The following is a 230,686-nucleotide window of genomic DNA, read 5'->3' as shown; positions in this document are numbered from 1 at the left end:
AAGGCGTTTCCGTTTTAAAAAATGTCCTCTTTCTTTCTGGAACGATTGGGTTTTTCATTTTTCTGATCCTTTCGTTTTCCCTTTCAACAATGATTACGCAACCGATTCATCGGTTAACGAGGGCAATGCAGCGAGGGAAAAACGGTGAATTTACGGAAAGTCCGCCTATTTCGTCATCCACAGTAGAAATTTACCAATTAAATGAAACGTATAATGCTTTAGTCGGGTATATCAAACATCTCATTCAAGTGGTGTATGAAAAAGAACTCGTTCGCAGTCGAGCGGAGCTAAAAGCGTTACAGGCGCAAATTAATCCACATTTTCTATTTAATACCCTTGACGCCTTGTATTGGTCGTTAGTGGAAAAAGGAGAAGAGGAACTGTCACAGTTTGTTCTTAATATGTCAAAGCTATTTCGGTATACAATCAGCACAACGAACAATGACGAATGGGTCACGCTCCAAGAAGAAATAGATCATATTCGCCGCTATATGGAAATTATGAAACTGCGCTGGGGTGATCGTTTGTTCTGGAATATTGTTGTTCCTTCTTATTGTCTTCATGTGCGGATACCGAAGTTGTTGATTCAGCCGCTCGTCGAAAATGCAGTGCTACATGGCATTGGTAACAAAAAAGAACAGGGTTCAATTCTTATTACTGTTGTAGAGGATGCGTCCCGTTCTGAATTAACAGTGAACGTGATGGACGATGGTGCCGGCATTGACGAGGAAACGTTAAAAGAGATCCGACAGTTGCTAAGTCAGAAACAGGTTGTCACGTTGAAGGGAGAAGGAATGGCTCTTGTCAATGTCAACCGCCGACTTCAGCTTTATTACGGAGAGGATCGGAACATCGTGATTACTAGTGAGCAAGGAAAAGGGACATGTGTATCGTTTACGATTCCCAAAAGTGGAGGGATTCGATGAGTCTTCGAACAATTTTAGTCGTTGATGATGAACCAAGAACGAGAGAAGGTTTGCGAAGAACATTGGATATGTGGGCGGCCGGACGATATGAGGTGCTTGCTGCTGCAAATGCTGATGAAGCCCTCAAGATTACAAGACAGAAACCGATTCATTTATTAATTACAGACATCCGTATGCCAGAGATGACAGGATTGGAGCTAATTAAGCATTTGCGGCATTTGGGATCCCAACCTGTCACCATTATTATCTCTGCTTACCCCGAATTCCAATACGCCCAAGAGGCCATTACGCTTGGAGTGGTGAACTATCTTTTGAAACCAATTGACCGGGAAGAACTTTTGCAAGCGGTAGAAGCAGCCATTGATGTTTGGAAAGAACGTCAAAAAACTGAAGCTGCCAAAAGAGTAATTGACCAACACGTTATTGAGGCGGAAGAAAGAGTGCGTTCGCCTCTTGTCAAACAGGCGATTCAATTTATTCACGAACACCTTCATCAACCATTTAGCTTGCGTGAGCTATCGGAGTTTCTTCATGTGAATGCCAGTTATTTAAGCACTTTGTTTAAAGAGGAAACAAACTTAACATTTAGCGAATATGTGACAAGAGCCCGTTTACAAAAGGCGAAAAGCTTGTTGTTGACAACGAACTTGACAATTGTAGAAGTTGCCGAACAGGTAGGGTATCAAACAGTGAAATATTTTGTAAAGTTATTTAAGGAGTTTGAAGGGATGACTCCGTCACAATTTCGTAAAGAATACCTAAAAAAAGTAGACTTTTAGCCAACCGTTGTGCCCTTACTCCCTTTTTTTGAAAACGCTATACTTAGGTTGTATAGAAAACTAAGGGGGGTTCAAGATGTTGAAGAAAGCGTATTCATTTCTGATTGTTTTGACCATGGTCGTTTCGTTCGCTTTAATTGGATGTTCAAATTCGACAAACAGAGATGGATCTTCATCGGGTTCAGGGGAAAAAGTGACGATTACATTTATGCACCTTTGGACTCCTGGAAGTTCTAAGCAACATAATATGATCGTCAATAATATCATTAAAGAGTTTGAGAAGGAAAACCCGAACGTTACTGTTAAACAAGAAACGTTAGAAAACGAACAGTACAAGAATAAATTAAAAGTGCTAGCAGCTTCAAATGAGCTTCCAGACGTCGGTATGACATGGGCAGCAGGGTTTTTAGAGCCATATGTGAAGGGGAACTTGTTCGCGCCGCTTGATGATGTACTTGACGCTGGTTTGAAAGAAAAATTTGTTTCCGGTACAACTGAAGCATATGCCATCGATGGAAAAACGTATGCGCTTCCAGTCGAGCTAAACATTACACCGATTTACTATAACAAAGAACTGTTTTCTAAGCATGGTTTACAGGTACCAAAAACGTATGAAGAGTTTAAACATGTTGTTGAAACGTTGGCGAAAAACGGTGTTGCTCCAATCGCCCTTGGCAACAAAGACCGTTGGACAGGATCGCTCTGGTATATGTATCTTGCTGACCGGATCGGTGGGGCAGACACATTGAAAAATGCCATCAATGGCAGCGGAACGTTTGAAGATCCAAGCTTAGTGAAAGCAGCCGAGGAAATCCAGAACTTGGTAGGAATGAACGCATTTATTAAAGGGTTTAACGGATTGTCCAATGACGAGGCGAAAGCCGAGTTTACAAACGAAAAGGCGGCCATGTATTTGATGGGAACGTGGGATTTGCCGCAGTTTACGACAAATGAGGATATTCCAAAAGAGTTTCGCGATAAAGTCGGGTTTTTTAAATTCCCTGTAGTCGAGGGCGGTAAAGGAAATGTCGATAGCTGGGTCGGCGGTCCAGGCGTCGGGTTGTTTGTGTCTGAGAATTCAAAAGTAAAAAAGGAAGCGAAAGAGTTTGTAAAATTCTTTATCGAAAAATGGGGTGAGCTGTCTGTCACTCAGGCAGGTGTAATCCCGGCAACGAAAGTAGATACGACAAACATGGACTTGCCGCAAATGTACATCGATGTATTGAATGAGTTGAACAAGGCGACGAATATTACGTTGTTCGCTGATGTGCAAATGAATCCAGAAGCGGCGCAAACACATTTGAATTTAATCCAGTCGCTGTTTGGCGGTGAAATTTCACCGAAAGATTTCGCTAAGCAGCACCAAGAAGTGCTGTCACAAACAAAATAGTTCATCATGTTGTCAAAAAGGACATATGCCATATATGTCCTTTTTGACCCATTGAAAAAGGGGAAGAAGATTATGAATAAGATGATGTCTGACAAAAAAGTGATTGCTTTCTATGTGCTTCCACCTTTACTGCTTTTGATGATTTTAGTGTACATCCCGATCATTATGACTGGATATTACAGCTTGATGAAGTGGGATGGCATCGGCAATATGCAATTTATTGCGTTGGACAATTACAAACAGTTGATCCAAGACCATATGTTTTGGAAGAGCACGTACCATTCCTTTTTGCTCGCCCTCTTTTCAGTCATTAGTTTAGCAGGATACTTAGTGATTGCGCTTGTCCTTGCTGGGAAAATTAAAGGGGCGAATCTGCTGAGAAAAATTTATTTAATCCCGATGTTATTATCCTCCGTTGCCATTGCCCAACTTTGGCTGCGAATTTATCATCCATCAAACGGAATGTTAAACCATTTCCTGATGTCCCTAGGAGTGGATGATCCACCGAACTGGTTAGCCGATCCAAAAATCGCATTGTATGCAATTTTTGTCCCGATTATTTGGCAATACGCCGGATTTTATATTTTGATTTATTATGCCGCATTAAAAAATATTCCATCATCGATTATTGAAGCCGCTATTATTGATGGAGCGAATCCATGGCAAATGGCGTATAAAATTAAACTGCCGCTTATCGCAGGTGTAATTAAAGTGACCATCGTGCTGGCGGTGGTTGGTTCGTTAAAGTATTTCGATTTAATTTATGTCATGACCGGCGGGGGGCCAAACGGCGCCAGTGAAGTCATTGCTTCTTATATGTATCAAAAGGCGTTCCGCAGCTTTAATTTCGGTTACGGGAGCACCATTGCTTTTTCGTTATTGCTTATTTGTATGCTGATGACATGGCTCATTCGGAAACTGACAAACTCCAAGGAAGAAATTCAATACTAGTAGCAAAGGAATGGTTTCAATGCAAAAAGAAACTGTCATTGAGAAGCCATCAATGAGAGGATTAACGAAAGGAGTGGGAATGATCCTTTTTTATGCAATACTGATCGCCTTAGCTCTTTTTCAAGTGTTGCCTCTTGTCTGGTTGCTCTTTTTCTCATTGAAAAATAATCAAGAAGTATTTAATACACCGTTGCTTTCGCCTCCATCACCACCGCGATGGGAAAATTATGTAAAAGTTTGGGTGGAAGGCAACATTGGTCAGTACTTTTTTAACAGTGTCTGGATTACGACCGTCTCTGTCATTTTGACTGTATTGCTTGCTAGTTTCGCGACCTTTGCCATTACACGCATGAATTGGAAGTGGAAACATGTTGTGCTTGGACTTTTTATGGTCGGTTTAATGATTCCGATTCATTCGACGTTAATCCCATTGTTCAGCTTTTTTATGAAAGTGAAGCTCATCGATCATCCGTTATCGATTGTCTTAACCAATATTGGATTTAACTTACCGATTACAATCATGATCTTGCTCGGTTTTTACCAGTCGCTTCCGCGTGAGTTGGAAGAATCAGCGGTGATGGATGGGTGTTCCGTTCATCGTATGTTTTTCCGGATCATTTTGCCGATGACGGCACCGGTGATCGTTACGACGACGATTATCAACATGATTTACAACTGGAACGAGTTCGTTTTTGTGAACACATTTATTAGCTCAGATGAGTTTAAAACGTTAACCGTCGGTATTCAAAACTTTATCGGCCAGTATACGACCGATTGGGGAGCGATTGGTGCCACTTTAATGATCAGCGTTCTGCCTATTTTGATCGTCTTCTTCTTCTTAAGCGATAAAATCATGGAAGGTATTACTGCAGGAGCGATTAAAGGATAAATGTAGAAAAAGGGGAGAGAAGTAACCATGCCAACCAATCATTTTTTCAACGCCCACCACTCACCGGTTGGAGCGTTTGCCAGCTTTACATTAGGGTTTCCAGGAAAAAGCGGGGGGTTGGATCTTGAACTCGCCCGTCCCCCGCGGCAAAACGTATTGATTGGTGTCGAATCGTTACATGAATCTGGCTTATATCATGTCCTTCCGTTTTTGGAAACAGCCGAAGAAGATGAAAGCAAACGGTATGACATCGAAAATCCTGACCCGAATCCGCAAAAACCGAACATTTTAATCCCATTTGCCAAAGAGGCGATTCAACGTGAATTTCATGTGGCCACAGATACGTGGAAGGCTGGAGATTTAACGTTTACGATTTATTCTCCTGTAAAAGCGGTTCCAGATCCGGAAACCGCGGATGAGGAAGAACTCAAGCTGGCGTTGGTTCCAGCTGTCATCGTGGAGATGACGATTGATAATACAAATGGAACAAAGACCCGGCGGGCGTTTTTCGGGTTCGAAGGCACCGATCCGTATACCTCAATGCGGCGGATCGATGACACATGCCCGCAACTGCGCGGGGTTGGGCAAGGACGAATGGTTGGCATCGTTTCCAAAGACGAGGATGTTCGCTCCGCGTTGCATTTTAGCATGGAAGATATTTTAACGGCACAGCTGGAAGAAAACTGGACGTTTGGACTTGGCAAAGTGGGCGCCTTAATTGTCGATGTGCCGGCAGGCGAAAAGAAAACTTATCAATTTGCGGTTTGTTTTTACCGAGGCGGATACGTGACGGCGGGGATGGATGCTTCCTATTTTTATACCCGTTTCTTTCAAAATATTGAGGAAGTCGGCCTTTATGCGCTCGAGCAGGCGGAAGTATTGAAGGAGCAATCGTTCCGTTCCAATAAGCTGATTGAAAAAGAATGGCTGTCCGATGATCAAACATTTATGATGGCGCACGCCATTCGCAGCTACTACGGCAATACGCAGCTGTTAGAGCACGAGGGGAAACCGATTTGGGTGGTCAACGAAGGCGAGTACCGGATGATGAATACGTTTGATTTGACCGTTGACCAACTCTTTTTTGAGCTGAAACTGAATCCATGGACGGTTAAAAATGTTCTCGATTTGTACGTCGAGCGCTACAGTTACGAGGATCGCGTTCGTTTTCCGGGAGAAGAGACAGAATATCCGGGTGGCATCAGTTTTACTCACGACATGGGAGTAGCCAATACGTTCTCGCGCCCGCACTACTCGTCATACGAGCTGTATGGCATTAGCGGCTGCTTCTCGCACATGACGCACGAACAGCTAGTCAACTGGGTGCTTTGCGCGGCGGTGTACATCGAACAAACGAAAGACTGGGCATGGCGCGACAAGCGGCTTGCTGTTTTGGAGCAATGCCTAGAAAGCATGGTTCGCCGCGATCATCCCGATCCGGAACAACGAAATGGCGTAATGGGACTCGACAGCACCCGCACGATGGGCGGGGCGGAAATTACGACGTATGACAGTTTGGACGTTTCCCTCGGCCAAGCCCGCAACAATTTATATTTAGCAGGTAAATGTTGGGCGGCCTATGTAGCGCTTGAGAAATTGTTCCGTGATGTCGGCAAGGAAGAATTGGCCGCACTGGCGGGAGAGCAGGCGGAAAAATGCGCCGCGACGATTGTCAGCCATGTAACCGATGACGGGTATATTCCGGCGGTCATGGGAGAAGGAAACGACTCAAAAATCATTCCGGCTATTGAGGGGCTTGTGTTCCCTTATTTCACCAATTGCCATGAAGCGTTGGACGAAAACGGACGCTTTGGGGCATATATTCAAGCGTTGCGCAACCATTTGCAATACGTGTTGCGGGAAGGAATTTGCTTGTTCCCGGATGGGGGCTGGAAAATTTCCTCAACGAGCAACAACTCTTGGTTAAGCAAAATTTACTTATGTCAGTTCATTGCCCGCCGTATTTTAGGCTGGGAATGGGATGAACAAGGCAAACGGGCCGATGCCGCCCATGTCGCTTGGCTCACCCATCCGACATTATCCATTTGGAGCTGGAGTGATCAAATCATCGCGGGTGAAATTACCGGCAGCAAATATTACCCGCGCGGCGTGACAAGTATTTTATGGCTTGAGGAGGGAAAATAACGATGTGCTCATCCATCCCGTCCCTTCGCGAAGTGTTTGCCAATGATTTTCGCATCGGAGCAGCCGTCAATCCGGTGACGCTAGAAGCCCAACAATCGCTGTTGATCCGCCATGTAAACAGCCTTACCGCCGAAAACCATATGAAGTTTGAACATCTTCAGCCAGAGGAGGGGCGGTTTACGTTCGACATCGCCGATCAAATCGTCGACTTCGCCCGTTCTCATCACATGGCCGTTCGCGGACATACGCTCGTATGGCATAACCAAACCCCGAGCTGGGTGTTTCAAGACAGCCAAGGGCATTTCGTCGGCAGAGATGTGTTGCTGGAACGGATGAAATCTCATATCTCCACGGTTGTACAGCGATACAAAGGGAAAGTCTATTGTTGGGATGTCGTCAATGAAGCGGTCGCCGACGAGGGGAGCGAATGGCTGCGCTCCTCAATGTGGCGACAAATCATCGGCGATGATTTTATTCAGCAGGCGTTTCTTTATGCCCATGAAGCAGACCCAGAGGCGTTGCTGTTTTACAACGACTATAATGAATGTTTTCCGGAAAAACGCGAGAAAATTTACACACTAGTAAAATCTTTGCGTGACAGAGGAATTCCCATTCACGGCATCGGCATGCAGGCGCACTGGAGCCTGACCCGCCCGTCGCTTGATGAAATTCGCGCAGCGATTGAGCGATATGCGTCTCTCGGAGTGATTCTCCATATTACCGAACTTGATATATCGATGTTTGAATTTGATGATCATCGAAAGGACTTGGCTGCTCCGACAAACGAAATGGTCGAACGGCAGGCAGAGCGGTACGAGCAAATTTTCTCTCTCTTTAAGGAATATCGTGATGTCATTCAAAATGTCACGTTTTGGGGAATTGCCGATGACCACACGTGGCTTGACCACTTCCCTGTGCAAGGAAGAAAAAATTGGCCCTTTTTGTTCGATGAACAACACAACCCCAAACCGGCTTTTTGGCGGGTGGTCAGTGTCTAATCAGTAAAGTCTTCCGTCGAGCGAATAAAGAGGAGGGAATCGAGCCGTTTCACCCTCCTCTTTAGATTAAGGAGATAGGTATATTATTAATTTTCATAATATTATTTATATTTAATATTCAATAAGCGAAGCTTTTGCAATAGAAACGGTGATTTTATGTTTTCTTATAGATGTTGCTTCCGGTTTACAGAGAAATCTTTAGTTGATCTAGTATACTAGAATGTTATCAAACGAACTGTGCTAGGAGGCCGGTGATTTACTCGCGCAACTGCTTCGCGGGATCGGTTCTCAAGTAAAAAAAACTGGATGCATCAGCCTTGATGTTTACGCGTTCCATCGCCGGTCAAGGCAAACAGCGGTTTTTCATTAACCTTCTAGGAGGCTCGGGATTTCATCGTGGATACGGCTTTACTCTGTCATTTCTCAATTCGAAAAACCTTGTTGCGTCGGTCCTGCTTTTCGCTCATTCTCCCATTGAGTGAGGAAAGCAGCCGTTTTTCACCGCCCCTCTAGGACCGGAAAGGAGTGAAAGGAGAATGGAGATGCAGGCACTATACGATTCTTGTTGGCTGCGCTATGAACAAAATATCCGAAATGATTTGTCGAGGTGGGACACAATCGTGGCCAAGGGAACATCTCCCGTTTTTCGGGCGGCATTGGCTGAGCTGAAAAGAGGACTTTTCTCCATGTTAGGAATAGAGCCTGAAGTGGTGTCGGAGCCGAAATCAACAAATGCAATCTGGGTTGGGACTTTGAAAGAGGAATGGTTGAAGGAACGATTGGCAGGTGAAAAGATGACACAGCTCGTTCATTCGGAAGGGTATATGATTCAATCAGATGATCGTCATAGCACCTCTTGTATTTATATTACGGCAATGACGGATCAAGGGGTGTTGTATGGTGTTTTTCATTTCCTCCGTCTATTGCAGATGAAAGAGAATGTGGACGATGTATCGATCGTCGAGCAGCCAAGCAATAAATTGCGCATGATCAATCATTGGGACAACATGGACGGCAGCATTGAGCGCGGATATGCCGGACCATCCATTTTCTTTGCCGATGGTCAGTTTGTGAAACAAAAACAGCGGATCAAAGACTATGCTCGGTTGCTTGCCTCGGTTGGTATCAATGCCATTTCGATCAATAATGTGAATGTTCACAAACTGGAAACGAGATTAATTACGGAAGAGTTTTTGCCGGAAGTGGCGCAAGTGGCTGATATTTTTCGAATGTATGGCATCAAATTGTTTTTGAGCATTAACTATGCCAGTCCTGTAGAAATTGGGGGGCTTTCGACGGCAGATCCGCTTGATCGGGATGTACAGCGGTGGTGGAAGGAGACGGCGGCGCGGATTTACCGTTACATCCCTGATTTTGGCGGCTTCGTCGTTAAGGCCGATTCCGAGTTTCGCCCCGGCCCGTTCACCTATGGACGCAGCCATGCGGAAGGGGCCAATATGTTGGCAGAGGCGTTGGCGCCGTTTGGCGGCCTCGTTGTTTGGAGATGTTTCGTATATAACTGTCAGCAAGACTGGCGTGATCGAACGACCGATCGGGCCAAAGCGGCGTATGATCACTTCAAACCGCTCGATGGACAGTTTCGCGAGAATGTCGTCTTGCAAATTAAGAACGGTCCCATGGATTTTCAAGTAAGGGAGCCGGTTTCTCCGTTGTTCGGGGCCATGCCGAAAACGAATCAAATGATGGAAGTGCAAATTACTCAAGAATACACGGGGCAACAAAAACATTTATGTTTCTTGATCCCGCAGTGGAAAGAAGTGCTCGATTTTGATACGTATGCGAAAGGAAAAGGATCGGAAGTAAAAAAGGTCATTGACGGCTCGCTATTTGGCTATCAATATAGCGGGATGGCGGGGGTATCCAATATTGGAAATGATCCAAACTGGACCGGGCATACATTGGCGCAAGCGAACTTGTACGGGTTTGGGCGGCTCGCTTGGAATCCGGATTTGTCTGCCGAAGAGATTGCCCGCGAATGGATTGTGCAAACGTTTGGGGACGATCCAGATGTGATTGCGACGATCTGTTGGATGCTTCTTGCTTCTTGGAACATCTATGAAAATTACACCTCTCCGCTCGGTGTTGGTTGGATGGTGAACCCGGGGCACCATTACGGGCCAAATGTGGACGGATATGAATACTCGCACTGGGGAACGTACCACTATGCTGACCGTGATGGAATCGGAGTGGATCGGACAGTTGCGACAGGGACCGGATATACGGCGCAATATTTTCCGGAGAATGCGGCGATGTATGAATCGCTAGATACGTGTCCTGATGAGCTGCTTTTATTTTTCCATCACGTTCCGTACACGCATCGGCTGCACTCTGGAGAAACAGTGATTCAACACATTTACAATACGCATTTTGAAGGGGTTGAGCAGGCGGAACAGTTAAAGAAATGTTGGGAACAGCTCGAGGGGAAAATGGACGCGAAACGGTACCAGGATGTATTGGAACGGTTGACGATGCAAGTGGAGCATGCCAAAGAGTGGCGCGATGTCATTAATACGTATTTTTATCGAAAGTCAGGGATCGATGATCAATATGGCCGGAAAATTTATCGATGAATGGGGGAGAATTCATGAAAGTGATCCACGTGCCTGCCAACGGGAAAGAGCAGTTTAAAAAGAACTGGAAATTTTGTGTTGGCACTGGGCGGCTTGGCCTCGCCTTGCAAAAAGAGTATCTCGATCATTTAAAGCTCGTGCAAGAGAAGATCGGATTTCAATACATCCGCGGTCACGGGCTGCTTTCCGATGATGTCGGAATTTACCGGGAAGTCGAAATCGACGGGGAAATGAGGCCGTTTTATAACTTTACGTATATCGATCGGATTTTCGATTCGTATCTAGCTTTGAACATTCGTCCATTTGTTGAGCTCGGATTTATGCCCTATGCGCTTGCGTCAGGAGACCAAACCGTTTTTTATTGGAAAGGCAATGTTACCCCGCCAAAAGATTATGACAAATGGCGAGATCTCATTGTGGCAGTCGTTTCCCATTTTGTAGAGCGGTACGGAATTGAGGAAGTACGGACATGGCCGTTTGAAGTATGGAACGAGCCTAATTTAGTAAATTTTTGGAAGGATGCGGATAAGGAAGCGTATTTCAAGCTTTATGAAGTAACAGCAAGAGCGGTAAAAAGCGTCGATCCACATCTGCAAGTAGGGGGACCGGCCATTTGTGGAGGAAGCGATGAATGGATTACGGACTTTCTTTGCTTCTGCGCTGAACGGAAAGTGCCGGTGGATTTTGTCAGCCGACATGCTTATACGTCGAAAGCCCCGCATAAGAAAACGTTTGAGTATTACTATCAAGAGCTGGAGCCGCCTGAAGATATGCTAGAGCAATTCAAAGCGGTGCGCGAGCGGATTCGCCAGTCTCCTTTTCCGCATTTACCGTTGCATATTACGGAATATAATACGTCATACAGTCCGATCAACCCGATTCATGACACGGCGCTCAATGCCGCCTACATCGCTCGCATTTTGAGCGAAGGAGGAGATTACGTTGACTCGTTTTCGTATTGGACGTTTAGCGATGTGTTTGAGGAGATGGATGTGCCGAAAGCATTATTCCACGGCGGATTCGGTTTAGTGGCGCTTCATTCGATTCCAAAACCAACCTTTCATGCATTCACGTTCTTTCAAGCTCTCGGTGAAGAGTTGCTTTATCGCGATTCGAACATGATCGTGACAAAGCGAAAAGACGGGTCGATCGCTGCTGTGCTATGGAACTTAGTCATGGAGAAAGGGGAGGAATGGGTCGAAGAGATGCAGCTAGTCATTCCCGTTCCGTTTTCCGTAGCGTTTGTCAAACAACAAACGGTGAATGAGCAGTACGGAAACCCTTGGAGGGTTTGGAAGCAGATGGGACGGCCTCGCTTTCCAAACCGGCAAGCAGTGGAAACGTTGCGACAAGTCGCGCGTCCTCATGTCTCGACAGAGCAAAAAAAGGTAACGGATGGCATGATTCATTTATCTATCGCCCTATCCAAAAATGAAGTGACGTTAATTGAGATTGAACACGTTCGCGATGAAACAAGCACCTATGTCGGTTTAGATGATAGTGAAATGACAGCGTACTCTTCCGAATAATATACAAATCGTTGCAATGGAGGGATCAGATGGACGTCGTCACGATGGGGGAAGCGATGGCCGTATTTACACCGATCGGCGGTGGATTCATGAGGCAGGCGGTCACTTTTACACGACGAATCGGCGGTGCGGAAGCGAATGTGGCCATCGGCCTTGCCCGCTTAGGCCACCGTGTCGGTTGGATGAGCAAAGTGGGAGACGATGAGTTTGGGAAAGCGATTTTGTCTTTCCTGCAAGGAGAAGGCGTGGATGTCAGCCGAGTGAAAACGGATCCGAAGGCGCCAACCGGTATTTACTTTAAGGAAAAAAGGCGTCCGGGCGATACGAGGGTGTATTACTATCGCCAAGGATCGGCGGCAAGCCGGTTAACCCCTAATGATTTGGATGAGGAATATATCGCTAGAGCGAAGTATTTGCATATTACCGGAATTACTCCGGCGCTTAGCAAAAGCTGTCAAGAAACGATTTTTGCAGCAATTGCCATGGCTCGCCGCCACGGAGTGAACATTGTCTTTGACCCGAATGTCCGGTTGAAGCTATGGCCGAAAGTGGAGGAAGCGCGAGAAGTGCTTCTTCAGCTCGCCGCCCAAGCGGATATCATTCTCCCCGGGGCTGCCGAAGCTGCGTTTTTGCTTGGCGACCAATCGGTGGAAGAGTGGGGAAACCAGCTGTTGACCGCGGGTGCATCTCTGGTGGTCATCAAGTTAGGAGCCAGTGGGGCGCATTATTTTACGAACACCTACCACGAATATGTGCCAGGGTTCCCTGTGGACAAGGTGGTGGATCCTGTGGGTGCGGGGGATGGATTTGCGGCCGGGTTGTTATCAGGATTGCTTGATGGTCTTCCCTTGACTGAAGCGGTTCGACGGGCGAATGCCGTTGGAGCACTGGCAACGATGGTTGAAGGAGATGCGGAAGGCATGCCTGAACGGGATGAGGTAGAACGATTAATGGCACAACAAGGGGAAGATGTGACTCGGTAGGAGTGAAGGAGGGGCAAATCTCGATGAATGCATTGACAATGATCAAAGACATCGGCATCGTTCCCGTAGTCCGCGGTGCGACACCAGATCGGATTCTTCCGATCGCTTCTGCGCTGCAACGAGGAGGGATTCCGATTCTGGAAATTACGATGGAAACCGATCGAGCGCTCGAGGCTTTAGAAAGAGCGGTGTGCGAATGCAGGGGACTGGTCATCGGGGCAGGAACGGTGCTGGATGCCGAAACAGCTCGGCAAGCCATTGCTGCTGGGGCGCAATTTATCGTCTCCCCCTCTCTCGCGATTGATGTTATAGAGGTTGTAAAGCAACACCACGTTGTCATGATCGCTGGCGGATTAACCCCAACCGAAATCGTCACGGCTTTTCAACATGGTGCGGATCTGGTAAAAGTGTTCCCTGCCCATGTGTTTGGACCGAGCTATATTCGCAGCTTAAAAGAGCCGCTTGCCCATATTCCCTTGATAGCCACAGGGGGAATTCAGTTCAAAACGGTTGTAGAGTATATCAACGCGGGAGTAGATGCTGTGGGGGTCGGAAATGCGTTGGTCCCCTCTAAGGGTGGTGGAAGCGAAGAGCAATGGGAAGAAGTGGCCGCCCGCGCTGCCCAGTGGGTTTCGGCCGTGCAGACAGAAAGAAGAAAGAATGCTAAAGGAGGAAGTAGCGGGAAACTTGGAAAGTAATTATTTTTTTACTACTATTAGGTAAAAAATGAAATCATCGATTTTATCTATCACCGACATACGAGGATATTGGATCAAAAAGGAGAATGAAACGATGATGTTTACCGCCCAACAAAGTCAACAGATTAAAAGCTCGATCAGAGGATCGGCCCGCGATCAGTTGTATGAAATGCTAAAGGAAAAAATTTTGCGTCTCGAGCTTGAACCGGGCACGAAAATTTCGGAGAAAGAAATCGCAGAACAACTGCATATTAGCCGCACTCCAGTCAGAGAGGCGTTTTTAAAGTTGGCGCAAGAAGAATTGCTTGATATCATTCCGCAAAGCGGCACCATTGTTTCACGCATCAATTTGGAGCACGTGGAAGAAGGCAGGTTTATTCGAGAAATTGTTGAAAAGGAAGTGGCGGCTCTGGCGTGTCAAACGTTTCGTCAAGACCAGTTGTTCGAGTTGGAAAAAAACATTGCGATGCAAGAGCTATGCGCCGAGAAAGGAAATTCTCTCGAGCTGTTTGAACTTGACGAGCGATTTCACCAACTCATTTATGATGGTTGTCGGATGTCGCGTTCATGGAAGATGGTCCAAAGTCTCAACGGACATTTTAATCGTTTGCGTGTGCTGCGGTTGTCCGCGAATTTGGATTGGAGCATTATTATTTCTCATCATAAACAAATTTACCGTCTGATTGCGGATAAAGAGGCGGAAAAAGTGCGACAGGTCATGGAGGAGCACTTGCGTCTTGTCGAGATTGAAAAAGACGTGCTGAAAAGGGAATACCCTCATTATTTTGTCTAAAAGGCCGGTGAAAAACGGCTGATTCCCTTCATCAATGGGAGAACGCGTGAAAAGCAGGGCCGATGCAACAAAGTTTTTCTAGTTGAGAAATGACATTGCAAAGCCGTTCTAGGATTCAATCACCGCCCCTCTAAAGGGGTGACGAAAAACCGCTGCTTCCCTTGAACGATGGGGAACGCGTGCACCGAAGGGCCGATGCTACCGGATTGTTTTCTTTGAGAAATGATACTGGCAGCGGCATACTCCCTTAAACGAAACCATTGACGTGGGAACAAAGCAGCTTCATCTGACTGCCAACAACAGGATGTTCCTTGCGTGCGAACGATCGATACGGCCGCTCTTTCTCTTGATGATCGAACGCGGTGCCGAGCATATAGGGACAGGAAGGAGGAACGGATTCTTGGCAGCATTCATTCACGACCATTTTCTGTTGCAAAACAAACATGCCGAAGTGTTGTACCATGACTATGCCAAAAGGTTGCCGATCATTGATTATCATTGCCATTTAAGCGCGAAGGAGATTGCCGAGGACCGACGATTTCACGACATGACAGAGCTTTGGCTTGAGGGAGATCATTACAAATGGCGAGCGATGCGCGCGCTCGGGGTGGAGGAAAAATACATTACCGGAAGCGCTTCGCCTGAGGAGAAATTTCAGGCATGGGCGAAAACGGTGCCGTATTGCATCGGAAACCCGCTCTATCATTGGACGCATTTAGAATTAAAACGCTATTTCCAAGTTGATGCCTTGCTCAGCGAGCGAACGTGGAAGGACATATGGACTCATTGCAACGAATTGCTCCAGCAAGAAGGGTATTCGGCCCGTTCTTTCATTCTTCAATCGAATGTGGAATGGATCGGAACGACGGATGATCCACTCGATGACCTAACGGATCATCGAAAAATCGCCCAAGACCCGTCGTTTTCGGTGAAAGTTGTGCCATCATTTCGGCCTGATGCTGTGTTTGAAATTAACCGTTCGTCCTTCTTCGATTACGTAAGCAAGCTAGGGGAAGCGGCCGGGCTGGCGATCGACAGTTATGGCCACCTATTGCAAGCGCTCGAAAACCGGGTTTACTATTTTCATGATTCAGGGTGTCGGATAGCCGATCACGGCCTTGCATCGATGCCGTACGCTGAATGTACCTTGGATGAGGCGAGTGCCATTTTTGAAAAAAGAAAAGAGGGGTTTGCTCTCAGTCAAGAAGAGAACGAAAAATATCAAACGTTCACGTTATGTTTCTTAGCGCGTTTATATCATTCTCTTGGGTGGGTGATGCAGCTCCATATAGGCTCGATTCGGAATACAAACCAAAAGCGGTTTCAACAGTTGGGGCCGAATACAGGATACGATTCAATTAACGACTTTTTTCTAGCCCGGCCGTTAAACGCTTTTCTGAATCGATTGGAATATGAAGGGCAGTTGCCGAAAACGATTTTGTATACATTAAACCCCGCTTACAACTATATTGTCGCGTCAACGATTGGCAACTTTCCCGCCGAAGGAATAAAAGGGAACGTCCAATTTGGGGCAGCTTGGTGGTTTAACGACCATCGGGATGGCATCATTCGCCATCTTCGTGATCTAGCGAATGTCGGCCTATTCAGCACATTCGTTGGGATGTTGACCGACTCAAGAAGCTTCCTATCTTATGTGCGCCATGAATATTTTCGCCGGATTTTATGCAATGAGATCGGGACTTGGATTGAAAAAGGAGAGGTTCCGCAAGATTACGAGTTTTTAGGAAAAATCGTTCAAGACATTTGTTATTTCAATGCGAAACAATACTTTGGTTTGGTATGAATGGGGGATCGAACGTGTCATGAGAATGACGTTTCGTTGGTTCGGCAAGGATTATGATACCGTTTCATTAGATCATATTCGCCAGATTCCCGGAGTCGAAGGGATTGTCGGGGCGTTGTATCACATCCCGGTCGGGGAAGTATGGCCGCTAGAAGACATATTGGAATTAAAGCGGCAAGTGAACGAAAAAGGCTTTCACCTTGAGGTGATTGAGAGCGTCAACGTTCATGAAGATATTAAACTCGGCCTGCCTTCGCGGCGGCGGTATATCGAAAACTATAAACAAACGATCCGCAACTTGGCGAAAGCCGGAGTGAAAGTGATTTGTTATAATTTTATGCCCATTTTCGACTGGACGCGTTCCGATTTGGCGAAAAGGCGTCCTGACGGATCGACAGTGCTCGCCTACGAGAAGCGAAAAATTGAACAAATTGATCCCGAGGAAATGATCCGCCGCATCGAAAATGGGGCAAATGGATTTTTGCTTCCGGGATGGGAGCCAGAACGGTTGAAAACGATTAAACCGCTTTTTGCCCTCTATAAAGGAGTGACAGAGGACGATTTGTTTGATCATTTGCGTTACTTCTTGGAGCACATTATTCCGGTCGCGGAGGAATGCGGCGTGCGAATGGCGCTTCATCCCGATGATCCCCCGTGGTCGGTGTTCGGGCTGCCGCGGATTGTGACGAATAAGGAAAATTTAGCTCGGATTGTTCGCTTGGTCGACAGCCCGGCGAATGGGTTAACGTTATGCTCCGGTTCGCTTGGAGCCAATCCGGACAATGATGTTTCCGAGATTTTCCGCTACTTTTTACGTATGGACCGCGTGCCGTTTGCTCATGTACGCAATATCGAGATTCATGAAAACGGCGATTTTGAGGAAACGTCCCATCGGAGCTGTGACGGTTCATTAAATATATGTGAGATCGTCAAAGCGTTGCATGAAGCGAATTTTCGAGGATACATCCGTCCCGATCACGGCCGGATGATTTGGGGGGAACAAGCGCGTCCCGGCTACGGGTTGTATGACCGGGCACTCGGCATTATGTATTTGCTCGGGATTTGGGACAGTTTGGAAAATGAGAAAAGAAAACGGGAAGGAGAGAAAGCATGCTCCCCATCCATCCAAGTCTAAAGGGAAAAGTGGCGGTTGTCACAGGCGGAGGCGGAGTGTTATGCAGCTGCATGGCAAAAGAGCTGGCCCGTCAAGGGATGAAAGTAGTGATCTTGAATCGAACATTGGAGAAAGCGGAAAAAGTCAAGAATGGGATTGTTGAACAAGGGGGAGAGGCGTTGGCTATTTCGTGTGACGTACTCGATGTTGAACGTGTTAGGCGGGCGGCGGAAACGGTAGCGGAAGTATACGGACCTTGCGATGTTTTAATTAACGGAGCGGGGGGCAACCATCCACAGGGGATCACCACAAAGGAAACGTTAGAGATGGCTGATCTTGAAAATCAAGAAGTAACAACATTTTTTGACTTAACCACGGAAGGGTTTTCTTATGTTTTTGACGTCAATATTCTTGGGACGATCATTCCGACGCAGCAATTTCTGAAACAGATGGTCGGTAGGGGAGGAACGATTATCAATATTTCTTCGATGAGCGCCCCGCGCCCGATGACGAAAGTGCCGGCGTACAGCGCAGCCAAAGCGGGAATTGAAAACTTCACCAAATGGCTCGCCGTGCACGTGGCTGAAGTCGGGGTTCGCGTCAACGCCATTGCCCCCGGGTTCTTTTTGACGAAGCAAAACGAACATTTGCTCAAGCAGCCCGATGGATCGTATAGCGAGCGGACAAAAAAAATCTTGGCGCATACGCCAATGGGGCGGCTAGGTAGACCAGAAGATTTGTTAGGAACGCTTCTTTGGCTTGTCGATGATCAAACAAGCGGGTTCGTCACCGGCACCGTGATCCCGGTTGACGGAGGATTTTTAGCTTATTCCGGAGTTTGAAGGGAGAATAAACAAAGTCTCCCTTCTTTTTTCGTCTTATGTTATACTGATTTTAGCAAAAAAATTAAAGGTGATGAATGATGCGCACTGGTCTGTTAGATGGGAAGCTTTATCGGGCGTGCGAATGGGTGACAAGGCTCGCATACGTTAACTTGTTGTGGATTTTTTTTACTATTATCGGGCTGGTGATCTTCGGGATTGCTCCTGCGACAGTGGCGCTATTTACCGTTATAAGGAAATGGATATTTTTTCACGATACAGAGATTCCTGTGCTGAAAACGTTCGCCCGCACGTATAAGCGCGAATTTTGGCGAGCCAATCGGATCGGTTTGTTTCTTTTGGCAATGGGGTATATTTTTTATGTTGATATGCTTTATCTCGCTCATGTTTCGCCGGAATGGAAATTTCCGTTTTCTGTCGCCTTGCTCGTTGTTTTTCTTTTTTATACCGTTGTATTGTTGTATGTGTTTCCGCTTTATGTCCATTACGAATTGCGTTTCTGGCAATATATGAAGTATGCTTTGTTGATCGGAATGGCCAATCCGCTTATGACATTTGTCATGTTGATTGGCCTCGGAATTCTGTTGTTCGTCCTCATGTATATTCCTGGGCTGATCCCGTTTTTCAGCATCAGCACGATGGCTTTGGTCGTGATGGGCACTGCATTGCGCGTATTTCGAAAAATGGAAGAAAAGCAGGAAATGTGGCAACAAGGAAAATAAAATGATGCGTGTGAAATGGGCAGATCAAGGCGACCGGCAGCGAAAAGGAGGAAACTCACCTCATCCGTTGGTGAAATGCGCGTTGCCATAACGAACCGGTTTGACACGTATGAAAAATCCGATTTGGAGAAAGGTCGATTTTTTTACAGGGGAATGGTTTCGCCAAAGGATGTACTTGGCTTGTAAAGACAAACCTCATCGTATTGCTTGAGGAATTGATTCGTGAAAAAGAAGAATGTGGTTTTCATTTTCTTGTCAAGTACAAGTTGTAGCGAAGAGCTAAGGGAATAGAGATACTACCTTTCTTGAAACAGAAACAGAGAGGGGATCGTTACTTTCGACCTCCCTCTCTTTTCTTTTCGATCAGTCTCACTTATGATCGATCTCACATTTCGCACCCTCTCGACGAAAATCGGGAGGATTTTTTCGTTCCGATGTCGAATGAATCCTTGACACACAAGGAAAGTGAAGGAGTTTTTCTCTCATGAACGTTCAAGTCAAAAAGGTCTATCGTAATGATTATTTGAATATAATAAGTGCCCTATTCAAGAAACTGGGCCTGCCCCAATTGATTGACCATCTCGTTCCCGTTGATCCACAGTGCCAGACTCGAGTCAGCGATGCCGTTCAGGCCATCATCTACAATATGTTTGACGGCCGGCAAGCCCTCGTTCACGTGGAACGATGGGCTCAGGAGATCGATCTAGAGAAACTCATCCGTCCCGGTCTCCATCCTTCCTGGTTGAACGACGATGCCTTGGCTCGTCATCTCGACCGCTTGTATGAGGCCGATATTCACAAGGTGATCAGCACTTGCTTGATTCACATTTATCGCAAAGAAGGCCTTTCCCTCCGAGCCTTTCACGCCGATACGACGGACAAGACCGTTTACGGCGCGTATGAATCGGCCTCGTTAGAGGCCTTACAAATCACACATGGCTATAACCGCCATCATCGTTGGCAAAAACAGATCGGTTTCGGACTGGTCGGCAACGAGGACGGCATCCCGTTTTACGGCGATGTGCACGACGGCAACCTGCCTGACAAAACGTGGAATCCGGAGGTGCTGTCCCGTGTCCACGAACAGCTCAAACAAGCCAAGATGGAAGACGAATGGATTTACGTGGCCGATTCCGCCGCGATGACAAAAGACACTCTGGCGCAAACCAAAGCGGCCAACGCCTTTTTGATCACCCGAGGCCCTTCGTCGCTTCGGATCGTGAAACGGGCATTAGCGGAGGCCGATTCGCCTCACATCCCGTGGAGCGAACCCTTTACGCTGGCGGAGAGAAACGGCGCCACGTACCGGGTATGGGAAACATCCTCCACCTATGAAGGCCACCCCGTTCGGCTGATCGTCGTCGAATCGAGTGCGCTCGACCAGCGAAAAGGAAAGACGCTCGAAAAAGAACGAACCAAAGAAGCGGAGCTTCTTCGCGAGGAACAAGCCCATTGGGAGCGCCACCCTTTCTCGTGCCGGGAAGACGCTGAACAAGCCTTGGCGTCCCTCAAGATGTCCCTTCGCCCACGGTTTCATCAGGTCAAGGCCGCGGTCGAAGAGATCGTACGCCCGAAAAAACGGCGCGGACGGCCGAAAAAAGGGGTGGAACCCGAGATGGAGACGCGGTATCTCTTGCGCCTTGACGTCGAATTCGACCAAAACGCGTGGGAACAGGCAAGACGGAAAGCGTCCCGGTTTGTCCTCGTCACGACCGTTCCGGAGGAATGGAAGGGCCAACAAATGGATGCCCAAGAGATCTTGAAGCTATATAAAGGGCAGATCTCGGTGGAAATGAACTTCGCTTTTTTGAAAGATCCGTTTTTCACGGATGAGATTTACGTCAAAAAACTAGAACGGGTCGCAGTATTAGGCTATTTGTTTCTGTTGGCCTTGGCGATTTACCGCGTTTTTCAGCGCCGAGTGCGTCAGTTTATTACTCCAGAACACCCGTTGAAGGGTCCTGGAGGCCGCAAGCTGACCCGGCCGACGGGACAGGCGATTTTTCAGCTGTTTCAATATGTGAACGTCGTCCTCCTGGAGCTGCCGGATGGGCGCATCCAACGCTCACTGGATCGCTCCCTCACCCCTGAACAACGAAGGATTCTGCAGGGGTTGGGGCTGGATGAGAGCATTTACGTGTAACGTCATACGGAACGACCAGCGATGGTAAAAAAAGGATAGCCATCGCTCGTTGTGTTGGTCAAAAAGTTATTCTGAAAAACTAAATAAAAAATCCTTTGTTTTGACCTTGTTAGGGTGCGAAATGTGAGATCGATAATGGCCCAATACGCAGGTTTTACGTGGTATTCGGGGTCGAACAGAAACGGCGCGTCTTTTCCTTTCCCTTTTTCCACGCTCGTGTACGGGGCTTTCGGGTCTACCACCACATTGCCGTCAGCGTCATAGTAAACATCTGCTCGACTGTCGAGCCACGTATGGTTGTCGGCGATACCCCAGAAGGTGACGTTGCTGATTTTATCGCCAAGTTTTTCATACAGCTTAAACAATCGATCATAGCGAGCCGCTTGGTCCAAAAACTTTTGTTCCGGAATGGCGTCATACGACGGGTAGGCGCGCGGCGGCCAGCCGTACATGCTCACATCCAGCTCCGTAATTTGATTGTCTAACCCTAGATCGGCAAACATGTTGATCGTTTTTTCGATTTCTTCTTCAGAAGGCCAGCCAATTTGGATGTGGGACTGATGGCCGATCCCGTCAATGGGAACGCCTTCTTCTTTTAATTGTTTCACCAAGTTATAAAGGGCGCTTCGCTTCGGTTCCACTTCGGTATTGTAATCGTTGATGTACAGTTTAATCTTGTTGCCGCCATATGTTCTCGCCGTTTGGAATGCTACCTTGATATAATCGATGCCGGCGATTTGATACCACGGGGAATTGCGCAATTTTCCATCATCCCCGACTACCTCGTTCACGACATCCCAATATTTGATATCGTCTTTATACCGTTCGACAATCGTTTTAATATGGGTTTCGAGCCGTTTCAGTAACAGCTGTTTATTTTGTTCGCGCTTTGCCGGGTCCGTTTCATTGACCATCGGCTTGCCTTCCTTGTCAAGAAAGAACCATTGCGGTACTTGGCTATGCCAAACGAGGGTGTGGAAGCGGATATCCATATGATGTTTTTTAGCAAATCGGACGATTTGATCCGCCTCAGCAAAATTGAATTTTCCTTCTTCGGGTTGGATGTTGATCGGTTTCATAACGTTCTCAGCGACAATGCTGTTAAAATGGCGTTTCAGCATTTGGACGTCTTTTTCGTTTTGCAGCTGATACGGTTCAACGGCCGCCCCAATAGTGAAGGAATTTTTGTAGCGCTGATCCAATTGAGGGGCGTGCAATGCACTGATTCGCGGCTTTTTAGCGTATGATGGTTCCGTTTTTGCCAATGCATTCGTCATCCCTAAAGGAAGCAACAGCATAAACGAGAATCCAACGATCATCGCTTTCCGTGATGGTTTCCACACGATCAGGTCTCCTCCTTAACTTTTCTATAGTATTCATCGCAAAACGACATGAACAAACAGAAAGCGCTTACCACTTCCTTTCTTTGTTAGTGGTCAACGTAGCGAGACAGGTGCCGGATTGCGCGAGAAGATCGATGGTTGTCAAGAAGGTTGACCTAATCTTATTTTAACAACACGAACTTGGTTTATCAATTAAATATACTAAGTTGAGTCAGTCAAGACTTTGTGGAGAACATTTTTTCGGTCTACTACGGGCGTTGTCAATCACCGGTTGGTAGACCATTTTTAGGAATTGATATCGTAAGCGCTTTCGGACTCTCATCCCTCTTCTTGAGCTGATTTTTGCTCGATCCATTTTTTTACATCCATCCGCCATCGCGAAGCGCCGACAATGCTTGGTAGATCGGCGTCCCCGATGACTGTTGAAGATACGGGATGTTCTGGCGCATCACCTCCGCCAACAACCGTCCTGCCTTCCGTTTGGCCTGTTTGATCCGCTCCAGCTTCGTCGGGGCCGAGGCTACCCTCTGGGGCTCTTCCTCCTCCAACTGCCCCGTTCTCCACCCTATTCCGTCGATTTGGGCCACCATCGCCTTCAGAAACGCCCAAAGTCCTTGGTCCTTCCAGCTGCGGCGGGATTTCACCCGGTACGCGAACCGGCTCATCACGCTCTCGGCGTGGCCCATCGGACGCATGCCGGCCGTCTCCACCCCTTGCGCCGACAGCCACTCCCGGTAGTCCCGGATGCATCCCGGCATCGACTCGATCCGGCGGATCATTTCGGCCAACTGCTCTTCTTTGGCTTCGTCCCCCAACGTACCGACGGCGCTGTTCAGTTCCACCAAAAGTCCTTCCTCGTCTTGCTTCGCCAGCTTCTTCCGCACCTCCCGCCAACGCGGGTGGCCGGACAGACACTGACGAAGCTCCCGCGCCACATGGAACCGATCCAACTGAAAGCACGCCCGCTTTCCGAAATACTCCCGGCAGGCGGTAATCCAAGATGCCGCGTCGCCGTTGATGACCAACAAGTCCCGGCACGGGTCATAGGCATATTCCTTCATCAGCCACGCTTCGAACCCTTCCCACACGTCCCCCGCCCCTTCATGGAGGTAGTGGCGCCGGTTCACGAGCTCCAGTTGCGAGCCGTTCCGTCTCCATCCCTCGTGAACCGCCAAGATTTTCTGCTCTTTCGCCCGTTTCCCTTTCCCTTGGCGGGAGATGAACAGTCCATCCGCTTCCACCAACAGCACCCGGCCATGCCGTTGGGAAACAGGGTGGTGCAGCGAGACAGGGGCCGCCAACACCAGCTGACGAATCGCCTCATGGCTGAGGACCGCATACCCCACGATCGCCTCCAACGTACGGGCTGCTTTGCGGTAGGAAGAGCACTCTATGGCCAACTCGACCGCCGTTTCCTCGAGGCAAGGACTGATCGATTGGGCTCCATCAAAGCCCAGTTCGGCATCCAACAAGAAGGTATACGCCCCTGCCTGCCGATCATAGTAGTAGTTCCGTCGGAACGTCACTTCTCCAAACAGCGTTTGGAGGGTGGTCGGCCGTTTGTCTTTCAGCTGATAGCGGCGCTTGTCCCTGGCTTCCGCCAGTTGTTGATCGATTTCCTCCAAAAGGGCCGCCAACACGATGGCAAACACGTTTTGAAGGGTTCTCAACAATTGTTCCTCCAGCTCTTTTAATACAGGCCATTGTGTGGTAAGATGTTTCATGGACTCTCTCCCTCCTGTTTTCGGTTGGTGTCAACAATCACTATCATAGCAGGGAGAGAGTCCTTTTTGCATGAAATTCGCTTTTTTCCTACCGCGCTTCGCTTGGTGGCCCCGACGAGCGTCGCGAACAAAAGTTCGCAACCCTCGTCGGGGATCCTTCCTGAACGTCACCCACAAATATTTTACTCACACTACTAAGTTTTTTTGCTATTGGAAAAACAGAGCGGTTATTTTCATGTCTGGGAAATCCGCTCTGTTGATTCACCGCTTCACGCCAGGGAGGAAGAGCAGGACCTACTAGGAAGGTTTTTCAGAAAGAAATCAAGACGGTGGGGCTCGCTTATTCAGCCATCAACCTTTGAAGGAAGAGGAATATGAACCATGACGTCGATGGTGTGGAAAGCTGGATTCTGACAGGAATAAGAATTGATGTTCCTCCTGTAGCAGAAAGACGCTTGAAAGTTTGAAAAATTCTTTATAAAATTAGTTTATAGGGTAAACATACTTAACGAACCCAAGCGATTGAAGGAATTCAAATTTCAGAAAGGAATAGAGCGATGACTGTTACGGTTCAAACGGTGATGGAACGATTGACAGCCGGTGCAGAGCGTCTTTCTTCGACGGTAGATACGCTTAAATATGGGGATCCGGGCACGGAAGTGAAGGGGATCGCTGTCAGTTTCATGCCTACGTACCGCGTCATTGAGCAAGCCATCCGAATGGGAGCCAATCTTCTCATTACTCATGAAGGGTTGTTTTATAGTCACCTTGACCATGATGAAACGGTAAAAAACGACCCGGTGTATCAAGAAAAAGTTCGCCTAATCCGTGAGTCAGGCATCGCGATTTATCGTTTTCACGACTACTGGCATCGCTACCAGCCTGACGGGATCGTGGATGGTTTAGTCCGGGCTTTAGGGTGGGAGTCGTATGTTTCTAAATACGAACCGACGGCTGCGATGTTGACAATCCCTAGGATGGCAGCTACGGAGATGGTCAGCACAATAAAGGAAAGATTAGGCATTTCATTCATAAGGGTTGCGGGGGACATCTCGGCCTTATGTACGCGTGTCGCGCTGCTGGCCGGCTATCGTGGCCACGGATCGTTGGCAATTCCGTTGTTTGAAAAAGAGAAGCTTGACGCGATTATTTATGGTGAAGGACCTGAATGGGAAACGCCGGAATACGTTCGAGACGCCGTACAGCAAGGGAGGCAACACGTATTGGTGGTGTTAGGGCATGCAGAAAGTGAGGAGCCTGGTATGAGATACTTGGCTGAGAAGCTAAGGGCCATGTTTCCGGCCATTCCGGTGTATTTTCTCTCGGAAAAACCAATTTTTCATTTTTTGTAATCATTGAAGGAGGAAAGAAACATGATCATTGGCAAAGGGCAGAAGCTGTTGTTTATTGGCGACTCGATAACGGACTGCGATCGCGCCAAGCCGGAAGGGGAAGGATTATTCGGCGCGTTAGGCACAGGATATGTATCCTATGTCAACGGTCTTTTGCAAGCCGTTTATCCGGAACTTGGGATTCGGGTTGTCAATAAAGGAATCAGCGGCAATACGGTTCGGGATTTGAAAGCAAGATGGCAGGAGGATGTGATTGCCCAAAAGCCGGACTGGGTCTCAATCATGATTGGGATTAACGATGTTTGGCGGCAGTACGATTTGCCATTCATTAAAGAAAAACATGTGTACGTGGATGAGTACGAAGAAACGCTCCGCAGCCTTGTGATGGAGACGAAGCCGCACGTTACGGGAATCATCCTTATGACCCCGTTTTATATCGAAGGGAATGAGCACGATCCGATGCGCCGGACCATGGACGAGTACGGTCTCGTTGTCAAACAAATTGCCGAAGAGACAAACAGTATATTCGTCGATACCCAGGCTGCTTTTAACGAGGTAGTAAAGACTCTTTATCCGGCGGCATTGGCTTGGGATCGCGTTCACCCGTCTGTGGCCGGACACATGATTTTAGCAAGAGCATTTTTGAAGGCGATTGACTTTGATTGGGGGAAATGACTAACACCCAGCTGCTTAATTCCAAAAAAGCAAGGACTATCATTGGGAAGAAAAAAGGGGGGATCGGGATGCATAAAGTCATGTTGGTCGATGATGAGATGTTTGTGCGGGAAGGCATGAAAACGTTGATTGATTGGGAAGGATGCGGATATCAAATTTGTGGGGAGGCGGATAATGGAGAGCAGGCGCTCCGCGAAGCGGCGAAGTTGTGTCCCGACCTGATCGTGACAGATATTCGGATGCCGGGAATTGACGGGCTTGAATTGATTCAGAAGGTATCCGGAAGTGGACAAACAGGAACGAAGTTTATCGTGGTGAGCGGATACAACGATTTTTTCTACGCGCAGCAATCGATTAAATATGGGGTTTGCGACTTTTTATTAAAACCGATTGATAAAAGGGAGTTTGAACAGTCGTTATCAAGAATGGCCAAAATACTGAATCAGGAGAAGGAAACGAGAAAGAAACAGCAAGCTGAGTTTTTGTTTTATGAATGGATGATAGGGAAAAAGGGGACAAGTCTCGAGGAAATGGGGGAATGGGGGATTTCATCATCTATACTTTCGGGTTATGCGATCGTCGAGATCAATGGCAAGGACGATATCGTTGATCTAGCTGCCGATGCTGTCTATAAAGCGAAAATGAAGGAGATTTATTATCGCGCTGTCAAACAGCCGATCCATTTCCCGATCTATGAACACGGAAGGCAGCGGTACGGGCTGTTGTTTATTGGGGATGACAAAGAAGAGATACGTCGTAATCTGTACCGATTCGCTGAGCAACTTGTGAACGTTCCACTTGATGTGACGATTTTTGTTAGTGCTTTCGCGCCGCCTGCTGATCGTCTTCAAGAACAGATTCGGGAAGCAGGTGAAGCGTTGCGTTACAAATACGTCAACGACGAGAGAATCGTTTTCTATGAACAGGTAAAAGAAATCACGCTTTCTTATCCTAGCATTGATGATGGACAATGCCAAACATTGGTGGAGTATATAGAAGAGGCGCGTCTGGAGCAGCTGATGACCGCCCTGAAAGATCTGTTCGCCCAGTTTCGCGCCCGCCGCTTGTCCGCTGAGGCTGTGCAGACGTTTGTTCTTTATTTCGTACAGAAAGCGCTTCAGCTCGTCAAACGAGCGGGAGCGAGTGAGGAACAACTGACGACTTTGCCCCGAGTGCTAGAATGTCAAGACTATCCTTTTCGTTTGGAAGAATTGAGGAAAAGAGTGATGGATTTTGTGGTGGAATGTTGCTGGGTAGTGGAAGAAAAAAGGAAACCGCTTTCGCTATGTGAAATCCATAAAATAAAGAGATATATTGAGGAGCATTATGCTGAAAACATCAGCCTAAAAAGTATCGCTAAGCAATTTTATATGAACCCTGTTTATTTAGGCCAACTGTTCAAAAAAACATATGGTTTCTATTTTAAAGAGTTTTTGTTGCAGCTGCGCATTGGGCAGGCAAAGAAGCTCCTGCGGACGACGAATTTGCGCATCTATGAAGTGGCGGAGAAAGTAGGGTTTGGGAGCGTGGATTACTTTGTTACGCAATTCGAAAAAATGGAAGGGCTTACACCAACGGAATACCGAAAGAAGTCAACGCGTTCCATATTATAAAAAGTGGCTTGAGTCATTCCATCATATGAGGTTAAAAAATAAATTGACGTTTCTTTATTTGTTTGCTGTGTTGATTCCGACTACCGTCACGAACGGATTGTTTTATTATGTGGTGACGAATCAAGTAAGAACACAGAAATTGCACGACGCCTCATTAGTAATAGAGCAATTGAAAAAAGATTTTGAACAAGGAATTGATCAAGTTGTTGGTATTTCCTCCATGTTATATACGGACAGTCGAATTAACGAAATGCTCGATCGCCAGTATACTTCGGATGCGGAATACGTCCAGCATTACCATGACGTATTCCCCGAATTTAACAAATATCGTTACATGCATCCTTTTATTCATTCCATCGTTTTTTTTACCGACAATTCGACGGTTATCTTTTCTGGTTCCGTTCAGCCCATTACTCCTCAGCTCCAACAAGCTGGTTGGTATAGAGACATACGTTCCTTTCCTGTCCTAGTCCGCACGGGACGTTCGCTTAGTATTGTCCGAAAGTTGGATTATTTTTCTTTTTATAATAAGACAAACAGGATGGTTCGAATTGAATTGGAACCGACGGCGATCGATCATCTGCTTCGCACTAGGTCGTTTCCTGGAGAGATTTATATTGTTGATCGTCAAGGAAACGTTCAATATTCGACCCGTCGGCAAAACAACAATCATGAGGAGAAGCCGCCTGCTCGGACGGAGAAAGGACGCATAGTGATATCCCATCCTTATAAAACGTCCCATTATCTCCGTGGCTGGAGCATTGTTGGCGTCGTTTCCGCGGAAAAGCTGGTGAACAACACTCATTATTTCATGGTTTTTATCTTTTCGATCGCTTTTGTCAATTTCGTTGTTCCTACCATCATTCTTTTTCTTGTCTCTAAACCATTGCATGCAAGAATCATCAATATTTTAAATTACATGAAAAAGGTGGAGAGGGGGAAATTTGAAACGATCCATTCGGAACTTTACGATGATGAAATTGGGCAATTGGCTAAGGCGTTTAACCGCATGTCATTAACGATCAAGCGGCTTATCCAAGATGTTTATATGGCCAACATCCAAAAGAAAGAAATGGAACTGCAAAAAAAGCAGGCTCAATTAAACGCCTTGCAAAGTCAAATGAACCCTCACTTCCTTTTCAATGTGCTCGAAACGATTCGCATGAGAAGCCTCATGAAACATGAAGATGAAACTGCCGAAATGATCGAACATATGGCGAGAATTTTGCGGAAATCCATTTCATGGGGAAGTGATTGGGTGAAAGTGCGGGAGGAATTGGATATTGTTTCCCGGCTGCTTTCCATCCAGCGCTACCGATTTGGGGATAAGCTTCAGTATAAGATCGACATCGATGAGTCTGCCCTAGAACATACGATTCCGAATATGATCATCCTCCCGTTTGTTGAAAACGCATGTAAACATGGGGTGGAATCGAAAACGGGACAAGGAACCATTGATATACAAGTGCGTGCGGAAGGGCCACGGTTGACATTTACGATTCGCGATAACGGGCCGGGCATGAATGAGCAGCAACTGCTGCAGCTCTGGCGTTCTCTCAACGAAGGGGAGGGTATTACTGAACATGTAGGTGTTAGAAACGTCTACTATCGCCTTAAAATGTATTACGGTGAGCATTTTACGTTCCAAATGTACAATGACCGCGGATTCGTTGTGTTTCTCTCTCTACCGATCTCCGATGAGAAGTAGGTGTCTCGAAAACAAAACGAGGCACCTTTTTTGTTCAACAGCACTTGTTGATTGCTATCGCCATCGTTCCATATCTTAATTTTTTTAAATATCGCCTTAAGTTTGTTAGGTTAAGAAAAACGAAAAGCGATGTTACAATGGAAGCGATTACAAGGAAAGGGGGAGAGAAGATGAATGAAAACACAATTACAAGCAAAAGGGGGAAAAGAATGAGAAGGAATGTACTTGTTTCTTTACTGTTAAGTGTGTTGCTTCTTTTCGTAACCGCTTGTAACGAAAAAGCGAACATCGATAGCGAAGGTAAATCATCTTCAACAAACACCGATGAGAAAGCCCCGTTTACTTTTACTTATTTTAATGGAGGTGCCTCATTAAAAAATATTGAAGCAAATCAAACGAGAATAGGAAAAATTTTTGAAGAACAAACTGGTGTTAATGTAAAAATGGAATATTTAGTAGGTGATCTTAATACCAAAATTGGCACGATGATTGCTAGTGGACAGTATCCTGATACGTTAGTACCTGATGCGGCTATTGATAAATTGATTGATGCGAAAGCGTTTATTCCGTTAAACGATCTTATTGAAAAACATGCTCCGAATTTAAAGAAATTATATGAACCATATTTGGAACAAATGAAGACAGAAGATGGAAACATATATATATTACCTTTTGGTGTCAACCACGGTTACGTTCCGAATCCTGATATTGACCAAGGGGCGTTTTGGATTCAAAGACGCGTATTAAAAGAGTTTGGGTATCCAAAAATTAAAACGTTAGATGAGTATTTTGACTTGATTGAGAAATATAAAGAAAAGTATCCGCAAACAAATGGAAAGCCTACCATTGGCTTTACTGCACTCACTTATGACTGGAGATTTTTCGCCATTTCCAATCCGCCGGCACATTTAGCTGGTTACCCGAACGATGGGGAAGTGATCGTTGATATGCAAACGCACGAGGCTAAAGTGTATGGAAATGGCGAGTATACGAAACGCTGGTTGAAAAAATTAAACGAGATTAATGCAAAAGGTTTGTTTGATAAAGAAGCATTTGTTTCAAACTATGACGAATATTTAGCAAAAATTGCTTCTGGAAGAGTGCTGGGATTTTTTGATTATGGTTGGCAGGTAGGGCAGGCATTAGATTCTCTGAAGCGAGCAGGAAATGACGATTTACGTTATATGCCGCTTCCGATTGTGTTTGATAAAAATATTAAGGATCAATATATAGATCCTCCGTCCAATGTGTTTAATCGTGGACTCGGTATTACAGTTAGTGCGAAGGACCCGGTTCGCATTATCAAATACTTAGATAATATGGCGAAAGAGGAAAATCAAAAATTAATGATGTGGGGAATTAAAGGGGAAACGTATGAAGTGGATGAGAAAGGGCGTTTCTATCGAACACCGGAGCAGATCAAGAAGACGTCCGATGAACAGTTCCGTGAACAGTTTGGTTTTCCTTATTTCGAGTGGCACTGGCCACGTGGAAACGGGCTGTTCTCGGATGGAAACGCGTGGGAGCCGCGCCGGCAGCCTGAAGTTGCCCAGGCTAGCTATACAGAAGGGGATAAGAAAATCTTAGCGGCTTATGGGGCAAAAGTATTTTCTGATTTATTTGCCAAACCGGATGAGCGGCCTTGGTATCCGGCGTGGGGGGCGCCCCTCAAACAAGGTTCTCCGGCTCAAATTTATCAGCAAAAGAAACAAGATTTACAGAAAAAGTATTTCCCGAAATTGGTGCTTGATCCGCCAAGCAAGTTCGAGAAAAACTGGAAAGAATATGTGAAGGAATACAATAAATTGGATATTAAAGCGTTTGAAGATGAAATCACCAAATATGTAAAAATGAAAGTTGAACAGAGCCAGAAATGAGAGAAAAGCGGATCAGTCTGGGCCGGTCGGCTGTAAAATAGTTGGCCGTGCCCTTCTTTTCTGAAAAGGAGGAAGGAAAAGTGGAGATCGAAAAGCATATAAACACTGTCACATCGGCTCCCGCCGCAGTGGAATCCCACTTGTCTAAACCGAAAAGCATTTGGAAAAAAATAGTACAGCAAAAAGCATTGATTTTGATGAGCTTTCCGTTTTTGATTTGGTTATTTATTTTTAAATATTTGCCGCTGTGGGGGTGGACGATCGCTTTTCAAGATTATCGTCCCGGCTTGCCGTTCAGTGAACAAGAATGGGTCGGATGGAAACACTTTCGTTTTCTTTTTCAAGATGAGGCTTTTTTTCGAGTGTTGCGCAATACGTTCGCGATGAGCGTCATCAACCTCGTTCTCGGATTTGTGACGGCGATTACGTTAGCGATTTTGTTAAATGAGTTGCGCAATGGGAAATTTAAGCGAATTGTTCAAACGATTAGCTATATGCCGCACTTTTTATCGTGGGTCGTTGCGGCGAGCATCATCTCCTACGCGTTGTCATTGGAAAACGGTATTGTCAACATTGTTTTGCAAAAGCTGCATATTATTGATGAACCGATTTTATGGCTAGGGGTTGGGGAGTATTTCTGGGGAATCATCGGCGCCTCAGAAGTGTGGAAAAACCTAGGGTGGAACACCATTATTTATTTGGCGGCGATCGCCATGATTGATCCAGAGCAGTATGAGGCGGCGGAAATCGACGGGGCTTCCCGCTTGCAACGCATTTTTTATATTACACTTCCTTCTTTAAAGCCTACGATTATCATTTTGTTGATTATGAATTTAGGGAATATTTTGGAGACCGGGTTTGAACCCCAATATTTGTTAGGAAATCCGATGAACCTCGATTATTCAGAAAATCTTGACATTTTTGTGCTGAAGTACGGTATCGCTATGGGGAATTTTGCTTTGGCTACCGCTGCTGGGATTTTTAAAACCGTTGTCAGTTTTATCTTTCTGTTTAGCGCAAATTATATTGCTAAACGTTTGGGACAGGCTAGATTGTTTTAAGAAGACGATTTTGTTAGGGGGAAAGGAGATTGAAACAGATTGTGAAAAGATGGCGGATGCGTTATGCGTCATGGGGAGATATGGTTTTTGATGTTTGCAACTATAGCTTGATGCTCGTTCTTTGTGTCGTAATGCTTTATCCGATGTTGAATACGTTGGCCATTTCTCTAAACGATGCCAATGATACGATTCGCGGGGGGATTTATCTTTGGCCTCGGGAGTTTACACTTTACAACTACGAATATGTGTTAAAGGAAAATACGCTACTTAATGCGTTGCTCATTTCGGTTTTAAGAACCGTTTTAGGCACCGCCATCTCTGTTTTCTGTACAGCGATGGTGGCTTATGTCATCAGCCGGCCGGAGTTTGTTTTTCGTAAGTTTGTCACGATTGCTTTTATCTTGACTATGTATTTTAATGGGGGGTTAATTCCTACCTATTTGCTGATGAGGGATCTCCATCTGATCGGGACGTTTTGGGTATACATTATTCCAGGTATTATTGGGGTCTTTAATTTGATTGTGATCCGTTCCTTTATTGAGGGCTTGCCGAACAGTCTGATCGAATCGGCGCGGATTGACGGAGCAGGGGAATTTCGGATATTTCTTCAGATTGTATTGCCCCTTTCCTTGCCAGTGCTGGCCACAGTTTCCTTGTTTGTGGCCGTGTATCAATGGAACTCTTGGTTCGATGTTTTTCTCTATAATTCTTCCAACCCCAATTTAAGCACTTTGCAATACGAATTAATGAAGATTTTGCAAAACACGAATGCAACGATGTCTGGAAAAACAGCGGCTGATGCATTTGCGAATGCACATGCGGACGCCAACACTGTCACTCCATCATCCATTCGGGCTACCATGACCATTATCGCCAGTGTTCCGATTATCCTTGTCTATCCGTTTTTGCAAAAATACTTTATTAAAGGATTGACACTGGGGGGAGTGAAAGGGGAATAGATCGAATCAGTCCATGTTTTGGCGAGAAGGGTGATGAAAAACAACAGATTCATTCAACTTTTTGGAAATTAAAAGAGATAAACGGATCGTTTGGCAACGTTTTTCTGTTTGAGAAACCATGCTGGACAGTCGTATTTTCCCTTACATCACCGGTCTCCTAGAAGGCTGCGGAAACAGCGCTAGTTCGCTGAACAGCGGGATTCGCCAAAACGTCGACTCTTCATCTAGGCTGAAAATGACTGCTCCCAGCTAAGTGATTTTCACAAGCGGAAAGCGGTACCACGTTCTCTCATGGAAAGCAGAAATGGCAGGAAAAAAGAGGGGGAGAGAAAGTGTTGAAAATCAAAAACCCGATTTTAACTGGCTTTCATCCCGACCCGTCCATTTGCCGGGCGGGCGACGACTATTACATTGCCGTTTCAACGTTCGAATGGTTTCCGGGGGTGAGAATTTACCATTCGAAAGATTTAAAGAACTGGCGTTTAGTAGCGCGTCCGTTAAACCGGTTAAGTCAATTGAATATGATAGGAAATCCGGATTCTGGAGGAATTTGGGCTCCGCACTTGTCGTATAGCGACGGGAAATTTTGGCTTATTTATACGGATGTGAAAGTCGTTGAAGGACAGTGGAAAGATGGCCATAACTATCTCGTGACGTGTGATACGATCGATGGCGAATGGTCGGATCCGATTTATTTGAATAGCTCTGGGTTTGACCCGTCTCTCTTTCACGATGAGGATGGAAAAAAATATTTGGTGAACATGTATTGGGATCATCGGGTCGGCCACCACCCGTTTTATGGTATTGTGCTGCAAGAATACAGTGTGAAACAGAAAAAATTGGTTGGTGAGCCGAAGATCATTTTCAAAGGAACGGACCTACGAATTACGGAAGGCCCTCATTTGTATAAAATCAATGGGTATTATTATTTATTGACGGCGGAAGGGGGGACGCGGTACAACCATGCGGCAACGATTGCCCGGTCAACCTCGCTCTATGGGCCATATGAGGTGCATCCGGAAAATCCGTTGCTTACGTCTTGGCCTTATCCGCGCAACCCGCTACAAAAGGCTGGCCATGCTTCGATTGTCCATACGCATACGGATGAGTGGTTTCTTGTGCACTTAACCGGCCGGCCGCTGCCAAAGGAGGGCCAGCCGCTGCTCGAACACCGCGGTTATTGTCCGCTCGGACGTGAAACGGCGATTCAGCGGCTTGAATGGAAAGACGGGTGGCCTTATGTGGTCGGCGGAAACGGTCCTTCGTTAGAAATCGACGGGCCGAGCGTTGAGGAAGTTCCGTGGGAAAACGATTACGATGAAAAAGATGATTTTGATAGTGATACATTAAACCATCATTTTCAAACATTACGAATTCCTTTAGGGGAAGACATCGCTACCTTAAAGGCTCGTCCGGGACATTTGCGGCTGTACGGAAGAGAATCGCTCACTTCCCGGTTTACACAGGCGTTTGTCGCCAGACGATGGCAGCATTTTACCTTTGTTGCGGAAACGAAAGTCGCGTTTCGTCCGACGACTATCCAACAATCGGCTGGGCTCGTGAACTATTATAATACGCAAAACTGGACAACGCTGCAATTGACATGGCATGAGGAAAAAGGACGGATCCTCGAATTAATGGCGTGCGACCATCTTGTTGTTGATCAGCCGTTGCGCGGTCAAGAAATTGTCGTCCCTGATGATGTCGAGTATGTGTACTTACGGGTGAACGTACAAACGACCACGTACAACTATGCGTACTCTTTCGACGGGGTGAATTGGAAGGAGATTCCCGTCACCTTTGAATCGTATAAACTATCCGACGACTATATCAAAAGCCGCGCGGCGTTTACTGGGGCGTTTGTCGGCATGCATTGCCGGGACGGTTCAGGACAAAACAACTACGCGGATTTTGACTACTTTTTATACAAAGAATTGTAGAATACTTTGTTTATATGATAGACAAACAAATGTGAAAGCGTTATAATAAAACCGAAGCAAGCCATTTTCGCTGATAGAACTTGATTCATAATGAAGGGGGACCTAGGCATGGCTTATTTTCCGAATATCGGCAAGATTGCGTATGAAGGACCGGAGTCGCGCAATCCGTTCGCGTTTAAGTTTTATAATCCAGAAGAAAAAGTCGGCGACAAAACAATGGAGGAACATTTGCGCTTTTCGGTGGCGTATTGGCATACGTTTACGGGGGATGGATCGGATCCGTTTGGCATCGGCAATATGATTCGTCCATGGAATAAATACAGCGGCATGGATCTGGCGAAGGCGCGCGTCGAGGCGGCGTTTGAGCTGTTTGAAAAGCTGAACGTTCCGTTTTTCTGCTTCCATGACGTCGACATTGCTCCAGAAGGGGAAACGCTCAGCGAGACGTACAAAAATTTGGATGAAATTGTCGATATGATTGAAGAATACATGAAAACAAGCAAAACGAAGCTGCTTTGGAATACGGCGAACTTGTTCAGCCATCCGCGCTTCGTTCACGGGGCGGCGACGTCGTGCAACGCTGACGTGTTCGCCTATGCGGCGGCGAAAGTGAAAAAAGGGCTGGAGATCGCGAAGCGGCTCGGGGCGGAAAACTACGTGTTCTGGGGCGGCCGGGAAGGGTATGAGACGCTGCTGAACACGGATATGAAACTGGAGCTTGACAATTTGGCCCGCTTCTTGCATATGGCGGTCGACTATGCGAAAGAGATCGGCTTTGATGGCCAGTTTTTGATCGAGCCGAAGCCGAAAGAGCCGACGAAGCATCAATACGATTTTGACGTGGCTACGGCGCTGGCGTTCTTGCAAACGTACGGGCTGAAAGATCATTTCAAATTCAATATTGAAGCGAACCATGCGACGTTGGCGGGCCATACGTTTGAACATGAGCTGCGCGTCGCCCGCATCCACGGCATGCTCGGTTCGGTCGATGCGAACCAAGGTGATACGCTGCTTGGCTGGGATACGGACGAATTCCCGACCGATTTGTATACGACGACGTTGGCGATGTATGAAATTTTGCAAAACGGCGGCCTTGGGCGCGGCGGCTTGAACTTTGACGCGAAAGTGCGGAGAGGCTCGTTCGAACCGGAAGATTTGTTCTACGCTCATATCGCCGGGATGGACAGCTTTGCGATCGGCTTAAAAGTCGCCCATCGCTTGCTGGAAGACCGCGTGTTTGAACAATTCATCGAAGAGCGGTACAAAAGCTATACGGAAGGCATTGGCCGCGAGATCGTCGAAGGAACAGCGGACTTCCACAAGCTCGAGCAATACGCGTTGCAGCTTGGCGACATTCGCAATACGTCCGGCCGTCTTGAGCGCTTGAAAACGTTGCTGAATCAATATTTGCTCGAAGTCAGCGCGCCGAGTGGATCTCGTTCGTGAAAGAGGGATGAGCGTGGAATATGTCATTGGCGTCGATTTAGGAACAAGTGCGGTGAAAGTGTTGCTTGTCGACCGCAATGGGCAAGTCAGAGGGGAATGGACCGAGTCCTATCCCCTCTACCAGCCGCATTCCGGCTATAGCGAGCAGCGCCCGGACGATTGGGTGGAGAAGACGATTACGGCGCTGCGCCGCGTTTGGGAAACGGCGGGCATTTCTCCGGAGTCGGTTGCGGGCTTGAGTTTTTCCGGGCAAATGCACGGGCTTGTGCTGCTTGATGGCGACGGGAACGTCGTGCGCAACGCGATTTTATGGAATGACACACGAACGACAGCCGAGTGCCGGGAAATTGAAGCGAAAGTCGGTCGAGAGACGCTGCTTGCGGCGGCGAAAAACGAGGCGCTCGAAGGGTTTACGCTGCCGAAACTGTTGTGGGTGAAAAACCATGAACCCGAGCTGTATGAGCGGGCGCGGACGTTTTTATTGCCCAAAGACTATGTCCGTTTCCGTTTGACCGGGCACATCGCGATGGATGTATCCGATGCGGCGGGGACGCTGTTGCTGGATATCGAAAAGAAAACATGGAGCGAGGAGATCGCCCGGGCGGTGGATGTCGACCTTTCGCTTTGCCCGCCGCTTGTTGAGGCGACGGCATGGGTCGGGACGCTGCGTCCGGAGGTGGCGGAACAGACCGGGCTGCCGGCATCGGTGAACGTGTTCGCCGGCGGGGCGGACAACGCTTGCGGCGCGGTGGGCGCCGGCATTTTGGCGGAAGGGAAGATGATGTCAAGCATCGGCACATCCGGCGTCGTCTTGGCGTATGAGCAAAGCGGGGAAAAGGATTTCGCTGGACGAGTGCACTACTTCAACCATGCCGAGCCGAACGCCTACTATATTATGGGAGTGACGCTGGCGGCGGGCTACAGCTTTGACTGGTGGAAGCGGACGTTTGCCGAGGACGTGTCGTTTGCCGAGATCGTCAAGCGCGCTGCTGAGTCGCCGATTGGCGCCAACGGCTTGTTGTTTACGCCATATTTGGTCGGCGAGCGGACGCCTTATGCCGACGCCGATATTCGCGGGTCGTTTGTCGGCGTGGATTCGGCGCAGACGAAATGGGATTTCGCCCGCGCGGTCATCGAAGGCATTACGTTCTCACTCAACGAGTCGGTGGAGATCATCAAAGCGAGCGGCAAAACGATCGATTCGGTCGTGTCGATCGGCGGCGGGGCGAAAAGTGCTGAGTGGCTGCAAATCCAAGCCGATATTTTCGGCATCCCGGTGGAAAAACTGAAAAACGAACAAGGGCCGGGACTGGGCGCCGCGATGATCGCCGCCTGCGGCGTCGGCTGGTTTGATTCGCTCAAGCAATGTGCTGACGTGTTCAAACAAGTCGATTCCATCGTCGAACCGCGGCCGGATGCGGTGGCGAAATACAAAGAGCTGTTCGCCATTTACCGTGAGGTTTACCCTCAGACAAAGGAACTATCGAAAAGATTAAAGGCGTTTCGCCCGTGACGGCAAGGGGCTGACCCAAAAGGTTGTCTGCCTTCAAGATCGGCACAACCGATCGTGCGGCAGAACCAGTCAGCACGTATATATAAGTAACGAAAGAGGGGGATCCCGATCCTTTTGGGATCCCTCTTTGTTTGTTCAGGCAATCAGGCAAGATGCTCAGCTAGGCCTGTCGAAAGGAGAACGGGAAAGGGGAGGGGCTAGACATTCAAAAAAGTTTAGGAGGCTGGGGAAAACAACTGCTTCGCTCGATGGGCGAGCAGACGAAAGGGATAAGGTTACGGTGTCGCAAGGTTTTTCAATTTAAGAAAAGCTGTTAGGAGCAACATTTCCCCTTACATCGCCGTCCATTGATTCGCGAAGAGGCAGGAATTCCTTGGGCGGAGCACGAAAGAGTAAAGAAGTCAGCGAAGATACGGCAGTTACGGATAGGAGAGGGGAGATCAATCGTGTTTTCTACACTTTCCGTCCCCATTATCCAAGCGCCGATGGCAGGCGGCGTATCAACGCCCGAGCTGGCCGCGGCGGTGTCGAACGCCGGAGGGCTTGGGTTTTTGGCTGGCGGGTACAAGACGGCGGAAGCGATGAGGGCAGAAATTCACAAGCTGCGGGCGCTAACGGATCGTCCGTTTGGGGTGAATGTGTTTGTGCCGGGGGATAAAACGGTGGATGAAAAGGCGCTCGAACGCTACCGCGCCGTATTGGCGGCTGAGGCGGAACGGCTCGGCGCAACAGTCGGCGAGCCGAAATGGGAGGACGATGATTGGGAAGCGAAACTGGATGTGCTGCTTCAGGAGCAGGTGCCGGTCGCGAGCTTTACGTTTGGCTGCCCGGACAAAGCGGTGATTGCCGCCTTGCAGAAAGCAGGGGTGTTTGTGATCGTGACGGTGACATCGGTGGAAGAGGCCCACATTGCATCTGAAGCCGGCGCGGACGCCCTTTGTGTGCAAGGGGCGGAAGCGGGCGGGCATCGCGCGTTGTTTCGCAACGATCCAAAGCAGGATGAGGCGATCGCGTTGTTCCCGCTGTTGGCCGACGTGCGCACTTCGGTTCGTCTCCCGCTTGTGGCGGCGGGCGGGATCATGGACGGGCGCGGCATCGCGGCGGCGCTCAAAGCGGGGGCGAGCGCGGTGCAGCTTGGGACGGCGTTTTTGCGCTGCCCGGAAAGCGGGGCGCATCCGCTCCATAAGCAAGCGCTTGCCGATCCGCGGTTTACCGAAACGGCTGTGACACGGGCGTTTACCGGCCGGCCGGCGCGCGGGCTGGCGAACCGCTTTATGGCCGAATATCGCGATCTAGCGCCGGCGGCGTATCCGCACGTGCACCATATGACGAAGCCGCTGCGTGCTGCCGCCGCCAAGGCGGGCGATCCGGAGCGGATGTCGCTTTGGGCTGGAGAAGGATACCGGCTGGCGCGGGAACTTCCGGCGGCGGAGCTTGTCGAGGAACTGAAGCGGGAGCTGGAGGAGGCTTGGTAAGATCGTGCATTTTAGCTTGTGTTGCGTTGCCGCGAGCAGGTGAACCAGGAAGCCGTTTGTTCCAATACGGCACGGTGTCCATTATTCCTATAAAGGGCTGGTGAAAAACGGTTGTTTCTTTTGAGCAATGGGGGAGCATTTGAAAGGCGATCCTGATGCGACAAGGCTTTTCTATATTGAGAAACGAGGTTGGTAAGTGACCTGCTCCCTTAAATCACCGGCCTCATAAAAAATAATAAGGAGGAAAGGAAACTATGACCGTAGCCCGCATTGTGTTTCCGCCGCTCAGCCATGTCGGCTGGGGGGCGCTTAAGTATTTGGTCCCGGAAGTGAAGCGGTTGGGAGCGAAACAAATTTTAGTGATTACTGACCCAATGCTTGAGAAAATCGGCCTTGTCGAGCAAGTGACGTCTCCGCTCCGGCAAGCAGGGTACAGCGTGCACGTCTATACGGATGTTGTGCCCGAGCCGCCGCTTGCGACAGGGGAAAAGGCGGTGGCGTTTGCCCGCGATGGAGAGTTCGATCTTGTCATCGGCGTCGGCGGCGGCAGCGCGCTCGATTTGGCAAAACTGGCCGCTGTTTTGGCGGTGCATGACGGTTCGGTTGCCGACTACCTAAACTTGACGGGAACGCGGGCGCTCGAGAAAAAAGGGCTGCCGAAAATTTTGATTCCGACGACATCAGGCACCGGGTCGGAAGTGACGAATATCTCTGTTTTGTCCTTAGAAACGACAAAAGATGTCGTGACGCACGATTACTTGTTGGCCGATGTGGCCATCGTCGATCCGCAGCTGACTGTTTCCGTTCCGCCGCGGGTGACGGCCGCAACCGGGATTGATGCGCTCACCCATGCGGTCGAAGCGTACGTGTCGGTCAACGCGAGCCCGACATCGGATGGGTTGGCGATCGCGGCCATGCGCCTCATTTCTCGCTCATTGCGCAAAGCGGTGGAAAACGGAACGGACAAACAGGCGCGCACGGATATGGCGAACGGCAGTTACCTAGCGGGTTTGGCGTTTTTCAACGCCGGGGTGGCCGGCGTGCATGCGCTCGCGTATCCGCTCGGCGGACAGTTTCATATCGCCCATGGCGAATCGAACGCCGTGCTTTTGCCGTATGTGATGGGCTACATCCGTCAAAGCTGCACGAAACGAATGGCTGATATTTTAAACGCGCTCGGCGGCAACTCGAGCTTTTTGTCCGAAGTGGAAGCATCGTATCGATGTGTCGAGGAACTGGAACGGCTTGTCGCCGACGTCGGCATTCCGAAGACGCTGGGCGGATTCGGCATCCCGGAAAACGCGTTAGAAAGCTTGACGAAAGATGCTGTCCAACAGAAACGACTGCTCGCCCGCAGTCCGCTGCCGCTGTTGGAAGCCGACATCCGCGCGATTTACGAAGCCGCGTTTGCTGGGACGATCGTCGAACCGAACCATGAATAAGGAAGAAATACAGGGGCTGTTTTTGGCTCCTGTATTTTTTGTTTGGAAAGCGAGAGTGGTTTTCCATGTTTGGGTTTACGGCTTTTTTCGCTCAAAAGGCAACATTTTCCGCATTTTCTTGACGGGTGAAGAAGGAATTTTCGCCTCTTGAAGCGAACGAATATACATCAATCGTCTCGATTCGACAAAAAGAGAACGACAGCGAACTGGAATACATTTGAGGTGTTTTTAGGGAGGAAAGAGGATGTTTACGACGGTCATCACGCCGCGCGTGTCGGAAACGGACGGTGTCGGTCATATTAACAACACGACGGTGCCTGTTTGGTTTGAAGCCGGTCGGCATGAAATTTTCAAACTGTTTACGCCGGATTTGTCGTTTCGGCGCTGGCGGATGGTAATCATTCGCATGGAAGTCGACTATGTCCATCAAATGTATTACGGACAAGATGTGACAGTGTACACCGGTATTGAACGTATTGGCAACACAAGCCTGACGATTTATGAGGAAATCCATCAAAACGGGGTGGTTTGCGCCAAAGGACGGGCGGTGTATGTCAATTTCAATTTTGAGACGGGACGTCCTGAACGGATTCCGGATGACATTCGCAGCGCGTTGCGTGAGCATCTTTGGCAGCCGAACGAATAGGAAAGAAGGGGCTGCCCAAGAGGTTTTGATCCGCCTTCTAGGGGAGCGAATGGTGAACTTCGCCCATAGCCCGACGCAAAGTCATGTTTTCTCATCATGAATTCTTCGTTTTGCATCGTTTCGCTCTGTCACTGTTGAGTGTGGCCTATTTTTTAGCGGAAGGAGGAGGAGTGGTGAAGGAACATTTGTGGGAGCAGGTCAAAGCCAAGCTCGCGCAAAAATTGTCTGGCGCCTCTTTTGATGCTTGGTTCGCGTCGACGTCCGCGACGGTGGATGAAGACTGGCTGATTATCGAATGCGTGAACGAGATTCAATGTGAATGGCTGCAAATCAGATACGGCGAACTGATCGGCGAGACGGTGCGCGAGGTGTTTGGTCGCGAGATGCGCATTTTCGTGTCCGTCTGCGGCGAGCGGCAGCAAATCGAGAAGCGGCTCGAACAGCGGCACGGGGTGCCGATTACGTTCCGGCAATATATGACGCAGTTGGAGAAGCAAGTCGATGAGCTCGAACGGCGCGTTGACCATTATTCACGAATCATCGATGAATTGCTTGCTTCGCGGCCGATCCACTGATGATGGCGATGAGCGGTTTTGCCAAGAAAGAGTTGGGGTTTTAAGAAAAAGTGCCATAGGCGGCGTGATCTGCCCTCGACCCGGGGATGAAGATCACGCGTCAGTTCAGCATTTTCACGAAAAGGGCGTTTCCTTGCTTGGAGCGCCCTTTTTATTTTGTTATAAAAAATGACATTGATCACAAAAAAACTGATTTTTAGGTTGTTTTTATCAAAATTGCGTAACATTATCTAACAAGAAAAATGCCGGCTCTGCTTTTCCGTGCTATGATGTGCTCAACGACGGTGAAGGAGGGAACATGAAAATGGGGAGGACGAGAGAAGTCGGGTTGTTAACGCTGATCGGGATGATGGTTCGTCTATGGCTGCATCGCTGACGGAAAATGCTGAGCATGGCACGGAGACGGAGGGATGGCGACGTGAAACGAAAATTAGTGTTAGTCGGCAACGGCATGGCGGGGGTCCGCTGCATCGAGGAGATTGTAAAACTCAATCGTGAGGCGTTTGAGATTACGATTTTTGGCAGCGAGCCGCATCCGAACTATAACCGGATTTTGTTGTCCAAGGTGTTGCAAGGGGATACGTCCATTGAGGAGATTACCTTAAACAGTTGGGAATGGTACGAACAAAACGGCATTCGACTGTTTGCTGGGGAAACGGTGACGGACATTGATCACGAAGCGCGACTCGTCCGGACCGACCGCGGGCGGGTGGTCGAATACGATGAATTAATTTTAGCCACGGGCTCGAACCCGTTTATCTTGCCGGTGCCGGGGGCGGATTTGCCTGGGGTGACGGCGTTTCGCGATATCCAAGATTGCGAGCGGATGATCGAATATGCGAAGACGTACAAAAAAGCGGCGGTCATCGGCGGGGGGTTGCTTGGTTTAGAGGCTGCGCGCGGCCTGCTTAACTTAGGGATGGACGTCGACGTCATCCATATCTTCGATTATTTAATGGAGCGTCAGCTTGATCCGACCGCTTCGAAGCTGTTGCAGCGGGAACTCGAGAAGCAAGGGATGAACTTTTTGCTTCGCAAAGAGACGGCCGAATTGTTCGGCAACGGCCGCGTGGAAGGAGTGCGATTTAAGGACGGTACGTCCATTGCCGCTGACTTGGTGGTGATGGCGGTCGGCATTCGTCCGAATGTTGATTTAGCGCGGAGAAGCGGAATCGCGGTGAATCGAGGGATTGTCGTCAACGATTATTTAGAAACGAATGTGCCGCACATTTACGCGGTCGGTGAATGCGCGGAACATCGCGGTGTTGTTTATGGGCTCGTCGCTCCGCTTTATGAGCAGGGGAAAGTGCTGGCACAAGCGATTTGCGGCCGAAAAGGAAAGTCGTACGAAGGGTCGGTTGTCTCGACCCAACTGAAAGTGTCAGGCGTCGATGTGTTCTCAGCCGGCGAGTTTATGGATGTTGAGGGCACGGAATCGATCAAGTTGTATGACGAAGCGCGTTCGGTGTACAAGAAAGTCGTCGTTCGCGAAGGGAAAGTCGTTGGCGCCGTGCTGTTTGGCGACACGAGCGAAGGAAGAAAACTGTTGGATATGATCGAGCGCGGTGATTCGCTTGAAGCGCTTTCTCTTTCGTTATTGGCGCCAGCTTCATCGGGAGGAAAAGAAAGCCTTGTGGCGACGATGGCGGATACCGATGTCGTCTGTGGCTGCAACGGGGTGACAAAAGGTGCGATTTGTCAGGCGATTGCCGAACACGGGCTCAAGACGGTCACTGAGGTGCGCGACTATACGAACGCGTCCCGCTCATGCGGCGGATGTAAAGGGCTTGTCGCCGAGCTGCTTGAGCATATGCTCGGTGAAGAAGTGAATCGGTATACGGTGAAAGAAACGATCTGCGGCTGCACGAACGTAAGCCGTGAGGAAGTGATTGCAGCGATCAAAGAAAAACGGCTGATGACGGTCAAAGAAGTCATGAGCGTATTGGGATGGAAAAAAGAAGAAGGTTGTTCCAAATGCCGTCCGGCGCTCAATTATTACTTAGGCATGTTGTATCCGGGTGAGTACGACGAAGAAGTGGAGTCGTTGTTTGTCAATGAGCGGCTGCATGCCAACATCCAGGCGGATGGTACGTACTCCGTTGTGCCGCGCATGTACGGCGGGGTGACGACAGCCGAGCAGCTGCGGAAAATTGCCGATGTCGCAGAAAAATACAACGTACCGATGATTAAGCTCACAGGAGGGCAGCGCATTGACTTGCTTGGGGTGAAAAAAGAAGATTTGCCGCGCATTTGGGCCGATCTCGGCATGCCGTCCGGCTACGCCTACGCCAAGGCGCTGCGAACGGTGAAAACGTGCGTCGGCAAGCAGTTTTGCCGCTTTGGCACACAAGATTCGACCGGGCTTGGCATCCGGATGGAACAAACATTTGAACGGCTGAAAACGCCGCATAAAGTGAAAATGGCGGTGTCCGCCTGCCCGCGCAACTGCGCCGAATCGGGCATTAAAGACGTTGGCGTTGTCGGTGTGGAGGGGGGCTGGGAAATTTATGTCGGCGGCAACGGCGGCACCCATTTGCGTGCGGCTGACTTGCTTTGCACGGTCAAGACGGAAGAAGAAGTGTTGGAGATGACCGGCGCGTTTTTGCAATATTACCGGGAGTCCGCGCATTATTTGGAGCGGACGTCCAAATGGGTCGAGCGCGTCGGGCTTGAGCATATCCGCGAAGTGCTGTTCGATGTGGAAATGCGCCGCGCGCTGCTTGAACGGCTCCACAAAGCCCTTTCGGCGACAAAAGATCCGTGGCGGGAAATCGTCGAAAACGAGAGGATGCAACAAACGTTGTTCTGCGATCTCGGCGACAAAGAGCCGGTGCCGGTCGAATGAAAGGCAATGGCGGCGGATGGAAAGACGGGCGGGCAAAAAAGCCGGTCGCTTCCGCCGTCCAGCGTTATCCAGCATTTGAGCGGAGAGAAAAAGGCTCTCCGACACGTTGGCGCTTGACTATGCATCCATGCGAGGAGATGAAGTGATGATGAGAGTAAAAGTGGGAACAATCGAACAGTTGCCGAAACGGCTTGGAAAATGCGTGCACATCGGGGTGCTGGAGCTTGCTTTATTCCGTACCCAAGATGATCGAGTATACGCCGTCGAAAATCGTTGTCCGCATAAAGGAGGGGATTTGTCGCAAGGCATTGTCAGCGGCGAGTATGTGTTTTGCCCGCTTCATGATTGGAAAATTTGCTTAAGAGACGGTCAGGCGCAGGCGCCGGATGAAGGGTGCGTCAAAACGTACCGCGCGACGGTGGAAGACGGCTGTGTATATGTCGAGTTGCAGGAAACGGGTGAATGACGATGACGAATGAATTGCTGCGCTACTTTCGCGCCAAGGAAAAGGAGCGGGCCTCGGAAACAGCCGCCGCGACCCAATGTCCGTTTTGCAGCGTCCAGTGCCCACTTCAGCTGGTGGAGGAGCGGATTGTAGAACGGCGCCGCTACAAGGCGGTCCCGATCGACAACCCAACGTCCAACGGCCGCCTTTGTTTAAAGGGGATCAACGCTCACCAGCACGCTTTGCATCCCGAGCGGCTGTTGTTTCCGCTTGCTAAAGTGGACGGCCGGTTTGTGCGCGTCAGTTGGGAGGAGGCGCTTTCGCTAATCGCGGAACGAATCATCTCGATTCAAAAGAAAGATGGAGTCGATGCGTTTGCTGTTTACGGCGGCGGATCGTTGACGAACGAGGAGGCGTATTTGCTTGGGAAATTTGCCCGCGTGGCGCTCAAGACACGGCATATTGACTACAACGGCCGCTTTTGCATGTCGGCGGCCGCGGCTGCGATGAACGACGCATTCGGTCTTGACCGCGGGTTGACGAATCCGCTGTCCGATATTCCGCTGGCGCAGACGATCATTTTGGTTGGAACCAATATCGCCGAATGCCAGCCGACGTTGATGCCGTATGTTTACGAAGCGAAGAAAAACGGAGCGTTTCTCATCGTGGTGGATCCGCGGGAAACGAAAACGGCGGCGTTGGCCGATTTGCATCTGCCGCTCAAGCCGGGAACGGATGCAGCATTGGCCATCGGTGTAGGAAAAGTGTTGATCGAAGAAAGGTATATCGATGAAGCGTTCGTGCGCGAGCGGACGGTTGGGTTTGCCGAATGGAAACAGCACGTGGAAGCGATCGATATGGACGAGATCGTCCGGATGACCGACGTGCCGGCTGAGAAGATCCGTTTGGCGGCACGGAAGTACGGGGAGGCGCCGGAAGCGATCGTGCTCACCGCGCGCGGCCTGGAGCAGCAAGCGGACGGCTATGCAGCGGTCAGACAATGGATTAACGCCGTATTGGCGACCGGCAAAATCGGCCGGCCCGGTTCAGGATTTGGTTCGATCACCGGGCAAGGGAACGGACAAGGCGGCCGCGAGCATGGACAAAAAGCCGACCAGCTCCCGGGTTATCGAAGCATTGAGCATCCGGAACACCGACGGTATATTGCGAGCGTATGGGGCGTTGCGCCGGATGAACTGCCGAGAAAGGGGGTGTCAGCGTATGAAATGATGCAAAAAATCGATGCGGGCGAGATTACCGGACTGTTTGTCATGGGATCGAATCCCGTCGTTTCCAGCCCGAATGCCGCGTTTGTCGCTAGGGCGCTCAAGAAGCTTGAGTTTCTCGTTGTTGCCGATCTGTTTTTGTCGGAAACAGCCGAGCTGGCCGATCTCGTGTTGCCTGTTTCGTCGTATTTGGAAGATGAAGGGACGGTGACGAACGTCGAAGGGCGGATATGCTTGCGACCGGCGGCTCGGAAGTGTCCTGGGGAGGTGAAACATGACTGGGAAATTTTATGCGCGATTGCTCACAAGCTTGGCAAGGGCCGCCACTTTTCCTTTGCGTCCGCTGAAGAGATTTTCAACGAACTGCGGCTGGCGAGCCGCGGCGGCAAAGCGGACTATTATGGCGTGACGTATGAACGGCTACGCCGCGAACGCATCTACTGGCCGTGTCCGGACGTCTCGCATCTCGGCACCCCAAGGTTATTCACGGATCGATTTGCGCACCCGGATGGCAAGGCGAGGTTTGCGGTTTTGTCGTTTCGGACGGACAAAGAGGAGACGGATGAATCGTATCCGCTTTACTTAACGACCGGTCGGGTGCTCGTTCATTATTTGAGCGGAACGCAGACGCGGCGCAGCCCAGCGCTGGCGGCGCGGCAGCCGGAGGCGACCGTCGAGATCCACCCGAGGACGGCGAAGCGATACGGAATCGGCCCGGGGATGCTTGTGCGCATTGAAACGCGGCGCGGTGCGGCGGTTGTTCGCAGCCGTTACAATGAGCAAATTCGCGAGGATACCATCTTTGTCCCATTCCACTGGAGCGGCCTGCAACAAATTAACAACGTCACGTCCGATGAACTCGATCCGCATTGCCGGATGCCGGCGTTTAAGCGGTGCGCAGCTCGGGTGCGGCCGGTTGTTGATTTAGGGAGAAATTAACTGCCGGTGGATTGCCCGAAATTTTGCACTAAATCACCGGCCTTCTAGAGGAATGGTAAAATATGGTTATTTATCTTGAACAATAGGGGGCATTTGCAAGTCGATCTTGGATGCGACAGGGCTTTTCTATTTGAAAAACGAGGCTGGTAAGCGGCCTGTTTCCTTAAATCACCGGCCTCCTAGAGGCAAAAAAACTTCCCATCTATCATGGGAAGCAGACAAAGAAATCGCTTTCGCTTTTATTTTACACAAAACAAAACGTCAAGGGCAAGGGGGAGCAAACGAGAATGGCCAAGACATCTTTTTGGCGGGCGGGACATGCGCCGACGTTATTGTCGTCGTTTTTGTACTTTGATATTAGCTTTATGATTTGGAACTTGCTTGGCGCGCTTGGTGTGTTTGTTGCTGAGTCGTTTGCCCTCACGCCGGCGGAAAAAGGGATGATGGTCGCCATTCCCGTGTTGGGAGGGGCGCTGCTTCGCGTTCCGATGGGGTTGCTCGCCGATCGCTGGGGCGGGAAGCGGGCTGGTCTGCTCGGCATGGCGGTGACGGCTGTGCCGCTTGTGTGGGGGTGGCTGTTTTCGGACCATATGGCGGATGTGTATGCCCTTGGATTTTTGCTTGGTGTAGGCGGGGCTAGTTTCGCTGTCGCTTTGCCCCTGGCAAGCCGCTGGTATCCGAAAGAATATCAAGGGCTGGCTATGGGGATTGCCGGGGCGGGAAACAGCGGGACGGTGCTGGCAACGCTGTTTGGTCCGCGGTTGGCGGAGGCGTATGGATGGAACGCGGTGTTCGGATTGGCGCTTGCCCCGCTTGTTGTTGTCTTTTTTCTATTCGCTTGGCTGGCGCGTGAATGTCCAACAGCGGTGAAGCCCGTTTCGTTGCGTGAATACGGAGCTGTCCTCCGTCGAAAAGAAGCATGGCTGTTTTGTTTCTTTTACAGTTTGTCATTCGGTGGGTTTGTCGGGCTGACCGGATACTTAGGCATTTTCTTCTTTGATGAATACGGCGTCAGCAAAGTCACGGCTGGCGATTTCGTCACCGCCGTCGTGTTTGCGGGCAGCTTGATCCGCCCGATCGGCGGTTATCTCGCTGACCGGATCGGCGGAATGCGGCTTCTTTCCTTGTTGTTTGCCGTTGGAGCGGTTTTGCTTGCGTTCATCGGCGCATTGCCGCCCCTTTTCATCGTGTTCGGATTGATGGTCGTTCTTTTCCTTTGCTTTGGTGCGGCAAACGGTGCTTTGTTCCAAGTCGTTCCAACCTGGTTTCCGAAAGAAGTCGGATTGCTGACCGGCATCGTCGGGGCGGCCGGCGGGTTGGGAGGGTTTTTGCTGCCGAACGTGCTCGGGGCGATGAAACAGTGGCTCGGTTCCCCGGCATACGGATTTTGGCTGTTTGCCATTGTTCTTGGAGGGGCTATGCTGACGGCGCGCCGTTTACAAGCGCAGGCGGTTGAGGATGTCCCCCATGCAAACGGTATGGTGGAGCGATCTGGATAAAAGGCTGCAATCAAACAAGAGACAGCGAAAAGGTGTCCGGAGCTTAGGGACGCCTTTTCGTGTAAACTGGGGTTGCTTCGATCGCGGAAAGGTCAGAGCGTCGTCCAGTTCATCAATGACGACGCGAAGCAAGATATATCCATTGATGTGATTAAAAAACAGCTCTATGTCGCCTAGGGGATACCCTGTTTGTCTCTTGGGGCATAGAAATTACTGTAATGAAAAATGTTCATCTATAGAAATGAAATATAGGCCGTAAATAAATGTGTTGTTTTTTGTGTAAACTTACGTGTATAATATAGATGATAATGCATATACTAAAGATAAGGAGGATGGAAAGTGGGGGTTCATACATTGACAAAAGAACAATATCCTATTGCCAATACAAACACATTGAATTTTTTGAAAACTAATGTTTTAAGTGTTACGGATATTTCTAGAACAAAAAAATTATCAGAAATACTTGATCGTTTTTCAAATGGAGTCTCAGATGAGGTATTTGTTATTCAAAATGCAAAAAAGAAAGATGCATTGGCTGTAATCGTCGATATAGATTATTTTAAGCAACTGCTTCAAATAAAAGAAGTTGTAGAAGAAGCGCTTGATCAAATTGTTATGGAAGAGGCATATGCACGTAAGAATAAACCTGTAAATCAAACTTTATCAGATATTTTTGATGAAGCAGATATTAATGTAAACGAATTAATGAAATTATTAGAGGAAGATTGATGTGAAAACACTTGAAGATTTGCAGGAGCTTATTTTAGAAAAATATAACGTTGAACTGAGGTTTGTTGAGGATGTAAAGCAAGATATTAAAGCGATTAATAAAGGACATAGACAAACCGTTTTATTAGAAATTTTAAGAAGGGCAAAGCAAGGCCCCTTATTTAAGCCGGATGGAGTTGCTGAATCGTTACATGGGGACTTGCATGGTTTTGCAAAGATTAAGTCAAAGTCACTAAATATTAGAATTATTTATCGCCCAGTTGAAGGACAGCCGATAAGAATGGAAATAATTGCAATAGGTCCTCGTGATAAGAAAAAGGCATATCGAATGGCTGCGGAACGTTTACAAAAATTCTTCATGGAAATGGATTAGATACAGACTTTCACGTAATTTCCGACAGAAGTCTCCCACCTCGAGGAGTGTGCTAGGCAAAGCTCAATGAGTAGGTGGGAGAGGAATGTCGGTTGGCGATCGCCGACGGATGTGGTCATCGATTGTTCGAACGGATGCCTTCGGAGCAAAGGAAAGCCGTAAAGGTTCTTTTATGTGTGGCTTATCGTTCGGCGAACACGCACAAGTCGCTTGAAGCCTCCACCTCTAAGCGAAGCGTAGATGGAGGGTGGTTCACAGTCGATTTTGGAAAAAGCGGAGCAGCTCTTCAGCGCGGTTTCCGACCAGTTGAATCAGCTGTTCAAACATGGCGTCGCGCTGCAGATCGAGTTCAATGATGCGTTTCGCCAGCTCGAGCGCTTTTTCGTTCATGGAACTGGCCCCCTTTCATGGTCCAAATGGGTCTAAATCGTTCGTATTCACGGCGCAATTCCTCTATCGTCCAGTGTTCGAGCTGTTCCTGATCCTCGGCTGCGCCTGACTGGGCGAGCTGTTGAATGTAGAACTGTTTTTGACGCCGAATGGCGTTTCGCATCCACTTCCCCATCGCATTCCCTCCTGCTTTTTCCTCACTATATCACCTCTTTCTTAAGTGTACAGCAAATGTGTTAAGCCGATTTACAGGAATGTTAAAAAATATGTTAATTTTATTTACAAAAATACACGGAACTACAACGGTTTTTGTATAATTACGTTATAAAACATGACGCAAAGAGGTGAGGAAGATGTCTACTCGTCCTCAAGAGGAATCATATAAACATAAAAAAGTGATTTCGATTGGCGTTGTAAGTGAACTGACGGGGTTATCACAACGACAAATCCGCTATTATGAGGAGAGAAAGTTGGTGTTTCCCGACCGCTCGAAAGGCACTCGCAAATATTCGTTCGCCGATGTCGAACTGCTAATGAACATTGCCAATCAGCGCGAGGAAGGAGTATCGACATGGGAAATCCGCCAGCAGATGTCGAAAGAATTGCGCGAGCGAATGTTAAAAGGGCAAATGAACGCCCATTTTCGGAGGCGTTCCTAGGGATGCGGACAGATTCGAATTTTGGACGCATCCCCTGCTTGGAAGCAGAGCATGCGGAAAACCGCCTGGCCGTGTGCCAACAGGATGTAAACACAGCGGCGTTTGTCCAATAATAAGAGCATAGTTGCTTGGCGCGCACAGAGATTCGTGCGCGCTTTTTTTGTTGCAGGATCAAAAGGTTGGTTTAAAAATATTAATCTTTTTTGTTAAATGACTAGACAAATAAAATTAAATGTATATAATTTAAATTGAAAACGATATCATTTGTTTTACTCAATGCAAAGAGGAGGAATGAACCATGAAACGGATTTTATTGGCTTGCAGTTCTGGCATGTCGACAAGCTTGTTGGTGACGAAAATGCAAGAGCACGTCAAGTCCATCGGTGCGGAGGCAGAAATTTGGGCGGTCGGCCAAGACCAAGCAAAAAAAGAGATGGCTAAAGCGGATGTTGTTCTGATTGGCCCACAAATGAGCTTTTTGAAAGGGGAATTGCAAAAAGAAGCGCAAAAATACGGCATTCCCGTTGATGTTATAGACATGGTGGCTTATGGGATGGCGGATGGCAAAAAAGTGTATGAGCAGGCATTAAAATTGATGGGGGATCAGTAACGGATGGAGAAAATCGATATCAATCAACTTACCAATGAACAAGTTGCTTTCCAGTTAATTTTGCATAGTGGCAACGCCCGCAGCAAAATCATCCAGGCCATCCGTGAATACCGGACTGGACAGGTCGGAGAAGCGGAGCAGCTGATTCAAGAAGCAGAGCAGGACTTAAGCATCGCCCATGATGTTCATTTCCAACTTATTCAAAAAGAGGCCAGCGGCGAGCAAACAAATATTACGTTGCTTCTCATGCATGCCGAAGATCACGTCATGTCAACGCTGGCGATGAAAGAAATTGTAAAAGAAATGCTCGCGCTGATGAAAGAACGAAATCTATAAAAAGGGAGGGCTGCTCGATGGGCCAAACGTTATTTGAAAAATTAAGCAAAGTGCTTGTTCCGATCGCTGGAAAGTTGAACAATAGCCGTTATTTGCAAGTGTTGCGCGATGCGTTTATGTTGGCGTTTCCGTTGACGATTTTTGGTTCGATCGCAGTCGTCATCGCCAACTTGCCGTTTTTGGACAAGGTGATGAGTGAAAACAGCCTCAATGCGCTTAAAGAGATGCTCGGTGTTGCCCCAAATGCAACAATGGGCGTAATGACGATTTTCGTCGTGTTTGGTATTGGCTATTATTTGTCGAAAAGTTATGAAGTTGAGGGGATTTTCGGCGGTGCCATCGCATTAGCTTCTTTTCTCTTGTTGACGCCATTCGTTTTGCAGGTGGAGGGGAGCGAAGCTGTGCAAGGGGTCATCCCGCTCGACCGCTTAGGGGCGAAAGGGATGTTTCTTGGCATGATTACCGCGTTTGTCGCTGGGGAAATTTATCGGAAAGTGGTACAGAAAAACATTACGATTAAAATGCCGGCCGGGGTGCCGCCAGCCGTGGCTAAGTCGTTTGCGGCGCTGATTCCGGCGGTGGTCACCCTGACCTTCTTCCTCGTCGTCAATATCATTGTAACACAAATTTTTAAAACAAACATGCATGATGTCATTTATAACGCGGTACAAGCCCCGCTTGTTGGGTTGGGAAGCGGCATTGTTCCCACGTTGATCGCCATTTTTGTCGCGCAAATTTTGTGGTTTTTCGGGCTGCATGGGCAAATCATCATTAACTCGGTGATGGATCCGATTTGGAACACGTTGTCGCTCGAAAACTTAAATGCGTATACACAAGGAGAGGAAGTTCCGCATATCGTCAGCAAACAGTTTATTGAAATTTATACGGTCGGGATGGGCGGAACGGGAATGACGCTTGCTGTCATTTTTGCGATCTTGCTCTTTATGAAGAGCAAGCAAATGAAGCAGGTGGCCAAGCTCGGCCTCGGACCGGGAATCTTTAACGTCAATGAGCCGATTATTTTTGGTTTGCCGGTCGTGATGAATCCACTCGTCATCGTTCCGTGGATTTTGGCTCCGATGGTCGTTACATTGGTGACGTATTTGGCGATGTCTTCAGGCCTTGTACCGCCGCCCAACGGTGTCGCAGTGCCGTGGACGGTGCCGATTTTCATCAACGGCATAATGGCGACAAACTCGCTGGCCGGCGGATTGCTGCAAGTGGTCAACTTCTTGATTGTGCTTGTCATTTGGTTCCCGTTCTTGAAATTCATCGATCGGATGAATTTGCAAAAGGAGAGAGAGGAGCAAGCCGCTACGAAAAGCGCATCATAAGCAAATGGGGGGAATCGCGATGGAACAACGATCAAAGCAACCAATCACCTATCGCTTTCCTGCCGGATTTTGGTGGGGAAGTGCGACGTCTGCAACACAAATTGAAGGGGCAGCCAACGAGGGGGGGAAAGGGAAAAATATTTGGGACCACTGGTATGAGCAGGAGCCGCACCGCTTTTTTAACGGTGTCGGTCCGGCGACGGCATCGGATTTTTACCATCGCTACAAAGAGGACATTGCGTTAATGAAGGAGATCGGTCATAATTCATTCCGGTTTTCAATTTCATGGTCGCGTTTGATTCCAGATGGGGTTGGTGAGGTCAACCCGGAGGCGGTGCGGTTTTACAATGCGGTCATCGATGAATTGCTGGCGAACGGGATTGAACCGTTTGTGAACTTGTACCATTTTGATATGCCATTGGCGCTGCAACATATCGGAGGCTGGGAAAGTCGCGAAGTCGTGGATGCCTACGCCCGCTACGCAAGCATTTGCTTTGACTTGTTCGGAGATCGAGTAAAAAAATGGTTTACCCATAATGAACCGATCGTTCCGGTGGAGGGAGGGTATTTATACGATTTTCATTACCCGAACATCGTAGACTTCCGCCGTGCCGTGCAAGTGGCTTATCATACGGTGATCGCCCACGCCAAAGCGGTTGCCGCCTTCCGCAACGCAGCGATAGCGGACGGAAAGATTGGCATTATTTTGAATTTGACGCCGTCTTATCCGCGCAGCCAGCACCCTGCTGATGTGAAAGCGGCGCATATTGCCGATTTACTGTTTAACCGCAGCTTTCTCGATCCTGCGGTGAAAGGAGAATACCCGCAAGATTTGATTGAGCTGTTGGCTGAACACGGCTTTTTGCCTGTAACGGAAGCCGGTGATCGCGAGTTGATCAAAGAAAACACGATCGATTTACTTGGCATCAACTACTATCAACCGCGCCGCGTCAAAGCGAAAGAGCATCTGCCCAATCCGGATGCCCCGTTTTTGCCGGAACGGTTTTTCGATTATTATGCCATGCCAGGCCGGAAAATGAATCCGTATCGTGGCTGGGAAATTTATGAAAAAGGCGTTTATGATATTTTAATCAATATCAAGGAAAACTATGGAAACATTGAGTGCTTTATTTCCGAAAACGGCATGGGCGTTGAAGGAGAAGAACGGTTCCGTGATGAAAGTGGCATGATTCATGACGACTACCGGATTGCATTCATTCGTGAACATTTAAAATGGGTGCATCGTGCGATTGAAGAAGGAGTCAATGTGAAAGGGTACCACCTTTGGACGTTTATGGACAACTGGTCGTGGACCAATGCCTATAAAAACCGGTACGGACTCGTGGCTGTCGACTTGGAGAACGATTTGAAACGAACGATTAAAAAAAGCGGTTATTGGTTTAAATCGTTGGCAGAAAACAACGGATTTTAATCGGAAAGCAAAGGCGTCCCGAGCAACGGGGCGCTTTTTGTCGGTGGGGAGAACCGAGCGGCAAAGCCAAAGCGGTGAAGGAGAACGCCGCATTGGCTATTGTGCAAACAGATGATTGTTCGTACAATGAAAATAAGACAAATGCCGAGGGATGAAAACGATGCCAAAATATGAGCAAATTTCTAACGAAATACGGAGACGAATTAAAGAGGGAGTATATTCCCCAGATGAGCCGATCCCTGATGAAATCTCGCTCGCCGAGGAGTTTGGCTGCAGCCGGATGACCGTGAAACGAGCGCTTGATGTGCTCGTATCCGAAGGGTTGTTGTATCGAAAGCGCGGCCACGGTACGTTTATTGTAAAATCCGCCATGCTTGATGGATTGGTGAACGTCGTCAGCAACGAAACACTTGGCTTGACGAGTTTATTGAAAGGGCGGAAGGTAACAAGTAAAATCATTACGTTCGAAGTATTATTTCCCTCAGCTGAGGTTGCCGCTCATTTGTGCATCGATGTAAATACACCGGTCTATCACTTGATTCGGTTGAGGAATGTCGATGATGAACCATATGTCATTGAGCGGACATATATGCCCGTTCGCTTGATTCCTAGGCTCAATGAACGAGTGCTTCATGGCTCCATTTATCACTACATTACCCATGATCTTGGTTTAACCATTGCCGGTTCGCACCGAAAGATTCGGGCCGATAAGCCGAATGAGCTTGACCGTTGCTATTTGCAATGTGCCCCTGATGACCCGGTGTTGGAACTTGAACAAGTCGGTTTTCTAAATAATGGGGAGCCGTTTGAATATTCGTTTTCTCGTCATCGGTACGATAAATTCGTATTTGTCACCGTCAGCACCCGACGATAAGCGAAGATGAACGAAGATTACCCACCTGCAAGGTAAGTGAAAATCTCCCACCCGCTCGCGTTAGATCGGGTGGGAGAACGTTTTCGGCGGCAGCGCTTATGGGCTGCGTCAGGTGAAAACCCGCTCTCGCTGGCGACGTGGCCAACCGATGATGGTCGGATGGAAGTGGAAGAAACGGGAGAAAACGCACTGGTGTCGCGGTCGTCGCCACCGAGTGTGACGTTGCGCTTGGCTTTCATTTCGGAATGTGCGGCCTGCGGGCGGTTAGGCGGCCGGACGATACCCCTTTTTCCCATTTATAATGTGCCGATAAATGTTTCACAATGGTAATGCAACGACATAAGGGAAAAAGGAAGGATGCGGGCATGAAAGAGAAAGCGGTTCAAAGTTTGGTGGCGTTGTGGCGGATGCTTGATCCGATTTACTATGCTTGTTCCCGGCTTGAATATGCGATGGAGGGGAATGGCGGACGACGTTCCATTTTTCGCGTCCGTCCGCTGAAGTATAAAGGTGAGACGATTTATCTTTCCGACGGGACGACGATTAGGAATGACGATTGGTTGTTGAAAATTCACCTCCATAACGTCCGGCTTATGTGCGAACTGCTCCGTTACGACAGCGATATGAAAAGAGGGCGCTACCTTTTCGAACAAGTGAAAGCCGGTTTGCCGCATGTCGCCCATCATCTTTACCATCACGAACAGTCCTCCCGCATAAAAGGGATCATCGGCGTGACCATGTTAAACAAAGGATGTGAGAGGCTCGGATTTGATACCGTGGACATTGGGAATTCATTTTACCGTTGGTTTAAAATGGCATCCCATTGGCCGATAATGACATTGGCTCAACGACGTCTAGTGCCGCTTGTCCGTCCGCCGAAGTATTTGGTGATGTCAAAAGAAAAGCTGTTTTCGCTCTACGGTTGCCATCTTATCCACTAACTCCCTCTTTCTTCTCTCCTCCATTTCACTATAATGGGTATCGAGGGAGGAGAGAAGACGATGACAATCTTTTTTGGCGTTCTTGCCATCTTGTTATTGCTTGCTTTCATCATTCGTAAAGCCCACCGCAACACGTATGAAGCGGTTTTGCATAAAGTCCAAGTCGGCGGCTGTCCAGAGGGTGGGGACGGAGCCCTTCGGATTTTGCAGCTGTCGGATTTGCATCTTGAAAAACTGTCGATCACCCCGGACGATGTATACAACAAGCTGAAAGACGAAGCGATCGATTTGATCGCGTTGACGGGCGACTTTTTGGACCGTGAGGAAAGCATCGACAAGCTCGGTCCGTATTTGGCTGCACTCAATGCATTGAAACCGACGTACGGCATGTATGCGGTGTTTGGCAACCATGATTACGTGCTTCAAGGTGAACCGTTTGAGCGCTTGAGAGCGACGCTTGAGGCGCACGGCTGCATCGTCTTGCAAAACGAGACGAAAACGATCACGGTCAACGGTCAAACCGTCAATATCATTGGCATCGATGATTTTTACACGGGGCGCAGTGACATCAAAAAGGCGTACGCCGGCGTGAAAGACGGCATCAACCTCGTGTTGACGCACGACCCAGACATCGTGCCGCATATGAAAGATTATCATTTTGACTATCTGTTGTCGGGTCATTTCCACGGCGGGCAAATTCATTGGCCGAAGCCGTACCATTTGGCGAAAATGAGCAAAACGCTCACCGAGCGGAACATGATCAAAGGTTATCATGAATGGGAAGGAAAACCGTTTTATATCAACGAAGGGCTTGGGCAAACGGGAGTGAACATCCGGATTGGCTCGAAGCCGGAAGTGACGCTCCACGTCATGGCGTTGCCGCCTGTGGCGGGAACGGAAGCGGTCAAGGCTGTCTAAATGGGCAGCTTTGGCCGCTTTTTCGTCGCTATGGGCAACGCGTCCTGCGCTGAAGCTTGTATTCATCGCAGAACGTTTGGCGCTGTCATTTCCTATTTCATCGGCTCATCGTGGGGGATGTTGATGCCGCTTGGCGTAACGCTCGCGAGCCAGTCAGGAGCGAACATTTTGCCGGTCATCGGCGCGGTGTTTGCGAGCGGGACGTTCGGGGCGTTCGCGTCGCCGCTCAGCGACAATACCGTGACGCTGTGCACCATTTTGGATTTGCCGGTGATGGAGTATGCGCGCACGAAGCTGGTTCCGTCGCTCATCGCCGCCGTTTTGTTCGGCGCCGCGTCATTTCTTTTGTGTTAGCGCTAATGTCGCCTCTCCCCCTTTCGTGATACACTAAAAGAAATAAGGAAGAGAGGGGAGCGGCGATGGGGGAGACGGAACGGCAGCTTGACGAGCTCAGCCAATGGCAAACGGAAGATGTGGCCGCGCAGCTCGAGCCGTTGCACGAGCGGCTCGCTCTGGAGGACGCGTATTACCAGACCGCCGAAGATGAGAGGGCGCGCGCCCGATATTATCGTCATCTGCCGCTTGATGGGGATGGATTGATGTTGTTTGTCCGCTATCACGAACTGGTGGCGCGCACCCATAAGCGGCGGCTGCCGTATTTTTTCAGCAAGGACGAATATTTGTACACATGGGTCGACTTGCAGCCGGACGGAACGGTGCGAAGCTTGTACTCCGGCGAGCGAAAAGACCCGAAGATGTTGATCGTCCAAGATGTCCAAACGATGAAACGGCGCTACGATGAATTTCGCCAGTTGTTGAAAAACATGAAGCATGGGCTCGGCGATGTGCACGAGCGGGTGAAAACGATCGAGCAGCAATGGAAATTCAATGCCGAACATGTCGTGCCCCAGTCGTGGTTTGGCGCCCGCGAACCGATGAAAGGCGATTTGCATCATTTGTTCGTCTGTCAGCCGGAGTGCAACACGATGCGGTCGAATTTTCCGTATGCAGACTTTCCGTTTTACAATCCGGAAGATCCCGGCGAGCAAGTGCAAAACTGTTGCGGCGTTGCCTATAACGGCTATTTCGAGCCGGAGTACGGCAAAGGGACGGCGGCAAGGGCCATGCTGTACTTTCTGCTTCGCTATCCGAAGGCGATCGCAAAGCCGTTTCGGCGCAAAATCGATATTCCGCTCCTTGTCCGTTGGCACGAGCAATTTCCGCCGACAGTGTATGAACATCATCGCAACAGCGCGATTTTTTTCATCCAAGGCAACCGCAACCCGTTCATTGATTTCCCCGAACTGGCGGGGCGGATGGTGTTTCCGTTTGAAGGGACGATGACAAGCGGAGCGTTGTCTGAATAGCGCTTGGCCGCTTGAGCATGGCGGTGAACAAAAAGCGGCTCCCGGAAGACGAGCGTTTCTGCCGGGAGACCGCTTTTTTGTTTCCTGCCGTTGGACAAGGCGCAAGAGGGAAGGTTAGGCGGAAACCGTCTTGCCATCCGGTGGTTGGCGATCCGCTTGTTTGCGGAAGTATGTGGCGACCATCGGGCCGGAAATATTGTGCCAGACGCTGAAAATGGCGCTCGGAACGGCAGCGAGCGGCGAAAAATGGGCGGTCGCCAAGGCCGCGCCAAGCCCGGAGTTTTGCATGCCGACTTCGATGGAAATCGCCTTTTGTTTGGGCGGTGACAGGCGAAACAGTTTGGCAAACCAATACCCAAGCAGCAAGCCCAACCCGTTATGAGCAACGACAATAAGAAAAATAAGCAGTCCGCTTTTGGCAATGGCCGCTTGGTTTTGCCCGACGACGGCGGCGACGATGGCCACGATGGCGATGACCGAAACGAGCGGCAACGCCGGGATGCATGCTTTGACTTGCTTTTGGAACAGCGCCTGGGCGATGAGGCCTAAAACGATCGGAATGAGCACGACTTTGACGATCGACCAAAACAAAGCCGCGGCCGATACGGACAACCATTTTCCGGCGAAAAGCAAAATGAGCGAAGGTGTCAAAATCGGCGCCAAAATCGTCGAAACAGACGTGACGGCGACCGACAGCGCCGTATCTCCTTTTGCCAAATACGTCATGACGTTGGACGCCGTTCCGCCCGGGCAGCAGCCGACTAAAATAATGCCGAGCGCCACTTCGCGCGAAACTGGCAGAAAGTAAGCGAGCAAAAACGCGACAAGCGGCATGATCAGAAACTGGGCAACGACGCCGATCAACACATCAAGCGGACGTTTGAATACTTCTTTGAAATCATCCGCTGAAAGCGTCAATCCCATGCCAAACATCACGATGCCTAACAGCGGCACAATATACGGGGCGATCCACGTAAACGCGCCGGGGACGAAAAAAGCGAGCGCGCCGAACAGAAGCACCCAGATCGCAAACGTATTGCCGACAACGTTGCTGATTCTTCCTAGCATGTTCATTCGCATTTCCTCCTTGTACAAAGATGGGAAAGTGATACAAGGAATTATATATATTTTTTAGAAAAGTTCAACTAGTAAATCATCATTTTTTGAAGAAATGTTGTCAATCGACCGTGGTTGTGAAAAACGTTCCTTACTTTATGCCGCTGTTTCCGTTTATGTCGTACTTGGCCCGCTTGCTTGTATACGGTTTGTCGGGACATTTGTTGTTCGCGAACAGGTGTGTACAAAGCGTTCATGCCGTAGAAAAGGGACGAATGTCCTTTTGTACGCATGGGCGCGGAGGCGATATTCCGTAGCGATTAGGCTTTTTTTCCTTGGTCGTCGGATGGATGGCCGCGCTGTTTTTGTCGTTTTTGCCGCGAAAAATGATGAAAATGAAAAAGAGATGACGACGGGAGTGAAATTTTGTTGTTAATTGGGCCAAATAGACTATTTACATAGGATGAAAAAAACGGTAAAAATAGAAGTGAAGATGTTAGTTTTAGAAAAGATAGAAAATTCGGTGTATAAGGGGACGGCGTTATGGTTTACGATGGAATCATCTTGTCGTTGTTGATCGGCTGGTTTCGCGGCGGTAGCTTGAAAGGGCTTGCTACTATGAAACTGCGCGGCGGTTGGTTGTTTCCACTGCTGCTGGTGGTGCAGATGGTCATCTTTTTCCTTCAGGAAGACGTGACATGGATCGCGAAAATAAGCAATGAGATTTTTCTTCTCGTCTACATCACCGGGCTTGTCTTTTTATGGCTCAACCGCCATCAGCCAGGATTTTCAGTGATTTTCGCCGGCGTGCTGCTCAACTTTATCGTGATGGCTGTCAACGGGGGGCGAATGCCGGTATCCGTCGAAGCTGCGCAATTTCTTGGCCGCGAATACATTGAAGCGTTAAAAGCCGGTCTGTACGGCAAACACCAAGCGATCACATCGGACACGCTGCTGCCGTTTCTCGGCGACATCATCCCGCTGTCTCCGCCGTACCCGCGCCAACAAGTCATCAGCATCGGCGACGTTGTGATGAACGTAGGGGCGTTCGTCTTTATCCAGCATCTGATGCTCAGCGTGCCGCGGCATCGAGCAGATGATGCTGAGAAAGAAACCACGACCGCTCCTGCGATCAACAAATAAATCCAATTTTTAAGGAGGAGAAGAAAATGAAAGTCAAAGCAAAACAAGTGTTGATCAATCTCTTTATCCTCGGTTCGGTGATTGTGGCGTTGACGTCGGGGTTTAGAATTGGAAGTTAAAGTTTAAGAAGGGAAGAATTGTAGACAAATCATAGAAGAGAATGGGTATATTTTTCTAAAGTTCAAATTTACTTTTGGTTCATCACCAAATTTTGTGATTTAGTGACAAAAAAGAGAAAGCACTGACGAGATCCTGGCAATAATGTTAGCGGTGAAATCAACATTAAGGAGGTCTCGTAAGTGCTTTCTATACCACTAGGATTGCCAGAATTTAAAGTGATTAAACAAGAACTTCATTCCTATGGTTATGCGATTCATGTAGAGAAAACAGAGACACAGGAACATTGCCCTCATTGTGGGTTTGCCACTTCCTCTGTCCACGACAGACGGACAAGAAAAGTACGGGATTTGGCGATTTTCCATCAACCGGTGTACTTGTTCGTGAAAATAAAGCGCTATCGGTGCTGGAATTGCTCTCAAGTGTTTTCCGCCTCTTTGGAATCGGTTCAACCCAATCAGCACTACACCAACCGATTTTGTGAGTACTTGTATGAACTTTGTGAAGGTTCCACCATTCAAGAGGTGAGCCGAAAGCACCGTATCCCATATACGACATTGGAACGCATCTATTACTCCATCGCATCGAAAAAAGCAAAAGAGCGTCAGACAGCGATAGAAACATCTTCTCAAGAAGAGATGGTGCTTAGCTTAGATGAAATCGCTGTAAAAAAGGGACATCAGTATGAAACCATATTGATGGATGCCAAAGCTGGATCCGTCATGGGAATGCATGCCGATCGCCAATGTGACTCCGCTATCCACTTGTTGAGCCAAAAGGTCCTGTCGAAAGAAAGGGTTCAAACGGTGATTCTTGACATGTGGGAACCTTATCATAAGGCGGTTCGTGCCCTGTTTCCATCTGCTTCGATTGTCATCGATAAGTACCATGTGGTTCAAAAAGTGACACAAGCCTTGGATCAAGCAAGAAAGGAATGTTCTCCATTGAAAAAGGCTCGATATCTTCTCTTGAAAGGCTGTGAAAAGCTTCGTAAGGACCAACGGCTTCGATTAGACGATATCTTGGAGGAGTATCCGGCACTTTCCATTGCTTATTATCTGAAAGAGTTGTTTCGGGATTTTTACCGAACCGATGGATATAATGAAGCAAAGGAACGCTTGGAAGAATGGATTCAGTTAGCCAAACAGAGCCCTTTTGCTTCTTTTCAGGAAGCAGCCAACACGCTTGAAAGGTGGAAGGAGCCGATTCTTTCCTACTTTTTGTGCCCCTATACCAATGCCCGAATCGAGGGAACGAATCACAAGATCAAAAACATCAAACGCCGGGCATATGGCTATCGAAATCGGGAACGGTTTCGTTTGCGTGTATTTCTGGAGTGTACAGGGAACACTACAGGTAGTCAGGCTGCCTAAACGCTCCCTTCTTCCGCTATCGATATGATCGTTGGTAGAATGGAACCCGTCAAGGAAAGCACTTGACTGTTTCCATTCTACCAACTTCGTGGTCTGTATGCGGAAGAAGGATCCTGACTGATGAACCTATTTCATCCAGCTAACATGTTTCTAGGATTGAGTGGAAATCACAGAAAATGGTGAAGACCCTTACTTTTTAAAGACAAATATGGTAAAGATGTTGTTTAAAAATGCTGTTTTGGTTTTCTTTATCACCCTTCTTAGTACATTTTTTGGTAAAGAGCCGACAGAATTTTTTTGATAAAAATGAGAGTGATTATAGGATGACTCCGACATTAAAATGGCAAGGGAAAATATATTTGTTTTTCATTTTTTCCATTAGTTTAATTGTTTTTATTACAGGAGATGGATTTTCTACTCCATCTCTTAAAGATTGGGTTTTTGTTTATTTTTTAGTGTCCGCTGTCCTTTTATTAAGCTATTTTTCTATTCATCTCCCGCCTAAGGATAATTCTTTTTCGATGGATTCGGCCATTTACTTAGCTGTTATGTTTTTGTATGGCATTTCCCTTGCATTGAAGGTTCTATTGATTAGTATTTTAGTAGAATTTTTATATAAGCGAAAAATGGCATGGTGGAAACATCTATTTAACTTTTCTATGTATTCTTTGATGATTGCGGGAGCTTTCTACTCCTTTTTGCTGTTTGGTGGACAGATTGGAGAAATTAAAACTGATCATTTGTTTCCGTATATGATTAGTTTGTTAGTATATTTTTGTGTGAATATTAGTTTAATATTTATGTTCTTTGTTTTCTTAGAGCGTGTATATAAAGGTGCTTTTAACTTTGGTGTCTTGCTTGAGGCCATGGTTAGTTACTGTGTTACTTTAATATTATCGCTTGTTCTAGCTATTTTATTAGATAAAGAACGATATTTTGGTTTGTTTTTGTTTATTGTTTTAGTCATTATTCTATCAGTAGTATTTAAAAAATTTATAAATCTATATGAGTTAGTATCTAACCGTGCCAACAAAGACCACCTCACCGGTCTTTGTAACCACGGCTATTTCAAAGAAACGCTCAAGCAACAGTTCTCCGACTGCAAGGTGCTGAAGCAGCCGCTGACGTTGGCGTTTCTTGATTTGGACGATTTTAAAAAATATAACGATCGCAACGGCCATTTGCAAGGGGATCGGTTGTTGACGTTTTTTGGAAAGTTGCTGCAAAACGCGGTGGAAGGGACCAACTTCACGGTCGCCCGCTATGGCGGAGAAGAGTTTGCCATTTTGATGCCCAATACCATGAAGGACGATGCGTACGTGTTTTTAAACCGGCTGCGCAAGGAAGTGAACGATACATATTTTGAAGGCGTTGAGCATATCCCGTACCGTTGTTTGTCGTTTTCGTGCGGCATCGCCGAGATGGAAAAGGATATGTATGAAAGCGAGGAGCTGATTCATCGAGCCGATCAGGCGCTCTATTATGCAAAAGCGCAAGGGAAAAATAACGTGCAGCTGTACGATAAGCATCATATGAGATTGGATGAAATTCGTTTTAAACAAGATTTGGAAGCGCTCGAGCAACAAGTGAAGTTTTTCCTTTCGAAAGATGTGTATACATACCGCCATAGCAAACGAGTGTTTAAATATGCGCTTGAGTTTGGCAGCCGTCTCAGCGAGTTGACCGACCATGAGCGGCAGACCTTGATCTTGGGGGCGCTGATTCACGATATCGGCAAAATCGAGGTGCCGCGCGATATCTTAAATAAGCGCGGAAAGTTGGAAAAGCATGAATGGGAAATTATTAAAAAACACGTGACGTGGGGACGCGAAATCGTAGCGGAGGAGAAGCGGTTTGATGACCTGCTTCCGCTGATTGAGCTTCATCATGAGCGGTATGATGGAAGAGGATATCCATACGGGCTGAAAGGGGAAGAAATCCCGAAATTGGCCCGCATTTTGTGTATTATCGACTCGTTTGACGCCATGACGACGGAGCGGCCGTATCAGCCGACGAAAACGTTTGAAGAAGCGCTTGAGGAAATCGAACGTTGCGCAGGGACGCAGTTTGACCCGGTATACGCGGCGAAGTTTATCGCGTTTGTTCGTGAACATTGTTTGCCGCTGATGGAACTGCAACAGTTGGAGTAGAGGGAGGCACTTGCCGATGGCAAGTGTTTTTATTTTTTTCGGAAGCGGTCTGCCTTCCACTTGGCCATGAAAATGACCGTTTGCCGATGAAATTTTCGCCGAAAGTTTCCAGTGGTAGTTAGAAGAACATCGGTTTGGAAACGGAATGTTGATTGATTTTGATTGATTTGTTTTTTATTTTTGATCGATATTGATAGAAATTAAATGTTTTTGATTGATTTTTTCTCTCCTTTGGCGTATGATAGAGCTGTAAGCGATATCGCCCTTCACGGGAGGTGGGAACGTGTTGACCGAAGAGCGCCACCGCCTCATTTTGGAGCTTTTGGCGCAAAAAGGGGTCATCAAGCTGCAAGAGCTCGTGGAGGCGACTGGTTCGTCCGAGTCGACGATTCGCCGCGATTTGACGCAGCTTGAAAACGAAAAGAAGCTGCGCCGCGTGCACGGCGGGGCGGCGTTGTTGCAACAAAAACGTGAAGAGTTAAGCGTGTCGGAAAAATCGCTGAAGTATATCGAAGAAAAACGGCGAATCGCCGCCTATGCGGCCAGCTTGGTGCAAAAAGGGAACTGCATTTATTTGGATGCGGGGACGACAACGTGGGAAATGATCCCACACTTGGCGGGCAAAGAAGTCACTGTCGTCACGAACGGTGTGATGCATGTCGAGCGGTTGCTTGAGCATAACTCACATTTCGCACCCTCTCGACGAAAATCGGGAGGATTTTTTCGTTCCGATGTCGAATGAATCCTTGACACACAAGGAAAGTGAAGGAGTTTTTCTCTCATGAACGTTCAAGTCAAAAAGGTCTATCGTAATGATTATTTGAATATAATAAGTGCCCTATTCAAGAAACTGGGCCTGCCCCAATTGATTGACCATCTCGTTCCCGTTGATCCACAGTGCCAGACTCGAGTCAGCGATGCCGTTCAGGCCATCATCTACAATATGTTTGACGGCCGGCAAGCCCTCGTTCACGTGGAACGATGGGCTCAGGAGATCGATCTAGAGAAACTCATCCGTCCCGGTCTCCATCCTTCCTGGTTGAACGACGATGCCTTGGCTCGTCATCTCGACCGCTTGTATGAGGCCGATATTCACAAGGTGATCAGCACTTGCTTGATTCACATTTATCGCAAAGAAGGCCTTTCCCTCCGAGCCTTTCACGCCGATACGACGGACAAGACCGTTTACGGCGCGTATGAATCGGCCTCGTTAGAGGCCTTACAAATCACACATGGCTATAACCGCCATCATCGTTGGCAAAAACAGATCGGTTTCGGACTGGTCGGCAACGAGGACGGCATCCCGTTTTACGGCGATGTGCACGACGGCAACCTGCCTGACAAAACGTGGAATCCGGAGGTGCTGTCCCGTGTCCACGAACAGCTCAAACAAGCCAAGATGGAAGACGAATGGATTTACGTGGCCGATTCCGCCGCGATGACAAAAGACACTCTGGCGCAAACCAAAGCGGCCAACGCCTTTTTGATCACCCGAGGCCCTTCGTCGCTTCGGATCGTGAAACGGGCATTAGCGGAGGCCGATTCGCCTCACATCCCGTGGAGCGAACCCTTTACGCTGGCGGAGAGAAACGGCGCCACGTACCGGGTATGGGAAACATCCTCCACCTATGAAGGCCACCCCGTTCGGCTGATCGTCGTCGAATCGAGTGCGCTCGACCAGCGAAAAGGAAAGACGCTCGAAAAAGAACGAACCAAAGAAGCGGAGCTTCTTCGCGAGGAACAAGCCCATTGGGAGCGCCACCCTTTCTCGTGCCGGGAAGACGCTGAACAAGCCTTGGCGTCCCTCAAGATGTCCCTTCGCCCACGGTTTCATCAGGTCAAGGCCGCGGTCGAAGAGATCGTACGCCCGAAAAAACGGCGCGGACGGCCGAAAAAAGGGGTGGAACCCGAGATGGAGACGCGGTATCTCTTGCGCCTTGACGTCGAATTCGACCAAAACGCGTGGGAACAGGCAAGACGGAAAGCGTCCCGGTTTGTCCTCGTCACGACCGTTCCGGAGGAATGGAAGGGCCAACAAATGGATGCCCAAGAGATCTTGAAGCTATATAAAGGGCAGATCTCGGTGGAAATGAACTTCGCTTTTTTGAAAGATCCGTTTTTCACGGATGAGATTTACGTCAAAAAACCAGAACGGGTCGCAGTATTAGGCTATTTGTTTCTGTTGGCCTTGGCGATTTACCGCGTTTTTCAGCGCCGAGTGCGTCAGTTTATTACTCCAGAACACCCGTTGAAGGGTCCTGGAGGCCGCAAGCTGACCCGGCCGACGGGACAGGCGATTTTTCAGCTGTTTCAATATGTGAACGTCGTCCTCCTGGAGCTGCCGGATGGGCGCATCCAACGCTCACTGGATCGCTCCCTCACCCCTGAACAACGAAGGATTCTGCAGGGGTTGGGGCTGGATGAGAGCATTTACGTGTAACGTCATACGGAACGACCAGCGATGGTAAAAAAAGGATAGCCATCGCTCGTTGTGTTGGTCAAAAAGTTATTCTGAAAAACTAAATAAAAAATCCTTTGTTTTGACCTTGTTAGGGTGCGAAATGTGAGGCATAACGTGACGACGTATTTGGTTGGCGGCATGATCAAGCCGAAAACGAAGGCGTTGATCGGTCGCGGCGCCATCGAGTCGCTGCGTCAGTACCGCTTTGACCAATGCTTCATCGGCGCCAACGGTGTCCATTATGATTACGGGTATACGACGCCGGATCCGGAAGAGGCGTTGGTGAAATATACGGCGATGCAGCTGGCGCAACGTGCGTATGTGCTGGCTGACCATTCAAAGTTGAATGAAAGCACGTTCGCGAAAATTGCCGATTTGCATGAGGCGGTTTTGATTACCGATCAGTTGGATGAAGATTGGCAGCATTGGTATGAGGCAAAAACGACGGTAGAGGTTGTGACATCATGATTTACACGTGTACGCTCAATCCATCGGTTGATTATATTGTCCATATGGATGAACTGCGCGTCGGTGAACTGAATCGCGCTTTGAAAACGTTGACATTTCCGGGTGGGAAAGGCATTAACGTGTCGCGGGTGCTCAAACGCCTCGGCGTCGACAGCACGGCGCTCGGGTTTGCCGGCGGATTTACCGGCGCGTTTATCGAAAGTGAGCTCCGGAACGAAGGGATCGCGTGCGATTTCGTTCACGTTCCCGGCCCGACGCGCATCAATGTGAAGCTAAAAGCCGGGCTTGAGACGGAAATTAACGGTCAAGGCCCGGTGATCGCCAGCGAGGAGGCGAGGCGGCTGATCGCGAAAATCGCAGCGCTTTCCGCCGGTGACGTCCTTGTGTTGGCGGGAAGTGCCCCGCCTTCGTTGCCAGTGGAGGCATATGAACAGCTGGCTGCGGAGGCAGCGAAGCGGCAGGTCCGTCTTGTCATCGATACGAGCGGACCGGCGCTCCGGACGCTGCTGGCGTATCAGCCGTTTCTTGTCAAGCCGAACCATCATGAGCTGGCTGAGCTGTTTGGCGTCTCTGCACTGACGAAAGAAGAAGTCGTCATCTATGGCCGCCGTTTGGCCGAGATGGGCCGTCATGTCATTGTGTCGATGGGCGGCGCTGGCGCGTTTTATTTTGGCGAGGAGGCGGAACTGTTTGCCGAAGCGCCCGAGGGAACGGTCCGAAACTCGGTCGGGGCAGGCGATTCGATGGTCGCCGGGTTTTTAGCCGCCCACGCGAGCGGAAAATCGCTCGAGGAAGTGTTCGCCTACAGCGTGGCCGCCGGAAGCGCGACCGCGTTTTCCGAGGATTTATGCACGAAAGAAGAAGTGGAAACGCTCGTTGGTCGCGTCCGCGTCGCGCGTTTATAACCGGAAATCAAGGGGGATCACACAATGAACATCACTGATTTGTTAACGAAAGAAACGATCATTCTTCAGCTTCAGGCGAAGACAAAGAGCGAAGTGATTGATGAGTTGGCGGCGAAGCTCGCCGAAGCGGGAGCGATCAGCGATGTCGAGGCGTTCAAACAAGCCATTTGGGCGCGTGAACAACAAAGCACGACCGGCGTCGGGGATGGCATCGCCATTCCGCACGCCAAAACAGCGGCGGTCAAGCGCCCAGCGGTGGCGTTCGGCCGTTCAGTCGCCGGCATTGATTACGAGTCGCTGGACGGCAAGCCAAGCCATTTGTTTTTCATGATCGCCGCGCCCGAAGGTGGAGAGGAGACGCATTTGCAGGCGCTGGCCCGATTGTCTTCGCTGCTGATGGATGCGTCGTTCCGCGCCGAACTTGAAAACGCTTCAAGTGAAGAGGAAGTCATCGGTTTGCTGGCGGCAAAAGAGAGCGAAGGGAACGCATTGTCGCCGCAGGCCGCATCGGCTGGCAGCGGCCGGAAGGTGCTTGCTGTCACCGCCTGCCCGACCGGGATTGCCCATACGTATATGGCGGCGGATGCGCTGAAAGCGAAAGCGGCGGAAATGGGAGTGGCGATCAAAGTCGAGACAAACGGCTCCGATGGCGTGAAAAACGCGCTGACGGCGCAGGAGATTGAAGAGGCAACGGCGATCATTGTCGCCGCCGATAAACAAGTCGAAATGGACCGCTTCGACGGCAAACGCGTCATTCAAGTGCCGGTCGCCCAAGCGATTCGTCAGCCGGAAAAGTTGATCGAGCAGGCGCTGCGTCAAGACGCACCGATTTATCGGGCGAGCGGCCAGGCGCGAGGCAGCGCGGGAGCGGCGAAGCCGCGCACCGGTTTTTACAAGCATTTGATGAACGGTGTATCGAATATGCTTCCGTTTGTCGTCGGCGGCGGGATTTTGATTGCGCTTTCCTTCACCTTCGGCATTAAAGCGTTTGATCCGCAAGATCCGTCGTATCATCCGTTTGCGAAATTGTTAATGGACATTGGCGGCGGCAATGCGTTTGCGTTAATGGTTCCTGTGCTGGCCGCGTTCATCGCCATGAGCATCGCCGACCGGCCGGGGTTTGCGCCGGGGATGGTCGGTGGGTTTCTGGCGGCGAACGGTGGGGCGGGGTTCTTGGGCGGATTGATCGCTGGCTTTCTGGCCGGGTATTTGGTCGTCGGGCTGCGCCACCTGTTCAGCCGGTTGCCGCAGTCGCTGGAAGGGATTAAACCGGTGCTGCTCTATCCGGTATTCGGCATTTTCCTCACCGGCGTCATCATGATGTATGTCGTCATCGATCCTGTCAAGGCGTTGAATGAAGGGCTGAAACATTGGCTTTCCGGCATGGGAACCGCCAACTTAGTGCTGCTTGGCGCGGTGTTGGGCGGCATGATGGCGGTCGACATGGGCGGACCGATCAACAAAGCGGCGTATACGTTTGGCTTGGCGATGATTGAAGCGGGCAACTTTGCGCCGCATGCAGCGATTATGGCTGGCGGGATGGTGCCGCCGCTCGGATTGGCGCTGGCGACAACGTTCTTTAAAAAGAAATTCACGAAAGCGGAGCGGGAAGCCGGAAAAACGTGCTATATCATGGGCGCTTCGTTCATTACCGAAGGGGCGATTCCGTTTGCCGCCGCTGACCCGGTGCGGGTCATTCCGTCGATTATCGTCGGCTCGGCGGTGGCGGGCGCGTTGACGATGCTGTTTGGCATCGGGCTGCCGGCGCCGCACGGCGGGATTTTCGTCATCCCGATCGTCAAAGGCAGCGCATGGCTTTATATGTTGGCTATTTTGATTGGTTCCATCATCACGGCATTGATGGTCGGGCTGTGGAAAAAAGAAGTGAAAGAATAAAGGAAAAGGCGTTCCGTCGGGAGGCGGAGCGCTTTTTTGACGGCAATTTCGCAGTTGAATGAGCCAAACGATTGAAACGCTATCGAAACGATTTATCAGTTTCCCGGTGCATTTGCCGACCGCGGCCTTTAGGAGAACATATTGTATAGAAAGGCGGTGATGAAAGGGCACATCATGTTCTCGAACATTGTTTCTCAAATCGAAAAGCTCTGTCGCATCGGGGCGCTTCTCCCCATCGATCAAGGGAAATGGCCGTTTTTCACCGGCCTCATAGGAGGCTGGTGATTTATAATGGCGTATACGGCTTTACAATGTCGTTTCTCAATTAGAAAAACCTTGTTGTGTCAGGCCTGCATTTCAATTATTCTCCCATTGATGAAGGGAATCAGCGGTTTTTCACCAGCCTTATAGGGGGCGCGTCACAATCCCGTTGGCAAGCGGTCAGTTTCATCTCGGGGCGAGGGCAGACCGCTGCCGCGGCACTGTTGCGCATGACGATCATTCTTTTTCCCATGTCTGTTGTTTTTCCGTAGTTTGACTGGGCGCACGGTTGAATGAGACGGTCGCCAACGCTTGGGTAGTATCGATCACCTCGCCGAGCTTCAGGCAAAGCAGGCGGGCATCGTCCAACCCGCGCCGCCGCCATTCGGCCCATAGGCGGTCAAGCGCCTCTTTTGGCGTATCATCGGCGAGGCGGAACGCGCCGTAATGCATCGGCACGAACAGGCGGGCCCGGCAGTCCAAAAACGCCTGCACCGCTTCTTCCGGTGTGGTGTGCTGCGGTCCCATAAACCATTCCGGCTCATACGCGCCGATCGGCAAGAGCGCATAGTCGATGGAAAAGCGTTCGCCAATGTCGCGAAAGCCGCGGAAGTAACCGCTGTCGCCGGCGAAGTAGATGGTGGGGGCGGCGTCTGCCTCGATCACCCATCCACCCCAGTGCGAGGTGTTCGTGTCCCACAACGTCCGCCGCGTCCAATGTTGGGCGGGAACGAACGTCAAGGACAGACCGCGGAAAGACGCCGTTTCCCACCATGACAGTTCGGTGACATGGCGGTAGCCGCGGCGGCGGAATAGGCGGCCGAGCCCCTCAGGCACGAACATGTGCGGGTCGCCGGGCAAACGGCGGAGGCTGCCGAAATGCAAATGGTCATAATGGCCGTGGGAAATGAGCACGACGTCAACAGGTGGCATCTTATCAAGCGGCACACCCGGGGCCGACAGGCGTTTGGCCGTTCCCATCCGCTTCGCCCAGACAGGATCGGTGACGATCGTAATGCCGTTCATCTGCACGACGAATGTCGAATGGCCGATCCAGCAGAGCTGCGGCCGTCCGTTCGAATGATGAAGCCGGTTCCATTGCTGTGGCACGGCGTGCGGTACGACGTATGACAAATCTTTTCGTTTTTGTTTTCGCTCCTGCTGCCAGCGGCGAAAGTCGGCCCATGTTTTGTGCGTAGATACATGGTCTAAATTTTCGTATCGTTTCGGCATCGTGGTTCTCTCCTTGTTTTTACGCTATGATTAGAGTAGCAAACCTTTCTTTTCAATACAAAATGTTTGCCCAAGCAGGGGGGAAATGTATGCTTCGTTCGTTTGCAATCCGCACCGCCAAGCGGGATGAAATGATCGACATTACTTCATTCGTCGAGGAGACGGTGCGCCAGGCTAATGTGACCGAAGGAGTCGCTGTTGTCTATTGTCCGCACACGACGGCGGGAATCACGATCAACGAAAACGCGGATCCCGATGTCAAGCGCGACATGATGCGCCGCTTTGATGACATCTATCCGTGGGAGCATCCGCTTGATCGCCATATGGAAGGAAATACGGCCGCCCATATGAAAGCGAGCACGGTTGGCGCCTCGCAGCACGTCATCATTCACGAAGGCCGGCTGCTGCTTGGACGGTGGCAAGGGGTCTATTTTTGCGAGTACGATGGGCCGCGCCAACGGACGTTTTACGTGAAAGTTATCAGGGGATGAAACCATAATTTTATTATGTAAACATTAAAGCGAGGAAAAAGGATAGCTGAATCATATCGTCAGCCAATGGGAGAAAGCATAGAAAAGCCCCCGGGCCAATCGTTTGCCGGGGTTTTTCTATTGGCAAACAGCCGGTTGGTGTTGCAATCTTACGCCAACGTCGTTAAAATGAGCGGTCCGTTTTTCGTAATGGCGATCGTATGTTCATATTGCGCTGAATACGAGCCATCGATCGTCCGCGCCGTCCAGCCGTTCGGATCCATTTTGCTTTGCCATGCCCCCATGTTGACCATCGGTTCGATCGTGATGACCATCCCTTCCTTTAAGCGCATCCCTTTTCCTTTTTCACCGAAGTGGGGGACATACGGCTCTTCGTGGATCGTTGGTCCGATGCCGTGTCCAGTGAAATCGCGGACGACGGAAAAGCCGTGCGCTTCAACGTACGTTTGAATGGCGTGGCCGATATCGCCGATTCGATTGCCAAGAACCGCTTGTTCGATCCCTTTATAGAGCGACTGTTCGGTGACGTCAAGCAGCTTTTTCACGTCTTTGTCAACCTCGCCGACGGCGTACGTCCAGGCGGAATCGGCGAGCGCCCCGCGCCAGTTGACGACAAAGTCGATCGTGACGACATCGCCTTCTTTCAGCGGCTCATTGCGCGGAAACCCGTGGCAAATTTCATCGTTAATGGAAGCGCATGTCGCATACGGATAGCCGCGGTATCCTTTTTGTTCCGGTTTGGCGCCGTATTTGGCCAAAAATGTCTCGACGAACCGGTCGATTTCCATCGTGGTCACTCCCGGTCTGATCCGTTTGGCGATTTCTTGATGGCAGGCGGCAAGAATCTTCCCCGCCTCGCGCATCAATTGAATCTCCCGTTCGGTTTTGACGTGAATCATGCAACTGTCTCCTTTTCCTCGATGTGTTTCGCTTCGATAGTATTGTAGCAAAAAGAACGGTGATGTGAAACCGCGGCGATTTGTTCTAAATGGAAAGAAGGCTGGTGACCGAAAGGGAAGGACCGCTCCCCGAGATCGTTTCGCCAATCTTCTCTGTCACAAAGCGGCAAACAGCTGCTTTTCCTTATCGGAAATCGTTGCGGAAGAAGGAGACGGAGCGAGTGGCAAATAAATCGACACCGTCGTCCCTTTATGTATCTCGCTTTCGATTCGAATCGTGCCGTTCATCGATTCAATGATGCGGTAGACGACCATCATTCCGAGGCCGGTGCCTTTGATGCCCTTCGTCGTAAAGTACGGCTCGCCCAACCGTTCGAGCTGTTCTTTCGTCATGCCGACGCCGGTGTCGGCGATGCGGATGAGCAACCGCCCTTGTTCAACAGAGACGTATACGTGCAAAATTCCGCCGTTGGGCATCGCTTCAATAGCGTTTTTCATCACGTTGAGCAAACATTGGCGGAATTTTTCCCGTTCGCCGATGACGGAAAAAGGGGCGAGCGTTGCCTTAACGTCAACGCAGCTCATGTTCGCCAGCGGGCGGATGATGTCGATGACCCGCTCGATTTCGAGCTTGACGTTCAGTTTCTCTGGCGTTTCCGGCGCCGGTTTGGCAAACGTTAAATAATCGGTGATGATCGCTTCGGCCCGATCGAGCTCTTCCATGGCGATGCGCGCGTACTGGCGGCGCTTATCAGCGGAAAGCGGCTGCTCTTCGATCAGTTGGATAAACCCGCGCGCCGCGGTGAGCGGGTTGCGGATTTCATGAGAGATGGACGCGGCGAGATGGGTGATGGCCTCCATTTTCTCGGCGCGAATAATCCGCTTGCGCAGCGCGATATTATGGTGCACCATTTCTTGAAACAGACAGGCGACGGCCATGCTGGCCGGCTGCATAAGCAAAAAAATGAGTGAGACGGAAAGCGGGGGGCGGTCTGGAGTGTTGATCCACACCGTCAAGACGGTCGTCAACAGGCCGGAAGCAAAGCTGAGCGCTGTCGCCAGCAGCGTTCGCTGTTTGGTCGGCAGCCGTACAAACGTTTTTGTCAATACACTGCTTGCTGCTGCGATGGCGATGGACACGAGAGCATTGACCAGCACGCCCGCTCCGCCGAATAGGGAACGGTAGACAATCGCGGTGCACGACAAAAACGCTGCCGCTCCTGCTCCGCCATACAAACTGCCAAGCCAAAGAGGGATTTGCCGCAAGTCGAAAATAAAGCTGCTTCCCGCCCCGACAGGCAGGGTGATACATAAAACGATCACAGCGGCGTAACAAACCGTCGGCAAGTAAAGGCGGAGGCGCTCCGTCCCCTTTTCCCGCTCCATCCAGAATGGAACGAGAAACACCGGCAGGAGAATGAAGAATACGTTGAGCAAAAAGTCTTTGAAAATACTGATCATCGCGGCACCTTCTTTCCATCGTCAGCTGCATAGCCGAAATTCTACAAAAACTGCGAATATACTACATTGTAACCGGAAAACCGCCGTGATGTTAAGGCGGATTTCGTAGCCTTTTTTTGATATAAATCTTGTTTTTTCGACAAAAAGATTCTGATTTTTCGCTTCCGTTTTCATCTAAAAGGCTGGTGAAAAACATTGGTTTCCTTTGGTCGATGGATAAAAGTGTGCATTGTTGCAAGGCTTTTCTATTTGAGAAACGATGCTAGGAAACGGTATGCACGATTTAATCACCAGCCTCCTAAATACAAGCTGATATAGTATAAAGCGACGAGCGATCAGCAAGATGTCAAACAAAAGTGCCATATATTATAGGTAAAAAGAACTGTTTTTGAACTATGAAAAAAGTCTCTTTCCTCTTTTCTCTATTTTATAATATTTTTAATATATAAAATTGTATTAACATTTTGGGATTGGGGGAGGATGGTTTGAACAAGCGCTCGATTCTTTCATTGACGGCGTTGCTGTCGCTCGGCGTTGGGCTTTGGGCATCGCCGGCTAAGGCGCCGCAAGCGGCCAATGCAGCGGCGGTTCCGGCGTGGCAGCACGGGGGACCGATCGATTTTGCGATCGCCAATGAAGAAAAGCTGGCGGAGATGTTGAAAAAAAGGGGAACGCTTCGCGCCGACGCGACTCCGGCTGAGGCGGAACAAGCGGTGCGCGACTATTTGCGGCAAAAGGCGGCCCATATGCCGCGGGAGAAGGGGGAACTGTACGAAAACGAGAAGAAGCGGGCAGAAGCGCTGCAGGATCAACTGCGGAAAAACAGCGTGCTGAATGGGAAAGGGAAAAAGCTCGGCCAGTCGAAAACAACTTCCGTGCCGTCCGTCCAACCGGAGCCGTGGAACGGAGGCAAGCGAGTCGACCGGGTGCTCGTTTTGCTCATTGAATATCCGGATTTCCCGCACAACCGCATCCAACCTAATGAAACGGATATGTATTACAAAGACTACACGCGCGAGCACTACGAAGACATGATTTTTGGCGGCGATGACGGCTATTACGAAGGGCCGAACGGCGAGAAACTGATTTCAGTGAAAAAATATTATGAAGAACAATCCGGCGGCAGCTATTCCATTGAAGGAAAAGTGGGGGGCTGGTATCAGGCGAAATATCCGGCCAAATACTACGGCGGCAACGTGCCGACGCCCGATGGGAACGATGCAAACCCGCGCGCGCTTGTGCGCGAGGCGCTCGCGGCAGCCGCGAAAGATCCGAGCATCAATTTGCGCGAATTTGACCAAGAGGATCGCTATGATTTGGACGGCGACGGCAATACGCGTGAGCCGGACGGCTTGATCGATCATCTCATGATCGTCCACTCAAGCGTCGGTGAAGAGGCGGGCGGTGGTTCGCTTGGCGGCGATGCCATTTGGTCGCACCGTTGGAATTTAGGATCGGTGTACCGCATTCCGAACACGACGACGGACGTGCCGTATTGGCGCGGTCAACTGGCGGCTTACGATTATACGATTGAGCCGGCCGACGGGGCGGCGGGGGTGTTTGCTCATGAGTACGGCCACGATTTAGGGCTGCCGGATGAATACGATACGATTTATTCTGGATTAGGCGAACCGGTCGCCTATTGGTCCATCATGTCGAGCGGCAGCTGGGCGGGTCGCATTCCGGGCACTGAGCCGACCGGCTTCAGCGCTTGGGCGAAGCAGTTTTTGCAATCAACGATGCCCGGAAGCAACTGGCTGAGCGGAACAACGGTCGAGTGGAACGAGGTGACGCAAAACGGTGTGGAAGTTGTGCTCGATGAAGCGAGCACGAAAGGGACGAACAACGATGCCGTGCGCATCAACTTGCCGGATAAAAGCATCGTCATCGCTTCTCCGGCTGCCGGCGCCTATGCGTACTTCTCCGGCAAAGGAAACAATTTGGACAGCTCCATGTCGACGACAATTGACTTGCGAGGGGCATCGCAAGCGGTATTGACGTTTGATACATGGTATGCCATCGAGAACGATTGGGACTATGGTGCGGTAGAAGTGAAAGAACAAGGCTCAGGCCAGTGGGTGACAGTGCCTGGAAATATTACCACCACGAGCAATCCGAACGGACAAAATCCGGGCAACGGCATTACCGGTACATCGGATGGTTGGGTGAAAGCCCAGTTTGACTTGTCGGCTTATGCGGGCAAAGTCATCGATCTTCGTTTTCATTATGTAACGGATGTGGCTGTAGCGGAAGCTGGTTGGTATATCGATAATATTGAAGTGAAAGCGGGTCAAACGGCTGTGCTCACGGACGGGGCGGAGGCCGACAGCGCCTTCACGCTCAATGGTTTTGTGAAAAGCGATGGCACGCAGCGCTCGAAGCATTACTACTTGATCGAGTGGCGCAACCATCGCGGCGTCGATGAAGGACTGGCTCACATTTTGCGCGGCGATCAACTGCTGTCGTACGACCCGGGCCTTGTTGTCTGGTATGTCGATGAGTCGTATGACAACAACTGGACGGGCATCCATCCGGGCGAAGGGTTTCTCGGCGTCGTCGACGCGGATCAGCACACGTTGAAATGGTCGGGCAACACGGCGGCCTCGACGCGCTATCAAGTGCATGATGCGGCGTTCAGCCTGCAAAAAGGCGCACCGTTCCGCCTGAAAATAAACGGCGCGCAACTGATCGACAACGACACCTCGCCGCTAACCGTTTTTGATGATAGCCGGTCGTATTTGAACAAAGGAGCAGCCGATGCCGGACGCAACGTGCCGAACTACGGCTTAAAAATTCGCGTCATCGGCGAAAGCGCTGACCGCACGGCGGCTCGTGTGTTGATTTATCGCTAAATGGAGCGCAAAAACGGGTGTCCCGGAAACGAACGGGCACCCGTTTTGTCTGGAAGGCTGGTGAAAAACGGTGCTCTTTGCCGATCGGGTTCGTCAAGGAGTTCACTATGAGAGGTAGTCCGTCCGGCCGCGCTTCCACCTCGTGTCTTCAAGTTCGTCAAGGAGTTTATCCATGAGGGAAGAATCGGAGGTGCCGTGGTGTTTTCATTCATGCTGTCCGTCTGGAAGGGCGGGCAAGGAAACATGTGGCTTGCGGCCGCGCTTCCTAAGTTGAAATTTCCCGCGTCACGGTAGCTTCGGTTATTTTGTTTTTTAACCGAACGAACGGTTGTTTGCATGTCTTCGGAATGGTGCGCAAAACCGTTCGGGGTGTTTCGGTCTCGTTTCTTGCATAGGCAGGGGCGATTTTTTTAGAATGAAAACGACAACGGCTAGACGATCGGAGGGAAAACGGATGCGTGGCAAACGAATTGCGTTGTGCGCCTCACGCAAACTGGATGAGATGACGACTCTTATTGAAAAGCAAGGAGGAACGGCCGTCATTCGCCCAGCGCAAGGAACGGTATTGGCAAAAGGAAACGAGTTGGGGGAAGAAATACGAACCACCATTGTGATGCGTCCGGACTGGATCGTGTTTACGACCGGCATTGGGTTTGCGGCGCTTTGGGAAGCGGCCGAAAGAGAAGGGATCATCGCCGAGTGGAGGCGGGCGATCGAGAATGCTTGTGTCGCCGCCCGTGGCTATAAAACGGTAACGGCGTTGAAACAAATCGGCGTCACCCCGGTGGCCGCAAGCGAGGACGGGACGACGAAAGGGTTGATCGCTGTTCTCGGCGAGCACGACTTTGCGAACCAAAACGTGGTTGTGCAACTGTACGGCGACACGGCTCCGGCGCTTCGCCAATTTTTTCTTGAGCGGGGTGCGTCCTATACGGAACTGCTTCCATACCGGCATGTCGCTCCGGATGAGGAGACGCTTGAGACGCTATACAATGAAGTTGTCGGTCGCGAGGTCGATGCTGTCTGTTTTACCTCGGCGATGCAAGTCCGCTTTTTCTTTTCCTTTGCCCGCGAGAAAAAAGAGATCGCCCCGCTGCTTGAGGCGTTCCGCGCCGATGTTGTCGCCTGCGCCGTCGGCAAAGTGACAAAAGAGGCGTTGGAAGAAGAGGGAGTCCATCGCGTCATCGCTCCCGAACATGAGCGGATGGGGGCGATGATCGTGACGCTTGCCCGTTATTTTCAACAATCGATCGCGTTTTGAGCGCTTTTGCTTCCGGGTGTGATATCGGTCATAACGGTCATCGTGCCGCCCACGGTATAATGGAGGCAACGCCTCACGATGCGCCAAAAAACGAACAAATATTCTTTGTTATGGTATAATGGGGAAAACGATCAAAATTTGAGGGGATTTCGTTGCGATACTCCAGCCATGTCATTGCTACATTATGTCTCGGCGCGGCGGTGTCCGCCCATACCGAGCTGCCCTTTACCGCGGCCTATACGGCGGGGCTTGCCATCGGCAGCCTTCTTCCTGACATTGATGAGCCGTCATCGTATGTCGGCCGCCGTTCGTTCGGCGTCGCGGGGAAAGTAAAAGAAGCGTTCGGCCATCGCGGGATGACGCATTCGCTCATCGTCTGGGGGATGCTTGCGGCGCTTGTTTGGCGCGAATCGGCGTCACCGTTTGCCGCCGGGGTCGTGCTTGGCTATTTGTTTCACATTATCGAAGACTTTTTTTCCGTCCAAGGGGTGCCGTTGTTTTGGCCGTTTTCGTCCAAACGGTGGAAAGTGCCGCTCTATCGGACGGGAAAAGGGATGGAAAAGCTGTTCGTGGCTGCTGCTTGGGTCGGCTTCGTTTATTTCGGCGTCAGCGGATTGTTTTACGAATGGTGGCGGTCACTTTTGGCCATTTGGTAATCAATTCGAAAAAGGAAAATGGGACAAAACGGCGAATCACCTATGTGGACAGCTAAAAATGGACAGGGGGAGAGGGGAAAATGAGCGAACAATATCCTGTATTGCCTGGCGCCGAGCCGTTTTACGCCGAAAATGGGCCGGTCGGAGTGCTGCTATCGCACGGATTTACGGGCACGCCCCACAGCATGCGCCCGCTCGCTGAAGCGTATGCGAAAGCCGGTTATACCGTTTGTCTGCCGCGTTTAAAAGGGCACGGGACGCACTACGAAGACATGGAGCGGACGACGTTCCACGATTGGATCGCCTCGGTCGAAGAAGGATACGAGTGGCTGAAACAACGGTGCTCAACCATTTTTGTCACCGGATTGTCGATGGGCGGGACGCTCACGCTTTATTTGGCCGAACAGCATCCGGAAATCCGCGGCATCGTGCCGATTAACGCCGCGGTCGACATCCCGGCCATCGCCGCTGGAATGGCGGGCGGGGGCGAGGTGCCGCGGTATCTTGACTCGATCGGATCGGACATAAAAAACCCCGATGTGAAAGAGCTGGCGTACGAAAAAACGCCGACGGCATCGCTCCTTCAGCTCGTCCAATTGATGGAGCGCGTGAAAAACGAACTCGGACGCATCACCTGTCCGGCGCTGATTTTCGTTTCCGATGAAGATCATGTCGTGCCGCCCGGGAATGCTGATCTCATCTTTCAAGGCATTCGTTCGTCAGAGAAGGAAATGGTCCGCCTTCACAACAGCTATCATGTGGCAACGCTCGATTACGATCAGCCGCTCATCATTGAACGATCGCTGCAGTTTTTCGCCAACCATGCCGGTTGAGCGGCCAGCCTATGGCCGGTTCTGTCCAAAACGGGGCCGGCTATTTGTTTTTTGTCGTTATTTTTGTGAAAAAATAGATGGTCGTTTCCGAAAAATTCGTCTAAACTTATAGTATAGTAGAAGTGGAAAAGCCTAATTTCGAAAAGGAGCTCCGACTTTATGAATATAGAACGCATCCGTTTGCTTGTTCAGGAAAAGAAAATCGTGGACGCTCTCGCCGAAGTGCGGCCGCAGCTAGAAAAAGCCGAACCGTTCGGATGGCGGCCGTTATTGGCGTCATGGGACAGCATTGAACCGTTCCGGGCGCTCGTCCGGCTGTTTGATTATGCGCTCATGTACCGTCATAGCGGGATTGTGGCCCGCTATGCCCATCGCCGGCTGAACACGCTGCAGACGTTGGCTTGGGTGTGCGATGAGTGGCTGGACAGCCGGCGGCCGCTCGATGTCGAAGAGGCGCTGGGGCCGCGCCTAGCCGAAGCGTTGGATGGGCGAACCGCTGAGCCGCAGGAGGCGGTGGCGCGGGCGGCGTTTGTATTCGTGCGCGCGCTGCTCGATATGCAGCGGATTGATGAGGCGCGGGAATGGATGGAAGTGGTGGCCCGCTATGAGACAGCGTCCATGCATGATAAATGGGGGTATTTTTATATCGAGGCCGGCGACCGGCAGAAGGCCGAACAAGTGATTCGGGCCGGGCTGGACGATCCGGAGCGCGGCGACCTATGTCATTTGCTTCTTGCTGATTTGTATGCGCTCGATGGGCGTCATCATGAGGCGCTAGCCGTCTTGGAAGAAGGCCGGCGGCGCTTTCCGCAAGTGCTGTCGTTTTACGCGGAGCGCGTGCGCCGGCTTCGCGATGTGCGCGCCCACCGTGAGGCGTTGACGGCGATGGAGGAGCTTGACCGCCTGAATCCGTTCCATATGCATCGCCGTTATTTCAACCATTTGCGCGCTGAACTGTATTATCAGCTCGGGGAATGGGAGAAGCTGGAGTCGTTGGTGAGCGCCGTGCCGCAGCTTGAGAAAACGCCGTACGCCCGCGCGGTGGGGAGAACGAACGAGCGGGCGGTCGTGCTGCCGCTTGTTCCGGTCGTGCAAAAGCATAACTATTGCGTGCCGGCGAGCGTCGAAATGATGCTTCGCGTCCTTGGCGCTCCGCGGACGCAAGATGAGGTGGCCGAACAGATTTTTGATGTGCGCGGCTCCAAATTATCGACGACGGTTCATTATCTCGAAGGGCTTGGATTCGTCTGCCGCTTTTTCATCGGTTCGCCTGCGCGCTGGAAGCGGCTTATTGATGAAGGGATTCCCGTGCTTTTAAGCGTTGATTATGAGCAGTCGTCCCATGTGCAAGTGCTGTTCGGCTACGATGAGCGGCTTGAGGCGTTTTATGTGCAAGACCCTAACGTCTTTGAACCGTTTGTAGTTTCGGAAAACGAGCTCGAAAAATGGTACGCGGGAACACATTATTTGTCGATCGTTGCGCTTCCCCGGGAAAAAGCTGCGCTCGCTGCCGAGCTTCCTGACGAGGAGGACCGCTATTTCCGCGCGCTCCACGCTTTTGCGGAAAAAATGGATGAAGATGAACGAGCCCATTTCGCGGCGTTTGTCGCTTTTTTGCGCCGCCATGAGCACATTCCGTATACATGGCTGTATGTTATGAAACATTTTAGCAGCGACGAGGCGAAACCGCTCGTGTTGGATTATACCGAGCGGGTCTTGACCAAGTATCCTGAGCACGACGATTTGCGGTTGGTGGCGGCGAAAGCATACGTGTATGCCCAAGAGATGGAACGGGCGGAACAAGCGCTCAAGCAGGCAAAAGGAAAAAGCCAAAGCCCGCTCTATCATTACTTGCGCGGCCGCATCGCCTTTTTCGCGAGCCGCTATGAAGAGGCGGCCCGCTATTTCCGCGCCTCGCTCCAGTTGGATCCAGACCAGCCCGAAGTGTGGAGCTATTTGGCGCTTGCTTTGGCGTATGCCGGCCGTACGGAGCGGGGGCTTGTCTGTTCACAAGTGGCCGTCCGCTTGTATCCGGGCGATCTGTTTATTGAAACGAATCATGGTGTGCTGCTGTTCCACGCCAAGCGCACGGCTGAGGCGCGCGCCTGGTTTGACATGCTTGTGCGCCGCGAACGGCGCGATGCCCAGCTTTGGTATGAGCGAGCTCGCTGCGATATGGAGCTTGGCCGCCGGCGCAAGGCGGAGCGCGGGTTTTGCGTAGCTAAGGCGCTCGATCCGCGCGAACCGCATCCATATGGGATGTTAGCCGATTTGTATCATGAAGCCGGTGAGCGTGAAAAGGCGAAGCAGCTGCTGCAAGAGGGGATTGCCGCCGCCGAACGGCCGGTGCCGCTTTACGTTCGGCTTGGCGATTTCTATATCGATGAAGGGGAAGCGGAAAAAGCGGCCGCCTGCTACGAGCAGGCGCTGGCTTTGGATGAGGATGACGTGTTCGCCCATCTCGGACTGGCCTCGGCTTTGGCGGAGCGGGGAGAGCGAGAGGCGGCAAGACGGCGCGTGGCTGAACTATGCACCCATTTTGCTAACAACAGCGAGTATTGGCTGAATGCGGGCAAGTGGCTGATGGCTTACGGCTTCGCCGATGATGAAGAGGGGCGAGCGACGGCGCTCGCATGGCTTGAGGAAGGGCTGCGCCTCGCTCAGTTTGACGTGGAAGAGGCGTACGAGTTTTACATCAGCCAGTTGACTACCCCGTCGCTCACAAGACGCGGCCTCCTGTTTTTGGAGCGGCTCGCTGCCGACCGTCCCCGCCTCGCCGCGGCTCGCTGCGCCCTCGGCGTTCTTTATGAGCGGCAACATCGGCCGGCTAAGGCTATGGCCGCATACCGCGGGGGCGCTGCCATGGGCCACCCGCTTTCGCTGTTCCGTCTTGCCGAGCTGTGCGCGTCGCTTGGGCGTGAAAACGAGGCGAAGCAGCATTACGAAGCGTGCCTCCGCGCTGATCCGTCCTTTGCCCTTTGCCATTTTCGGTTGGCTGTGTTATACGGAGGGGAAGGAAAGGAAGAAGAGGAGCGCGCCCATTTGCTTCAAGCGGTCCGCCTTGCTCCGCTGCGCGCCGATATCGAATCGATGGCGGCGCTCATCGAACCGTCGGCGCTTCTTTCGGCGTTGGCTGACGCCCGACGGCAGGCTGGGGAAGCGTGGTATTATGACAACCTCGGCTACGTATATGGAGCGCTCGGGCAGAACGAGCGGGAGAAAGAAGCGGTGGAAAAGGCGCTCTCGCTCGCTCCGCACGATCACGAGGCGCTTCACCATTACGCCAAAGTGATGATAAAGGAAGGAAAAGCGAAAGAAGCGATGGAGATGCTCGAGTCGTTGATCATCGAGCAGCCGGGCGATGAATCGCTGTATGTTACTTACCTCGCCCTGTTTCCGAAACATGGGCGCGGCTTGGCGCAGCTGCGCCGCCGACTGGAGCGTTTGCAGACTGACCGCCAGCGAAAACGCGCGATCTATGTGCGCGCTGCCGCAGCTCTTCTTCCCTATTGGGAAGAGGAGTTAGGGAGGATGGATGAAATGCCCGGGCGGTGGTGGACGAAAATGAAGGCATGGGTCGGGAAGTTTTCGTTGTTTTCCGCCATTGTTGATTTGTACGAAGAGGCGATCAGCCTTGACCGCGAAAACCCGGAAGCGTATGCCGAGCTGGCTCGCTTTTATGCGGCGGTTGAACTGGAGGACGATGCCGCGAAAATGTGGCGCAAGGCGCTGGCGCGCGGCGAGGAGCCTGAATTGGCGCGGGAATTTGTCAAGCATTTGTTGGCGGCTGACGACGCCAACCAACGTCAAGAGGCGCAAACATGGCTCGATCGGCTGCGCGCCGATGATCCCGATGATGTCGAGCTGCGCGTTTTGCAGGCCGTCGTTTGGCTTCAGGACGGGCGGCAGGAACAAGCCGAACGGCAGTTGCAGGCGATCGTGGCGGAAGAGCCGCTCTCCCGTGGCGCGCTCTTCCTGCTTGCCGAGCGATATGAGGAAACAGGGCGCTGGCAAGAAGCGACAGCGCTTTGGGAACGATACGCCGATTGGTATTCGGAAGACGGGGAGTGGCATCTGCACCTCGCCGCGATGTACGAAGAAATGGGGCGTCTCGACAAGGCGCTGGCCGCCATCGACCGGTGCGTTCGTGCCAAGGAAGATATCCGTCTTCAGTATGAGCGCGCTCGCTATCTTGCTCTGCTTGGGCGTTTCGATGAAGCGAAGCAGGAACTGGACCGGGTTCTTTCCGACGATGAGAGCGGAGAGTGGGCGGCGTTGGCGGCCGAGGAGCCGGCCTTTCAGCGCATGGCTCGGGTGTGAGCGGCGGCCGTGTGAGTAAAGTATTTGCGGTGACGTTCAGGAAGGACTTCCGACGAGGATTGGGAACTTTTGTTTTTCAAACTTTTCTTTTGCCGAGAAGTTTGCTATTGTGAGAAGAGAGGCCAAGGGAGGTGAACGGGACGGATGGAAGCGCCGATCGAATTATTCGTCTATATGTCGCTTGTCGGGGCATTATGGATGATCGTAAAAGGGCATAAGGGCGCGCGTCGGATGGCCGCTTCGCTGTTTTGTGAGCCGCTGTTGGCCTCTGTTCGCGAGCAAGGGGCGAAAGGGAGCGCCATGGGCGCGGCGCTTCCATCGCGCCCGCCGTTTTTGCCGCAACGGCGAAAAATCCCGATGCGGGAACAGGCCAGCCGAACGGATGAAGATGGAAGGCCCTCTCCTTGATGAACGCGCATCATGTTTGGACAAGATCAAGGAGGGCTTTTCATGAAGAAATGGATCATGATTTTATTGGGTGCCGTTTTGCTTCTTTCCGGTTGCAGCCGCAACGAACCGATTGATGAACATAGTCAAGGCATTTGGAACCATTATTTTGTCTACCCGATGTCGAAGCTTTTGTTGACGCTTGGCCATTGGTTTGGCGACAACTACGGCATCGCCATTATCGTGCTGACGCTCATCGTCCGCTTTTGCTTGCTGCCGCTCATTTTGAAGCAGTTTCGCGCCTCGCTCGCCATGCAAAAACTGCGTCCGGAATTGTTGAAGCTGCAAGAAAAATATAAAAGCAAAGATCCGGAAACGCAGCGCAAGCTCCAGCAAGAAATGATGCAGCTGTATCAAAAACACGGCGTCAACCCGGCGAGCGGCTGCCTGCCCGTGCTCATTCAAATGCCGATTTTTATGGCGCTTTATTACGCCATTTCACGGACGCAGGAAATTAAAACGCATTCGTTTTTGTGGGTCGAACTCGGCCATCGCGATCCGTATTTCGTTTTGCCGGTTTTGGCGGCGTTGACGACGTTCATCTCACTCCGCCTGTCGCCATCGATGACCGAGGAACAACTGCCGCAAATGGCGATGATGTCATACATCATGCCGGTCATGATCTTTATCGGCGCCAGCTCCGTCCCATCGGCGCTGTCGCTCTATTGGGTCGTCGGGGGCTGCTTCTCGATCATTCAGTCGCTCCTTTTGCGCAGTCAGCTGAAAACGGCGAAAGCGGCGGAAAACAACTAGCCCGCATCCCCTGTTTGCTTTCCAAACCAAAAGCAGGCAGGGGATGTGTTTGTTTCGCGCGATGCGCTAGGGGGCTCGTGATTTAGTGCAAGACTGATTCCGCTCATTTATCAATTCGAAAAACCTTGCAGAATCCGCTTTCTTTTTTGAATGAAAATGCTGCGATCGGTGTGAGAGAGGTTTTTCACCGGCCTTCGAGAAAATCGCTGCAAAGATGATTCGGACAAAAAAGCCATAAGGGAAGGCTCGATGGACTCGCTCGTTGATGGCTTCTGCTTGCCCAAATTTTGCATGTTGGAGTAGAGTAAAAGTATAGCAGTGCCAATGTACAATCTGATCGACAAATACACGGGAGGGATGTTGATGGAGAGAGCACTGATCATCATCGACTATACGGTCGATTTTATCGCCGATGACGGCGCGCTGACATGCGGCAAACCGGGGCAGGCAATCGAGGCCGAACTGGTGCGCGTGACGAAACAGTTTATAGATCATGGCGACTTTGTCGTGTTTGCCATTGATCAACATAAGGCAGGGGATCGTTACCATCCCGAATCGAAGCTGTTTCCGCCGCACAACATTGAAGGGACAGAAGGCCGAAAGCTGTACGGAGAGCTTGAAGCCGTCTATGAGGCGAACAAGCATAAAGACCATGTGTACTGGATCGACAAAACGCGCTACAGCGCATTCGCCGGAACCGATTTGGAGATCAAATTGCGCGAGAGAGGCATTACGGAAGTGCATTTGGTCGGCTGCTGCACCGATATTTGCGTTCTTCATACGGCCGTCGATGCCTACAACAAAGGGTTTCACATTGTCGTTCACCGGCGGGCGGTCGCGAGTTTTGACCCGGCGGGACACGTGTGGGCGCTTCGCCATTTTCGCCATACGTTGGGCGCGGAAATAGTGGAATAATGGCGAAAACGTGATAGAATAGACGATGAACGTTCTCTTTTGCTGCGGCGCAGTCATTTGTACGTTGGAGGTTCTGCATTCATGAACGGAAAATATGCCGATGACAGTTTGATGCTTCATACGGACTTATATCAAATCAATATGGTCGAAACGTACTGGGAAGACGGGATGCATGAGCGCCGCGCCGTGTTTGAGGTGTTTTTTCGCAAGCTGCCGTTTGGCAACGGCTATGCCGTCTTTGCCGGGCTTGAGCGCGTAATACAGTTTTTGCAGGGATTTCGTTTTTCCGACAGCGATATCGACTATTTGCGCAATGAGCTTGGCTACCGCGACGATTTTTTGGATTATTTGCGGACGCTTCGCTTTACCGGCACCGTCCGTTCGGTGCGCGAAGGGGAAGTGGTGTTTGCCAACGAACCGATCATGCGCATTGAGGCGCCGCTCGCCGAGGCGCAGCTCATTGAAACGGCCATTTTAAACATCATCAATTTTCAGACGCTCATCGCCACGAAAGCGTCGCGCATTAAGCATATTCTCGGGGACGAACCGGCTTTGGAGTTCGGCAGCCGGCGGGCGCAGGAGATGGATGCGGCGCTTTGGGGCGCGCGCGCAGCGTATATCGGCGGGATAGAGGCGACATCGAACGTGCGCGCTGGCAAGCTGTTTGGTATTCCGGTCGCCGGAACGCACGCCCATTCGATGATTCAAGCGTATCACGATGAATACACCGCCTTTTTGAAGTACGCCCGCCGCCATAAAGATTGCGTCTTTCTTGTCGATACGTATGATACGTTGAAATCGGGAGTGCCCAACGCCATTCGCGTCGCCAAGGAGTTGGGCGACCGAATCAACTTTATCGGCATCCGCATCGACAGCGGTGACTTGGCCTATTTGTCGAAGGAAGCGCGGAAAATGCTCGATGAAGCCGGATTCCCGAACGCGAAAATTTTTGCCTCAAACGATTTGGACGAAGATACGATTTTAAACTTGAAATCGCAAGGGGCGAAAATCGATGTCTGGGGGATCGGCACAAAGCTCATTACCGCGTACGATCAGCCAGCGCTCGGCGCCGTGTACAAAATGGTGGCGATCGAAAACGAACAAGGGGAAATGGTCGATACGATCAAAATCAGCGGCAATCCGGAAAAGGTGACGACCCCGGGGTTGAAGCGGGTGTACCGCATCGTCAACAAAATCAACCAGAAAGCGGAAGGCGACTACATCGCTTTAGAGAGCGAAAACCCGCAGCAAGAAGAACGATTGAAAATGTTTCATCCAGTGTATACATTCATCAGCAAATTCGTCACCAATTTCGAAGCGCGCGATTTGCATGTGACCGTTTTCGACCAGGGCAGACTTGTCTATACGTCGCCGCCGCTTGCCGACATTCAGGCGTATGCGAAAGAAAGCTTGCGCTTGTTTTGGGAGGAGTACAAACGGACGCTCAATCCCGAGCAATATCCGGTCGATTTGAGCCAGGCGTGCTGGGACAATAAGATGGAAAACATCCGCAAAGTGAAAGAAGCGGTGGCGCGCATGTCGATGAAAGAGTAGCCGGCCGCCGGGCGCGGACAAGCTGAGAGGCGGGTTGGCGCTCGCGCGACAGGCGGCGATGGGATGACCCGCCGCCTCCTTTTTGTTTGCCGCGGATGGCGGAAGTTGCGGGTGCAACGCGATGGGCTTGCCGTCCGGAAAACAAGTGGGACGGCCGCCACGACGAAAGCAGGGTGTGCGGAATCGGCACGGGATGAGAAACGGCTTGGTCAATGACGAGCTGAACAGCCACGACGAAAGCAGGGTGTCCCGAATCGGCACGGGACACCCTCTTCCATCGCGACGTCGTACGTATAGAACGCTTTGCTTGAGACCTATGAAGACAGCCGCCCTTTTAAGTTGGTCTCTTTCGGTGTGGACGGTTGCCGGTTTTGGCTTGACAGCTGCCGATCGAGTTCGTCAACGAGGAAGGCGAAATGGCGCAAGACGCGCTCGATCGGTTCGGGGCTTGTCATATCCACTCCGGCCCGCTTGAGCAGACGGATCGGGTCATCGGATGCGCCGGCGCGCAAAAATTGTTTGTACCGCTTTACCGCTTCGCCGCTTTGATCGGTTTTGATAGCGCGCACAATGGCGTGCGAGGCTGCGAGCGAAGTGGCATATTTGTATACATAAAAGGCGTCGTAAAAATGCGGAATGCGCAGCCAGCCGCGCGCGGCGCCGGGATCGGCAGCGTACGCCGGGCCATAATACGTTTTGAGCAGGCCAAGCCAAAGATCGTTCAATTCGTCCGCTGTGAGACTGCCGCCTTGGCGCACCTTGTCGTGAATCGTTCGCTCAAATTCGGAATACATCACTTGCGTGTACAATGTGCCGCGAATTTGCTCGATTTGTTCGATGAGCAGGCGGAGTTTTTCTTCTTTTGTTTTCGCCTGTTTGTACAAATAATCGAGCAGGAGCCATTCGTTCGCCGTTGATGCCACTTCCGCGGTGAAAATCGAATGGCCGGAATAATGGTACGGCTGCGTCTCGTTCGTGTACACGGAATGCATGGCGTGCCCAAGTTCGTGGGCCATCGTCAACACGCTGTCAAGCGAACCGTTGTAATTGAGCAAGATGAACGGATGGGTGTCATACGCTCCGGTGTTATAGCCGCCCGTATATTTTTTCGGGCGCGGGTAGACATCCAACCATCGTTCTTGAAACGCGCGGTGCACGCGGCGAATATAGTCGGTGCCGAGCGGCTTGAGCCCTTCCATCATGAGCGTCTTCGCCGTTTCAACCGGAATCGGCTTCATGGGTTCACTGACAAGCGGTACGTACAAGTCATAGCTATGGACGCGGTCCAGCCCGAGCGCGCGCCGCCGCAGTTCGACATAGCGGTGAAGCGCCGGCAAGTGGCGGCGGGTGGCGGCGATCAAATGATCAAACACTTCCTTCGGTACGTCATCGGCGGCAAGGGCGGCGGCGAGGCCGGACGGATAGCGGCGCACGTTCGCATACAATTCATCCGCTTTCACCGAAGCATACAGCGTCGCGGCGGCGGTTTGTTCCATGGCTTCATAGCTTTTGGCTCTCGCTTCAAACGCCGCTTTTCGATAGCGGCGGTCCGAGTGTTCAAGCATGGCGGCGTATTGGTCGTCGGTCAATGTCACCGTTTTTCCGTCCGGCATCTTGACAGACGGCGGCTCATAATCGCCGCGGGCGGCGTGGTCATAAATGTTCTCCGCTTCCCCGAGCGCCGGCGATAGTTTCGCGAGCAGCTGTTCTTCGCGTTTTGTGAGCGTATGCGGTTTTTGTTCGCGCAACTCATGGAAGTAATAGCGGTACGCCTTCAGCGGTTCACTTTTTTGCAGCTTCTTCAGCGTCCGCTCCGGAAGGGCGAGCAGCTCTGGTTCGATAAATGCAGTCTTTGCCGCATAGTGGGCGGCGAGCGCTTCCACTTTTGCCCCGAGCCGCGCGGCCGTCTTGTCTTCGATGTTCAAGTCGCGTTTTAAATGGGCGTAAAGCGACAGTTTTTCGAGCTTGCGGGCTGTTTGTTCGTTGAGGGCGAACAGTTGGGCGATTGTCTTGGCATCGTCAAGCTTCCCTTCAAACGCCGCCAGTTTCGGCAAGGCGTTTTGCACCGCCTGATAGTCGCGCATCCACTCGTGCTCGGATGGGTAAATGTCAGCTACATTCCATTCGTATGCCGTTTCGGCGGCCGATGTCGGCCATGGGGAGGTCAAAAGAAGCCCAGCGGCGAGCCCAAGGAGCCAGCGCTTCATATGATCACGTCCTTTGCCTGTTTTCCTCTTGTTGGTAGTATGCGCAAGCAGAACGATTTTAGCCAAAAAAAGAAAGGGAGACGATCCATGGAACGAATCCGTTTAGCGGACGATTTGACTTTTTCTCGCCTGATTCACGGCTGTTGGCGGCTTGCCGACTGGGGCTATTCGGCCGAGCAGCTGCTCGGGCTCATCGAATTTTGCCTTGAGCGCGGCATTACCACGTTTGACCATGCCGATATTTACGGCAACTACACGTGCGAATCGCGCTTTGGCGAGGCGTTGGCGTTACAGCCAAGCTTGCGCGGCCAGATGGAGATCGTGACGAAATGCGGCATTAAGCTGCCATCGAAGTACGGAATGAAGTCGTACGATACAAGCAAAGATCATATCATCGCTTCGGTCGAGCAGTCGCTGCGGAATTTCCGCACCGATTATATCGATGTGCTGCTCATCCACCGCCCCGATCCATTCATGAACCCCGAAGAGGTGGCCGAGGCGTTTTTGCGGCTGAAACAGGATGGAAAGGTGCGTTATTTTGGCGTCTCGAACTTTAAACGTTCGCAGTGGGAACTGTTGCAGTCGTATTTGCCGTTTCCTCTCGTCACCAACCAAATCGAAGCATCGGCGTACCGGCTCGAAAATTTTGTGGACGGCACAGTGGATCTTTGCCTAGAAAAGCGGGTTCCGCCGATGGTGTGGTCGCCGCTCGCTGGCGGAGCGATTTTTTCCGCTGACGATGACCGGGCGGTGCGTCTGCGCGGGACGCTTGAACAAGTGCGGGGCGAAGCGGGCGCTGCGACGATCGATGAAGTGCTGTATGCGTGGCTTCTCGTTCATCCAGCGCGGATGATGCCGATTGTCGGATCGGGAAAACGAGAACGCATCGAGCGGGCGGTGCGGGCGCTGTCTTTGCCGCTTTCCCGCGAGCAATGGTTCGCCATTTGGCAAAGCTCGATGGGGCATGAGGTGCCATAAGGGGAGAAGCCGATGAAAGTCATTATTGCGGAAAAACCGGACCAAGGGGCGACGCTCGCCTCGATTTTTCAGACGAAAAAACGGCAAGGCTATATCGAAATTTTGCCGAATGACTTGTTTCCGGATGGGGCGTATATGACATGGGCGATCGGGCATTTGTTCCAGCTCGCCCCGCCCGAGCGGTACCGCCCGGAGTGGAAACGGTGGACGCTCAACACGTTGCCGATCGTCCCGGAACGGTTCGAGTATGAGATCGAAAAAGCGAAGGCGAAACAGTTTCAAGTGATTAAGGAGTTGCTGCGGAAGCCGGAAGTGACGGAAATCATCCATGCGGGAGACGCCGGGCGCGAGGGGGAGCTCATTGTGCGCAACGTGATTCGCCTCAGCGGCGTTAACAAGCCGATCAGGCGGCTTTGGCTGTCATCGTTGACCCCAAAGGCCATTGCCGAAGGATTTCGCCGCCTGCTCGATGAGCAGACGACGCGTCCGCTCTATGAAGAAGCGTATGCCCGCGCCTGCGCGGATTGGCTCGTCGGCATGAACGCTTCGCGCGTGTACAGCTTGTTGCTGAAAGAGCGCGGGATGAACGATGTGTTTTCCGTCGGGCGCGTGCAGACGCCGACCTTGGCTCTTATTGTCCGGCGCGAGCGGGAAATCGAGCAGTTCCGCCCGGAGCCGTTTTGGGAAGTCGTCGCTTCGTTTGCCATCGGCGATAAGCGCTATGAAGGAAAATGGACGGATGAAAACGGCCAAACGCGTCTCAAGGACGAGGAGATGGCGAAACAGATCGCGGCCTTTTGCCAAGGAAAACGAGCGGAAGTCGCCGACGTCCGCACCGAGCGGAAAACGTATCAGCCGCCGCTGTTGTTCAACTTATCGACGCTGCAGGCGACAGCGAACAAGCTGTACCGCTTCTCGCCGAAAAAAACGCTCGATGTGCTGCAATCGCTCTACCAAAAAGGAATCGTTTCGTACCCGCGTTCTGATTCGATGCATGTGACTAGGGGAGAGGCGGAAACGTTCCCGGCCATTTTGCAAAAGCTGTCGTCGTTTCCGGCGTACGCTTCGTATTTTCCGCTGCCGCGGCCGTCGATTTTACAGAATAAACGTTATGTAAACGAGAAAAAAGTGACCGACCACTACGCCATCATCCCGACGGAACAGGTCGTTGACCCGGAGAAGCTGTCGGCCGACGAGCGAAACGTGTACGATTTAGTCGTGCGCCGCTTGATCGCCGCCCACCACCAGGCGGCGGTCATGGATTATACGACCGTCACGACGTTGGTTGACGGTCGGGCTCGCTTCGTTTCGAAAGGAAGGCAAGTCGTTGAGGAGGGGTGGCGCACCGTCATCCGTCCGCATGAGGAGGAGAAAGACGCGGTGCTGCCGCCGCTCGAGCGGGGCGAAGCGGGGGAGGCGGCCGCTGTCAAGGTGAAAGAAGGGAAAACCGAGCCGCCGAAACGGTATACGGAAGGCGAACTCATCACCTTGATGAAAACGGCGGGAACATTTTTGGACGACGAGGAGCTGGAAAAAGTGCTCTCCAAAACGGAAGGGCTCGGCACGGAAGCGACAAGGGCGGCGATCATTACGATGCTGAAGGAACGAAAATACATTGAAGTAAAAAATAACCTCGTCTATCCGACGGACAAGGCGAAAGTATTGATCGAGGCGCTTGGCGGCACGATTCTCGCCTCGCCGGAAATGACAGCGAAATGGGAGCAGCGCCTAAGCGAAATCGGTGAAGGAGCGGCCTCGCCCGCCTTGTTTATGGAACAGGTGAAAAAGCTGGCGCAAAAAGTAGTCGCTGACGCCATCGCCGCCGCCCCGGCTTGGAATTTCAACGGGGTCGACACCGCCTCGATCCAGCGGACGAGAACGAAAAAAACGATCGGTGAGAAGCTCGGGCCGTGCCCGCTTTGCGGAGGGACCGTCATCGACAAAGGAACGTTGTACGGCTGCGACCAGTACGCGAAAACAAAATGCTCGTTTACGATCGCCAAACGCATTCTCGGCAAATCGATTTCAGCGGCGAATGTGAAAAAGCTGCTGGTAAAAGGAAAAACCAATGTCATTAAAGGATTCAAAAAAGGCGGAAAAACGTTTGACGCTGTCCTTGTGTGGGATGAAAACGAGAAGAAATTGTCGTTTCAGTTTCCGAAGCGGTAATGAAGGCAACAGAGGAAATAGGGGGCGGGGCGCTTGGCCCAAGGGCGGACCGATGGCGTCCCGCCTTTTTTGCCGGTTACTCCGTTTGCGGCTCTTGAATCCGTTCCATCAGCCGCTCCGGCTCGCTTGGCGCGGCAAAACCGAACCGCATGATCCGGCCTCCTTTTTCATAAAGGATACACCGAATCGGATCAGATGGAAACGATTTTGTTTTTAAACAATAATAATATTATGTAAACTAAAATCCCGCCCGTCTCCCTGAAGGCTAGTCAATGGTCGGGCGGCCGGCGGCAAGCGGCGATGCGAGCCGGGCGGTCGGGATAGTCGGTAAAGATCCCGTCTACGCCCATGGTGCATAGGCGCGCCAGATCGTGCGGCGCATTGACGGTATAGACGTGGACGATGAGCCCGCGGCGATGGGCGGCGCGCACTCGCTCTTTGGTGACGGCCGAAAGCGGCAAGCCGATGCCATCGGCGTAGGAGGCGATTTGTCTCAGCCGTTGATCGTTCCAATGTTGCGCTTCCCTTCCGTCGATCAATTGGATGAGCGGAATGCCGCGCGGAATGAGCCGACGCAGCGCCTCGAGGCTTTTTCGGGAAAACGATTGAAACATGACGCGGCCGGGGCGAAACATGTGATGGCTTTGCAGCAGGTGCGCGACGGCCTTTTCGATGCCGGGCTGTTTCGTTTCGATGTACAGCGGGGCTTCCACACACTCCGCTTTCAACATCTGAATGACCTCATCAAGCGTCGGGACGCGCTCGCCGGCAAAGCGTGGAGCCAACCACGAGCCAGCATCCAACTTTTTGAGCTCACGAATTGAAAAATCGCTGACCTGCCATGGCGATCGGCGCGGATAAACGGTTTCGGCGTTTGTCGTCCGAGCGAGTGTGGCATCATGCAAAGCGACGAGCTTCCCGTCTCGGGTGGCCCGCACATCGACTTCGATATAGTCGGCCTGCATGCGGGCGGCGAGGCGGTAGGACGTGAGCGTATGCTCCGGCGCGTGTCCGGATGCGCCGCGGTGGGCGATGATGATCGGTTTCGGGGCGACGGACGGCTGTGCGGCGGTTGATGCGGCGAGGCCGAGCGGCAGGCACAATAACCACAACACATGAAGCCATTGGCGGAGGGCGGCGGTTTGGCGCAACGTCGTTCCCCCCTTTCTCTTTGCATTATACTTTATTGAAATGAAGCGATTGTGAAGAGATGGTAAAGATGTGGTGAAACGCACGGAACATGAATCATTATTTGTATTTTGCTTCCTTTTGCAAAATGGTATGCGTTTTGATTCGAAAGGGGAGGTTTGTTGCTGCCTACTGTAAGTGCCAACAAAGACGTTGGGCTATAGCCAAGCGGCAAGGCAACGGACTTTGACTTCCGTGATGCGCTCGTTCGAATCCAGCTAGCCGAGCTGAATGGCCGGACGGGGCGGCTTTTGCCGCGTAGCCGGCAGGCAGAAACGGTTTCCGCCATGTCGTGCGGGGCCGTTTTTTCATTCGCCGGACAGCAAGGACGAGTCAATACGTTCAACGTCTAGTTTAGCAAAACTCCACATCCGCTTTTTCAAATATAAACAGCGCCGCAAAAAAAGCGTAGTCGGCAGGACTTTGGCGAATGGCGGCGAATGCAAAAAGGGAAAGGGGAGAGCGACAATGAAAACAGCCGATTTATGCGATCAATTTTTAGACGAGCTGCAAGTATGCGAGGTGCCGTTCCAATCATATGGCGGAAAACAGATGTTTTCCGGACCGATTGCGACGGTCGACGTGTTTGAGGACAACGTGCTTGTCCGGGAAGCGCTCGAGACCGTTCCAGCGGGGACGGTGTTGGTTGTCGACGGAAAAGGGTCGCGCCGCGTTGCGTTATTCGGCGACCGATTGGCGCAAATTGCCTGCGAGAGAGGGCTCGCTGGCGTCATTATCCACGGCTGCATCCGCGATTCAGCGGAAATTGGCGCCATGCCGATTGGAGTAATGGCGATCGGCACATGTCCCGTGAAAAGCAAAAAAGAAGGAAAAGGCGCCCGCGATGTCGTGCTTGAATTTGGCGGCGTCCGTTGGGAACCGGGAGCGTACGTGTACGCCGATGCGGACGGCATTGTCGTGGCCCGCGACGATTTGGCGGCAAAAAACGGTTGACGGCAGCGTCCCGCTTGTACTACGATGGAGACGGATGCTTGTTCCATGACAGTGTAGATATGGTGAAGAACCCACAAGGTGCCTGAGCTCGTCAAACCGGCTCGGGTGAAAAGGGAAGTCCGGTGAAAATCCGGCACGGTGCCCGCCACTGTGATGGGGAGCTTTGCGGCAACAAGTCACTGAAGGATGCTTCGGGAAGGCGCCGCAAGCGATGATCCTAAGTCAGGAGACCTGCCTTGTTTGGGTCGGACGGATGCCTACGGGACTATAGGCAGACGTGCGGGAGAATGGTGGCCGAACTAGGCACTTTTAGGCTTCTTTTTTGGTTTCGTACGCATTTTTCTGCACCTCTGCTGTAGAGGTGCTTTTTTATTTTTCTTGGAGCGAAGCTGAAAGGTGTTTATTTCTACCAATCTTGCAAAAGGAGGAATTCGATGGCGACGTGGGACTTGCGGGGAATGAGGCATCATTTGTTCATTTGCAACGGCGGGACGTGCCTCCGTCATGGCGGGGAGGAAGTGACGCTGGCGGTGCGCGAAGAGATCGCCCGTCTTGGTTTGGACGATCTTGTTCATACGACACGAACGCGCTGCAACGGCCGCTGCCAAGACGCATGCGTGATGATCGTCTACCCGGACGGCGTCTGGTACCGACAAATGACGCCGGAAAAGGCGCGGGAGGTGGTGCGCATCCATCTTTGTGAAGGGGCGCCGATTCGCGAATGGGCGACGTATGAGTTTGATGAGGAGGCAGGATGCAAATGGGCGCCAGCAGGGGAAAGCGAGGCGCCGGTTGGGAAGCGGAAAACGGCTAATGAACCGAAGGGGGCGAATCGATAACGATGCGAACAAGTCGTTGGCTTGCCATCGCGGTGCTATTGACAAGTTACTTCTTCTTGACGAATGAACAAGACGCGTATGCCATGCACATTATGGAAGGGTTTTTGCCAGCGAAATGGGCGCTATTTTGGTGGGGATTGTTTCTTCCATTTTTCTTGTTGGGTTTACGTCGTCTCGTCCGCACGCTGAAAGAGCATCCGGAGCAAAAGCTGCTCATGGCTTTGGCCGGGGCGTTTACGTTCGTGCTGTCGGCGCTGAAAATTCCGTCCGTCACCGGAAGCAGCTCCCACCCGACCGGCATCGGCTTTGGGGCCGCGTTGTTTGGACCGTGGGTGATGGTTGTCATCGGCACGCTAGTTCTTCTGTTCCAAGCGTTGCTGCTTGCTCATGGCGGATTGACGACATTGGGGGCGAACGCTTTGTCGATGGCGGTCGTTGGGCCGCTGGTTGCGTTTAGCGTGTATCAGCTGCACCGGCGCGGTCTTGTTTCACATCGGGTGGCGCTATTTTTAGCTGCCTGTTTGTCAGATTTGGCGACCTATGTCACTACATCCGTTCAATTGGCAGTCGCGTTTCCAGCGGCGGATGGCGGCGTGCTCGCTTCGTTTTTAAAATTTGCCGGCATTTTTGCCATCACTCAAGTGCCGCTGGCGGTGACGGAAGGTATTTTGACGGTGATGGTCTGGAACTGGCTCGCTTCATACCAAGCTTCTCCGCTATTTGAACGGGAAAAGGGGGCGTGATTCGATGAAGAAAAACTGGTGGCTGTTCGCTTTCGTCGTGGTGTTGATCCTTCTTCCGCTTTGGTGGGCGCGCGGCTCCGAATTTGGCGGCACCGATGATCAGGCGGAACGGGCGATTCAAACGCTCGCTCCGCATTACCGGCCGTGGTTTGAATCGATTTTCACCCCGCCGGGCGGCGAAGTGGAAACGCTGCTGTTTTCGCTGCAAGCCGCTCTTGGCGCTGGCGTCATTGGCTACGTGATCGGCCTGTATAAAGGGCGATCGGAACGGAAGAACGGGCATGATTCGCGAGTTTGATCGGTTCGCCTATGACAATCGGCTGCGAACGTGGCGAGCGGAATGGAAGCTGGCGATGGCGCTGATTTTGTTGGTGCTTGGAATGATAAGCAGCTGGCGCGAACAGCTGCTCATTATGGCCGGAATGACGTATTGGATCATCGGCCGCGCCGGTGTACCGCTTTCGCTGTATGGAAAAGCAATGGCTGCCGCTTCGGTTTTTTTAGGAGTCAGTTTATTGACCATGATCGTTTCTATTTCTCTTCCATTTCGGTTATCTATTTCCTATAGCCAGCTGCGGCCGGCCGCTGAACTGGCTGTTCGCTCGTTGGCGGCGTGGTCTTGTTTGTTTTTCCTTCTGATCACTACGCCGGCGCCGGAATGGTTTGCCGTCCTGCGGCGTTGCCGTCTTCCGGCGGCGGTCATCGAGCTTTGTTTTCTGATGTACCGCTTCGTCTTTTTGCTTGAGCAGGCGGCGGTTGAGCTGTGGCTGGCGTTGCGCGCCCGCAACGGGGGAACACATTGGCGGCATGGGGGGATGCTCATGTACCAATTGTGGCTGAAGGCCGGGCAATCGTACGAAGCGCTCGGGCGCGCGCTTACCGCTCGCGGGGGAATCGATTCGTTTGTCTATCGGCATCAGCCGTTGGACACAAAACCACACATCGGTGACATGACAGCCGGCGCCGCGTTGATCGGGCTGCTGCTCGGCATGGTTTGGTGGAAAGGGTGAAAAAGGTGCTGCTGCGGATGGAACAAGTGCGCTATGCTTACGATTCCTCGCGCGATGTGCTCAACGGGGTTGATTGGGAAATTCCAGCAGGGAAAAAATGCGCGCTCATCGGCGCAAACGGCTGCGGCAAAACGACGCTGTTTCTTCATCTGAACGGATTGCTGCGGGCGCAGTCGGGCGCGCTGTATTGGAAAGGGAGCAACATGTATGAGCGCGGGGCCGATTGGCGGCGCTGGCGGCGTGAAGTCAGCCTCGTTTTTCAAAATCCGGAACATCAGCTGATTGCGCCGCTCGTGCGCGATGAATTGGCGATTAGCCTCGCTCACGCTGGGGTCAATGACGAACAGATGAGAACCGCTTTGTCGGCGCTTGTTGATGAATACGGACTCGGTGATTGGCTCGATCGCCCCACCCATCAGCTCAGCCTCGGACAGAAAAAGTGGCTGACGCTTTGTTCGGCGATGGCGACAAACCCGGACTTGCTTGTGTTGGATGAACCGACGGCGTATTTAGACCAACATCAAACGAAACAGTTTTTGCGGCAAATCGATGTCATTCATCAAAGGGGAACGACCGTGCTCATTGCCACGCATGACATGGATTTCGTCTGGCAATGGGCCGATTGGGTCGCTGTCATGCACGAAGGCCGGATTGTCAAGCAAGGATCGCCGGAAGACGTTTTTGCCGATCGCCACCAGCTGCTCGCGGTCCGTTTGGACGTGCCGCTGTTTGTTCGGTTCTGGAAGGAGTGGGGGCCGAAGGGAGTTTCGATGCCGCGGCCATGGCCAGAAGAACAAGGAGGGGAAACGCATGAGAGGTAAGTTGTTGATCGTCGGCTTCGGACCCGGCAGTGTTGACCATATGACGAAGCGGGCCCGTGAAGCCATTGAAGAAAGCGACGTCATCATTGGCTACAAAACATACATTGAGCTTGTGCGCGATTTGACCGCCGGAAAGGAAATCATCAGCACCGGCATGACCGAAGAAGTAAGCCGCGCCCAAGCGGCGGTGAAATGGGCGGAGCGCGGCAAGACGGTCGCTGTCATTTCCAGCGGCGACGCCGGGCTGTACGGCATGGCGGGACTTGTCTACGAAGTGCTGATTGAAAAAGGCTGGACGAAAGACGATCCGATTGAAGTGGAAGTCATTCCGGGCATTTCCGCCATTCACTCGTGCGCCGCTTTGCTTGGGGCGCCGATTATGCACGATGCGTGCACGATCAGCTTGAGCGACCATTTGACGCCGTGGGAGCTGATTGAAAAGCGGCTCGAAGCCGCGGCGGCGGCCGATTTTGTCATCGCGCTTTACAACCCGAAAAGCGGGCGGCGCACGCGGCAAATTGTGGAAGCGCAGCGCATTCTGCTTCGCCACCGGGCGCCCGAGACGCCAGTCGGACTAGTGAAAAGCGCGTACCGCGAACGCCAGCAGATCGTCCTCACCGACTTGGCCCATATGCTTGACCATGAAATCGGCATGTTGACGACGGTCATTATCGGCAATTCAACGACGTTTGTTCACGATGGGCTGATGATCACGCCGCGCGGCTACCAGCGCAAATATCATTTGACCGCGGCCGTCCAGCCGCTCAAGCCGCACGAGCGGCTGCGCAAAGAAGCGGAGCCGTGGGCGCTCGAACAGACGAAACCGTTGAACGGCGGCCCCGTTCTTGAAACCGGCGGCGAGCCAGAGACTGAGCGGCCCCGTGTTTCTCTGCCATCCGCGTCTCTGCCTCTCTCTGCTTCGAGCGCCGCTCTGCCGGCGGCGGCCCGACAGGCGAAGGAGTCGGGGTCGGCCATACCGCCTGTCGACCGTCCCATGGCGGCGAAAGAAGTTGCCGAAGACGCGCTCGCTGCCTTGACTCACCGGTCTATGCGCCCAGCCCCGGTGCTGTTCGAGGCGGCCGTCAGTCCGGGCGTGGCCAATAAACAGTTCACTCCGGAACAGCTTATCGTGCTCGCGGAAGTAGTCGGACCGGATGGAAAGATGACTTACACTCCGGACCATTATATGAAAATTGAACGGTTAACAGAGGATCCGGCTAGGCTGACGGCCCGTCTTGTGGCCGCCGGACTGACAGTGATGCCGGTCGGCGAGGTGCTGACGGTGAAGGCATGTGATTTTTGCGACGGGGAGAAAAAAGATGCCATTCCGTACGCCGAGGAACTGGCGCGGCGATTTGGCGGCATGGCGTTGCCGAAAGAGCTGAAGCTCGGCGTCAACGGCTGCGGGATGGCGTGCTACGGCGCGGTGCGCGAAGACATCGGCATCGTGTATCGGAAAGGAAAATTTGATTTGTTTTTGGGTGGAAAAACGGTCGGCCGCAACGCTCACCCTGGCCAGCTTGTCGCCGAGGGCATTCCAAAAGAAGAAATCATCACCGTCATTGCTGATATTATTGAACACTATAAAGAATACGGTCATCCGAACGAACGGTTTCATAAGTTTTTCGCCCGCGTCAAGCAAATCGGCCCGTTTCGTCACGAAGAAGCAACGGCCGCCGCTGCTGTGGAAACGGCCGCCTGCGGCGACTGACAACCGCAAGCCGTTTCCGACGGCGGCGGAAACAGCGGCCGGCTTCGTTGCCGCTTGCGTTAGAAGGTCGGTGAAAAACCGCAGAAACGATCCGAAAAAGCGGTTGCGCGAGTAAATCACCGTCCTTCTAGAAGGCAGGAGGCGAGCCAATACATGAAGAAGGAGAGAAAACGATGAAAGCCATTTTATTTGTCGGCCATGGAAGCCGCGATCCGGAGGGAAACGAACAAGTAGTGCAGTTTGTTGAGCGGCTGCGGCCGCGGCTTCCCGCTTCGTTTCACGTTGAGACATGTTTTCTTGAATTTGGCTGCCCATCGATCAGCGAAGGCATCGAACGGTGTGCGGCGGCCGGGGCGACGGAAGTGGCGGTTCTTCCGCTCATTTTATTGCCGGCCGGTCATTCGAAGCTCCATATCCCGGCGGAAATCGACGAGGCGAAAGGGCGCTATCCGCATATCACGTTTCGCTACGGCCGCCCCATCGGCATTCATGAGCAGACGTTTGCCATTTTGCGCGACCGGCTGCGGGAAATCGGCGAACGGCCGGAGCAGCCGGACGACGGAACGGCGGTCATTTTGCTCGGCCGCGGCGGCAGCGATCCAGACGCGAACAGCGATTTATACAAAATCGCCCGCTTGTTTTGGGAACAGACCGATTATTCGCTCGTTGAGCCGGCGTTTATGGGCGTGACCACCCCGTCGCTCGATGATGCCGTTCACCGCTGTTTGGCGCTTGGGGCGAAACGGATCGTCATCTTGCCGTATTTTTTGTTCACCGGCGTGCTCATCAAGCGGCTCGAGCGGCAAGTGGCGCAATACCAAGCTGAGCACTCGCATCTCTCATTTGCGCTTGCCGGCTATTTCGGCTTTCATCCGAAGCTGGCTGACATTGTGCTCGACCGGCTCGAGGAGGCGCTCGGGCAAACGGCGGCGATGAACTGTGATGTCTGCCAATACCGGATTCACGCCGCCCATCACCATCACCACCATCATCACCATCATCATTGAAAGGGGGAAGCAGTGATGATTTTGTTGTTGGCTGGAACAAGCGATGCCCGCGAATTAGCGGTGATAATTCAGCACGCCGGATATGAGGTGACGGCGACCGTCGTCACCGATCACGCGGCGGAACAGTTGCGAGCTGCGGGCATTCGAACGTACGTCGGGCGGCTGGACGCCTTTCAGCTGGCCGAACTCGCCAAAGCGGAAGGAGCGAAGGTGATTGTCGACGCGAGCCATCCGTTTGCTGAAGAGGCGTCGAAAAACGCCATGCAGGCGGCGGCGGAGATGGATTTGCCGTACATTCGCTATGAGCGGCGCGAGACAGCGATTGCCTCGGAGCGGGTAACATTTGTCGACAGCTATGAAGAAGCGGCGGACTTGGCGGCGGAAAAGGGCGGCGTCGTCATGCTTACCACCGGCAGCAAAACGCTTGACATTTTCGCCGCCAGGCTCATCGGCCGCCCGAACGTCAAGGTGATCGCGCGAATGCTGCCGCGCAAAGACAATCTTGAAAAATGCGAGCGGCTCGGTTTTTCCCAAGAGCAGATCGTCATGATGCAAGGGCCGTTCACAAAAGAGCTCGACCGGGCGCTGTACCGCCATTTTGGCGTCACGGTCGTGGTGACGAAAGAAAGCGGCAAAGTCGGGTTTGTCGATGAGAAAATCGCCGCCGCCGAGGAGCTCGGCATCGAAGTCATCGTCATCCGCCGTCCGCGCTTGGCGTACGGCATTGTGCATCACGAGTTTGCCGGCGTACTGACGGCATTGAAAGAGCGCGTTCCGCTCCCCGCGGGCTGAGGCGCGCCGCCCAAACGTCCCGCGCAGTGGTAAACGATTGCCGCCCGCGCGCTTGTCTTCATTTCCTTCGTTTCTGCAGCGTCAGGAAGCGGTTCGGCCTTCATTCTCTTCTTCGCCGCGGCGGAGCAAAGAGACGGAACGTACGTGTAGATATGGAAAAAGGAAAGGAGCGAATAAGCATGGAATTTCATACAACATTTCGCCCGGTGACCGTCCAACCGGAACAGATCGAAGCGCGCAGTTTCCAAATCATTGACGAGGAGATCGGCGAGCACTCCTTTACGGCTGAGCAATATCCGATCGTCCAGCGCGTCATTCACGCCTCGGCTGATTTTGAGCTTGGAAAAAGCCTTCTCTTTCATCCCGACGCCGTTCGCGCCGGCATTGACGCCATTCGCAGCGGCAAGCTTGTCGTTGTCGATGTGCAAATGGTGCAAGCGGGCGTCAATCAAGCGCGCCTTGCGAAATTCGGCAGTTCGGTGCGCGTGTATATTTCCGATGAAGATGTCATCGCTGAAGCGAAGCGGCTCAATACGACGCGGGCGATCGTCGCCATGCGCAAAGCGGTGAAAGAAGCGGAAGGCGGCATTTTCGCCATCGGCAACGCGCCGACCGCGCTGCTGGAGCTCATTCGCCTCATCAAAGAAGGAGAGGCGCGGCCCGGATTGGTCATCGGCTTGCCGGTCGGATTTGTGTCGGCGGCGGAGTCAAAGGAGGAGCTGGCGAAACTCGATGTGCCGTTTATTACCAACCGGGGGCGCAAAGGGGGAAGCACGGTGACGGTCGCTGCTTTAAACGCTTTATCGCTGTTGGTCGAACGGGTGTGACGGGCGATGGGGGAAAACAAAACGCTGCGGGAAGGGTACACGACCGGATCGTGTGCGACGGCGGCAACGAAAGCGGCTCTCACCGCGCTCGTTACCGGTCAGGTGCAGACGGAGGCGACGATTCGGCTGCCGATCGGCCGGGTCGTCACTTTCGCTGTTGAATCGTGCGTGGTCCACGGCGCGACGGCGACCGCGGCGGTGGTGAAAGACGGCGGCGATGACCCGGATGCGACGCATGGCGCCCGCATCGTTGCCACCGTTTCTTGGGCGCCGGAGCCCGGGGTCCATCTTGACGGCGGAGAAGGGGTCGGGCGGGTCACGAAGCCGGGATTGCCGGTGCCGGTCGGCGAAGCGGCGATCAATCCAGTGCCGCGCAAAATGATTCACGAAGCCGTCAACGAAGTACTCGCGCAACACGGCATCGACCGCGGGGTGAACGTCGTCATTTCCGTGCCGGGCGGCGAAGAGATTGCGAAAAAAACGTTGAATGCTCGTCTTGGGATCATCGGCGGCATATCGATTTTAGGAACGCGCGGCATCGTCGTTCCGTTTTCCACCGCCGCTTATCGGGCGAGCATCGTGCAGGCGCTGCAAGTGGCGAAGGCGAACAGCTGCCGCCATGTCGTCATTACAACCGGGGGGCGGAGCGAGAAATACGCCATGCAAGAATATCCCCATTTGCCGGAAGAAGCGTTTATCGAAATGGGCGATTTTGTCGGATTTACGTTAAAGCAGTGCAAACGGCTCGGCATGGAAATGGTGTCGATGGTCGGTATGATGGGGAAGTTTTCCAAAGTCGCCCAAGGCGTCATGATGGTGCACTCGAAAAGCGCGCCGGTTGACTTCGGTTTTTTGGCAGCGCTCGCTCGACAAGCCGGGGCTTCCAAGGAGCTGGTTGACGCCGTGCGAGGGGCGAATACAGCGGCGCAAGTCGGCGACATGATGCAAGAAGCCGGCTGCACGAAGTTTTTCGAGCTGTTGTGCGAAGCGTGCTGCCAAGCGGCGCTCCACGAAGTCGGGGGCGGCTTGAACGTGGCTGTGTCCATTTACACGATGAACGGACAACGATTAGGAAAGGCGGTGCTGTTGGATGGCGACGATGAAGTTGATCGGAGTGGGAGCTGACGGGCCAGCGAGCCTTCCTGAGCTGTATCGGCGCTGGATTGACGAAAGCGAATTGCTTGTCGGCGGCGAACGGCAGCTGGCGATGTTTCCGGCATATGAAGGAGAAACGATCGTGATTCGCAGCGGGCTGAGCGAGCTCGTCGAGCGGCTCCGCCATGAAACGCGCAACACGGTCGTGCTCGCTTCCGGTGATCCGCTTTTTTACGGAATCGGCAGTTATTTAGCCGGCAAACTGCCGATCGAAGTGTATCCGGCTGTCAGCTCGGTGCAATGGGCGTTTGCCAAAATGGGCGAGTCTTGGCAAGACGCGGTTTTCCTCAGCGTCCATGGCCGGCCGTTAACGGGCTTGGCCCAACGGATCGACGGGAGGCGCAAAGTCGCGATTTTAACGGATGAGACAAATTCACCAGCCGCCATCGCCCGCTACTTGCTTGCATACGGCATGACGGAGTATGAGGCGTTTGTCGGCGAGGAGCTCGGCGGGCCGAATGAGCGGTGCCGGTTTTTCAAACTAGAAGAAATGGCGGAAGCCGAGTTTCTTCCATTAAATATAGTCGTGCTGCGGAGGACGGCGCCCAGTCCTTCTTGGCCGCTCGGCATTGAAGATGATGAGTTTTTCCAGCGCAAACCAGACAAAGGGTTGATTACGAAAAAAGAAGTGCGCGTGCTCAGCTTGAGCGCTTTGCGTTTGCGCTCGGACAGCGTTGTCTGGGATATTGGCACGTGCACCGGTTCGGTCGCGATTGAAGCGGCGAAAATCGCCCGCGACGGGGCAGTGTTCGCCATTGAAAAAAATGAACATGATGTGGAAATTTGCCGGCAAAACTTGCGTAAATTCCGCGTCGACATCACGCTTGTGCACGGTAAGGCCCCTGATCGGCTTGATGGGTTTGCTGACCCGGATGCCATCTTTATCGGCGGTACGTCAGGGGCGATGGCGCCGCTGTTGGACGTCTGTGCGAAACGGCTGAAGAAAAACGGGCGCATCGTGATCAACGCAGCGACGGTGGAGACGCTTGCCGAAGCGTGCGCCGCTTTGCGCGAGCGCGGGTTTCAAGTGGACATTACGCTGGCGCAAGCATCGCGCAGCAAACCGATTTTGGACTTGACGCGCTTTGAGGCGTTAAACCCGGTTTATATCATCGCGGCAAAACGGGAGGGAGACGAATGACCGGCATATTGTACGGCGTTGGCGTCGGCCCCGGCGATCCGGAGCTCATGACGGTGAAGGCGTATCGCCGCCTGAAAGAAGCGGACGTCATCGCGTATCCGAAAAAGGGACGGCAAAGCAAAAGTTACGCAGAACAAATTGTTGACGCCTATTTTGCCCCGGATGAAAAGCGGCGGCTCGGCTTGCATTTTCCAATGACAAAAGACCCAGCAGTGCTTGAGCCGAAGTGGAACGAGGCGGCGGACGCCATCTGGGCGGAACTGGCGGCCGGACGCGATGTGGCGTTTGTGACCGAAGGCGACCCGCTGCTGTACAGCACGTTCATCCATTTGATGCGCGTGATGGAACAGCGTTATCCAGAAGCGCCGATTGAAGTCATCCCAGGGGTCAGTTCGGCGAACGCTGCCGCTGCTCGGCTGCGTTGGCCGTTGGCGGATGGGGATGAAACGGTGGTGATCGTGCCGGCGCGCGACGATTACGAGGCGATGAAAGCCGCGCTTCTTCGACACGATTGCGTCGTTTTTTTTAAGGTGGCGAAAGTGATCGATCTCCTGCTCGACTTGCTGCGGGAGCTCGATTTGCTTCAGCGCGCCGCCGTCATCACGAAGGTGACGTCCGGCGAGGAAGTGGTGTGGAACGTTGAGGAATTGGACGGCGCGACGCTCGAATATTTGACATTGATGGTGGTGAGAAAGTGAAGCTGTATATCGTAGGGGCGGGGCCGGGAGCGCCGGACTTGATCACCGTCCGCGGCGCCGCGCTTTTGGCTGCGGCGGATGCCATTTTTTACACCGATTCGTTGGTGAGCGAGGAGCTGATTGAACGCTACCGGAAGCCGGAAGCGGACATTTTTCATACCGCCGGCATGCATTTAGAAGAAATGGTCGCGGCGATGGTTGAGCAAGTAAAGCAAGGGCGGCTTGTCGTGCGCGTCCATACCGGTGATCCATCGATTTACGGGGCAACGCTTGAGCAAATCGCTTTGTTGAAAGAAGAAGGAGTGGAAGTGGAAATCGTTCCCGGCGTCAGTTCGGCGTTTGCCGCTGCCGCCGCTGTGCAGGCTGAACTCACCGTTCCGGAACTGACGCAGACGGTCATTTTCACGCGCGCTGAGGGGCGGACGCCGGTGCCGCCGCGCGAACGGCTGGAAGAGCTGGCCAAACATCATTGCACCCTCGTCTTGTTTTTAAGCGCGACATTGGCGAAAAAAGTGAGCGCGGCGCTGCTTGACGCCGGCTGGAGCGGCGATACCCCAGCGGTGATCGTCTACAAGGCGACATGGCCGGATGAGCGGATCATTCGCACGACCGTAGCCGCTATGGCGGAAGAGATGCGCCGTCATCGAGTGACGAAGCATGCGATTATGCTGATCGGTTGGGCGCTTGACCCGTCCGTTCATGAACGTGGCTACCGTTCGCGCCTGTACGACCGCACGTTTACGCACGGATACCGGAAGGGGGAAGGACAGCGTGAACAAGATTGAGGAACACGGACGATATGCGGTTGTCGCCATTACGAAGCATGGGGTGGAGACTGCCCGTCGGCTGGGCCGCACCCTAGCTGGAGCAGACGTCTATTATACGGACAAGTTTGCTCGCGGCGACGAACAAGAACAACAGATTCGCCTGTTTTCCGGCAACGTCCGGGCGTTGCTGCCGGAACTGTTCGCCCGCTATGACGGCCTTATTTGCATCATTTCGCTTGGCGCCGTCGTGCGGATGATCGCCCCGCTCTTAAAAGACAAAAAGACCGATCCGGCGGTCGTTGTCATCGATGATAAGGCGGAGCATGTGATCAGCGTGCTGTCCGGTCATTTAGGAGGAGCGAACGACTTGACGCGGCGCGTCGCTGCGATTCTTGGCGCCCGCCCGGTCATTACGACCGCTTCTGACGTGCAGCAGACGATCGCCGTTGATTTGTTCGGCCGCGAGTTTGGCTGGGAATGGGAGTCGGATGACAAGCTGACGCCGGTGAGCGCTGCGGTCGTGAACGAAGAGCCGGTGGCGATCGTGCAAGAGTCGGGGGAACCCGATTGGTGGCCGGAGGGGCGGCCGCTGCCGAAAAACATCACCGTGTACGGCTCAATCGCGGAGGCGCTTGCCGCCCGTCCGGCGGCCGCGCTCGTGGTCACCCATCGTCTGCTTGAGCCGGATGAAGAGGCGATTTTGCAAAACGGCGTGCTGTACCGCCCGAAGGTGATCGCCCTTGGCATCGGCTGCAACCGCGGCACAGCGGCTGATGAAATCGAAGCGGTCATCCTCGAGACGCTCCATGAGCTGCGTTTTTCGCCCAAAAGCGTCAAAGTGGTGTGCACGATCGACTTGAAAAAAGACGAGCCCGGGCTTCGCGAAGTTGTTGGCAAATACGGCTGGGAGTTCGTCACGTACACGCCGGAGGAGCTGAACGCGGTGCCGATCGAAGCGCCGTCCGAGACCGTCTACCGCTACACCGGCGCGTATGGGGTGAGCGAGCCGGCGGCGAAATTGTACAGCGGGGCCGAGCGGATGGCGCTCGTGAAAAAGAAAGCGGGCAATGTGACGATTTCGGTGGCGTTGATTCGCCATAGACGAGGAAAGGGGAGCGAGTCATGCGACGATTGGTCATCGCCGCCCCGGGAAGCGGCGCCGGCAAAACGACCGTGACGCTCGGCTTGATGGCGGCGCTGAAGCAGCGAGGCTATACGGTGCAAGGGTTTAAATGCGGCCCGGACTACATCGATCCGACTTACCATACGGCGGTCACCGGCCGGCCGGCGCGCAACTTGGACAGCTGGATGATGGGAAGCGAAGCGGTCAAAACGGTGCTCGCCAACGGCTGTCAAGGAGCGGATATCGCCATCATCGAGGGCGTGATGGGGCTGTTTGACGGGAAACAGCCGCTCTCCGATGAAGGATCGACGGCGGAAATTGCCGTGCTGACGCAAAGCCCGGTGCTGCTTGTCGTCGATTGTTCCGGGATGGCCCGCAGCGCGGCCGCCATCGTCCGCGGCTTTCAGACGTTCCGACCCGATGTGCGCATGGCTGGCGTACTGGCCAACCGCGTTGGCAGCGAAGGGCATTTTCGGCTCGTCAAAGCGGCGATTGAGCAGACGTGCGGAATACCGGTCGTCGGCTATTTGCCAAAAGCGGAAGAGCTGACCTTGCCGGAGCGCCATTTAGGGTTGGTGCCGTCCATAGAGCGGGGGGAGCTCGACTCGTTTTTTGCCGAACTGGGAAAAAAAGTGATGCGCACGATCGATTGGGAGTTGCTGCTTTCCATCGCCGAAGCGCCGGCTTTCGGACCGTCCGCGCCGCTCATTCGCCCCTCGCGGCCGTATCGGGCGCGCATAGCGGTCGCCAAAGATGCCGCGTTTCATTTTTACTATCCTGAAAATCTAGAAATGCTTTCGGCCTGCGGCGCGGAGCTAGTCTACTTTTCCCCGCTCGCCGGCGAACCGCTTCCTGATCGGGTGAACGGCTTGTACATCGGCGGCGGGTTTCCGGAGGAGTTTGCCGACCAGCTCGCGCGCCAGACGGCGGTCAAGCAGTCGATCCGCGCCGCCATCGAACGCGGGTTGCCGACATTGGCCGAGTGCGGGGGGTTCATGTTTTTGACCGAGCAGTTGGTGACGACGGACGGCACGGCTTATGAGATGGCCGGCGTCATCCCGGGGCGGGTCGTGATGAAAACGAAACTGGCTGCTCTTGGATATCGTGAAGTGCACGGAAGAAAAGGAAACTTTCTTTTGCCGGAGGGAGAACAGGCGCGCGGCCATGAGTTTCACTATTCCGTATACGAACCGCGGGGCGAGACGCCGTTCGCTTATACAACGAGCGGCCGGAAAGGAACGAAACCGGACGGGTATTTGGCGCACCGGCTCGTTGCCGGCTATGTCCACTTCCATTTTGCGTCCGCACCGATGATGGTTGAGCGCTGGCTCGCTGAATGCGAGAGGGTGACGATCTATGGCTAAAGCGCTGCCCATCATGTTTCAAGGCACCCATTCCGATGCCGGTAAAAGCGTCATCGCCACCGCTTTTTGCCGGCTGTTTGCCCAAGCCGGCTGGAAAACGGCCCCGTTCAAGGCGCAAAACATGTCGCTGAACGCCTACGTTACGCCGGACGGGAAAGAAATCGGACGGGCGCAAGGCATTCAGGCCGAAGCCGCCGGTGTGCCGGCGCGAGCGGAAATGAATCCGATTTTGCTGAAGCCAAGCCGAATGAATGAATCGCAAGTGGTTGTGCTCGGCCGACCGTACGCCACCATGCCGGCGATGGCTTACCGAAGTGAATTTTTTGAGCAAGGATTGGCCATCATTCGCCAGTCGCTCGACACGTTAATGAGCGAGTATGAGCGGATCGTCATCGAAGGAGCGGGCAGCCCGGCCGAGGTGAATTTAAACGACCGTGAGCTCGTCAACATGCGCATCGCCCGGCTTGCCAACGCCCCGGTCGTGCTGATTGGCGACATTGAGCGGGGTGGGGTGTTCGCGAGCCTCGTTGGAACGTTGACGCTGCTGGAACCTAGGGATCGAAAGCGGGTCATTGGCGTGATCATCAACAAGTTCCATGGCGATCGGTCGCTTTTGCAGCCGGGCCTCGATTGGTTTGAACGTTACACTGGGGTGCCGGTGCTCGGCGTCGTTCCGTACTTGCCCGATTTGGCGATCGATGCCGAAGATTCGCTGGCGCTAGAGCGTTTCGCCGCCTCATCCGGTGGCGAGCGGGCGATTGACATCGCTGTCATCCGCTGTCCGAAAATCGCCAATTTCACCGATATTGACCCGCTGCTCGCTGAACCGGATTGCCGCGTCCGGCTGGTGACGCACGCCGCCGAGCTTGGCGAGCCGGATGTCATCGTGCTGCCGGGCAGCAAAAACACGATCGAAGACCTCGTGTACATGAAACAGCGCGGGCTCGCCTCCCGCATCGCCGCGCTTGTCGCCGAAGGCAAAACAAGGGTTGTCGGGATATGCGGCGGCTATCAAATGCTCGGAGCGGTCATCCGCGATCCCCATGGGGTCGAGACATCGCTTCCCGAGGTCAAAGGACTCGGGCTGTTGCCGATCGAGACGACGCTGGAGCGGGCGAAAGTGACCGTTCGTTCGAAAGCGGTGCTGACATGGAACGGGAACCGATTGGCCGTGCAAGGATACGAGATTCATATGGGGCGCTCGACACCGCTTGCCGGTTATGTTCCGCTGATGGAGGACGATGGGGGCCAGATGGGGGCGAAGCGCGACGATGGCCGCGTTCTCGGCACCTATATGCACGATTTGTTTCATAACGATGCGTTTCGCGCGGCGTTTTTCAACGACATTCGCAAGGAAAAAGGGCTGTCGTTATCGGAACCCGTCCCGTTTCGCGCTCTCAAGGAAGCGGCGTTTGACCGGTTAGCCGCCCATGTTTGCCAACATGTGGCGGTCGAACGGATCGAACAGATGATGCGGCAATTTCAGCATGAGTAAGCTCTGAAAAACGAGGGCGCTCGCATAACTGACCCGCGCTTCGACCTTTGTAGTTTTCCGGAGTCCGGCGCCGGCGAAGCGAGCCCGGTCGCGCGCTTGAGGCAGGAAGCGGAAAGCAAGTGTTGTTCGTTCGTTTCTTTTCCCACGGCGCCGGCTGAAAATAAAGGCTTTTGCGCTCTCGCAATCCTAGATGAGAAAGGAGGAAGCGCCTATTCCCGTGAAAAGGGAGGATGGCGCGTCCATGATGAACGTTTCCGTCCCGCCGATCCGCCGCGAAATGGCGGAACAAGCGCGTGCTTATATTGATCAATTGACCAAACCGCCCGGCAGCCTTGGCCGGCTTGAAGACATAGCGGCTGAGCTCGCCGGCATGACGGGGGAGCTTCTCCCGCGCGTCACTCCGCCCGGAGTGCTTGTGTTTGCGGCCGATCATGGCGTGGCTGCCGAAAGGGTATCGGCCTATCCAGCTGAAGTAACAGCGCAAATGGTGTCCAATTTTGCCAACGGTGGAGCGGCCATCAACGTCTTCAGCCGGCACATTGGCGCGTTGCTTCAGGTGATCGATGTCGGTGTCGCCGCACCGATCGTTGATGAACGCGTGATTCAGAAAAAGGTGCGCCCGGGGACAAACAACTTCGCCATCATGGAAGCGATGACGATGTCCGAGGCAGAACAGGCGCTTCATGTCGGCTACGAGCAAGCGGTGTCCGTCATTGGCCAAGGCGGTCGCACGCTCATTGTCGGCGAGATGGGCATCGGCAACACCACCGCCGCCAGCGCCTTGTTGGCCACCTTGACCGATGAGCCGCTTGAACGCATTGTCGGCAAAGGAAGCGGGATTCGGGAAGAGAGATTGGCTCATAAACGGGACGTCATCCGTCGAGCGCTTTTGCTTCATCAGCCGGATCCGGCGAAGCCGGTCGAATGGCTGGCGAAAATCGGCGGGCTGGAGATCGCTGCGATGGCTGGAGCGATGTTGGCCGCAGCGGAGCGGCGCATTCCGATCTTGCTTGATGGCTTTATTTGCACGGTGGCTGCCCTTGTGGCCCGCCAATTTGCCCCCAACGTCGCAGAGTATATGATCGCTGGCCATCGTTCGCAAGAGCCGGGGCACGACATTGCTCTTCGCTTGCTTGGCAAAGAGCCGCTGTTGGATTTGCGCATGCGGCTTGGCGAAGGAAGCGGAGCCGCTGTGGCGTTTCCACTCTTCGTGGCGGCAACCGCCATGGTGAATGAGATGGCGACGTTTGCGTCCGCGGGCATTTCGACAGGGGAAGAGAAAGGGGAGAAACAAGCATGACCGTCGGCAAAGTGTATTTGGTCGGCGCCGGGCCGGGGGATGAAAGGCTCATCACGGTTTACGGCCGCGAATGCTTGGAACGGGCGGACGTTGTCGTTTACGACCGGCTCATCAACCGGAAGCTGCTGCGCTATGCGAAGCCCGGCGCCGAGCTTCTTTACTGCGGCAAGGAGCCGGGAAAACATGATACGGTGCAGGAACAGATCCATGACTTGCTCGTTGACCGCGCGCGTCAAGGCCGGACGGTCGTCCGTTTAAAAGGCGGCGATCCGAGCGTCTTTGGCCGCGTCGGTGAAGAGGCGGAAGTGTTGGCGAAAGCCGGGATTCCGTTTGAAATCGTTCCAGGGGTGACATCCGGCATCGCGGTGCCGGCGTACGCTGGCATTCCCGTCACTCATCGCGATTACGCCGCCTCGGTGGCGATGGTCAGCGGCCATCGGAGCGAGCGGATCGACTGGGAGGCGCTCGCCCGCGGCTGCGATACGATCGTCGTGTACATGGGAGCGGCCAACTTGCCGGATATTTGCGGCCGGCTGCTGGCGGCCGGAAAGCTGGCGAGTACGCCGGCGGCCATCATCGAATGGGGGACGACGGAGCGGCAGCGCACGGTAGCGGCACCGCTTTCGACACTGCCAGACGAGGCGAAAAAAGCGGGCATTTCCCATCCGGCCATCATCATCATCGGTGAGGTCGTTCGTCTGCGTGAGACGCTCCAATGGTTTCCGGAGCGGCAAGGGGGCATGGTCGATGCCGACGCCTCGTCGTAGCGGGCGGGTCATCGTTTATACCGGTGATGGAAAAGGGAAAACGACGGCCGCCTTGGGTTTGGCGTTGCGTGCCGTCGGCCGAGGAATGCGAGTCGCTGTGCTGCAGTTTATCAAGTCGCCTGAGCGCACGTACGGCGAGCAGTTGGCGTTGCGGCGTCTCGGTGTCGAAGTGCGCCAGCTCGGCGCCGGCTTCACATGGACGAAAACGCCGGAAGTGCACCGCGAAGCGCTGCGGCGCGCTTGGGCAGTGACGAACGAGTATGTCCATTCCAGCCGGTATGACGTCATCGTGTTAGATGAATTGAACAACGCCTTGGCGATTGACCGGTTTCCGATCAGCGACATCTTATCCGTCAACGATGTGCTGGAACTGATCCGCACCCGACCGCCGGCGCTCCACCTTGTCATCACGGGCCGCGCGGCGCACCCCGAGCTGATGGCGGCCGCCGATATCACCACGGAAATGAAGCTAGTGAAGCACGACTATGAACAAGGGACAACGGCGATGAAAGGAATTGAATTTTAGTAGCACAAAAAAGCGGCGCAAACAAGGCCGCTTTTTTGCAGGTTACGGATGTTCATCGGTTTTGTCATGTTGGGCTTTGTTTTGCCGCCGCCCTTTGCTGTTGTCACCGGAAACCGGGCCGTCGAGCAGCGCCATCGGATCTTGCGTCGGCGTGTTTTGATTCCGGCTTCCTTTATTTGGCCGCTTCGTCATCGCCGCCACCTCCTTTTGCGCCGGGTTGCATCATTAGCATCCGCCTCTCAACCGATTTTATTCGCGAACGCAAAAAAACGGGGCAACGCCATCAGCGGCGTTTCCCCGTCGTTCGTTCGGATGCTGGCAAACAAGCGGCCAAGGCGAACAGGTTAGTAAGCGTAACCGCCGAAAGCGGCACCGACAATAATCAACAAAATAAACAAGACGACGATCAAGGCAAATCCGTTGCCATACCAAGCGCCCATCCCGATTCACCTCCCCATCAAGCCTACCATATGATATGCCGCATCGGCGTGAATGACTGGGGAATTGTCGATAGGTGACGAAAATGAGAAAAACGCCTTGCCAGAACAGCGAAGGCGTTTTTTCGACATGTCCTTTCCTTTCGTGGGCGAGCGCGGCATCGTCCGGGTGGCCAAACGAGCCGCTTTTTCGCCGATATGCCGCTTATTCCCACTCGTAAGGCGTCTCTTGATAGACGTAATAGTTCAGCCAGTTGATAAACAGCAAATTGGCGTGCGAACGCCACGTATTGAGCGGCATCTGGCTCGGGTCGTCATTCGGAAAATACGATTCCGGCGGTTGGATGGGCAGCCCTTTCGCCAAGTCCCGTTCATACTCTTCTTTCAGCGTTGTGGCGTCATATTCCGGATGGCCGGTCAAGAAAATTTGCCGGCCGTCGTTTGAGGCGACGAGACAAACGCCTGCTCGTTCAGCCATCGATAAAATCGTCAGCTCCGGCACCTTTTCGATGTCTTCGCGCTTGACATCCGTATGGCGCGAATGCGGCATGCGAAACACATCGTCGAAGCCGCGCAACAGCTTAACGTTTTTCACTTCCACCGTATGGTTGAACACGCCGAAACATTTTTCCGGCAACGGATATTTCGGAATCCCGTAATGGTAATACAAGCCGGCTTGCGCTCCCCAACAAATATGTAACGTTGAAGTGACGTTCGTTTTCGTCCATTCCATAATGTCCGTCAATTCATCCCAATACGTCACTTCTTCAAACGGCAGTTGTTCGACCGGTGCTCCGGTGATGATCATCCCGTCAAATTTTCGATGGCGGATTTGCGGAAAAATGGTATAAAATTGATCCAAATGATGTTTGCTTGTCGTTTTCGGTTCATGGGTCGCCGGGCGCAAGAAGGTGATGTTCACTTGCAGCGGCGAGTTGCCGAGCAGCCTCAGCAGCTGCGTCTCCGCTTTTTCTTTTTCCGGCATCAAGTTTAAAATGACGATGTTAAGCGGGCGGATGTCTTGTGAGTAAGCCCGTTCTTCATCCATGACGAAAATGTTTTCCTGTTCGAGTATTTCCTTGGCCGGCAAATCCTTTGGAATGTTGATTGGCAATGGTGTCCCCTCCGTTTCGGTCTCGCTATTAAATACCTTAATTATAAAAACTTTGTCAACATTCTTCAATGGCTTTTTTGCTCTGAAACCGCTTGCGAATCAAAAGGAGGGATGGCAATTGGATCCGACGGCGTTTGACAATTTAAAAACAGTGCTGGAAGGGGCCGTGTACGACGCGGACTTGCAAGGGCGCATCGCCGTCGTCGACCGCCGCGATCTTGTCGATTTGGCTCGTTTGTTGCGGGAGTACGCCATTTCATTTCGGCTCAATGATGCGCCGGATCCGTTCGTCGTCTGCACTGCGCGGCTTTCGCTCGATTTTGCTGAGCTGGCCAACGAGCGGCTCTATCGCGGCCAAGCCGGCTGCCGACTCGCTCTTTTATTTGCCCTGCCGGTTCGCCGTTTGTCCGTTTGCCCGTTCATTGAAGGCACGTTGCGGACGATTTGGGGACGGGAGCGAATCATCCGACAAACGCTCCGCTTCCCATTTCCGCATGAACGCGGTCCGTATGAAAATGAAGTCGCGGTTGAGTTTGCCCGCCTCATTTATGAAGAAAATGCGGCCGATTTGCCGGCGATGGTGCCGTATATGATTTCGTCGCTCGAGCAGCTGCAATCATTCGTTGACTAGCAGCGATGCAAAAAGTGGAACGAAACGATAAAATTCGTTATGATGAGGATGAGGTGAAAAATCATGAGTGTATATCAATTTAGCGCCAAAACGATTCGTGGTGAGGAACAACCGCTTTCCGTCTATCAAGGCAAGGTGCTGTTGATTGTCAACACGGCGAGCCGTTGCGGTTTTACGCCGCAGTATAAAGAACTGCAAGAGCTATATGACGACTATCGCGATCGCGGGTTTGTGGTGCTCGGCTTTCCGTGCAACCAGTTCGGCGGCCAAGAGCCGGGGACGGAAGAGGAAATTGAGCAATTTTGCCAGCTCAATTACGGCGTGACGTTCCCGTTGTTTGCGAAAGTGGATGTAAATGGCGATCACGCCCACCCGCTGTTTCACTATTTGAAAGAGCAAGCGCCGGGGGCATTAGGAACAAAGGCGATCAAATGGAACTTTACGAAGTTTTTGGTCGACCGTAACGGCCAGGTTGTCGCTCGTTTCGCCCCGCAAACGAAGCCGCACGAGTTGAGAAAGGAAATTGAAAAGCTGCTGTCAAACAAGGAGGGGTAACGCTTGCGCATTCAAGCGATTGAACCGACGCCAAGCCCGAACACGATGAAAATTTTGCTTGATGAAGAGTTGCCATCCGGCGTGCGCCATAACTATAAATCGGACAACATCAGCGAAGCGCCGCCGCTCATTCAAGCATTGCTGCGCATTGACGGGGTGAAAAGCATCTACCATGTCGCCGACTTTTTGGCGATTGAACGCCATCCGAAATACGACTGGCGCGACATTTTGGCGAACGTGCGCAAAGTGTTCGGCGAGGAAGCGGATGACGGCGCCACGGCCAAGCCGAAAGGAAACGAACATTTCGGCGAAGTGAAAGTGTTCGTGCAAATGTTGTACGGCTTGCCGATGCAAGTGAAGCTTGTCGACGGGGAGCGCGAGCATCGCGTCGGGCTGCCGAAACCGTTTATGGACGCGGTCATTGAGGCGCAAAAATACGCGGGAAATGTCGTGCTTGAGCGAAAATGGGTCGAAAAAGGAGTGCGCTACGGCACGTTTGAGGAAATCGGCCGCGAAATCGTTGATGAGCTGTCGGCCGCCTATCCGCCCGAGCGGCTCGAGCGGATCGTCAACATGTTCCGCCGCGGCGAGCAGGAAAAAACGGCGCAAAAGCGGCCAAGCCTCAAAGTGACGAGCGAGATGCTCGATGACCCGGACTGGCGCAAACGGTATGCCGCGCTCGAACAGATGGCTGAGCCGACCGAGGACGATATCCCGGTGTTGGCGAAGGCGCTTAAGGATGAAAAAATGGCCATCCGCCGTTTGGCGACCGCGTATCTTGGCATGATCGGCGGCAAAAAGGTGCTTCCGTATTTGTACGAAGCGTTAAACGATCCGGCCGTTGCGGTCCGCCGCACCGCCGGCGACTGTTTGTCCGACATCGGCGATCCGGAGGCCATTCCGGCCATGATCAAAGCGCTCAAGGACGAAAGCAAGCTCGTCCGTTGGCGCGCGGCCATGTTTTTGTACGAGGTCGGCGACGAATCGGCGCTCGCGGCGTTAAAAGCGGCGGAAAACGATCCGGAGTTTGAAGTGAGCTTGCAAGTGAAAATGGCCATTGAACGGATCGAAGGCGGTGAAGCGGCGAAAGGGTCGGTTTGGAAACAAATGACCGAAAGCCGGAAAAAAGAAACAGAGGCGGAAAAAGAGGTTGACTGAAGAGGCCGGTGCTGTGGGGAAGCATGCCGCTTTCCGGCATCGCTGGTTTTGTCCGGGCCGGCTGCCGTCTTCGTTGCTTTTCTTGCTTGAAATGTAGTATGCTGATGACGCGATCACGATGAGATGGAGGGATGATGGTCATGTCGATGGCGTACGAAGACTATATGCGCCAGCTCGTGCAACCGATGCGCGACGAGCTCGTCCGCGCCGGCTTCCGCGAACTGCGCACGAGCGAGGAAGTCGAGCAGTTTATGGAACAAGTGGAAGGAACGACGTTTGTTTTTGTCAACTCGGTGTGCGGCTGTGCGGCTGGGTTGGCGCGTCCGGCGGCGACGCAAGCGGTGCTGCAAAGCGAGAAAAAGCCGGATCATTTGGTGACGGTGTTCGCTGGTCAAGATAAAGAGGCGACGGCGAAAATGCGCGAGTACTTTGTCGGCTATCCGCCGTCCTCGCCGTCGATGGCGCTCTTAAAAGGAAAAGAAGTCGTTCATTTCATTCCCCGTGAAGAGATTGAATTTCATTCGTTAGAAGAGGTCATGGCCAATATTGTCTCCGCTTTTCAAACGCATTGCCGCTAATGGCCGTTGCGTCCGCCTCTTTGCCGCCGGGGCCGCCTCGCGGGCGGTTGGGTGCGCCGGCATCCGCTCCCGAACAGACGCGTTGTCCTTCTTGGCTTTCGCATACGGAGGCGCGCCGCCGGGAACGATAAAGACGGAGGTGATCGGCGTGCCGAAGCGGAAAAAAGATCGTTCGAAAACGGGCATCAGCGCCCCGGACGTCAGAGGACAAGGGACGACACAAGCGGAAACAGGCGCTTATGAGCTTGACTCCGCCCGCAAAAAAACGAAAGTGGACTAAAAAAGGAGCTGACCTAAAAGGTCGCCTTCCTTCCAGATAGGCACAACATATCGTGCGGCAGAAGCAGTCAGTGCGTATATATAGCGAGAAAGAGGGCGTCCCGGTCCATTGGGGACACCCTCTTTTTCTTTGCCCCTGTTAGGCATTGGCGATGCAGCTGTAAATGAAATACAACAACGTAATGAGGCTGGCCGCAAAAAAGATCGTATTCATACCCCATTTTCCCGCCTTTCTGTCTATATTTTCCCCTTGAACATATGGTACACTATTCATATAACCATAGTATATACCAACGAAAGCAAAAAGGAAAAGCGGTTTTTGTCTTGGCAAGGGGAGAGGAATGGCGATGAAAAAAGCGAAGCGAATGGCCGCGTTTTCGGCGTCTGTGTTTGCCGAGCTTGCGGCGTATCGAAAACAGCGGCATCATCTTCACGACGAATGGATCGATTTAAGCGTCGGCAGCCCGGATTTGCCGCCGGCGCCGTTTGTGCGCGAGGCGCTCGCCCGCTACGCTCATGAACCAAACGCGTATGGCTATACATTAAAAGGCATTCGCGAGTTTCATGAAGCGGTCGCGGAATATTACCGGACTTCGCACGACGTCACGCTCGATCCGGAAACGGAAGTGACGTACGTCATCGGGTCGCAGGATGGGCTTGTGCATTTGCCGATCGTGTTCGCCGACCCGGGCGATGTTATTTTGCTGCCGGATCCCGGGTATCCAGCGTACGCCGCGGGAGTGGCCATGGCGGAGGCGGAGCCGTATTTTCTGCCGCTTAAGGAGGAAAACGGATTTTTGCCCGACTTGGGAGCCATTCCGGAAGAGATCGCCAAACGGGCGGTAATCATGTTTTTGAACTTTCCCGGCAACCCGGTGCCCGCTATGGCGACGGAATCGTTTTACCGCGAAGTAGTTGAGTTTGCCAAACGCTACAACGTGCTTGTCGTCTCCGATTTTGCCTACGGCGAGCTGTATTATGACGGAAACAAACCGGTGAGTTTTCTTTCTGTTCCAGGCGCAAAGGACGTTGGCGTGGAGATCAATTCGTTGTCAAAAAGCTACCATATGGCCGGCTGCCGTGTCGGCTACGTATGCGGCAATGCCGAGGTGATCCGCGCCTTCGCTGAATTCAAATCAAATTTGGATTACGGCATTTTTTGGCCGATTCAAAAGGCGGCTGCCGAAGCGCTTCGTTACGGCGCTCCTTTTTGCGCCCAAACTCGCGCCATCTACCAAGCGCGCCGCGACGCGCTCGTGTCCGGGCTGGCCGAAATCGGTTGGCACGTGGACCGTCCACAAGCCGGCATGTTCGTGTGGGCAAAAATTCCGGACGGGTTTACATCGCTGTCGTTTACGAACGAACTAATTGACCGCGCTGGCGTCGTGGTGACGCCTGGGCATGCGTTTGGGCCGAGCGGTGAAGGGTACGTGCGCATCGCCCTCGTCCAGCCGGAAGAAGTGTTGCGCCGCGCGGTGGCGAAATTAAGCGCGACCGGCTTGTTCGCGTCTTCAGCCGCTAGGCGGCGGTAACGGGAGGTGAAAGCGATGAAACTGCCGTCTTGGCTGCGAAAAGTGCTTGTTGCCGCCATTACCGTTTCCACGTTTGGACTTGTCACGCCGCCCGCCTCATTGCTGGCTGCCAAAGAGCCGCCGTCAGACGATGCCTCGTCTCCCGATTGGCAACACAATCCAGTCGGTCGTGCCGATGAAGCCGGCTCCTTGACGCGCGCCCAATTCATTGAGCAGACGATCGAAAAGGCCACTACCCAGTCGCATGAAAAATTCGGTCGCAAAATCGCTCCGGTTATTGAAGAGGAGTTTCGCACCATCATTTTGCCGCGCATCGAAACGGTGATCGCCGAGCTTGCCGAGCGTTATCCGGAGGACGAACTCCGCTATTTGGCGGTTTCAGAAAATCCGTCCGGCGGGCAAGGGGAACGCATCTTTCATTTGTATCGGGTCGATACGGGGGAAGATCTGCTCCGCTTTCACGTCCGCCGCGAGCATCCGCCGCAAGACGGCTATTGGTTTCAGTTCCACTATCATACTTGTGAGGACGGCTTTCAAACCCACTATGAGCTTGGGAAAATTTACTGGTCCAAAAATACGCCGCCGAACTGGCGCACCTAAGCGGTTCGCGGTTCTTTCCTAATTTTGCGCGTTTTTCCCCGCTTCGTTCTATGTTATGATTTTCATAGATTGAAAGAAAAAAGAAGCGGGGGAACTTGTGATGAAACGGCTGCTCATGAGCTTGCTGGTGGCGCTGTTTGCCGTTCCGCTTCTGTCGCTCTCACCGTACCCGGCCGCACATGGCGTGCTGCTCAACGAAAGCGGCTTGAAGGTGGGAACGATTCCATCGCACGATCTGCTTGGCCGCATCGTCATCGTGCCGGAAGCGGACTTTTCCGCCGCTCAAGCCACCAAGACGATTCGCACGCTTGCCCGCATCGATCGCGCCATTTTGGAACAGGCCGCTGCCCATCATATTTATATCCAGCTGGTGACGGGCCCGATCACGAATGAGCCGACCGCTCGTCACTTGCGCGGGAAGACGCCGCGCGGCTATGCGCCGGGATCCAAAACATGGGATGAGGTGCCGGGGCTCGGCGGATCGCAGTTAGTGCTCGTCCGCCTCGGCCATAGCGAGAAAGGAAAAGGGCACGGCTCGGTCAATTTGGAGCTGCATGAGTTTGCCCATTCGCTTGATTACATCGTTTTTGACGGCATTCACCGTTCAAGCGCCTTTCAAGCGATTTGGCGGGAGGAGGCGCCGCGGCTGTTTCCGGGCGAGTCTTATTTTTTAACGTATCCCGAGGAGTATTTCGCTGAATCGTTCGCCTATTACTACGCGAGCGATGAAACGCGGGACAAGCTGCGGGCGGTGGCCCCGAACACGTATGCATTCATCCGTCGGCTGGCGGAGCGGGGCTAGACCGACACGTCGCCCGCCTTCAAAAGATCGGCGCAACCGGTCATACGGCCGATAGAGCAAGCCCGTGTTTTCGCCGCGGTGTTTTGCGCGAAAAATCGTTGCTTGCTGCCGTCCTTATGGTATGATAAAGCGTGAGGTGAGGACATTGCGGCAATACTTGCAGCTGTTGGAAGATATTTTGGAAAACGGCGTCGAAAAAGAGGACCGGACCGGCGTCGGCACGCTGTCGGTGTTCGGCCGCCAGCTGCGCTTTAACTTGCAGGACGGATTCCCGCTCGTGACGACGAAAAAGTTGCATATCCGCTCGATCATTTATGAACTGCTTTGGTTTTTAAAAGGCGACACGAATGTCCGCTATTTGCAGGAAAACGGCGTGACGATTTGGGACGAGTGGGCCGATGAGAACGGCGACCTCGGCCCGATTTACGGCGCGCAATGGCGGTCGTGGAAAGGAGCGGACGGGAAAACGATCGACCAGATCGCTTGGGTCGTTGACGAGATCAAGCGAAACCCGAACTCGCGCCGGCTGCTAGTGAGCGCTTGGAACGTTGGAGAGCTGGATAACATGAAGTTGCCGCCGTGCCATTATGCGTTTCAGTTTTATGTGGCGGGCGGCCGGCTGTCGTGCATGTGGCAGCAACGTTCCGTCGATACGTTTTTAGGCTTGCCGTTTAACATCGCCAGCTATGCGCTGTTGACGCACATGATCGCCGAGCAGTGCGGACTTGATGTCGGTGAACTCATTTTCACCGGCGGGGATGTGCACTTGTACAAAAACCATATCGAACAAGCAAAATTACAACTGACGCGCGAGCCGCGCCCGCTCCCGAAGCTCGTCATCAAACGGAAGCCGCCGTCCATTTTCGATTACGAATACAACGATTTCGAAATTGTCGGCTATGACCCGCATCCGGCGATACCGGCGCCGGTGGCGGTGTAAAGGAGCGGAAGCGATGATCTCGCACATTGTCGCGATGGCCGAAAACCGGGTAATCGGCAAAGACAACCGGCTGCCGTGGCATTTGCCGGCCGATTTAGCGTATTTCAAACGGGTAACGATGGGGCATGCCATCGTGATGGGGCGCAAAACGTTTGAAGCGATCGGCCGCCCGCTTCCCGGCCGGGAAAACATCGTCGTCACGCGCAACCCGCAGTTTCGCCCGGACGGTTGCGTTGTGCTTCATTCGCTCGAAGAGGTCAAGCAATGGATCGCGGCGCGCCGCGATGAAGTGTTTATCATCGGTGGGGCCGAATTGTTTCGGGCGACGATGCCGATGGCCGACCGGCTGTATGTCACGAACATTTTCGCCTCCTTTCCCGGCGATGCGTTTTATCCGCCCATTCCTGAACAAGAGTGGCAAGTCGTCTCCTATACGCCGGGAATCAAAGACGAAAAAAATCCGTATGAGCACGCCTTTCTCATTTATGAGCGGAAAAAAGCGGAATGAGTGAGGGCCAGTGAGCGGAAAAACAGGGCGCTTGTTGCCAAACGGCAAGGCGCCCTGTTTGCATAGAAGCGGGGCAAAAAAGACACGATAACGGTATACGAACTATGCTTGGAAATGGAGGAAGACGATGAAGCATATCGTTCCGTTTGTCGTCAAGTTGGCCGCTTGGAGCGTCGTGTTGTTTTCGATATTTACGATTTTTAATGCTCCGCTCTCGTTGATTTCAGTCATGACGATCATCACGGCGCTCGTTTCCTACGTCGTCGGCGATTTGTTCGTGTTGCCGCGCTTCGGCCATTTTGTCGCCGCCGCTGTTGATGTGCCGCTTTCCTTTTTGCTTATTTGGCCGGCCAGTGTGGCCCTCATTGCCCCGTCCGTCAACATGGCGTACGGCGCGTTTTTCAGCGCCTTGGCCATCGGGGCGGTCGAAGCGTTTTTCCATCTGTATATGGAAAACCACGTGCTTGAAGAAGCAGGACGCGAGGAGGCGCACCGGTGGTATGATGAAGGAAGATGGGCGATGGAGTTGGCTGAAGAGGAAGAATTTGATCAAGATCGAGATCAAGATCGGCGGTAGCGCCGGTCTTTTTTGTTCGGCGGCCGGCGAACGACTGTTTTCTTTGGAAGACGTGCCGTTGCTTCGCGCCAACCACCCACCGGAGACGGGACCGCACGGATGAGGCGTCCGCTCGCCCCGGCACAAAAACTTTTCGAAAATTCCCTTTTCTTTTTACGAATTTGTGATATAATCTACAAATCAAAGACAACTTAGAAAAGAAAGGGAACGAGAGCATGGAACAGCAACTGAAACGAAAGCAAGGAGCGGTATACGTCGAGGACATTTTGATCGCGTACCACACGCTCAAAGATGTCGTTTTCCATACGCCGCTGCAAAAAAATCCGCTCTTGTCCGAACGTTACGGGTGCAACGTTTATTTGAAGCGTGAAGATTTGCAAGTCGTCCGGTCATTCAAGCTGCGGGGCGCGTACAACCGGATGAAGCATTTAACCGATGAGGAGCGGCGCAACGGAATTGTATGCGCCAGCGCCGGCAACCATGCCCAAGGCGTGGCTTACTCGTGCCGGGCGCTTGGCGTGCACGGGAAAATTTATATGCCGGCGACGACGCCGCGGCAAAAGGTGTCACAAGTGCAGCTGTTCGGCAAGGAAATGATTGAAATCGTCCTTGTCGGCGACACGTTTGACGACTCATACAACGAGGCGGTGAAATGCGCGGAAGCGGAAGGGCGTGCGTTTATCCACCCGTTTGATGACGAATACGTTATCGCCGGACAAGGGACGATTGGCGTCGAGGTGCTGAACGATTGCGACGAACCGATCGACTTTTTGTTCGCCAGCATTGGCGGCGGGGGGCTGATGGCCGGGCTGGGAACGTATGTGAAAAGCATTTCCCCGTCCACCAAAGTCATCGGCGTCGAACCGGCCGGAGCCCCGTCGATGAAAGCGGCGCTCGAGCGCGGCCATGTCGTGACACTTGCGGAAATCGACAAGTTCGTGGACGGAGCCGCGGTCAAAACGGTCGGGGAAAAGACGTTTGCGTTATGCCGCGGGGTGCTGGATGACATCATCGTCGTTCCGGAAGGGAAAGTGTGCACGACGATTTTGGAGTTGTACAACGAAAACGCCATTGTCGCCGAACCGGCAGGAGCGCTGCCGATCGCCGCGCTTGATTTTTATAAGGAACAAATCCGCGGCAAAACGGTCGTCTGCGTCGTCAGCGGCGGCAACAACGACATCGACCGGATGCAGGAAATTAAAGAGCGCTCGATGATTTATGAAGGGCTGCAGCACTATTTCATCGTCAACTTCCCGCAGCGGGCTGGGGCGCTGCGCGAGTTTTTGGATGAGGTGCTCGGGCCGACCGATGACATCACCCGGTTTGAATACACGAAGAAAAACAACAAAGAAAGCGGCCCGGCGCTCGTCGGCATCGAGTTGAAACGGCGCGAAGACTACGCCCCGCTCATCGAGCGGATGAAGAAAAAAGGCTTCCCGTTCCAAGAAGTCAACAAAGATCCGAACTTGTTCCATCTGTTGATTTGACGAAAAAAGTCGAAATCCATTCACTCATTCCGACATACTTTTTCACCAGATTGGTGTATAATATAAATAAATCGGTGAAAAAGAGGATTGATATTTTGCTGTTCAAAAGCCTCGAGTTTCAAAACGCGTATGGACAGAAGGTCAAGATTATCGAAATTCCTGTATTGGAGGAAGAGAACACGTACCGATTTATGATTCAGCTGCGTTTAGAGGCGTTTATTGCAAACGTGTACCGGTCGAGAACGAACCGTTCCGTTTACTCATTTCGCGAGCATTTGAAAAAAGTGTTGAAATGGCCTGTGTATGAACAGATCTTTAAAGAAACGGTGCTCAAGCACAATGCGTAGTTGTTTTGCCCCGCGGCAAAACAACTTTTTTTTTGGTGGGATTTTAACTCGTTTCGTTATATAATGAAAAGCGGGACGAAGACCGTGCTTGAAGAGAGCCCGATGAAGTGATTCAACGATGGAAAGGAACGGATCATTGATGTGGAAACGGATGATCATGATCGCCGCCGTTTGCTTGCTTGCTTCGTGCGGCAAAACGATTCCCGATGCGAAAAACTGGCCCGTCGCCGACTTTACGTTTGTCGACCAGTCCGGTCAGCCGTTTGGGCTGCGCGATTTGAAGGGAAAAGTATGGGTGGCCGATTTTATTTTTACGAACTGCGAAACAGTTTGTCCGCCGATGACGGCTCATATGGCGAAATTAAAGAAAATGGCAAAAGAGAAGGGGCTGGATGTGGAGTTTGTCTCGTTCAGCGTCGACCCGGAAGTGGATACCCCGGAAAAACTGGCCGCTTATGCGAAACAGTTTACCGATGATCTATCAAACTGGCATTTGCTGACTGGATACAGCCCGGCTGAAATTAGCGAGCTGGCGCAAAAAAGCTTTAAAACGATCGTGCAAAAGCCAGCCAATGACGATCAAGTCGTCCATAGCACGAGCTTTTATCTAGTCGGTCCGGACGGCAAGGTGGTCCAAACGTACAACGGGGTGCAGGATGTGCCGTACGACACCATTTTAGAGCATATTGAGATCGTGCAATCGTCGCGATAACGCCAAAACGGCGCGGCCGTTTGGCGTTCTTGGCGCCGATCCCCTGTTTGCGGCAAAAGGCAGGTGTCAAACATGAAACGATGGGGATGGCTGATAGTGCTGATGGTGCTGCTCGCTGGCTGCGTCGCTTTTCCGGCCAACGGGAGCTTGAAGCGCCCAGAAGAGGAGGCAACCGCCAAGCAGCAGCGGGAGCCCAAGCCGCCGCCAAAGGATCTTTACGTTGTCGCTTTCGGCGATTCACTGACCGAAGGGGTCGGGGATCAAGAGCGAAAAGGTGGATATGTCGGCCGTCTCGTGCCGCTGCTTTCCGCGGAGGATGGCGTGCGGACGGTGACGGTGGCGAATTTCGGCAAACGCGGCCGGCGTGTCAGCGAATTGGCGCCGGTCATTGACGCCCATCATAAAGAATTGGAACGGGCGGATTTCATTTGGTTGACGATTGGCGGCAACGATGTCATGAACGTTGTCCGCTCGCACTTTTTTGATCTGTCGCGCGAGCAGTTTGCCAAAGCAAGCGAAACGTTTGCCGCGCGGCTCGACCGTCTGATCCGTTCGCTGCGCACGCTCAATCCGGACGCGGTCATTGTGCTTGTCGGCCTATACAATCCGTTTTCAAGCACGCTGCCGAACGTTCCGGAAATCAATGATGTCATCGCGGAGTGGAATCGCGCCAGCCAGGCGGTGCTGTCGGGCTATCCGCGAACGGTCTTTGTGGAGATTCAAGACATTTTTGCCGGCCGCGACGATTTGCTTTACCGCGATGAATTTCATCCGAACGCAGCCGGATACGAGCAAATCGCCCGCAGAGTGCATCAAGCCTTGCGTGAACGAAAAGATTGGTGGTTGGACAGGAACAACCGTCTAGAGGGGCGGTGATTTCAGGAAGTATGTCGCTTCCCGGCATCATTTCTCAAAAAGCTTTGTCGCCTCGCGACTGCTTTTCACACGTTCCCTCGTTGATCAAGGGAAACGGCGGTTTTCCACCAGCCTTCTAGAGTAAGGAGCATCGATGATGAATTGGAAACGAGCGTTTTGGATCTTGGCCGCCGTGAACGCAGCGGTCATCATGCTGGCCGCTGTTTGGCTGTTTCAGCCATCGCCGGCGGTGAAGCGGCCGGCGCGTCCGAGCGCCGAGGGAGCTACGTTTACGGTATACGCCAAAAAAGCGCATTTGAACGCGGTCATTCACGATTATTTGGCGGAAAAAACGAAAGATCACCCGCTGTCATATCATGTTTGGCTAGCCGACCGCGTCTATGTTTCGAGCGACATCCCCATTCTTGGCCGCCGCGTGGAATTGGTCGTCTCGTTTGTGCCGAAAGTGGTGCAAGGGGGGAATGTCGAGCTGACCGAGCCGGTCATTTTGCTTGGCGACTGGAAGCTGCCGGTGACATACGTGCTTAGCTACTTGCAAAAGCACGCCCCGCTCCCTGACGAAGTCGCCATTGACCCGGAGAAGGCGCGCGTCTATGTGGCGCTCAATGACATTCGCTTTGGCAACGGCTATCAAGTGGCGGTGAAAAACATCGATTTGGCCGCTGACAAAATTGTGTTTACGTTGACGATCCCAACCAAGTCGTAAGGAAACGGAAACGAAGGGTCTCCCGAGCGGTGAGACCCTTGGTTCGTTGCCGTGTTTTTGCCTATATAACAGAACCGATGCAACATCAAGCCGTATCCACGATGAAATCACCAGCCTCCAAGGAGAGCGGTGGCTTTTCAAACGCATTCCTCATTTTTGGGCGCCTACCCCAAGCGCAGGCCTTTCGGATAAAAGTTTTTCACCGTTCCTTTTACTTCTTTTCCCCAGGCGAATGGAAATCCATCCACGGTCACGAGCAGCCAACCGCGGTCGCCGCCGGTGGACAGCGTCTCTCCGCGCCAATAGCGGACGATTTCCTCGCTTGTGCTTGCCAGATCCAGCACATGGCGTGCTTCTTCCGTCCGCAGCGCCAAGGCGAGAGCGTGGTTCGGCTCAAACCGCTCTTTTTTCACCTCGCCAAGATGGAGGCCAGCGCGGATGACTTTCAGGCCTGACCAATCAGGGCATCGCTCCGGCAGCATGGCTAAATGAGAACCAAAAGAGACGATCGTTCCGTGCCGTTCTATTCGCAGCGCCGTCTGTTCGAATTGGCGGTACAGACGGACCGCCGCTTTCGGTGCGTTCGCCTTTCCCCATCGCCCGTTCCATAGCGGGGTCGGCCGCTGTTTTTGCAGTTTGGCGATAAAATGCCCTTCGCCTTTGATGCGGTGCGGCCAAAGGCGGACCGCATGTTCGAGCTCAGCCCGGTTTGTTTTCGTCCACTCGGGCCGCCCGGGCTCCATGCCGCCGGTTTTCGCAATCGGCAACAACCGCAAATCTTCGTACGTCTCGAGCAGCCATTCAATCGTTTGTTCGTTTTCTTCGGGAGAGAACGTGCACGTCGAGTAAACGAGAATGCCGCCCTCTTTCAGCATCGCATAGGCGCTTTGCAAAATGCGGCGCTGCCGGGCGGCGCATTCTTCAACATGCGCTTGGCTCCAAAACGAAGCCGCCTCTTCCTCTTTGCGAAACATTCCTTCCCCCGAGCACGGGGCATCGACTAAAATTTTGTCAAAAAAACTAGGGAACCGCTCGGCGAGCGTTTCCGGCGCTTCATTGACGACCACGGTATTGGTCAAGCCGAGCCGTTCGACGTTTTCGGCCAGCGCTTTGACCCGTTTCGGATGAATGTCATTGGCGACAAGCAGCCCCTTGTTTTCCATCATGGCGCCAAGCTGGGTCGTTTTCCCACCGGGGGCGGCGCACAAGTCGAGCACCCTCTCTCCCGGGGCAGGGCGGAGCGTTTCGGCGACCGCCATGGCGCTCGGCTCTTGGATGTAGTACAGGCCGGCCGCGTGGTATGGATGTTTTCCCGGTTGTTCATTCGGGTCATAATAAAACCCGGTCGGGCAAAACGGCACCGGGGAAAGGGAAAAGGGCGCCGTTTTTGCCCAAGCGTCCGGGTTAATTTTCAACGGGTTGACGCGCAGGCCGTTCGTTTTCTCCTCGCGTTCATAGACAGCCAAGAACGCGTCCGCTTCTTGTTGAAGCAGCGTTCTCATTTTTGCGGCAAACGCTTCCGGCAACTTCAATGCAGCCAAACTCCTTTCTTGATCACCGTCATGCGCCTTTTTTTGGCCATTTGATCTTCGGCTCGGTGTTGTTCAAAATGCGTTGAATGTTGGCGCGATGGCGGTAAAAGATAAACGAGGCGAGCAACAACACCGCCACCGTCAACGGAATATCGTCCGTGAAAAAGACCGTATACACGACCGCATACAGCGCAGCGGCCATCGATGACAGCGAGACGTAGCGCGAAATCGCCAAGACAACAAGAAACACGGCGATGAGCGACAAAAAGAACAACGGCGAATAAAACAGCATCACCCCGCCCGAGGTCGCCACCGCCTTGCCGCCGCGGAACTTGGCGAACACCGGATACATATGGCCGACGACAGCGACCGCCCCGGCTAACAGCGGATGAACAGGGACGGAAAAAAACATCGGCAAGCTCGCCGCCAACGTTCCTTTTAGCATGTCACCGACAATGACGATCGTTCCCGCTTTCGCCCCAAGCACTCGGAACGTGTTCGTCCCCCCTAGATTGCCGCTTCCATGTTCGCGGATGTCGATTCCGTAGCCAATTTTCCCGACAAGAAGGCCAAACGGGATCGAGCCAAGAAGATAGGCAAGAAGCAAAATCAGTGCAGTCATGAAGCCCAACACCCTTTACTCAACAAGTTTTTGCATGTTTCTATTTTATCATGTGCGGCCAAAAACGGTAGACAGGAATTTTGCATTTCCCGCACATAGCCGCTAAACTGAAAAGAAGAAACGGGCTGTCGGCAAGTTCGTCCGACTCCGGGCAGATGAGAAAGGAGCGACCTTGATGAAAACGACGGTTGTATGGAACGGAAACATGTCATTCAGCGGCCAAAGCGCCTCCGGGGTGACGATCCCGATGGATGCCGCGAAGGATGTCGGCGGCAACGATTCGGGCGCGCGGCCGATGGAGCTGTTGCTTCACGCCTTAGCCGGCTGCACCGGCATTGATATCATCCTGATCTTGCGCAAAATGCGCCTAGAGGTCCGCGCGTTTTCGATGGAAGTGGAAGGAACGCGGGCTGAAGACCACCCGAAGCGGTTTACAGAGATTCATATCCATTACGCCCTTGAAGGCGATTTGCCGGAAGAAAAAGTCGTCCGCGCCATCCGGCTGTCGAAAGAAAAATATTGTTCCGTCTCCCATTCGTTACACGCCGCCATTACGGCGAGCTACTCGATCAACGGCGTGCGCGGGAAGGAAACGATCTAACAAGGAAAAGGGTTTGGCGTTCATGGCCGTTTCGCCTGGCATAGCGCCGGATGACCATATGATGAACAAGGTGTTCCGATCGTTTGCGGGACACCTTTTTTGTTAGAACAGATAACGGCGATCAGTCGTTTGGAAGGAGACGACCGGCATTCGCGTTGCTCCATTAAATAATCAAACGCCGTCGGATCAGATTGCACAGGCTGTTCGAAAGGAGCTGTTTAATGGCTTTTGGCGGACAGTCTCTTTATTTACGAAAGTTTTACAAAAATGAATCTTTTCGTCCCTATTATTCTACATATTCAAAAGATATAATCGGGAGGTGAAGGGAATTTCCACAGGGAAGGGGAGGAAACGATGAAGGGTTCGGAACGATGGGGAAAACGGATGTTGTCGGCATTGGCGGCAGCCGCTGTATTGGCGGCAACGCCGGTTGGGGCGGCAGGGAACGGGAAAAGCAAAGGAGAGCCGCCTGCTTCTTCGCACCGTTATATTGAGGTGCAGCTTCTCGGCATCAACGATTTTCACGGCCAGCTCAACGTGACGAGAAAAGTCGGCGGGCGGGAAGTCGGGCGAGCGGATTATTTGGCCGCTTATTTGAAACAGCGGGAGGCAGAAAACAAAAACACGCTGCTCGTCCATGCCGGCGATGCGGTCGGCGCCAGCCCGCCGGTATCGGCGCTGTTGCAGGACGAGCCGACGATCGAAGTGCTGAACAAACTCGGCTTTGACGTCGGCACCCTTGGCAACCACGAGTTTGACGAAGGAGTAGCGGAAATGCTCCGCCTGATCCATGGCGGGTATCACCCGGCGACCGGCGATTTCGCCGGGGCGGATTTTCCGTACGTGAGCGCCAACGTCATTGACAAAGAAACGAAACAACCGATTCTTCCGCCGTACGTCATTAAGCGGGTCAACGGCATGCCAATCGGGTTCATCGGGGTGACATTGACAGATACGCCATCGATCGTGACCCCGAGCGGCGTCGCTGGGGTGGAATTCATCGACGAAGCGACGGCGATTAACAAAGCGGTGCGGGAACTGAAGAAAAAACGGGTAGAGACGATCGTCGTTCTCGCCCATAACCCAGGCGCGTCCAATCCGGATGGAACAAACGCAAGCGGAGAAATCGTCGATATCGCCAAAACGGTCGATGATGAAGTCGATGTGATTTTCGCTGGCCATAATCATGCGTATTTGAATGCGGTGGTGGACGGCAAGCTGCTCGTTCAATCGTATGCGTACGGTACGGCGTTTTCTGATGTCGATCTGAAAATCGACCCGCGCACAAAAGATGTCGTGGCGAAAAAAGCGGAAATCGTAACGACGTATCATGACGGCATCACGCCGGATCCGGAAATCCGGGCCCTCGTCGAAAAATATGAAGCGAAAGTCGCGCCGCTTGTCAACCAAGTCGTCGGCACGGCGGCTGAAACGATCACCGACGAGCAAAACGCGAGCGGCGAGTCCGCTTTGGGCAATTTGATCGCTGATGCCCAGCGGGCGGCGATGAACACCGATTTTGCTTTTATGAACCCGGGCGGCATTCGCGCGGATATTGAACAAGGCGAGGTGACGTGGGGAGAGCTGTACAACGTTCAGCCGTTCAACAACCAGCTCGTGAAAATGACGCTCACCGGCGCACAAATCCGCGAGCTTTTGAACCAACAATGGCAGCCGACAAAAACGCGCATGCTGCAAATCTCCGGCCTCCGCTATACATGGAGCGCCAGCAGACCGGCAGGGAACAAAGTCGTCGACATTCAGCTTCCTGACGGCACACCGCTGAACCCGAACGGCGAGTACACGGTGACGGTCAACAGCTTCCTCGCTGATGGCGGCGATGGGTTCACGGTGCTGACGCAAGGGACGAACCGCGAAGTAGGGCCGGTCGATTTGGATGCCCTCGTCTCGTACATTCGCGGCCTTGCGCAGCCGTTCTCGGCACGGATTGAGGGGCGGATCAACCGCCTTCCGTAACACGTGTTGACTCAAGGCGAACGCTCGCCAAGCGAATGAAGAAGGTGTCCCCCAAAGGCCCGGGGACACCTTTTTTCGCTGCGAATGGCGGGGTTGTTGCCGCTTGGGCTTGAACGACCGAAAACAGATCGTTCAAGCGATTGGTTTTCGCAGATCAAGATGATTTTTGCTCGAATAGTTTGATGATCTCGATGATCACTTCAGCCGCTTTCACCATATTGTCGGCGGAAATGTATTCGTAGCGGCCGTGGAAGTTTTCGCCGCCGGCGAAAATGTTCGGCGTCGGCAGTCCCATATAGGAGAGCTGCGACCCGTCCGTGCCGCCGCGGATCGGTTTCACCTTCGGCTCGATGCCCAAGTTCGTCATCGCTTCATGGGCGATGTCAACAATGTGGCGCACCGGTTCGATTTTTTCGCGCATGTTGTAATATTGGTCGTTGAGTTCAATAGAAATTCGGTTGCTTCCGTATTTTTGGGCGAGCGAAGCCGCGATGTCTTTCATGTTCGTCTTGCGCGCTTCAAATGACTCGCGGTCAAAATCGCGGATGATGTAATGAAGCTTCGTTTCCTCCACGTTGCCTTGGAACGAAAACAAGTGGTAAAACCCTTCATATCCTTCTGTATGTTCAGGCGCTTCGTTCGCCGGCAGCTGTTGCTGGAACTCCATGGCGATTTTGATCGAGTTGATCATTTTTCCTTTCGCCGTGCCCGGATGGACGTTTTTGCCTTTGATCGTGATTTTGGCTTCCGCAGCGTTGAAACTTTCGTATTCCAATTCGCCGAGCGGCCCGCCATCGACCGTGTAGGCAAATTGGGCGCCGAATTTGGCGACGTCAAACTTGTGCGGACCGCGGCCGATTTCTTCATCCGGCGTAAAGGCGACGCGCACTTTGCCGTGTTTGATGTCCGGATGCTTGATGAGGTAGTGCATCGCCGTCATAATTTCCGCGATTCCCGCTTTATCATCGGCGCCCAATAGCGTCGTTCCGTCCGTTGTAATGAGCGTATGCCCTTTGTAGTGGACAAGCTCCGGGAAATCGTTGGGCGACAAGATGATGCCTTGTTCTTTGTTTAACACGATGTCGCCGCCGTCGTACGAGTCGATCAATTGCGGGTTGACGTTGGCCCCGGTAAATTCCGGCGCGGTGTCCATATGAGCCAAAAAGCCGATCACTGGCACGTTTTTGTCCGTGTTGGCCGGCAATGTCGCCATCACGTAGCCGTTTTCATCGACCGTCACTTCTTCCATCCCGATCGCTTTCAGCTCCTCGACCAGCATGTTCGCCAACTCCCATTGTCCTTGAGTCGACGGGCACGTATCGCTTTCTGGATCGGATTGAGTGTTGACTTTCGCGTAGCGGATGAAGCGTTCGATCAGTTCCTGTTTCATACGTTCCTCTCCTTATGTACAAGTTTTTTTGAATGAGCGAATCATTCCGCCGATGCAGTAAGAAAAAAGAGGCGGTTTCCGTTTTATTTTACCATAGGCGGCTTCAAACGGTAAAAAAGAGGGGGCCGTTTCCATGCCCAATAATGGATGTGATCCCCATCATTTACTGGGGGGATCAACACGAGGATCGTCTTAAAAATTTTATACCGCTAAACTTGACGGGTATGGGGTTCTGTTCCAACCCCTCGTTTTTTCATTTCTGCTGTCGATGAGTGGGGAGATTCGATTCTCTTCACCAAAACCGAAACTTGGATACCGATTCGGCGAACCGCTCTTCTTTAAACGGATTGGCGGTCATCGAATACCCACGCTCTTCCCAGTAGCCCGGCTCGTCCTTTTTCATGAAGCGGATGCCGGACGCCCATTTCGCCCCTTTCCATAAGTAAAACGTCGCCGGCGGAATAAAGCGGAGCGGATAGCCGTGCTTCGGCGAGATGTCTTGCCAATCGTGATGCTTGTCTTTCCAGCGGTAGACAAACAGTGCATCATCGCCCATCAACGCGTCAAGCGGCAAGTTCGCCGAATAGCCAAACCGGTCGCCGTTTAAGTAGCCGTAAATTTTCACGTATTTGACATCGGGATGCAGCTCCACGAAGCGCAAAAATTCGCGGAAGGCGATGCCTTCGAATGTCGTGTCGAATTTTGACCACGTCGTTACGCAGTGCATATCCACGGTCGAAATCGTCTTCGGCAGCCGCATCACTTCCTCATATGACAGCGACACTTCCTCTTTCACGTCACCGAACAGCCGAAAATTCCACGTCGCTTCATCAAATAAGTATACGTCTCCTTCGTGCAAAATCGGCCATTTTTCCGTTTCAAATTGGCCAGGAGGGAGTTGTTTCGACATAAGCAGCCACTCCTTTATGATTGATGATCGAACATCGGCGCAAGGGAGGCGAACAGACGTCATTTTCCTTTGGTGCGGCCATTGCCGACCACCGAGTGGACCGAAGATCATGCCCATCGGTTTTGTCGGCCGGCATGACATCCGTTGTTTTTCGGTGGCAATGGCTTCTCCCCGCATCGAGCATCAAGGCTGGAAGATCCAACGTAGTTCTCCCTGTTTTTTCATTATATCATATCCTATCCGAAAGAAAGGATGGGCGCTTCCGTTTTTCTGACGTCGAGGAAGCGGGGCTGGCGAACGTAAACGGTGGAAAAAGAATGGAGGAATCATTTTTCCATCAACAGAGTTGGACACGGTTGATTTTGGTCAATATTTATTGTTTTTCTACTTTTGTGAACTGTATAATGATAATAACAAATTTGAAACGCTTGTTCCGAAAATCGGTTGGGCTGCCCTTTTGCCGCAGATGTTGGCAACGTTAGGAACGATCTTTACAGCAGCCGGGGTGGGTGCCGCTGTTTCCGAGTGGATCAGTACCATCATTCCGACGCATTCGCTGTTTTGGATTGTTGTGGCTTATTGCGTTGGCATGGCGTTGTTTACCATGATCATGGGCAATGCTTTTGCCGCCTTCCCTGCTATGACCGCTGGAATCGCGGTCCCGCTGCTGATTCAACAATTTGGCGTCGACGCGAATCATGTCGCCGCTCTCGGGATGTTTTCCGGCTACTGCGGCACGTTGATGACGCCGATGGCAGCGAATTTCAACATCGTTCCCGCCGCTTTGCTTGATCTACGAGATCAACATCATGTCATTCGCGTGCAAGTGCCGACCGCGCTCATTCTTTTGGCGTTTAACATCGCGGCGATGTATGTCGTCACGCTCATGGACTGATAAAGTCACGATCAAAAGGGGATGGAGATGCGATGAAAACCGTACTTGTGACCGGATTTGCGCCGTTTGGAGGAGAAACGGTGAATCCATCGGTAGAGGCGATCAAGCCATTCGCCGGTTGGAAAACCGATACGTATACGGTTGAGACAAGGGAGATTCCAACGGTATTTGGCAAAGCGATTGAGACGTTGTATGCCGCGATGGAAGACGTGGTTCCTGATCTTGTCATTTGCGTTGGTCAAGCGGGAGGACGGCCTGATCTTTCGATTGAAAGAGTGGCGCTCAATGTGAATGATGCGCGCATTCCGGATAATGAAGGCAATCAGCCGATTGACACGCCGATTGTTCCGAATGGTCCGGTCGGTTATTGGTCCACATTGCCGGTCAAGGCGATAGTCCATGAATTAAGACGGCACGGTATACCGGCTTCCGTCTCGCATACGGCTGGAACGTTTGTGTGCAATCACCTGTTTTATGGACTCATGCACTATATCGCTGAGTCGCAACGGCCCATTCGAGGCGGGTTCATCCATATCCCGTATTTGCCGGAACAAGCCGCCCGTCATCCAGGGCAGCCGAGCATGGCGTTGGAAACGGTGGTGAAAGGATTGCGGATTGCGATCGATGTCGCATTCCGGCAGGAGGAAGATATCGCAACGAGCGAAGGATCGATCTGTTAAGGAAAGAGCAGCGAGCGCCGCATCGGAAACACGAACGGTGCTGTATCCTTCACCTCTCGGCATCAATCGGGCCAAGCAAAAGCGATCGTCATCGATGGGGAAGGCGAAGCGGCCATCGCCACAGCGAACGTTTCGCCTATGCCTGCTGTTCCAAGCGCGTTTCAGGTCCGGCCTGATTGATCGTTGCGACGATGTGTTCTCCGGAGGGAAAGATCAACGCAAGGGATCAATCCGACAAGAGTATCCTAATTAAAACGAACGGTTCCGACCAACGCGGAGCCGTTCATTTTTTATCCTCAGGCGACAGCAGCGGTAGGAATCATTTCCTTCCCTATTGCGCACCGTATCCAATAGGACCATCATCATGGAAAATTGCAGAGATAGGAGCGTGATGCCGATGGCCGCACAAAGCGAACAGCGATGGATCCTTTTCGCGCTTGGCGTCATCGCCCTTTATGTATCCCCGCTGTTTATCCTTGGCGAGAATGCGCACATTCGCGTCCACGATAATTTGGATTCCAACATCGCTTGGTATAAAGTGCTCGCCGAAAGCGGGCAAATTACCGGGCCGCTTGATGCGAACATTCCGCAAATCGCTAACGGCCAGCTGTCAAGAAACGCCCTTGGCTCGGAGTTGACCGGCATCGTCTGGCTGCACGCTCTGTTTCCCACGATGACCGCCTATGCGCTCAGCCAGACGATCACAAGAGTGGTGGCGTTTTGGGGCATGTATTTGTTGTTGAAAACGCATTTCCTGCCTGAGCGGCGGTGGATGGCTGTTCGCATCGGTGTGGCGCTCGCCTTTGCGCTGACGCTGTTTTGGCCATCAGGGATGTTAAGCACGTTAGGCATGCCGCTTGCGCTTTGGGCGTTTTTGAACATCCGGAAGGGAGAGCGGTCGTGGAAAAATGTCGCCGTGCTGACGCTTCTTCCGTTTTATTCGAGTTTTGTGCTCGGTTTCTTTTTCTTTCTTTCCGCTATGGGTGCGCTTTGGCTTTGGGATGTGCTGCGCGGAAAGGGATGGAACATCCGTTTTTTCCTTTCCATCGCGTATATGACGCTGCTTTATTTGCTAGTTGAGTACCGGCTTGTGTACTCGTTTTTATGGGAAGACGAGCCGACGAGCCGGGATGAGTACTTTCACGCGCGCCTGACGTTTTGGCATTGTGTCCGTTTAACGTGGAAAAACTTTCTTCTCGGCCATCATCATGTCATGACCGAGCATACGTTGTTTATTTTACCGGCCTGGTTCATCGCGTTGTTCCTCATTTTCGCTAACCAGCGATGGAAAGAGGAACGGGTGTTTCTTTTCTTGTTTGGGCTGAATTTCGCGCTGTCGGCCTGGTACGCCTTTTGGTTTTATAAAGGGTGGCTGCCATTGACCGAGCGGTTTCATTTTTTAGATACGTTTAACTTCGCCCGCTTCCATTTTTTGCGTCCGCTCATCATATATGTGCAGTTTGCGCTGGCGTTGAAAATCATCTGGCAATCGAGCGAAAAGGGGAAAACGTGGGCGAAACGGTTGTTAGCGGCGCAAATCATTCTTGTGTTTTTGCTTAACGAGGAACTCGTCTTCCGTTATGAACCGACGGTGAAACAATTTTATGCGGAAAAACAGTTCCAAGAAATTAAACAATACATCGGGCTTCCCGTATCCGAGTACCGCGTCGTCAGCATCGGCCTTCATCCGGCCATCGCCCAATACAACGGGTTTTACACGCTTGATACGTACAACAACTTTTACCCATTGTCCTACAAATACGAGTTCCGCCAAATCATTGAACGTGAACTGGCGAAAAGCAAAACGATCCGCACGTATTTTGACGAATGGGGCGGGCGCTGCTACGTCTTTACGGCGGAACTTGGAAAACGGTACATGTTCACGAAACACGCGAAACAGCGGCTGAAGAACTTGCAGCTGAATGCGGAACAGTTGAAAAACATGGGCGGCCGCTATATTTTTTCCGCCGTTCCGATCGACAACGCCGCTGAGAACGGGCTGGCGCTTGAGCGCGTATTCACCTCCGATGAATCGGCATGGACGATTTATTTGTATAAAGTGCAATAAAAAACAGCGGCTTCCTCATTGGCAGAGGAAGCCGCTAGATGATGAGCCTAGAAGACCGGTAAAAAAACCGCTGTCACACACGATTCGGCGGCATTTTCATTCAGAAAAGAAAGCTGATTATTCTAGGTTTATGCAATTGAGAAACAGATGGAATCAGCAGTATTTTGCACGAAATCACCAGCCTTCTAGCTGCAGGACTGATCCAACCGCACAAGCTGCCGGTCGTGCCACTTTGCGAGCAACCATAGAGCCACCAGCGTCCCGCTCAATGTACATAGCATATCCCATTGCGTGTCCCAAATGTCGCCTTGCGTGCCCAAAAAGTCTTTTGATGCCTTTCCCCCTTTGGAGATCATGGACACGAGCCATTCGATGATTTCATACAGGGCAGCGATGGCGAGCGACATGCTTGTGACAATCGTGAAAAGCCAAGCGCCGCGCGGCAACGGTGTTTTCCTCAATAAAATTTCCCGGAGGACGATCGCAAATGTCCCTTTGAGGAAATGGCCAAACCGGTCGTAATGGTTGCGTTCGAAATGGAACGCCTCTTTGATCCAGTTGAAAAAGGGAACTTTGGAGTAAATGTAATGGCCGCCGATCAACATGAGGATCGCCAGCATGGCGATGATGACATATGACATCGTTGTCAGCGGAAAACGCCGGTATAGAGCGATCACAATCGCAAGCCCAATCAGCGCTGGGGCGACTTCAAGCGCCCAGACTGCATAGCTGGCCGGACGAATGGCCGACCAGACGAACACGGCGGCGACAATCAGCAATAACCATTGATGCACGCGAGTCTGCCTTGCCTGCTCCACTTGTTTTCCTCCTTGGAACAGCGAGATTTGTCTATGGTCATTATTCGGAAAAACGCGGATTTTATACAAATCATTTTTCGAGAGTGGGTGATTGAAGGGAGAACACCGCTTCATGGCACTATTTCTCAAATAGAAAACCCTTGCAGAAAGTTTAGAACGCGACGGGAAGGCGAGGGATGCGGACTATTTCTTAAATAGAAAACCCTTGCAGCATCCGTTCTGCTTTCCACACGTTCGCTCATCGATCAAGGGAAACAGTTGGTTTTCACCGACCTTTTCGAGCGCCTGATGAAAACAGCGGAGTTTTCAAACGGTGATCAGAACTAGAAAGAAGGGGAGAAGAGGCCAGCGAGGTAAGACAGGAGGTTCGGGTAGGGAAACATTCCTAATTTGCATTGAAGATACGAATGTATATTCGCATTTTCCGGATTTGATGGTATAATGAAACATGCATAGCCAGATGCAGGGTGGGCAGTGGCCACTCCCTGAATGAAAGGGGGTGGTGCTGATGGTGACGATTGCCGATGCGCTGACGCTTATGATTGCGTTTGCGTCGCTCGTCGTTGCGGTGATCGCCGTCGCAAAAGACAAAAAGTAACCCACCCTGCTAGGCCGAGGCGAGGGTAGGTTACGATGCCCGAAGCTTGGGCCACTGCGCTTCTTGCAGCGGCTGTGCATGCAGGGCATTGGTGGCCGCCAGTGCCCTGCTTTATTGTACGTTTCCGTTTCTTTTATTATACGCGCACAACGAAGGTGATGACAAGAACTTTCCAAAACGAGACGGCGCATATCGAAAAGAGGAAAAATGGTGTTGACTCTTTCGGTTTTTTATAGTAAATTTCATATTGTCGTTCCGATGCTCAAAGCACGAAAGAGAAAAAGAGCGACAAAAAAACTTGACAAATATTTTGATTGGTTTATAATAAATATCGTCGCCATTGCCTAGTGGTGATAGCGGAGGGGAAACACCCGTTCCCATCCCGAACACGGAAGTTAAGCCCTCCAGCGCCGATGGTAGTTGGGGCCAGCGCCCCTGCAAGAGTAGGTCGCTGCTAGGCAATGCTGTGGAGTATTAGCTCAGCGGGAGAGCACCACGTTGACAGCGTGGGGGTCACTGGTTCGATCCCAGTATACTCCACCATGATGGGGCGTTAGTTCAGGGGGAGAACGCTTCGCTGGCAGCGAAGAGGTCAGGGGTTCAAATCCCCTACGCTCCATTGATCATGCGGTCGTGGCGGAATGGCAGACGCGCTAGGTTGAGGGCCTAGTGGGGGCGACCCCGTGGAGGTTCAAGTCCTCTCGACCGCATCGCTCCAAACAGTTACGGAGGAGTACCCAAGTCTGGCTGAAGGGGTCGGTTTCGAAAACCGATAGGGGTGTCACAGCCCGCGGGGGTTCGAATCCCTCCTCCTCCGCCATATAAAGTCGCATATTGTGCCGACTTAGCTCAATTGGTAGAGACGAGCATCGGCTTCATCGAATTAACTGCGAGTTGCCTCGACGCACTCATCTTCCATGAATAAGCGAGTAGAGGAAGAGGCACAAAGCTTAACAACGAGTCAGGTTTTTGATCCGTATTATGCCGACTTAGCTCAATTGGTAGAGCAACTGAATCGTAATCAGTAGGTTGCGGGTTCAAGTCCTGCAGTCGGCATCGTCATTATGGAGGGGTAGCGAAGTGGCTAAACGCGGCGGACTGTAAATCCGCTCCCTTTGGGTTCGGCGGTTCGAATCCGTCCCCCTCCATTTTTATTCTCCATAAACGGGCCTATAGCTCAGCTGGTCAGAGCGCACGCCTGATAAGCGTGAGGTCGGTGGTTCAAGTCCACTTAGGCCCATCCGATTGAAAGACGGCAAAGGTGATCCTTGCCGTCTTTTTTCGTGAAAATGCCGAACTGGCGCGGATTTTCATCCCCTGGTGGAGGGCAGATCGCGCTGCCCATGGAACTTTTTCGTGAAAATCCCGCGTCCGTGGGTAGAGATTTTCATGCCTGGTTGGACGGGAAAGCGTTGCCCATGAATCTTTCTGTGAAAATGCGCCGCCTTGCACCGTCATGTTCATGCCAGGAGAGCCAGGCTTGCTCATGAACGGTTGCGGTGAGCCATGCGCGGCAGCGGGGGGGTTCATGGCTCGAGGGAGAGGAATATCTCTCCGCGGCTGTTTTCTGTAAGCGATTTGACCGTCTGTTGGCGGGAGAAATAGGGAAAACCTCCCCGCTTCTTTTTTGTTTGAAGCGGGGAAGCGCTCTTGGCATAGCCGTGCGTTTCTAATGAACGTATTTTCCGTAATCGGGAATAGCGACGCGGTCGAAATCGCGGGCGAGTGTTGTCAGCCCCACACGCAATTCGTCCCCGGATACCGGGGCGCCGTGCCCAGTGACGGCGACCGATGGAAAGAGGGCGGCCAATTTGCGCACCGACTCGCGGGCGGCATTCCAGTCTACGGTGTAGTAGCGCGGCGGGCCGCTGATTTCGATTTGTTGGGTCAACACTTTATATAGTGAATCTTGGCGGACGGTGACGAACGCATCGCCGGCGATTAAAGCGGCGTCGCGCGGCCGGAATAACGAAATGTGGCCCGGCGTGTGCCCCGGGGTGTGGATCCAGCGAAATTCCGGCAAGTGCGGAACAGAGCCGTCCTCTGGCAGCGGATGAACGCGATCGCCCAGTTGAATCGGCTCATTTGGGAAAAATGGAGATATTTTGGCGATGAAGCCGCCTTCGACGGAAGCGTCCGGTTCAGGATATCTCGCCTTTCCGGTCAAATACGGCAGTTCAGCCCGATGGGCATACACCGGGATATTCCAATGCTTGACAAGCTCAACAATCGCCCCAACGTGATCAAAATGGCCGTGGGTTAAAACAATGGCTTGCGGGCGGCTACCGCTGCCGAAGCGGTCTTCCACGACCGAAACAATGTCATCGGCCGCCCCCGGCATGCCGGCGTCGACCAAGACGAACAAGCGGTCGCCCGGGCGGCCGATGAGACAAATGTTTACAATTTGAATCGTGTAGCAGTACAAGTCAGGCAGCACGCTGACGCCGAGGCCGCTCGCTGCCGATGTCGTAGGTATGAAATGATAGTCTTCTCCGTAGCGCAGTTGTTCCTCCGCCATGGAAACTCCCTCCTTGTACGAATGGATAACCCATCGATAGGATTCCTTATCGAGAAGCGGGATATGCAACGTTAGGTTTGAACGGAAAACACCTTCCGCTTTTTTCCTCTTTGGCCGCTTGCTCGACATGGCCCGCCAAATAATGGTACTATAAAGGAAAAGAGGAAAGGAGGAAAACGGAATGAGTATTTTGAAAAAAGGATTGGCGTTCGGGCTTGGGCTTGCGATCGCTAGCAAAGAACAAGCGGAAAAGATCATTGATGAGCTGGTCAAAAAAGGGGAGTTGTCGCTTGACGAATCGAAGGAAGTGATCGATCAATGGAAACAGCAGACGGAGGCGCGGAAAACGGAAGTGCAGCGGCTTGTGCGCGAGCAAATCAAGCAGGTCATCGATAAACTGGACTTGGCGACAAAAGAAGACGTGCGGCAGCTTGAAGAGCGGATCCGCCGCCTTGAAGAAAAGGAACAAAGCGGGCAGTAAACCGATGCGGCCTGCCCGCTCGTTTTTTGCCGCCTTGGGAGAGATGTCCGGATGATCGGAAAACGGATGCGCCATATCGGAAGGTATCACGAGATCGCTGTCGCCTTGCTTCGGCACGGATTCGGGATGATCGTCGATGAACTCGGCTTTTCTTCGTTTCTTTCGCTGCCGCCGCGATGGAGAGCGGAGCAAGGAAAAAAGGAAGGAAAAACGGTCGCGGAGCGGCTCCGTCTTGTGCTTGAGGAGCTCGGCCCGACGTTTATTAAGCTCGGACAAATCGCCAGTACGCGCCCGGATTTGCTTCCAAGTCCGATCATTCGAGAGCTCGAAAAGCTGCAAGACCAAGTTCCGCCGTTTCCGTTTTCGGAGGTGCGCCAGATTGTGGAAACCGAGTTGGGCGATTCGCTGGAGAAGCTTTTTCGGTCATTTGCGAAAATGCCGCTCGCTGCCGCTTCGCTCGGGCAAGTGCATCAGGCCGTTCTCCCTTCCGGACAAGCCGTTGTGGTGAAAGTGCAGCGCCCACGGATTGCTGTGCAGATGGAGACGGACTTGGACATTTTACAAGATTTGGCCGTGTTGGCGGAACGGCGTCTCGAGTGGGCGGCATCTTACCGGCTGTCTGAGATCGTCGATGAGTTAACGAAATCGCTGCGGCAGGAGCTCGATTATACAGTCGAGGCGCGCCATGCCGAAACGTTTGCCCATCTATTTGCCGATGATCCGTCGCTGTATGTCCCGGGCGTTTTTTGGGAATATACAACAAAAAAGGTATTGACGATGGAATACATCGACGGCGTGAAGCTCGGGGAAATCGAGCGGCTGAAAGAGAGCGGCTATTCGTTACAAGCGCTGGCCGAGCGCTTGGCTGCTTCCATGCTGAAGCAAATGTTCGAACATGGGTTTTTTCATGGCGATCCCCATCCCGGGAATGTGTTTGTGCTTCCCGGCGGCGTGCTAGCTTTTATTGATTTCGGCTTAATGGGGCGCCTCCGCCCCAATGTCAAGCATCACCTTTCAACGCTTGTCATCGCCTTGATGCGGCAAAACACAGATGGGGTGTTGAACGCGATTTATGGGCTGGGGCTTGTTCCGGATGAGGTGGATGAAGGAACATTGCGCGATGATATCGATGAGCTGCGGGAAAAATATTATCGCGTGCCGCTTAGTGACATCAGTCTCGGGGAAGCGGTCGAGGATTTGCTTTCCGTGGCGTTTCGCCATGGCATTCGCATTCCAAGCGACTTGACGCTGTTAGGGAAAGCGTTGTTGACGGTCGAAGGGGTTGTGGAGATGCTCGATCCGCAGTTTCGCATCATCGATGTGGCCGAACCGTTTGGGAGAAAGTTGCTGAAAGAGCGGCTTCGACCTGATCGCGTAGTGGAAACGGCATGGAAACGGATTTTCGACTACGGCGAATGGCTGCTTCGTTTGCCGGACAGCGTAAAGGAATGGACGAAAATGATGCGGCACGGCAAGCTGCGGCTGGAGATCACGGCGCCTGATTTGGAAACGCTGCTGCGAAAGCTCGATCAGATGGCGAACCGGCTGTCGTTCAGCATCGTTCTTCTTTCGCTGAGCATCGTCCTTGCCGGGCTGATGATCGCCTCCTCGCTCGGGCGGCCGTCGACGCTGCTATGGAACATTCCTGCTGTTGAAATCGGATTGGGGGCGGCCGCTTTTCTATTTGGTTGGCTGCTTTATTCCATTTTTCGGTCGGGGAGATTTTAGCGTTTGTTGCCGGCTGCGTTCTTCCTTTTGCGCCGAGAAGGCCGGCGCTCCTACACGTGAAAAGGACGTTCATAAGAGAGCGGGAACCCCCGCTTCTTTCGATGTAGGATGAAAGCGAGCGCAACGATCGAACCCGATGGGACGGGGGCGTTGTCCGAACCGGAAATGGATGAGGGTGCGAACGCACCAACAATCCCCCGCTTTTTGGCGTGTGGAATGTCAAGCGGCTTTGGAAAACGAAAGCGGAAGACATCGTGGAGCCGGCTTTTCTGTCGATGTTTGGGCGGCACTGGCAGTGTTCATGGCTCTGCATGCCACTGGGAGGGAGCACCCAACGGCGATTTTTCGCTTCATTTTAGAAGGATTTTTCGTTGCCCATCGCGAAACTAGTACAGCAAGAAGGAGAATCAAGGAAGGAGAGAACCCGGATGTCCATTGTCAACCCGAGCCGGGAGGAAATCGGCGCGATTTTGCGCAAGGCGAAACGGATCGCCGTGGTCGGTTTGTCCAACAATCCGGAGCGCGAGTCGTATATGGTGGCGAAAGCGATGAAAGACGCTGGCTACGAAATCATTCCGGTCAACCCGATGATCGACGAGTGGGAAGGCATTCCGGCGGTTGATCAACTAACCGATATCGAAGGCCATGTCGACATCGTTGATGTGTTCCGCCGCTCTGAGCATTTGCCTGAGCTGGCTCGCGAGTTTGTGCAAATCGACGCCGACGTGTTTTGGGCGCAGCTTGGCGTCGTCAACGAGGAGGCGTATCGGTTTTTGAAAGAAAAAGGCTACACGGTCATTATGGACCGCTGCATTAAAGTGGAACACGCGCTCACCAGACGTGCTTGATCGATGAAACGGCCATCTTGTTCAAGATGGTCCTTTCGTTTTTTTCGTGCGTTTGTCTGATTTTGTCGGACCGCGTCAAAAGACGATGGACAGCCGGGCATTTTATGGTACAATAAAACAGAAACAGATGTTCTTGTTTTGGGTAGGAAGGGGTGGCGTTGTGGCAAAACAATCGGTGTATGAATATAACGAAGAGGCCATTCAAGTGTTGGAAGGACTTGAGGCGGTCAGGAAGCGGCCGGGGATGTACATCGGCAGCACCGACAGCCGCGGCTTGCATCATCTAGTGTATGAAATTGTTGACAATTCGGTCGATGAAGCGCTGGCCGGATACGGAAACTACATTTTCGTGCAAATACATAAAGACAACAGCATCACGGTTTTGGACGAAGGGCGCGGCATGCCCGTCGGAATGCACAAGCTTGGCAAGCCGACGCCAGAAGTGATTTTGACGGTGCTTCACGCCGGCGGCAAGTTCGGCCAAGGGGGGTATAAGACGAGCGGCGGTTTGCACGGAGTCGGGGCGTCGGTCGTCAACGCCTTGTCCGAATGGCTGGTCGTTACGATTCACCGCGATGGCTTCATCTATCAGCAGCGGTTTGAAAACGGCGGCAAGCCGGTGACGACGCTTGAAAAAATTGGGACAACAAACAAAACCGGGACGATCATCCAGTTCAAGCCGGACCCAACGATTTTCAGCACGACGGTGTTTGATTACGAAACGTTGAGCGAACGGCTGCGCGAATCGGCGTTTTTGTTAAAAGGGCTGAAAATCGAGCTCGTTGACGAACGAACCGGCATGCGCGAAGTGTTTCATTACGAAAACGGGATTGAAGCGTTTGTTGCGTACTTGAACGAGGAAAAAGACGTGCTCCATCCCGTCGTCTATTTTGCCGGCGAACAAAACGGCATCGAGGTGGAGTTTGCGTTCCAGTTTCATGATGGCTATTCGGAACAAGTGCTGTCGTTTGTCAACAACGTGCGCACGAAAGACGGCGGCACGCACGAGGCGGGGGCGAAAACAGCGATGACCCGCGTCTTTAACGAATACGCCCGCCGTGTCGGTTTGCTTAAGGAAAAAGACAAAAATTTGGAAGGAACCGATATTCGTGAAGGATTGTCAGCGATTGTTTCCGTGCGCATTCCCGAGCGGATGCTGCAGTTTGAGGGGCAAACGAAAGGCAAGCTCGGGACGAGCGAAGCGCGTTCCGCCGTCGATGCGGTCGTCTCCGAGCAGCTGACATACTTCCTGCAAGAAAACCCGGACATCAGCGCGATGCTCGTGAAAAAAGCGATCCGGGCGTATCAGGCGCGCGAGGCGGCCCGCAAAGCGCGCGAGGAAGCGAGAAGCGGCAAAAAGCGGAAAGGGAAAGAGGCGGTGTTAAGCGGCAAGCTGACACCAGCGCAAGGGCGCAATCCGCAGAAAAATGAGCTGTACTTAGTCGAAGGGGATTCGGCGGGCGGCTCGGCGAAGCAAGGGCGCGACCGCCGCTTTCAGGCGGTGCTTCCGCTGCGCGGGAAAGTCATCAACACAGAAAAAGCGAAATTGGGCGACATTTTGAAAAACGAGGAAATCAATACGATCATCCACGCCATTGGCGGCGGCGTTGGGGCCGATTTTTCGCTGGAAGACGTCAACTACGACAAAGTGATCATTATGACCGATGCCGACACGGACGGCGCTCATATCCAAGTGCTGCTGCTCACGTTTTTTTACCGCTACATGCGTCCGCTCATTGAAGCGGGGAAAGTGTACATCGCCTTGCCGCCGCTTTACAAAATCAGCAAGAAAAGCGGCAAAAAAGAAACGGTCGAGTACGCTTGGACCGATGAGCAGCTGCGCGAGATCACGAAAAAAATGGGCCGCGGCTACACGATTCAGCGCTACAAAGGGCTTGGCGAAATGAACGCCGATCAATTGTGGGAAACGACGATGAATCCCGAGACGCGCACGTTGATCCGCGTCCGCATTGAAGACGCCGCCCGCGCCGAACGGCGGGTGACGACGCTCATGGGCGACAAAGTGGAGCCGCGCCGCAAATGGATCGAAACGCACGTCGCCTTCGGGCTTGAGGAAGAGCCGGGCTGGATCGGCTGATGGCGGCGTAAAGCCGCCTTTTTGACGCTGAGGTTCGTTCGGAAAGGAGAATGATGATGGCAGAACGATTGTTGGAATTGCCGTTAGAAGATGTGCTGGGCGACCGTTTCGGACGCTACAGCAAATACATTATCCAAGACCGGGCGCTGCCCGATGTGCGCGATGGGCTGAAGCCGGTGCAGCGCCGCATTTTGTATGCGATGTACATCGATGGCAACACGGCGGACAAGCCGTTTCGCAAGGCGGCGAAAACGGTCGGAAACGTGATCGGCAACTTTCATCCGCACGGCGATTCATCGGTGTATGAAGCGATGGTGCGGATGAGCCAAGAGTGGAAGCTGCGCAACGTGCTTATTGAAATGCACGGCAACAACGGCAGCATCGACGGCGACCCGCCGGCGGCGATGCGCTACACGGAAGCGCGCCTGTCAGCGATGGCCGCCGAGCTGCTTTGCGATATCGACAAGGAGACGGTCCCGTTCGTTCCGAACTTTGATGATACCGTAAAGGAGCCGACCGTCCTGCCGGCGATGTTTCCCAACTTGCTCGTCAACGGTTCAACCGGGATTTCGGCGGGCTACGCGACCGACATTCCGCCGCATGCGCTTGGCGAGGTGATTGACGCTGTTCTAATGCGGATCGACCGTCCCGATTGCACGGTGGATGAGCTGATGACCGTGCTTCCCGGCCCCGATTTTCCGACCGGCGGCATCATCCAAGGGAAAGACGGGATTCGCAAAGCATATGAGACCGGGCGCGGAAAAATCATCATCCGCGCGAAAGCCGCCATCGAACAGGCGAGAGGGGGAAAACAACAGATCGTCATCACCGAGCTCCCGTATGAGGTCAACAAAGCCTATTTGGTGAAAAAAATCGATGAGCTCCGCCTCGACAAAAAGCTGGACGGCATCGCCGATGTCCGCGATGAGACGGATCGGAACGGGCTGTCGATCGTCATCGAATTGAAAAAAGACGCCGATGCCGAAGCGATTCTCAACTATTTGTACAAAAACACCGACTTGCAGGTGCCATACAATTTTAACATGGTGGCGATCCACGAGCGGCGGCCGAAGCTGATGAGCTTGCCCGAACTATTGGATGCCTACATCGCGCACCGGAAAGAGGTCGTCACAAACCGCTCCCATTTTGAGCTGAAAAAGGCGAACGAGCGCAAGCACATCGTTGACGGTTTGATTCGGGCGCTTTCCATTTTGGATGAGGTGATCGCGACGATTCGCGCTGCAAGCGACAAGCGCGATGCCAAAGACCGGCTGATGGCTCATTACGGATTCACTGAAGCGCAAGCCGAAGCGATCGTGACGCTCCAGCTGTACCGGTTGACGAACACCGACATTACGGCGCTGCGTCAAGAAGCGGAAGAACTGGAGCGAGCGATTGCGGAACTTACGGCGATTCTCGCCGATGAAAAGAAGCTGCTTAGCGTCATCAAAAAAGAGCTGAAGGCGATGAAAAAGCGATACGCCGATGAGCGGCGAACGGTCATTGAAGAGGAAATCGAGGAGCTGAAGGTGAACGTCGAAGCGCTCATTCCGGCCGAAGACGTGATCGTCACGGTGACGAAAGAAGGATATGTGAAGCGGACGAGTTATCGTTCCTACATCGCCTCCAACGGCCAGGATATCGGCATGAAGGAAACGGATCGGCTGCTTGGCCAACTGGAGATGAATACGACCGATGTGCTCTTGCTTTTCACCCGCCGCGGTTACTACTTATATTGCCCGGTGCACACGCTTCCGGACATTCGTTGGAAAGACGTCGGCCAGCATATTTCCCATCTCATTCCACTTGAGCGCGATGACGAGCTGGTGGCGGCGGTGCCGGTATCTTCATTTGAAACGGCTGACCAGCTCGTGTTCGTGACCAAGCAAGGATTGGTGAAACGGACTGAGCTTGCTCAATATCAAGTGCAGCGCTACCATCGCCCGCTTGTCGCGGTCAACGTAAGAGAGGAGGACGAGGTCGTCGCCGTCTATCGGACGGATGGGCGCGGCCGTCTTTGGCTGGCGACGCACGGGGGGTATGCGCTTTTGTTTCCGGAAGAGGAGATCAGCCTAGTCGGTGTGCGGGCTGCGGGAGTGAAAGGCATTCAGTTGAAAGACGGGGATGTTGTCGCCGCCGCCTGCCCGTTTCCTCCTGATGGAAGCGGATGCCTTGTTGTCGTCACGCAGCGCGGGGCGGTCAAAAAGATGGGGCTTGCCGAGTTTGAGCCGTCATCGCGCGCCAAGCGCGGGATCAGCGTGATTCGTGAAGTGAAATCCAATCCGCATCGTGTCGTTGGCGCCGTTGTCGCTCGCGACGAGGAGCGAATCGGGCTGCGGACGGAAAAAGGGGTCGTCGAGATGGTGGAGGTCGCTTCGCTTCGCTTGTCCGACCGCTATGGCACCGGCTCATTTGTCATTGACATCGATGAGGCCGGGGCGGTCGTCGATGTATGGAAAGAACCGCCGGCACGGATCAGCGAAGGGGGATAAAAATGAGGTTTAGACGGCAAGAACCGTTCCGCTACCAGTTTGGCCAGCCGCTGCCGGCAGAATTGACGGCGGCTGATGGCCGATATGAAGTCTTCGTGCATGACATCAGTCCGCACGGCTTGAAGGTGGAAGCAGATCGCCCCCTTCCGTTTTCCGGCGGAGGCTCTTGGGTGGACGTGTCGCTTGTTTTGGGCGGGGCTGCGTTGCGCGTCCGCGGTCAGCTCGTTTGGGAAAAGCCGTTTGCCCGCATTCACTATTACGGCGTCCGCCTCGATGTCACCAAACAGGAAGAAGAAGGCTTGATCGAAGCCATCAAACGGCATGTGGCGGAGAGCCGGCGGCGATGATGGCGGAATGCTAGGAGGCCGGTGATTTCGTGCAAAATACTACTGCTTCCACCCATTTCTCAATTAGAGAAACCTCGTAGAAACAGCCTTCTTTTCTGAATGAAAATGGGATGATTGGGGTGTGACAGCGGTTTTTCACCAGCCTCCTAGATAAGTTGAAATTTTGTTTTACATCCAGCTCATCACTAGCCACTATCATATCAGCTTGTATTTAGATGAACCGAAACGAAAAATCGGAAATTGTTTATTGCAACTTATGTAAAAAGAGGGGTCCCAAAAGGATCGGGTCCCCTCTTTCGTTGCTTTATATAGATGCTGACTGCTTCTGCCGCATGATCGGTTGTGCCGATCTTGAAGGCAGACAACCTTTTCGGTCAGCCCCTCTTTTTCATCTCTCCCATCGTCAATGAACGTTTCGTGTGCATCGTGCTGCTTTGGCCATCCTTTATGGTCCGCCGCTCCGTTTGTCGTTTTTGTTGGCGGAAACTTTTGTGTGCCACCGGAGCGAAACCGTTCTTTCACCAAAATTTCCACCATTTGTTGGCACGGGTGGCGGCGCTGCTGGCCGCTGTTTGACGGAAGGACAAAACGAGTTCGCGGAACGCTTTCTCCCGCTCCAAAATGCGCTGCTCCAACCGTTTGCGCTCCTCCTCTTGTCTCGCTTTCTCTTCACGGCAGATCGCGACAACGGTTTCCAAATGTTCATGGAGCTGTTCGGTTTTTTGCTGCCACGCGTCTTCATAATCACGGAGCGAGCAGCGCACGGTTTCGGCGGCCGCGGCCGTTTGATCGGCGAGTGAGTCCAGCCGATCTTTCACCTCGCCCATCGCTTGCTCAATGGTGCGATTCGTTTCCTGTTTCAAAGCGCGGACGAGATCGTCTTTGAGCCGGGCCGCCAGCTGTTCAGCTATGTATGGCATCCCTTGATGCAACAGGCGCGGGGGATCAATGATTTCCCCTTCCATCACCGTTGTGTCCGTCGGAGCGGTTCGTTCGCCAGCCGGTTCGGCTTGTTGGGCGTCCAGCTGGTTAATCATGTCCGCTACTTCGGCCGGTCGGCGGCCGTCTTCCAGCCACGCGCGAATATGGCGAAACCGTTCGATCAGTTCGTCATTATACAGACGCGCTCCTCCCGGGGCGCGCGGGACAGTGATCGATCCGGCGAACTGTTTTTCCCACTGTTTTAAATCGCGGGCGGTGACTCCAATTTTTTTGGCTGCTTCGCGCAAGGTATACGTTTTCATGGCGTTGTCTTCATCCTTTCTCGCTTCGGTAGTGATTCACTATGTTTTTTCCCGTTTGGCTGTAGATTTTCCTGCTGTTTGACAAAAGATAACAAAAGAAGTGGAAATGGGAAAAGAACCCCCATCGGTTGTCGAAAAAGAAAAATTCATATCGAAACGTGTTGACAAACTTGTATATACAAGATAAACTATGTTCAGGATGTATATACAAGTTTTTTGAAACCGATTGCTGAAAGCGATTTAGAAGGCAGGGAAGCGGTAAACTCGCTTGTTTTCCGCTAGGAGGCCGGTGATTTCGTGCAAAATACCGCAACCATCGATGGGCGTCTGGCGGCCGCTTTGCCGCTCATGTTTTCACGCAATCGGGAGACGAGAAAGAAAAAAGGAGGCATTCATCATGGGGGCATACCAACAAGCAGCCGCGCAAATTGTCGAAGCCATCGGCGGCAAGGACAACATCGTCGCCGCTACGCATTGTGTAACAAGGCTTCGGTTTGCGCTCAAAGAGGAAGGAAAAGTCGATAAAGAAGCGCTCGAGCGCATCGATGTCGTCAAAGGGTCGTTTTCGGCCAACGGCCAGTTTCAAGTCGTCATCGGCCAAGGGCTTGTCGATAAAGTGTATGACGATTTGGTTGAACTGACTGGCATCGGCCGGGCAACGAAGCAGGAAATCAAAGACGCGGCGGAAGCGAAGCTCAATCCGCTGCAGCGAGCCATTAAGACGCTCGCGGACATTTTCATCCCGATTTTGCCAGCGATCGTCACCGCCGGTTTGTTGATGGGGATTAACAACGTGTTGACAGGCCCAGGCATTTTTTACGAAGGGAAATCGTTTGTCGAGGTGCACAAAGAGTGGGCCGATTTGGCAAACATGATCAACTTGATCGCCAATACGGCGTTCGTCTTTCTGCCTGGCTTGATCGGCTGGTCAGCGGTGACGAAATTCGGCGGCAACCCGCTCTTGGGGATTGTCCTTGGTTTGATGCTCGTCCACCCCGATTTGCTCAATGCTTGGGGCTGGGGAGCGGCGAAAGAAAAAGGAGAGATTCCAGTTTGGAACTTGTTCGGCTTTGAAGTGCAAAAGGTCGGCTACCAAGGGCAAGTGCTGCCGGTGTTGGTCGCTTCCTACGTGCTGGCAAAGCTGGAGCTGTTTTTGCGCAAGCGCATTCCGGATGCGTTTCAGCTGTTGCTTGTCGCGCCGCTTGCGTTGCTCATTACCGGCTTTTTGGCGTTCGTGGCCATCGGACCCATCACGTTTGCGATCGGCAACGCCATTACCCACTTGTTTGTCACGATTTTTGACACGGTTCCGGCGCTTGGAGGATTGTTGTATGGAGCGCTGTATGCGCCGCTCGTCGTCACCGGGATGCACCATACGTTCTTGCCGGTTGACTTACAGCTGATCGCCAATACGGGCGGCACGTTCCTTTGGCCGATTTTGGTCATGTCAAACATCGCCCAAGGCTCGGCGGCGTTGGCGATGATGTTTGTTGCGAAAGAGGAAAAGCTGCGCGGCTTGTCGTTCACGTCAGCGGTCTCGGCCTATCTTGGCATCACGGAGCCGGCGATGTTTGGGGTGAACTTGCGTTTCCGCTTTCCGTTTATTGCCGCGATGACCGGAGCGGCGATCGCCGGCATGTTCATCACGCTCAATCAAGTCATCGCTCCATCGATCGGCGTTGGCGGCCTGCCGGGCTTCTTGTCGATCGTGCCGCAAAAGTGGACGCCGTTCTTTATCGGCATGGCGATCGCGATTGCGGTTCCGTTTGTGCTGACGTTTGTTTTCGGCAAAGTGCGCAAAATCGCACGCTAACCGCTCGCCTTCATCGAGGCAAAGGATGCATTCGCTGGCATACCGTTGGCCGCTCGCCAATGGTATGCTTTTCATTCATTGTTGAAGTCAACGAACGAGGTGAAGAGACGTGTCAACAACACCGTGGTGGAAAAAGGCGGTCGTTTATCAAATTTATCCGAAGAGCTTCCGCGACACGAATGGAGACGGCATCGGCGATTTGCCGGGCGTGATCGAAAAGCTCGATTACTTGAAAGAACTGGGCGTTGATGTCATTTGGCTGACGCCGATCTACGCGTCGCCGCAGCGCGACAACGGTTATGACATCAGCGATTATTTCCGCATTCATCCCGAATACGGAACGATGGACGATTTTGATCGTCTGCTCCACGAAGTGCACGCGCGCGGCATGAAGCTGGTGATGGACATGGTCGTCAACCATACGTCGACCGACCATGAATGGTTTCAGCAGGCGCGCGCTTCAAAAACGAACCCATACCGTTCGTTTTACATTTGGCGCGACCCGAAACCGGACGGCGGACCGCCAACCAACTGGCAGTCGAAATTTGGCGGCTCGGCGTGGGAATACGACGAACAAACCGGCCAATATTACTTGCATTTGTTCGATGTGACGCAAGCCGATTTGAACTGGGAAAACGAAGAGCTGCGCCGCCGCATTTATGACATGATGCATTTTTGGCTGAAAAAAGGGGTCGATGGCTTTCGGTTGGATGTCATCAACTTGCTGTCAAAAGATCAGCGCTTCCCGGATGACGACGGTTCGGTGCCGCCGGGGGACGGGCGCCGCTTTTATACGGACGGGCCGCGCATTCATGAATTTTTGCAGGAAATGAATCGCGAGGTGTTTTCCAAATACGACATCATGACCGTCGGGGAAATGTCGTCGACGACGATCGACCATTGCGTCCGGTATACGAACCCGGAAAACCATGAGCTCAATATGACGTTTAATTTCCATCACTTGAAAGTCGATTACCCGAACGGGGAAAAGTGGGCGGTCGCTCCGTTCGATTTTCTCGCGTTAAAACGCATTTTGTCCGAATGGCAAGTCCGGATGCACGAAGGCGGGGGATGGAATGCGCTCTTTTGGTGCAACCATGACCAACCGCGCATCGTGTCGCGCTATGGCGATGACGGGACGTATTGGAAAGAATCAGCGAAAATGCTGGCGACGACGATTCATCTCATGCAAGGAACGCCATACATTTACCAAGGCGAAGAAATCGGCATGACCGATCCGAAATTCACCGATATTCGCGACTACCGCGACGTAGAGTCGCTCAACATGTATCGAATTTTACGAGCGCAAGGCAAAAGCGAGCAAGAAGTGATCGACATTTTGCAGCGAAAATCGCGCGACAATTCACGCACGCCGATGCAATGGGACGACAGCCCGCACGCCGGGTTTACATCCGGCACGCCGTGGATTCGCGTCGCCGACAACTACCGGCGCATTAACGTGAAACAAGCGCTTGCCGATCGTGACTCAATTTTTTACCACTATAAACGGCTGATTGAGCTGCGCAAGCAATATGACATCATTACGACCGGCCGCTATGAGCTGCTGCTTGCCGACGATCCGCATCTTTTCGCCTATATGCGTCATGGCGATCGGGAAAAGCTGCTTGTTGTCAACAATTTTTATCCTGTTGAAACGACGTTTGTGCTGCCGGAGGAGGCAGGCGCGAATGACTGTACGGCGGAATTGTTGCTCGCGAACTATTCGGACGCACCGACCGATTTCCGCCGCATGCGGCTGCGCCCGTATGAATCGGTCGTTTATCTTCTCCGCCGTCCATGATACAATACAGACGGTGATGATCATGCATGAAAACAAATATTTAGCCATTTATCACGATCTCGTTTCCCGCATCCGCCGCGGAGAATGGAAGGCGTACGACAAGCTGCCGTCAGAACACGAGCTCGCTGCGCGCTTCGAGACGTCGCGCGAGACGATTCGCAAAGCGCTCCAGTTGTTGTCCGAGCACGGCTATATCCAAAAGATGAAAGGGAAAGGATCGATCGTGCTCGATGTCGGCAAATATGACTTTCCCGTATCCGGATTGGTCAGCTTTAAAGAACTGGCGCAGACGATGAAGCAACCGGTGCGAACGATCGTCCATGAACTGGCCGTCATCAAGCCGGATGGCGAACTCAAACAGCAGCTGCGCGCCTCAAGCAAAGACGAAGTGTGGAAAGTCGTGCGCGTCCGCGAAATCGGCGGGGAGCGGATTATCTTGGATAAGGATTTCTTTTTGAAAAAGCATGTGCCGCTATTGACGAAAGAGATTTGTGAAGACTCGATTTATGAATACTTGGAAACAACGCTGCATTTACCGATCAGCTTCGCGAAAAAAGAAATATCGGTCGATGCGGCGACGGAGGAAGACCGCCGCTATTTGGATCTCAACGGCGACGACCGCGTCGTCGCCGTCAAAAACTATGTCTATTTAAGCGACGCCACCTTGTTTCAATATACGGAATCGCGGCATCGGCTCGACAAGTTTCGGTTTGTCGATTTCGCGCGCCGGAAATGACAGCGCCGGGTCGTGCGTTCCCTAACCTAGGATGGCGGCCGCATGCTGTCACGCTGCGTCTTATGACGTGGCTTTTTTCTTTTTCATTTCCTCAACCGCTTAGTAATAAAATAAAACTATGTTCTAAATAATCATTGATAATCATAAACAAATCACGTTATGGCTATCCTTGTTAACAACGGCATCGGAAAGGGGGGACACCGACATGGAAGGGACATGGTGGTCGCTGTTGCCGTTTCTTCTTATTATTCCGCTCGCTGTCTGGCTGAAAGAACTGCTGCCCGGCTTGGCTGTTGGTTTGCTCGTCGGGGCGTTTTGCCTCGAATGGTCGGTAATCGGGGCCATAGAGCGCGCGGTTTCCGCTATTGTGCACGCCCTCGTCGATGATGAACATGTAAAAGTCGCGCTCTTTTTGTATTTGTTTGGCTCTCTGATCGGCATGATGCAAATTACCGGCGGGATCAAAGGCTTTGTCGAACGGCTTTCCGGGCGCATTCGCACAAAGCGAGGGCTGCTTTTTTTCGTATGGCTGACCGTGCCGGTAACGTTTTTTATGCCGATGTTTCGCATTATGTTGCTAGGGCCGGTGATGAAGGCGGTGCTCCGCCAATTTCGCGTTGACCGCCGCCGCATGGCGTATATGATCGATGTCTCGACCGAACCGATCATCGTGCTGCTGCCGGCCGCTACCGCGTTTGTCGGTTTTATGACTTCCGTTGTCGACGGAGCGCTCGTGCAAAACGGAATTCGCGAATCTGCGTACGATCTGTTTTTACGCAGCCTTCCTTACAACTTGTTTGCCATCATTGCCCTGGCCATCGGCCTGTTGACGACGGTGCTCAACATCCGGATCGGTCGGCCGCCCGGCAAAAAAGGAGAAGGAACCGTCAATAAGCTGCACGGCCTTGGGCTGCGCAAAGAGCTGTCGCTCATTGCCGGTGAACCGTTGCATCTGTTTGTTCCATTGGCGCTCTTGATCGTGCTTACGTTTGCCTTTTTTGCTTATGACGGCTGGCGCCGGGGAGCGGACAACTGGCTGGCGGCTTTTTCCCAAGCCGACGCGACATGGGCGATGCTTTTGGCGCTGTTTGTGACCCTTTTTGTTTCCATCCTGTTTTATGTATGGCGAAGACAGTCACTCCCTGAACTGATTTATCATTTTTTCGCCGGTGGCAACGAGCTGATGGCGCCGATTGGCATGCTCGTGCTTGTATGGGCGGTCTCGGGGGTGGCCGGCGAGCTGGGGTTTGCCGCTTACGTATCGTCTACCTTCGCGACTTGGCTGCCCGGTCCGTTTGTGCCGGCCTCAGTCTTCTTAGCGGGCTCCTTTTTGTCGTACTTTATCGGTTCCTCATGGGGGACGTGGGGGATGTTGATGCCGCTCGGCGTGGCGCTGGCCCATGCGACCGGGGCGCCGCTCGATGTCACCATTGGCGCGGTGTTTGCCAGCGGAACGTTCGGCGCGTTTGCGTCGCCGCTTGGCGATACGACGATCACGACAGCGGCGATGATGGATATGGATTTGCTGAGCTACGCCAAGTACAAACTGCGCATTTCCCTCATCTGCGCCGGCCTGTCCTTGCTCGGGTACGCCCTTTTGCCGCTTTGGATCAGTTAGCCGGGCGGTTTGCCCGCCCGGCCATGCGGCATCGCTTCGATTCATCATCCAAAAGGGTGGTGAAACACGGCTGCCACGAGCAAATCAGCTACACCCCAGCAAAAAAGAAGGTTGATTTCGTGCAACTTTTCTAACTAAGAAACAGATGGAATAGCACGATTTTGTACGAAATCACCGCCTCCTAAAAGGCGGGTGAAACACCGTTGATTCCCTAGATCCATGGAACAATGAGTGAAAAGCAGGATCGATGCAACAAGGTTTTTCTCGTTGAGAAATGACATAGCAAAGCCGTACTCACGATAACCATACTTCTAAAACAGTGTGCTAAATAATCAATTCAAAAAATAAACAAGTTGCATCCAAATGGAAATCAAGCTATGATAAAAACAACATACTGACTAGTTGGTAGAGAAAGGGAGAGGAAAACCATGAAAACTCATACGATCACCGTCAACCCGCGTTTTTGCGAAACGGATGCGCTCGGACATTTAAGCAACATCAGCTATTTTATTTATTTGGAGGAAGCGCGGACCCGCTTGTTCGATGAGCTTAGCTACGGAGGAAGAACAGACGATTGGCATTTCATTTTGGCGTCCGCCAAATGCGATTTTGTCAACCAAGGATTTTTTGGCCGGCGGCTTCGCATCGAAACGAATATTTCGCGCATCGGCCACAAAAGTTTTCAATGCATTCATCGCATCGTAGAAGAAGAAACAGGAAGGCTCATCGCTGTTGGAGAAGCTGCTGTTGTCTACTTCAACTTTCAGAAGCAGACGAGCGAACCGCTTCCGAACGATCTGAGGGCGCGGCTCGGTGAGTATCTTGCGTCCGCCGAGGAAACGGATCCGCCGGTTCGCTGCGGACGATCATAATCGAATGTATCCGCCAGCAAGGCGGATTTTTTTGCCCACCCCTCATTTTCCGGACCAAACGTGCAAAGAGCCATATACTGATGAGTAGGTTGGAAAAAGGGGGGATGATCATGGTGATTCGTGCGACGATCGGCAGCGCAACCTATACGTGCGGCGGCCAGCTCGAAGCCTATTTTCGGCCGTTTCGTGACGGAACGATCGGCCGGTTTCACCCGTTTTCCACACCGTTTGGTGAACAACGGCTCATTTACGCTGACTGGACGGCGAGCGGACGGCTGTACCGACCGATTGAAGAAAAAATGGTTCGCGAGCTTGGCCCGTTTGTCGGCAACACGCATACAGAGTCAAATGTGACCGGAACGAAAATGACGCTTGCGTATCAATATGCAAAAGAAATCATTAAACAGCACGTTCACGCGGGAAAAGGCGATGTGCTGATCATGCAAGGAGCGGGCATGACGGGCGCCGTCAACAAGCTGCAGCGCCTGCTAGGCTGGCGTGTACCGGAACGATGGAAACCGCGCTTGACGCTTGCCGATGACGAACGGCCCGTCGTTTTTGTCACTCACATGGAGCATCATTCCAATTTGTTGCCGTGGGTGGAAACGGTGGCCGAAGTGATAACCGTTCGGCCGACGGATCGGGGAGACGTCGATCTCGACCATTTGCGTGAGCTGCTTGAACGGTACCGCCATCGACCGCAAAAAATCGGCGCCTTCACCGCTTGCTCGAACGTAACGGGCCTAGAAACGCCATACCATCAATTAGCGAGACTTATGCATGAATATGGCGGGCTTTGTTTCGTCGATTTTGCCGCTTCTGCTCCATACGTCCCGATCCAGATGCATCCAGACGACCCGCTCGAAACGCTTGATGCTATTTATTTTTCACCGCATAAGTTCTTGGGCGGGCCGGGAAGCGCCGGCGTGCTCGTCTTTGATAGCCGGTTGTACAGCCAGCGTGCGCCGGACCATCCAGGCGGTGGAACGGTATATTGGACTGATCCATGGGGGCATTACGAGTATGTGGAAGCGATTGAAGAGCGAGAGGACGGAGGAACGCCGCCGTTTTGGCAAACGATCAAAGCGGCGCTCGCCATTCAGCTGAAAGAACAAATGAATGTGGAGAAGATGCGCGCTCGGGAAAAAGAGCTCGTTTCCCTTCTCCTACCAGCGCTGCACGACATCCCTGGCGTTCATGTGCTCGAAGGACACCGAAGCGACAGACTTGGCATTGTTTCGTTTGTGATCGAAGGACTTCACTACAATCTCGCCGTCAAGCTTCTCAACGACCGCTTTGGCATTCAGGCGCGCGGCGGCTGCTCATGCGCCGGGCCGTACGGCCATTATTTGCTTGGCATTGACAAACAACAGTCGGCTGCCTTGCTTCAGGAGGTCAAAGGCGGAAACATCTTGGCCAAACCTGGCTGGGTGCGCCTATCGCTCCATCCGACGATGACCAATGAGGAAGTGTATACGATCATTCACGCCGTGCGGCAAATCGCTCGTCATGGCCAGCGTTGGCAGGAGGAATACGAATATGACGCGGCGAAAAATGAGTTTGTCCATCGCGGCGATGATCGGTATATCCGACATTTTTTCCTCGTTTGAACGTTGTTTTTGTTCCTTATCCTGGCCGTCTGAAAGCGAAGACGGTTATTTTTTTATGCCGTGATCAAGAATATGACGGAGCATAAATGGATTTTATGAACGGAGGGGCTTGTTCAGATTGTCATTGGGCATCAATGGCCGGCGTTGAAGCGTTTTTGTTTCTACCTTTCTCACCAAAACCGGTACAATGAAATCATCTCAACAACAAAAAGAAGGGGAGAACGATGAACGAATTGTACCATTTGTTCTTGCGAAACGAGCGGGAACGGAAACTGTACGAACGAGCGCGGCATCTTGCGGAGCGGTTTGCATCGCGGGCAGCACATTACGATGAACGGGCCGAATTTCCGTTTGCCGATTTTGCTGATTTACAGGAAGCCGGATTTCTGTCCCTTACGATCCCCGTCGAATACGGAGGCCAAGGGGCATCACTTTATGAATGGGTGCTTGTGCAAGAAGTGCTCGCCCAAGGCAGCGGCGCCACCGCCTTGTCGTTCGGATGGCACGCGAGCATTTTGATGCGTCTGTTTTTGCTCCGCCGCTGGCCGGAATCAACGCTCGCCCGCTTGGCCGAAGAAGTCGCCCGACACCACGCGCTCATTAACAGCGCCCATTCCGAACGGGCGACCGGCAGCCCCGCGCGCGGCGGAAAACCGGAAACAAAGGCTGTTCTCCGCGATGGCCGCTTTGTGCTCCGCGGGCGCAAAGCGTTTGCCTCGTTAGCCCCAGCGCTGAATTACGTGTTGATTTCGGCCACCCTCGAAGACAGCGGCGACGTCGGCGAATTTCTTGTGCCGATGGACGCCGCGGGCGTCCGCATTGAGCCGACGTGGAACACGCTCGGCATGCGGGCGACGCGCAGCGATGACCTCGTCCTTGAAGATGTGGAAGTGGGAACGGATGCGCTCGTGGAAACGCTCGGGAAGCCAAACGAAACCGCACCGGCGCAAGGATGGCTGCTGCACGTTCCGGCTTGTTACTTAGGCATCGCCATTGCCGCACGCAATGAAGCGCTCCGCTTTGCGCAAACGTACCAGCCGAATACATTATCCCGTCCAATTGCTACAACGCCTGAAGTGCAGCGGAAAATCGCCGACATGGAATGGCGGCTCATCCATGCGCGTCATTTTCTCTATGCGGTCGCGGACCTATGGGATCGCTATCCGGAAAAACGAACCGAGATGAAAGAGGAGCTCGCCGCCGTTAAGCTAGTCGCCACGAATACCGCGCTTGAGGTCGTCGATGGAGCCATGCGCATCGTTGGCGGGCAAAGCTTGTTCGCTGACAGTCCGCTCGGGCGTTATTACCGCGATGTCCGCGCCGGGCTGCACAATCCGCCTGCCGATGACTTGACGCTCGCATGGCTGGCCAAACGGGCGCTGTCTGATAACAAACAATAAAAGGGGCTCTTCATCAAGACAAGAAAGAAAGGAACACATCGCCGAAGACGCGGCAAGAAACAAAAAAGCTGTCCTTCACACATGAGGACAGCTTTCTGATCGAATTACTTCGCCGCAAGCGCCGAACGCAAAAATTCCGGCAAGGCAAAACATTGGCGAAAGACGGCATCATTAACGTATTTCGTGTCGTTTGGAATCGCCGTTTGCGCCGGGAAATCAAGCGGCCGTTTCGAGCCGATCGTAAAGCTCCACAGCCCGCCCGGGTACGTCGGCACGACCGCCGTGTACACGAGCACGTGCGGGAACAGTTCACGAATGTTGCGGTAGGTGCGTGTTAAAATATCCAAATGGAAAATCGGAGATTGGCTTTGGCACACCATGAGCCCGTCTTCTTTTAATGCGCGATGCACATTGGCGTAAAACTCCGGCGAAAACAGCGCTTCAGCCGGGCCGACCGGATCGGAGGAGTCGATCATCACAACGTCGTATACTCCTTCTTTTCCTTGTACAAATGCCACACCGTCGCCGTAAATAAACTGCACCCGCGGGTCGGATAAGTTGCCGGAGACGGCCGGCAAATGTTCTTTGCACGCCCGGACGACCTTTTCGTCGATTTCCACCATGTCGATGGTCTCCAAGCGGGCGTACTTGGCCGCTTCACGGGCCGCTCCACAGTCGCCGCCGCCGATGATGAGCGCTCGTTTGGCATCCGGGTGAAACTGCAGCGGCACGTGTGTGATCATTTCGTTATAAATATGACCATCGATCGAGGTCGTTTGCACGACGCCGTCAAGAACAAGCATGCGGCCGAAATCATACGAATCCAAAATCATGACATGCTGGTACTCGGACGGCTCGGCAAAAATCACCTCTTTGATGCGGTAGCTGATTTTTAAATTGTCACGGTCATCTTCGGTGAGCCAGAGCTCCCCGTTGTCCCAATGTAAATAAGGTGGTAAGGCATTTCCTTGGTGTTTCATTGTTACCTCCTTTAGGCTTGCGGATTTTCTCACACCTTTCTAATCTTAATATATTATGCGAAATGTGGCAAACAAAGGGGATTAGCGGCCGGTGCCAGATGTGTTCATCCCGCCGCCCATATTGGACGACTGGTTGCGTTTTTCCGGCCGCTCGTCGTTACCGCCACAGCCGGCGCAAAGGCTGATCGCCAACGCGCCAATGGCGGCTAGTGACACCCATCGTTTTCGCATCTTTTTCTCCTCCTTTCGTGTTTCATCCTCCGTCGAAGCGGCGGGCGACGATCGCTGCCGCCCGCTGTCCGGACAAGACCGCCCCTTCCATCGTCGCAAAGTATGGCTGGCGCGTATAGTCTCCCGCTAGCGTCAAACCGGGTACATCGGTTTGCTGACCCGGGCGCAAGTGGTCATAGCCGGGAGCGAGCGAGTGAAAATCTTCCGGATGGGAAATGACCCGGCTTTGCCTTACATGTCCGCTAAGCGGCAAGCCGATTGTGCTGGCGTCTGCATAGACTTGGGAAAGAATCGCTTCCCCGCTCGCCTTGATCCATCGCTCTGGGTCGCCGATAATGATCGACAAACGCCCCGGCACATGACGAAATGTCGTCCGCGACTGCTCCGCGAAGCTAGAAAGCACCGTCTCTGGGGCAAAGGTCGTGCGATCGTGCGGACGCGACGGCTGATCCATCTCTAACTGCACGGTGACCGCCGGCATTGTCGGCAGCGCAAACAGCGAAGCGAAAGACGGACGGGATGAAAAATGCGGCGCAAGCAGCCGCTTGGCCGCTCCAAGGGAAGTGGCCACCACCGTTTCCTTCGCCCGAATGGGTTCGCCTCGAACGATGACGCCGGATACGCGGCCGTGTTCAACGAGAAGCTGATCGGCACAAACACCGGTTTGCACTTCACCGCCATGCCGCTCGATGGCCTCGGCGATCGGCCTCATCATGACTTCTGTCATGCCGCCTAAAAAGGCGCCGATTTGCATGCGATAAAACCTTGGAACGGCGGGGCGCATCAGACCGAAAAAGACGTAGGCGGAAAACCGCTCGATCGGCAGAAAGAAAATACCGGTCGTCAGCGGCTTTACTAGCCATGTCACCGCCTCCGAGGACACGCCGCATTGCCGAGCATAATCGAGCACGCTGAGGCGGTCGAGCTCGTGCGGGCGGACGAGCGAATCATACAGTCCCCTGATGAAAAAGGGAAGGAGAGAAAGCTTTCCCATCGGGCCGATCAAGTCGTTGTTGGCCGCCAGCCCGCGCAAAAAACGAAGCGGTGCATACACCGGGGCGATGCCAAACGTTGCTTGTGTCTGCCTGTCCTTCAATATATCGATCTCCCGCTCCCAGTAAAAAATGTCATTCGGCGATACGCCAACGCTCTCAAGCAGGCGGGGGAGGGCCCGGTAGTAGCCGATCATCCGATGGAAACCGGACTCAACAAGCATCCCGTTCTCTTCCCACGACGAGGTGCGCCCGCCGATGACTGATTCGCGTTCAAGCACAAGCACGCGATGGCGGCGGCGGACGAGCTCCCAAGCGCAAGTAAGACCGGCCAGCCCAGAGCCGATAACAATCACTTCGTACCGTCTCATCGTTTTGTCTCCCTTCTCTGCGGCGATGCTTGCTTATAGTGTGCCTGTCAACAGCCAAAATAAAACTCCCCGCCCAAAGACCATCCGTGGAAAAGGCATCCCCTTGTGAGGGAGGTGCCTTTTGTTATGGCGGACATTCACATTTCCCCGTTGGCAAGTCCGCCACTTTTTTGTATGATGGAAACTAAATAACGGCAAGAAAAGGGAGAGACAACGGATGAGCACATTTCGCCAACATCGCTGGCAATCATTTTTGCAAAGCTACGAACATCGCGCCCGGCTGCTCATTTCCTGTCCGGATCGTCCCGGCATCGTTGCCGCGGTCACCTCATTTCTTTATGAACAAGGGGCAAATATCGTCGAATCAAGCCAATACTCGACCGATCCGGAAGGTGGCACGTTTTTCCTCCGTTTGGAGTTTGACTGCCCGAACGTCGCCGCTCGAAAAAATGAGCTTGAAGCGGCGTTTCGCTCGATTGCTGCGGAATTTGGCATGACGTGGCGGCTCCGGCTTCACCGTGACATTCGGCGAATCGCCATTTTTGTCTCGAAGGCGGAACATTGCTTGCTTGAGCTGCTTTGGCAATGGCAGGCGGGTGAACTGATCGCCGATATCGCTCTTGTCATCAGCAACCACCCGGATTTGCGCGAAACCGTTGAGCCGCTCGGCATCCCGTACGTACATATCCCCGTCACGAAAGAGACGAAAGCTGACGCAGAAGCCGAACAAATCCGCCTGCTTCGCGACTATCGGATCGATACGATTGTGCTTGCTCGCTACATGCAAATTTTATCGCCGGCGTTTGTCGCTGAATTTCCAGGGAGAATCATTAATATTCACCACTCGTTTTTGCCGGCGTTTGTCGGCGCGCGGCCGTACGAGCGGGCTTATGAACGGGGCGTCAAGCTGATCGGCGCCACGTCCCATTACGTCACCGATGATTTAGATGAAGGGCCGATCATTGAACAAGACGTCACCCGGGTGGATCACCGCCATCATCCCGACGATTTGAAACGGATTGGCCGCCTAATCGAAAAAACCGTGCTCGCGCGGGCGCTCAAATGGCATTTGGAAGACCGGGTCATCATTCACGGCAATAAAACGATCGTGTTTTATTGAAAGCAGGGAGGGAAGGATTTTTCCTTTCCCTCCTCGTATATGGTATAATGAACATAGAAACCGGAGAATGGCGAATCTTCCAATCGATGAGAAAAGCGGGGAAGGAGGAGCGGCATGGGAGAAAAACGAACGCCAAGCGGTTTTCTGTTAAAACAACGTGCGTTTTTAAAATTGTATTTGATCACGTTAACAGAACAAGAACGGCTGTACGGATTGAAACTGCTCGATGTGCTACGCCAAGAGTTTAAGCCGTTCGGCTACCGACCGAACCATTCAGAAGTGTACAAGGCGCTTCACGATTTGATCGAAGACGGCATTTTAAAACAAGTAAAGAAGAAAAAAGAAGGGATGAAATACCAAGAAGTCGTGTATTACCGGTTCGCCGAGGGCGGGCAGGAAAAAGCGAAGCTATACAAACGCCAGCTAAAAGCAGAGCTTGACCGATGCGCGGCGCTCATTCGCAAAGCGATTGAGGACAACTACAGTTAGGGGGCGCCGAGTTTTTTCTTTAAATATAAATTTACATAATACAATTATGGTTGATTTTATTTGTTTTGCGTCCGAACCGTTGATCTAGTAGAATGAGAGGGGAAGATGGCAACAGAGAGGAAGACCACAAATGATCACATGGCCACCAGTAGTCGCAAAAGCGATCGAGACACGAACCGAGCAGTTCCGCCACGATCCGGATCGGGCGTTGATCGGATCGGGCGGGTATACGGCCGACGACGAGGCGATTGTACACGACGCGGCGGTCGCCCTGGCGCTTGGGAAAAACGTGCTGTTAAAAGGACCGACCGGGTCAGGCAAAACGCGGCTCGCGGAAACATTATCCGCGCTGTTCGGCCAGCCTATGCACAGCATTAACTGTTCCGTTGACTTGGATGCCGAGGCGTTGCTCGGGTTCAAGACGATCGTGCATCAGAACGGCCAAGCTGTCATTGAGTATGTGCCCGGACCTGTGATTCAAGCGATGACGAAAGGGCATTTGTTATACATTGACGAAATTAATATGGCAAAACCTGAGACGCTGCCGATTTTAAACGGTGTCCTCGATTACCGGCGGCGGCTTACCAACCCGCTCACCGGCGAGGTCGTGCAGGCGAAACCGACGTTTGGCGTCATCGCCGCCGTCAATGAAGGCTATATTGGCACCGTTCCGCTGAATGAAGCGCTCAAAAATCGGTTTGTCGTCATTGACGTGCCGTATGTGCAAGGAGCGACATTAAAATCGGTGTTATTGGCGCAAACTACAGTAACGGATGAGGCGTTGATCGACCGTTTCGTCGCTCTATCGGCCGATTTGCTTACACAAGTGCGAAACGGACAAATCGCTGAAGAAGCCGCCTCCGTGCGCGCCTTGCTTGATGCTTGCGATCTGGCCGCATATATGCCGCCGCTGCGCGCGATTGAACGAAGCATTGTCGATAAGCTTGACGATGAGCGGGAGCGAGCCGCAGTGCGGAATATTGCTGAAACATGGTTTGAGGAGTAGGTGGCGGCGCATGGAACGATTCATGATGTTCGACGATCGGCCGATCGATTCGTTTTTGGTGATGCAGCTTTCCGATCTTGCCCGAACGCTCGCCCAGAACCGTCATTGGACGGTGGAGTTCGCCGCTCACTCCGGCGTGCATCTAACCCGGCCGATTGTTTACGTCAGCCGCTTTTGGGACGTCTATCCTGCCCACGAGAAAGAAGCGGCCATCAAAAGCGACGTCGTGCTGCGCCTTATTGGCACAAGGCGTCATACCGACGTCTCCGCCGTTCAGGCGTTCCGGCAAGCGGCCGACGCGCAGCCCTTGCCCAAACTGGCGAAACAGCTGTTTTCCTTCGCTGAAGATCTTCGTTTGGAAATGGTGTGCGAGCGGGAACGACCGGGGACGAAGCGATGGTTTCGGGTGCGCCGTCGCCTATACCGCCGCTATTTCGCCCAGCAATGGCAGGCGAACCAAACGCGGAGCGCCTTGGCTGATCAATTTTTGGCGGCTATGTATTTGCGGCTGACCGCGGACTCACCGCTTGATGATGTCCCGCTCGTTCCGATGGCAGATGAGGCGAGACAAGCGCGCCTTGAAGCGCTATGGCCGCAATTTTATGACGTCTCATCGACGGCGGAAACAGCCCGCTGGACGCTGACGATTGTTGCGCTGATGGAGGGCGTGCTGCCCGATGATATGGTGAACACCTATACGTCGCTGCCGATTGTCGACGACGGGGAAGACGAACGGAAGATGACGATTGACGACTTAAAACGAACCGATCCATTGGAAAACCGCGACACATCGAACGGCTCCTCAAACGGTGACGCGCACCGGCAAGTGATGCCGACTTGGCACCGGGAAACGAGCCGAACGGGCGGGAATTTTCTCCGTTTCGAGCTTGAGCGCGGCACCCGCACCGGAATGCTTGGCGACGGGGCGCGGCCGGGGGATGACGGCGATCAGGCGCTCGCCATCGTTCAAGGAACGTCCCAACCAACGAATCGGAATGACTATGGCCCCGAAGCGCACGCCTCCTTTGACGATCATCCCCGCACCGGAAGCGGCGCACCATACGGCGAGGCGAACCGTCAAGCCGAGCTCGTGCTTCTTCCTTCCCCGCCGCCAAGTCCGGTCCATCTCGAGCAATACCGCGCCAAGCAGGCGGCGGTGGCGCCGTACCGGAAACGGCTCGTGCGCGTGATGGAGCAATGGCTTGAGCATCAGCGCAGCGCTTGGCGCACAAACTTGCTCGCCGGACGGCTGCGCAAACAGCTCGTGCCGTTTTTCACCGATGAGCGGCCGCGCTTGTTTTACAAAAAAGGCGAGCCAGCGCGGCGGTTTGATGCGGTATTCGGACTGCTCGTCGACTGTTCCGCCTCGATGCACGACAAAATGGAAGAGACGAAAACCGGTCTTGTCCTTTGTCATGAAGCGTTGAAAACGTTGCGGGTGCCACATGCCATTGTGGGATTTTGGGAAGATGCGAACGAAGCGACCGCCGCTTGGCAGCCGAATTACATGCAAACGGCTGTATCGTTTCGCCGATCATTGGAGCCATCGAGCGGCCCGGCGATCATGCAGCTTGAGCCGCATGAAGACAATCGAGACGGATTGGCGATCCGCTGGATGACGGAACAGCTTCTTGGCCGTCCGGAAAGGCAAAAAGTGCTGCTCGTCTTCTCGGATGGCGAGCCGGCCGCATACGGCTACGAACAAAACGGCATCATCGATACACATGAGGCGGTCGCCGACGCGCGCCGTCGCGGCATCGAGGTCGTCAACCTCTTTTTAGGGCGCGGCGCCGATGACGAATCGACGCGGCGGACGGTGGAAAACATTTACGGCCGTTTTCGCGTCTTCGTGCCGCATGTCAGTGAACTCGCTGACCGTTTGTTGCCGCTTTTGAAAGCCTGGCTGCAAAAAAGTTTGTGACAGAAGGATGGGAAATGATGATCAAATTATTCACCGACAGCGACTTAGACGGCATCGGCTGCGGATTGCTGGCCAAACTGGCGTTTACGGAAGTCAATATTTCATTTTGTTCCTATCGAAATCTTGATGAACGGGTTGCCCAATTTTTGCAAAGCGAAGAAGCGGCCGATGCCATGCTATGGATCACCGACTTGGCCGTCGGCAAGGAAGTCGAACAAAAGCTGGCCGAACGAGCCGAGCGCGGCGGTCATGTGCAAGTGATCGACCACCATGTCACGGCGCTTCATTTTAACCATTACCCGTGGGGATGGGTCGTACCGACCGGAGAAGATGGCAAAAAAACATGCGCCACCTCGCTTTTTTACAACTACCTTGTCCGCGAAGGGAAACTGGCGCGAACGGAAGCACTTGACGCGTTTGTCGAACTCGTCCGTCAATACGATACATGGGAATGGGAAGAGAACGGAAATATACAAGCCAAACGGCTTAATGATTTACTGACGATTTTAGGGCTCGACAGCTTCTGGGAGACGATGAGCGAACGGCTTTCTTCCGGCCAACCGTTCGCCTTAACCGAAACGGAAGAGCTGCTTTTGGATATGGAAGAAAAGAAAATTCAGCGCTACATCCGGCAAAAACAAAAGCAACTCGTTCAGCGCTGGCTTGGCGACTATTGCATCGGCGTCGTCTTTGCTGAGCGCCATATGTCGGAACTCGGCAATGTGTTATCGAAGCGATTTCCTCATCTCGATTTAATCGCGATGGTCAATATGGGGACGAAACATATCGGTTTTCGTACCACTCACGATGATGTCAACGTCGCTGAGTTCGCTCGGCAGTTCGGTGGCGGCGGCCACCCAAAAGCGTCCGGTTGTTTAGTTGATGAGACGACATTCCCGCTCTTTGTCATCGAGACGTTCCCGCTGTTGCCAATTTACGGCGATGCGGAACAAAACCAGCTGAACAAACGAGACGGAGCGGAAGGAACCTTTTGGACGAATCATCATGGTCAATGGTGGTTGAGCCGTCATACCGAGCAAGGCTGGATCGTATATGCTGATGGGCAAGGGGAGGCGCATGCGTTTCCAGATGAAGCTAGCGGCGAGCGCTGGCTAAAGCGGCAGTTTGCGGCCGGCCTTGCTCATGATGAGGCGGTGCTTCAGTTTTTAAGCACACGACTCGCCCGAGACAAAGCCGACATTCAAGCAGACTATCTGGCAGCTGTCAAGCAATACAAACAACAAACCGGCATCGAACTTTGATGCCGGTTTTCCTGTTCGGTCAATCCTTCACCATTTCGCGAGGGCGATACAGCAGAAAATGTTAACATAATTGTAACAGTTTTTGTGTTTAGGAAAAACAGGGTTTGATTATAATAAGCACATAGGGAGGTGAGGAAAATGAAACAGTATGTTTTTTCTTTCTACACAGTTCAAGGAAAGACGATCGTATGGGAAGAAGCCATTACTGCGTCTGGAATGATGGAAGCCTTTTCAAAAGCGCAACAGTTGCTCATCAAACATAAACGAGAAAAGGGCGTGCCGATCCGCGTCAAATATAAAGGCGTTTGCTACCGTCATACCGATATCGCATGACAAAGAAAGGATGGGAATATGCTCTCCCTGCGACTATCGACACGCAGCGGGTAACGTGCAGTGTTTCTTGGAAGTGACTCAAGAACACTGCACGTTTTTATATGTCAACCAATACGGACGAGCTCCCGTCGTCATCGCGCACGCCTTTAACCAGCGGAAGGCTCGCTATCATGCGTATAAGACAGTTCGTTCGTGATAGAATACATGGGGATTTTTTTGCTTTGTCTCACTATCATGAGATTACTTTTATATGAGACAATCACTCATTTAACTTCCTATAATTTATATTATGTCTACTAAAATTTAAAAAATATATGAGTGGCCTTTTGATTACCACTACTCTTTCTTTATTTGATAAAATTCTTCGCTAAATTGTTTGTCTTGTTTCAACCATCTAAAATAAGTTCCTAATGTAATTCCAACTGTTTCACATGCTTGATGAACGCAATAACTTTTTCGATATTCATCGATAAAAGCTTTTTTTCTTGCTGCAACAGCTTGTTTTGTTCTTTTTAATTTCGCATTTTGCAATGTTTCTGCATCCATATTTTTATCTGGGAACGCTTCAAATTTGCGTTTTAAGTATAATCCTTTATCGTGATAAATCCAGTCGTAAAATTCCTTAATGTTTTTTCTGCCGCTCATATATAAACGAATATGTTTTTCTTTTTTGGTTAAGTACACGTCAAATCCTCGCGCTTTTAGATGATGTTCTAATACCGTCATGAAATCGAGAGAACCGCCAACAAAACTGACTAAATAGCCACGAGAATAAATATTTCCATCACCGTCAAAATAGCCTCTTATAAAATGATTTAAATACACTTCTGGAACATACGGAAATTTTATATCCAATGATTTATTTGGTGTGATACCATGTATCTCCATTAGATCGTTTTTCATAACTTTGCTATTGAGATATAACATATAAACACCGGTTTGCTTATTTTGATAAAGTGGTTGATTAGACCCTAATTCGTCTCTGATTTGTTCTAAAATATATTTTTCTTTTTGCGCGAATCCGATCGTCTGAAAATCATTGGAGACAAAACCGTCCGCTATAAAAAAACCTAAGATATAAGCCATATTTTTAGACCAAGTCTTGAAATAATCTTCATTTAACTTATACTTACGCTTCCAACTACCAAACGGCCTTTTTTCAATATTATGATCAGACAAAATCATTCTTATATATCTTGGGGACACATTGGAAAGCTTTGCAATTTCGGTGGTACTAGCACCTTCAAGATAAAGTTTTATAATTTCGTCTATCACCAACGTTCGTTTTATATTTTTTCTTGTCATCTTTAAAACCCCTTCCATATTTATTTAAAATATATTATAAGAACAAACGTTCTTATTGTCTATATGAATTAAAATATTCGTAATAATCCCTTCCCCACTTTAATTAATGAATGGAAATAAATCGCAAAACAAAAAAAGAGACAGTAAAGTGCAAGTACTGTCTCATCACGCCGCTTTATTCCTTATGCTCCGGGCTGCTTTTCACAATTACTGATAAATTGAGTGGAGGCATCGTCCTGTATGAAACAAGAGCAGATTCCGCAATCCTTCTTTCATAATTCTTAATCTCAACAAAAACAATTGACTGTAGATGAGCATTTTTCATTACAGTAATTTCCATTCACTAATGGAGCTGTTTTTTGATCACATCAATGGGAATCTCTTGCCTCGCGGCATCGTAGATGAACTCGACGATGCTGTGCCCTTTCCGAGACCGAAGAAGCTCCAGGCCGGAAGAGAGGTCTTGTTGAGATTCCGCGATGCTGTATACGCAGGCGAACAGCACCACGGCCCAATACCGTTTCACCGCCCGAATGTGACGAACACGGTCCACCTGACTTCAGCTCTCACATTTCGCACCCTCTCGACGAAAATCGGGAGGATTTTTTCGTTCCGATGTCGAATGAATCCTTGACACACAAGGAAAGTGAAGGAGTTTTTCTCTCATGAACGTTCAAGTCAAAAAGGTCTATCGTAATGATTATTTGAATATAATAAGTGCCCTATTCAAGAAACTGGGCCTGCCCCAATTGATTGACCATCTCGTTCCCGTTGATCCACAGTGCCAGACTCGAGTCAGCGATGCCGTTCAGGCCATCATCTACAATATGTTTGACGGCCGGCAAGCCCTCGTTCACGTGGAACGATGGGCTCAGGAGATCGATCTAGAGAAACTCATCCGTCCCGGTCTCCATCCTTCCTGGTTGAACGACGATGCCTTGGCTCGTCATCTCGACCGCTTGTATGAGGCCGATATTCACAAGGTGATCAGCACTTGCTTGATTCACATTTATCGCAAAGAAGGCCTTTCCCTCCGAGCCTTTCACGCCGATACGACGGACAAGACCGTTTACGGCGCGTATGAATCGGCCTCGTTAGAGGCCTTACAAATCACACATGGCTATAACCGCCATCATCGTTGGCAAAAACAGATCGGTTTCGGACTGGTCGGCAACGAGGACGGCATCCCGTTTTACGGCGATGTGCACGACGGCAACCTGCCTGACAAAACGTGGAATCCGGAGGTGCTGTCCCGTGTCCACGAACAGCTCAAACAAGCCAAGATGGAAGACGAATGGATTTACGTGGCCGATTCCGCCGCGATGACAAAAGACACTCTGGCGCAAACCAAAGCGGCCAACGCCTTTTTGATCACCCGAGGCCCTTCGTCGCTTCGGATCGTGAAACGGGCATTAGCGGAGGCCGATTCGCCTCACATCCCGTGGAGCGAACCCTTTACGCTGGCGGAGAGAAACGGCGCCACGTACCGGGTATGGGAAACATCCTCCACCTATGAAGGCCACCCCGTTCGGCTGATCGTCGTCGAATCGAGTGCGCTCGACCAGCGAAAAGGAAAGACGCTCGAAAAAGAACGAACCAAAGAAGCGGAGCTTCTTCGCGAGGAACAAGCCCATTGGGAGCGCCACCCTTTCTCGTGCCGGGAAGACGCTGAACAAGCCTTGGCGTCCCTCAAGATGTCCCTTCGCCCACGGTTTCATCAGGTCAAGGCCGCGGTCGAAGAGATCGTACGCCCGAAAAAACGGCGCGGACGGCCGAAAAAGGGGTGGAACCCGAGATGGAGACGCGGTATCTCTTGCGCCTTGACGTCGAATTCGACCAAAACGCGTGGGAACAGGCAAGACGGAAAGCGTCCCGGTTTGTCCTCGTCACGACCGTTCCGGAGGAATGGAAGGGCCAACAAATGGATGCCCAAGAGATCTTGAAGCTATATAAAGGGCAGATCTCGGTGGAAATGAACTTCGCTTTTTTGAAAGATCCGTTTTTCACGGATGAGATTTACGTCAAAAAACTAGAACGGGTCGCAGTATTAGGCTATTTGTTTCTGTTGGCCTTGGCGATTTACCGCGTTTTTCAGCGCCGAGTGCGTCAGTTTATTACTCCAGAACACCCGTTGAAGGGTCCTGGAGGCCGCAAGCTGACCCGGCCGACGGGACAGGCGATTTTTCAGCTGTTTCAATATGTGAACGTCGTCCTCCTGGAGCTGCCGGATGGGCGCATCCAACGCTCACTGGATCGCTCCCTCACCCCTGAACAACGAAGGATTCTGCAGGGGTTGGGGCTGGATGAGAGCATTTACGTGTAACGTCATACGGAACGACCAGCGATGGTAAAAAAAGGATAGCCATCGCTCGTTGTGTTGGTCAAAAAGTTATTCTGAAAAACTAAATAAAAAATCCTTTGTTTTGACCTTGTTAGGGTGCGAAATGTGAGTCAGCTGGTCTTTGGCCTGCCGGAAAACGCATTCGATCGACCAGTGTTGGGCATCGTAACGCAAGATGTCTTCGTCACTCAGCTCCCGGTCGGTGTCGAAGATGACATGGAGATGATCCGGCGTCATCGGTTCATCCGCCTTCCAAACCAGCAGCACCACCGCGTCATCAAGACCGTTGAGCGCGCCTTCGTAGCGGTAGACACGATCACGCTCGTTCCCCACCGTGACGAGGCGGGTGTCGTTGGGCTCAATATAGCGGGCGACCTTCTTCGCTTGGATGGCGATGCCTTTCGGATAGAGAATCCGGTTTGTCTTGAGCATGGCGATGACATGGAATCCTTGTTTCAGGCAGGCTTCGATGAGCGCTTGGGACGGATACCACGAATCCATGAGCACATACACCGGCTGAGCCCGTTTCCCCTTGAGCGAGGAAAGCATCTCGATCGCTAGGTCGATTTTGCTTCTTCCCACCGCCTTATCATAGAGACGAAACGCGAACGGAAACGCTTGCGTGAAGGTGTGCACCATCAGCCAAACAAGCGAATGCCCCCAAACGGATGGATGATCGTTGTGCGAGTAGTGCCAATCACACCCTTGAATGAATGGCGCGGGCAGCCCGTGACGAAGGCTTCGTTTTTTGACAAATCGTATCATCGATCGAAACAAAAAGGGGTTGATTCTCCTGTTTGGCTAGGCGTTCGATCTGGCGAAGGATCCATTCTTGCAGCTTCTCAAGCAGTTTTTCCTCGTTCCAAGGGCTTTTCGTGAAAAAGTGGCTCAGTGTCGTTCGATGATTCGGGTGAAAACTCCAGTACCGGACATCCGTCAATGTCCCCGAAAATCCCTTGGTCGTCAAGGCATCCACAAGATGAACGAGATGCTTGATGACCGGCTTCGAGAAATCAAGCGCCAATCCCAGCGTCATGAAAAACTTGTGGATTCCTTGATGATGTGCTAATCTATTCATGAGACATGAACCTCCTTGTGGGTAGTTGGTGGTACATCTATTCTAACCAAGGAATCGGGTTCATGTCTCCTTTTTTGTTTAGTTGTCAATTTATGTTAGCAAATTTGCTCATCTACAGTAAATATTAGCATTTGGACTTCTTTCGATAAAGAAAATAATGATACTTATGATTATAGGCAACAAAGACGCGACACCTAATATATTTCCTGCTTTTTTTCTTATCTAACACGATAATCCCCCTTTGTTAATCATAACTTTCAACCAAAAATCACCTCCACCTTCCAACATTATACATCATGTAAGAACCGGAACAATCCATTTTTTATTTTTTGTCTCTCCCCCTTCCCTCTTTTCCTAGTAATCATTATGGAATTAGTAATGGAATGAATGGTTCAAAAAACATTGACGTTTGGAGGGGCTAACGTGTCCCTTTGCCGACTAAAGAAATTTGCGAATACGCTGGATTGTAGCAAGATGCAGCCCTTCATGGAAAATGGTGCGCACTAACACTTGGGCGATCGTGTGCATGCCGGATTCGGTCGGCGCGAATTCTTCTTCGAGGCGCTCCCCGTACCATTCGCAAATTTTCGTTGGCTGCTCCGCCAATAATTCTTTTAATACAGACAGCGACGGGGGCTTTGTGTGCCACGTGGCAGGGCTGGTGCCGAAGCCAAACAAACCAATCGCGAAAGCCTTCGGGAATCGGGATCGGCTCTTTCGTTACATGCTGAATCCAAAGATATTGGTCTAAATAGACGTGCCCGAGATTCCAACGAATGTTGTTGTTGAATCCTTTTGGCACGATGTCCGCCTCTTCTTCAGTAAGCCCGTCCACTACTCGAAGCAATTCCCTGCGATAATCTTCTAATTGCCGAAACAACACTTCATGCCGTTTTTCCATTTTGCCACCTTACTCTCATATCGGCTTGTACTTAGATGAAACCCTCAACGAAAAATCGGAAATTCTTTATTGCAACTTATATATATGGAAGTGTAGACAGCCAATTTAGGTATCGGACTGACGAAATGGGCGCCGATCCTTGATACCACGGCGGTATTGTATTTGCTTTTTGAAATACTTGGCCGATTAACAAAATGAGAATCGTCGCAAGCAACGATTTCAAAATGTTAGATCATTTTTACCTGCGGTTCTATAATGGAATAATTTCTTCCGCGTCCTTCAATCTGGTCTTTATATCCTATAAGTGTATTTAGCATTGTATTAGGATAGTTCACTTTTTCTCTCAACTCTTCACTTTTGCCATCGATATATCTGTACTTCCATAAGCACCATAATAAGAATACTCCACGTCAAGTTGATCAATTTTATTACTCTCATCAAAATAGATTAAGTAGTACATAAATTGACACACCTCATTTTTCTTACTCCAATTGATATATTTTTTATCTAAACTCTATTGACTAAAACAATTTTATGCCTTATATTTAATTTAAATCAAGGTGTTATTTTCCCCGCTACCATTTGGCAGGGCTGATAGCACAAAAGTTCGGTAAGATAGCTTTTCCCCGCTACCGTTTAGGCAGGGCTGAGCTATCTTTTTTGTTTTTTGGTAGTAACCCCATTGTCCATAGGTTACCTAGTCCTGCTGAAATAGTAAACCTTCACGCCTCCTAACGGACTCATTAAACTTTCGATTGGTTTACTAAAGTCTGTTCTCTTTCAACGTTGGACCAACTCTGGCATATGCGGAAAGGGGCGGCCAATAGCCGAACGATCGTCTGATTGACCCTCCCCATTTCGTTTGTGCGCTCATTTGGCTGCAACGATGGTGGTCTCGTTACTTTGTTTGTTCTTTTTCGACTCGTTTTGGCATATGCTCTTTTTCATACGAATCGTCCTCAGCATTGTCGTGAATCGTTTTTTGCAACACGAACGACAATTCCAAATGATACAACGATCTGTTGCGGAAGGAAGCGCAAGACGGCTTCCTTCCTCTCGATTAACCCACTTTGATCGCGTTTTTCTCTCCTTGTTGCAGTTGATACATTTGATAATAGTTGCCTTTCTTGTTCATCAGTTCGTCATGAGTGCCTCGTTCGACGATCGTGCCGCGGTCTAGCACGAGAATTTGATCGGCATTTCGAATCGTCGATAAACGGTGAGCGATGATAAACGTGGTGCGCCCTTTTTTGAGCACATCGAGCGCTTGCTGAATGACCGCTTCCGTTTCCGTATCGATGTTGGCGGTTGCTTCATCGAGCACTAAAATGGCCGGATCGAATGCCAAGGCGCGGGCAAACGAAATGAGCTGGCGCTGCCCGGACGATAGCGTGCTTCCTTTTTCAATGACCGGTTCATCAAAACCGTTCGGCAAACTTTTGAGCCATTGCTCCGCCCCGATGTCGCGAAGCGCTTTTTCGATCGTGCTGCGGGTAATGCGCGGATCTTGCAAACTCACATTGGACGCGATCGTGCCGGTGAACAAAAACGGATCTTGCAGAACGATCCCCATATGCTTGCGCAACATTTGTTTAGGCATCGTTTGGATATCGATTCCATCGATGAGGATGCGCCCTTTTTGAATGTCATAAAAACGGAACAATAGATTCATGATCGAACTTTTCCCGGAGCCGGTATGCCCGACGAGCGCCACCGTCTCTCCTTGCTTGACCGTAAAGGAGATGTTTTTTAACACATATTCGCCGTCCTTATACCCGAAATACACGTTCTCAAACACGACGTTTCCTTTGTAGCGCGGCATGTCTCCTTCGTACACCTCATCGCCGGGCTCATCGAGAAGCGCAAAGACGCGCTGAGCGGCAACAAGCGACTGTTCTAAGTTCGCCAACTGGTTCACCATCCCGGTCACCGGCTGGAACAAGCGGTTGAGATAATCTACAAACGCGTACAGCACGCCCATAGAAATGGCCTGGCCGCTTAAAGAACCGCCCCCGAAATGCCAAATAAGCGCCACAAATGCCACGTTGCGGAGCACGCCGACTAAGTTATGCGATGTGAGCGCATTTAGGCTCAAAAGCTTATTTTGGTAGGTGAAATAGTCTTGGTTCAGCTCGTCAAACTCGCGCTCCGTTTCCTTTTGTCTGCGAAATGCTTGGATGATGGTCATTCCTTGAATCGACTCGTTAATCATCGCATGAATGTCGCTTAAGCGCGACCGAATGATTTGATTGTATTTCGACGCGTATTTTCGGTACACCTTCATCCATACGGCTAAAATCGGCAAGAGGAGGAGGCAGACGGCCGCCAAACGAACATCTAAAAGAAACAGCGCGATAAAAATGCCGGTAATATAGATGCAACTTGTAAAAAACGTCGCCAATACCGTAACGTAGAGCTCGCGAATCGCTTCCGTATCGTTCGTCGCCCGCGCGACGATTTTCCCGGCCGGCAAACGATCAAAATAGCGAATCGGCAGGCGTTGGATGTGCGCAAAGACGTCTTTGCGCATTTTTTGAATAATGCGATTCGCCGCCATCTGCAAGTAGTAGCGCTGTCCGTATTGAAACGCGGTCGCCGCGACGAGCAGGGCCATGTACAGACCTAATAAGGACACGATACGGTCAATGTCCGGCTCGTAAAAACGCATGAGCTCTCGAACGGACAACTTTTTGGCTGGATATGAGACCGACTCGTCCCCGCGGCGAATCGTGAGGACGCCGTCTTGGACGGAGCGGTTGCCGTCCAAGGCGACAGCGCGGTCGACAAAATAGTAATGCCGCCCGACTTGCAAAATGCGCACTTCTTTCCCTTTTTCTTCTCCTTGTGCAAAATCGCGCTCCCGCTTATACCATTTTCCTTGATAAAACACGGCATGGTTTCCTTTAGAAGCTTCGTGCCACGGAGACTCGATCCCTAAAATATGCTGGTCAATCACTTGTTTGGCGATCAACGGCCCCGTCAGTTCGGCAGCCACCGAAACCGCCAGCATGCACAAGGCGAACACCATCATTTTTTTATAGTGAAGGGCGTAAGCGAATAACCGTTTTCCGACGTTCATAAACACACCCCGCTTTCTTCTGTCGTCGCTGCGGCTTGTTGGCGGATCCATTGCTCGTAATACCACCCGTTTTGGGCGAGGAGTTGTTCATGCGTGCCTTGTTCGATCACTTTTCCGTCATCTAGCACGAGAATCCAATCGGCATGCTCGATCGCCGATAAACGATGCGTCGTGATGATCGTCGTTTTTCCGGCGCGCTCGCGGCGAATGTTTTCCATAATCGCCGCTTCCGTTTTCGCATCGACAGCGGACAAGGCATCGTCTAAAATTAAAATTTCCGGATTCATAAGCAGCGCGCGGGCGATCGAAAGCCGCTGTTTTTGCCCTCCTGATAGCGCAACCCCTTTTTCCCCGACTAACGTATCGAGCCCTTCAGGAAGCATTTCGATATCGTTGCGGAATGCGGCTAAATCAATCGCTTTCTGGAATTCTTCATCGGCCGCCTCTTTGCGTCCGAATACAATATTTTCTTTCACCGTTTTCGAAAATAGCACATGGTCTTGCGGCACGTAGCCAATCCATCCTTGCACCTGTTCAATTGGAATTCGCTCGAGCGGAACACCTGAGACAGTAATGCGCCCTGTTCCTAGCGGATACTCCCGAAGCAATTGCTTCACAAGCGTCGTTTTCCCGCTCCCTGTGCGCCCTACGATGCCGAGCGTTTGCCCGCGCCAAAGCGTGAACGAGATGTTTTCTAAATTGTGGACGCTTGATGACGGATAGCGAAACCCGACTTGATCAAACACAATCGATTCGGGGATCTCAACCGATTGCGGCTCGGGATGATTCTGCACATCCGGAACGTAGGCGAGCGTTTCGTTCACGCGATCGAGAGAAGCGTTGCCGCGCTGCATCACGTTCATAAGCTCGCCGATGGCAAACATCGGCCAAATCATCATGCCTAAATAGACGTTGAACGAAACGAGTTCGCCGAGCGTTATTTCTTGATGGAACACTAAGTATGCCCCGTACCCTAATCCGATTAAATAGCTCAGGCCCACTAGCAGTTTAATCGTTGGATCAAAGAGCGAATCGATTTGTGCGACTTTCATATTTTTTTGATACACGTCTTCCGTCAGCGCTTGAAATCTCGCTTCATCCACTTTTTCCTGCACATAAGCGCGAATGACGCGCACGCCCGAAATCGATTCGAGCACATAATCGTTCATGTCGCCAAACGCATCTTGCGCTTTTGTAAAGCGTTCGTGAATTTTTTTTCCGTACAGATTCATCGCTGCCGCCATCAAAGGCAGCGGCAGCAACGCCGCAAACGTCAGCTTCCAACTGATCGACAGGCCCATCGTGAATAAAATGACGAGCATGAACGCGCTCGAATCCACAAGCGTTAAAATACCAAGTCCGGCCGTATTAGCGATCGCTTTTAAGTCGTTCGTCGCCCGCGCCATTAAATCGCCGGTGCGATTGTTTTCATAAAACGTCGGCGTCATGTTGAGTAAATGTTTCATCAAGCGGGAACGCATGCTTCGCTCTAATAAAAACGCGCCCCCGAACAGCTGATACATCCATATATAGTTCACGCCGTAAATGAGTACCGTCAGCCCCATAAGCCATCCGGCATATGCGATCAGCTTCTCCTTGGTGAAGCCGTCCGAATGTATATCGTCAATCGCGATTCCTAGCAATTTGGGCGGAATCGTTTCGAACAGGCCCCCTAACATTAAAAGGACAATGGCGATGACATATCGCTTCCAATGTTGCTTGAAAAACGAACGAAGCTTCCATAATACCGAAAACATATGGACTCAACCCCTTTATTGTTCAATGATCATCTAACCGCTCTCCATCTCTCCGGCTGGCAATGTGAACGGTGTCCATCTTATTTTCATTTTGCCTTCCTCCCTTAAATTTGTAGATTGCAAGCTTAAAACAATCGGTAAACGGAGCATTTCCGGTCCATCATTTCTTCTTCCACTTGCCGGATGAGCTGTTCTTGTTTGATTTCCTCCATCGTCCATGTCCGTCGCTCGATGGTAATGGTCACAAACAATAAATAGATCGTCATCGTCCCTCACCCCCTTTCATAAATAAAAGCCGCGGGTTTCCTGGAGTTCCCGCGGCGCAACAGCCGAAAAAAGCCGCAGGAAAGCGACTCCTGCGGCGCAAAAACGCAAAAAAGCCGCAGGAAAAAAACGATCTCCTTCCCGCGGCATTCGCTGTGCTGTTTAAGATAAAATGACCGTAACAGACTCGGAAGGTCGAATCGTTTTTCGTTGTTCCATTGTGCGTGTTGCTCGTTTCATCATTGCTTTCATGTTGTTCATCCTCCTTCCGAAATCATGTTACGAAGTCAATTGTATCCAAAAACGGTGAAGTTGTAAATGATTTTTCATGATTTTTATGAAACTTTGTGACATACTCCCACCATCTACGCTGACGCTTCACATTGTTTATGATAACCGCTGAAACACATCATGGAGGCAAACCTTTAAATCTGGATACAGAAAAGAAACGAGTACACCTTGTTCTCCAAATACTTCCCTTTTTTCATATGCTCCGTTATGCCACCCGTACACCTCCACGGTTCGATGCAGCGGATCAACCATCCAGTACTCTTTTACTTCAAACCGTTGATACAATTTGTATTTTTCATTTCGGTCTTTTAACGCCGTACCCGGAGACAACACTTCTACGATTAAATCAGGGGCTCCCACGCATCCCTTTTCTGTTATTTTCTCTCGGTTACAAATAACAGAAATATCGGGCTGCACTACATTTTTCGCGGATTTGTCATCAAGGCTTGAAGCGAATATGACATCAAATGGGGCCATGACCACTACACATCGTTGTTGTTGAAAATAATCCCGCAATGCCGCATACAACTCACCAACCATATACTGGTGAGCAAACGAAGGAGAAGGAGCCATGCTATATGGCACGCCATCAATCAATTCCCATTGTCCGTCCCATTTGAGATAATCTTCATATGTATAGTTGTGATTTGAAAACTCCGGAGTCGTCATCGCGCCTTCACTCCATTTCTTTTTTTATAATTATATACCGTAAATGAGCCAATTTCGCTAACTGTAACGCGACGATTCTCCAAAGATTCGATTACGAGTTTTAGCGCAGTTAAACGACACTCATTTAATGTTTTTTGAGAACTGCCTTCTTTTGCCTTTGCTATCTGTTTTTCGATAGATGGAAACTTCTCTTCAATCCGCTCCATGCTTTTATGCGAATCGCTGTTGGCCGCTAAAGATTTCACGAAGAAAAAGACCTCACTAACAAAGGCCGCAAGCAACGCGAGCGAACGAGCGACCCCCAATCCATTTTTTCTGAAGCATTCTTTACCTCCATTCCGCTAACGAAAACACGCCGTTTTTTTCAAAATCGTATACAATCGCCGGGGGCAGCAGTTGACGCGCTTCATCCTTTGTCGCCCAGCAATAGTGGATATGTTCTTTCGAAAGGATGACCTCGTGCTGCTCGCTTGTGCATAAATACGTTAAGATGACGACTTGCCGCGTCGGATGGGTTTGGAACGTCGCAGCGTATAAAACTTTCTCCACCGTCACCGTCAACCCAACTTCTTCTTCAATTTCGCGAATGAGCGCAGCTTCTAACTCCTCACCAAAGCGCATCCCCCCTCCGACCAGCTCCCATGTTCCGCCGCCTACTTCATCATGAGGCGCGCGCTGGACGATTAGCACGGTCCCTTTATGTAAGATCAACCCTTTCAAAACGACAACGATGTTCTTTCGATGTTCCATCCGCAGTCCCCTTCTTCTAGATTTTGCCCTCTACACAATACTCTATATGGTTGAATTGAACAGATCAAGGAAAAACAGAAAGGACGGCTCCGTTTGTTCGCCCTATGTTAAAATTTAATTTTACTTAAATATTTAAATTGGTTTATAATATAGGTAGACTCATCATCAACAAACAAGAAAGGGATGTCCGATGGACGATTTAAAAGCATTGTATCAGGCCATTAAAGAAAAAAACGATGCGGTGACCGCGTTTTTATTGCAAGAGATTCGCGCCATGCTCGGCGCTGAGTATCAAGAGCTAACCCAAAGGCAAGTGATGCTGCTGGAGATATTGAGGCATCAAACCATGACGATCAACGAAATCGCCCAGTTCTTTTCCATAACTCCAAGCGCCGCCAGCCAGCTCGTTCGAAAGCTGGAGGAAAAAGCGTATGTTCGCCGAGACATCAATCCAACCGACCGCCGTGAAATCATCGTCCGCTTGGATCAAGCGGGTCAAACATATCATGACAAAATGGGCGAAGTCGAATTGCGCTTAATGGAAAAATATTATGGAAAACTTCAGCGTGAGGACTTAGAAAAGCTGAAAGAAATTAACGATAAGCTCTATACCATCATCATAGAGGCACATCGGTCGTAACCCTTCTCCATTGGGGAAGGTCTGTCGAATATTTAAGTTTATTTAATAATTAATTTTATTAAACTAATAAGGGAGAGGAATCTGATGAATCGAATACGAAACAGTCGTTATATGCAGTTTATAGCGGCGTCTCTGTTCGCTCTGTCTGCTCTTTATCTAGCGGTGCGAAAACATGGTCATGCTTTAGAACATACGTCTGTTTTATTGTCGCTTACCATCGTTTTTCCGCTGTATTTAGCCGTTGTTTATCGAATGACGATCGGTCGGATCAAGCGTTCATGGAAAGCGTGCGTTAGCGTAGCCGCATTTGGGCTAATTATCGTGTATGTGATCATTCCCCCTCCGCTTCGTGAACAATACCATTTCATCAAATACGTTTTTTTCGTCATTGAAAGTTTGTTCATTGTGATCGAATTATGGATCGCTTGGTCTATCATCCGAAACCTCAGAGCCTTTATTCGCACCTTTCGTGTTGAGAAAACGAAACATTTCTATTTTTTAAGCACTTATACCCATGCCATTGAAGCGGTGTTCAGGCGCCCTGTCTTTTTGCTTCGGATCATGATCACAGAGATCGCTGTGTTGTATTACTTAACGTATCGCAAAAAAAGGCGTCATCTGCCGCTGCCGTATCCAACTTACAGCTATCATAAGAAAACGGAATATTTCGGTGTCTTTTTGATGCTCGTGCATGCGATGCTCATCGAAATCGTCGGCGTTCATTGGCTCGTCATGCAGTGGAGCGAAGTAGCCGCTTGGACAGTGACGTTTTTTGACGTGTATTTCCTGCTCGTTCTGATCGCCGACTATCGGGCGATTACGCTGTCTCCGATTATTCTGGCGCCTGACCGAATCCATATCCAATTAGGAATCCGCAGCTTTGTAGAGCTGGAGTACGCCAATATAGAAGAGATCACATGGGACGTGACCCAAAAACCAAAGCGAAAGAAAGAAGCCGATGCCTATTCGGTTGCGCTATTAGGCTTTTTTGACGAAGAGACGAAACTGGAAATCCGCTTGCGGCAGCCGGTGGAAGTAATCGGGCTGTTTGGGCGAAAAAAAACAGTGCGAAAACTATATGTGACAGTCGATGATGCGCACGGATTTTATGAGACGGTGTCAGAAAATTGGAAGCGGGTGCTTCAGGGGAAATAACAGAATCGGCCCAGCTGAATCGTGGCGGGCCGATGTTGTTACCTTTTATTCAATCAGTCCTTTTTTGACCATGTAGTGCTCCATAGCTTGATGGAGCCATTGTTCTTCTTCTTTTGTAAAAGGAGATGGCATCCAATTGCATGTTTCCGCCTCCCGAACCATCTCTTCCACTTGTTCTAGTCGCCCGAGCATTTGCATCGTATCAGGACCAACAAAGGTCAATGTGGCATTCATATACTGTTCCATCAATGCTTCTACCTCTGGATGATCCACAGGCGTACCCGCCAACTGCTTAGCCTTTTTTGTCAGACGAACCCATTCTCGATCCATCGCCATCATATCTGCTTCGGATTTGTGAAATAAGGAGTCGATCAGCGATTGCGGTAGATATTGTTCAAGCCACCGACGCTGCTCGTTCTCCGTTTGCAGACTATGGATAAGACTCATGATCACCTCGTTGTCCACTTCTTTTTCTTCCCGAAGCAAAAATAATATGCGATCCATCGCCTTGATTGCTTGTTCAATAGATTTTCTTTTTTCCTCGAACAACCGCCTTTGCATTTCCAAAGTTTCCCTCAAACTTAAATCCAATCGAGTCTGATTCAAAAGTTGATGGATTTGCTCTAAACTGTATCCTAAAAATTTTAGACTAACAATTTTTTGAAGTATCAACACATCGTCATCAGTATACATGCGTCGTCCGGAATGAGGATGCTTTTTCGGCGAAAGCAAGCCAATCTCATCATAATAACGGAGGGTTCGAATGGTCGTCCCTGTTTTTTGCGCAAACTCTCCAATCGAATAATAAATCACACTCATGCTCGTTTCATTCCTCCCTTGTAGCGACAAAGTGATCGTCTTTATCATACTTCGTGACGTTACGGAAGGATCAATACATTTTTTCACTTTGGAAAAGGCTTTAGAAGGCCGGTGAAAAACGGCTGCCACGAGCAAATCAGCGGCATCTCGCCAAAAAAGAAGGTTGGGTTCGCCGGACTGTTCTAACTGAGAAACAGATGGAACAGCACGATTTTGGACGAAACCACCGCCCCCTTTAGTGGATTCATTGCTCACGCAGATGGAGGTGATCATTTCTTTTATGAGGTAGCAAAAGAAAATGATGTAGAAATCAAAGCATTAGAAATCATGCCAGATCATGTTCATGTTGGGTCTTCACCATTTTCTGTGATTTCCACTCAATCCTAGAAACATGTTAGCTGGATGAAATAGGTTCATCAGTCAGGATCCTTCTTCCGCATACAGACCACGAAGTTGGTAGAATGGAAACAGTCAAGTGCTTTCCTTGACGGGTTCCATTCTACCAACGATCATACCGAGAGCGGAAGAAGGGAGCGTTTAGGCAGCCTGACTACCTGTAGTGTTCCCTGTACACTCCAGAAATACACGCAAACGAAACCGTTCCCGATTTCGATAGCCATATGCCCGGCGTTTGATGTTTTTGATCTTGTGATTCGTTCCCTCGATTCGGGCATTGGTATAGGGGCACAAAAAGTAGGAAAGAATCGGCTCCTTCCACCTTTCAAGCGTGTTGGCTACTTCCTGAAAAGAAGCAAAAGGGCTCTGTTTGGCTAACTGAATCCATTCTTCCAAGCGTTCCTTTGCTTCGTTATATCCATCGGTTCGGTAAAAATCCCGAAACAACTCTTTCAGATAATAGGCAATGGAAAGTACCGGATACTCCTCCAAGATATCGTCTAATCGATGCCGTTGGTCCTGACGAAGCTTTTCACAGCCTTTCAAGAGAAGATATCGAGCCTTTTTCAATGGAGAACATTCCTTTCTTGCTTGATCCAAGGCTTGTGTCACTTTTTGAACCACATGGTACTTATCGATGACAATCGAAGCAGATGGAAACAGGGCACGAACCGCCTTATGATAAGGTTCCCACATGTCAAGAATCACCGTTTGAACCCTTTCTTTCGACAGGACCTTTTGGCTCAACAAGTGGATAGCGGAGTCACATTGGCGATCGGCATGCATTCCCATGACGGATCCAGCTTTGGCATCCATCAATATGGTTTCATACTGATGTCCCTTTTTTACAGCGATTTCATCTAAGCTAAGCACCATCTCTTCTTGAGAAGATGTTTCTATCGCTGTCTGACGCTCTTTTGCTTTTTTCGATGCGATGGAGTAATAGATGCGTTCCAATGTCGTATATGGGATACGGTGCTTTCGGCTCACCTCTTGAATGGTGGAACCTTCACAAAGTTCATACAAGTACTCACAAAATCGGTTGGTGTAGTGCTGATTGGGTTGAACCGATTCCAAAGAGGCGGAAAACACTTGAGAGCAATTCCAGCACCGATAGCGCTTTATTTTCACGAACAAGTACACCGGTTGATGGAAAATCGCCAAATCCCGTACTTTTCTTGTCCGTCTGTCGTGGACAGAGGAAGTGGCAAACCCACAATGAGGGCAATGTTCCTGTGTCTCTGTTTTCTCTACATGAATCGCATAACCATAGGAATGAAGTTCTTGTTTAATCACTTTAAATTCTGGCAATCCTAGTGGTATAGAAAGCACTTACGAGACCTCCTTAATGTTGATTTCACCGCTAACATTATTGCCAGGATCTCGTCAGTGCTTTCTCTTTTTTGTCACTAAATCACAAAATTTGGTGATGAACCCATATGTTTATTTCTTTTGATCCACGACAACATATCCATAAAAAATTAATACAATCATTCAAAGGAAGAAGTAGTAGAATATTAAGAGAAAAATACCCATCATTAAAAAGCAGGCTTCCCTCTCTTTGGACGAGAAGTTATTTTTGTTGTACAGTCGGTCACATTTCAGAAGAGGTAGTAATGAAATATATTGAAAATCAGAAAAATGTATAAAGGAGGTTTTGATTTTTTTGGAACATATAACAATAGCCAAATTGAATGAATTAGACGAGATAGTAAGAATCGATGCGGAAGTTATTGGAGATGAAAGCAGAAGAACATACATAAAGAAAGCAATTGAAGAAGGGGGATGTTTAGTCGCTAAAGTTAACGGGTCAATTGTTGGTTTTTTGGTTTACAACACTCATTTTTTTGAATGTAGTTTTATCTCATTAGTTGTTGTAAAACCTTCAGAGAGAAGAAAAGGATATGCGAAATCACTAATCAAGTATTTTGAAAATATATCTCCAACGGAAAAGATTTTTTCTTCAACGAATCAATCTAATGAGAGAATGCACAGGGTATTCTTATCACTTGGATATAGTAAGAGTGGTTTTATTGATAATCTGGATGAAGGAGACCCTGAAATAATTTACTTTAAACAACTCAAAAAATAACTCTCTTACTTATCTCCCATGGAAGAACGAATGAACTTCCATCATCTGTGGCGCTGGTACCGTGTTCGCCACGTTCGGGCGTTGAAACGGTATTGGGCAGTGGTGCTGTTCGCCTGCGTATCCAGCATCGCGGAATCCCAACAAGACCTCTCTTCCGGATTGGAGCTTCTTCGGTCTCGGAAAGGACACAGCGTCGTTGAGTTCATCGATGACGCCGCAAAACAAGAGATTCCCATTGATGTGATCAAAAAACAGCTCCATGTTGCCTAAGGGGTACCCTGTTTGTCTCTATTTAGTAATATTTGAAAGGATTAGGTAAAGATGATCGTCGTGCAAAATGTCAACAAAATCTATCCGCCTCACCGCCACGTGTTGCGCGATCTCTCTCTCGAGCTGAATGACGGAGATCGGCTCATTCTTTTAGGGCCAAATGGGGCTGGGAAGACGACCTTAATAAAGTGCATCATCGGGCTTACTGCACCGGACAGCGGCCGTATTTATGTAAATGGGGTGGATGTTGTCCGCAATCCGAATGGGGCGCGCGAGTCGATTGCGGTCGTGTTTGAAGAAGCCGACAACTCCTATTCATATTTAAATGTTTTTGACAATCTCTTGTATTTTGGTTTGTTAAACAAGTGGAGCCGTTACGAAGCGAAGCGACGGGCCGAACAAATCATGGCCATGTTGAATCTGACCCCCTACGCGGATCGTCTGGCCCAAGCCCTTTCGCGAGGGATGAAACAAAAATTGGCGTTTGCGATCACCTTAATGAAAGGAGCGCCGTTTTTGTTCCTTGATGAGCCGACTCTTGGCCTTGATGTTGAGTCACAGCATCATATTCGAGCGCTGTTGACGGAAAAACACAACTGGTGGAACGCCGTCCTCATTACGACCCACGACATTCCGTTTGCCCACGCCGTCGGAAATCAATTTGTCTTTATCAAAGATGGAACCATCATTTGGCGGGGAACAAAGGAACATTTTTCAACTCCAGCTGACTTGGAAACTCATTTTTTAGCGGCGATTCGTTCCTATCAATTCTCCCAAGAGGTTGGTGATTGAATAATGGAGGCCGCTTTGCAGTATTGTTTTTCAGATACTGTCGATGCGCAAATTCATGAACATCCATTGGCAACCAAACAAAAATAGACAAACCTTATTAAATCAAGTCTTCTTTGATTCGGCAAATCCGCCATGTCGTCTAGGGAGGTGGGGTGATTGCTCCGGCAAATTTTTCGTGTTGTATCGGCGTCGTTTTTGAAAAAAAGAGCAGAGTATCGCCGATATTGGTTCGATTTTACTGTTGGGCTGATTATTAAATTTGTCTTTTTTTTCGGTACGCTGTACGCAAGCCCCATCCAGACGGGAAAAGAGGCGGCGGTCAAGCTAGCCGGTTTCAGCCTTTGGTACTTAAGCGCTCATTTGATCGCAAAGCTTGGCAACAGCGCAATCGAAGAAGCGTATCTCGGCACCGCAGAGCAAGTGCTTTCAACGAAGACTCCTCCATGGCAAATTTTGATCGGCGTGGTGGTCGCGGAAGTCGCGTTGTCGTTCGCGTGGGTGGCGCTTTTTTTCCTTTGTGCCGCCTTGATCATTGGATTTTCCGAAATTGTTTCGGGAGCATTGTCCATCGTAACGGAAATCGTCGTATTTGGTGGAGTGAGTCTCATCGGCATGACGGGGATCGGCGTGTTCATTTTAGGACTGTCACTCCGCTTAAAGCAAGTCGGGGCCGTTACTGAAGTGCTTCTTTACTATTTATTAATCTTCTCAGGGTTTTTTCTATCTTCGAATCGATTACCAGCCGCCTTTCATATTCTCAACGCCCTTTCTCCTCTTTCTTGGGCTGTACAAGGAATGAGCGCAGGATGGCGCGCGTTCTTTCCCGCGTTCGGCGTCTCGCTATTGTGGCTCGCCATCGGCTCATTCGTCTTAAGACAACAATGGAACTGGGCGAGGAAGAACGGAAAAATAGGAAGCTACGTATAACGAAAAGACAGGTTGAAGCGGCCCCCACAGCTGATCGGTTCTTATATGTAATTCAATATTTCACGCGGCGCAAAATCATCGATGCTCTGCAATTCTTCCTTGCTCCACCATTTTACCTGTTGCCATGCATCCTTTTCGTCTTTCGTCATATTTTCGAACGATAATCTCGTATCGGATGGAATCATGATTTTGTAATAAATCTCTCGACTAACAAAAGGACCTTGTTTCCCATCGATCCATACATCGAGTTGAAATAGGGGTTCGCCGACAAGGTCGACAACAATGCCTAGTTCTTCGTATAACTCTCTTTTTAACGCTTCCGCCGGGGTCTCATTTTCTTCAATCCCTCCCCCTGGAGTCACCCATAACACCTTGTTTCCTACCACATCGCGAAATTCAAATCGCTGAAGAAGAATTTCATTCCGTTCATTGATGATCACGGCTCTAGAACATTGGCGTATCTTCATAAAAGGCTGCCCCCCTATATCGATGATCGTTTTGATCCACTTATTCGTATTATTTTATCATCTTTCCTCTATCCCTTCCCCCTTCGGTTTTTCCGGTGGGGAGAGCGGCGCTGCCGATCGAGCGGTTTTGTATGCCGCAAAAACAAGGCAGAGGGAATCTTCTCCCTCTGCCTTGTTGTTTCATTATCGAGCGGCGACCGATTCTCTTGCTTTTTTCACCAGATCGAAGCGGTCGGCGTTCATGATTTTCACCCACGCGTTGATGAAATCGCGGACGAATTTTTCTTGGTTGTCGTCTTGGGCGTAAAATTCGGCGTAAGAGCGGAGGATGGAGTTCGATCCGAAAATGAGATCGACCCGGGTCGCTGTCCACCGCACTTGGCCGGTTTTCCGGTCGCGGATTTCGTAAATGCCGCCGTCGGTCGGCACCCATTCATAGTCCATATCCAACAGGTTGACGAAGAAGTCGTTGGTCAGCACCCCGATGCGGTCGGTAAACACGCCGTGGGGCAAATCGCGATAGTTCGCGCCCAACACGCGCAAGCCGCCAATTAAGACCGTCATTTCTGGACCCGTCAGCCCAAGGAGCTGCGCTTTGTCGATGAGCAGTTCTTCCGGCGGGACGCTGTATTCTTGTTTTTGATAGTTGCGGAAGCCGTCCGCAAACGGTTCTAATACGGCAAAGCTTTCGACGTCCGTTTGTTCTTGCGTCGCATCGCCGCGGCCAGGGAAAAATGGCACTTTGACATCAAAACCAGCGTCGCGGGCCGCTTTTTCGACCGCAGCGCTGCCGCCAAGGACGATCAAGTCGGCGATGCTTACTTTTTTCGGCAGTTCGCGTTGGATGTCCTCGTAGACGGACAGCACTTTGGCGAGCCGCTCCGGTTCGTTCACTTCCCAGTCTTTTTGCGGCGCGAGACGGATGCGGGCGCCGTTGGCTCCGCCGCGTTTGTCGGAATGGCGGAACGTGCTGGCTGAGGCCCAAGCTGTTTTGACCAACTCGCTGACGGTCAGCCCGGAGTTCAAAATTTTCGCTTTGATTTCTTCGATTTCCGCTTCCGTCAGTTCGTAATCGACTTCTGGAATCGGGTCTTGCCAAATGAAGTCTTCTTCCGGAACTTCCGGACCGAGATATCTCGTTTTCGGCCCCATATCTCTATGGGTGAGCTTGAACCACGCCCGGGCGAACGCCTCGGCGAATTCTTCCGGGTTTTGGTGGAACCGGCGGGCGATTTTTTCGTATTCCGGGTCAAACCGCAGCGCCAAATCGGTCGTCATCATCATCGTCGGCACTTTTTTCGACGGGTTCTCGGCATCCGGAGCCAAGTCGTTTTCATTCGGATCGACCGCCATCCATTGCCATGCCCCGGCTGGGCTTTTCGTCAGCCACCAGTCATAGCCAAACAGCATGTCAAAGTACGACGTATCCCACTGGGTTGGCGTCGGCGTCCAGGCGCCCTCAATGCCGCTTGTGATCGTATCGCTCCCTTTCCCTTTTCCGTAAGAGCTGATCCATCCCAGCCCTTGCGCTTCAATCGGGGCGGCTTCCGGCTCAGGACCGACGTGCGTGGCCGGGCCGGCGCCGTGCGCTTTTCCGAACGTATGACCGCCGGCGATCAAGGCGACCGTTTCTTCATCGTTCATCCCCATGCGGCGGAACGTCTCGCGGATATCGCGCGCCGCTGCTTTCGGATCCGGCTTGCCGTCCGGCCCTTCTGGGTTGACGTAGATTAACCCCATTTGCACCGCGGCGAGCGGGTTTTCGAGCTCGCGATCACCGGAATAGCGTTCAGAGGCGAGCCACTCTTTTTCCGATCCCCAATACACGTCTTCTTCCGGATGCCAGACGTCAACGCGGCCGCCGCCAAACCCGATCGTTTTTCCACCCATCGATTCAATGGCGACATTGCCTGCCAAAATGAACAAATCAGCCCAAGAGATTTTGTTTCCGTATTTCTTTTTGATCGGCCATAACAGTCGGCGCGCTTTATCCAAGTTGGCGTTGTCCGGCCAGCTGTTTAACGGCGCAAAGCGCTGCGTGCCTGTCGACGCGCCGCCGCGGCCGTCGCCGATGCGATACGTCCCTGCCGAATGCCAAGCCATGCGGATCATTAACGGCCCGTAATGGCCATAGTCGGCCGGCCACCAGTCTTGGCTTTCGGTCATCAGTTTCCGCAAATCTTCTTTTAACGCCCAGTAGTCCAGTTTTGCAAATTCTTGCGCGTAATCAAAATCTTCATCATGAGGGTTCGTCTTCCGGTCGTGCTGGTGAAGAATGCTTACATTCAGCTGATTCGGCCACCAGTCTTTGTTCGTTGTCCGATTGGAAGATTGATTGGTGATGCTCCCGTGATATGGGCATTTCGAAGCTTGTTGTGGGTGTTGATGTTCCATCTTCTCTTCCCCTTCCTGTTCAAATTGTCTTCCTCACGGTTGTTTTGGCAACCGATATTGATAATTACTAGTACATTAAAATTATAATAAATTAATAGTTAATAGTAAAGTAGAAAAAGTATTTTTTAGTATAAATCTTTCTATATTTGACCACACCATCCCATTCCATGAAGATGGGCCATTCTCAATAAAGGAAATTGATTCATCACCAAAATGTGTACTTGACAGACGGTGAACTTCTCTGAACAGGTGTAGGCAAAACATGATTGATTTCCTGTTCTTTCGTGGATGCATAAGTAAGATGTGTGATGAAAAAATCAAGTACAACTCTTGGTGAAGAGCCAGGGAATTTAATTCTTTACAAATTTTCCCTAATCAAAGATAATACAAGAACGAGAACATATATTCGATATTCTAGTTTATGTTGATGCTGGATGAATGAAAGAAGCTCAAGATGAAGCCGCATGAGATGAGAGCGTTTCACAGGAAGGAGTATAAACTGCCATGGCAACAACTAGTCCATCCATGGTTTCGCTTTTGCGGAACCGGTTTATTCAAACCATTATGACCGTTTCATGATCTCCACATGAGACCCATCAATGTCTCATGCCAATCGTTGGGCCCATGTCTCTTTCTCTAAAAAACTCTTTTGATCGCCTATTCCCCCATTGTGTGTTATATTCGCCATCTTCCCTCCTTATTCCTTTCACGGACCAGTCAATATTTTTATTGCAACATATAACAACTCACATTTCGCACCCTAACAAGGTCAAAACAAAGGATTTTTTATTTAGTTTTTCAGAATAACTTTTTGACCAACACAACGAGCGATGGCTATCCTTTTTTTACCATCGCTGGTCGTTCCGTATGACGTTACACGTAAATGCTCTCATCCAGCCCCAACCCCTGCAGAATCCTTCGTTGTTCAGGGGTGAGGGAGCGATCCAGTGAGCGTTGGATGCGCCCATCCGGCAGCTCCAGGAGGACGACGTTCACATATTGAAACAGCTGAAAAATCGCCTGTCCCGTCGGCCGGGTCAGCTTGCGGCCTCCAGGACCCTTCAACGGGTGTTCTGGAGTAATAAACTGACGCACTCGGCGCTGAAAAACGCGGTAAATCGCCAAGGCCAACAGAAACAAATAGCCTAATACTGCGACCCGTTCTGGTTTTTTGACGTAAATCTCATCCGTGAAAAACGGATCTTTCAAAAAAGCGAAGTTCATTTCCACCGAGATCTGCCCTTTATATAGCTTCAAGATCTCTTGGGCATCCATTTGTTGGCCCTTCCATTCCTCCGGAACGGTCGTGACGAGGACAAACCGGGACGCTTTCCGTCTTGCCTGTTCCCACGCGTTTTGGTCGAATTCGACGTCAAGGCGCAAGAGATACCGCGTCTCCATCTCGGGTTCCACCCCTTTTTTCGGCCGTCCGCGCCGTTTTTTCGGGCGTACGATCTCTTCGACCGCGGCCTTGACCTGATGAAACCGTGGGCGAAGGGACATCTTGAGGGACGCCAAGGCTTGTTCAGCGTCTTCCCGGCACGAGAAAGGGTGGCGCTCCCAATGGGCTTGTTCCTCGCGAAGAAGCTCCGCTTCTTTGGTTCGTTCTTTTTCGAGCGTCTTTCCTTTTCGCTGGTCGAGCGCACTCGATTCGACGACGATCAGCCGAACGGGGTGGCCTTCATAGGTGGAGGATGTTTCCCATACCCGGTACGTGGCGCCGTTTCTCTCCGCCAGCGTAAAGGGTTCGCTCCACGGGATGTGAGGCGAATCGGCCTCCGCTAATGCCCGTTTCACGATCCGAAGCGACGAAGGGCCTCGGGTGATCAAAAAGGCGTTGGCCGCTTTGGTTTGCGCCAGAGTGTCTTTTGTCATCGCGGCGGAATCGGCCACGTAAATCCATTCGTCTTCCATCTTGGCTTGTTTGAGCTGTTCGTGGACACGGGACAGCACCTCCGGATTCCACGTTTTGTCAGGCAGGTTGCCGTCGTGCACATCGCCGTAAAACGGGATGCCGTCCTCGTTGCCGACCAGTCCGAAACCGATCTGTTTTTGCCAACGATGATGGCGGTTATAGCCATGTGTGATTTGTAAGGCCTCTAACGAGGCCGATTCATACGCGCCGTAAACGGTCTTGTCCGTCGTATCGGCGTGAAAGGCTCGGAGGGAAAGGCCTTCTTTGCGATAAATGTGAATCAAGCAAGTGCTGATCACCTTGTGAATATCGGCCTCATACAAGCGGTCGAGATGACGAGCCAAGGCATCGTCGTTCAACCAGGAAGGATGGAGACCGGGACGGATGAGTTTCTCTAGATCGATCTCCTGAGCCCATCGTTCCACGTGAACGAGGGCTTGCCGGCCGTCAAACATATTGTAGATGATGGCCTGAACGGCATCGCTGACTCGAGTCTGGCACTGTGGATCAACGGGAACGAGATGGTCAATCAATTGGGGCAGGCCCAGTTTCTTGAATAGGGCACTTATTATATTCAAATAATCATTACGATAGACCTTTTTGACTTGAACGTTCATGAGAGAAAAACTCCTTCACTTTCCTTGTGTGTCAAGGATTCATTCGACATCGGAACGAAAAAATCCTCCCGATTTTCGTCGAGAGGGTGCGAAATGTGAGTAACAAAGTGCGTATGGCTCGCGGTCTGGATGATGATCGTCACGATCCTTGTCACTTCACATAAAAGCTCGCTCCGTCCATCCACTCTATTTCGTCATAGCGCTTGAGGTCGCGCACAAGCTGAAACAACGCCTCATCTTTTTGTTTCGCTTCGATCATGCAGTCAAGCTGCCGGACGGTGCCTTTGATTTCCCGCAAAAAGCGGATGAACATCTCAGCATCGACAAAATCGTGATGGGCGCGGAACTGTCTGTCGCTTTTTGGGCTTGAGAGATGCATTTTCATCGGCAACGGCGAGTAGCGCCATGTCGCCACGATCCGTTCCCAGTCTGGCCGCCAGTCTTCTTCGTCGTGATTAGCGAGATGGTGGTGCAAATCAAAAACGAGCGGCACGCCGAGTTTTTCGCATGCATAGAGAGCATCGCGCAGCGTAAACACCGTATCATCATTTTCAAACATGATCATCCGCTGTAACGAGATGGGGATGTACGCCCAATTATGGATCAGCTGCTCCAACGCCTTTTCTTTGTCGCCATACCCACCGCCAAGATGGAGCACGCAGCGGTGTTCTGCGTCAATCCCCATTCCGCGCAACAGTTCTCGATGCAGATGCAGCGTGCGCAATGAAGCGCGGAACACATTGGCATCAGGGGAATTGAGCACAACAAAATGCTCGGGGTGGAAATCAAGCCGCATCGGATACTCACGCAAAAACAGCGCGATCGATCGCAACGCTTCACGGATCGGAGCGAGATAATCCCACCCGTCTAGCTCTGGATGATTGGCAAGCGGAATAAGCCGCGAGCTGAGACGGAAAAAACGGATGTCATGCGCCTTGTTATGTTTGAGCAAGCGAAGGCAGTTTTCGACATTGGAGATGGCGATCCGCTCAAGCTTGCGAATCGCCGCCTCGCGATCGCGAATGGCGCGAAACTGCGCCACGGTCATCGTTTGAGAGGGAGAGCAATGAGGGACATGCACGCTCATAGCGGCATAGCCGAGCCGGACAACGGTCATCATCTTCACCTCGATAGTTAGCCAACGATCCATTTCCGCCTTTTTTGGCAGACAACGTTATTATGCAGCCGAAACCGATCCGTTATGCAGCTACCCATTCCTCTTTACCTCCTCTTCATAATGAAACAAATCGAGCTGCTTCACCGCCCCTGCCCGGTCAAACACATGAAGCGCAGCGACGCCAAGAAGCCGCACCGGATGGCCGTCCCAATGCTTTTTCAGCAATCGCGCCGCTACAGAAAAGAGATCTTCCGCCGTTTGAAGCGGCTCTGCCTCCATTTGGCTGCGAGTCAGTCGACGTGAAGAAAGGCTTTCATCACGTTTCGTTGCTCCTTTCCCCTTGCAGCCAGCGATAAATCGAAGCGGCATCTTCTTCATCCACATCCACGACACGGGAGTAGGTGCCGATCGGCATGACGGAAGCCGAGATCGTCGCCAACTGTTTTTTTCGTTGCCACCATGTCGTTTCGATTTCCAACGATTGGACGTGGCGCTTGAACAAATGCACGGTCGTTCGCCGAAACCAGCCGCTGCGGAGAGACAGCTGCTTCGAAGAAAGCGCCCAGCCGGCGGCTCGGTAGCGCCGCGCCCCGATCCATGCGGCGAGCGGCAGCACAAGCAAAAGTCCCGCTCCCCACGGACGCTCCATATACGCGGCCATTCCAACTGGAATCGTCAACCAATAAAGCGGGCGAAGCATGTACCGGCTTTTTGCCCGCCGAGGAAGCGGACAAAACGGCACATCGAGGCGATACTCGGGCAAACAAGCCTGAACAATGGGGACGATGCGATGCTTTTTGACCAGCGGACAAAGAACGGCTTCCCCCGATGGTCCGCCATCAAGCGCCCCGCCGGCATGAATGATGGACACAGAGGCGTATCCGAAAAAACGTCGCAGCCAACTCTCATGAATGACGACACCTTGGACGCGGTCAACAGGGACGGACACTGCTTTTCGTTCCAACCATCCGCGAGCAATCACAATGGTATCTTCTTGTTTCCGCACGACAAACGAGGCGTACCGGATCATATTTTGCACGATGGCTACCCCATAGGCGGCCAAGAGAATCGACAAGATCAATAGAGCAATATACCATCGTCCATGTCCGTTCCATGTCGACTGAATATCACGGACAAGCGCCTCATACGGAATAAAATCGCTAAATTGTGACAAAAACGCACATAAAGCGGCGACCACGCCGAGCGCCCCTCCGCTTGTCAATGAAGCGATCCAAATTTCTTTCATCGTTAGCGTAAACAACGGGGACAGCGAACGATGGGTGGCTGCTTCCGGCTCATTGACGTGTCCATTCCTGTTTTTCGCTCGTTCCACGCATTGTTGCAGAGCGCGAGCTTCTTTTCGGGCGATGGCGCGAAGAATGACTTCCGCTTCTCCCGGAACATTCCCCGGCGTTTCTACGTGTACTTGAACCACCCCAGCGATGCGCTGCCAGATTCCTTCCGTTATAGAAATTCCATGAATGCGCTCCAACGGAATGGAACGTTTTTTACGGACAAACACGCCTTCTTCAACGACCAAGCAACGGTCATCCCACTCATATGTAAAACGAACCCAAGAAAGAACGCCCATGACGAGCGTGTAGATGAGGGCAGCCAACGGCACAAGAATATCGTTCCATGAAAACCCATGGCGACTGCCGGCTGCCACGATGACAAGAAGAGGGGCGATCATATTTTTCAATTCTTTTCCCACCCCGGCCATAATGGCAATCGGATGGAGGCGGCGTTTTGTTTTACGCGTCATTGTCATCCGCCACCTTCGCCCACTCGGCGATCAAACGGCAAAGCTGTTCGGCTTCGTCCGCCGGCAGCGCGGGAATCTCATGAGCAGCCGCGGCCGTAAACACAGCGATGGAAGCCAATCCATACCGCTTCAGGAGCGGGCCTTGCCGCACATCGACATACTGAACGCGGGTCATCGGAATGAGCGTTCGCTTCGTCGACCAGACCCCGCGCTCGATGTCGATTTCTTCTTCGCGAATGGCGTAACGCCACCGGCGCTGGCGAAGCACAGGCACCCATCCCACCCATAGGACCACTTCGATCAACCAGATGCCGGCTAACATTCCCAAACACCATTTCGGGGCATGAAAGCGCGCCAGTATCCACGCCATTCCAACAATGACGGCGCCGGAAACCAATGCCCCCAACGCTCCGGTCCAACGCCACACGGTGATGGCTTTTTCTGAAATCGGTTTACCGCTGTTGTCCAACATACTATGAATCTCCTTCTGATTAGGATCAAATCTGTTTCCAGTATAACAAAACATTTCCACATTGACGATGGATTTTTTCGTGCATCATTGACAGAAAAACAAAACTATTATATTCTAAAACTATCTTTTTTGCTTAACTGCATAAAAGCATAAAAGCATAAAAGCGTGTCATCGAACGAACTTTGAGCCAGAAAGGTTGTGTCTGTATGAACCATTCCCGCCCTTCATTGCAAAAAGGGCTGCTGCCCCGCCATGTGCAGCTAATGGCGCTCGGCGGCATGATCGGCACCGGCATTTTCAAAGGGAGCTCTGATACGATTCACATGGCCGGACCGAGCGTTATTCTTACGTACTTGCTCGGTGGCGCGCTGTTGTTTCTCATTATGGCCGCCTTAGCGGAGATGGCCATCGCCTATCCGGGCGAAAACGTTCAACATTTGATCCGCCGGGCGTTCGGCTTTCGCTGGTCGTTTCTCGTCGGGTGGCTGTATTGGGCGAACTGGACGTTGGTCACGGTCGTCGAGCTGCTGGCGGCAGGAAGTTTTTTGCGCTATTGGATGCCGACGGTGCCGCTTTGGCTGCTCGCTCTTAGCTGCGCGCTGTTTATCATCGCGCTGAACTTGTTTCCGGTTCGCTACTATGGAGAAGCAGAATTTTGGCTCGCCGGGTTGAAGGTGGCAGCGCTAGCTGTGTTCATCTTGCTTGGGGCCGGCATGTGGTTCGGAGTGATCGAAGGAGCGGACGGAAACCCATGGAGCCGTTATGCGACGTACGACGCCTGGTTTCCGCATGGGGTCGGCGGCATGATCAGCGCCTTGCTTGTCGTCATGTTTTCATACGGCGGAGCCGAGCTGATCGGCGTGGCAGTGACAGAGATGAAAGACGCCGACCGGGTGCTGCCGCGGGTGATCCAAACGACGATATGGCGGGTCATCGGCTTTTATGTGCTGCCGATCGCCATCATTTGCGGCATCATGCCATGGAACGCCGTATCGGCGGAAAACAGCCCGTTCGTCCAAGTGCTCGAGGCCACCGGCATTCCGGGCGCCGCCCATGTGATGAACGCTGTTTTGCTTGTGGCCGTCTTATCGGCGGCCAATACGGGGGTGTACGCCACGTCTCGCTTGCTCTTTTCGATGGCCGAACAAGGAGAAGCGAGCCGCCGCTTGTTGCGGACGACGCGACACGGGGTTCCGCTTTACGGGATGGGAATGGTCGCCGTCTGCATCGCTCTAGGGGTCGTTGGCGCGTACTTGGCGCCGGGGCGAATCATCGGCGAGTTGATGACGATTCCTGGGTTTACGGTGCTGATCGTCTGGATGATGATCAGCGCGGCCCAACTGAAACTGCGGCCGCATTACGACACGAATCCGTTTTTTTGCGTCAAAGCATTTCCGTACACGACAATCATTGCCGTCGTATCGCTCGGCGCGATTTGGGTGAGCTTTTTATTTCAGCGCGATCATCGAATCGGATCGGTTCTTTGCCTTGTGATCTTGGCGGTTCTGGCGATATATGGGGCAAGCAAAGAAAAGCAAAGCCGGCGGTCGGCACAAAACGGCAACGAACAATCGGCCTGAATACGAGTGCGGAAAAACAGGCGCTTGTGCCGTTATGGCCGGCGCCTGTTCTCTTGTCGTTCCCCGCTGGTCTCCCGCCATTTCTCCCACGCCTGCCAACCAACGACCGCCATGCCAAACGCCAAAATCAGCGCCTGCTCATCCACTCGCCGCTCGGTCCATAAACGATACAAACTGACCGCGGACCCGTATACGAACCAACCGAGGCAAAACAACCATGCCCCCAGCCAAAACCATTTCATCGTTTTCCTCCCCCTATTCATATTCTCCTCCTCCGAAAGAGGAGGATTTTCTCGCTCACACTTTCTGTCATCGAACAGACGCTTGATGTCATTCTACCTTGATGCCCATAAAAAAACAACAGGGATGCCCCTAAGGCCCTCCCTGCCGTGCAATGGACAATGTTGGTGCACCGAATCATGGAAAAGGGGCGTCTCGCCGCTTCGGAGCCCCTTGTTTGTGCGGATGACGCCAAGGTCGATTCCTTATTTTTCCGGCGACAGTTCATCTTCGGTCACCCATTTATGGTTGGTCACTTGTTCCCCGGTCTTTGTATCGATGTAATCGACCATATACACCGTCGTTTGTTGGGCGGAGTCGATGACGGCTTTCGCGCCTTTCATCCCCTCCATATGGTCGGCATTCAAGACGACTTCATCCCCCGGCTGGAACGGCTTGTCACCGGCGTTTTCGATTTCTTCGTGAATCACCCATTTATGATTCTTGACCGGAGGACCACCTGTTGTTGGCGTGTACGTCACGGTATAGACAGTCGTGTCAAACGCCCCGGAAACGGTCGCTTCCGCCCCGTTCATCCCTGGCATATGGTCGGCGTGAATGATGACTTTGCTTCCAACCGGATAGGCTGGCTGTTTCGCTTCCTTCAATCCAGCCGGCACCTCTCCTGAACCCGAGTGGTTCATTCCCTCATGACCGGTGTGAGAAGCCGTATTTTCTTTTGGCGTTTGGTTGTCGTCTGCACCGGTGCAGGCGGATAACAAGAGCGCTGCCATAACCGAAGTTGTGCCTAGCAACATTTTTAATTTTTTCATCGTTTTCACCCTCCTTGCCTTGTTAGCATACCCGACATTTGTGCAGATTTTATGGAGATGGTCTTGATTGGGCAAAAAGCGGCGGCCGTGCACGGCAACCTATGATGGAAAGGCGGGTTTGTCGGATCTGTGGAGCTGCAGGCTGCGGTATAAGAGAACCGATCAGCGCAGAACGCGAGGAAAGCAGCAGATGGTTGCAGCGGATTTCCCGTGCGTTTCATATACAAAGTCTATTCTCTCCTTAAACGGGGGAGGAGCGGAGCCCTCTGTTTCCGCTCCTTTGTTTCATCCACGCATCTTTTTTCTCATTTTCCGCCAGATAAACCAAAACAGGGCTATAGATAAAATAGTAAGAATGAATTTTCCTTGCCACGTGACGTGGATCACCTGATTGACAGCATACGCTTCCGTCCATAAAGCCGGGAGTTTGCCGAGCGAGCTAGCGATCGCAAAGACAGGGAAAGACGTGCGGCCGATGGCGGCGACAAACGTTACCACCCCTGATGGCACAAACGGCAACAGCCGAAGCGCGAAAATGAGCCCAAACGCCTCCTTGCCGCTCGCATAAAGCAACGGTTTCACCTTGGGATGGGAAAGCCATGTCGTCTCACGCAGCCGGCGAAATCCTTTTCGGTACAAGAGGAACGAGACGACCGCCCCGAGCGCCTCGCCGGCAAACGAGATCCAAAAACCGGGCCAAAACCCGAAAACGACTAAATTGGCCGCAGTCAAAAAGGCGCTTGGGACGACCCCGAGCACACTGATCGCCACATTACAGGCTAAACTCAAGAAGTACGCCGCTCCGCCGTATGCTTGAAGGAACTCAATCATCCGCTCTTCCATTTGGCCCAAACGCCTCTCTTTTCGAAAATGGTTATGACTTGTATCCTTTCCATTTGTAGCCAACGCCCCACACCGTCTGCAAATGTTCATCCACCGGAAACCCGGCCCGGCGCAGTTTTTCGCGGATGTTTTTCACGTGGGAGTCAACGGTTCTTTCTTCTGTGTCAGCGAGATAGCCCCATAGTGATGCAATGATTTGCCCGCGGCTGAACACTTGATTCGGGTGTGTTAACAACAGCCCTAAAATGGCGAACTCTTTCGGCGTCAGCGCAATCGGCATTTCCCCGTAGCGGACCGTATGTTCTTGTTCATCCCAGACAAGCCCAGCTGCACGGATGACTGAACGGCTGCCGGCCGCACGGCGGAGCACCGCTTCAATGCGTGCAAGCAACTCCGCTTCATGAAATGGTTTCGTCACATAATCGTCCGCTCCGATTTTCAATCCTTGGACAATATCGGCCGTCTCGTCACGGGCGGTGACCATCATGATCGGAACATCGGAAAATGAGCGGATGCGGCAGCACGTTTCCCATCCGTCGAGTTCTGGCATCATCACATCGAGCAGCACCAAATCGGCGTGATGACGCCGCAAATAGTCAATGGCTTCCGCGCCCGAACGCCGCTTCACGCAGCGGTAGCCGTTCGGCGCTAAATACAATTCCAATAAATCAAGCATCCGCTCTTCATCATCGACCAACAACAACGTATACATCGTCATCCCTCCGGCAGCGTCATGAGGATGGTCGTTCCTTTTCCTTGTTCACTTCGAGCGGCGATCGTTCCCCCGTGCGCCTCGACGATTTCTTTGGCAATGGCCAAACCGAGTCCGGTCCCGCCGCTTGTCCGCGATCGCGATTTATCAACCCGATAAAACCGCTCGAAAATCCGGGGCACGTCTTCCGGCGGGATGCCGACCCCTTGATCAGAAACGGCCACGACGATCTCGCGTTTTTGCGGATGGACGGCAATCTCCACCGTTGTGCCAGGAAACGCGTATTTCCGCGCGTTGTCGAGCACATTGATCATCACTTGCTCAAACCGCTCCTGGTCGATCGCCGCTGTGACCGAACTAGGGCACTGACACACAAGCGACAGCGATTTTTCCTGAAACGCCGGGCGCAGCTTTTCGCATAGTTTGGCAAAAAACGAACAAAGATTGGTCGGCTGCGTTTCGATCTGGAACGAGTGTCGCTCGAGTTTAGCTAGTTCAAACAAATCTTTCACCATTTTTTCGATCTTTTCCGCTTCTTCGTAAATGATCGCTACATAGTTCGCCCGTTCCTTCTCAGACAGATGCGGCCGTCTGGCAATGTCCGCGTATCCTTTCACATACGTCAGCGGCGTGCGCAATTCATGAGAGATGCTCGCTAAAAATTCGCTCCGCTCTTGTTTCAAATACGCTAAATCGTTCGCCAGCGTTTGAATGGCTTTGCCTAACCGCGCTAGCTCATCGTCTCCTTTCACTTCGACGCGCACGGAAAAATCGCCTCGGCTGAGCGCTTCGGTCGCCCGCTTCATGCGAAGAAGCGGCATCGTAATGGCGCGGGAGAAAAAGGCGATCGTCATCATCGTAATCGCCACGGACAGCACACCGACGACAACAAAATGATGTTTCAATTTGTACACCATCGTTCGGATCGAACGGGTGTCTTGAAACATATACACATATCCTCTTGTTTCGCCCCCGATTTGGATCGGGCTAACGGTGGCGATATGAGACGCCCGCTTCCAATCGGTTTCGACCATCATGCCTTCACGGGGAATGGAGCGCCCGTAAGTCAACGGAATCAGTTGCCTCGCAAACGGGACGATGCCGCTAGAAGCCGATACAATGTGGCGCCTAGCATCGGTAATGACGACATCGGTTTCAGCTTCGGACTCCATCATGACGACATGCTCAACCGTTGTGTGATCGTAATTTTTTTCCAGCACATTGCGATGGCTGTTTCCCCGCGCCAGAAGCTGCGCGAATTCTTCCTCGATGCGCGCGTGAACAAGCGTCGCATAGAGAGAAACGAACAGCACCAGTTCCACCGCCAAAACAAAGGCAAAAAACAGCATGCCAAGTTTCCAAGAAAGCTTTCGCACGTGATTCTCTCCTTATCGATCAAAACGGCATGGTCGTTTCACATTTTCTATTTTACCTTGAAAATGTGCAGAAAGTATGGACAAGCTTGCCACCCCCATCGTTTCATTAGGAACCAAGCCTAGCGGATGCGTCTTTTTCTTTCTTCCATTATACTAGTAAACAGACCGCACTCAGTGGGAGACGACAGAAAGGAGTTTTTTTATGAAATCGCTCGTGTTAGCGGAAAAGCCGAGCGTCGCCCGCGACATTGCCCGCGTGCTCGGCTGCAAAGAAACGCATAAATCGTATATGGAAGGACCGCGCTACATCGTCACGTGGGCGCTTGGGCATTTGGTCGAACTCAAAATGCCGGAAGACTATGACCGGAAATACGAAACGTGGCGGCTCGAGGACTTGCCGATCATTCCGAAACAAATGGGCTTGAAAGTAATCCGGCAAACGAGCCACCAGTTTCGCGCCATTGAACATTTGGCCAAACGCCGCGACGTGAAAGACTGCATTATTGCGACCGACGCCGGCCGCGAAGGAGAGCTGGTCGCGCGCTGGATTTTGCAAATGATCGGCTGGACGAAGCCGATTTGGCGTTTATGGATTTCGTCGCAAACCGATCAAGCCATCCGCGACGGGTTTCGCCAGTTAAAGCCCGGGGCGCAGTTTGACCGGCTGTATGAATCAGCCGTCTGCCGCGCCGAAGCCGACTGGCTGATCGGGTTGAACGTGACGCGCGCCCTAACGACGAAATACAACGACCCGCTCTCGGCCGGGCGCGTGCAAACGCCGACGCTGGCGATGATCATCGAACGCGAGCGGGAGATTCAATCGTTTGTGCCCGTTCCGTATTGGACGATTCATGCCCGCATCGGTTCGGTTACGGCGACATGGGAACGGCACGGCGGGAAGCGGTTGTTTGACCAAGACGAGGCCAATGGGCTGATGGCTCGTCTCAACGGCCAGCCGGCGCGCGTCACATCGGTCAAGCGGAAGCGGAAAAGCGAACCGGCTCCGCTGCCATATGACTTAACTGAGCTGCAGCGGGAGGCGAACAAGCGGTTTGGCTTTTCGGCGAAAAAGACGCTCTCGGTGTTGCAGCGGCTGTATGAACAGCACAAGCTCGTCACGTATCCGCGCACCGATTCTCGTTATTTGCCAAGCGACATGGCATCGACGATGACGGAGCGGCTGTCGGCGATGAAATCGGGGTATGAGGACATCATCGCTCCGCTTCTTGCCAAGGGCAAGGTCAAAGCGGCCCATCGGGTGTTTCAAGATGACAAAGTGACGGACCACCATGCCATCATTCCGACCGATGAACGGCTTGACCTCGGGAAGCTGTCGGCCGATGAGCGCAAGCTGTATGACATGATCGCCCGCCGCTTTTTGGCGCTCTTTTACCCGCCGTATGAATATGAAACGACAACCGCCACTTTCGAAATCGCCGGCGAGACGTTTGTCGCCCGAGAAACGGCGGTCGTGAACGCAGGGTTTCAAGCCGTTCTTGGCAAGGAAGAAACAGACGTGAAACCGACACCATTCCATCTATCGGAAGGCCAAACGCTCGCACCGGTGCAGCTTGAGATGGAACGATCGTTCACCGAACCGCCGTCCCGTTACTCGGAGGCCGACTTGCTCGCGCAAATGGAGAAATACGGGCTCGGCACGCCGGCGACAAGAGCGGACATCATTGAGCGGCTCGTCGAAACGGAAGTCGTCGAGCGGAAAGACGGCCGCTTTTATCCGACGAAAAAAGGAAAACAACTGATCGAGCTCGTCAATGAGGAGCTGAAATCGCCGGAGTTGACCGCCCGCTGGGAGCGGGAACTCGAGGCCATCGCCCGCGGAAAAGGGAATCCGAAACAGTTTTTGGCCCACATTCGCCGGCAGACGGAGCAGCTTGTCGCCGAAATTAAGCAGAGCGAGCGCGTATACAAAGCGCCGAACCTCACCCAGCTCAATTGCCCGGAATGCGGCGCGCTCTTAAAAGAGCGGAAAACGAAAGACGGGCGGATGCTCGTTTGCTCGAACTTATCATGCCGCTACCGGCGGAGGCGCGACCCGAAGCTCTCGAACCGCCGCTGCCCACAATGCCATCGGCGCATGGAAATGCACGAAGGGAAAGCCGGGCTCTATTTCCAATGCCGCCCGTGCAACGTCGTGGAAAAAGCGGAAGAAACGAAACGCACCACCGCGAAAGGAACGGAACGGGCACTGCTCAAAAAATACAGCGCAACGAACGAATCGTTTGGCACCAATCTCGGAGAATTGCTCAAGCAGGCGCTTGAAAACAAAGAATAAGCGCGAAAAACCATTTGCCTCCCTGCCGAAAGACGTGGTGGAAAAACAAAACATCAGCGCCGAACGAACCGCCAGCCGCACCAACGCTGGCGGTTCTTATTTGAAAACGAATGGCGCGGAGCGTCGCTGCTGCGGTTCGATGGATTTGTCTACTGAAGCGGATTGACCTCCCCCTCTCACAGCGCGGGCGGATGAATGAGCGATCGGCAACCGAAACTTTCTTTTTGCGGTTCCGTATATATAAGTAAAACCTACTTGTAAAGGAGCGATCATGATGTTAAAGAAGTTGCTCAAAGCGTTGTTGGGCCAGCATCATCACTCGTCGCACTATAAAAAGCATTATAGCAGCAGCGATTACCACCATTACGGCCCGAAATATCATTCGCACCAGCACCCGTCCCAGTACGGCCATCACCATTACAAAAAGAAGCATCATAGCGGCAGTTTCTTCTCGAGCTTCTTCGGCAGCTGATGAAGCGATTCATGGAGCGCCACCCGCTCGTCGCCCGCTGGTTTGACCGGCCGCATCGAAGCGGTGAGATCGTTCATCGCCGCTATGAAGTAATCGAAGAGCTCGGGATGGGCAGCTACGGCATCGCCTACAAAGGGCGCGATCATGACACTGGACGCCTTGTCGTCATCAAACAGGCGCGGCGGACAAAAGGGGAAGACGGCCGCCGCCTGCTTCAGCGCGAAGCCGAGGTGCTCGCGCGCTTGCGCCACCCGCAAATTCCGATGCTGCATGACCGATTTGTGGAACGCGGACAGCCCTACCTCGTGATGGAGTATATCGACGGGGAGACGGTGGAAGATCACATTTTTCACAGCGGGGTCACGTACACGGAACGAGCCGCGTTTCGACTGTTGCTTGATGTGCTTGACGTTGTACGATTTATTCACGCTTTGGGCATCGTCCATCGCGATTTGCGCATTCCGAACATCATTTGGCGGCAAGGAACCGTCTTTGTCATTGACTTTGGCTTGGCATGCCATATCGGTGAATCAGTGGAATGGCGCGATGACGATCCGCTTGAAAAGCGGCTGCGGCGCGAACCGCTTCCGCGAAGCGATTTTTATGCGCTCGGGCATTTCACCTTATTCTTGTTATATTCGGCTTACGAACCGACGAGCGAGGAGGAAAAAAGCTGGGAGGAAGAGTTGGATCTGTCTCCGAAAGCTCGGGCAATCTTGCGGAAAATGCTGCAGCTGGATGCGCCGTATGATCACATCGACGAGCTGATGATGGATGTCAACCGGCTATTGGCCGGGCGCGACCAAGCGCAAACGAGCGCGCGTTGACACTCGACACGGCGGAAAAAGCTAAGCCCCTCCCGCCTTTTCAAGCGCGACGGAGGGGCTGATTCGTTACCTATTGGCCAAAGAGCATGTCGCGCGAAATCCGCGGCGAACATGATTCGTGAACGAATGTGTTCGATAGGTTAAACATCTCGATGTAAAAAAACAGGTTTTTTAACAGCTTTTATACGAATGCTCGCTTCAAACGAAGGAGTTGACATCATTATCCGCTTGGTCCCGCTTTTCGTCCGGATGAACTCAACGGTGGATTGACTATTTGCCTTGAAACACCGGTTTTCGTTTCTCCTGAAAGGCCGCCACCCCTTCGTGATGGTCATCTGTCTCGACCATCACTCCTTGGATGAGCCGCTCCATTTCGAGAATATCTTCAAGCGTCGCGTTTAAGGCGTGCTCGATCAGCCGCTTTTGCTTGCCGATCGCTTTCGTTGGCCCGGAAGCCAATTTGACAGCGAGCGCTTCCGCCGCTTCGCGCAACGTTTCGGCCGGAACGACATCGCTGATGACGCCAAGTTCATACAGACGGCGGGCTGGAATCGGCTCAGCCGTGAAGAAAAATTGCTTGGCTAAATGAGGGCCGACAAGCCGCGGCAGCCAATAGGAGCCGCCGCCGTCGGAGACAAGGCCAACGTTCGCAAAACTCAAAATGAACTGGCTGTCTTCCGCAGCCAAGATAAGATCGCAAGCGAGCGCCAAATTGAATCCCGCTCCAGCAGCAACCCCGTGCACGGCGGCGATGATCGGCTTTTCGCATGATTTCATCGTCACAATCAAGCGGTTGAGGCGGCCGATATGCTCATACGCCTTTGAGGCGCTTGACTGCCCCATCGTTTTGACGTCGCCGCCGGCGCTGAAGGCCCGGCCGGCGCCGGATAGAACGATCGCCCGAACCGCGTCATCCGCGGCGGCGTGTTCGATTTCACGAGTCAACCCAGCGATCATCTCCGGGCTGAATGCATTGAGCCGCTCCGGACGATTCAACGTCAGCCATACGACAGCACCGGATCGTTCCACAAGCAAATGCGAAGTTTCCATCGTTTTTTCTCTCCCTTTCCCGTTTGGATTTTTCCAGCACAATAGCGTCATTTGATGAGCCAACCGCCATCGACCAACACATCAGAGCCGGTCATGTATGACGCTTCCGAAGAGGCAAGAAAGGCAATGACGTTGGCGATCTCTTCCGGCGCTCCCACCCGGCCTAAGGCGGTATTGCGTTCAATGGCTTTGACAAACCGCTCGTTTTGCAGTCCACGTTCAGTAAGCGGCGTCTCGACAAAGCCAGGCGAAACGGAATTGACGCGAATGCCGAAGGGGGCCAACTCCAAGGCGAGCGACTTCGTCAAGTTGATCACGCCAGCTTTGGCGGCGCTGTAATGCGGAATTTCCGCCCCCGCCTGATGGCCGGACAAGGAGGCTACGTTGACGATGGCCCGGTTGGCGCGCTCCCGCTTCGCTCCTTCGATCATCAGCGGAGCGAGCGTTTGCGAGACAAGAAAGACGCTTTTCAAATTGACGCGCTGCACATCATCCCACTCTTGTTCGGTGAGCTCAAGCCATTTCGTATGGGTCGAAATGCCGGCATTGTTGACGAGCACATGCAAGTCGCCGTACCGATTTTGGATGTATGCGGCCAAGGCGCGCACTTGTTCACAGTCCGTGACATCGGCCGCAAACCGATCGGCCACACCTGGCCCCCCAAGACGCGCGATGTCTTGCACCGTCTCTTCCAGTTTGGCGGCCGTGCGTCCGACAAGCACGACAGTCGCTCCTTCCTGAGCGAGGCGGATGGCCGTCGCCCGGCCAATGCCGCTTCCCCCTCCGGTAACCACAGCAACGGTATTTGCAAAACGCATCGTTTCCTCTCCCCTCTCGTTTGTGCGCCTTTGTTTTCATCCGTTGCCCCGTATGAACCATCTGACGTCTAAAACGTCAGTCCGCCGCCGTCAACCGACAGCGTCGCCCCAGTGATAAAGGAAGCCTCATCGGACGCCAAAAACAATACCGCATTCGCCACTTCTTCCGGCGTTCCGATGCGGCCGAGGGCGTTCGCTTTCGAGATGATGGGCCATTTGCGCGCATCTTGTTTCCAAGGCGTAATGATGTTCGTGTCGATGACACCTGGGGCGACGGCGTTGACGCGAATATTGAATTTGCCGTATTCGAGCGCGGCGTTTTTCGTTAACAAAATCACCCCGGCCTTCGAAGCGTTGTAGGCCGATTCGTACTTTTTCCCTTTGATTCCAAGCAAGCTCGACGTATTGACAATCGCCCCGCCGCCGCATTGCTTCATCACCGGCACCGCGTATTTGATCCCAAGAAAGACTCCTTTCAAATTCACATCAATGACCCGATCCCACTCCTCTTCGGACAATTCGGTGCTCCGCACTTCGGAATGGCCAATGCCGGCGTTATTGAAAAGAATATGTAGGCCGCCGAATGAAGCGATGGTGGCTTGGACAAGATCATGCACTTCGTTCGCACAAGCGACGTCCGCCTTGACGAAGATCGCCTCGCCCCCGCGTTCGCGAATGAGGCGGACCGTCTCCTCCCCGCCTGTTTCATCAATATCGCTCACGGCGACCTTCGCTCCTTCATCCGCAAACCGAATCGCCGTCGCTCGGCCGATGCCGCTGGCGCCGCCGGTGACAATCGCGACCTTTCCGTCCAGTCTCACGCTTCTCCCGCCTTTCCCTTTTTTTGAATCCGCTTTCAACATATATACTAACCGGTTGGTATGTTGTTTCTTTTATTATACACTGTATTTGCAATATTTCAAATGTTTTTATCGCCGTATCGAGGGGGAAGAAACAGGCCTTGGCGTTGATCGTATGCATCAGGGTACGGTGGCGGCTCGAAAAAGAATTAGGTGAAATGGATGACATTGTCGCTCGTATCCCGTCAGGAAACAGCGATACTAAAAATGGAGGTGCATGGGCATGACAAACCGCAGGGATGAATTAGGGACCGGCTCGAGCGTTCCGCGCTATACTCCGGGAACCGGCCTTCCTGATGAAATGAGCCCGATTCGCGATATCGCCCGCGGCTTTGAAAACGGCCGGCCGCCGGTCATTGAAATTACGCCCGCCGACGGCCGTCACCAGGCAGACGATATCGATTTTCCACCCGTTGATCGGGCGTTTTGACTTCATTCACAAAAGGGGGATGGACATCCTCTTTGTGTGAATGGGGATAGCTAGCAAGCTTCACTATCGAACCGCCGGCCTTCGTTTTGATTCGGGCAAACTAAGAAAGGCTAGTGAAACCTGATCGATGATGAAACGCGTGAACATAGAGGCGGATACAACAAGTTTTTTCTATGTGTTGAAGAGAATGGGGAGGAAATACGGCCGGCTTAGCGGTGTACGGATACCCACGGCCGGCCGTGTTCCCAATGAACGCGAATCGGAAGACGAAACGCTTCGGAAAGCCGTTCATTGGTTACTACGTCCTCTTTTCGTCCCGCGGCGGCGATGCGCCCGTCCTGCAAAAGCAGCACATGGGTGATCGATTCAACAATTTCTTCAATATAATGGGTGACGTATAACACGTGGCACGACCGGGCGGTGATTTGCGTCATCAAGGATAAAATGTCTTCCCGCGCCAATAAGTCAAGGCCAACGGTCGGCTCGTCCAAAATAAGCAGCTTCGGATTCGCCATCAACGCTCGAGCGATCAATGTTTTCCGCTTTTCTCCTTGTGAGAGCGTCCCGTATGGTTTTCCCCTGACCGCTTGCAAACGGAACGCTTCCATGAACGATTCCGCTTTCGCCCGCTCGTGATCGGTGACAGCATCATACAGGCCGATCGTCGCAAACGTGCCGCTGAGGATGACATTTTCAACCGTCTCGGTTTGCAGCGTGTCGTGAAATTGCTCAAGGAGCGAGCTGCTGACAAACCCAATATGCCGTCGCAACTCCGGCAGACTCGCCTGTCCAAATCGATACCCTAATACTTCCACTTCCCCGCGCGTCGGGTACTGATAGCCTGTGACGATGTTAAGAAGCGATGTTTTCCCGGAGCCATTGAGGCCAAGAATCGCCCATTGCTCGCCTTCTTTCACTTCCCAATCGATTTCATGCAAAATCGCGCGCGTTCCCCGCATCCATGACACGTTGCGCATGCGGATGATGGCGGTCATTGTCCCTCTCCCCTTTGTGGTTCATATGGACGATCTTGATAGAAAAAGTTGGGCAACATGGTCGTGTTGTCATATGACCGATGAAAAATGTGCGTTGTCGCCGGAGACAATGGCGGAATCAGCCATGTCCAGTCGCCGGTGACATGGCGCCCGGCTGCGTTTTCTTGCTGTTCAAACAACTGAAATTGGCGCGCGGCGGTATGATGATCAACGATGCTGACGCCCGCCTTTTTGTAGGAATATAAAACGGCGATATTCAATTCGACCAACGCCTTATCTTTCCATAATGATGCGTTCGAGCTGGTGTCAAGCCCCATGCAAGAGGCCACTTTCGGAAGCATGTTGTAGCGATTGTCATCGGCAAAATTGCGGGCGCCAATTTCCGTGCCCATGTACCACCCGTTAAACGGTGCGGCCATATAGCTAATGCCGCCAATTTCTAGACACATATCTGAAATAATCGGGACGGCGTACCATTTTACCTGCAGATCGCGAAACCACGGAAACTCTGGGTGTTCAATTGGCACCTCCAGCACCAATTCTTTCGGAATCGGTGTCCAAACAGGCTTTTGGCCGTCTACTTGGATCACCAAAGGAAGCACGTCAAAGGGCGTCTTTTCCCCCTTCCACCCAAGCTGTTCACAGGCGCGAGTGAAAGTGAGGGAGGATGGGTCGCCGATCATCCCTTCTTCAGTTTCATAACCGGCATACCGAATCAGTTGATGATTCCAAATGCGCACTTCCCCATTTGGACGGAAGATCGTGATCGCAGGCCGTATTTTCCCCCCATTGGTCGCAAACTCAATATGATGGAACAGATAAGAAAACACCTCGTCAACAGTCGCCGCCTCTCTCGCATCAATGACATGGAGCGATTGCCAAAACAGGCGACCGATGCAGCGATTGCTATGCCGCCAAGCCATCTTAGCCCCGTAGCTTAACTCTTCGTACGTATGGCTATATGTGCCGGTTTGTTCCACTTCCCAACGGATTTCATTCAACCGCCGCTTCATTTCTTTCTCACTTTTTCCAAGCTCCTGATAGCTTGCCGTAATAAACTGTTCCGCTTTTTTCATCAATGGCCGATCATGCTGTCTACGCTTTGTTTGATGCATATTCTTCTCGCTGTTTACCATGTATGCTTCTTATTCCTCCATTTTCCATAACCGAAACTCTTCGCGGTCATTCCGATGCCGATGAGGAAACAAATGCCCCCGACCCACCACATTTGCTCAACAAACATGGAAATGGCAAAAAAAATGAGCGCGAAACCGAGCAGTCGACGGATCAACATGATTCTCTCCCCTTTTCCCCTGCGTGGAACGCCCTTTCATCGTGCGACAGCCATACTATTGCTGCAAGCCGTCGCTCCCACGGGGCAACTGAGAATGGAGCAACGCTCTCCCCCTCTATTGTAGCAGATGCTTCCAAAAGAAAATAGAGAAAACCTGTTTCACTTTGATCCGCTTCCTTTTCTTTTCAGTCAATCATGCTGTTGTTAGCATGATCAGATCATGGAAAAATGAACCTAACTTGGCCCATCCTGCTGTTCATTTGCGGAAAAAAAGCCAAAGCGCCAAAAACAGAAACCCCATGGCAGCGAAGCGCGTCAGGTCAAACGCGATGCGTTGCCCACCGAACAATCCGAAATGATCAACAATCGAACTCATCACGAGCTGTCCGGCGATCACGGCCACCAATGAATTGGCAACGCCAAGTTTCGGAACGATGAGCACCATGACAAACACGTAAAAAGCGCCGAGAATGCCGCCCGTCAACTGCCATTTTGGCACAGAAAACATCGCGAGCAGCTCGCCTTTTCCGAAAAACAACTGCACGAAAAATAAGACGATCGTTCCGATGAAAAACGGAACGAACGCCCCTTCAAGCACCCCGACCCGCCTGCCAAGGCCGCCGTTCACCCCCGCCTGTACGGAGACGGCCATCCCGGCCGCTAGCGCCATCGTCATCCATAACCACTTCATCCACCTTTTCCCCCTTTTTCTCTATCCTCTTTGCTGGACATACATCCGATTCAAGCCAAACACGCTCTTTCTCGGGAACAGGGAGCGAAAAAAGCGATGAAAAGAAGCCGGCCGCTTCACCGTCTTGTCGCCCCGTTAAGAAACGTTGTGGCATCGGCTTTTCGTTTTCCATCATCGCCGATGAGGCAGAGACGAGCGCAATGAGCCTTTATCAAACTTCGAACGTCAGCGGACGAACGTGGATCGATAGAGAATCGGCTCTGAAGCGCAACCGCCGCCCTCTGTCCGTTAGCCGCCCCCATCAACCGAACAACGCGCGAAGCCAGCCGCCGACGAAGGAAACGAGAACAACCGCCCACGCTGGCCACTTCCAGACCGCAAGCAACAGAAAGGCGCCGAGGGCAAAGGCAAAATCAGCCGGCTCGTTCACTGCCTTTGTCCAAATCGGATCATACAGCGCCGCAAGCAAAATCCCGACGACAGCGGCGTTAATGCCGGCGAGCGCCGCTTGGAAGCGTGGCTGATGGCGAAGCCAGTGCCAAAACGGAAACGCGCCGAGCACAAGCAAAAATGAAGGGAGGAAAATGCCGATGGTGGCGACAAGCGCGCCTTTCCAGCCGAACGCAGCCATGCCGATGTACGCGGCCAAGGTAAACAGCGGCCCTGGAACGGCTTGCGCGGCGCTGTAGCCGGCTAAAAACTGGCTGGCCGTGACCCACCCTTGCGGCACCACTTCCGCTTCCAAAAGCGGCAGCACGACATGCCCGCCGCCAAACACGAGCGCCCCGGCGCGGTAAAAGCTGTCAAACAGCGCCCAAAGCGGTGAATGAATCCAAGCGCGAGCAAGCGGCAGCGCGACAAGCAGCACGGCAAATAAGGAAAGCAACAGAAAACCGGTGGAACGGCGAATGAAAGGCGTGATGCCTACGGAAGACGGCGCGACGGTTTGGCGCCGTCTGACCGCGCCGATGGCTCCGGCGATAGCGATCACCGCCACTTGGCTCCATGCCCCCGGCATGAGAAGTACAGCGATCGCCGCTGCGGTCGCAAGTGTGGCCTCCAAGCGGCCGGCGGCGAATTTGCGCGCCATCTCCCATACCGCCTGCGCGACGACCGCAACGGCCGCCAACAGCAAGCCGTGCATCCAGCCCGCCTCTTCCCACGAAGCATGTTGCAGCCAGACGGCAACCAAACTAAGGGCGACCGCCGATGGCAATGTAAACCCAAGCCAAGCCGCCAGCGCCCCCCAGACGCCGGCGCGCATCAGCCCGATGCCGATGCCGACCTGGCTGCTGGCCGGACCGGGGAGAAATTGGCAAAGAGCGACGAGGTCGGCGTACGTTTTGTCGTCGATCCATTTTTTTCGTTTCACGTACTCTTCATAAAAATAGCCAAGATGGGCCACCGGACCGCCAAACGACGTCAAGCCAAGGCGGAGCGCCGTGATCCCAACCTCGAAGACGGAGCCGCGTCGGTCTCCTGCCCGTTGATCCTTTGCAGTCATGGATCCTGCTCCTTTCGTTCACGAGATGGTCATGCTACAATCATATCATCATTCACGAGAGGAGAGAAGATGATGAACGTTCGAACGATGGCGACCAACGGTTTGATCGCCGCTGTGTACATCGCGGTGACGGCGCTCATTCAGCCGTTTGGCTTTACGAACATTCAGTTTCGCGTATCAGAACTATTGAATCACTTAGTCGTATTTCGCCCAACATACGCCATTGGCATCGTGCTTGGGGTCTTTTTCGCCAATTTATTTTTCTCGCCGATTGTTGCGTATGACCTCGTATTCGGCGTCGGCCAGTCGGTGCTGGCGCTTCTGATCACGATCGTTTCCATGCGCTATATCAAGAACGTTTGGGCGCGTATGGCGGTCAATACGTTGTCGTTTACCGTCACGATGGGTCTTATCGCCCTTGAATTAAAGCTCGCGCTCGGTTTTCCGTTTTGGCTCACATGGCTGACGACGGCCATCGGCGAATTTGTCGTTATGGCACTCGGCGCGCCGATCATTTACGCTGTTGGCCGCCGCTTGGCGCCGGAGCTGTTCAATTCCTCCCATCAAAACCGGTAGCCGCCCCCTTGCGCCTTAGGGGGCTCGCTCCATTCCAAAGGCGCATTTCCTGTAGACCACAGGGAAAGTTTTGACCAGCCCTATATCGATGTGGACTACGGCATCGAACGGACAGCCCTTTCAATGATCAGTAACATCACAGCAAGCAAGATGACTCCCACCGTCGTGATCTTCAGCGCCCTCCGCCATTTTGGCAGTAGGCCCCTCCTGAAGAACAGCAAGGCCGACCGCGATTCCGCCCACCCACAGAAGAGGCTAGCCGGGGTGACAAGCTGGCGCCAATCGCTGATCCAAGCGTAGATGATAAGCGTCTGGCAGACAAGCAGAACGCCTACGATGATTCTCACGGTTCTCCCCCCGCCCGATCGAGGCGCCGCGCTGTTGAAATGGGCAGCGCCGGGTGTTTCACTGTCCTTGTCGATTCGAAACTATGCCAGCAAATCCCAATAATGATGACGGCCAAACCAACGACCGCCCATCCGTTTGGAAGCGGAGCTGACAAGAACAGCGCTTCGCCGATGACGGCAAACATGACTTCCGCGGACTGCGTCGCTTCCACAGCGGCCAGTTTTCGTTCGTTCCCTTTTGCCCGATCGGTAGCAATAAAAAACAATGTCGTCGCGATGACCCCGGAACTCATGGCCACGATGAACGACTGCATCGTTTGCCCCGCCGACGGCGCCCCTGATGTCAGCCAGCCCATCAACGCGACCACCAGCCAAAACGGCAGACTGGCCATCGTCATCCCCCATACGCGTTGAAACGCATCAAGGCGCCCGGCGCAATGTTCGATCATTTTCCGATTGCCAAGCGGATACGCAAACGCGGCAATCAGTACAGGAAAGACCCCCAACACGATTTCATTCCATGCGAGATGGCCTGCTTGCTGGAACTGGATCAGAACGACGCCGAACAAAATGAAAAGCGAAATGAAGAGCGCCCGTTTTTCAATCGGACGGCGCACGGACATCGTTCCGTTTTGCGTTTCAATGGTTTTCGTAAACAGCGGGCTAAGCAGAACACCAGCCACAATCGTGCACTGCCATGTCCCGGCCACAAGCCACCCCGGCCCGTAGGCAGCCGCGTAGGTGAGCGGCGCGTAAAACAAGCCGAATCCGACCGTCCCCCAGGTGATCCACACCCGCGGATGGCGCTTCATGTCATGCCAAACCGGGCCGATGTTGCGGCGGAACAGAACGATGGCAAACAGCAGCGGCACCATAAAGAAAAAGCGAAGCGATGAACTCCACAGCCAGCTGCCGCCAGCTAATTCCATGGACCGATTCAAGATGAACGTGACGGCAAAAAAGAACGAAGCGACAAGCCCGATGGCCATTTCCCTCATCATTCCCATCCCCTTCGCAATGTCACAGAACAGTTTTATTGTATCTTATTATTCGAAATTTTCCTATTTGTTTTATTGATTATTTAGAACATAGTTTTATTTAATAAGATAACGGTTATTTTGTCCATTTTTCTCAGCAGCAAGCCATAAAAAAGGCGCCCACGCAAGAAAGTGGACGCGCGTTGATGATAGTTTGTTGGCCAGCAGCAGCGAGACGCCTTCATTTTGGCTCCAAATCGACGGAAAGTGGTTGAGCGGCACCGGCCGCTCACCGCCATACAGCGCCACTTCGATCGTAAATCTGGCCGTTTGAAGTGCAGGACAAGCCGGTTTTTATAGCCTTGGCTCGGGTTTTTTGTGGCTTGACTGGCGAATCTCGCGTCATTTTCGAAACAAGGAGCGCGAGCTGATAGTCACGCTTCGTCCATGCGTCATCCTGATGGAAATGCGAGTAAATAGATCGACTTATTTCTTTAGTTCAATCGGCACAACTTTGCCATTTTCCACTGCTGCAACAATAATTTTTGATTCAAAGCCGCCGTCCTCGCCAACCTTCGGAACGACATACACTTGCTTGTCTTTCGGGATGTTTTTCAACCCTTCATTCATATGTTCGCGAATAGCAGTGGGATCATCGACCGTGCCAGCCGCCTTCATCGCTTCGACAAAGGCGTAAAGAGCCAAGTAGTTATAAGCAGACTCCGAGCTTGCTTCGGCATTGTACTTCGCCCGGTAGTTTTCCACAAACTGCGGGGCTCCCGGCTCTTTCGACTCAACGAGCGGCATGACGCCGATCGCACCCTCAAGCATCTCGTAAGAGCCGACGACCCGCTTCATTTCATCCAACTTCGCCTGGTCCATGACAATAAAGCCGCCTTTAAAGCCAAGTTCGCGCGCCTGTTTCACCACTTTTGCCGTCGGCTCCGACGGTCCGCCGATAAACAAGACATCTGGCTTTTCTTTTAACGCGTTCGTGATGATCGTGAAGAAATCAGTATCTTTCGTAAAGTCAATCGATGTGTTATAAACAACTTCCCCGCCTTGCTTTTCCCAATATGGCAACAGTTTTTCCGTCCAGTCTTTCCCGTATTGCGTCGCTGTCGGCAAGGCAGCCAGCTTTTTGCCAAACCGCTTCATGACATAATCGGTAAATGTCGGAATGTAGCCATCATAACGCGGCGGGATACGGATCGTCAGCTTGTTGCCCGTTTGGGTGATTTTCGGCTCGCTCGTATACGCCGCGATAAGGAAATTGTCCGTTTGGTTGAACACTTGCAACGCCATGACGCCACCGCTGTGCGGGGTGAAAATGATCGGCGTATGATATTCTTGGACAAGCCGTTTGGCATTTGCCGCTGTTTCATTCGGCAAATATTTATCATCCAACGACACCACATTGATTTGATAGGTCTTTCCGTTGACTTTAAACCCACCATTTTTATTGATCTCGTCCGCCGCCATCTTCACGCCGTTTAACGTCCGTTCCCCGTAGTAGGCGGCCGGGCCGCTCAGAGGCCCGCTGTAGCCGATATGGACGGTTCCGGTGTCACCGTTTCCTCCTCCGTTGCCCTTTCCGCCGTTGGCATTGTTGCCTGTTGACTGGCTGCACGCAGAAACGAGCCACATCATGACGGCCGCGATCATAGCGGCAACTACCCATTTTTTGTTTTTCATTCCGATCCCCCCAAAATTATTTTTTATTTCTAAATTTTTAGATAATAGAACGCGCACCCGTTCGCCGCTTCACCCCCTTTCATGGTCTCGTTCTCGTTGGGCTGACCAGCAGCAACGCTAGGAGGCTGGTGATTTCATTGTGAATACTTTGTCATCTCCTTTCTCAACTCGAAAAACGTTGTTGCATCGGCTCTGCTTTTCACGCGTTCCCTGATGCAGGGATTTCACTAGGGGTGTCCCAAAACGACTGGGACACCCTCTCTCATCGCTATCCTGAAAATACCCGAATTCCAAAATGCGTAAAGTTCCAGTATTCAACATAAGGACATTTTCATCCTTCCGATGGTGACGAAAATGTTTCAACATGGAAGTCTATATAGAAGCACCAGCCGCTTCCCTGCCACACGATAGGTTGTGTCGTTCTGGAGGAGAGATCGCCTTTTGGGGTCAGCCCCAACCGTTCGTTCCAAGCGCGGCTGGCCGCCGGCAAACCCGAGCTGACCCACGAACCGGCGGCGGAAAAACGGTTCATTTCCCGTTTCTTGAACATTCCGTGCTCCCGTGTTCGGCTCGCCTTCGTAACCGCGCGATCAAGCGCCAATATACGCTTTGCGGACGCCGTCGTTGGCTAACAGTTCCGCCGCCGTTCCCGAGGCAACGATCGTCCCGTTTTCAAATACGTAGCCGCAATGGGCGATGGACAGCGCCGCATGGGCGTTTTGTTCAGCGAGCAAAATGGTCGTCCCTTCCTTATTAATTTGTTGAATCGTCGCGAACATTTGCTCGACAATGAGTGGGGCAAGCCCGATCGATGGCTCGTCAAGCAAAAGCACTGTAGGGCGCGACATTAACGCGCGGCCGATGGCGAGCATTTGTTGCTGGCCGCCGCTCAGCGATCCCGCTGGCTCGTTTCGTTTTTCATGCAAAATCGGGAACAGCTCGTATACACGTTCCAGCGAGCGGCGGATGCCTTCTTTGTCTTTTCGGTGGACGTACGCGCCCATCCGCAAATTTTCGTACACGCTCATGCGAGCAAACAGCTTGCGCCCTTCGGCGCATTGCACAACGCCGCGCTGAACGATCCGGTCGGACGGCAGCGAATCGATGCGCTCGCCATCAAGGCGAATTTCTCCTTGCGCTAGTTTGTGCAGCCCGCTGATCGTGCGAAACAGCGTGCTTTTTCCCGCTCCGTTGGCGCCAAGCAGCACTGCGATGTCCCCCGGTTTAACGGAAAACGTCACATCGCGAATGGCGGTGAAACTTCCGTAGCGGACCGATACGTTGACGATTTCAAGCAATGGCGCTCCCTCCCAAATAGGCTTGAATGACCGCCTCGTTGTTTTGCACTTCTTCTGGCGTTCCTTCGGCAATTTTTTCGCCGTAATTGAGCACCATAATGCGATCAGCGATTTTCATGATCATTGACATTTTGTGTTCAATGAGGCAAACGGTCAAACCGCCTTGAACCATTTTGACGATCAATTCTCCTAATCCTTCCGTCTCATCAGGGTTGACGCCAGCGGCCGGCTCATCAAGCAGCACAAGCTCGGGGTCGGTCGCCAAAGCGAGCGCAAACGCCACCCGCTTCTTCTGCTCCTGCGACAGATTGGCGACGAGACGGTCCGCCATATCGGTTAAACCGACGAAATCAAGCATCGCCATCGCTTTTTCTTTACATGCCTGCTCCTCGCGGCGATGCCGCTTTGTGCGCAAAATCGCATCCAACACGTTGGACGAGGTGCGCAGCCGGTGGCCGATGATGACGTTATCGATCACCGTCGCTTGCTCAAACAAATGGGTCGTCTGAAACGTGCGGGCGATGCCGAGTTTCGCCCGTTCATTCGCCGGCAGGCGGGTAATGTCGCGCCCTTTAAACGTAATCGTCCCGGAAGTGGGTTTGTATAAGCCGCTGATTAAATTGAAAAATGTTGATTTGCCAGCGCCGTTCGGGCCGATAATGGCGTTGATCTTCCCTTGTTCGACGGAAAACGTCACATCGTTGACCGCCAGCAGGCCGCCAAATCGTTTCGTCAGCCGTTCCACATGCAAAAACATCGTCATCCCTCCTCTGCGCGCCGTTCGCTCCGGCTTTGACGCGGGACGGCCCGTTTCTCCGCGGCTCGGGTTGCGCTCGCTGCGAGGCGGCGAGCTTCCCGGCGCCTTGCTTGGTAACGGATCCAGCCCCCGGCGATGCCGTGCGGGTAAAAGATGATCAAAAGCGTCAACAACGGGCCGAAAATCAACATTCGGTAGTCTTGCAAAAATTGCAGCTGCTGCGATAAAAACGTGACGAGCAACGTGCCGACGACCGGTCCGGCCAGCGTGCCGATGCCGCCGACAAGCAAGTACGTCAGAAAGTCAAACATGACGGTGACATACGCGATATCCGGACCGAGAAAGCGGATAAACGATGCATAAAGCGCCCCGGCCAGCGACGTAAAAAAGACGGACAAAACAAACGAAGTAAGCTTGTTTTTCATCGTCGAAATGCCGAGCGTCAACGCCAACTCCTCGCTGTTGCGAATGGCGATGTACGTCCTTCCCGTCAGCGAGTAGACGAGCCGGTGCATCACAACCATGACCGCCGCCAAGAAAAACAGCACCAAATAATATTGGGCAAGCGGCGTCTGGAAGGAGAGCGGCCCGAGATCAGCGGGAGCCGGAATGCCGATGAACCCGCGCACTCCGCCGGTCAGGCTGTCCCATTTGTCGATGACCAAATAAATAATGTAGCCGACGCATAACGTATAAATCGCGAAAAAGTGCTCTTTCGTCCGCAAGGCGACAAGGCCAATCAAAAGGCCGAGCAACGATGTGAAGGCGCACGAGAGGACGAACGCCCACCAAAACGGAAGCCCCACTTTCACGGTCAAAATGCCAAGCGTATAGGCGCCAACGGCAAAAAATCCGGCGTGGGCAAGGGACAAATAACCGGTGTAGCCGGCGAATAAGTTCAATCCGTAAACGGCGATCATCCAAATGAAGGAGATCGTCATCATGTGCAAGTAATAGCCGTTGGTCACAAGCAGCGGGAAGGCGAGTGCTAACGCCGCGAGAACAGCGAGCCATAGGCGTCGTTTTTCAAAAACGGCCATCAATGTCCCTCCTTGGCAAACAGTCCGTTCGGTTTGACCGTTAAAATGATGACGAGAATGACAAAGGCAATAATGTCTTTGTAGTCGTTGGATACGTACGTCGCCCCTAGACTTTCGCTAAAGCCTAAAATATAGCCGCCGACAATCGCGCCGGGAATGCTCCCCATGCCGCCGAGAATAATGATGACGAACGCTTTCAAGATGACGAGATGACCCATGCCGGGAAACACGAGGTTGATCGGCGAAGCGAGCGAGGCGGCGAGCGCCGCTAAACTGCCGGAAAGGAAAAAGGTCATCATCGCGACGCGATTGGTATGAATGCCAACCAGCTTCGCTCCGTCGCGATTTTGTGCCATAGCCATAATCGAAGCGCCGATGAACGTTTTTTTCAAGAAGAGGTACAACAAGACCATGATGATGACAGCGGATGCGATGATGAGGATGCGTTGAACGGTCAGCGTGAAACCGAGAATGTTGACAACATCGCCGTATGGCGTCGGCATCGTTTGGTAATCCGCCCCCCATACAAACTGGGCGAATGCTTCTAGAAACAGCAAAATCCCGATGGCGGCAATTTTATCATGAAGCGGCGGTGCGTCGCGAAGCGGATAAAATACGAGCCGTTCCAGCAAAACGCCGAGCAGCCCGACGACCACCATGGAAATGATGATCGAAAAGGCATACGGCAGTCCCGCCTTGCTCATCGCAGTCAGCGTCACATAGCCCCCCATCATATAGAGGGCACCGTGCGCGAAGTTAGGAATGTGCAAAATGCCGTAAACCAAAGTCAAGCCTAAAGCAACAAGGCTGTAAACGCTTCCAACCGTCAGCCCGTTTAACAGCTGTTGGATAAACAGCTCCATCCGGCTCCCCCCTTTTTTGTTTGCGGTTTGCCTCCTCGCCTAAACGGCGCGCGACCTCTCATTCGGCCCGGCCGCTCGGGCGGTCCGCGTCCTCGTTCGTTTGATCGCTGCCTTCCGCAGTCGACCGTTGAATGCCGTGCAAAATGAAATCGATGAAAATATCCGTCAATTCTTCTTCGGAGATTCTCCCGTCAGGCCGAAACCAATAATAGCTCCAGTTGGTAATGCCAAGCAGGCCAAACGTGATCATTTCCGCGTGGAGCGACGGCTTGAATTCCCCGCGGGCGATTCCTTCGCGAATCAGCTGCTCATACCGTTTGCGAAACAATCGCCGCTTTGCCCGGATTTCCGATAAATGGCCATCCGTCAAATGCCGCATTTCGCGGAAGAAAATGCGGGCGCTTTTCTTCCGCGTGCGGATGTTGCGGATCACCATGCAAACGATGGCGCGCAATGTTTCCGTGCAGCTTTTTTCCGGCTCGTGCAGCAGCTGTTCTTGCTGGCAAAGCAAGTCGTCCAAGTAGGAGACGCAAATATCGTGCAACAGTTCTTCCTTGCTTTTGTAATAGTAATAAAACGCCCCCTTCGTCGCTCCGACCGCTTCGACGATTTCCTGCACGGATGTCTCTTTGAACCCTTTTTCCTCAAACAGCTCAACGGCCGCTTCCATCAGTTTTTCTTTCATCATTCCGTCCCCGATTCGTCATTCCCGCTCAATGATCGTTGCGATCCCTTGACCGCCGCCGATGCACGCGGTAACAAGCGCGTATTTTCCGCCGCGACGCTTCAGTTCATACACCGCTTTGGTGATCAAAATCGCCCCCGTCGCGCCGAGCGGATGGCCGTGGGCGATGGCGCCGCCGTTGACGTTCACTTTTTCCGGGTTCATCTCCAGTTCGCGGTCGCAGGCGATCACTTGCGCGGCGAACGCTTCATTGATTTCGATGATGTCGATCTCATCAAGGGTCAGTCCAACTTTTTCAAGCACTCTTCTTGTCGCCGGCACCGGGCCGATGCCCATGATGTTCGGGTCAACCCCGGCGACCGCATGGGCGCGGATGACGGCCAGCGGCTGTACGCCTAGCTCCTCTGCTTTTTCGCGCGACATGATGACGAGCGCCGCGGCGGCGTCATTCAGGCCAGAGCTGTTTCCAGCCGTCACCGTTCCTCCTTCCAAAAAGGCTGGCGGCAGCTTCGCCAACGCTTCCATCGTCGTGTTCGGGCGCGGGTGCTCATCCGTGTCAAAGACAAACGGCTCTCCTTTTTTCACCGGGACGGCAATCGGCACGATTTGTTCGGCGAATCGTCCCTCTTGCATAGCGCGCGCCATGCGCTGCTGGCTCCGCAAAGCGAAAGCGTCTTGTTCCTCACGGCTGATGCCGTATTTTTTCGCCAAGTTTTCCGCTGTGATCCCCATCGGCGGATCGCCGATTTCTTTCGGTGACAGCTGTGACTTGCGAAAGCTGGGAGGCGTCGAACTGTACGGCTTTTCCGGCCGCTCCATCAAATACGGCGCGCGGCTCATGCTTTCCACCCCGCCGGCGACATACACATCCCCGTCGCCAGCCCAAATGGCTTGCGCCGCTAAATTGACGGCGTTAATGCCCGACCCGCACTGGCGGTCGACGGTCAGCCCCGTCAGCCCGAGCGACAAGCCGGTTTGCAGCGCTGTCAGCCGGGCGATATTGCCACCGCCGCTTAACACATTGCCCATGATGACATCATCGACCAGCTCCGGTCCGATGTTGGCCCGCCGCATCGCCTCTTTGATGACTTCCGCGCCATACACGTGCGCCGGCAGCGTCGCCAAGGCGCCTCCTTGACGGGCGATCGCCGTCCTGACAGCGGACACAATGACGGCCTCTCGTTTCATCGCCATTCCCCCTCCTTTTTCAGCCGCTCCGTCCCGCGGCTTGGGAAGCGGGCCCCCACCTCGTTCAGTGGAAAGACCCTCCGTCGGAAGACCCTCACTCATACAGCGCAAAAACTAGTTCGCCTTTGACGACATCCTTCCCGTGTTGATTGACGGCGGCGACCGCAAAGCGGATCGTTTTCTCATCCTTTTCTTTGACCGTCGCCGTCAATGTGACGACATCGTTTAAAAACACCATCGATTGAAAGCGAACGAAATAATCTTGGACAAACCCTTCTTCGTAGTACGGCGTAAACAGCTTTGCCAAATTTCCCATCGTCCACATGCCGTGGGCGATAATCCCGGGTAGACCAGCTTTTTTCGCCTCTTCATCAATCGTATGGATCGGGTTGTAATCGCCGGATGCGCCGGCATATTTAATCAAATCAAGCCGAGATACCGGCGGAAGCGTCACTTCGGGAAGCGATTGTCCCACTTGCCATTCGCGAATCGTCGTCATACGCTCATCGCCTTTCTTACCGCTTCATTGATGATGATGGTCGAAGTTGATGTGAAAACAAGGTTCCCTTCCGCGTCTTCGCCGTTGTTGGCGATCACCAAAAAACCAAGCTGTCCCATGCTGCTTTGCTTTTCATAGTAATCTTTTACTTCGGCGTAGCAGTACAGCTCTTCACCGACAAAGAGCGGACGCTCGTAATGGAAGCGCTGCTCGCCGTGAATGAGCCCTTTTGCCGGCAGCTTCAATCCTTCAATGACGCCGTAGTCAAACACGCGCGGAAACGTCGGTGGGGCGATATTGCGCCCGTAGCGCGACCGCTTCCCTGTTTCTTCATCCCAATATATCGGATTCGGGTCGCCGATCGCTTCGGCAAATTTTTTCACCGCGCCGCGTTCGACGACGTTTTTGATTTTCTTCGACCGTTTGCCGATCTCTCCTTGGTACATCGTCCGCCCTCCTCGCCTTCAACATTTCGGACCGCCGGCGACATACAGCACTTGGCCGTTGACGAACGATGATTGTTCGTCGGCGAAAAATGCGACCGCGTTGGCGATATCTTCCGGGCGGCCGCTGCGTCCGACCGGGATGGTGGCGACGCTTGCCTGAATGAGCTGCTCAAACGAAATGCCGAGCCGCTCAGCGGTTGCTTTCGTCATGTCAGTCTCAATGAACCCTGGCGCGACGGCGTTTGTCGTAATGCCGAACTTGCCAAGCTCAATCGCCAACGTTTTCGTAAACCCTTGAATGCCGGCTTTCGCCGCCGAATAGTTCGCTTGGCCGCGGTTGCCAAGCGCTGAGGTCGATGAAATGTTGATGATGCGCCCGTATCCTTTTTCAACCATATATTTTTGCGCGGCGCGCGCGCAGTAAAACGCTCCTTTCAAATGGACGTCCATGACGGTTTGCCAGTCGTCGTCGGTCATTTTAAACAGCAAGTTGTCGCGGATGACGCCGGCGTTGTTGACGAGAATATCGAGCGAGCCGAATCGGTCGACGACCTCTTGCATCGTTGTTTCCACTTGTTCGCGGTCGGTGACGCTCGCCACTTTGGCGTAAACGTCATACCCTTTTTCCCGCAGCTCGGCGGCTGTCGCTTCAAGCGCCTCGGCGTTTAAGTCGATGAACGCCACCTTAGCCCCCTCTTCCGCGAAGCGGGTGACGACCGCCTTGCCGATGCCGCGGCTCCCCCCGGTCACAAATGCCACTCTTCCCGCAAATCGTTGGCTCATTTTTTCTCCTCCCTTTCGGTAACGCTTTCATTTTTTAGAGAAACTGTCCGAGTTTGACGTGTCCTTTGATTAAGTTGCGGGCGATAATGAGGCGTTGGATTTCATCCGTGCCGTCATAGATGCGCCATAATCTCGCCTCGCGATACCAGCGCTCGATCGGCATCTCTTTCGTATAGCCCATGCCGCCGTGAATTTGCATGACGCGGTCGATGACGCGATTGCCCATGTTGGCGCCAAACAGCTTCGCCATCGAAGCCAAATGGCGGTTGTCCTCCCCTTGATCGAGCGTAAACGCCGCGTTCAACACGAGCCATTTCGCCGCTTCAATTTCGACAGCGGAATCGGCGATCATCCATTGAATCGCTTGCCGTTCGGCGATCGGCTTGCCGAACGTGACGCGCTCTTTCGCGTAATCGATCGCCATTTGCAATAGCCGCTCCGCCGCCCCGACCGCGCGGGCGCCGACGACCCAGCGGGCGTAGCCGATCCACTCTAAGCCAAGCTTGTAGCCGTGATGCAATTCGCCCAAAATATTTTCCTCCGGCACGCGCACGTTTTCAAAGATCAAACTGGCCGGCGTCGCTGGCCCCATCGTATAGATCGGTTCGGAGCGCCAGCCCATATCGCGGTCAACGATGAAGCACGTCACTCCTTCGCGTCCGTTCGAGGCTCGGTGCCGTTCCTTGTCGGTCACGGCGATGACCATGACAAAGTCAGCGTCATTGCCTCCGGTAATGAACGTTTTCTCCCCATTCAGCACCCACTCATCGCCATCTTTGACCGCCGTCATTTGAATGTTGCGTGTGTCAGACCCCGCACCTGGTTCGGTCATGGCAAAGCACGATTTTTTCTCGCCGTTGATCGTCGGGATCAAATAGTTTTTCTTTTGTTCTTCATTGGCGTAATACAAAATGTTGTCCGCCGACCCGCCAAACTGGAACGGAACGAGCGTTTTTCCGACTTCCATCAGCACAATCGCCTGCATGACGTGGCCAAGATTGGCGCCGCCGTATTCCTCCGGCGTGTTAATCCCCCAAAAACCCGCTTCCTTCGCCTTGAATTGCAGCTCTTTTAATTTTTCTGGCGCAAGCCCTGGCTTTCCTTCCCGCTCGTTGCGCAGCACTTCGTTTTCGAGCGGAATCAGCTCCTTCTCGACAAATTTGCGAATCGCTTTTTGCACCATGCGCTGCTCATCGGTTAAGCGCAAATGCATCGTGAATCCCCTCCGTTTTCTGTTCGCCTTTCCGCCCTGCTCCACCCACTTAAAATACCAACCGGTTGGTATGTTACCTCTATTATATTCAAATGTTCTGAAAAGTACAATACTTTTTATACTTTTTGTCCAACAAGAAAACGTTCCCCCGTTGGCGCAAGATCTGTCCCCCTTGCCATACAACGTTCACTTCTATTATACACTCCCCGTTTGATATGTAGGCGCAAATGGAAACAGGACATCGTTCCTACCTTTCCTGCATGGAAAATCCTCCGAATGGAACAGATGGCAATAAATCATCAGAATAGTAGGAACAAATCGCGATTGGATTCTAGATTCCTATCTTTTATAATGGTTAGTAGAAACATAGAAAGGTGGTTGAAAACGCAGTGAAACGATTATGCGCCGCGATGCTGCTGTTATCCTCGGTACTCTCCGGCCTGCTTCCTGCTGGCCACACGCGCGCTGAAGCAGCGGAGCCGACGGTGAACGTCAAACTCGTAAACTATTTAGGAAATCAAAGTGAAGTAACAATCAAACCGACGGATACATATTCGCTTTCCGGCACAGGCGTCACCTTGAAAGCAAACGTCACCTACCGCGTGAAAACGACGGCCGGCGGCTTGGCTTTACAAGAAGGGACGAAACTCCTTGGCGAGTTTTCGCAGCTGCGCCTCACCCCATCAAAGGCAAATGCCGTGTTGCTCGTCAATGGCCGGGGATATCCAGGGGAGATGACATTCGTAAAAGAAAACGGCCAGTATGTTCGCCCGGTTAACACCGTGCCCGTTGAGGAGTACCTTAAAGGGGTGGTGCCGAACGAAATGCCGGCATCGTGGAACATAGAGGCGTTGAAAGCCCAAGCAGTCGCGGCGCGAACATACGCGCTCAGCTACGCGGGAGCAACGATCGATGACACGATCCGCTATCAAGTATACGGCGGCTATGCACGGTACCCAAACAGCACGAAAGCGGTCGAGGAAACGTACGGGCAGGTGCTGAAATACAACGGCAGGCTGATCAGCGCCGTCTTTTCCGCCAGCAACGGCGGGAAAACAGAATCGAACGCCAACGCTTGGGGCGGAACGCCGCTACCAATTTTCCCGATCAAAGAAGATCCGTACGACAATGCCGTTTCGTGGGGCTTTACGATCCAAAAAACGCAAATCGATCTGACCGGGAAAAATTTAGCTGACTATGCCGCCTGGTGGGATACAGCAAACGAGACGGATAAGGTAATCACAAACAACATCAAAACATGGATGAAAGCAAACGGCTATAACGGCAAGGAAATCAAAATCGTTGCTATCCCGAAACTGTCGCTGTACGCACCGCTTTCCGGCGGCCGCGTCTCGAAAGGCGATATTGCGATCGACTACATCGCCAAGGGCGATACGGATAACGATGGCGCGCTCGCTGTCCGCCGCTTGGAGCTGATCGGCGTCCCGGCAGCAAAAATCCGTGCCCTCATCGGCAATCGCGTCATCCTCAGTTATCTCGTCACTGAAGTGAAAGAAACGGATCGGTCGATTACCGTAAGCGGAAAGGGAGACGGTCATGGCGTCGGCATGAGCCAATACGGGGCGAAAAAAATGGGTGAACTTGGCAAGAAATATACAGAAATTTTAGATTTTTATTATCCAGGCGCCTTGCTCACGACCGCTTACACGAAAGCGGAACAGATCGAGCCGCCAACAGCCGAGCCGCTGCCGCCCAATGCCGGAAACACACCGCCGACGCCAACGGCGCCGCCTGCCCCGACACCAGCCGATACAAAGGCGCCGATCATTAAGGACGTCAAGGCTGTGTACGTCCCCAAAACGAATCAGCTCAGCGTCCGCTACGCCATCAACGAAGAAGCGGCGGTCACGATTTACGTTAAAAATGCAAGCGGAAAAATCGTCCAATACATTCAAAAAGACGTCAAACAAAAGTCGGGAAGCTATACAACCATTTGGACCGTCGGCAGCAATCGCAACGGCAAATACACGTTTGGCATCATCACCAAAGATGCGGCTGGCAATGTTTCATCTGCTGTCGCCAGCGCCGTTGTGAACAAAGCAGTCGCCCCGCCGAAAGTGAACAGCGTTGGTGACCGGAGTTCAACGGTAACCGGCACAGCGGAGGCCGGAGCGACCATAGTGGTGAAAGCCGGGACAAAAACGTACAAAGCAACCGCGAAAACAAACGGATCGTTTGCCGTAGCCATTCCGCGGCAAAAAGCAGGAACGGTGCTGACGGTGACAGCCATTGACCGCGCCGGCAATCCAAGCCAGTCCGTCCGCCTCACGGTCAAAGACAACACGCCGCCCCCGGCGCCAAAACTGAACTCAATCACTAGCCGACAAAGTATCCTCA

202 protein-coding genes, 8 tRNA genes, 1 rRNA gene, 10 pseudogenes and 1 riboswitch (2 of these 222 only partly in view) are annotated in these 230,686 nt (G+C 52.2%); of the genes and pseudogenes, 154 read left to right on the top strand and 67 right to left on the bottom strand.

The window, feature by feature from the left end:
- The 17 genes from GC56T2_RS09265 to GC56T2_RS09185 all read left to right on the top strand — a co-directional run.
- Positions 1-926, top strand: partial view of a sensor histidine kinase gene (locus GC56T2_RS09265; protein WP_144974695.1) — the 3' portion only. 814 nt of this gene lie to the left of the window's left edge; the window shows 926 of its 1,740 coding nt (coding positions 815-1,740); the start codon falls outside the window, past its left edge; the stop codon is at positions 924-926.
- On the top strand, positions 923-1,705 hold the full coding sequence (locus GC56T2_RS09260; RefSeq protein ID WP_144974693.1) for a response regulator transcription factor: 783 nt from the start codon (positions 923-925) through the stop codon (positions 1,703-1,705). The genes GC56T2_RS09265 and GC56T2_RS09260 overlap by 4 nt, the downstream gene beginning before the upstream one ends.
- Positions 1,706-1,781: 76 nt before the next feature.
- The gene (locus GC56T2_RS09255; protein WP_144974691.1) at positions 1,782-3,095 is read left to right on the top strand and encodes an extracellular solute-binding protein; all 1,314 of its coding nucleotides are present in this window, start codon (positions 1,782-1,784) and stop codon (positions 3,093-3,095) included.
- Between the two features lie 72 nt (positions 3,096-3,167).
- Entirely contained in the window at positions 3,168-4,046 is an 879-nt protein-coding gene (locus GC56T2_RS09250; RefSeq protein ID WP_144974689.1) for a carbohydrate ABC transporter permease, read from the top strand.
- Between the two features lie 52 nt (positions 4,047-4,098).
- Complete coding sequence (locus GC56T2_RS09245) at positions 4,099-4,935, top strand: carbohydrate ABC transporter permease (RefSeq protein ID WP_370454565.1); 837 nt, start codon at positions 4,099-4,101, stop codon at positions 4,933-4,935.
- A 27-nt stretch (positions 4,936-4,962) separates the two neighbouring features.
- The gene (locus GC56T2_RS09240; RefSeq protein WP_144974685.1) at positions 4,963-7,080 is read left to right on the top strand and encodes a glycoside hydrolase family 52 protein; all 2,118 of its coding nucleotides are present in this window, start codon (positions 4,963-4,965) and stop codon (positions 7,078-7,080) included.
- A gap of 2 nt (positions 7,081-7,082) precedes the next feature.
- Complete coding sequence (locus GC56T2_RS09235) at positions 7,083-8,078, top strand: endo-1,4-beta-xylanase (RefSeq protein ID WP_144974683.1); 996 nt, start codon at positions 7,083-7,085, stop codon at positions 8,076-8,078.
- A 542-nt stretch (positions 8,079-8,620) separates the two neighbouring features.
- Complete coding sequence (locus GC56T2_RS09230; protein WP_144977190.1) at positions 8,621-10,669, top strand: alpha-glucuronidase family glycosyl hydrolase; 2,049 nt, start codon at positions 8,621-8,623, stop codon at positions 10,667-10,669.
- Positions 10,670-10,683: 14 nt separating this feature from the next.
- Complete coding sequence (locus GC56T2_RS09225; protein WP_144974681.1) at positions 10,684-12,198, top strand: GH39 family glycosyl hydrolase; 1,515 nt, start codon at positions 10,684-10,686, stop codon at positions 12,196-12,198.
- A 29-nt stretch (positions 12,199-12,227) separates the two neighbouring features.
- A complete protein-coding gene (locus tag GC56T2_RS09220; RefSeq protein ID WP_144974679.1) occupies positions 12,228-13,181 on the top strand; it encodes a sugar kinase in 954 nt (317 codons plus the stop codon).
- A gap of 23 nt (positions 13,182-13,204) precedes the next feature.
- Positions 13,205-13,879, top strand: a complete 675-nt coding sequence (locus tag GC56T2_RS09215) for a bifunctional 4-hydroxy-2-oxoglutarate aldolase/2-dehydro-3-deoxy-phosphogluconate aldolase (RefSeq protein WP_144974677.1) — start codon at positions 13,205-13,207, stop codon at positions 13,877-13,879.
- 94 nt (positions 13,880-13,973) lie between these two features.
- Positions 13,974-14,672: a GntR family transcriptional regulator gene (locus GC56T2_RS09210; RefSeq protein WP_144974675.1), complete on the top strand. Its 699-nt coding sequence runs from the start codon at positions 13,974-13,976 to the stop codon at positions 14,670-14,672.
- Positions 14,673-15,072: 400 nt separating this feature from the next.
- Complete coding sequence (uxaC, locus tag GC56T2_RS09205) at positions 15,073-16,476, top strand: glucuronate isomerase (RefSeq protein ID WP_144974673.1); 1,404 nt, start codon at positions 15,073-15,075, stop codon at positions 16,474-16,476.
- 19 nt (positions 16,477-16,495) lie between these two features.
- Positions 16,496-17,611: a mannonate dehydratase gene (gene uxuA / locus GC56T2_RS09200; RefSeq protein ID WP_144974671.1), complete on the top strand. Its 1,116-nt coding sequence runs from the start codon at positions 16,496-16,498 to the stop codon at positions 17,609-17,611.
- On the top strand, positions 17,587-18,432 hold the full coding sequence (locus tag GC56T2_RS09195; protein ID WP_144974669.1) for an SDR family oxidoreductase: 846 nt from the start codon (positions 17,587-17,589) through the stop codon (positions 18,430-18,432). Before uxuA ends, GC56T2_RS09195 begins: the two co-directional genes overlap by 25 nt.
- 80 nt (positions 18,433-18,512) lie before the next feature.
- The gene (locus tag GC56T2_RS09190) at positions 18,513-19,154 is read left to right on the top strand and encodes a YesL family protein (protein WP_144974667.1); all 642 of its coding nucleotides are present in this window, start codon (positions 18,513-18,515) and stop codon (positions 19,152-19,154) included.
- 484 nt (positions 19,155-19,638) lie between these two features.
- Entirely contained in the window at positions 19,639-21,297 is a 1,659-nt protein-coding gene (locus GC56T2_RS09185) for an IS1634 family transposase (RefSeq protein ID WP_144974665.1), read from the top strand.
- 2 nt (positions 21,298-21,299) lie between these two features.
- Here the strand turns inward: GC56T2_RS09185 and GC56T2_RS09180 are convergent, their stop codons facing one another.
- Positions 21,300-22,616, bottom strand: coding sequence for an endo-1,4-beta-xylanase (locus tag GC56T2_RS09180; RefSeq protein WP_370454564.1), 1,317 nt, complete (start codon positions 22,614-22,616; stop codon positions 21,300-21,302).
- A 383-nt stretch (positions 22,617-22,999) separates the two neighbouring features.
- Positions 23,000-24,364: an ISLre2 family transposase gene (locus GC56T2_RS09175; protein WP_144973526.1), complete on the bottom strand. Its 1,365-nt coding sequence runs from the start codon at positions 24,362-24,364 to the stop codon at positions 23,000-23,002.
- Positions 24,365-24,921: 557 nt separating this feature from the next.
- On the opposite strand from GC56T2_RS09175, the gene GC56T2_RS09170 reads away from it, so the two are divergent.
- The 20 genes from GC56T2_RS09170 to GC56T2_RS09075 all read left to right on the top strand — a co-directional run bounded on the left by GC56T2_RS09170 (position 24,922) and on the right by GC56T2_RS09075 (position 50,702).
- Positions 24,922-25,716, top strand: a complete 795-nt coding sequence (locus GC56T2_RS09170) for a Nif3-like dinuclear metal center hexameric protein (protein ID WP_144974663.1) — start codon at positions 24,922-24,924, stop codon at positions 25,714-25,716.
- A gap of 21 nt (positions 25,717-25,737) precedes the next feature.
- Positions 25,738-26,391, top strand: a complete 654-nt coding sequence (locus GC56T2_RS09165; protein WP_144974661.1) for an SGNH/GDSL hydrolase family protein — start codon at positions 25,738-25,740, stop codon at positions 26,389-26,391.
- A gap of 68 nt (positions 26,392-26,459) precedes the next feature.
- Entirely contained in the window at positions 26,460-28,004 is a 1,545-nt protein-coding gene (locus GC56T2_RS09160; protein WP_144974659.1) for a response regulator transcription factor, read from the top strand.
- Positions 28,005-28,047: 43 nt separating this feature from the next.
- Positions 28,048-29,712, top strand: a complete 1,665-nt coding sequence (locus GC56T2_RS09155) for a sensor histidine kinase (protein WP_255516060.1) — start codon at positions 28,048-28,050, stop codon at positions 29,710-29,712.
- Positions 29,713-29,882: 170 nt separating this feature from the next.
- A complete protein-coding gene (locus GC56T2_RS09150; protein ID WP_370454541.1) occupies positions 29,883-31,589 on the top strand; it encodes an ABC transporter substrate-binding protein in 1,707 nt (568 codons plus the stop codon).
- Between the two features lie 80 nt (positions 31,590-31,669).
- Positions 31,670-32,650 (top strand): ABC transporter permease, encoded by a 981-nt coding sequence (locus GC56T2_RS09145; RefSeq protein WP_144974657.1) that lies wholly within the window; start codon positions 31,670-31,672, stop codon positions 32,648-32,650.
- A 56-nt stretch (positions 32,651-32,706) separates the two neighbouring features.
- Positions 32,707-33,609, top strand: coding sequence for a carbohydrate ABC transporter permease (locus tag GC56T2_RS09140; RefSeq protein WP_144977180.1), 903 nt, complete (start codon positions 32,707-32,709; stop codon positions 33,607-33,609).
- A gap of 332 nt (positions 33,610-33,941) precedes the next feature.
- A complete protein-coding gene (locus tag GC56T2_RS09135) occupies positions 33,942-35,549 on the top strand; it encodes a glycoside hydrolase family 43 protein (RefSeq protein ID WP_144974655.1) in 1,608 nt (535 codons plus the stop codon).
- Between the two features lie 108 nt (positions 35,550-35,657).
- A complete protein-coding gene (xylA, locus tag GC56T2_RS09130; RefSeq protein WP_144974652.1) occupies positions 35,658-36,995 on the top strand; it encodes a xylose isomerase in 1,338 nt (445 codons plus the stop codon).
- 13 nt (positions 36,996-37,008) lie between these two features.
- Entirely contained in the window at positions 37,009-38,508 is a 1,500-nt protein-coding gene (gene xylB / locus GC56T2_RS09125) for a xylulokinase (protein WP_144974650.1), read from the top strand.
- Positions 38,509-38,954: 446 nt separating this feature from the next.
- Positions 38,955-39,983: an NAD(P)H-dependent flavin oxidoreductase gene (locus GC56T2_RS09120; protein ID WP_144974648.1), complete on the top strand. Its 1,029-nt coding sequence runs from the start codon at positions 38,955-38,957 to the stop codon at positions 39,981-39,983.
- Between the two features lie 254 nt (positions 39,984-40,237).
- Positions 40,238-41,425 carry an iron-containing alcohol dehydrogenase gene (locus tag GC56T2_RS09115; protein ID WP_144974646.1) on the top strand — a complete coding sequence of 396 codons (1,188 nt, stop codon included), beginning with the start codon at positions 40,238-40,240 and terminating at the stop codon, positions 41,423-41,425.
- Positions 41,426-41,669: 244 nt separating this feature from the next.
- Complete coding sequence (locus tag GC56T2_RS09110) at positions 41,670-42,071, top strand: acyl-CoA thioesterase (protein ID WP_033019077.1); 402 nt, start codon at positions 41,670-41,672, stop codon at positions 42,069-42,071.
- Positions 42,072-42,244: 173 nt separating this feature from the next.
- Complete coding sequence (locus tag GC56T2_RS09105; protein WP_231559832.1) at positions 42,245-42,646, top strand: DnaA N-terminal domain-containing protein; 402 nt, start codon at positions 42,245-42,247, stop codon at positions 42,644-42,646.
- Positions 42,647-43,064: 418 nt separating this feature from the next.
- Positions 43,065-45,491, top strand: coding sequence for a nitrite reductase large subunit NirB (gene nirB / locus GC56T2_RS09100; RefSeq protein WP_144974645.1), 2,427 nt, complete (start codon positions 43,065-43,067; stop codon positions 45,489-45,491).
- A 145-nt stretch (positions 45,492-45,636) separates the two neighbouring features.
- On the top strand, positions 45,637-45,957 hold the full coding sequence (gene nirD / locus GC56T2_RS09095; RefSeq protein WP_031409281.1) for a nitrite reductase small subunit NirD: 321 nt from the start codon (positions 45,637-45,639) through the stop codon (positions 45,955-45,957).
- Positions 45,954-48,101: an assimilatory nitrate reductase catalytic subunit NasC gene (nasC, locus tag GC56T2_RS09090; protein WP_144974643.1), complete on the top strand. Its 2,148-nt coding sequence runs from the start codon at positions 45,954-45,956 to the stop codon at positions 48,099-48,101. The genes nirD and nasC overlap by 4 nt, the downstream gene beginning before the upstream one ends.
- Before the next feature lie 287 nt (positions 48,102-48,388).
- Positions 48,389-49,600, top strand: a complete 1,212-nt coding sequence (locus GC56T2_RS09085) for a nitrate/nitrite transporter (protein WP_144974641.1) — start codon at positions 48,389-48,391, stop codon at positions 49,598-49,600.
- Between the two features lie 339 nt (positions 49,601-49,939).
- Positions 49,940-50,329, top strand: coding sequence for a hypothetical protein (locus GC56T2_RS09080; protein ID WP_033017767.1), 390 nt, complete (start codon positions 49,940-49,942; stop codon positions 50,327-50,329).
- A gap of 1 nt (position 50,330) precedes the next feature.
- Entirely contained in the window at positions 50,331-50,702 is a 372-nt protein-coding gene (locus GC56T2_RS09075) for a type II toxin-antitoxin system RelE family toxin (protein WP_013399920.1), read from the top strand.
- A gap of 252 nt (positions 50,703-50,954) precedes the next feature.
- Here GC56T2_RS09075 and GC56T2_RS17800 read toward each other — a convergent pair whose 3' ends face one another.
- Both GC56T2_RS17800 and GC56T2_RS09065 read right to left on the bottom strand, forming a co-directional pair.
- Positions 50,955-51,092 carry a hypothetical protein gene (locus GC56T2_RS17800; RefSeq protein WP_165570902.1) on the bottom strand — a complete coding sequence of 46 codons (138 nt, stop codon included), beginning with the start codon at positions 51,090-51,092 and terminating at the stop codon, positions 50,955-50,957.
- Positions 51,052-51,255, bottom strand: a complete 204-nt coding sequence (locus tag GC56T2_RS09065; protein WP_255516143.1) for a Fur-regulated basic protein FbpA — start codon at positions 51,253-51,255, stop codon at positions 51,052-51,054. The genes GC56T2_RS17800 and GC56T2_RS09065 overlap by 41 nt, the downstream gene beginning before the upstream one ends.
- Before the next feature lie 190 nt (positions 51,256-51,445).
- Here GC56T2_RS09065 and GC56T2_RS09060 point away from each other — a divergent pair, with 190 nt between their 5' ends.
- The 10 genes and pseudogenes from GC56T2_RS09060 to GC56T2_RS09015 all read left to right on the top strand — a co-directional run bounded on the left by GC56T2_RS09060 (position 51,446) and on the right by GC56T2_RS09015 (position 59,563).
- Positions 51,446-51,751, top strand: coding sequence for a MerR family transcriptional regulator (locus GC56T2_RS09060; RefSeq protein ID WP_144974637.1), 306 nt, complete (start codon positions 51,446-51,448; stop codon positions 51,749-51,751).
- 298 nt (positions 51,752-52,049) lie between these two features.
- Positions 52,050-52,361: a PTS sugar transporter subunit IIB gene (locus GC56T2_RS09055; protein WP_144974635.1), complete on the top strand. Its 312-nt coding sequence runs from the start codon at positions 52,050-52,052 to the stop codon at positions 52,359-52,361.
- A gap of 3 nt (positions 52,362-52,364) precedes the next feature.
- Positions 52,365-52,697, top strand: coding sequence for a PTS lactose/cellobiose transporter subunit IIA (locus GC56T2_RS09050; RefSeq protein WP_144974633.1), 333 nt, complete (start codon positions 52,365-52,367; stop codon positions 52,695-52,697).
- A gap of 17 nt (positions 52,698-52,714) precedes the next feature.
- The gene (gene celB, locus GC56T2_RS09045) at positions 52,715-54,031 is read left to right on the top strand and encodes a PTS cellobiose transporter subunit IIC (protein ID WP_144974631.1); all 1,317 of its coding nucleotides are present in this window, start codon (positions 52,715-52,717) and stop codon (positions 54,029-54,031) included.
- Between the two features lie 19 nt (positions 54,032-54,050).
- Positions 54,051-55,463, top strand: coding sequence for a glycoside hydrolase family 1 protein (locus tag GC56T2_RS09040; RefSeq protein WP_144974629.1), 1,413 nt, complete (start codon positions 54,051-54,053; stop codon positions 55,461-55,463).
- A 160-nt stretch (positions 55,464-55,623) separates the two neighbouring features.
- The gene (locus GC56T2_RS09035; protein ID WP_144974627.1) at positions 55,624-56,337 is read left to right on the top strand and encodes a GntR family transcriptional regulator; all 714 of its coding nucleotides are present in this window, start codon (positions 55,624-55,626) and stop codon (positions 56,335-56,337) included.
- A 365-nt stretch (positions 56,338-56,702) separates the two neighbouring features.
- On the top strand, positions 56,703-57,278 hold the full coding sequence (locus GC56T2_RS09030; protein WP_144974625.1) for a YkoP family protein: 576 nt from the start codon (positions 56,703-56,705) through the stop codon (positions 57,276-57,278).
- Between the two features lie 60 nt (positions 57,279-57,338).
- Positions 57,339-58,196: a metallophosphoesterase gene (locus tag GC56T2_RS09025; RefSeq protein ID WP_144974623.1), complete on the top strand. Its 858-nt coding sequence runs from the start codon at positions 57,339-57,341 to the stop codon at positions 58,194-58,196.
- A 78-nt stretch (positions 58,197-58,274) separates the two neighbouring features.
- Positions 58,275-58,550: pseudogene (locus tag GC56T2_RS09020) on the top strand (Na+/H+ antiporter NhaC family protein); the annotation flags it as partial.
- A 65-nt stretch (positions 58,551-58,615) separates the two neighbouring features.
- Positions 58,616-59,563 (top strand): endonuclease I family protein, encoded by a 948-nt coding sequence (locus GC56T2_RS09015; RefSeq protein ID WP_144974621.1) that lies wholly within the window; start codon positions 58,616-58,618, stop codon positions 59,561-59,563.
- A gap of 114 nt (positions 59,564-59,677) precedes the next feature.
- Here the strand turns inward: GC56T2_RS09015 and GC56T2_RS09010 are convergent, their stop codons facing one another.
- The gene (locus GC56T2_RS09010; RefSeq protein ID WP_144974619.1) at positions 59,678-60,637 is read right to left on the bottom strand and encodes a bile acid:sodium symporter family protein; all 960 of its coding nucleotides are present in this window, start codon (positions 60,635-60,637) and stop codon (positions 59,678-59,680) included.
- 525 nt (positions 60,638-61,162) lie between these two features.
- On the opposite strand from GC56T2_RS09010, the gene GC56T2_RS09005 reads away from it, so the two are divergent.
- The 8 genes and pseudogenes from GC56T2_RS09005 to GC56T2_RS08960 all read left to right on the top strand — a co-directional run bounded on the left by GC56T2_RS09005 (position 61,163) and on the right by GC56T2_RS08960 (position 71,132).
- Positions 61,163-61,762, top strand: a complete 600-nt coding sequence (locus GC56T2_RS09005; RefSeq protein WP_144974617.1) for a DUF5317 domain-containing protein — start codon at positions 61,163-61,165, stop codon at positions 61,760-61,762.
- A 299-nt stretch (positions 61,763-62,061) separates the two neighbouring features.
- Positions 62,062-63,252: an ISL3 family transposase gene (locus tag GC56T2_RS09000; protein ID WP_144972624.1), complete on the top strand. Its 1,191-nt coding sequence runs from the start codon at positions 62,062-62,064 to the stop codon at positions 63,250-63,252.
- Between the two features lie 323 nt (positions 63,253-63,575).
- The gene (locus GC56T2_RS08995; protein ID WP_144974615.1) at positions 63,576-65,402 is read left to right on the top strand and encodes a diguanylate cyclase; all 1,827 of its coding nucleotides are present in this window, start codon (positions 63,576-63,578) and stop codon (positions 65,400-65,402) included.
- 283 nt (positions 65,403-65,685) lie between these two features.
- A pseudogene (locus GC56T2_RS08990) lies at positions 65,686-66,084 on the top strand (DeoR/GlpR family DNA-binding transcription regulator); the annotation flags it as partial.
- Positions 66,085-66,183: 99 nt separating this feature from the next.
- The gene (locus GC56T2_RS08980; protein ID WP_144972777.1) at positions 66,184-67,842 is read left to right on the top strand and encodes an IS1634 family transposase; all 1,659 of its coding nucleotides are present in this window, start codon (positions 66,184-66,186) and stop codon (positions 67,840-67,842) included.
- Between the two features lie 132 nt (positions 67,843-67,974).
- Positions 67,975-68,331, top strand: a pseudogene (locus tag GC56T2_RS08970) (DeoR/GlpR family DNA-binding transcription regulator); the annotation flags it as partial.
- A complete protein-coding gene (gene pfkB, locus GC56T2_RS08965; protein WP_144974613.1) occupies positions 68,328-69,236 on the top strand; it encodes a 1-phosphofructokinase in 909 nt (302 codons plus the stop codon). The pseudogene GC56T2_RS08970 and the gene pfkB, both read left to right, overlap by 4 nt.
- Before the next feature lie 24 nt (positions 69,237-69,260).
- Entirely contained in the window at positions 69,261-71,132 is a 1,872-nt protein-coding gene (locus GC56T2_RS08960; protein WP_144974611.1) for a PTS fructose transporter subunit IIABC, read from the top strand.
- Between the two features lie 498 nt (positions 71,133-71,630).
- Here the strand turns inward: GC56T2_RS08960 and GC56T2_RS08955 are convergent, their stop codons facing one another.
- On the bottom strand, positions 71,631-72,626 hold the full coding sequence (locus tag GC56T2_RS08955; protein WP_172706147.1) for an MBL fold metallo-hydrolase: 996 nt from the start codon (positions 72,624-72,626) through the stop codon (positions 71,631-71,633).
- Positions 72,627-72,715: 89 nt separating this feature from the next.
- Here GC56T2_RS08955 and GC56T2_RS08950 point away from each other — a divergent pair, with 89 nt between their 5' ends.
- The gene (locus GC56T2_RS08950; RefSeq protein WP_144974609.1) at positions 72,716-73,117 is read left to right on the top strand and encodes a secondary thiamine-phosphate synthase enzyme YjbQ; all 402 of its coding nucleotides are present in this window, start codon (positions 72,716-72,718) and stop codon (positions 73,115-73,117) included.
- A 149-nt stretch (positions 73,118-73,266) separates the two neighbouring features.
- Here GC56T2_RS08950 and map read toward each other — a convergent pair whose 3' ends face one another.
- Positions 73,267-74,016, bottom strand: a complete 750-nt coding sequence (map, locus tag GC56T2_RS08945; protein ID WP_144974607.1) for a type I methionyl aminopeptidase — start codon at positions 74,014-74,016, stop codon at positions 73,267-73,269.
- Between the two features lie 156 nt (positions 74,017-74,172).
- Positions 74,173-75,477: a sensor histidine kinase gene (locus GC56T2_RS08940; RefSeq protein ID WP_144974605.1), complete on the bottom strand. Its 1,305-nt coding sequence runs from the start codon at positions 75,475-75,477 to the stop codon at positions 74,173-74,175.
- Between the two features lie 485 nt (positions 75,478-75,962).
- On the opposite strand from GC56T2_RS08940, the gene GC56T2_RS08935 reads away from it, so the two are divergent.
- From GC56T2_RS08935 to GC56T2_RS08895, 9 genes are all read left to right on the top strand, one after another.
- The gene (locus GC56T2_RS08935) at positions 75,963-78,329 is read left to right on the top strand and encodes an immune inhibitor A domain-containing protein (protein ID WP_144974602.1); all 2,367 of its coding nucleotides are present in this window, start codon (positions 75,963-75,965) and stop codon (positions 78,327-78,329) included.
- A gap of 454 nt (positions 78,330-78,783) precedes the next feature.
- Complete coding sequence (locus GC56T2_RS08930; protein ID WP_144974600.1) at positions 78,784-79,590, top strand: uroporphyrinogen-III synthase; 807 nt, start codon at positions 78,784-78,786, stop codon at positions 79,588-79,590.
- Positions 79,591-79,742: 152 nt separating this feature from the next.
- Complete coding sequence (locus GC56T2_RS08925) at positions 79,743-80,246, top strand: metal-dependent hydrolase (protein ID WP_144974598.1); 504 nt, start codon at positions 79,743-79,745, stop codon at positions 80,244-80,246.
- Between the two features lie 80 nt (positions 80,247-80,326).
- Positions 80,327-81,079 (top strand): alpha/beta hydrolase, encoded by a 753-nt coding sequence (locus GC56T2_RS08920; RefSeq protein WP_144974596.1) that lies wholly within the window; start codon positions 80,327-80,329, stop codon positions 81,077-81,079.
- A 159-nt stretch (positions 81,080-81,238) separates the two neighbouring features.
- Entirely contained in the window at positions 81,239-85,399 is a 4,161-nt protein-coding gene (locus tag GC56T2_RS08915; protein ID WP_144974594.1) for a tetratricopeptide repeat protein, read from the top strand.
- Between the two features lie 144 nt (positions 85,400-85,543).
- A complete protein-coding gene (locus GC56T2_RS08910) occupies positions 85,544-85,807 on the top strand; it encodes a hypothetical protein (protein ID WP_144974592.1) in 264 nt (87 codons plus the stop codon).
- A gap of 42 nt (positions 85,808-85,849) precedes the next feature.
- Positions 85,850-86,599, top strand: a complete 750-nt coding sequence (yidC, locus tag GC56T2_RS08905; protein WP_144974590.1) for a membrane protein insertase YidC — start codon at positions 85,850-85,852, stop codon at positions 86,597-86,599.
- 363 nt (positions 86,600-86,962) lie between these two features.
- Positions 86,963-87,514, top strand: coding sequence for a cysteine hydrolase family protein (locus GC56T2_RS08900; protein WP_144974588.1), 552 nt, complete (start codon positions 86,963-86,965; stop codon positions 87,512-87,514).
- Between the two features lie 81 nt (positions 87,515-87,595).
- Positions 87,596-89,068 carry a nicotinate phosphoribosyltransferase gene (locus GC56T2_RS08895; protein ID WP_144974586.1) on the top strand — a complete coding sequence of 491 codons (1,473 nt, stop codon included), beginning with the start codon at positions 87,596-87,598 and terminating at the stop codon, positions 89,066-89,068.
- A gap of 314 nt (positions 89,069-89,382) precedes the next feature.
- Here the strand turns inward: GC56T2_RS08895 and pepF are convergent, their stop codons facing one another.
- Positions 89,383-91,275, bottom strand: coding sequence for an oligoendopeptidase F (gene pepF, locus GC56T2_RS08890; protein ID WP_144974584.1), 1,893 nt, complete (start codon positions 91,273-91,275; stop codon positions 89,383-89,385).
- Between the two features lie 87 nt (positions 91,276-91,362).
- Here pepF and GC56T2_RS08885 point away from each other — a divergent pair, with 87 nt between their 5' ends.
- A complete protein-coding gene (locus GC56T2_RS08885) occupies positions 91,363-92,253 on the top strand; it encodes an aldo/keto reductase (protein ID WP_144974582.1) in 891 nt (296 codons plus the stop codon).
- Positions 92,254-92,265: 12 nt separating this feature from the next.
- Positions 92,266-94,422 (top strand): DNA topoisomerase III, encoded by a 2,157-nt coding sequence (locus GC56T2_RS08880; protein ID WP_144974580.1) that lies wholly within the window; start codon positions 92,266-92,268, stop codon positions 94,420-94,422.
- A gap of 269 nt (positions 94,423-94,691) precedes the next feature.
- Here the strand turns inward: GC56T2_RS08880 and GC56T2_RS08870 are convergent, their stop codons facing one another.
- Entirely contained in the window at positions 94,692-95,573 is an 882-nt protein-coding gene (locus tag GC56T2_RS08870) for a glycerophosphodiester phosphodiesterase family protein (protein ID WP_144974578.1), read from the bottom strand.
- A 191-nt stretch (positions 95,574-95,764) separates the two neighbouring features.
- Between GC56T2_RS08870 and GC56T2_RS08865 the strand changes: the two genes are divergently transcribed.
- The 21 genes from GC56T2_RS08865 (at position 95,765) to cobO (ending at position 114,650) form a co-directional block, all read left to right on the top strand.
- A tRNA-Gln gene (locus GC56T2_RS08865) sits at positions 95,765-95,837 on the top strand.
- A gap of 241 nt (positions 95,838-96,078) precedes the next feature.
- A complete protein-coding gene (gene rraA, locus GC56T2_RS08860) occupies positions 96,079-96,564 on the top strand; it encodes a ribonuclease E activity regulator RraA (RefSeq protein ID WP_144974575.1) in 486 nt (161 codons plus the stop codon).
- A gap of 59 nt (positions 96,565-96,623) precedes the next feature.
- A riboswitch (cobalamin riboswitch) is annotated at positions 96,624-96,817 on the top strand.
- A 181-nt stretch (positions 96,818-96,998) separates the two neighbouring features.
- Complete coding sequence (locus GC56T2_RS08855; RefSeq protein WP_144974573.1) at positions 96,999-97,403, top strand: (2Fe-2S) ferredoxin domain-containing protein; 405 nt, start codon at positions 96,999-97,001, stop codon at positions 97,401-97,403.
- 2 nt (positions 97,404-97,405) lie between these two features.
- Positions 97,406-98,146: an energy-coupling factor ABC transporter permease gene (locus GC56T2_RS08850; RefSeq protein WP_144974570.1), complete on the top strand. Its 741-nt coding sequence runs from the start codon at positions 97,406-97,408 to the stop codon at positions 98,144-98,146.
- 4 nt (positions 98,147-98,150) lie between these two features.
- On the top strand, positions 98,151-98,444 hold the full coding sequence (locus GC56T2_RS08845; RefSeq protein WP_144974568.1) for an energy-coupling factor ABC transporter substrate-binding protein: 294 nt from the start codon (positions 98,151-98,153) through the stop codon (positions 98,442-98,444).
- Positions 98,428-99,156, top strand: coding sequence for an energy-coupling factor transporter transmembrane component T family protein (locus tag GC56T2_RS08840; protein ID WP_144974565.1), 729 nt, complete (start codon positions 98,428-98,430; stop codon positions 99,154-99,156). The genes GC56T2_RS08845 and GC56T2_RS08840 overlap by 17 nt, the downstream gene beginning before the upstream one ends.
- Positions 99,157-99,161: 5 nt before the next feature.
- Positions 99,162-99,977 (top strand): energy-coupling factor ABC transporter ATP-binding protein, encoded by an 816-nt coding sequence (locus GC56T2_RS08835; protein WP_370454563.1) that lies wholly within the window; start codon positions 99,162-99,164, stop codon positions 99,975-99,977.
- The gene (gene cobJ / locus GC56T2_RS08830) at positions 99,967-101,688 is read left to right on the top strand and encodes a precorrin-3B C(17)-methyltransferase (RefSeq protein WP_144974561.1); all 1,722 of its coding nucleotides are present in this window, start codon (positions 99,967-99,969) and stop codon (positions 101,686-101,688) included. Before GC56T2_RS08835 ends, cobJ begins: the two co-directional genes overlap by 11 nt.
- Positions 101,689-101,861: 173 nt before the next feature.
- Positions 101,862-102,695 carry a sirohydrochlorin chelatase gene (locus GC56T2_RS08825; protein ID WP_144974559.1) on the top strand — a complete coding sequence of 278 codons (834 nt, stop codon included), beginning with the start codon at positions 101,862-101,864 and terminating at the stop codon, positions 102,693-102,695.
- Between the two features lie 15 nt (positions 102,696-102,710).
- Positions 102,711-103,487 (top strand): precorrin-6A reductase, encoded by a 777-nt coding sequence (gene cobK / locus GC56T2_RS08820; protein ID WP_144974556.1) that lies wholly within the window; start codon positions 102,711-102,713, stop codon positions 103,485-103,487.
- Positions 103,488-103,666: 179 nt separating this feature from the next.
- Positions 103,667-104,314 (top strand): precorrin-8X methylmutase, encoded by a 648-nt coding sequence (locus tag GC56T2_RS08815; RefSeq protein WP_144974554.1) that lies wholly within the window; start codon positions 103,667-103,669, stop codon positions 104,312-104,314.
- 6 nt (positions 104,315-104,320) lie between these two features.
- A complete protein-coding gene (locus tag GC56T2_RS08810) occupies positions 104,321-105,439 on the top strand; it encodes a cobalt-precorrin-5B (C(1))-methyltransferase (protein WP_144974552.1) in 1,119 nt (372 codons plus the stop codon).
- The gene (cbiE, locus tag GC56T2_RS08805; protein WP_144974550.1) at positions 105,405-106,610 is read left to right on the top strand and encodes a precorrin-6y C5,15-methyltransferase (decarboxylating) subunit CbiE; all 1,206 of its coding nucleotides are present in this window, start codon (positions 105,405-105,407) and stop codon (positions 106,608-106,610) included. The genes GC56T2_RS08810 and cbiE overlap by 35 nt, the downstream gene beginning before the upstream one ends.
- Entirely contained in the window at positions 106,607-107,308 is a 702-nt protein-coding gene (cobI, locus tag GC56T2_RS08800) for a precorrin-2 C(20)-methyltransferase (protein WP_144974547.1), read from the top strand. Before cbiE ends, cobI begins: the two co-directional genes overlap by 4 nt.
- The gene (gene cobM / locus GC56T2_RS08795; protein ID WP_144974545.1) at positions 107,305-108,093 is read left to right on the top strand and encodes a precorrin-4 C(11)-methyltransferase; all 789 of its coding nucleotides are present in this window, start codon (positions 107,305-107,307) and stop codon (positions 108,091-108,093) included. The genes cobI and cobM overlap by 4 nt, the downstream gene beginning before the upstream one ends.
- The gene (locus GC56T2_RS08790) at positions 108,080-109,252 is read left to right on the top strand and encodes a cobalt-precorrin 5A hydrolase (protein ID WP_255516059.1); all 1,173 of its coding nucleotides are present in this window, start codon (positions 108,080-108,082) and stop codon (positions 109,250-109,252) included. The genes cobM and GC56T2_RS08790 overlap by 14 nt, the downstream gene beginning before the upstream one ends.
- Positions 109,198-110,562 carry a cobyrinic acid a,c-diamide synthase CobB gene (locus GC56T2_RS08785; RefSeq protein ID WP_144974541.1) on the top strand — a complete coding sequence of 455 codons (1,365 nt, stop codon included), beginning with the start codon at positions 109,198-109,200 and terminating at the stop codon, positions 110,560-110,562. The genes GC56T2_RS08790 and GC56T2_RS08785 overlap by 55 nt, the downstream gene beginning before the upstream one ends.
- Positions 110,555-112,057 carry a cobyric acid synthase gene (locus GC56T2_RS08780; RefSeq protein WP_144974539.1) on the top strand — a complete coding sequence of 501 codons (1,503 nt, stop codon included), beginning with the start codon at positions 110,555-110,557 and terminating at the stop codon, positions 112,055-112,057. Before GC56T2_RS08785 ends, GC56T2_RS08780 begins: the two co-directional genes overlap by 8 nt.
- A 241-nt stretch (positions 112,058-112,298) precedes the next feature.
- The gene (gene cobT / locus GC56T2_RS08775) at positions 112,299-113,357 is read left to right on the top strand and encodes a nicotinate-nucleotide--dimethylbenzimidazole phosphoribosyltransferase (protein WP_172706151.1); all 1,059 of its coding nucleotides are present in this window, start codon (positions 112,299-112,301) and stop codon (positions 113,355-113,357) included.
- Positions 113,354-114,124, top strand: a complete 771-nt coding sequence (cobA, locus tag GC56T2_RS08770) for a uroporphyrinogen-III C-methyltransferase (RefSeq protein ID WP_144974537.1) — start codon at positions 113,354-113,356, stop codon at positions 114,122-114,124. The genes cobT and cobA overlap by 4 nt, the downstream gene beginning before the upstream one ends.
- Positions 114,105-114,650 carry a cob(I)yrinic acid a,c-diamide adenosyltransferase gene (cobO, locus tag GC56T2_RS08765; RefSeq protein WP_144974535.1) on the top strand — a complete coding sequence of 182 codons (546 nt, stop codon included), beginning with the start codon at positions 114,105-114,107 and terminating at the stop codon, positions 114,648-114,650. Before cobA ends, cobO begins: the two co-directional genes overlap by 20 nt.
- A gap of 42 nt (positions 114,651-114,692) precedes the next feature.
- Here the strand turns inward: cobO and GC56T2_RS17795 are convergent, their stop codons facing one another.
- The 3 genes from GC56T2_RS17795 to metA all read right to left on the bottom strand — a co-directional run bounded on the left by GC56T2_RS17795 (position 114,693) and on the right by metA (position 116,201).
- Positions 114,693-114,842 carry a hypothetical protein gene (locus GC56T2_RS17795; RefSeq protein ID WP_172706152.1) on the bottom strand — a complete coding sequence of 50 codons (150 nt, stop codon included), beginning with the start codon at positions 114,840-114,842 and terminating at the stop codon, positions 114,693-114,695.
- A gap of 152 nt (positions 114,843-114,994) precedes the next feature.
- Entirely contained in the window at positions 114,995-115,090 is a 96-nt protein-coding gene (locus GC56T2_RS08760; protein WP_081897213.1) for a YjcZ family sporulation protein, read from the bottom strand.
- 202 nt (positions 115,091-115,292) lie between these two features.
- Positions 115,293-116,201 carry a homoserine O-acetyltransferase MetA gene (metA, locus tag GC56T2_RS08755; protein ID WP_144974533.1) on the bottom strand — a complete coding sequence of 303 codons (909 nt, stop codon included), beginning with the start codon at positions 116,199-116,201 and terminating at the stop codon, positions 115,293-115,295.
- Positions 116,202-116,319: 118 nt separating this feature from the next.
- Between metA and GC56T2_RS08750 the strand changes: the two genes are divergently transcribed.
- The 17 genes from GC56T2_RS08750 to GC56T2_RS08675 all read left to right on the top strand — a co-directional run bounded on the left by GC56T2_RS08750 (position 116,320) and on the right by GC56T2_RS08675 (position 128,489).
- Positions 116,320-116,832: a hypothetical protein gene (locus tag GC56T2_RS08750; RefSeq protein ID WP_144974531.1), complete on the top strand. Its 513-nt coding sequence runs from the start codon at positions 116,320-116,322 to the stop codon at positions 116,830-116,832.
- A gap of 63 nt (positions 116,833-116,895) precedes the next feature.
- Positions 116,896-117,387, top strand: a complete 492-nt coding sequence (locus tag GC56T2_RS08745) for a glutathione peroxidase (RefSeq protein ID WP_033843851.1) — start codon at positions 116,896-116,898, stop codon at positions 117,385-117,387.
- 3 nt (positions 117,388-117,390) lie between these two features.
- Complete coding sequence (locus GC56T2_RS08740; protein ID WP_144974529.1) at positions 117,391-118,545, top strand: conserved virulence factor C family protein; 1,155 nt, start codon at positions 117,391-117,393, stop codon at positions 118,543-118,545.
- Positions 118,546-118,685: 140 nt separating this feature from the next.
- Complete coding sequence (locus tag GC56T2_RS08735; RefSeq protein WP_033843853.1) at positions 118,686-119,123, top strand: BrxA/BrxB family bacilliredoxin; 438 nt, start codon at positions 118,686-118,688, stop codon at positions 119,121-119,123.
- A gap of 148 nt (positions 119,124-119,271) precedes the next feature.
- Positions 119,272-119,403 carry a YuzL family protein gene (locus GC56T2_RS08730; protein ID WP_081897296.1) on the top strand — a complete coding sequence of 44 codons (132 nt, stop codon included), beginning with the start codon at positions 119,272-119,274 and terminating at the stop codon, positions 119,401-119,403.
- A gap of 340 nt (positions 119,404-119,743) precedes the next feature.
- Positions 119,744-120,934 (top strand): LL-diaminopimelate aminotransferase, encoded by a 1,191-nt coding sequence (locus GC56T2_RS08725; protein ID WP_370454540.1) that lies wholly within the window; start codon positions 119,744-119,746, stop codon positions 120,932-120,934.
- Between the two features lie 21 nt (positions 120,935-120,955).
- Complete coding sequence (locus GC56T2_RS08720) at positions 120,956-121,534, top strand: YpjP family protein (RefSeq protein WP_370454562.1); 579 nt, start codon at positions 120,956-120,958, stop codon at positions 121,532-121,534.
- A gap of 100 nt (positions 121,535-121,634) precedes the next feature.
- Complete coding sequence (locus tag GC56T2_RS08715) at positions 121,635-122,336, top strand: anthrax toxin lethal factor-related metalloendopeptidase (RefSeq protein ID WP_144974525.1); 702 nt, start codon at positions 121,635-121,637, stop codon at positions 122,334-122,336.
- A 145-nt stretch (positions 122,337-122,481) separates the two neighbouring features.
- Complete coding sequence (thyA, locus tag GC56T2_RS08710; protein ID WP_144977171.1) at positions 122,482-123,276, top strand: thymidylate synthase; 795 nt, start codon at positions 122,482-122,484, stop codon at positions 123,274-123,276.
- Positions 123,277-123,289: 13 nt separating this feature from the next.
- On the top strand, positions 123,290-123,784 hold the full coding sequence (locus GC56T2_RS08705; protein ID WP_144974523.1) for a dihydrofolate reductase: 495 nt from the start codon (positions 123,290-123,292) through the stop codon (positions 123,782-123,784).
- Between the two features lie 127 nt (positions 123,785-123,911).
- Positions 123,912-124,361, top strand: coding sequence for a YndM family protein (locus GC56T2_RS08700; RefSeq protein WP_144974521.1), 450 nt, complete (start codon positions 123,912-123,914; stop codon positions 124,359-124,361).
- Positions 124,330-124,464 carry a hypothetical protein gene (locus GC56T2_RS18130; RefSeq protein ID WP_255516157.1) on the top strand — a complete coding sequence of 45 codons (135 nt, stop codon included), beginning with the start codon at positions 124,330-124,332 and terminating at the stop codon, positions 124,462-124,464. Before GC56T2_RS08700 ends, GC56T2_RS18130 begins: the two co-directional genes overlap by 32 nt.
- Positions 124,465-124,576: 112 nt before the next feature.
- A complete protein-coding gene (ilvA, locus tag GC56T2_RS08695) occupies positions 124,577-125,848 on the top strand; it encodes a threonine ammonia-lyase IlvA (RefSeq protein WP_144974519.1) in 1,272 nt (423 codons plus the stop codon).
- Positions 125,849-125,943: 95 nt separating this feature from the next.
- Positions 125,944-126,195 carry a YpmP family protein gene (locus tag GC56T2_RS08690; RefSeq protein WP_144974517.1) on the top strand — a complete coding sequence of 84 codons (252 nt, stop codon included), beginning with the start codon at positions 125,944-125,946 and terminating at the stop codon, positions 126,193-126,195.
- A 139-nt stretch (positions 126,196-126,334) separates the two neighbouring features.
- A complete protein-coding gene (locus GC56T2_RS08685; RefSeq protein WP_144974515.1) occupies positions 126,335-126,907 on the top strand; it encodes an SCO family protein in 573 nt (190 codons plus the stop codon).
- A 72-nt stretch (positions 126,908-126,979) separates the two neighbouring features.
- Positions 126,980-127,783, top strand: a complete 804-nt coding sequence (locus tag GC56T2_RS08680) for an SGNH/GDSL hydrolase family protein (protein ID WP_144974513.1) — start codon at positions 126,980-126,982, stop codon at positions 127,781-127,783.
- A gap of 136 nt (positions 127,784-127,919) precedes the next feature.
- On the top strand, positions 127,920-128,489 hold the full coding sequence (locus tag GC56T2_RS08675; RefSeq protein ID WP_144974511.1) for a YpmS family protein: 570 nt from the start codon (positions 127,920-127,922) through the stop codon (positions 128,487-128,489).
- A gap of 164 nt (positions 128,490-128,653) precedes the next feature.
- Here the strand turns inward: GC56T2_RS08675 and GC56T2_RS08670 are convergent, their stop codons facing one another.
- On the bottom strand, positions 128,654-130,021 hold the full coding sequence (locus GC56T2_RS08670; RefSeq protein ID WP_144974509.1) for an RsmF rRNA methyltransferase first C-terminal domain-containing protein: 1,368 nt from the start codon (positions 130,019-130,021) through the stop codon (positions 128,654-128,656).
- Positions 130,022-130,049: 28 nt separating this feature from the next.
- A complete protein-coding gene (plsY, locus tag GC56T2_RS08665) occupies positions 130,050-130,643 on the bottom strand; it encodes a glycerol-3-phosphate 1-O-acyltransferase PlsY (protein ID WP_033020798.1) in 594 nt (197 codons plus the stop codon).
- A gap of 175 nt (positions 130,644-130,818) precedes the next feature.
- Here plsY and GC56T2_RS08660 point away from each other — a divergent pair, with 175 nt between their 5' ends.
- Both GC56T2_RS08660 and GC56T2_RS08655 read left to right on the top strand, forming a co-directional pair.
- Positions 130,819-131,244, top strand: coding sequence for an OsmC family protein (locus GC56T2_RS08660; protein WP_033020800.1), 426 nt, complete (start codon positions 130,819-130,821; stop codon positions 131,242-131,244).
- A gap of 354 nt (positions 131,245-131,598) precedes the next feature.
- Positions 131,599-133,221: a bifunctional metallophosphatase/5'-nucleotidase gene (locus tag GC56T2_RS08655; RefSeq protein WP_144974507.1), complete on the top strand. Its 1,623-nt coding sequence runs from the start codon at positions 131,599-131,601 to the stop codon at positions 133,219-133,221.
- Positions 133,222-133,375: 154 nt separating this feature from the next.
- Here the strand turns inward: GC56T2_RS08655 and pepT are convergent, their stop codons facing one another.
- Entirely contained in the window at positions 133,376-134,611 is a 1,236-nt protein-coding gene (gene pepT, locus GC56T2_RS08650; RefSeq protein ID WP_144974505.1) for a peptidase T, read from the bottom strand.
- 292 nt (positions 134,612-134,903) lie between these two features.
- Positions 134,904-135,521 carry a sulfite oxidase-like oxidoreductase gene (locus tag GC56T2_RS08645; RefSeq protein ID WP_033020810.1) on the bottom strand — a complete coding sequence of 206 codons (618 nt, stop codon included), beginning with the start codon at positions 135,519-135,521 and terminating at the stop codon, positions 134,904-134,906.
- 427 nt (positions 135,522-135,948) lie between these two features.
- On the opposite strand from GC56T2_RS08645, the pseudogene GC56T2_RS08640 reads away from it, so the two are divergent.
- The 3 genes and pseudogenes from GC56T2_RS08640 to GC56T2_RS08630 all read left to right on the top strand — a co-directional run.
- A pseudogene (locus tag GC56T2_RS08640) lies at positions 135,949-136,416 on the top strand (5-oxoproline transporter, DUF979 family subunit); the annotation flags it as partial.
- A 32-nt stretch (positions 136,417-136,448) separates the two neighbouring features.
- Complete coding sequence (gene pcp, locus GC56T2_RS08635; protein ID WP_144974503.1) at positions 136,449-137,096, top strand: pyroglutamyl-peptidase I; 648 nt, start codon at positions 136,449-136,451, stop codon at positions 137,094-137,096.
- Positions 137,097-137,487: 391 nt separating this feature from the next.
- Positions 137,488-139,164, top strand: a complete 1,677-nt coding sequence (locus tag GC56T2_RS08630; RefSeq protein ID WP_370454539.1) for a DUF6044 family protein — start codon at positions 137,488-137,490, stop codon at positions 139,162-139,164.
- Positions 139,165-139,349: 185 nt separating this feature from the next.
- Here GC56T2_RS08630 and GC56T2_RS08625 read toward each other — a convergent pair whose 3' ends face one another.
- Positions 139,350-139,982 carry a DUF2238 domain-containing protein gene (locus tag GC56T2_RS08625; RefSeq protein WP_144974499.1) on the bottom strand — a complete coding sequence of 211 codons (633 nt, stop codon included), beginning with the start codon at positions 139,980-139,982 and terminating at the stop codon, positions 139,350-139,352.
- Positions 139,983-140,490: 508 nt separating this feature from the next.
- On the opposite strand from GC56T2_RS08625, the gene GC56T2_RS18125 reads away from it, so the two are divergent.
- The 9 genes from GC56T2_RS18125 to GC56T2_RS08585 all read left to right on the top strand — a co-directional run bounded on the left by GC56T2_RS18125 (position 140,491) and on the right by GC56T2_RS08585 (position 141,820).
- Entirely contained in the window at positions 140,491-140,580 is a 90-nt protein-coding gene (locus GC56T2_RS18125; protein WP_223812045.1) for a putative holin-like toxin, read from the top strand.
- Positions 140,581-140,923: 343 nt separating this feature from the next.
- Positions 140,924-141,040: ribosomal RNA gene (rrf, locus tag GC56T2_RS08620) — 5S ribosomal RNA — on the top strand.
- 8 nt (positions 141,041-141,048) lie between these two features.
- A tRNA-Val gene (locus GC56T2_RS08615) sits at positions 141,049-141,123 on the top strand.
- Positions 141,124-141,127: 4 nt separating this feature from the next.
- Positions 141,128-141,199, top strand: a tRNA-Ala gene (locus GC56T2_RS08610).
- 8 nt (positions 141,200-141,207) lie between these two features.
- A tRNA-Leu gene (locus tag GC56T2_RS08605) sits at positions 141,208-141,290 on the top strand.
- Between the two features lie 17 nt (positions 141,291-141,307).
- Positions 141,308-141,400, top strand: a tRNA-Ser gene (locus GC56T2_RS08600).
- A 163-nt stretch (positions 141,401-141,563) separates the two neighbouring features.
- Positions 141,564-141,636, top strand: a tRNA-Thr gene (locus tag GC56T2_RS08595).
- Between the two features lie 10 nt (positions 141,637-141,646).
- A tRNA-Tyr gene (locus GC56T2_RS08590) sits at positions 141,647-141,728 on the top strand.
- Positions 141,729-141,746: 18 nt separating this feature from the next.
- Positions 141,747-141,820 (top strand) — tRNA-Ile (locus tag GC56T2_RS08585).
- A gap of 429 nt (positions 141,821-142,249) precedes the next feature.
- Here the strand turns inward: GC56T2_RS08585 and GC56T2_RS08580 are convergent.
- The gene (locus tag GC56T2_RS08580) at positions 142,250-143,098 is read right to left on the bottom strand and encodes an MBL fold metallo-hydrolase (protein WP_144974496.1); all 849 of its coding nucleotides are present in this window, start codon (positions 143,096-143,098) and stop codon (positions 142,250-142,252) included.
- 181 nt (positions 143,099-143,279) lie between these two features.
- On the opposite strand from GC56T2_RS08580, the gene GC56T2_RS08575 reads away from it, so the two are divergent.
- From GC56T2_RS08575 to GC56T2_RS08550, 6 genes are all read left to right on the top strand, one after another.
- On the top strand, positions 143,280-143,579 hold the full coding sequence (locus tag GC56T2_RS08575) for a phasin family protein (RefSeq protein ID WP_031409465.1): 300 nt from the start codon (positions 143,280-143,282) through the stop codon (positions 143,577-143,579).
- A gap of 51 nt (positions 143,580-143,630) precedes the next feature.
- Positions 143,631-145,307, top strand: coding sequence for an ABC1 kinase family protein (locus tag GC56T2_RS08570; protein WP_144974494.1), 1,677 nt, complete (start codon positions 143,631-143,633; stop codon positions 145,305-145,307).
- 428 nt (positions 145,308-145,735) lie between these two features.
- Positions 145,736-146,155 (top strand): CoA-binding protein, encoded by a 420-nt coding sequence (locus tag GC56T2_RS08565; protein ID WP_144974492.1) that lies wholly within the window; start codon positions 145,736-145,738, stop codon positions 146,153-146,155.
- A 160-nt stretch (positions 146,156-146,315) separates the two neighbouring features.
- Entirely contained in the window at positions 146,316-148,253 is a 1,938-nt protein-coding gene (parE, locus tag GC56T2_RS08560) for a DNA topoisomerase IV subunit B (RefSeq protein ID WP_033019878.1), read from the top strand.
- 56 nt (positions 148,254-148,309) lie between these two features.
- A complete protein-coding gene (parC, locus tag GC56T2_RS08555) occupies positions 148,310-150,745 on the top strand; it encodes a DNA topoisomerase IV subunit A (protein ID WP_144974490.1) in 2,436 nt (811 codons plus the stop codon).
- Between the two features lie 2 nt (positions 150,746-150,747).
- Positions 150,748-151,092: a PilZ domain-containing protein gene (locus GC56T2_RS08550; RefSeq protein ID WP_144974488.1), complete on the top strand. Its 345-nt coding sequence runs from the start codon at positions 150,748-150,750 to the stop codon at positions 151,090-151,092.
- Between the two features lie 518 nt (positions 151,093-151,610).
- Here the strand turns inward: GC56T2_RS08550 and GC56T2_RS08545 are convergent.
- Positions 151,611-152,336, bottom strand: a complete 726-nt coding sequence (locus GC56T2_RS08545; RefSeq protein WP_144974486.1) for a MerR family transcriptional regulator — start codon at positions 152,334-152,336, stop codon at positions 151,611-151,613.
- A 397-nt stretch (positions 152,337-152,733) separates the two neighbouring features.
- On the opposite strand from GC56T2_RS08545, the gene treP reads away from it, so the two are divergent.
- The 7 genes from treP (at position 152,734) to GC56T2_RS08510 (ending at position 162,186) form a co-directional block, all read left to right on the top strand.
- Positions 152,734-154,149, top strand: a complete 1,416-nt coding sequence (gene treP / locus GC56T2_RS08540) for a PTS system trehalose-specific EIIBC component (protein ID WP_144974484.1) — start codon at positions 152,734-152,736, stop codon at positions 154,147-154,149.
- Between the two features lie 109 nt (positions 154,150-154,258).
- The gene (gene treC, locus GC56T2_RS08535; RefSeq protein WP_144974483.1) at positions 154,259-155,950 is read left to right on the top strand and encodes an alpha,alpha-phosphotrehalase; all 1,692 of its coding nucleotides are present in this window, start codon (positions 154,259-154,261) and stop codon (positions 155,948-155,950) included.
- 22 nt (positions 155,951-155,972) lie between these two features.
- Positions 155,973-156,686, top strand: coding sequence for a trehalose operon repressor (gene treR, locus GC56T2_RS08530; RefSeq protein WP_144977168.1), 714 nt, complete (start codon positions 155,973-155,975; stop codon positions 156,684-156,686).
- Positions 156,687-156,891: 205 nt separating this feature from the next.
- Positions 156,892-158,304 carry a Na+/H+ antiporter NhaC family protein gene (locus GC56T2_RS08525; RefSeq protein WP_144974480.1) on the top strand — a complete coding sequence of 471 codons (1,413 nt, stop codon included), beginning with the start codon at positions 156,892-156,894 and terminating at the stop codon, positions 158,302-158,304.
- Between the two features lie 428 nt (positions 158,305-158,732).
- Positions 158,733-159,176 carry an acyl-CoA thioesterase gene (locus GC56T2_RS08520; RefSeq protein WP_144974478.1) on the top strand — a complete coding sequence of 148 codons (444 nt, stop codon included), beginning with the start codon at positions 158,733-158,735 and terminating at the stop codon, positions 159,174-159,176.
- A 110-nt stretch (positions 159,177-159,286) separates the two neighbouring features.
- A complete protein-coding gene (locus GC56T2_RS08515) occupies positions 159,287-160,786 on the top strand; it encodes an aminotransferase class V-fold PLP-dependent enzyme (protein ID WP_144974476.1) in 1,500 nt (499 codons plus the stop codon).
- A 224-nt stretch (positions 160,787-161,010) separates the two neighbouring features.
- Positions 161,011-162,186: an acyl-CoA dehydrogenase family protein gene (locus GC56T2_RS08510; protein WP_144974474.1), complete on the top strand. Its 1,176-nt coding sequence runs from the start codon at positions 161,011-161,013 to the stop codon at positions 162,184-162,186.
- A 104-nt stretch (positions 162,187-162,290) separates the two neighbouring features.
- Here GC56T2_RS08510 and speE read toward each other — a convergent pair whose 3' ends face one another.
- From speE to GC56T2_RS08500, 3 genes are all read right to left on the bottom strand, one after another.
- Complete coding sequence (gene speE / locus GC56T2_RS08505; protein WP_144974472.1) at positions 162,291-163,166, bottom strand: polyamine aminopropyltransferase; 876 nt, start codon at positions 163,164-163,166, stop codon at positions 162,291-162,293.
- Between the two features lie 81 nt (positions 163,167-163,247).
- A complete protein-coding gene (locus GC56T2_RS17790) occupies positions 163,248-163,397 on the bottom strand; it encodes a hypothetical protein (protein WP_172706491.1) in 150 nt (49 codons plus the stop codon).
- A gap of 22 nt (positions 163,398-163,419) precedes the next feature.
- Positions 163,420-164,760 (bottom strand): hydroxysqualene dehydroxylase, encoded by a 1,341-nt coding sequence (locus tag GC56T2_RS08500; protein WP_144974471.1) that lies wholly within the window; start codon positions 164,758-164,760, stop codon positions 163,420-163,422.
- A gap of 217 nt (positions 164,761-164,977) precedes the next feature.
- Here GC56T2_RS08500 and purU point away from each other — a divergent pair, with 217 nt between their 5' ends.
- The 6 genes from purU to GC56T2_RS08470 all read left to right on the top strand — a co-directional run bounded on the left by purU (position 164,978) and on the right by GC56T2_RS08470 (position 170,891).
- A complete protein-coding gene (gene purU / locus GC56T2_RS08495) occupies positions 164,978-165,880 on the top strand; it encodes a formyltetrahydrofolate deformylase (RefSeq protein ID WP_144974469.1) in 903 nt (300 codons plus the stop codon).
- 114 nt (positions 165,881-165,994) lie between these two features.
- Positions 165,995-166,369 (top strand): replication termination protein, encoded by a 375-nt coding sequence (locus tag GC56T2_RS08490; protein WP_033019768.1) that lies wholly within the window; start codon positions 165,995-165,997, stop codon positions 166,367-166,369.
- 130 nt (positions 166,370-166,499) lie between these two features.
- On the top strand, positions 166,500-167,375 hold the full coding sequence (locus GC56T2_RS08485) for an ATP-binding protein (protein ID WP_144974466.1): 876 nt from the start codon (positions 166,500-166,502) through the stop codon (positions 167,373-167,375).
- Positions 167,376-167,385: 10 nt separating this feature from the next.
- Complete coding sequence (locus GC56T2_RS08480; protein ID WP_144974464.1) at positions 167,386-169,296, top strand: vWA domain-containing protein; 1,911 nt, start codon at positions 167,386-167,388, stop codon at positions 169,294-169,296.
- 17 nt (positions 169,297-169,313) lie between these two features.
- A complete protein-coding gene (locus GC56T2_RS08475) occupies positions 169,314-170,558 on the top strand; it encodes a DHH family phosphoesterase (protein ID WP_144977165.1) in 1,245 nt (414 codons plus the stop codon).
- 138 nt (positions 170,559-170,696) lie between these two features.
- On the top strand, positions 170,697-170,891 hold the full coding sequence (locus GC56T2_RS08470) for a hypothetical protein (RefSeq protein WP_061912269.1): 195 nt from the start codon (positions 170,697-170,699) through the stop codon (positions 170,889-170,891).
- Positions 170,892-171,227: 336 nt separating this feature from the next.
- Here the strand turns inward: GC56T2_RS08470 and GC56T2_RS08465 are convergent, their stop codons facing one another.
- Both GC56T2_RS08465 and GC56T2_RS08460 read right to left on the bottom strand, forming a co-directional pair.
- Positions 171,228-172,196, bottom strand: a complete 969-nt coding sequence (locus tag GC56T2_RS08465) for a helix-turn-helix domain-containing protein (protein WP_061912270.1) — start codon at positions 172,194-172,196, stop codon at positions 171,228-171,230.
- A 343-nt stretch (positions 172,197-172,539) separates the two neighbouring features.
- Positions 172,540-172,743: pseudogene (locus tag GC56T2_RS08460) on the bottom strand (IS701 family transposase); the annotation flags it as partial.
- Between the two features lie 118 nt (positions 172,744-172,861).
- Here GC56T2_RS08460 and GC56T2_RS08455 point away from each other — a divergent pair.
- Positions 172,862-174,519 (top strand): annotated as a pseudogene (locus GC56T2_RS08455) (IS1634 family transposase).
- A 129-nt stretch (positions 174,520-174,648) separates the two neighbouring features.
- On the opposite strand, the pseudogene GC56T2_RS08445 reads toward GC56T2_RS08455, so the two are convergent.
- The 8 genes and pseudogenes from GC56T2_RS08445 to GC56T2_RS08410 all read right to left on the bottom strand — a co-directional run.
- Positions 174,649-175,615 (bottom strand): annotated as a pseudogene (locus GC56T2_RS08445) (IS701 family transposase); the annotation flags it as partial.
- Between the two features lie 438 nt (positions 175,616-176,053).
- Positions 176,054-176,516, bottom strand: a pseudogene (locus tag GC56T2_RS08440) (DinB family protein).
- Between the two features lie 1,060 nt (positions 176,517-177,576).
- Entirely contained in the window at positions 177,577-179,595 is a 2,019-nt protein-coding gene (locus GC56T2_RS08435) for an ABC transporter ATP-binding protein (protein WP_144974462.1), read from the bottom strand.
- Positions 179,592-181,352 carry an ABC transporter ATP-binding protein gene (locus GC56T2_RS08430; RefSeq protein WP_144974460.1) on the bottom strand — a complete coding sequence of 587 codons (1,761 nt, stop codon included), beginning with the start codon at positions 181,350-181,352 and terminating at the stop codon, positions 179,592-179,594. The genes GC56T2_RS08435 and GC56T2_RS08430 overlap by 4 nt, the downstream gene beginning before the upstream one ends.
- A gap of 125 nt (positions 181,353-181,477) precedes the next feature.
- Positions 181,478-181,618, bottom strand: coding sequence for a YrzI family small protein (locus GC56T2_RS08425; protein ID WP_144974458.1), 141 nt, complete (start codon positions 181,616-181,618; stop codon positions 181,478-181,480).
- Between the two features lie 385 nt (positions 181,619-182,003).
- Complete coding sequence (locus GC56T2_RS08420) at positions 182,004-182,576, bottom strand: Uma2 family endonuclease (RefSeq protein ID WP_144974456.1); 573 nt, start codon at positions 182,574-182,576, stop codon at positions 182,004-182,006.
- Entirely contained in the window at positions 182,573-182,821 is a 249-nt protein-coding gene (locus GC56T2_RS08415; RefSeq protein WP_255516058.1) for a hypothetical protein, read from the bottom strand. Before GC56T2_RS08415 ends, GC56T2_RS08420 begins: the two co-directional genes overlap by 4 nt.
- An 82-nt stretch (positions 182,822-182,903) precedes the next feature.
- Complete coding sequence (locus tag GC56T2_RS08410) at positions 182,904-183,326, bottom strand: NUDIX hydrolase (RefSeq protein WP_061912069.1); 423 nt, start codon at positions 183,324-183,326, stop codon at positions 182,904-182,906.
- Between the two features lie 190 nt (positions 183,327-183,516).
- Between GC56T2_RS08410 and GC56T2_RS08405 the strand changes: the two genes are divergently transcribed.
- Together GC56T2_RS08405 and GC56T2_RS08400 are read left to right on the top strand one after the other, a co-directional pair.
- Entirely contained in the window at positions 183,517-183,966 is a 450-nt protein-coding gene (locus GC56T2_RS08405) for a MarR family winged helix-turn-helix transcriptional regulator (protein ID WP_144974453.1), read from the top strand.
- An 84-nt stretch (positions 183,967-184,050) separates the two neighbouring features.
- Complete coding sequence (locus tag GC56T2_RS08400) at positions 184,051-185,121, top strand: hypothetical protein (RefSeq protein WP_144974451.1); 1,071 nt, start codon at positions 184,051-184,053, stop codon at positions 185,119-185,121.
- A 45-nt stretch (positions 185,122-185,166) separates the two neighbouring features.
- Here GC56T2_RS08400 and GC56T2_RS08395 read toward each other — a convergent pair whose 3' ends face one another.
- A complete protein-coding gene (locus GC56T2_RS08395; protein ID WP_144977161.1) occupies positions 185,167-185,940 on the bottom strand; it encodes a MerR family transcriptional regulator in 774 nt (257 codons plus the stop codon).
- A gap of 537 nt (positions 185,941-186,477) precedes the next feature.
- Positions 186,478-187,668, bottom strand: coding sequence for an ISL3 family transposase (locus GC56T2_RS08385; RefSeq protein WP_144974449.1), 1,191 nt, complete (start codon positions 187,666-187,668; stop codon positions 186,478-186,480).
- A gap of 104 nt (positions 187,669-187,772) precedes the next feature.
- Between GC56T2_RS08385 and tnpA the strand changes: the two are divergent.
- The 5 genes and pseudogenes from tnpA to GC56T2_RS08360 form a co-directional block, all read left to right on the top strand.
- Positions 187,773-187,985 (top strand): annotated as a pseudogene (gene tnpA, locus GC56T2_RS08380) (IS200/IS605 family transposase); the annotation flags it as partial.
- A gap of 17 nt (positions 187,986-188,002) precedes the next feature.
- A complete protein-coding gene (locus GC56T2_RS08375) occupies positions 188,003-188,428 on the top strand; it encodes a GNAT family N-acetyltransferase (protein WP_144974447.1) in 426 nt (141 codons plus the stop codon).
- Between the two features lie 57 nt (positions 188,429-188,485).
- A pseudogene (locus GC56T2_RS08370) lies at positions 188,486-188,698 on the top strand (IS701 family transposase); the annotation flags it as partial.
- 51 nt (positions 188,699-188,749) lie between these two features.
- Positions 188,750-189,490, top strand: coding sequence for an ABC transporter ATP-binding protein (locus tag GC56T2_RS08365; RefSeq protein WP_144974445.1), 741 nt, complete (start codon positions 188,750-188,752; stop codon positions 189,488-189,490).
- 156 nt (positions 189,491-189,646) lie between these two features.
- The gene (locus GC56T2_RS08360; protein ID WP_061912073.1) at positions 189,647-190,417 is read left to right on the top strand and encodes an ABC transporter permease; all 771 of its coding nucleotides are present in this window, start codon (positions 189,647-189,649) and stop codon (positions 190,415-190,417) included.
- 41 nt (positions 190,418-190,458) lie between these two features.
- On the opposite strand, the gene GC56T2_RS08355 is transcribed toward GC56T2_RS08360, so the two are convergent.
- From GC56T2_RS08355 to GC56T2_RS08320, 7 genes are all read right to left on the bottom strand, one after another.
- Entirely contained in the window at positions 190,459-190,884 is a 426-nt protein-coding gene (locus GC56T2_RS08355) for an NUDIX hydrolase (protein WP_033021851.1), read from the bottom strand.
- 183 nt (positions 190,885-191,067) lie between these two features.
- Positions 191,068-193,278 (bottom strand): catalase/peroxidase HPI, encoded by a 2,211-nt coding sequence (gene katG / locus GC56T2_RS08350; protein ID WP_144974443.1) that lies wholly within the window; start codon positions 193,276-193,278, stop codon positions 191,068-191,070.
- An 873-nt stretch (positions 193,279-194,151) separates the two neighbouring features.
- Entirely contained in the window at positions 194,152-195,810 is a 1,659-nt protein-coding gene (locus GC56T2_RS08340; protein WP_144972777.1) for an IS1634 family transposase, read from the bottom strand.
- A 151-nt stretch (positions 195,811-195,961) separates the two neighbouring features.
- Entirely contained in the window at positions 195,962-196,927 is a 966-nt protein-coding gene (uvsE, locus tag GC56T2_RS08335) for a UV DNA damage repair endonuclease UvsE (protein WP_144977155.1), read from the bottom strand.
- Between the two features lie 90 nt (positions 196,928-197,017).
- Positions 197,018-197,296: a DinB/UmuC family translesion DNA polymerase gene (locus GC56T2_RS08330; protein WP_255516056.1), complete on the bottom strand. Its 279-nt coding sequence runs from the start codon at positions 197,294-197,296 to the stop codon at positions 197,018-197,020.
- Entirely contained in the window at positions 197,244-198,692 is a 1,449-nt protein-coding gene (locus GC56T2_RS08325) for a PH domain-containing protein (protein WP_144974439.1), read from the bottom strand. Before GC56T2_RS08325 ends, GC56T2_RS08330 begins: the two co-directional genes overlap by 53 nt.
- Positions 198,682-199,164, bottom strand: a complete 483-nt coding sequence (locus GC56T2_RS08320) for a PH domain-containing protein (RefSeq protein ID WP_144974437.1) — start codon at positions 199,162-199,164, stop codon at positions 198,682-198,684. The genes GC56T2_RS08325 and GC56T2_RS08320 overlap by 11 nt, the downstream gene beginning before the upstream one ends.
- A gap of 206 nt (positions 199,165-199,370) precedes the next feature.
- Between GC56T2_RS08320 and GC56T2_RS08315 the strand changes: the two genes are divergently transcribed.
- The gene (locus tag GC56T2_RS08315) at positions 199,371-200,744 is read left to right on the top strand and encodes an amino acid permease (RefSeq protein ID WP_144974435.1); all 1,374 of its coding nucleotides are present in this window, start codon (positions 199,371-199,373) and stop codon (positions 200,742-200,744) included.
- Positions 200,745-200,776: 32 nt separating this feature from the next.
- On the opposite strand, the gene GC56T2_RS08310 is transcribed toward GC56T2_RS08315, so the two are convergent.
- From GC56T2_RS08310 to GC56T2_RS08290, 5 genes are all read right to left on the bottom strand, one after another.
- Positions 200,777-200,986 carry a hypothetical protein gene (locus GC56T2_RS08310; protein ID WP_144974433.1) on the bottom strand — a complete coding sequence of 70 codons (210 nt, stop codon included), beginning with the start codon at positions 200,984-200,986 and terminating at the stop codon, positions 200,777-200,779.
- A 243-nt stretch (positions 200,987-201,229) separates the two neighbouring features.
- Positions 201,230-201,796, bottom strand: coding sequence for a YdhK family protein (locus tag GC56T2_RS08305; RefSeq protein ID WP_144974431.1), 567 nt, complete (start codon positions 201,794-201,796; stop codon positions 201,230-201,232).
- Positions 201,797-202,081: 285 nt separating this feature from the next.
- Positions 202,082-202,639 (bottom strand): TVP38/TMEM64 family protein, encoded by a 558-nt coding sequence (locus GC56T2_RS08300; RefSeq protein WP_144974429.1) that lies wholly within the window; start codon positions 202,637-202,639, stop codon positions 202,082-202,084.
- 31 nt (positions 202,640-202,670) lie between these two features.
- Positions 202,671-203,351, bottom strand: a complete 681-nt coding sequence (locus tag GC56T2_RS08295) for a response regulator transcription factor (protein WP_144974427.1) — start codon at positions 203,349-203,351, stop codon at positions 202,671-202,673.
- Positions 203,352-203,353: 2 nt separating this feature from the next.
- Positions 203,354-204,727 carry a sensor histidine kinase gene (locus tag GC56T2_RS08290; RefSeq protein ID WP_144974424.1) on the bottom strand — a complete coding sequence of 458 codons (1,374 nt, stop codon included), beginning with the start codon at positions 204,725-204,727 and terminating at the stop codon, positions 203,354-203,356.
- 202 nt (positions 204,728-204,929) lie between these two features.
- Here GC56T2_RS08290 and GC56T2_RS08285 point away from each other — a divergent pair, with 202 nt between their 5' ends.
- The 4 genes from GC56T2_RS08285 (at position 204,930) to GC56T2_RS08275 (ending at position 208,319) form a co-directional block, all read left to right on the top strand.
- Positions 204,930-207,020 carry a DNA topoisomerase III gene (locus GC56T2_RS08285; RefSeq protein ID WP_144974422.1) on the top strand — a complete coding sequence of 697 codons (2,091 nt, stop codon included), beginning with the start codon at positions 204,930-204,932 and terminating at the stop codon, positions 207,018-207,020.
- Positions 207,004-207,186, top strand: coding sequence for a hypothetical protein (locus tag GC56T2_RS17785; protein ID WP_186440026.1), 183 nt, complete (start codon positions 207,004-207,006; stop codon positions 207,184-207,186). The genes GC56T2_RS08285 and GC56T2_RS17785 overlap by 17 nt, the downstream gene beginning before the upstream one ends.
- Before the next feature lie 108 nt (positions 207,187-207,294).
- Positions 207,295-207,492: a hypothetical protein gene (locus GC56T2_RS08280; protein WP_144974420.1), complete on the top strand. Its 198-nt coding sequence runs from the start codon at positions 207,295-207,297 to the stop codon at positions 207,490-207,492.
- Positions 207,492-208,319, top strand: a complete 828-nt coding sequence (locus GC56T2_RS08275; RefSeq protein WP_144974418.1) for a serine/threonine protein kinase — start codon at positions 207,492-207,494, stop codon at positions 208,317-208,319. Before GC56T2_RS08280 ends, GC56T2_RS08275 begins: the two co-directional genes overlap by 1 nt.
- 270 nt (positions 208,320-208,589) lie before the next feature.
- On the opposite strand, the gene GC56T2_RS08270 is transcribed toward GC56T2_RS08275, so the two are convergent.
- The 3 genes from GC56T2_RS08270 to GC56T2_RS08260 all read right to left on the bottom strand — a co-directional run bounded on the left by GC56T2_RS08270 (position 208,590) and on the right by GC56T2_RS08260 (position 211,008).
- Positions 208,590-209,369 (bottom strand): enoyl-CoA hydratase/isomerase family protein, encoded by a 780-nt coding sequence (locus GC56T2_RS08270; protein ID WP_144974415.1) that lies wholly within the window; start codon positions 209,367-209,369, stop codon positions 208,590-208,592.
- 47 nt (positions 209,370-209,416) lie between these two features.
- Positions 209,417-210,187, bottom strand: a complete 771-nt coding sequence (locus GC56T2_RS08265; protein ID WP_144974413.1) for an SDR family NAD(P)-dependent oxidoreductase — start codon at positions 210,185-210,187, stop codon at positions 209,417-209,419.
- A gap of 68 nt (positions 210,188-210,255) precedes the next feature.
- A complete protein-coding gene (locus GC56T2_RS08260) occupies positions 210,256-211,008 on the bottom strand; it encodes an SDR family NAD(P)-dependent oxidoreductase (protein WP_144974411.1) in 753 nt (250 codons plus the stop codon).
- A 262-nt stretch (positions 211,009-211,270) separates the two neighbouring features.
- Here GC56T2_RS08260 and GC56T2_RS08255 point away from each other — a divergent pair, with 262 nt between their 5' ends.
- A complete protein-coding gene (locus tag GC56T2_RS08255; protein ID WP_144974409.1) occupies positions 211,271-211,477 on the top strand; it encodes a hypothetical protein in 207 nt (68 codons plus the stop codon).
- Between the two features lie 209 nt (positions 211,478-211,686).
- On the opposite strand, the gene GC56T2_RS08250 is transcribed toward GC56T2_RS08255, so the two are convergent.
- The 4 genes from GC56T2_RS08250 to chrA form a co-directional block, all read right to left on the bottom strand.
- A complete protein-coding gene (locus tag GC56T2_RS08250; protein WP_144974407.1) occupies positions 211,687-212,472 on the bottom strand; it encodes an ABC transporter ATP-binding protein in 786 nt (261 codons plus the stop codon).
- On the bottom strand, positions 212,469-213,548 hold the full coding sequence (locus GC56T2_RS08245) for a nitric oxide synthase oxygenase (RefSeq protein WP_222427775.1): 1,080 nt from the start codon (positions 213,546-213,548) through the stop codon (positions 212,469-212,471). The genes GC56T2_RS08250 and GC56T2_RS08245 overlap by 4 nt, the downstream gene beginning before the upstream one ends.
- A gap of 474 nt (positions 213,549-214,022) precedes the next feature.
- A complete protein-coding gene (locus tag GC56T2_RS08240; RefSeq protein ID WP_144974402.1) occupies positions 214,023-214,457 on the bottom strand; it encodes a DMT family transporter in 435 nt (144 codons plus the stop codon).
- A 301-nt stretch (positions 214,458-214,758) separates the two neighbouring features.
- The gene (gene chrA, locus GC56T2_RS08235) at positions 214,759-215,961 is read right to left on the bottom strand and encodes a chromate efflux transporter (protein ID WP_144974400.1); all 1,203 of its coding nucleotides are present in this window, start codon (positions 215,959-215,961) and stop codon (positions 214,759-214,761) included.
- Positions 215,962-216,033: 72 nt separating this feature from the next.
- Between chrA and GC56T2_RS08230 the strand changes: the two genes are divergently transcribed.
- Positions 216,034-216,537: a QueT transporter family protein gene (locus GC56T2_RS08230; protein ID WP_144974398.1), complete on the top strand. Its 504-nt coding sequence runs from the start codon at positions 216,034-216,036 to the stop codon at positions 216,535-216,537.
- 343 nt (positions 216,538-216,880) lie between these two features.
- On the opposite strand, the gene GC56T2_RS08220 is transcribed toward GC56T2_RS08230, so the two are convergent.
- From GC56T2_RS08220 to GC56T2_RS08155, 13 genes are all read right to left on the bottom strand, one after another.
- The gene (locus tag GC56T2_RS08220; protein WP_172706352.1) at positions 216,881-217,882 is read right to left on the bottom strand and encodes a DMT family transporter; all 1,002 of its coding nucleotides are present in this window, start codon (positions 217,880-217,882) and stop codon (positions 216,881-216,883) included.
- A gap of 465 nt (positions 217,883-218,347) precedes the next feature.
- On the bottom strand, positions 218,348-219,556 hold the full coding sequence (locus GC56T2_RS08210; RefSeq protein WP_144974391.1) for an ABC transporter substrate-binding protein: 1,209 nt from the start codon (positions 219,554-219,556) through the stop codon (positions 218,348-218,350).
- Positions 219,557-219,887: 331 nt separating this feature from the next.
- Positions 219,888-220,106 carry a hypothetical protein gene (locus GC56T2_RS08205; protein WP_144974389.1) on the bottom strand — a complete coding sequence of 73 codons (219 nt, stop codon included), beginning with the start codon at positions 220,104-220,106 and terminating at the stop codon, positions 219,888-219,890.
- Positions 220,107-220,146: 40 nt separating this feature from the next.
- Positions 220,147-220,854: an ABC transporter ATP-binding protein gene (locus tag GC56T2_RS08200; RefSeq protein WP_144974387.1), complete on the bottom strand. Its 708-nt coding sequence runs from the start codon at positions 220,852-220,854 to the stop codon at positions 220,147-220,149.
- On the bottom strand, positions 220,847-221,611 hold the full coding sequence (locus tag GC56T2_RS08195) for an ABC transporter ATP-binding protein (RefSeq protein WP_144974385.1): 765 nt from the start codon (positions 221,609-221,611) through the stop codon (positions 220,847-220,849). The genes GC56T2_RS08200 and GC56T2_RS08195 overlap by 8 nt, the downstream gene beginning before the upstream one ends.
- A gap of 2 nt (positions 221,612-221,613) precedes the next feature.
- Complete coding sequence (locus tag GC56T2_RS08190; RefSeq protein WP_144974383.1) at positions 221,614-222,651, bottom strand: branched-chain amino acid ABC transporter permease; 1,038 nt, start codon at positions 222,649-222,651, stop codon at positions 221,614-221,616.
- Complete coding sequence (locus tag GC56T2_RS08185) at positions 222,651-223,514, bottom strand: branched-chain amino acid ABC transporter permease (protein ID WP_144974381.1); 864 nt, start codon at positions 223,512-223,514, stop codon at positions 222,651-222,653. Before GC56T2_RS08185 ends, GC56T2_RS08190 begins: the two co-directional genes overlap by 1 nt.
- 58 nt (positions 223,515-223,572) lie before the next feature.
- Complete coding sequence (locus tag GC56T2_RS08180) at positions 223,573-224,199, bottom strand: TetR/AcrR family transcriptional regulator (RefSeq protein WP_144974379.1); 627 nt, start codon at positions 224,197-224,199, stop codon at positions 223,573-223,575.
- 18 nt (positions 224,200-224,217) lie between these two features.
- Positions 224,218-225,387, bottom strand: a complete 1,170-nt coding sequence (locus GC56T2_RS08175; RefSeq protein ID WP_144974377.1) for a thiolase family protein — start codon at positions 225,385-225,387, stop codon at positions 224,218-224,220.
- A 94-nt stretch (positions 225,388-225,481) separates the two neighbouring features.
- Positions 225,482-225,886: a MaoC family dehydratase gene (locus tag GC56T2_RS08170; protein WP_144974375.1), complete on the bottom strand. Its 405-nt coding sequence runs from the start codon at positions 225,884-225,886 to the stop codon at positions 225,482-225,484.
- The gene (locus GC56T2_RS08165) at positions 225,883-226,332 is read right to left on the bottom strand and encodes a MaoC family dehydratase N-terminal domain-containing protein (RefSeq protein WP_033022602.1); all 450 of its coding nucleotides are present in this window, start codon (positions 226,330-226,332) and stop codon (positions 225,883-225,885) included. Before GC56T2_RS08165 ends, GC56T2_RS08170 begins: the two co-directional genes overlap by 4 nt.
- Before the next feature lie 18 nt (positions 226,333-226,350).
- A complete protein-coding gene (locus GC56T2_RS08160; protein ID WP_033022603.1) occupies positions 226,351-227,115 on the bottom strand; it encodes a beta-ketoacyl-ACP reductase in 765 nt (254 codons plus the stop codon).
- Positions 227,116-227,149: 34 nt separating this feature from the next.
- Positions 227,150-228,328, bottom strand: a complete 1,179-nt coding sequence (locus GC56T2_RS08155; protein WP_033022604.1) for an acyl-CoA dehydrogenase family protein — start codon at positions 228,326-228,328, stop codon at positions 227,150-227,152.
- Between the two features lie 389 nt (positions 228,329-228,717).
- Between GC56T2_RS08155 and GC56T2_RS08150 the strand changes: the two genes are divergently transcribed.
- A protein-coding gene (locus tag GC56T2_RS08150; RefSeq protein ID WP_144974373.1) for a SpoIID/LytB domain-containing protein crosses the window boundary here: on the top strand, positions 228,718-230,686 show its 5' portion. It continues 188 nt past the right edge of the window; only the first 1,969 of its 2,157 coding nucleotides appear in the window; its start codon is at positions 228,718-228,720; its stop codon lies beyond the right edge, outside the window.

Source organism: Geobacillus sp. C56-T2, assembly GCF_007829715.1.
GTDB lineage: Bacteria > Bacillota > Bacilli > Bacillales > Anoxybacillaceae > Geobacillus > Geobacillus icigianus.
This window is presented reverse-complemented; position numbering and strand designations above follow the sequence as displayed.

Bases quoted from the DNA above. Each gene is read 5' to 3' on its own strand.
- GC56T2_RS08895 (WP_144974586.1), top strand. From the start codon at position 87,596: ATGAACGGAAAATATGCCGATGACAGTTTGATGCTTCATACGGACTTA.
- GC56T2_RS09005 (WP_144974617.1), top strand. From the start codon at position 61,163: ATGGTTTACGATGGAATCATCTTGTCGTTGTTGATCGGCTGGTTTCGC.
- GC56T2_RS08320 (WP_144974437.1), bottom strand. From the start codon at position 199,164: ATGTTGGACAACAGCGGTAAACCGATTTCAGAAAAAGCCATCACCGTG.
- ilvA (WP_144974519.1), top strand. From the start codon at position 124,577: ATGGAACAGCAACTGAAACGAAAGCAAGGAGCGGTATACGTCGAGGAC.
- GC56T2_RS09220 (WP_144974679.1), top strand. From the start codon at position 12,228: ATGGACGTCGTCACGATGGGGGAAGCGATGGCCGTATTTACACCGATC.
- GC56T2_RS08940 (WP_144974605.1), bottom strand. From the start codon at position 75,477: ATGATCAGTATTTTCAAAGACTTTTTGCTCAACGTATTCTTCATTCTC.
- GC56T2_RS08955 (WP_172706147.1), bottom strand. From the start codon at position 72,626: ATGCCGAAACGATACGAAAATTTAGACCATGTATCTACGCACAAAACA.
- GC56T2_RS08570 (WP_144974494.1), top strand. From the start codon at position 143,631: ATGATCGGAAAACGGATGCGCCATATCGGAAGGTATCACGAGATCGCT.
- GC56T2_RS08550 (WP_144974488.1), top strand. From the start codon at position 150,748: ATGAGGTTTAGACGGCAAGAACCGTTCCGCTACCAGTTTGGCCAGCCG.
- rraA (WP_144974575.1), top strand. From the start codon at position 96,079: ATGAAAACAGCCGATTTATGCGATCAATTTTTAGACGAGCTGCAAGTA.
- GC56T2_RS08250 (WP_144974407.1), bottom strand. From the start codon at position 212,472: ATGACCGCCATCATCCGCATGCGCAACGTGTCATGGATGCGGGGAACG.
- GC56T2_RS08275 (WP_144974418.1), top strand. From the start codon at position 207,492: ATGAAGCGATTCATGGAGCGCCACCCGCTCGTCGCCCGCTGGTTTGAC.
- xylA (WP_144974652.1), top strand. From the start codon at position 35,658: ATGGCTTATTTTCCGAATATCGGCAAGATTGCGTATGAAGGACCGGAG.
- GC56T2_RS08310 (WP_144974433.1), bottom strand. From the start codon at position 200,986: ATGAAATGGTTTTGGCTGGGGGCATGGTTGTTTTGCCTCGGTTGGTTC.
- GC56T2_RS09255 (WP_144974691.1), top strand. From the start codon at position 1,782: ATGTTGAAGAAAGCGTATTCATTTCTGATTGTTTTGACCATGGTCGTT.
- GC56T2_RS08880 (WP_144974580.1), top strand. From the start codon at position 92,266: ATGAAAGTCATTATTGCGGAAAAACCGGACCAAGGGGCGACGCTCGCC.
- cobK (WP_144974556.1), top strand. From the start codon at position 102,711: ATGATTTTGTTGTTGGCTGGAACAAGCGATGCCCGCGAATTAGCGGTG.
- GC56T2_RS08475 (WP_144977165.1), top strand. From the start codon at position 169,314: ATGATCAAATTATTCACCGACAGCGACTTAGACGGCATCGGCTGCGGA.
- GC56T2_RS18125 (WP_223812045.1), top strand. From the start codon at position 140,491: ATGGTGACGATTGCCGATGCGCTGACGCTTATGATTGCGTTTGCGTCG.
- GC56T2_RS09245 (WP_370454565.1), top strand. From the start codon at position 4,099: ATGAGAGGATTAACGAAAGGAGTGGGAATGATCCTTTTTTATGCAATA.
- GC56T2_RS08300 (WP_144974429.1), bottom strand. From the start codon at position 202,639: ATGGAAGAGCGGATGATTGAGTTCCTTCAAGCATACGGCGGAGCGGCG.
- speE (WP_144974472.1), bottom strand. From the start codon at position 163,166: ATGAAACACCAAGGAAATGCCTTACCACCTTATTTACATTGGGACAAC.
- GC56T2_RS08920 (WP_144974596.1), top strand. From the start codon at position 80,327: ATGAGCGAACAATATCCTGTATTGCCTGGCGCCGAGCCGTTTTACGCC.
- GC56T2_RS08340 (WP_144972777.1), bottom strand. From the start codon at position 195,810: ATGAACGTTCAAGTCAAAAAGGTCTATCGTAATGATTATTTGAATATA.
- GC56T2_RS08520 (WP_144974478.1), top strand. From the start codon at position 158,733: ATGAAAACTCATACGATCACCGTCAACCCGCGTTTTTGCGAAACGGAT.
- yidC (WP_144974590.1), top strand. From the start codon at position 85,850: ATGAAGAAATGGATCATGATTTTATTGGGTGCCGTTTTGCTTCTTTCC.
- GC56T2_RS08185 (WP_144974381.1), bottom strand. From the start codon at position 223,514: ATGGAGCTGTTTATCCAACAGCTGTTAAACGGGCTGACGGTTGGAAGC.
- GC56T2_RS08815 (WP_144974554.1), top strand. From the start codon at position 103,667: ATGGAATTTCATACAACATTTCGCCCGGTGACCGTCCAACCGGAACAG.
- nirD (WP_031409281.1), top strand. From the start codon at position 45,637: ATGATGAGAGTAAAAGTGGGAACAATCGAACAGTTGCCGAAACGGCTT.
- cobA (WP_144974537.1), top strand. From the start codon at position 113,354: ATGACCGTCGGCAAAGTGTATTTGGTCGGCGCCGGGCCGGGGGATGAA.
- GC56T2_RS09035 (WP_144974627.1), top strand. From the start codon at position 55,624: ATGCCAAAATATGAGCAAATTTCTAACGAAATACGGAGACGAATTAAA.
- cobJ (WP_144974561.1), top strand. From the start codon at position 99,967: ATGAGAGGTAAGTTGTTGATCGTCGGCTTCGGACCCGGCAGTGTTGAC.
- GC56T2_RS09010 (WP_144974619.1), bottom strand. From the start codon at position 60,637: ATGAACATGCTAGGAAGAATCAGCAACGTTGTCGGCAATACGTTTGCG.
- katG (WP_144974443.1), bottom strand. From the start codon at position 193,278: ATGGAACATCAACACCCACAACAAGCTTCGAAATGCCCATATCACGGG.
- GC56T2_RS08255 (WP_144974409.1), top strand. From the start codon at position 211,271: ATGACAAACCGCAGGGATGAATTAGGGACCGGCTCGAGCGTTCCGCGC.
- GC56T2_RS17790 (WP_172706491.1), bottom strand. From the start codon at position 163,397: ATGCGAAAACGATGGGTGTCACTAGCCGCCATTGGCGCGTTGGCGATC.
- GC56T2_RS08515 (WP_144974476.1), top strand. From the start codon at position 159,287: ATGGTGATTCGTGCGACGATCGGCAGCGCAACCTATACGTGCGGCGGC.
- GC56T2_RS08780 (WP_144974539.1), top strand. From the start codon at position 110,555: ATGGCTAAAGCGCTGCCCATCATGTTTCAAGGCACCCATTCCGATGCC.
- treP (WP_144974484.1), top strand. From the start codon at position 152,734: ATGGGGGCATACCAACAAGCAGCCGCGCAAATTGTCGAAGCCATCGGC.
- purU (WP_144974469.1), top strand. From the start codon at position 164,978: ATGAGCACATTTCGCCAACATCGCTGGCAATCATTTTTGCAAAGCTAC.
- cobT (WP_172706151.1), top strand. From the start codon at position 112,299: ATGATGAACGTTTCCGTCCCGCCGATCCGCCGCGAAATGGCGGAACAA.
- GC56T2_RS08330 (WP_255516056.1), bottom strand. From the start codon at position 197,296: ATGCCGCTTCGATTTATCGCTGGCTGCAAGGGGAAAGGAGCAACGAAA.
- cobI (WP_144974547.1), top strand. From the start codon at position 106,607: ATGACCGGCATATTGTACGGCGTTGGCGTCGGCCCCGGCGATCCGGAG.
- GC56T2_RS08525 (WP_144974480.1), top strand. From the start codon at position 156,892: ATGGAAGGGACATGGTGGTCGCTGTTGCCGTTTCTTCTTATTATTCCG.
- GC56T2_RS08155 (WP_033022604.1), bottom strand. From the start codon at position 228,328: ATGCATTTGCGCTTAACCGATGAGCAGCGCATGGTGCAAAAAGCGATT.
- GC56T2_RS08325 (WP_144974439.1), bottom strand. From the start codon at position 198,692: ATGACGCGTAAAACAAAACGCCGCCTCCATCCGATTGCCATTATGGCC.
- GC56T2_RS08850 (WP_144974570.1), top strand. From the start codon at position 97,406: ATGCGAACAAGTCGTTGGCTTGCCATCGCGGTGCTATTGACAAGTTAC.
- GC56T2_RS09050 (WP_144974633.1), top strand. From the start codon at position 52,365: ATGGAGAAAATCGATATCAATCAACTTACCAATGAACAAGTTGCTTTC.
- GC56T2_RS09015 (WP_144974621.1), top strand. From the start codon at position 58,616: ATGGGGGAGACGGAACGGCAGCTTGACGAGCTCAGCCAATGGCAAACG.
- GC56T2_RS08855 (WP_144974573.1), top strand. From the start codon at position 96,999: ATGGCGACGTGGGACTTGCGGGGAATGAGGCATCATTTGTTCATTTGC.
- GC56T2_RS09025 (WP_144974623.1), top strand. From the start codon at position 57,339: ATGACAATCTTTTTTGGCGTTCTTGCCATCTTGTTATTGCTTGCTTTC.
- GC56T2_RS08840 (WP_144974565.1), top strand. From the start codon at position 98,428: ATGATTCGCGAGTTTGATCGGTTCGCCTATGACAATCGGCTGCGAACG.
- GC56T2_RS09085 (WP_144974641.1), top strand. From the start codon at position 48,389: ATGGCCAAGACATCTTTTTGGCGGGCGGGACATGCGCCGACGTTATTG.
- GC56T2_RS08960 (WP_144974611.1), top strand. From the start codon at position 69,261: ATGAACATCACTGATTTGTTAACGAAAGAAACGATCATTCTTCAGCTT.
- GC56T2_RS09210 (WP_144974675.1), top strand. From the start codon at position 13,974: ATGATGTTTACCGCCCAACAAAGTCAACAGATTAAAAGCTCGATCAGA.
- nasC (WP_144974643.1), top strand. From the start codon at position 45,954: ATGACGATGACGAATGAATTGCTGCGCTACTTTCGCGCCAAGGAAAAG.
- GC56T2_RS08165 (WP_033022602.1), bottom strand. From the start codon at position 226,332: ATGTACCAAGGAGAGATCGGCAAACGGTCGAAGAAAATCAAAAACGTC.
- GC56T2_RS08480 (WP_144974464.1), top strand. From the start codon at position 167,386: ATGGAACGATTCATGATGTTCGACGATCGGCCGATCGATTCGTTTTTG.
- GC56T2_RS08825 (WP_144974559.1), top strand. From the start codon at position 101,862: ATGAAAGCCATTTTATTTGTCGGCCATGGAAGCCGCGATCCGGAGGGA.
- GC56T2_RS08405 (WP_144974453.1), top strand. From the start codon at position 183,517: ATGGACGATTTAAAAGCATTGTATCAGGCCATTAAAGAAAAAAACGAT.
- GC56T2_RS08180 (WP_144974379.1), bottom strand. From the start codon at position 224,199: ATGAAAGAAAAACTGATGGAAGCGGCCGTTGAGCTGTTTGAGGAAAAA.
- GC56T2_RS08485 (WP_144974466.1), top strand. From the start codon at position 166,500: ATGATCACATGGCCACCAGTAGTCGCAAAAGCGATCGAGACACGAACC.
- GC56T2_RS08845 (WP_144974568.1), top strand. From the start codon at position 98,151: ATGAAGAAAAACTGGTGGCTGTTCGCTTTCGTCGTGGTGTTGATCCTT.
- pcp (WP_144974503.1), top strand. From the start codon at position 136,449: ATGAAAACCGTACTTGTGACCGGATTTGCGCCGTTTGGAGGAGAAACG.
- GC56T2_RS08510 (WP_144974474.1), top strand. From the start codon at position 161,011: ATGAACGAATTGTACCATTTGTTCTTGCGAAACGAGCGGGAACGGAAA.
- GC56T2_RS08425 (WP_144974458.1), bottom strand. From the start codon at position 181,618: ATGACGATCTATTTATTGTTTGTGACCATTACCATCGAGCGACGGACA.
- GC56T2_RS08950 (WP_144974609.1), top strand. From the start codon at position 72,716: ATGCTTCGTTCGTTTGCAATCCGCACCGCCAAGCGGGATGAAATGATC.
- GC56T2_RS08745 (WP_033843851.1), top strand. From the start codon at position 116,896: ATGAGTGTATATCAATTTAGCGCCAAAACGATTCGTGGTGAGGAACAA.
- GC56T2_RS08565 (WP_144974492.1), top strand. From the start codon at position 145,736: ATGTCCATTGTCAACCCGAGCCGGGAGGAAATCGGCGCGATTTTGCGC.
- GC56T2_RS08910 (WP_144974592.1), top strand. From the start codon at position 85,544: ATGGAAGCGCCGATCGAATTATTCGTCTATATGTCGCTTGTCGGGGCA.
- GC56T2_RS08580 (WP_144974496.1), bottom strand. From the start codon at position 143,098: ATGGCGGAGGAACAACTGCGCTACGGAGAAGACTATCATTTCATACCT.
- GC56T2_RS08465 (WP_061912270.1), bottom strand. From the start codon at position 172,196: ATGACAAGAAAAAATATAAAACGAACGTTGGTGATAGACGAAATTATA.
- GC56T2_RS17795 (WP_172706152.1), bottom strand. From the start codon at position 114,842: ATGACGAAGCGGCCAAATAAAGGAAGCCGGAATCAAAACACGCCGACG.
- GC56T2_RS08680 (WP_144974513.1), top strand. From the start codon at position 126,980: ATGAAACGATGGGGATGGCTGATAGTGCTGATGGTGCTGCTCGCTGGC.
- GC56T2_RS09110 (WP_033019077.1), top strand. From the start codon at position 41,670: ATGTTTACGACGGTCATCACGCCGCGCGTGTCGGAAACGGACGGTGTC.
- GC56T2_RS08400 (WP_144974451.1), top strand. From the start codon at position 184,051: ATGAATCGAATACGAAACAGTCGTTATATGCAGTTTATAGCGGCGTCT.
- GC56T2_RS08500 (WP_144974471.1), bottom strand. From the start codon at position 164,760: ATGAGACGGTACGAAGTGATTGTTATCGGCTCTGGGCTGGCCGGTCTT.
- GC56T2_RS09055 (WP_144974635.1), top strand. From the start codon at position 52,050: ATGAAACGGATTTTATTGGCTTGCAGTTCTGGCATGTCGACAAGCTTG.
- GC56T2_RS09150 (WP_370454541.1), top strand. From the start codon at position 29,883: ATGAATGAAAACACAATTACAAGCAAAAGGGGGAAAAGAATGAGAAGG.
- GC56T2_RS08735 (WP_033843853.1), top strand. From the start codon at position 118,686: ATGTCGATGGCGTACGAAGACTATATGCGCCAGCTCGTGCAACCGATG.
- cbiE (WP_144974550.1), top strand. From the start codon at position 105,405: ATGGCGACGATGAAGTTGATCGGAGTGGGAGCTGACGGGCCAGCGAGC.
- GC56T2_RS08280 (WP_144974420.1), top strand. From the start codon at position 207,295: ATGTTAAAGAAGTTGCTCAAAGCGTTGTTGGGCCAGCATCATCACTCG.
- GC56T2_RS08170 (WP_144974375.1), bottom strand. From the start codon at position 225,886: ATGACGACGATTCGCGAATGGCAAGTGGGACAATCGCTTCCCGAAGTG.
- GC56T2_RS08265 (WP_144974413.1), bottom strand. From the start codon at position 210,187: ATGCGTTTTGCAAATACCGTTGCTGTGGTTACCGGAGGGGGAAGCGGC.
- GC56T2_RS08355 (WP_033021851.1), bottom strand. From the start codon at position 190,884: ATGAAGATACGCCAATGTTCTAGAGCCGTGATCATCAATGAACGGAAT.
- GC56T2_RS09250 (WP_144974689.1), top strand. From the start codon at position 3,168: ATGAATAAGATGATGTCTGACAAAAAAGTGATTGCTTTCTATGTGCTT.
- chrA (WP_144974400.1), bottom strand. From the start codon at position 215,961: ATGACTGCAAAGGATCAACGGGCAGGAGACCGACGCGGCTCCGTCTTC.
- plsY (WP_033020798.1), bottom strand. From the start codon at position 130,643: ATGACTGCACTGATTTTGCTTCTTGCCTATCTTCTTGGCTCGATCCCG.
- GC56T2_RS08245 (WP_222427775.1), bottom strand. From the start codon at position 213,548: ATGAAAAAAGCGGAACAGTTTATTACGGCAAGCTATCAGGAGCTTGGA.
- GC56T2_RS09190 (WP_144974667.1), top strand. From the start codon at position 18,513: ATGCGCACTGGTCTGTTAGATGGGAAGCTTTATCGGGCGTGCGAATGG.
- GC56T2_RS08490 (WP_033019768.1), top strand. From the start codon at position 165,995: ATGGGAGAAAAACGAACGCCAAGCGGTTTTCTGTTAAAACAACGTGCG.
- GC56T2_RS08630 (WP_370454539.1), top strand. From the start codon at position 137,488: ATGCCGATGGCCGCACAAAGCGAACAGCGATGGATCCTTTTCGCGCTT.
- GC56T2_RS08420 (WP_144974456.1), bottom strand. From the start codon at position 182,576: ATGACGACTCCGGAGTTTTCAAATCACAACTATACATATGAAGATTAT.
- treR (WP_144977168.1), top strand. From the start codon at position 155,973: ATGCATGAAAACAAATATTTAGCCATTTATCACGATCTCGTTTCCCGC.
- GC56T2_RS09115 (WP_144974646.1), top strand. From the start codon at position 40,238: ATGACCGTAGCCCGCATTGTGTTTCCGCCGCTCAGCCATGTCGGCTGG.
- GC56T2_RS08395 (WP_144977161.1), bottom strand. From the start codon at position 185,940: ATGAGTGTGATTTATTATTCGATTGGAGAGTTTGCGCAAAAAACAGGG.
- GC56T2_RS09160 (WP_144974659.1), top strand. From the start codon at position 26,460: ATGCATAAAGTCATGTTGGTCGATGATGAGATGTTTGTGCGGGAAGGC.
- GC56T2_RS08410 (WP_061912069.1), bottom strand. From the start codon at position 183,326: ATGGAACATCGAAAGAACATCGTTGTCGTTTTGAAAGGGTTGATCTTA.
- GC56T2_RS08190 (WP_144974383.1), bottom strand. From the start codon at position 222,651: ATGGCCGTTTTTGAAAAACGACGCCTATGGCTCGCTGTTCTCGCGGCG.
- GC56T2_RS08210 (WP_144974391.1), bottom strand. From the start codon at position 219,556: ATGAAAAACAAAAAATGGGTAGTTGCCGCTATGATCGCGGCCGTCATG.
- GC56T2_RS09065 (WP_255516143.1), bottom strand. From the start codon at position 51,255: ATGCGAAACGCCATTCGGCGTCAAAAACAGTTCTACATTCAACAGCTC.
- GC56T2_RS08315 (WP_144974435.1), top strand. From the start codon at position 199,371: ATGAACCATTCCCGCCCTTCATTGCAAAAAGGGCTGCTGCCCCGCCAT.
- GC56T2_RS08545 (WP_144974486.1), bottom strand. From the start codon at position 152,336: ATGAAAACGTATACCTTGCGCGAAGCAGCCAAAAAAATTGGAGTCACC.
- GC56T2_RS08285 (WP_144974422.1), top strand. From the start codon at position 204,930: ATGAAATCGCTCGTGTTAGCGGAAAAGCCGAGCGTCGCCCGCGACATT.
- GC56T2_RS09180 (WP_370454564.1), bottom strand. From the start codon at position 22,616: ATGATCGTTGGATTCTCGTTTATGCTGTTGCTTCCTTTAGGGATGACG.
- GC56T2_RS08435 (WP_144974462.1), bottom strand. From the start codon at position 179,595: ATGAACGTCGGAAAACGGTTATTCGCTTACGCCCTTCACTATAAAAAA.
- GC56T2_RS09040 (WP_144974629.1), top strand. From the start codon at position 54,051: ATGGAACAACGATCAAAGCAACCAATCACCTATCGCTTTCCTGCCGGA.
- GC56T2_RS08930 (WP_144974600.1), top strand. From the start codon at position 78,784: ATGCGTGGCAAACGAATTGCGTTGTGCGCCTCACGCAAACTGGATGAG.
- GC56T2_RS08220 (WP_172706352.1), bottom strand. From the start codon at position 217,882: ATGAGGGAAATGGCCATCGGGCTTGTCGCTTCGTTCTTTTTTGCCGTC.
- GC56T2_RS09235 (WP_144974683.1), top strand. From the start codon at position 7,083: ATGTGCTCATCCATCCCGTCCCTTCGCGAAGTGTTTGCCAATGATTTT.
- GC56T2_RS08785 (WP_144974541.1), top strand. From the start codon at position 109,198: ATGCGACGATTGGTCATCGCCGCCCCGGGAAGCGGCGCCGGCAAAACG.
- GC56T2_RS08195 (WP_144974385.1), bottom strand. From the start codon at position 221,611: ATGTTTTTGCATGTGGAACGGCTGACGAAACGATTTGGCGGCCTGCTG.
- GC56T2_RS09030 (WP_144974625.1), top strand. From the start codon at position 56,703: ATGAAAGAGAAAGCGGTTCAAAGTTTGGTGGCGTTGTGGCGGATGCTT.
- celB (WP_144974631.1), top strand. From the start codon at position 52,715: ATGGGCCAAACGTTATTTGAAAAATTAAGCAAAGTGCTTGTTCCGATC.
- GC56T2_RS09230 (WP_144977190.1), top strand. From the start codon at position 8,621: ATGCAGGCACTATACGATTCTTGTTGGCTGCGCTATGAACAAAATATC.
- GC56T2_RS08230 (WP_144974398.1), top strand. From the start codon at position 216,034: ATGAACGTTCGAACGATGGCGACCAACGGTTTGATCGCCGCTGTGTAC.
- GC56T2_RS08760 (WP_081897213.1), bottom strand. From the start codon at position 115,090: ATGGGCGCTTGGTATGGCAACGGATTTGCCTTGATCGTCGTCTTGTTT.
- GC56T2_RS09060 (WP_144974637.1), top strand. From the start codon at position 51,446: ATGTCTACTCGTCCTCAAGAGGAATCATATAAACATAAAAAAGTGATT.
- GC56T2_RS09185 (WP_144974665.1), top strand. From the start codon at position 19,639: ATGAACGTTCAAGTCAAAAAGGTCTATCGTAATGATTATTTGAATATA.
- GC56T2_RS09170 (WP_144974663.1), top strand. From the start codon at position 24,922: ATGACTGTTACGGTTCAAACGGTGATGGAACGATTGACAGCCGGTGCA.
- pfkB (WP_144974613.1), top strand. From the start codon at position 68,328: ATGATTTACACGTGTACGCTCAATCCATCGGTTGATTATATTGTCCAT.
- GC56T2_RS09225 (WP_144974681.1), top strand. From the start codon at position 10,684: ATGAAAGTGATCCACGTGCCTGCCAACGGGAAAGAGCAGTTTAAAAAG.
- GC56T2_RS09165 (WP_144974661.1), top strand. From the start codon at position 25,738: ATGATCATTGGCAAAGGGCAGAAGCTGTTGTTTATTGGCGACTCGATA.
- GC56T2_RS08675 (WP_144974511.1), top strand. From the start codon at position 127,920: ATGAATTGGAAACGAGCGTTTTGGATCTTGGCCGCCGTGAACGCAGCG.
- GC56T2_RS08915 (WP_144974594.1), top strand. From the start codon at position 81,239: ATGAATATAGAACGCATCCGTTTGCTTGTTCAGGAAAAGAAAATCGTG.
- GC56T2_RS08885 (WP_144974582.1), top strand. From the start codon at position 91,363: ATGGAACGAATCCGTTTAGCGGACGATTTGACTTTTTCTCGCCTGATT.
- cobO (WP_144974535.1), top strand. From the start codon at position 114,105: ATGCCGACGCCTCGTCGTAGCGGGCGGGTCATCGTTTATACCGGTGAT.
- GC56T2_RS08240 (WP_144974402.1), bottom strand. From the start codon at position 214,457: ATGAAGTGGTTATGGATGACGATGGCGCTAGCGGCCGGGATGGCCGTC.
- GC56T2_RS09215 (WP_144974677.1), top strand. From the start codon at position 13,205: ATGAATGCATTGACAATGATCAAAGACATCGGCATCGTTCCCGTAGTC.
- GC56T2_RS09195 (WP_144974669.1), top strand. From the start codon at position 17,587: ATGCTCCCCATCCATCCAAGTCTAAAGGGAAAAGTGGCGGTTGTCACA.
- GC56T2_RS08270 (WP_144974415.1), bottom strand. From the start codon at position 209,369: ATGGAAACTTCGCATTTGCTTGTGGAACGATCCGGTGCTGTCGTATGG.
- GC56T2_RS08685 (WP_144974515.1), top strand. From the start codon at position 126,335: ATGTGGAAACGGATGATCATGATCGCCGCCGTTTGCTTGCTTGCTTCG.
- GC56T2_RS08295 (WP_144974427.1), bottom strand. From the start codon at position 203,351: ATGTATACGTTGTTGTTGGTCGATGATGAAGAGCGGATGCTTGATTTA.
- GC56T2_RS08995 (WP_144974615.1), top strand. From the start codon at position 63,576: ATGACTCCGACATTAAAATGGCAAGGGAAAATATATTTGTTTTTCATT.
- GC56T2_RS09240 (WP_144974685.1), top strand. From the start codon at position 4,963: ATGCCAACCAATCATTTTTTCAACGCCCACCACTCACCGGTTGGAGCG.
- GC56T2_RS08305 (WP_144974431.1), bottom strand. From the start codon at position 201,796: ATGAAAAAATTAAAAATGTTGCTAGGCACAACTTCGGTTATGGCAGCG.
- GC56T2_RS08160 (WP_033022603.1), bottom strand. From the start codon at position 227,115: ATGAGCCAACGATTTGCGGGAAGAGTGGCATTTGTGACCGGGGGGAGC.
- uvsE (WP_144977155.1), bottom strand. From the start codon at position 196,927: ATGACCGTTGTCCGGCTCGGCTATGCCGCTATGAGCGTGCATGTCCCT.
- uxuA (WP_144974671.1), top strand. From the start codon at position 16,496: ATGAGAATGACGTTTCGTTGGTTCGGCAAGGATTATGATACCGTTTCA.
- GC56T2_RS08900 (WP_144974588.1), top strand. From the start codon at position 86,963: ATGGAGAGAGCACTGATCATCATCGACTATACGGTCGATTTTATCGCC.
- GC56T2_RS08430 (WP_144974460.1), bottom strand. From the start codon at position 181,352: ATGTTTTCGGTATTATGGAAGCTTCGTTCGTTTTTCAAGCAACATTGG.
- GC56T2_RS08575 (WP_031409465.1), top strand. From the start codon at position 143,280: ATGAGTATTTTGAAAAAAGGATTGGCGTTCGGGCTTGGGCTTGCGATC.
- GC56T2_RS08810 (WP_144974552.1), top strand. From the start codon at position 104,321: ATGGGGGAAAACAAAACGCTGCGGGAAGGGTACACGACCGGATCGTGT.
- GC56T2_RS09260 (WP_144974693.1), top strand. From the start codon at position 923: ATGAGTCTTCGAACAATTTTAGTCGTTGATGATGAACCAAGAACGAGA.
- GC56T2_RS09140 (WP_144977180.1), top strand. From the start codon at position 32,707: ATGCGTTATGCGTCATGGGGAGATATGGTTTTTGATGTTTGCAACTAT.
- pepT (WP_144974505.1), bottom strand. From the start codon at position 134,611: ATGAAACAGGAACTGATCGAACGCTTCATCCGCTACGCGAAAGTCAAC.
- GC56T2_RS08645 (WP_033020810.1), bottom strand. From the start codon at position 135,521: ATGTCGAAACAACTCCCTCCTGGCCAATTTGAAACGGAAAAATGGCCG.
- map (WP_144974607.1), bottom strand. From the start codon at position 74,016: ATGATTCACGTCAAAACCGAACGGGAGATTCAATTGATGCGCGAGGCG.
- GC56T2_RS08725 (WP_370454540.1), top strand. From the start codon at position 119,744: ATGGCGATGAAAAAAGCGAAGCGAATGGCCGCGTTTTCGGCGTCTGTG.
- GC56T2_RS08700 (WP_144974521.1), top strand. From the start codon at position 123,912: ATGAAGCATATCGTTCCGTTTGTCGTCAAGTTGGCCGCTTGGAGCGTC.
- GC56T2_RS09175 (WP_144973526.1), bottom strand. From the start codon at position 24,364: ATGAAACATCTTACCACACAATGGCCTGTATTAAAAGAGCTGGAGGAA.
- parC (WP_144974490.1), top strand. From the start codon at position 148,310: ATGGCAGAACGATTGTTGGAATTGCCGTTAGAAGATGTGCTGGGCGAC.
- GC56T2_RS17800 (WP_165570902.1), bottom strand. From the start codon at position 51,092: ATGAACGAAAAAGCGCTCGAGCTGGCGAAACGCATCATTGAACTCGAT.
- GC56T2_RS08980 (WP_144972777.1), top strand. From the start codon at position 66,184: ATGAACGTTCAAGTCAAAAAGGTCTATCGTAATGATTATTTGAATATA.
- GC56T2_RS08205 (WP_144974389.1), bottom strand. From the start codon at position 220,106: ATGTTCAAGAAACGGGAAATGAACCGTTTTTCCGCCGCCGGTTCGTGG.
- GC56T2_RS08365 (WP_144974445.1), top strand. From the start codon at position 188,750: ATGATCGTCGTGCAAAATGTCAACAAAATCTATCCGCCTCACCGCCAC.
- GC56T2_RS08715 (WP_144974525.1), top strand. From the start codon at position 121,635: ATGAAACGGCTGCTCATGAGCTTGCTGGTGGCGCTGTTTGCCGTTCCG.
- GC56T2_RS08175 (WP_144974377.1), bottom strand. From the start codon at position 225,387: ATGAAACGAGAGGCCGTCATTGTGTCCGCTGTCAGGACGGCGATCGCC.
- pepF (WP_144974584.1), bottom strand. From the start codon at position 91,275: ATGAAGCGCTGGCTCCTTGGGCTCGCCGCTGGGCTTCTTTTGACCTCC.
- GC56T2_RS08660 (WP_033020800.1), top strand. From the start codon at position 130,819: ATGAAAACGACGGTTGTATGGAACGGAAACATGTCATTCAGCGGCCAA.
- GC56T2_RS08705 (WP_144974523.1), top strand. From the start codon at position 123,290: ATGATCTCGCACATTGTCGCGATGGCCGAAAACCGGGTAATCGGCAAA.
- GC56T2_RS08470 (WP_061912269.1), top strand. From the start codon at position 170,697: ATGAAACAGTATGTTTTTTCTTTCTACACAGTTCAAGGAAAGACGATC.
- GC56T2_RS08655 (WP_144974507.1), top strand. From the start codon at position 131,599: ATGAAGGGTTCGGAACGATGGGGAAAACGGATGTTGTCGGCATTGGCG.